This window comes from Neobacillus dielmonensis, from assembly GCF_000612665.1.
Taxonomy (GTDB): Bacteria; Bacillota; Bacilli; order Bacillales; family Cytobacillaceae; genus Neobacillus; species Neobacillus dielmonensis.
On record NZ_HG942076.1, the window covers coordinates 1 to 181,751 of the forward strand.

Annotated in this window: 157 protein-coding genes, 3 pseudogenes and 1 riboswitch; of the genes and pseudogenes, 57 read left to right on the plus strand and 103 right to left on the minus strand. The window is 42.3% G+C overall.

Annotated features, from left to right (window positions below; genetic code table 11):
* Positions 1–228: 228 nt before the first annotated feature.
* The 3 genes from BN2425_RS16610 to BN2425_RS16620 form a co-directional block, all read right to left on the minus strand.
* The gene (locus tag BN2425_RS16610) at positions 229–438 is read right to left on the minus strand and encodes a hypothetical protein (RefSeq protein ID WP_042461816.1); all 210 of its coding nucleotides are present in this window, start codon (positions 436–438) and stop codon (positions 229–231) included.
* A 176-nt stretch (positions 439–614) separates the two neighbouring features.
* Positions 615–1,898 (minus strand): SGNH/GDSL hydrolase family protein, encoded by a 1,284-nt coding sequence (locus BN2425_RS16615; RefSeq protein WP_042461818.1) that lies wholly within the window; start codon positions 1,896–1,898, stop codon positions 615–617.
* Between the two features lie 77 nt (positions 1,899–1,975).
* Entirely contained in the window at positions 1,976–2,173 is a 198-nt protein-coding gene (locus tag BN2425_RS16620) for a hypothetical protein (protein WP_042461820.1), read from the minus strand.
* Between the two features lie 175 nt (positions 2,174–2,348).
* Here BN2425_RS16620 and BN2425_RS16625 point away from each other — a divergent pair, with 175 nt between their 5' ends.
* From BN2425_RS16625 to BN2425_RS16635, 3 genes are read left to right on the plus strand one after another with little or no spacing between them, the layout of a single operon-like run.
* Positions 2,349–2,549, plus strand: a complete 201-nt coding sequence (locus BN2425_RS16625) for a PLD nuclease N-terminal domain-containing protein (RefSeq protein WP_042461823.1) — start codon at positions 2,349–2,351, stop codon at positions 2,547–2,549.
* Positions 2,550–2,588: 39 nt separating this feature from the next.
* On the plus strand, positions 2,589–3,485 hold the full coding sequence (locus tag BN2425_RS16630; RefSeq protein WP_319922085.1) for an ABC transporter ATP-binding protein: 897 nt from the start codon (positions 2,589–2,591) through the stop codon (positions 3,483–3,485).
* Positions 3,482–4,240, plus strand: a complete 759-nt coding sequence (locus BN2425_RS16635) for an ABC transporter permease (protein WP_042461827.1) — start codon at positions 3,482–3,484, stop codon at positions 4,238–4,240. The genes BN2425_RS16630 and BN2425_RS16635 overlap by 4 nt, the downstream gene beginning before the upstream one ends.
* A gap of 244 nt (positions 4,241–4,484) precedes the next feature.
* Here BN2425_RS16635 and BN2425_RS16640 read toward each other — a convergent pair whose 3' ends face one another.
* From BN2425_RS16640 to fdhA, 3 genes are all read right to left on the minus strand, one after another.
* A complete protein-coding gene (locus BN2425_RS16640) occupies positions 4,485–5,723 on the minus strand; it encodes a PdaC/SigV domain-containing protein (protein WP_042461829.1) in 1,239 nt (412 codons plus the stop codon).
* A gap of 529 nt (positions 5,724–6,252) precedes the next feature.
* Positions 6,253–7,017, minus strand: coding sequence for an MIP/aquaporin family protein (locus tag BN2425_RS16645; RefSeq protein ID WP_042461830.1), 765 nt, complete (start codon positions 7,015–7,017; stop codon positions 6,253–6,255).
* Between the two features lie 21 nt (positions 7,018–7,038).
* A complete protein-coding gene (fdhA, locus tag BN2425_RS16650) occupies positions 7,039–8,253 on the minus strand; it encodes a formaldehyde dehydrogenase, glutathione-independent (RefSeq protein ID WP_042461832.1) in 1,215 nt (404 codons plus the stop codon).
* A gap of 273 nt (positions 8,254–8,526) precedes the next feature.
* Here fdhA and BN2425_RS16655 point away from each other — a divergent pair, with 273 nt between their 5' ends.
* Positions 8,527–10,293 (plus strand): sigma-54-dependent Fis family transcriptional regulator, encoded by a 1,767-nt coding sequence (locus BN2425_RS16655; protein ID WP_235714667.1) that lies wholly within the window; start codon positions 8,527–8,529, stop codon positions 10,291–10,293.
* A gap of 78 nt (positions 10,294–10,371) precedes the next feature.
* Entirely contained in the window at positions 10,372–10,512 is a 141-nt protein-coding gene (locus BN2425_RS22580; RefSeq protein WP_154663527.1) for a hypothetical protein, read from the plus strand.
* A gap of 60 nt (positions 10,513–10,572) precedes the next feature.
* Here the strand turns inward: BN2425_RS22580 and BN2425_RS16660 are convergent, their stop codons facing one another.
* The 6 genes from BN2425_RS16660 to BN2425_RS16685 form a co-directional block, all read right to left on the minus strand.
* Positions 10,573–11,367 carry an ABC transporter permease gene (locus BN2425_RS16660; RefSeq protein WP_042461834.1) on the minus strand — a complete coding sequence of 265 codons (795 nt, stop codon included), beginning with the start codon at positions 11,365–11,367 and terminating at the stop codon, positions 10,573–10,575.
* 3 nt (positions 11,368–11,370) lie between these two features.
* Positions 11,371–12,144, minus strand: coding sequence for an ABC transporter ATP-binding protein (locus BN2425_RS16665; RefSeq protein ID WP_042461836.1), 774 nt, complete (start codon positions 12,142–12,144; stop codon positions 11,371–11,373).
* A gap of 12 nt (positions 12,145–12,156) precedes the next feature.
* Positions 12,157–13,212 (minus strand): ABC transporter substrate-binding protein, encoded by a 1,056-nt coding sequence (locus tag BN2425_RS16670; protein WP_042461838.1) that lies wholly within the window; start codon positions 13,210–13,212, stop codon positions 12,157–12,159.
* Between the two features lie 235 nt (positions 13,213–13,447).
* Positions 13,448–13,777, minus strand: a complete 330-nt coding sequence (locus BN2425_RS16675) for a hypothetical protein (RefSeq protein ID WP_042461840.1) — start codon at positions 13,775–13,777, stop codon at positions 13,448–13,450.
* Positions 13,778–13,801: 24 nt separating this feature from the next.
* Positions 13,802–14,707: a hypothetical protein gene (locus BN2425_RS16680; protein WP_042461843.1), complete on the minus strand. Its 906-nt coding sequence runs from the start codon at positions 14,705–14,707 to the stop codon at positions 13,802–13,804.
* A 229-nt stretch (positions 14,708–14,936) separates the two neighbouring features.
* Positions 14,937–15,170, minus strand: coding sequence for a hypothetical protein (locus BN2425_RS16685; protein ID WP_154663528.1), 234 nt, complete (start codon positions 15,168–15,170; stop codon positions 14,937–14,939).
* Between the two features lie 432 nt (positions 15,171–15,602).
* Here BN2425_RS16685 and BN2425_RS23565 point away from each other — a divergent pair.
* The 3 genes and pseudogenes from BN2425_RS23565 to BN2425_RS16695 all read left to right on the plus strand — a co-directional run.
* Positions 15,603–15,878: pseudogene (locus BN2425_RS23565) on the plus strand (MHYT domain-containing protein); the annotation flags it as partial.
* A 33-nt stretch (positions 15,879–15,911) separates the two neighbouring features.
* The gene (locus BN2425_RS16690; protein ID WP_235714668.1) at positions 15,912–18,395 is read left to right on the plus strand and encodes an EAL domain-containing protein; all 2,484 of its coding nucleotides are present in this window, start codon (positions 15,912–15,914) and stop codon (positions 18,393–18,395) included.
* Positions 18,396–18,649: 254 nt separating this feature from the next.
* Entirely contained in the window at positions 18,650–19,138 is a 489-nt protein-coding gene (locus BN2425_RS16695) for a sigma-70 family RNA polymerase sigma factor (protein WP_042462248.1), read from the plus strand.
* A gap of 209 nt (positions 19,139–19,347) precedes the next feature.
* Here BN2425_RS16695 and BN2425_RS16700 read toward each other — a convergent pair whose 3' ends face one another.
* The 4 genes from BN2425_RS16700 to BN2425_RS16715 all read right to left on the minus strand — a co-directional run bounded on the left by BN2425_RS16700 (position 19,348) and on the right by BN2425_RS16715 (position 22,545).
* Positions 19,348–19,872, minus strand: coding sequence for a hypothetical protein (locus BN2425_RS16700; protein ID WP_154663529.1), 525 nt, complete (start codon positions 19,870–19,872; stop codon positions 19,348–19,350).
* A 15-nt stretch (positions 19,873–19,887) separates the two neighbouring features.
* On the minus strand, positions 19,888–21,177 hold the full coding sequence (locus tag BN2425_RS16705) for a PD40 domain-containing protein (RefSeq protein ID WP_042461849.1): 1,290 nt from the start codon (positions 21,175–21,177) through the stop codon (positions 19,888–19,890).
* A complete protein-coding gene (locus BN2425_RS16710) occupies positions 21,174–21,677 on the minus strand; it encodes an RNA polymerase sigma factor (protein WP_042461851.1) in 504 nt (167 codons plus the stop codon). The genes BN2425_RS16705 and BN2425_RS16710 overlap by 4 nt, the downstream gene beginning before the upstream one ends.
* A gap of 178 nt (positions 21,678–21,855) precedes the next feature.
* Positions 21,856–22,545 carry a hypothetical protein gene (locus BN2425_RS16715; protein ID WP_154663530.1) on the minus strand — a complete coding sequence of 230 codons (690 nt, stop codon included), beginning with the start codon at positions 22,543–22,545 and terminating at the stop codon, positions 21,856–21,858.
* 328 nt (positions 22,546–22,873) lie between these two features.
* On the opposite strand from BN2425_RS16715, the gene BN2425_RS16720 reads away from it, so the two are divergent.
* The gene (locus tag BN2425_RS16720; protein ID WP_042461854.1) at positions 22,874–23,581 is read left to right on the plus strand and encodes a DNA alkylation repair protein; all 708 of its coding nucleotides are present in this window, start codon (positions 22,874–22,876) and stop codon (positions 23,579–23,581) included.
* A 69-nt stretch (positions 23,582–23,650) separates the two neighbouring features.
* Here the strand turns inward: BN2425_RS16720 and BN2425_RS16725 are convergent, their stop codons facing one another.
* Entirely contained in the window at positions 23,651–24,982 is a 1,332-nt protein-coding gene (locus tag BN2425_RS16725; protein WP_052352919.1) for an MFS transporter, read from the minus strand.
* Positions 24,983–25,193: 211 nt separating this feature from the next.
* Between BN2425_RS16725 and BN2425_RS16730 the strand changes: the two genes are divergently transcribed.
* Entirely contained in the window at positions 25,194–25,829 is a 636-nt protein-coding gene (locus BN2425_RS16730) for a trimeric intracellular cation channel family protein (RefSeq protein WP_042461856.1), read from the plus strand.
* A 215-nt stretch (positions 25,830–26,044) separates the two neighbouring features.
* Here the strand turns inward: BN2425_RS16730 and purU are convergent, their stop codons facing one another.
* Together purU and BN2425_RS16745 are read right to left on the minus strand one after the other, a co-directional pair.
* A complete protein-coding gene (gene purU, locus BN2425_RS16740; RefSeq protein WP_042461860.1) occupies positions 26,045–26,944 on the minus strand; it encodes a formyltetrahydrofolate deformylase in 900 nt (299 codons plus the stop codon).
* 76 nt (positions 26,945–27,020) lie between these two features.
* A complete protein-coding gene (locus BN2425_RS16745) occupies positions 27,021–28,307 on the minus strand; it encodes an NCS2 family permease (protein WP_154663531.1) in 1,287 nt (428 codons plus the stop codon).
* A 115-nt stretch (positions 28,308–28,422) separates the two neighbouring features.
* Here BN2425_RS16745 and BN2425_RS16750 point away from each other — a divergent pair, with 115 nt between their 5' ends.
* Together BN2425_RS16750 and BN2425_RS16755 are read left to right on the plus strand one after the other, a co-directional pair.
* Positions 28,423–29,286: a LysR family transcriptional regulator gene (locus BN2425_RS16750; RefSeq protein ID WP_042461863.1), complete on the plus strand. Its 864-nt coding sequence runs from the start codon at positions 28,423–28,425 to the stop codon at positions 29,284–29,286.
* 167 nt (positions 29,287–29,453) lie between these two features.
* Positions 29,454–30,362 carry a DMT family transporter gene (locus BN2425_RS16755; protein WP_042461865.1) on the plus strand — a complete coding sequence of 303 codons (909 nt, stop codon included), beginning with the start codon at positions 29,454–29,456 and terminating at the stop codon, positions 30,360–30,362.
* A 103-nt stretch (positions 30,363–30,465) separates the two neighbouring features.
* Here the strand turns inward: BN2425_RS16755 and BN2425_RS16760 are convergent, their stop codons facing one another.
* The gene (locus tag BN2425_RS16760) at positions 30,466–31,593 is read right to left on the minus strand and encodes a DUF6688 domain-containing protein (RefSeq protein WP_235714670.1); all 1,128 of its coding nucleotides are present in this window, start codon (positions 31,591–31,593) and stop codon (positions 30,466–30,468) included.
* A 374-nt stretch (positions 31,594–31,967) separates the two neighbouring features.
* A complete protein-coding gene (locus BN2425_RS16765; protein ID WP_042461869.1) occupies positions 31,968–32,771 on the minus strand; it encodes an ElyC/SanA/YdcF family protein in 804 nt (267 codons plus the stop codon).
* Between the two features lie 158 nt (positions 32,772–32,929).
* On the opposite strand from BN2425_RS16765, the gene BN2425_RS16770 reads away from it, so the two are divergent.
* Positions 32,930–33,358 carry an SRPBCC family protein gene (locus BN2425_RS16770; RefSeq protein ID WP_042461871.1) on the plus strand — a complete coding sequence of 143 codons (429 nt, stop codon included), beginning with the start codon at positions 32,930–32,932 and terminating at the stop codon, positions 33,356–33,358.
* A gap of 73 nt (positions 33,359–33,431) precedes the next feature.
* On the opposite strand, the gene BN2425_RS16775 is transcribed toward BN2425_RS16770, so the two are convergent.
* The 3 genes from BN2425_RS16775 to rhaM all read right to left on the minus strand — a co-directional run bounded on the left by BN2425_RS16775 (position 33,432) and on the right by rhaM (position 36,507).
* On the minus strand, positions 33,432–34,976 hold the full coding sequence (locus tag BN2425_RS16775; protein WP_042461873.1) for an MFS transporter: 1,545 nt from the start codon (positions 34,974–34,976) through the stop codon (positions 33,432–33,434).
* Positions 34,977–35,022: 46 nt separating this feature from the next.
* A complete protein-coding gene (gene bglB / locus BN2425_RS16780) occupies positions 35,023–36,126 on the minus strand; it encodes a beta-galactosidase BglB (protein WP_042461875.1) in 1,104 nt (367 codons plus the stop codon).
* Positions 36,127–36,192: 66 nt separating this feature from the next.
* Complete coding sequence (gene rhaM / locus BN2425_RS16785) at positions 36,193–36,507, minus strand: L-rhamnose mutarotase (protein WP_042461877.1); 315 nt, start codon at positions 36,505–36,507, stop codon at positions 36,193–36,195.
* Between the two features lie 450 nt (positions 36,508–36,957).
* Here rhaM and BN2425_RS16790 point away from each other — a divergent pair, with 450 nt between their 5' ends.
* Positions 36,958–37,713: a DeoR/GlpR family DNA-binding transcription regulator gene (locus BN2425_RS16790; RefSeq protein WP_042461879.1), complete on the plus strand. Its 756-nt coding sequence runs from the start codon at positions 36,958–36,960 to the stop codon at positions 37,711–37,713.
* A 141-nt stretch (positions 37,714–37,854) separates the two neighbouring features.
* Here the strand turns inward: BN2425_RS16790 and BN2425_RS16795 are convergent, their stop codons facing one another.
* The gene (locus BN2425_RS16795) at positions 37,855–38,697 is read right to left on the minus strand and encodes an aldo/keto reductase (protein ID WP_042461880.1); all 843 of its coding nucleotides are present in this window, start codon (positions 38,695–38,697) and stop codon (positions 37,855–37,857) included.
* A 151-nt stretch (positions 38,698–38,848) separates the two neighbouring features.
* Positions 38,849–38,965, minus strand: a pseudogene (locus tag BN2425_RS23150) (hypothetical protein); the annotation flags it as partial.
* Positions 38,966–39,090: 125 nt separating this feature from the next.
* On the opposite strand from BN2425_RS23150, the gene BN2425_RS16800 reads away from it, so the two are divergent.
* From BN2425_RS16800 to BN2425_RS16815, 4 genes are all read left to right on the plus strand, one after another.
* Positions 39,091–40,875 (plus strand): sensor histidine kinase, encoded by a 1,785-nt coding sequence (locus BN2425_RS16800; protein ID WP_042461882.1) that lies wholly within the window; start codon positions 39,091–39,093, stop codon positions 40,873–40,875.
* Positions 40,850–41,587: a LytR/AlgR family response regulator transcription factor gene (locus tag BN2425_RS16805; protein ID WP_042461884.1), complete on the plus strand. Its 738-nt coding sequence runs from the start codon at positions 40,850–40,852 to the stop codon at positions 41,585–41,587. Before BN2425_RS16800 ends, BN2425_RS16805 begins: the two co-directional genes overlap by 26 nt.
* 133 nt (positions 41,588–41,720) lie before the next feature.
* Positions 41,721–43,526, plus strand: coding sequence for a carbon starvation CstA family protein (locus BN2425_RS16810; protein ID WP_042461886.1), 1,806 nt, complete (start codon positions 41,721–41,723; stop codon positions 43,524–43,526).
* Between the two features lie 3 nt (positions 43,527–43,529).
* Positions 43,530–43,769, plus strand: coding sequence for a hypothetical protein (locus tag BN2425_RS16815; RefSeq protein ID WP_042461888.1), 240 nt, complete (start codon positions 43,530–43,532; stop codon positions 43,767–43,769).
* 314 nt (positions 43,770–44,083) lie between these two features.
* Here the strand turns inward: BN2425_RS16815 and BN2425_RS16820 are convergent, their stop codons facing one another.
* The 4 genes from BN2425_RS16820 to BN2425_RS22325 all read right to left on the minus strand — a co-directional run bounded on the left by BN2425_RS16820 (position 44,084) and on the right by BN2425_RS22325 (position 47,079).
* The gene (locus tag BN2425_RS16820; protein ID WP_042461890.1) at positions 44,084–44,293 is read right to left on the minus strand and encodes a helix-turn-helix domain-containing protein; all 210 of its coding nucleotides are present in this window, start codon (positions 44,291–44,293) and stop codon (positions 44,084–44,086) included.
* 10 nt (positions 44,294–44,303) lie between these two features.
* Complete coding sequence (locus tag BN2425_RS16825) at positions 44,304–44,786, minus strand: DUF2975 domain-containing protein (RefSeq protein ID WP_042461892.1); 483 nt, start codon at positions 44,784–44,786, stop codon at positions 44,304–44,306.
* A 625-nt stretch (positions 44,787–45,411) separates the two neighbouring features.
* The gene (locus BN2425_RS16835) at positions 45,412–46,119 is read right to left on the minus strand and encodes a DNA alkylation repair protein (protein ID WP_042461896.1); all 708 of its coding nucleotides are present in this window, start codon (positions 46,117–46,119) and stop codon (positions 45,412–45,414) included.
* Between the two features lie 78 nt (positions 46,120–46,197).
* On the minus strand, positions 46,198–47,079 hold the full coding sequence (locus tag BN2425_RS22325) for a helix-turn-helix transcriptional regulator (RefSeq protein ID WP_052352921.1): 882 nt from the start codon (positions 47,077–47,079) through the stop codon (positions 46,198–46,200).
* A gap of 161 nt (positions 47,080–47,240) precedes the next feature.
* Here BN2425_RS22325 and BN2425_RS16845 point away from each other — a divergent pair, with 161 nt between their 5' ends.
* The 3 genes from BN2425_RS16845 to BN2425_RS16855 all read left to right on the plus strand — a co-directional run bounded on the left by BN2425_RS16845 (position 47,241) and on the right by BN2425_RS16855 (position 51,586).
* The gene (locus tag BN2425_RS16845) at positions 47,241–48,956 is read left to right on the plus strand and encodes a glycoside hydrolase family 2 protein (protein WP_042461898.1); all 1,716 of its coding nucleotides are present in this window, start codon (positions 47,241–47,243) and stop codon (positions 48,954–48,956) included.
* A gap of 62 nt (positions 48,957–49,018) precedes the next feature.
* Positions 49,019–50,326, plus strand: coding sequence for an ABC transporter substrate-binding protein (locus tag BN2425_RS16850; protein WP_042461900.1), 1,308 nt, complete (start codon positions 49,019–49,021; stop codon positions 50,324–50,326).
* Between the two features lie 225 nt (positions 50,327–50,551).
* The gene (locus BN2425_RS16855; protein WP_042461902.1) at positions 50,552–51,586 is read left to right on the plus strand and encodes a glycoside hydrolase family 88/105 protein; all 1,035 of its coding nucleotides are present in this window, start codon (positions 50,552–50,554) and stop codon (positions 51,584–51,586) included.
* Between the two features lie 123 nt (positions 51,587–51,709).
* Here BN2425_RS16855 and BN2425_RS16860 read toward each other — a convergent pair whose 3' ends face one another.
* Together BN2425_RS16860 and BN2425_RS16865 are read right to left on the minus strand one after the other, a co-directional pair.
* Positions 51,710–53,092 carry a glycoside hydrolase family 28 protein gene (locus BN2425_RS16860; RefSeq protein ID WP_052352922.1) on the minus strand — a complete coding sequence of 461 codons (1,383 nt, stop codon included), beginning with the start codon at positions 53,090–53,092 and terminating at the stop codon, positions 51,710–51,712.
* A 232-nt stretch (positions 53,093–53,324) separates the two neighbouring features.
* Positions 53,325–54,662, minus strand: coding sequence for an amino acid permease (locus BN2425_RS16865; protein WP_042461904.1), 1,338 nt, complete (start codon positions 54,660–54,662; stop codon positions 53,325–53,327).
* A gap of 130 nt (positions 54,663–54,792) precedes the next feature.
* A riboswitch (glycine riboswitch) is annotated at positions 54,793–54,872 on the minus strand.
* Between the two features lie 219 nt (positions 54,873–55,091).
* Between BN2425_RS16865 and BN2425_RS16870 the strand changes: the two genes are divergently transcribed.
* Positions 55,092–56,279 (plus strand): M20 metallopeptidase family protein, encoded by a 1,188-nt coding sequence (locus BN2425_RS16870; RefSeq protein WP_235714672.1) that lies wholly within the window; start codon positions 55,092–55,094, stop codon positions 56,277–56,279.
* A gap of 84 nt (positions 56,280–56,363) precedes the next feature.
* Here the strand turns inward: BN2425_RS16870 and BN2425_RS16875 are convergent, their stop codons facing one another.
* The 7 genes from BN2425_RS16875 to BN2425_RS16905 form a co-directional block, all read right to left on the minus strand.
* Positions 56,364–57,113 carry a hypothetical protein gene (locus BN2425_RS16875; RefSeq protein WP_052352923.1) on the minus strand — a complete coding sequence of 250 codons (750 nt, stop codon included), beginning with the start codon at positions 57,111–57,113 and terminating at the stop codon, positions 56,364–56,366.
* A complete protein-coding gene (locus BN2425_RS16880) occupies positions 57,110–57,610 on the minus strand; it encodes an RNA polymerase sigma factor (protein WP_042461906.1) in 501 nt (166 codons plus the stop codon). The genes BN2425_RS16875 and BN2425_RS16880 overlap by 4 nt, the downstream gene beginning before the upstream one ends.
* Before the next feature lie 292 nt (positions 57,611–57,902).
* Positions 57,903–59,093 carry a M20 family metallopeptidase gene (locus BN2425_RS16885; protein ID WP_042461908.1) on the minus strand — a complete coding sequence of 397 codons (1,191 nt, stop codon included), beginning with the start codon at positions 59,091–59,093 and terminating at the stop codon, positions 57,903–57,905.
* Positions 59,094–59,156: 63 nt separating this feature from the next.
* On the minus strand, positions 59,157–59,993 hold the full coding sequence (locus BN2425_RS16890; RefSeq protein ID WP_042461910.1) for a MetQ/NlpA family ABC transporter substrate-binding protein: 837 nt from the start codon (positions 59,991–59,993) through the stop codon (positions 59,157–59,159).
* A 10-nt stretch (positions 59,994–60,003) separates the two neighbouring features.
* Positions 60,004–60,603, minus strand: coding sequence for a methionine ABC transporter permease (locus BN2425_RS16895; RefSeq protein WP_042462260.1), 600 nt, complete (start codon positions 60,601–60,603; stop codon positions 60,004–60,006).
* A 50-nt stretch (positions 60,604–60,653) separates the two neighbouring features.
* On the minus strand, positions 60,654–61,676 hold the full coding sequence (locus BN2425_RS16900; protein WP_042461912.1) for a methionine ABC transporter ATP-binding protein: 1,023 nt from the start codon (positions 61,674–61,676) through the stop codon (positions 60,654–60,656).
* Between the two features lie 408 nt (positions 61,677–62,084).
* Positions 62,085–62,891 (minus strand): aminoglycoside N(3)-acetyltransferase, encoded by an 807-nt coding sequence (locus tag BN2425_RS16905; RefSeq protein WP_042461914.1) that lies wholly within the window; start codon positions 62,889–62,891, stop codon positions 62,085–62,087.
* Positions 62,892–63,247: 356 nt separating this feature from the next.
* Between BN2425_RS16905 and hxlA the strand changes: the two genes are divergently transcribed.
* Entirely contained in the window at positions 63,248–63,895 is a 648-nt protein-coding gene (gene hxlA / locus BN2425_RS16910) for a 3-hexulose-6-phosphate synthase (RefSeq protein WP_042461916.1), read from the plus strand.
* Positions 63,896–63,897: 2 nt separating this feature from the next.
* Positions 63,898–64,455 (plus strand): 6-phospho-3-hexuloisomerase, encoded by a 558-nt coding sequence (hxlB, locus tag BN2425_RS16915; RefSeq protein WP_042461918.1) that lies wholly within the window; start codon positions 63,898–63,900, stop codon positions 64,453–64,455.
* A 92-nt stretch (positions 64,456–64,547) separates the two neighbouring features.
* On the opposite strand, the gene csaA is transcribed toward hxlB, so the two are convergent.
* Together csaA and BN2425_RS16925 are read right to left on the minus strand one after the other, a co-directional pair.
* Positions 64,548–64,880 carry a chaperone CsaA gene (gene csaA / locus BN2425_RS16920; protein ID WP_042461920.1) on the minus strand — a complete coding sequence of 111 codons (333 nt, stop codon included), beginning with the start codon at positions 64,878–64,880 and terminating at the stop codon, positions 64,548–64,550.
* Positions 64,881–65,027: 147 nt separating this feature from the next.
* On the minus strand, positions 65,028–65,687 hold the full coding sequence (locus tag BN2425_RS16925) for an AraC family transcriptional regulator (RefSeq protein ID WP_235714673.1): 660 nt from the start codon (positions 65,685–65,687) through the stop codon (positions 65,028–65,030).
* 343 nt (positions 65,688–66,030) lie between these two features.
* Between BN2425_RS16925 and BN2425_RS16930 the strand changes: the two genes are divergently transcribed.
* Positions 66,031–66,789: a class I SAM-dependent methyltransferase gene (locus BN2425_RS16930; RefSeq protein ID WP_042461923.1), complete on the plus strand. Its 759-nt coding sequence runs from the start codon at positions 66,031–66,033 to the stop codon at positions 66,787–66,789.
* 173 nt (positions 66,790–66,962) lie between these two features.
* Here BN2425_RS16930 and BN2425_RS16935 read toward each other — a convergent pair whose 3' ends face one another.
* The 9 genes from BN2425_RS16935 to BN2425_RS16975 all read right to left on the minus strand — a co-directional run bounded on the left by BN2425_RS16935 (position 66,963) and on the right by BN2425_RS16975 (position 77,709).
* A complete protein-coding gene (locus BN2425_RS16935; RefSeq protein ID WP_042461925.1) occupies positions 66,963–68,420 on the minus strand; it encodes an aldehyde dehydrogenase family protein in 1,458 nt (485 codons plus the stop codon).
* A 682-nt stretch (positions 68,421–69,102) separates the two neighbouring features.
* Entirely contained in the window at positions 69,103–70,614 is a 1,512-nt protein-coding gene (arfA, locus tag BN2425_RS16940) for an arabinosylfuranosidase ArfA (RefSeq protein ID WP_042461927.1), read from the minus strand.
* Between the two features lie 133 nt (positions 70,615–70,747).
* A complete protein-coding gene (locus BN2425_RS16945) occupies positions 70,748–71,146 on the minus strand; it encodes a YkvA family protein (RefSeq protein WP_042461929.1) in 399 nt (132 codons plus the stop codon).
* A gap of 284 nt (positions 71,147–71,430) precedes the next feature.
* Positions 71,431–71,742 carry a glycosyltransferase gene (locus BN2425_RS16950; protein ID WP_042461930.1) on the minus strand — a complete coding sequence of 104 codons (312 nt, stop codon included), beginning with the start codon at positions 71,740–71,742 and terminating at the stop codon, positions 71,431–71,433.
* Positions 71,743–72,191: 449 nt separating this feature from the next.
* Positions 72,192–73,925 (minus strand): CocE/NonD family hydrolase, encoded by a 1,734-nt coding sequence (locus BN2425_RS16955; protein WP_081798104.1) that lies wholly within the window; start codon positions 73,923–73,925, stop codon positions 72,192–72,194.
* A 353-nt stretch (positions 73,926–74,278) separates the two neighbouring features.
* A complete protein-coding gene (locus tag BN2425_RS16960) occupies positions 74,279–74,956 on the minus strand; it encodes an ABC transporter permease (protein WP_042461935.1) in 678 nt (225 codons plus the stop codon).
* An 11-nt stretch (positions 74,957–74,967) separates the two neighbouring features.
* Entirely contained in the window at positions 74,968–75,891 is a 924-nt protein-coding gene (locus BN2425_RS16965; RefSeq protein WP_406603200.1) for an osmoprotectant ABC transporter substrate-binding protein, read from the minus strand.
* 12 nt (positions 75,892–75,903) lie between these two features.
* A complete protein-coding gene (locus tag BN2425_RS16970; protein WP_042461938.1) occupies positions 75,904–76,557 on the minus strand; it encodes an ABC transporter permease in 654 nt (217 codons plus the stop codon).
* Between the two features lie 12 nt (positions 76,558–76,569).
* On the minus strand, positions 76,570–77,709 hold the full coding sequence (locus BN2425_RS16975) for a betaine/proline/choline family ABC transporter ATP-binding protein (protein WP_042461940.1): 1,140 nt from the start codon (positions 77,707–77,709) through the stop codon (positions 76,570–76,572).
* Between the two features lie 262 nt (positions 77,710–77,971).
* Between BN2425_RS16975 and BN2425_RS16980 the strand changes: the two genes are divergently transcribed.
* The 4 genes from BN2425_RS16980 to BN2425_RS16995 all read left to right on the plus strand — a co-directional run bounded on the left by BN2425_RS16980 (position 77,972) and on the right by BN2425_RS16995 (position 80,965).
* Positions 77,972–78,508 carry a GbsR/MarR family transcriptional regulator gene (locus tag BN2425_RS16980; protein WP_042461942.1) on the plus strand — a complete coding sequence of 179 codons (537 nt, stop codon included), beginning with the start codon at positions 77,972–77,974 and terminating at the stop codon, positions 78,506–78,508.
* Between the two features lie 79 nt (positions 78,509–78,587).
* Positions 78,588–79,469 carry a BKACE family enzyme gene (locus BN2425_RS16985; protein WP_042461944.1) on the plus strand — a complete coding sequence of 294 codons (882 nt, stop codon included), beginning with the start codon at positions 78,588–78,590 and terminating at the stop codon, positions 79,467–79,469.
* A gap of 2 nt (positions 79,470–79,471) precedes the next feature.
* A complete protein-coding gene (locus BN2425_RS16990) occupies positions 79,472–80,434 on the plus strand; it encodes a 3-hydroxyacyl-CoA dehydrogenase NAD-binding domain-containing protein (protein ID WP_195891961.1) in 963 nt (320 codons plus the stop codon).
* A gap of 18 nt (positions 80,435–80,452) precedes the next feature.
* On the plus strand, positions 80,453–80,965 hold the full coding sequence (locus tag BN2425_RS16995) for a thioesterase family protein (protein ID WP_042461948.1): 513 nt from the start codon (positions 80,453–80,455) through the stop codon (positions 80,963–80,965).
* A 140-nt stretch (positions 80,966–81,105) separates the two neighbouring features.
* On the opposite strand, the gene BN2425_RS17000 is transcribed toward BN2425_RS16995, so the two are convergent.
* The 4 genes from BN2425_RS17000 to BN2425_RS17015 form a co-directional block, all read right to left on the minus strand.
* The gene (locus BN2425_RS17000) at positions 81,106–82,302 is read right to left on the minus strand and encodes a MalY/PatB family protein (protein WP_042461950.1); all 1,197 of its coding nucleotides are present in this window, start codon (positions 82,300–82,302) and stop codon (positions 81,106–81,108) included.
* A gap of 217 nt (positions 82,303–82,519) precedes the next feature.
* Entirely contained in the window at positions 82,520–83,881 is a 1,362-nt protein-coding gene (locus BN2425_RS17005; RefSeq protein WP_042461952.1) for a sensor histidine kinase, read from the minus strand.
* Positions 83,859–84,572, minus strand: a complete 714-nt coding sequence (locus tag BN2425_RS17010) for a response regulator transcription factor (protein WP_042461954.1) — start codon at positions 84,570–84,572, stop codon at positions 83,859–83,861. Before BN2425_RS17010 ends, BN2425_RS17005 begins: the two co-directional genes overlap by 23 nt.
* A 29-nt stretch (positions 84,573–84,601) precedes the next feature.
* Positions 84,602–85,894: a DedA family protein gene (locus tag BN2425_RS17015; protein ID WP_042461956.1), complete on the minus strand. Its 1,293-nt coding sequence runs from the start codon at positions 85,892–85,894 to the stop codon at positions 84,602–84,604.
* A gap of 193 nt (positions 85,895–86,087) precedes the next feature.
* Here BN2425_RS17015 and BN2425_RS17020 point away from each other — a divergent pair, with 193 nt between their 5' ends.
* From BN2425_RS17020 to BN2425_RS17030, 3 genes are all read left to right on the plus strand, one after another.
* Positions 86,088–86,675: an undecaprenyl-diphosphatase gene (locus BN2425_RS17020; RefSeq protein WP_042461957.1), complete on the plus strand. Its 588-nt coding sequence runs from the start codon at positions 86,088–86,090 to the stop codon at positions 86,673–86,675.
* Positions 86,676–86,958: 283 nt separating this feature from the next.
* Positions 86,959–87,204, plus strand: a complete 246-nt coding sequence (locus tag BN2425_RS17025; RefSeq protein ID WP_042461960.1) for a DUF2164 domain-containing protein — start codon at positions 86,959–86,961, stop codon at positions 87,202–87,204.
* Between the two features lie 255 nt (positions 87,205–87,459).
* Positions 87,460–87,555 (plus strand): YjcZ family sporulation protein, encoded by a 96-nt coding sequence (locus tag BN2425_RS17030; RefSeq protein ID WP_042461962.1) that lies wholly within the window; start codon positions 87,460–87,462, stop codon positions 87,553–87,555.
* Positions 87,556–87,919: 364 nt separating this feature from the next.
* On the opposite strand, the gene tolA is transcribed toward BN2425_RS17030, so the two are convergent.
* The 9 genes from tolA to BN2425_RS17075 all read right to left on the minus strand — a co-directional run bounded on the left by tolA (position 87,920) and on the right by BN2425_RS17075 (position 96,572).
* Positions 87,920–88,450, minus strand: a complete 531-nt coding sequence (tolA, locus tag BN2425_RS17035) for a cell envelope integrity protein TolA (RefSeq protein ID WP_052352924.1) — start codon at positions 88,448–88,450, stop codon at positions 87,920–87,922.
* 147 nt (positions 88,451–88,597) lie between these two features.
* On the minus strand, positions 88,598–90,277 hold the full coding sequence (locus BN2425_RS17040; protein WP_042461964.1) for a DUF6044 family protein: 1,680 nt from the start codon (positions 90,275–90,277) through the stop codon (positions 88,598–88,600).
* A gap of 39 nt (positions 90,278–90,316) precedes the next feature.
* The gene (locus tag BN2425_RS17045; protein WP_042461966.1) at positions 90,317–90,736 is read right to left on the minus strand and encodes a GtrA family protein; all 420 of its coding nucleotides are present in this window, start codon (positions 90,734–90,736) and stop codon (positions 90,317–90,319) included.
* Positions 90,733–91,716 carry a glycosyltransferase family 2 protein gene (locus BN2425_RS17050; protein WP_042461968.1) on the minus strand — a complete coding sequence of 328 codons (984 nt, stop codon included), beginning with the start codon at positions 91,714–91,716 and terminating at the stop codon, positions 90,733–90,735. Before BN2425_RS17050 ends, BN2425_RS17045 begins: the two co-directional genes overlap by 4 nt.
* 34 nt (positions 91,717–91,750) lie before the next feature.
* Complete coding sequence (locus BN2425_RS17055; protein ID WP_042461970.1) at positions 91,751–92,449, minus strand: polysaccharide deacetylase family protein; 699 nt, start codon at positions 92,447–92,449, stop codon at positions 91,751–91,753.
* Positions 92,450–92,474: 25 nt separating this feature from the next.
* Positions 92,475–93,632, minus strand: coding sequence for an MGDG synthase family glycosyltransferase (locus BN2425_RS17060; protein ID WP_042461972.1), 1,158 nt, complete (start codon positions 93,630–93,632; stop codon positions 92,475–92,477).
* A gap of 22 nt (positions 93,633–93,654) precedes the next feature.
* On the minus strand, positions 93,655–94,821 hold the full coding sequence (locus tag BN2425_RS17065; RefSeq protein ID WP_042461974.1) for an MGDG synthase family glycosyltransferase: 1,167 nt from the start codon (positions 94,819–94,821) through the stop codon (positions 93,655–93,657).
* A gap of 195 nt (positions 94,822–95,016) precedes the next feature.
* Positions 95,017–95,604 carry a DedA family protein gene (locus tag BN2425_RS17070; protein WP_042461977.1) on the minus strand — a complete coding sequence of 196 codons (588 nt, stop codon included), beginning with the start codon at positions 95,602–95,604 and terminating at the stop codon, positions 95,017–95,019.
* Positions 95,605–95,681: 77 nt separating this feature from the next.
* Positions 95,682–96,572 carry a hypothetical protein gene (locus BN2425_RS17075; RefSeq protein WP_052352925.1) on the minus strand — a complete coding sequence of 297 codons (891 nt, stop codon included), beginning with the start codon at positions 96,570–96,572 and terminating at the stop codon, positions 95,682–95,684.
* A 148-nt stretch (positions 96,573–96,720) separates the two neighbouring features.
* Between BN2425_RS17075 and BN2425_RS17080 the strand changes: the two genes are divergently transcribed.
* The 3 genes from BN2425_RS17080 (at position 96,721) to BN2425_RS17090 (ending at position 98,316) form a co-directional block, all read left to right on the plus strand.
* Positions 96,721–97,185 carry a low molecular weight protein-tyrosine-phosphatase gene (locus BN2425_RS17080; RefSeq protein WP_042461979.1) on the plus strand — a complete coding sequence of 155 codons (465 nt, stop codon included), beginning with the start codon at positions 96,721–96,723 and terminating at the stop codon, positions 97,183–97,185.
* A gap of 209 nt (positions 97,186–97,394) precedes the next feature.
* On the plus strand, positions 97,395–97,730 hold the full coding sequence (locus BN2425_RS23455; protein WP_319922086.1) for a CBO0543 family protein: 336 nt from the start codon (positions 97,395–97,397) through the stop codon (positions 97,728–97,730).
* Positions 97,731–97,854: 124 nt separating this feature from the next.
* Entirely contained in the window at positions 97,855–98,316 is a 462-nt protein-coding gene (locus BN2425_RS17090; protein ID WP_042461980.1) for a CBO0543 family protein, read from the plus strand.
* A 73-nt stretch (positions 98,317–98,389) separates the two neighbouring features.
* On the opposite strand, the gene BN2425_RS17095 is transcribed toward BN2425_RS17090, so the two are convergent.
* Entirely contained in the window at positions 98,390–99,265 is an 876-nt protein-coding gene (locus tag BN2425_RS17095; RefSeq protein WP_042461982.1) for a LysR family transcriptional regulator, read from the minus strand.
* A gap of 136 nt (positions 99,266–99,401) precedes the next feature.
* Between BN2425_RS17095 and BN2425_RS17100 the strand changes: the two genes are divergently transcribed.
* On the plus strand, positions 99,402–100,271 hold the full coding sequence (locus BN2425_RS17100; RefSeq protein ID WP_042461984.1) for a DMT family transporter: 870 nt from the start codon (positions 99,402–99,404) through the stop codon (positions 100,269–100,271).
* 42 nt (positions 100,272–100,313) lie between these two features.
* Here the strand turns inward: BN2425_RS17100 and BN2425_RS17105 are convergent, their stop codons facing one another.
* Entirely contained in the window at positions 100,314–101,006 is a 693-nt protein-coding gene (locus BN2425_RS17105) for an aspartate/glutamate racemase family protein (RefSeq protein WP_042461986.1), read from the minus strand.
* Positions 101,007–101,342: 336 nt separating this feature from the next.
* Between BN2425_RS17105 and BN2425_RS22330 the strand changes: the two genes are divergently transcribed.
* Complete coding sequence (locus BN2425_RS22330) at positions 101,343–102,788, plus strand: restriction endonuclease (protein WP_052352926.1); 1,446 nt, start codon at positions 101,343–101,345, stop codon at positions 102,786–102,788.
* Positions 102,789–102,856: 68 nt separating this feature from the next.
* Here the strand turns inward: BN2425_RS22330 and BN2425_RS17115 are convergent, their stop codons facing one another.
* Positions 102,857–103,177, minus strand: coding sequence for a hypothetical protein (locus tag BN2425_RS17115; protein WP_042461988.1), 321 nt, complete (start codon positions 103,175–103,177; stop codon positions 102,857–102,859).
* Between the two features lie 186 nt (positions 103,178–103,363).
* Positions 103,364–103,612, minus strand: a complete 249-nt coding sequence (locus BN2425_RS17120) for a spore germination protein (RefSeq protein WP_042461990.1) — start codon at positions 103,610–103,612, stop codon at positions 103,364–103,366.
* Between the two features lie 299 nt (positions 103,613–103,911).
* Between BN2425_RS17120 and BN2425_RS17125 the strand changes: the two genes are divergently transcribed.
* The 4 genes from BN2425_RS17125 to BN2425_RS17140 are packed head-to-tail and all read left to right on the plus strand — an operon-like array spanning position 103,912 to position 108,028.
* Positions 103,912–105,453, plus strand: a complete 1,542-nt coding sequence (locus tag BN2425_RS17125) for a spore germination protein (protein ID WP_042462269.1) — start codon at positions 103,912–103,914, stop codon at positions 105,451–105,453.
* Between the two features lie 47 nt (positions 105,454–105,500).
* On the plus strand, positions 105,501–106,610 hold the full coding sequence (locus tag BN2425_RS17130; protein ID WP_042461992.1) for a GerAB/ArcD/ProY family transporter: 1,110 nt from the start codon (positions 105,501–105,503) through the stop codon (positions 106,608–106,610).
* The gene (locus BN2425_RS17135; RefSeq protein ID WP_042461994.1) at positions 106,591–107,805 is read left to right on the plus strand and encodes a Ger(x)C family spore germination protein; all 1,215 of its coding nucleotides are present in this window, start codon (positions 106,591–106,593) and stop codon (positions 107,803–107,805) included. The genes BN2425_RS17130 and BN2425_RS17135 overlap by 20 nt, the downstream gene beginning before the upstream one ends.
* A 22-nt stretch (positions 107,806–107,827) precedes the next feature.
* Positions 107,828–108,028, plus strand: a complete 201-nt coding sequence (locus BN2425_RS17140; protein WP_042461996.1) for a CLC_0170 family protein — start codon at positions 107,828–107,830, stop codon at positions 108,026–108,028.
* Between the two features lie 206 nt (positions 108,029–108,234).
* Here BN2425_RS17140 and bla read toward each other — a convergent pair whose 3' ends face one another.
* The 4 genes from bla to BN2425_RS17160 all read right to left on the minus strand — a co-directional run bounded on the left by bla (position 108,235) and on the right by BN2425_RS17160 (position 113,711).
* Positions 108,235–109,107, minus strand: a complete 873-nt coding sequence (gene bla / locus BN2425_RS17145; protein ID WP_074433083.1) for a class A beta-lactamase — start codon at positions 109,105–109,107, stop codon at positions 108,235–108,237.
* A 254-nt stretch (positions 109,108–109,361) separates the two neighbouring features.
* On the minus strand, positions 109,362–111,407 hold the full coding sequence (locus BN2425_RS17150; RefSeq protein WP_042462000.1) for a peptidoglycan D,D-transpeptidase FtsI family protein: 2,046 nt from the start codon (positions 111,405–111,407) through the stop codon (positions 109,362–109,364).
* A 121-nt stretch (positions 111,408–111,528) separates the two neighbouring features.
* On the minus strand, positions 111,529–113,322 hold the full coding sequence (locus BN2425_RS17155; protein WP_042462002.1) for a BlaR1 family beta-lactam sensor/signal transducer: 1,794 nt from the start codon (positions 113,320–113,322) through the stop codon (positions 111,529–111,531).
* Positions 113,322–113,711, minus strand: a complete 390-nt coding sequence (locus BN2425_RS17160) for a BlaI/MecI/CopY family transcriptional regulator (RefSeq protein WP_042462004.1) — start codon at positions 113,709–113,711, stop codon at positions 113,322–113,324. The genes BN2425_RS17155 and BN2425_RS17160 overlap by 1 nt, the downstream gene beginning before the upstream one ends.
* A gap of 244 nt (positions 113,712–113,955) precedes the next feature.
* Here BN2425_RS17160 and BN2425_RS17165 point away from each other — a divergent pair, with 244 nt between their 5' ends.
* The gene (locus BN2425_RS17165; RefSeq protein WP_042462006.1) at positions 113,956–114,309 is read left to right on the plus strand and encodes a VOC family protein; all 354 of its coding nucleotides are present in this window, start codon (positions 113,956–113,958) and stop codon (positions 114,307–114,309) included.
* A gap of 29 nt (positions 114,310–114,338) precedes the next feature.
* Here BN2425_RS17165 and BN2425_RS17170 read toward each other — a convergent pair whose 3' ends face one another.
* From BN2425_RS17170 to BN2425_RS17215, 10 genes are all read right to left on the minus strand, one after another.
* A complete protein-coding gene (locus BN2425_RS17170; RefSeq protein WP_042462008.1) occupies positions 114,339–115,943 on the minus strand; it encodes a hypothetical protein in 1,605 nt (534 codons plus the stop codon).
* Between the two features lie 28 nt (positions 115,944–115,971).
* Positions 115,972–117,813, minus strand: a complete 1,842-nt coding sequence (locus BN2425_RS17175) for a glycoside hydrolase family protein (RefSeq protein WP_042462009.1) — start codon at positions 117,811–117,813, stop codon at positions 115,972–115,974.
* Between the two features lie 16 nt (positions 117,814–117,829).
* A complete protein-coding gene (locus BN2425_RS17180; protein ID WP_042462011.1) occupies positions 117,830–119,410 on the minus strand; it encodes an FAD-dependent oxidoreductase in 1,581 nt (526 codons plus the stop codon).
* Positions 119,411–119,461: 51 nt separating this feature from the next.
* Entirely contained in the window at positions 119,462–120,436 is a 975-nt protein-coding gene (locus tag BN2425_RS17185) for a Gfo/Idh/MocA family protein (protein WP_042462013.1), read from the minus strand.
* Positions 120,433–121,446: a Gfo/Idh/MocA family protein gene (locus tag BN2425_RS17190; RefSeq protein WP_042462015.1), complete on the minus strand. Its 1,014-nt coding sequence runs from the start codon at positions 121,444–121,446 to the stop codon at positions 120,433–120,435. The genes BN2425_RS17185 and BN2425_RS17190 overlap by 4 nt, the downstream gene beginning before the upstream one ends.
* Positions 121,447–121,473: 27 nt before the next feature.
* Positions 121,474–122,817: a GH1 family beta-glucosidase gene (locus BN2425_RS17195; protein ID WP_042462017.1), complete on the minus strand. Its 1,344-nt coding sequence runs from the start codon at positions 122,815–122,817 to the stop codon at positions 121,474–121,476.
* A 12-nt stretch (positions 122,818–122,829) separates the two neighbouring features.
* Positions 122,830–124,710, minus strand: a complete 1,881-nt coding sequence (locus BN2425_RS17200; RefSeq protein ID WP_042462018.1) for a beta-N-acetylhexosaminidase — start codon at positions 124,708–124,710, stop codon at positions 122,830–122,832.
* Positions 124,711–124,786: 76 nt separating this feature from the next.
* Positions 124,787–125,791 (minus strand): zinc-dependent alcohol dehydrogenase, encoded by a 1,005-nt coding sequence (locus BN2425_RS17205; RefSeq protein WP_042462020.1) that lies wholly within the window; start codon positions 125,789–125,791, stop codon positions 124,787–124,789.
* Positions 125,792–125,812: 21 nt separating this feature from the next.
* A complete protein-coding gene (locus BN2425_RS17210; protein WP_042462022.1) occupies positions 125,813–126,868 on the minus strand; it encodes a dihydrodipicolinate synthase family protein in 1,056 nt (351 codons plus the stop codon).
* Positions 126,868–127,884, minus strand: a complete 1,017-nt coding sequence (locus BN2425_RS17215; RefSeq protein WP_042462023.1) for an NAD-dependent epimerase/dehydratase family protein — start codon at positions 127,882–127,884, stop codon at positions 126,868–126,870. Before BN2425_RS17215 ends, BN2425_RS17210 begins: the two co-directional genes overlap by 1 nt.
* Before the next feature lie 233 nt (positions 127,885–128,117).
* Between BN2425_RS17215 and BN2425_RS17220 the strand changes: the two genes are divergently transcribed.
* Complete coding sequence (locus tag BN2425_RS17220) at positions 128,118–129,473, plus strand: helix-turn-helix domain-containing protein (protein WP_042462025.1); 1,356 nt, start codon at positions 128,118–128,120, stop codon at positions 129,471–129,473.
* 65 nt (positions 129,474–129,538) lie between these two features.
* Here the strand turns inward: BN2425_RS17220 and BN2425_RS17225 are convergent, their stop codons facing one another.
* The 5 genes from BN2425_RS17225 to BN2425_RS17245 all read right to left on the minus strand — a co-directional run bounded on the left by BN2425_RS17225 (position 129,539) and on the right by BN2425_RS17245 (position 135,115).
* Positions 129,539–130,438 carry a Gfo/Idh/MocA family protein gene (locus BN2425_RS17225; protein WP_042462027.1) on the minus strand — a complete coding sequence of 300 codons (900 nt, stop codon included), beginning with the start codon at positions 130,436–130,438 and terminating at the stop codon, positions 129,539–129,541.
* A 31-nt stretch (positions 130,439–130,469) separates the two neighbouring features.
* Complete coding sequence (locus BN2425_RS17230; RefSeq protein WP_042462271.1) at positions 130,470–131,246, minus strand: carbohydrate ABC transporter permease; 777 nt, start codon at positions 131,244–131,246, stop codon at positions 130,470–130,472.
* 63 nt (positions 131,247–131,309) lie between these two features.
* Complete coding sequence (locus BN2425_RS17235; RefSeq protein ID WP_042462273.1) at positions 131,310–132,236, minus strand: carbohydrate ABC transporter permease; 927 nt, start codon at positions 132,234–132,236, stop codon at positions 131,310–131,312.
* Positions 132,237–132,493: 257 nt separating this feature from the next.
* Positions 132,494–133,762, minus strand: coding sequence for a sugar ABC transporter substrate-binding protein (locus tag BN2425_RS17240; RefSeq protein ID WP_042462029.1), 1,269 nt, complete (start codon positions 133,760–133,762; stop codon positions 132,494–132,496).
* 273 nt (positions 133,763–134,035) lie between these two features.
* A complete protein-coding gene (locus tag BN2425_RS17245) occupies positions 134,036–135,115 on the minus strand; it encodes a GNAT family N-acetyltransferase (protein ID WP_042462031.1) in 1,080 nt (359 codons plus the stop codon).
* Between the two features lie 152 nt (positions 135,116–135,267).
* On the opposite strand from BN2425_RS17245, the gene BN2425_RS17250 reads away from it, so the two are divergent.
* From BN2425_RS17250 to BN2425_RS17265, 4 genes are all read left to right on the plus strand, one after another.
* Positions 135,268–135,900, plus strand: a complete 633-nt coding sequence (locus BN2425_RS17250; RefSeq protein ID WP_042462033.1) for a YesL family protein — start codon at positions 135,268–135,270, stop codon at positions 135,898–135,900.
* A 115-nt stretch (positions 135,901–136,015) separates the two neighbouring features.
* Positions 136,016–137,611 (plus strand): FAD-dependent oxidoreductase, encoded by a 1,596-nt coding sequence (locus BN2425_RS17255; RefSeq protein ID WP_081798107.1) that lies wholly within the window; start codon positions 136,016–136,018, stop codon positions 137,609–137,611.
* A gap of 321 nt (positions 137,612–137,932) precedes the next feature.
* Positions 137,933–139,909 carry a hypothetical protein gene (locus BN2425_RS17260; protein WP_081798108.1) on the plus strand — a complete coding sequence of 659 codons (1,977 nt, stop codon included), beginning with the start codon at positions 137,933–137,935 and terminating at the stop codon, positions 139,907–139,909.
* A gap of 17 nt (positions 139,910–139,926) precedes the next feature.
* Positions 139,927–142,974, plus strand: coding sequence for an FIMAH domain-containing protein (locus tag BN2425_RS17265; protein ID WP_042462035.1), 3,048 nt, complete (start codon positions 139,927–139,929; stop codon positions 142,972–142,974).
* Positions 142,975–143,395: 421 nt separating this feature from the next.
* On the opposite strand, the gene BN2425_RS22335 is transcribed toward BN2425_RS17265, so the two are convergent.
* Complete coding sequence (locus BN2425_RS22335; protein WP_042462037.1) at positions 143,396–147,229, minus strand: carbohydrate binding domain-containing protein; 3,834 nt, start codon at positions 147,227–147,229, stop codon at positions 143,396–143,398.
* 299 nt (positions 147,230–147,528) lie between these two features.
* Between BN2425_RS22335 and BN2425_RS17285 the strand changes: the two genes are divergently transcribed.
* Positions 147,529–148,401: a YitT family protein gene (locus BN2425_RS17285; RefSeq protein ID WP_042462039.1), complete on the plus strand. Its 873-nt coding sequence runs from the start codon at positions 147,529–147,531 to the stop codon at positions 148,399–148,401.
* A 114-nt stretch (positions 148,402–148,515) separates the two neighbouring features.
* On the opposite strand, the gene BN2425_RS17290 is transcribed toward BN2425_RS17285, so the two are convergent.
* Complete coding sequence (locus tag BN2425_RS17290) at positions 148,516–149,451, minus strand: glycerophosphodiester phosphodiesterase (protein WP_042462041.1); 936 nt, start codon at positions 149,449–149,451, stop codon at positions 148,516–148,518.
* A gap of 215 nt (positions 149,452–149,666) precedes the next feature.
* Positions 149,667–150,428, minus strand: a complete 762-nt coding sequence (locus BN2425_RS17295) for a glycerophosphodiester phosphodiesterase (protein ID WP_042462043.1) — start codon at positions 150,426–150,428, stop codon at positions 149,667–149,669.
* Between the two features lie 229 nt (positions 150,429–150,657).
* On the opposite strand from BN2425_RS17295, the gene BN2425_RS17300 reads away from it, so the two are divergent.
* A complete protein-coding gene (locus BN2425_RS17300; protein ID WP_052352929.1) occupies positions 150,658–151,155 on the plus strand; it encodes a hypothetical protein in 498 nt (165 codons plus the stop codon).
* A 251-nt stretch (positions 151,156–151,406) separates the two neighbouring features.
* Here the strand turns inward: BN2425_RS17300 and BN2425_RS17305 are convergent, their stop codons facing one another.
* Positions 151,407–154,520, minus strand: coding sequence for an MMPL family transporter (locus BN2425_RS17305; RefSeq protein ID WP_042462045.1), 3,114 nt, complete (start codon positions 154,518–154,520; stop codon positions 151,407–151,409).
* A 3-nt stretch (positions 154,521–154,523) separates the two neighbouring features.
* The gene (locus tag BN2425_RS17310; RefSeq protein WP_042462047.1) at positions 154,524–154,985 is read right to left on the minus strand and encodes a MarR family winged helix-turn-helix transcriptional regulator; all 462 of its coding nucleotides are present in this window, start codon (positions 154,983–154,985) and stop codon (positions 154,524–154,526) included.
* A 358-nt stretch (positions 154,986–155,343) separates the two neighbouring features.
* Here BN2425_RS17310 and BN2425_RS17315 point away from each other — a divergent pair, with 358 nt between their 5' ends.
* Both BN2425_RS17315 and BN2425_RS17320 read left to right on the plus strand, forming a co-directional pair.
* Positions 155,344–155,535: a hypothetical protein gene (locus tag BN2425_RS17315; protein WP_052352930.1), complete on the plus strand. Its 192-nt coding sequence runs from the start codon at positions 155,344–155,346 to the stop codon at positions 155,533–155,535.
* A gap of 32 nt (positions 155,536–155,567) precedes the next feature.
* Positions 155,568–156,371 carry a spore germination protein gene (locus BN2425_RS17320; RefSeq protein WP_235714676.1) on the plus strand — a complete coding sequence of 268 codons (804 nt, stop codon included), beginning with the start codon at positions 155,568–155,570 and terminating at the stop codon, positions 156,369–156,371.
* Positions 156,372–156,698: 327 nt separating this feature from the next.
* Here BN2425_RS17320 and BN2425_RS22865 read toward each other — a convergent pair whose 3' ends face one another.
* From BN2425_RS22865 to BN2425_RS17335, 3 genes are all read right to left on the minus strand, one after another.
* The gene (locus tag BN2425_RS22865) at positions 156,699–158,168 is read right to left on the minus strand and encodes an AAA family ATPase (RefSeq protein ID WP_216628810.1); all 1,470 of its coding nucleotides are present in this window, start codon (positions 158,166–158,168) and stop codon (positions 156,699–156,701) included.
* Positions 158,169–158,332: 164 nt separating this feature from the next.
* Positions 158,333–159,223 carry an N-acetylmuramoyl-L-alanine amidase family protein gene (locus BN2425_RS17330; protein WP_052352933.1) on the minus strand — a complete coding sequence of 297 codons (891 nt, stop codon included), beginning with the start codon at positions 159,221–159,223 and terminating at the stop codon, positions 158,333–158,335.
* Positions 159,224–159,252: 29 nt separating this feature from the next.
* Positions 159,253–159,954 (minus strand): YARHG domain-containing protein, encoded by a 702-nt coding sequence (locus BN2425_RS17335; protein WP_042462048.1) that lies wholly within the window; start codon positions 159,952–159,954, stop codon positions 159,253–159,255.
* 505 nt (positions 159,955–160,459) lie between these two features.
* Here BN2425_RS17335 and BN2425_RS22590 point away from each other — a divergent pair.
* Positions 160,460–160,690, plus strand: coding sequence for a hypothetical protein (locus BN2425_RS22590; RefSeq protein WP_154663532.1), 231 nt, complete (start codon positions 160,460–160,462; stop codon positions 160,688–160,690).
* Positions 160,691–160,991: 301 nt separating this feature from the next.
* Here BN2425_RS22590 and BN2425_RS17340 read toward each other — a convergent pair whose 3' ends face one another.
* Positions 160,992–162,893 (minus strand): oxidoreductase, encoded by a 1,902-nt coding sequence (locus BN2425_RS17340; protein WP_042462050.1) that lies wholly within the window; start codon positions 162,891–162,893, stop codon positions 160,992–160,994.
* A gap of 382 nt (positions 162,894–163,275) precedes the next feature.
* Between BN2425_RS17340 and BN2425_RS17345 the strand changes: the two genes are divergently transcribed.
* Positions 163,276–163,473: a DUF2187 family protein gene (locus tag BN2425_RS17345; RefSeq protein WP_042462052.1), complete on the plus strand. Its 198-nt coding sequence runs from the start codon at positions 163,276–163,278 to the stop codon at positions 163,471–163,473.
* 349 nt (positions 163,474–163,822) lie between these two features.
* Positions 163,823–165,307, plus strand: coding sequence for a M24 family metallopeptidase (locus BN2425_RS17350; RefSeq protein WP_074433079.1), 1,485 nt, complete (start codon positions 163,823–163,825; stop codon positions 165,305–165,307).
* Positions 165,308–165,464: 157 nt separating this feature from the next.
* Here BN2425_RS17350 and BN2425_RS17355 read toward each other — a convergent pair whose 3' ends face one another.
* The 3 genes and pseudogenes from BN2425_RS17355 to BN2425_RS17365 all read right to left on the minus strand — a co-directional run bounded on the left by BN2425_RS17355 (position 165,465) and on the right by BN2425_RS17365 (position 170,943).
* Positions 165,465–165,734, minus strand: coding sequence for a hypothetical protein (locus BN2425_RS17355; protein WP_042462055.1), 270 nt, complete (start codon positions 165,732–165,734; stop codon positions 165,465–165,467).
* A 61-nt stretch (positions 165,735–165,795) separates the two neighbouring features.
* Positions 165,796–169,380: an alpha/beta fold hydrolase gene (locus BN2425_RS17360; RefSeq protein ID WP_052352934.1), complete on the minus strand. Its 3,585-nt coding sequence runs from the start codon at positions 169,378–169,380 to the stop codon at positions 165,796–165,798.
* A 376-nt stretch (positions 169,381–169,756) separates the two neighbouring features.
* Positions 169,757–170,943 (minus strand): annotated as a pseudogene (locus BN2425_RS17365) (MFS transporter).
* A gap of 107 nt (positions 170,944–171,050) precedes the next feature.
* On the opposite strand from BN2425_RS17365, the gene BN2425_RS17370 reads away from it, so the two are divergent.
* Entirely contained in the window at positions 171,051–171,893 is an 843-nt protein-coding gene (locus BN2425_RS17370; RefSeq protein WP_042462057.1) for a MerR family transcriptional regulator, read from the plus strand.
* A 435-nt stretch (positions 171,894–172,328) separates the two neighbouring features.
* Here BN2425_RS17370 and BN2425_RS17375 read toward each other — a convergent pair whose 3' ends face one another.
* Genes BN2425_RS17375 through BN2425_RS17395 form a run of 5 tightly spaced genes read right to left on the minus strand, consistent with a single transcriptional unit; the run spans position 172,329 to position 180,184 of the window.
* The gene (locus BN2425_RS17375; protein ID WP_042462059.1) at positions 172,329–172,838 is read right to left on the minus strand and encodes a hypothetical protein; all 510 of its coding nucleotides are present in this window, start codon (positions 172,836–172,838) and stop codon (positions 172,329–172,331) included.
* A gap of 5 nt (positions 172,839–172,843) precedes the next feature.
* Positions 172,844–173,527: a hypothetical protein gene (locus BN2425_RS17380; protein WP_042462061.1), complete on the minus strand. Its 684-nt coding sequence runs from the start codon at positions 173,525–173,527 to the stop codon at positions 172,844–172,846.
* Between the two features lie 2 nt (positions 173,528–173,529).
* On the minus strand, positions 173,530–176,553 hold the full coding sequence (locus BN2425_RS17385) for an ATP-binding protein (RefSeq protein WP_052352935.1): 3,024 nt from the start codon (positions 176,551–176,553) through the stop codon (positions 173,530–173,532).
* Between the two features lie 18 nt (positions 176,554–176,571).
* A complete protein-coding gene (locus BN2425_RS17390) occupies positions 176,572–179,436 on the minus strand; it encodes an acetate and sugar kinases/Hsc70/actin family protein (protein WP_052352936.1) in 2,865 nt (954 codons plus the stop codon).
* Between the two features lie 10 nt (positions 179,437–179,446).
* Complete coding sequence (locus tag BN2425_RS17395) at positions 179,447–180,184, minus strand: hypothetical protein (protein ID WP_042462064.1); 738 nt, start codon at positions 180,182–180,184, stop codon at positions 179,447–179,449.
* 247 nt (positions 180,185–180,431) lie between these two features.
* Here BN2425_RS17395 and BN2425_RS17400 point away from each other — a divergent pair, with 247 nt between their 5' ends.
* Positions 180,432–181,118, plus strand: coding sequence for a hypothetical protein (locus BN2425_RS17400; RefSeq protein WP_042462066.1), 687 nt, complete (start codon positions 180,432–180,434; stop codon positions 181,116–181,118).
* 221 nt (positions 181,119–181,339) lie between these two features.
* A complete protein-coding gene (locus tag BN2425_RS22815) occupies positions 181,340–181,492 on the plus strand; it encodes a hypothetical protein (RefSeq protein WP_195891962.1) in 153 nt (50 codons plus the stop codon).
* Positions 181,493–181,751 lie beyond the last annotated feature (259 nt).

Here is a 181,751-nt window from a genome sequence, read left to right on the forward strand (position 1 = left end):
ACTGCGGTAATGCGGTATTCTGGCGGGGGTCTGTCCCCCATTGCGATAATGCGGTATTCTGGCGGGGGCCTGTCCCCCATTGCGGTGATGCGGTAATCGGCCGGGGGCCTGTCCCCCACTGCGGTAATGCGGTAATTCAAGTTAAAAAGGAGGTTCAAGTCCTGCTAGGTGATGGTCTTGAACCTCCTTTTTGTCTGTACATGGATACTGATGTATTGCTTTTTGTTATTATACTTTTTTCACTAGTTTCATTTTAAAACTTTTAATCTTGGAGTTACCGTGTTTCATGGTGTAGATTCCAAGTAATTCGAGAGCAATCCCACTGCCATAGCCTAACCCTTCAATGAAGTCCGGCAAATGGATATGATAAATATGTAAGAACAGCATGATAGCAATGATTACTGTGCCGATACGGAAATATTTATTCGGTCCTTTCACAAATGTTCACCTCCCACGTATTTTCCATTATACAATATTATATCATTTTTGGAATAATATTACATAAATCTTCTTTATTCAGAGATTTCTAGATAAAAAAGGAAGTTTAAGACCTTCTGAATGATGGTCTTAACCTCCTTTTGGTTTTTTCGTAATTTGCTTGTACTGATTTTAGTTTATTTAACTGCTTGCTTTGCTTTCCTTGCTGCTAGTCCGATGATGACTAATGCTGTTCCCAATAATAAATAATTATATATCGGAGAAGCGGTATTCGGTAAAGTGTGCCCTGTTGTTGTTCCTGAACTACTGCCTACAGTATTCTGCGTATTAGTGGTAGTATTCCCTGCGCTACTGCTATCGCTGCCGCTATTGTTTTCAGGCTGAGTACTGCCGCCTCCCGAATTATTGCCAGAAGGCTGCTCGGAAGTCGATTTAATGGCTGTAACTTCTATCACTTCTACTTTTTGAATTCCTTTAGCATCTTTTACAAAAACCGAATATTTACCATTCTCAGTGACCGCAAACTGACTTCCCGTAATCTCGGTTCCAGCAGTTTGAAAGTCTGCTACTGTTTTTTCACCTGCGAGCCATTTCATTGTTGCTGGCTGTACCGCATCAGTCGAAACAGTAATCGTTACCGGACCTGATGTTGGTTCAGTGGTAGACGGCGTTAGATTGACGGCAAAATCACTTGGCAACAAATCGTTGGCCAACTTTGCAAGGACCTGATGGCCCGTTACAGTGGGATGAATATCCCCAGGGAGGATCAGTTCCGCTTGCTTGCCATTAAAAGCTGAATAGGCATCAACTACAACGGCTCCGAATTGCGCCGCGAGAGGAGTAATTACATTGGTGTTTATAGCCGGAATCACACCTTCCCCAAAACTTTTTAGTGGTTCTGAGCCAAAAGGGTTGTACAAATTATAGAAAATAATTTGTGCATCAGGGTTCAATGCTCTTACGGTTCCAAGGACTGTTCCAAGATTGCTAGCCAAAGTCGGTATGGATTTCACCAATGCGACTTTAGCGGCGTCCATTTCCTCTTGTGTTGGCATCACTGGAGGGGTTGCCCTTAATTTTGCCAGGATGGTTGCTGCTTCAGGGACCTGCAATAAATCATTATTTCCAATGTCCAACGTGATGACATCAGCATTTTTAATGGCGGCCTGATTTTCCGGCGAATTATTAATGGCAGAAAATAAATCAGTGGTCTTCCAGCCTCCGCCACTAATATTCTTAGCCACTGTATATTCACTAGGTTGAATTAAATAAGGAAAAGCTTGTTCATTAATCGGTTGTGTCGAACTATGATCATCTCCAAGATTCCATCCATGAGTAATCGAATCCCCTAGCGCCACTATACTCTTTTTTTCGCTAGTATCCGCCAAAACAAATGAAGCGAAGAAGGCTTGGAAGACAAGCATAAAGACAAACAGTAATGATAATCTCTTAAACTTCAAAAAAGTCCCCTCCAAATTATGTATATTTTCCTATCATTATATCATATTTTGTAATTTTTTGAATATTTTTACCTATATTATGTAAAACTTCCATTACCGCCTAACAGGAAACCATCGACTTTTCTCACTAGGAAGGAAATAATCCTTTTCCATTCTTGTTCGGTGAGCTCGGCATCCACAACTTCCTTGATCATCTCATTAATCTCATCAATAGTCCCGTCGTATAACTCCTTATGGGAGCAGACCGTCGACATGGCCACAAGAACCGTCCCCATGGGCCCCCATGGGCCCCCCACCCCAATGGTTCACATGGTTTCACGATTTTGTCATTTATTTTTCAGTCTGTTGTGGGATGAAGTGCTTGAAAAGGAATAGAATGAGGTTGATAGGATGATGCAAATATTGAACAGTTCCTGTTATTTGAGAACTTTTTGGTAAGGAGGAAGTTTTATGGGATTCTCTAGCATCAATTGGGCTCTTGTTGCTCCACTTATAGGCATTGAACTTATTTTAATGATTATTGCTGTTGTCGACCTTTCCAAAACTACTACTCAGACCAATGGCCCGAAATGGATGTGGGTGCTGATTTCCCTTTTCTTCAGCATTATCGGGCCTATCTTGTATTTCACCATAGGCAGAAAACACACGTAACCAAGTTCCGATTGAAGGGTGTGAACAAACATGAAGATGATGGAAGTCACAGCGTTATCCAAATCCTTCGACACCGTCAATGCCGTCAACAACTTGTCGTTTTCCCTTAAGGAAGGACGCTGCACAGCGTTGCTCGGCCCAAATGGGGCTGGAAAGACGACGACATTGGAAATGCTCGCCGGCCTACTCGTTCCTACTAAAGGAACGATTCTATTTATGGGTTCAAACCAAGCCGATTACCGGGAACACATCGGCTATTTGCCGCAGCAGCCGGTCTTTTTCTCTTGGATGAACGCAGTGGAGTATCTCGTGTTTATGGGCGAACTGTCTGGCATGGCCAAAGCAACAGCAGCCAGCCGTGCTGACGAATTGCTAGAGCTCGTAGGAATGGCCGATGCGAAGAAGCGCAGGATTGGCGGTTATTCTGGCGGGATGAAACAACGGCTGGGAATTGCACAGGCCATGATCCATGAACCAAAACTGCTGATCCTCGACGAACCCGTTTCCGCCCTCGATCCCGTTGGACGAAGGGACATGCTCGAGATGATGAAAAGGCTGAAGGGCCACATGACCATCTTGTTTTCTACTCACATCCTCCATGACGCCGAGGAGGTTTGTGATGATGTGATGATGATCCACAAAGGGGAACTGGCCGTTGCAGGCTCACTTCCCGAATTGCGCCGGAACTATCTGGAAAATATCATTATCATCTCGGCGGAGGAGAGTTTGGATACATGGGCACGCACTCTAGAGCGTTGGACTGTCATTACGGAGGTTAGAGTTAGAAATAACACTCTTGAACTATTTGTCAGCGACTTGGATAAGGCTCGGAGCCAGCTTCTTGCCGAAATAACGGAAAAGAAAATCCCGATTTCAAGCTTTACAGTCGGCTCAACGACCCTTGAGGACCTGTTCATGAAGGTGGTGGGAAAATGAACAAGTGGTTGGTCTTATTTCGGAAAGAATGGCTGGAGATGGTTCGTAACTATAAAGTGATTTGGCTGCCCCTCGTTTTCGTGGTATTTGGCCTGCTTCAGCCCATTACCCTCTACTATCTGCCGGATATTTTAAAAAATGCCGGGAACATGCCGGAAGGAACGGTTATCAAAATCGCTACTCCTTCAAGCGGCGAGGTACTATGTGAAACATTGTCCCAGTTCAATCAGATGGGAATCTTAGTCATTGTGCTGGCTTTCATGGGTATCGTCGCTGCGGAGCGTAGAAGCGGGATGATGAAAATGATCCTTGTAAAGCCGGTTACCTATACGTCGTATATCCTGTCAAAATGGGTGAGCGCCCTGTTGCTTACCTTTGTTTCGCTTTCCCTCGGCATGCTAGCCGCCTGGTATTATACCATTCTATTGATTGGGTCGTTTCCGTTCGTTGACCTAGCCCAGGGGACAGGAATCTACTTCATTTGGATTTCATTTTTACTAACATTTACACTATTCTTGAGCAGCCGTCTGAAAAGCAGCGGCCTCATCGCAGCATTAGCCCTATTACTTGGCATCGTTCTGTCACTTGTAACACCGCTTCTAGAAAAATGGATGAAATGGAGCCCAGCACAGCTGACAGGCGCCGCTTCTTCCCTATTAACCGAGGGTGCCGCCCAAGGAAACGTTCTCCTGCCACTTACCATCACCATACTGCTCACAGCCCTATTCCTTTACCTTGCTGTACGGGAGCCATAGGGACGGTTCGAGGCCACTGAAAAACCTTCGATTTTTCAAGAATCTTTAAAGAAAATCAAAAGACGAGGAGGCTCCCCGGCACGCCCGCGGAAAGCGAAGCCGCCTGGAGTGGAAATCAACTGACGATTTTATTCACGAAAACTGAATTCAGGGACTTTTTCAGTGCCCTCGGACGGTTCTCCTGGCTCACAACAAAACTCCTCGTTCTGTTAAGAACGGGGAGTTCTTCCTTTGGTGGGAGGGATTAGTTATCCAACTGAAAAGTTTTCATCATTTTGGGAACTATGTTCTGGAGAAACTCATTGAGCTGTGGATCGTTTTCGATGTATGGTGTGACAATATAGGAATAAATAATATCACTGTCTTCTGTCAATTTCACTTCGACTCCTGCCGGGTTTAACGCAGTCCATACTTGTTTTTCATACATATGGAAACTCAGCAATAATGGCTTACTGGCAGTATTAGAATATAGATTAATTTCACTAAACCAAGGATTATTCTCCTCATAATCCGCTCTTTCAAAAATCAGCCGATCCATCCATTCCTTTGGCACCGAAAAATGATAGCCTTCAGTAAAATAAATGGTCGTGAAATCAGTGGGCTGTGAGATATCAATCCCATGACTTTTGAAAAAAGCTGCATTTAAGACATTTTGAATATCCGAATAAGCTAAATGATATTGCAGCGTGCCTTCTGCGTAAGAGGCATATTCGTACGGCGGGAAATACATCATTAGTCCTTCCTTCGTTACATAAACCTGCTTTAGGTCATCGGAACTGATTTGTTTAAACTCCCCCATTGCATCAAGTGTATGTAACACATCTTGTCTTAGGACGAGTTCACTAATGATTTGTTTTGTTTGCAGTGCATTGCTGAACAATTCGTTTGCCTCCACGATTCGTCCTTTATCTAAATCTACTAAAATTGGAATCCGCGACGGCATGCCATGTGCGGCCCCGCTGAGATAGAAATATTGATCGTATACGAAACTGATCAGGTGTTCATTTTGAAACGTGATTTTGTATTTGGAATAAAACGAAGACGGTGCGTTTGGGTCCTCGTTGGTCATTTGACTCTCATCCACGTTGTTCGCTTTTTCCTTTAGAATGGCATTCAATTTGTCTTGTGCCATTTTATCCTTCAAGCCATCAATCTGCGGATAAACTATATTGATGATCGGGTTTTCTTTCACAATCGATTCATCACGAATTTGAATATTTTGTTGAATGGGGGGCCCAGGTTGGTTGCTTGGTTTTTGAGGTTGACCCGTAGCTTTCCCAGGCTGAACAGCAGGTTTCCCCGGCTGATTAATCCCCTGTCCTGGTGATGTGCTAGGTTTTTCTGTCTCACCTCCGTTATTTTCCGGTTGCTGGTCCTCTGTCACATTTGGCTGTTCCGCCATTGGCTTTCCTTCTTCCGTATCCCTGCACCCTGCGGCAAGGAGAAAAATTACCACAATGGGCACTGTCCACTTAAGCTTCATCCTCTCACTCCTCGTGATCCGTCACCCTATAAATATAACTTTCCTCCTATTTCTAGAATTGGATTTTTTAAAACGATGAAACATGGGGAAGGCTCTTCCGCCTCACTAATTTTTGAAAACCAAGCTGGAAGAGGGAACTAGAACCAGGCTGCGCCGGACCAAGTTCCCGAGAATGAAATAGCTTATTAGGAGATATAGGACCCCGCTGATTGGCATCTAATCGTCCTTTCAAACCTGAGTTTGCATGGAATCATAGCCCCAAACCTGTCGATTAGAAGAGTTTATAAGACTAGTTTTCCGTCCTTCAACAAATTTTTTGTTCATTATTCTTAATCAATCGTTTGATTAAATGACTAGCTGGTACTATTAAAATACCCTCTCCATTTCATTTCCCGGTAAATAATTTGTCAAAGAATGAAATATTTAATGAAACATGTTCATGTATAAAACTGTCGAGGACCGCACTAATGACAGAGCCATATGTATAAAAATGAAGCAGGAGAACCGTCCCCCTGCTTCAAGTAGTCTATTAAGCTTTGGTTGTTTCGTTTTGGCTGGCTGCGGCTGTGAGAGGATTGGGACTGGCGATCCATCTATAGACGAAGGCGGCCAAGCTTGATCCAATTACGGGGCCGATCACGTAGATGGGAAACTGGTTCCATGGAATGTTTCCTCCTGAGAAGCTGCCGACAAGGTAGGGTCCGAAGGTTCGGGCCGGGTTAAAGGAGGAGCCAGTCGCTCCGGCCGTCATCATGATGATCCCGCCAACCGTCAGCCCAATAATCAGGCCGGCGAAATCCTTTGGTGCCCGATGATCAACCGCCATTCCCATTATGACCAACATTAAAATAAAGGTTTCCATCGCTTCAATCACAATCCCCTGCAGATAACCGGTCGAAGGAGACAGTGTTGTTGCGCCCAAATTTCCAATCGTTGCCCCATCCGAACCAAGCACCACAAGAATCCCGATTGCCCCAATAACTGCCCCCACGAGTTGGCCAATTAAGTAAGGCAGCACTTCCCTTTTCGGAAATTGCCCGATTACAGCAAGCCCAATGGTGACAGCAGGATTAATATGACATCCTGAGATTTTGCCAATCGTATAAATCATCGCAATAACCACAATGGCAAACGCCAAACTGATCACGCCAATATCAGCGAGAGTGGTACCCTGACTATTATTGGCCGCAAGAATTCCGTTAAAGGCAGCAGCACCTGGTCCAATAAACACTAACAAGGCTGTACCGATGCCCTCAGCAGTAGAACGCTTCCATAATGACGGAGATGAATCCATGGTCTGCCTCCTGTCTAAAAATTATTTCAGCACTCCATGCGGGTCAATGACAAACTTCCTCGCCACGCCGCGATCAAACTCGCTATATGCACGTGGGGCCTCGTCCAGTGAAATCACGGTAGCATTTACGGCTTTGGCAATTTGGGCTTTGCCGCTAAGAATGGAATTCATCAGCTGGCGGTGATATTGCATAACGGGTGTTTGGCCGGTGACGAAGGTATGAGCCTTAGCCCAGCCTAGCCCAATCCGAATTTTTAAAGAACCGATTTTCGCATCCTCATCAATAGCGCCTGGGTCTCCAGTAACGTAGAGGCCAGGAATCCCTAATCGTCCACCCGCACGAGTAACCTGCATGATGGAGTTTAGGACAGTGGCAGGGGCCTCTCCATGATTTGGTCCATGACCATGGGCTTCAAAGCCAACGCAGTCAATGGCGCAATCCACTTCAGGCACTCCCAGAATTTGTTCAATCTGTTCTCCAAGATTATCGTGCAGACTCAAGTTAACCGTCTCACAACCGAAACTTCTCGCTTGGCCAAGTCTCTCTTCATTCAGATCCCCAACAATTACAACCGATGCACCAAGCAGTTGGGCTGAGTGCGCAGCAGCAAGACCTACAGGACCTGCCCCGGCAACGTAAACGGTTGAACCTGTTTTAACACCAGCACTAACGGCACCGTGATAGCCTGTTGGAAATATATCAGACAGCATCGTTAGATCACGGATTTTTTCCATTGCTTGGTCTTTATCAGGGAATTTCAGCAATTGGAAATCCGCATACGGAACCATCACATACTCCGATTGGCCGCCTACCCAGCCGCCCATGTCGACATAACCGTAAGCAGAACCCGGACGGTCTGGATTGACGTTCTCGCAAATATGGGTATTCTGTTCTTTACAGCTGCGGCACCTTCCACAGGCGATGTTAAACGGAACCGATACAAGGTCGCCTTTTTTGATAAACTCCACATCACGGCCAACTTCAACGACCTCACCGGTAATTTCATGGCCTAGTACAAGTCCGGATGGAGCAGTAGTCCGGCCGCGGACCATGTGCTGGTCGCTGCCGCAAATATTGGTGGTAACTACTTTCAAGATGACACCATGCTCACATTTACGGCCAACATTCAGCTTATTAACCCCCGGGCCATCCCTTAGAACCAAATCTGGATAGTCAATATCCCTCACTTCCACTTTTCCTGGACCAACATAAACAACTGCGCGATTGCCTGCCATTAAAAAAATTCCCCCTTTTAAGAATGGTACATCCATAAATAATGCAAGTACCGTGCCAACTTAAAAAAGCCGTTAAAATAGCCTTTTCTTCCTAACCAAATTTGTAGGTGTACCACAATGAAACAGAAATCGTCTCATTTTGATACAATCTATTGGAAGAAAATTCAAAATCACCGGTTTATGCTATAATTGAAACAACGGGATGGTTCTTCTGCTTCATAAATTGAAGCAAAAGAACCATCCCCTGCACCAATTTTATGAGAGGTGGATTTGTTGCGATATCCTGTTGAGACTGTTGAGGCGGAGATGATTCGAAATTCATGGAAGCGGTGTCATTTAATCGGTTTAAATCCTGTGATTCCGTCTGGAAATCCGATAGTTGAGGCAAAACGGCTGGATCATGCAATGAAGGAGAACCATGATCTTCTTCAACAGGCAGTGCCTGTCCTGGAAAAATTTTTTCCGAAGTTAAAATTGATGCGGCAGGTTGCCGTATTGGTTGACCGAAATGGAATCATCATCCATGCGATTGGAAATCCTGAACTCTTACATACAGCAAATACCATTCATTTAAGCTTGGGGGCCAATTGGAACGAACGGTCAATGGGGACGAACGCCATAAGTGTTTCCTTAATCGAGAAAAGGCCGATTCAAGTCAGAGGAAATGAGCATTTTTATAGTGATGCCCATTTTTTAGCGTGTTCAGCGGCCCCGATTTACACACCTTCAGGAGAACTCGTAGGCGTAATTAACATCAGCAGTCGAATCGAAGATCACCATCCCATGAACCTGCAGCTTGCCTGTATGACGGCAGAATTAATTCAAGATAAATTGCTGATCGAAAGAAACCAAGCAGAGAAGCTCGTTTTGCAAAAGGAAATGGATATATTATCAGACCAACTGCCTTACCCGGCCTTGTTGTTGGACCAAGATGAACGGATTATTCAGGCCAACCAAGCGGCCCGAAAGTTTTTAGGAAATCAATGCCTTGGAGACCAGCTTCACCGGAAAAATCATTTTAAGATGGTAGAGATTTATGACGACCGCAGTCGATTCTGGGGTTCTGTGGCCGTCAGCCGTCCAAAACTGCCTCCTAACTCGTTGACCCAGTTACACACTTTTGATGATGTGGCCGGACAATGTCGGAGGATCTTAGAGACGAAAGAATTAGGAAAAAAAGTATCATTTACCCATTTGCCTATTTTACTAATTGGAGAAAGTGGGACAGGCAAGGAATTAATGGCCCAGTCGATTCATTCACACGGGCCATTACGTGAAGGTCCCTTCATTGCCGTCAATTGCAGTGCGATTCCTGAGAGCCTGATTGAGAGTGAATGGTTTGGGTATGAGCCCGGGGCATTTACCGGAGCTAGCCGGCGTGGCAGTATCGGGAAATTTGAGGCAGCCAATGGCGGGACGATTTTTCTAGATGAAATCGGCGATATGTCTCTACGGGCACAAGCTGCCCTGCTGCGGGTGCTTCAGGAAAAAGTAATTACCCCTGTCGGGAGTACCAAAAATAAATCCATTGATGTGAGGGTGATCCCGGCCACTCATCGAAATTTAATTGAAGAAATCCAGGCCGGCAGGTTTCGGTCCGATTTATATTACCGGTTAAAGGGAATCCAAATCAACCTCCCCGCATTACGGGACCGTCAAGACCTGCCCTTTTTAGCTGAGTTTTTTTTACAAAAAATGAATTACCCCATAACAACCTTATCCAAATCGGCCGTTGATAAGCTAACAAACTATAGCTGGCCGGGGAATATTCGCGAACTCAGGAATGTGTTAATGCAAGCTGCCTTTTTAGCAGATGGACAGCCGTTATCCGCCAAGCATATCATCTTCGAAAAAGGACTAACGGAACCAGCAGAAAATCAACCAAACCCAACCATAACGTTAGAAGACACTGAAAAACTAACCATCAAAAAGGCCCTGCAACAAACAGAATGGAACATCAGCAAAGCAGCAAAACTCCTCAAAATCAGCCGAAGCACTCTTTACCGAAAAATCAACGAGTATAACATTCAGCCATTTTAAAGAGAATCGAAAACCAAATGATTTTTACAAATTCAACTACTATAAGGTATAAAACTTTCAGAAATCAGGGATGAGAAATTGAAATTTAAAGAAAAAAAGAAGCGAAAAAAGAAAAAATGGAACTGGATTCTCGAACTCGTCGATCTGTTCGAAGTAATCGGACAGCTCTTATTATGGCTCGTACATGGAGCTGTCAGGTTACTAGCCAAACTATTTTAGTGAAACAAAGGGACGGTTCTCGTGCTGCCAAAAATGATGCACAAGAACCGTCCCCGCGTTTCACTTCCAAGGAATCAGTATTCGTTCGAGCCATTGCAGGCCTCTGTTAAAAAGTAACCCCAATAGAGATAAGATTAGGACACCGGCCATGAGTTTAGTGGTGATCATGAGGTTGCCGTAGTGCAGGACCATGGCGCCGATTCCGTATTGGGCGGCGATCATTTCAGCTGAGACGAGCAGCAATAGGGCTGTTCCAGCTGCTAGCTTTAAGCCGGCAAAAATCGTCGGCAGTGCTCCTGGCAAAATCACTTTCCGAATCACGTTCACATGGTTGGAACCAAAGGTAACGGCCGCTTTAATCAGAATCGGATCGACACTTTTTACACCGGAAAAGGTATTAATCAATACCGGAAAAAACACCCCAAGTGCAATAATCGCCACCTTTGGCATTTCCCCAATCCCAAACCAAAGAATAATTAACGGCAATAAAGCTATTTTAGGAATCGGATAGATGGCATACACAATCGGAGTAAAAATTGCATCCGCCCGCTTCGAGAAACCAAGCATCAGCCCGACAAGAATCCCGAATACCGCCCCAATGGCATAGCCTCCCAAGATCCGGTACAGGCTGGCCATAAAGTTTTTAAACAGCTCGCCGCTGCTAATCAATTGCCAGCCATCCATGATAATGGCGGAAGGTGCCGGCAAAAACAGCGGCGGCACAATGTTCAACCGGCAGACGAGCTCCCAGAGAACAAGCAGCCCAACAATCCCCGCAACGGAAACATAACCGGGTATCTGTTTTTCAAGAAAAGCAACACGGTTTTTGATGACTTTCTTCGTCGTCGGTTCCATCGATTAGGCCTCCTTTATCGCTGCTTGAGCGTCATGGCGGATCAAATTCCAAATCTGGTCGGAATAACGCTCAAATTGCTGGCGATATTTTTCTTGGTCACGGCCCATTCTCGGTAAATCAATCTTGATAATCTCTTTGATTTCCCCAGGATGCCGTGACAGGACAATCACACGGTCCGCCAAATAGACGGCTTCTTGAATGTTATGGGTCACATAAAGGGTGCTTAATTTTGTCCGATTCCAAATCGTTAGCAATTCTTCCTGCATAATTGTTCGAGTCTGCGCATCCAAGGCTGAAAAGGGTTCGTCCATCAGAAGTAAATCGGGCTCCACCGCAAGGGCGCGGGCAATCCCCGCCCGTTGCTTCATACCGCCTGACAGCTGTTTCGGATACGCCTTCTCAAAGCCGGTCAGCCCTACCATATCAATGTAATGCTGGCCAATTTCCTGACACTCCTTTTTGCTTGCGCCTCGCTCCTCCAGCCCATAAATGACATTCTGATACACGGTCCGCCATGGCAGGAGGGCAATTTCCTGAAACACAATGCCTAGGGTTGGATCTTTGTCCTGCTTTCCTTCAAAATAAACCTCTCCCTGACTCGGGGACAGCAACCCCCCTACGATATTCAGCAGGGTCGATTTGCCGCAGCCACTCGGGCCAACCAAAACAACAAACTCTTGTTCTTCAATAGAAAAGTTAATATTTTTCAGTGCGGTTACTTCCTTCTTTTTGGCATCACCGAACCGTTTTTCCACATTATCAATGACTATTCTCATGTTGACACTTCCTTATTGCTGTTTCAATGCATCCTCAAGCAATTTTGTATTGACGATTTCTTTAGCATCGATGGCCTTATCAATCAGCTTTTCTTTTGCATACCAGTCGATTTGCGTTTGGATATCCTTCTCTAGCAATTTACCATCCGGATCCATATAAGGGAGACCTTTTTTAATCAGTTCTGGGTCTTGATCGACATATTTGGCAATGATATTGACCACTTCATCGTAATTCTTCCCTGGAACCACTTTTCCGTCTTTAGTGGTTAGGACAGCATCATAATAGTAACGAGTTGCCTTTGCATATGCTTTTAAAAAGCGAACGGCTGCATCTTTATTATCGGCAAACTTCGGTGAGTAGAAAATACCGGAAGTTTGGTAGTCCATTTCATCCCCTACTTGGGTAATCACTTTTCCATAACCTTCTGCCACAACATTGGAAATGTTAGGCTCATTTAAGATAACAGCATCGACTTGCTTGCTTTTCAATGCCTCCATCAGACCTTGAATGCTGTTAAGCGGTACTAATTGAACATCCTTTAAAGAAAGTCCATTTTTTTCTAAAATTCGGCCCGCCATATAGTGGAAGGTAGAGCCAGTTTGGGTAATGCCGATTTTCTTGCCTTTTAAATCTTTAGGTGAGCTGACACTCGAATCCTTTGGCACTAGCAGGGCAGAAGATGAAAACCCTTTTGCTTCACGGCCTTTGTCCGCCACGATCCATAGCTTTTGTCCGCCTGCCACCATATTGTAAAGACTCGCAGTGATTCCGGTTGCCCCTACATCGACACTGCCTCCCGCTGTTGCAACGGCGATTGGCTGGGCTGCCTCAAACCATTTGACATTCGCTTTAATGCCTTCATCTTCAAAAAATCCTTTGTCAATCGCTATAAATAATGGTGCCGAACTCGTTAACTTTAACATTCCAATATCAACAGAAACCTCTTTAGCCGACTTTTCTCCTGAACCCTTAGATTCACTCCCCTTGTCCTCCTGCTGTCCACAGCCAACTAGAACAAGCGCCAGCGTCATCACAACCGCTAAGAGCCGTAAAACTTTTTGCTTCATCACGTTAAACCTCCAAAGTATAGTAATCCCCTCTATTATAACGCAGCTACCCGCAAATTCGACATAATTTTCTAAAAAAACTGCAAATAGAAGCAGAGGAACAGTTCTCCTGCTTCATTTTAGTCTTGTCTAACGGCTTAAGTAAAGTGGCTTTAGGGGAACATGTCTTGCCAATTAGCCTTTTGTTTCAAAAAAACAGCTAGACTCCCATTAAAAAGTCTAGCTGTCTCTGTTACTATACATTTAAATAATTTCTAGCTAGTGCCTCATCCATATAATCAGTTGAGCCGTTGCCGTCCAAGTCAACATTCAATTGTGTCGCTCCAGGCATCGTTGTTTCAAAGCGGTCAATCACCGAGTTATGGTCCAAATCTGCCTGAAATTGGTCAAATTGTAAATCGTGATTAAGGTCATTTTGAAATTGGTCCCAAATTCCATCATGATTAAGGTCGTGTAAAGAAAAGTCACCATGATGGGTTAGCTCATACATTTGCAAATCATGCGCGTCAACTTGGTGATCAAAATCGACATCCCAGTCATGAAACGGGTCTAAATCTATTGGCATATCAATCACTCTTTCTACTATAGTTTATTTAAAAAAGTTGCCTATTCTATTAACCGTTTGAGATATTTTTTTGGACTGTTCTTCCAATACATGCTCGATCGTATGGTCAACTCTCACACCAAGGTCCAATTTATAGGAATACTTAAACTCCTTGTATGGGCATTTCCAGGAAAGCTGGTCCATGTTTTCATTTATACGCTGCAGATTTTCTCTCTCTGTTTCTTCTTGTTTGGCGTCACTCTTTAAAATAGAAGCCAGTTCTTCATGAGCAGGCAAGAAGCCCAGCTTGCGAGAGATGTTCAAGGCCCGAATAGAAAGCTGGTTCCTATCAGCGGTTTTGTACATTTGGGCCAAATAAAAGAAGTATTCTGCGCGGTCTGCTTCTTCTCGTTCTTTTTCAATAGCCAGTGACATGTTTTTAATCGCATGTTTTAAAAAGGTCTCGCGCTCATCTCCAGTTTTTAAAACAGCTAAGTAGTATTGAGCCTTTGCGTAGATCGCCAGTTCGGATACAGAAGCTGTCTTTTCTTTTATCTTTTTGGAAACTAGCGAAAATATCATCAGTAAACATTTTTTTGGATCAAATTTTTCATATTCATCATCTATTGTATTTAAGCCAGTCGATAGCCCCTTGCCTACAATAAAGCCAATTGGGTTGATAACACCTCTGGCTACAGACACTCCACCCTTTAAATGACGATGGGTTAGAAACGCTTCATAATAAAATAACCAATATATAGGGTTGTTTGGCTCTTCCTTTAATAATTTTTGCACTTTTCCTAATCCTGAAACGCCTTGTGTGGCATCCCCAATGATACTAATAATAGGCAACTTCGATAACTCCGTCTTTGCCGTACGTGAAAAAGCACCTAATTTCTTTTTATTATCTTCGGTTAAAACCTCTTTTTTCAAATCACCCCAAAAACCCATCTATCCAACCCCTTGTAGAATAGTCAGTTCAGTCGTGTTGCACTATTCATTTTCCCATCGATTTTCCATAAAAACAATTACTTACATTATTTAACATGTGATATATTCTAACATCCCATATGTATGATCGGCTGCGTTCTATAAAAGGTTTTATTATTTTCCAAAAAAAGGAAACTGATGTCCATTCCCATCCCGGATTACTTAGATTCAAAAAGAAGAACCTAGCGAGTCAGCCTGGTTCTTCTAGATCGGCGGTGAATATTCCACCCAGATAGGACGCGTGTTCAAGATACTGCTGCACAAATTCCTCTAAAGACATGGGTATGCCTGTGTCCTCCAGCCAATAATCATAACTCACAGCAATACTCCGCTTAATCAAATCATTATAAAGCCACTTATTTGCTAGTGGATGGTCCAGACTGGCTAGAACACTTTCAACTTCCATTTTTCTGGATATGCCCAACACCCCCAATCGTTCTGAAGCAGGGGACGGTCTCCTGCTTCACTATGTTTCACTGAAAATTTAAAATTGCATTATTTTTGCGGGCAATATTTTTTCAGTATAACTTCGTCGGACGCAGCAGTTGTTTACTTTCAGGTAGTTTGCATTAAAAAAACCACTCTGGCTGTATACTAGTATTACAAAACCGTTTTTTGAATCTTTTTATTTCTAGGTTTCACATTTTATAAAAAGTAAGACTGTGCTACTATCTATCAGTATGTTTTCCAAAAAAACACAAATTCATGTTTACCAATAAGTGCTTGTTGTGGCCAATTGCCAATTGAATATATATTGAAAGGGAAACAAATGCTTGAAATGCGAAAACTCCACTTTATGAAATGAACATGGTCAATAGATGACTGTAGGAGATGGGATATGGGCTCTTATGCTGCGATGTTTAATTTTAAGTTGTTATTTTTTTCACTCTGTATTGTACTGATTACATCGTACACTGCTTTTGATTTATACTTCCGTAAGGTTTTATTAACTAAAACCGGTCGTCAGTACTGTATCAAAAGCAGTTCGGCTGTGTTGGGATTAGGTATTTGGTGTATGCACTTCATCGGAACCTTATCCTACCAACCAATCCACCAAATGAGCCTTGACCCTATTTTTGTATGGGGCTCTTTATTCCTATCCATCACAGGCTGTCTTTTTTCATTTGCTTTTTTTAGAAAAATAGAGGGGAAATCCCGCCTTCTTATGAGTAGTTCCCTCTTAGTGGCAACCATTGCAGCCATGCACCTGATTGGCATGTATTCTCTACACAAGAATGCCTCACTTCACTACCAGCTGACAGAGCTGTTCGTTGCTATTTTGATTTTGTTTACGGGATCCTATATTTCGTTTCGCTGGATAGCACATATGAATACGAACCAGCAAAACCATTTTACAACGAAGTTAAAGAGCGCTTTAGCCTTAGGCTTAGGCGTAGCGGGCTTTCATTATATCCTTATGTATGATGGATTCCTGTCGCCGCTTCACCATCATTTACAAGAAAATTCTTCCACAGGCAATAATATGGGGATGACCATATTAGCACTTTATGTTGGAGCTGCTACAGTTATTATTTTAATAATTGTCCTTATTTCATCTTATGTGGAAGGTAAATTTTTGAGACAAGCATTAAAATTAAAAACCAATGAACAATATTATCAATCCCTTTTTTACCATAATCCGGACCTCATTATTACGTTCGATACGAAAGGCTATTTTCTGGGCATGAATCATGTGGTGGAAGCGTATGGGTATTCCGAAACGGAATTGCGAAATCGTCCGTTTGCCCCGTTGATTGTACCAGAAATGTTAGAGACAGCCTTAGAAAATTACTATAAAGCAGCCAGTGGCACAGCAACGAATTACGACACAGCTTTCTATAATAAATTTGGGGAGCGCATTGAAGTAAACGTAACCAATCTCCCCATTATCGTGGATGGAGAAATTGTTGGTGTATATGGGATTCATAAAGATATAACGAGACACAAACAAGACCAGCAGGCATTAGCAGAGGCAGAATTGAAGTATCGGAGCTTAGCGGAAGATGCCATTGTAGGTATTTATATTATGCAAGATGGTAGATTGGTATACGCCAATCCCCAACTAGCTAGTATGACAGGATATTCTGTAGAGGAGCTCATCGGCTCGGATGTCACCAATTATATTGTTCCTGAGGACCTTTCTGTTCTTGAAAAAAACACTCAAAAAATTTTAACAGAAGAGATGCCAGCCCTTCGTTATGTCTATCGCATCGTGAACAAAGACCAAAGTATTTTACAGTTTGAAATACACGCTTCCAAGACCTTGTTTCAAGGAAAGCCAGCGATTATTGGCAGTATCATTGATATCACCGAACAAAAATTGGCACAAGAAAAAATTAAATATTTAGCGTTCCATGATGCTTTAACAGGATTACCGAATCGTTATAAATTTAATTCCCGTTTTCAAGAAGCCATGATGCACCAAGAGATGAAATCAGCTGCCATCCTCTTCTTAGATCTAGACCGTTTCAAATTGATCAATGATACACTTGGACATGATACGGGCGACCAGCTGCTAAAAGAAATTGCCGACAAGTTAGCAACCTGTATCACCCCAAAAGATTGCCTAGCAAGAATCGGCGGCGATGAATTTATTCTATTCATGCCGCAGGTGGACCGACCAGGTGTTATTCATACAGCGGAGCGAATGCTGGCGGCTTTAAACAAACCGATTCATATTAAGGGATTGGAGATGTTTATTACGCCAAGTATCGGGATTAGTCTCTATCCTCATGATGATAAAGAGGTCGGTAATTTAATAAAAAAAGCTGATTTAGCCATGCATCAAGCGAAACGTATGGGAAAGAACAATTATCAATTTTACCAAAATCAATCAATAGAAACGACAAACGAACGGTTTGAACTGGAACATGACTTGCGTAAGGCAGTGGAACGCGAGGAATTTGTTTTATACTATCAGCCCAAAACCAACATTCAGTCTGGTGCATTAACCGGGATGGAAGCATTAATCCGTTGGCAGCATCCTGATAAAGGGATTATTTCCCCTGATCAATTTATTCCGTTAGCTGAAGAAACTGGATTGATTGTTCCAATCGGGGAATGGGTATTACGTACAGCTTGCAAGCAGTTAAAAGGACTGCTCGATACAGGGTTTCCCCCTGTGCTCGTTTCGGTTAACCTGTCACTGAGACAGTTTTTCCAGCCTGATTTTATTGGGATGGTAAAATCGGTTTTGGCTGAAACCGGTCTATCTCCTGAATATGTGGAATTGGAGATGACTGAAAGCATGATGATTGATACCCATCATGCCCTAAAGATTGTAAGAGATTTGAAAAAATTAGGGGTCAAAATCAGTTTGGATGATTTTGGGACAGGATATAGTTCTCTTCACTATTTAAAGGAATTTCCGGTTGATACGATAAAAATTGATCAATCCATTGATCAATCCTTTGTTCGTGATAGCTTAACAAATGGAAGCAATGCAACCATTGTAAAAACCATCATCGCCATGGCGCACCAGTTAAAAATGACGGTCATTGCTGAGGGAGTCGAAACAAAAGAGCAGTTGACCTTTTTGCAGCAGCATCTCTGTGATTCGGCACAAGGCTATTTATTCAGCAAACCTCGACCACTCGAAGAAATCATTAAAAGTATCGATACCTTCAAACACTGCGTAAAACATGTGTAAAATATGGGGACGGTTTTATTGCTTCAAAATTGGAAGCAGGAGAACCGTCCCTGTGTTTCATTAATCCATATCATATTTGTCCAAACTTCAATAAAATGCCTCTAAAAGTATTGTTTGACTCAAATATTGTTATTTTCTTCTCGGATTTCCTGTCAAAAAAGAAAAACCCTCGTTCGATTAAAATGCTGATTCCCGTTATCTTAAAGCTACCTAGGAATGATTGGGAAAGCGCGCGATCCAGGAAGGATCCAGCATTGGATAACTTTAATGAATTAGCGGACCAGTACACCCCCATGATCCACAAAATCATGCACTCGCTTCATCTTTACCGAGACCAGGAGGAGTTCTATCAAACGGCATTAATTGCTCTTTGGGAGGCAAACAATGGCTTTAACCCGGAAAAAGGCAGCTTCACCAACTATGCCTATGCCTACATCAAAGGGAAACTCTTGCTGGAGCTGACGCGGAGCCACAAATATGAGCAAAGAACCACCTACCCTAAGGAAGAGTATTGGGGGACCGTTCAGGACCAGCATGACGACCAGCCTCTTGAAGCCGAAATCCTGCTTTCCTATTGTCAGGGGCTTTCCGAAAAGGAGACAAAATGGGTCATGGGGGCCATTCTCTATGATCAGTCGATTCAGGAGATTGCCGCCCAGGAACATGTTTCTTGTTCAGCCGTAAAGCAGTGGAAACTGAGCGCATTAAAGAAATTAAGAGCAAAGTTCGCGGACCGGTATTAACGACAAAAGCGGGGGAATTCTGAGGAAACTGTCGTTAATAAGCGGGCTTAACGACAAAACCAATGAATAATCAGAGTAAACTGTCGTTAATTAACCCTCTTAACGCCAAAACTGATGAGGAATCAGGGAAAACTGTCGTTAATAAGCGATGAAACAAGGGGACGGTTCCTCCGCTTCATAAAAGGAAGCAGGAGAACCGTCCCTGTGTTTCACTCCATAACAGCAGAATGAACAATTTGTAAGAGGGTTTGTTCGTCTACGGCGCTGGCTTCGAAACGTAGGTCGTAGACAGCTTTTTTGGATTCCAGGAATAGAAAGATGTGGGTTTCTTTTTTGGTTTCTGACTGCACGGCATCACTAACTACTGTGACTTGATACGCCTCAAATGGCAGCTGGTCCAGCTTTTGTTTATCGGTTATGACGGATTGATTGGGTACTAACGCTTCTACTGAATCCGAATAGGCCAGCCCTTCGATGATTCCAATCGGGTTCCCCTTGATTGAAAAGGCAGCAGAATCCAGCCCCTTTTTCACCTCCCAGTTGCCGCTTACGTTTATTTTTAAATGATCCAGGGCAATCTCTTGTACTGGTTCTTTTGTTTTATTCTCTATCGATTTCGTGGATTCTTGGACCGCCCGATTCTCTCCAGAGTCCTTTATTGCGGAAGCGTGAGCACAGCCTGTCATGACTGCGGCTACCAGCAGAACCGAACAAATCGTCATTCCTGTTTTCATCCTTATTCCAACTCTCTATTCATATTTTAAATCGATTTTCATCAAGCTAAAGTGATCGCCTTGTTCTTCATTGGTATCCCTGACAAACACAATGGACTTTCCATCCTTCGACCAACATGGCTGCCAGTCGCTGTACTGGCCGCTCACAACCAGATCAACAGGCAAACCGCTTGAAGACGCATTCATGTTTTTTAACTGTACCTCGTTTAATTGCGACTTCGTTAATTGCGATTCCCGTTTACTGTCCACATGAATCGCCCAAATCTCCCGGAAAGTCGTCACAATCTCTGCTTTTTGTGTTTTAGACTTTTTCCGTGTTGTCGTATCCTTGGCATAAGTGATAAATTGGCCATCTGGTGACCAACTCGGTTCCATTCCTGCCGTTAATTTTCGAGAATTCGAACCATCACTGTTGACCAGCCACACTTCTTTTTCCATCGTTTCCCCACTAGTTCGTGTCTTCGTGAAGGCGATGGTTTTACCATCCGGCGACCAACTTGGTTCAGAACCAGCTGCAATTTTCACTAGCTTCCCCGTCTCAATCTCCATTGTCCAAATTTCCTCACCGATTTGGGTATGGCCGTGTGGCTGATTCATGGTATAGCTGTGTTTGGCAAACGCGAGGTTCTTGCCATTCGGCGACCACGTTGGATGATCATAAAATTCGTCTGGAGATTCTGGTGATGTTAACTTTCGGACATTTGAGCCATCCCGGTCCATGAGCCAGATTCCGGCATTCTTCGTTTGATAACCGGAAAACGCCACCTGTTTTCCGTCAGGGGACCACGAAGGACTTCGCATATATTGAAACGAATCAAGCGGATATTCTTTGAATGATTCGGCCGGACTCCATACAACGATTCTTTCCTCTTTTTCAAAACCAATCTCTCCGTCTGACAGCAGCGTCGGATCATTCACCTTGGTAATCCCCAATGAGACTAATTGCTCCTCCTTCACTGCCCGAATTTGGTCTGCCACAGCTATTTCATTTGGAAAAAGTGACGAAAGACTGACTGACAACACAACGAGACCTGCTGCCACTAATGGAAGAAAATAGTTTTTCCAAGAGCGTTTTTTGACATTGGACTTTGGCCTTCTTGCTGCCAATTCCTGTTTAATTCTCTGCCTCACATTTTCTTCAAAACCTGGTGTCGGCATTTCAATTGCATTGGTTAACTTAATCAATTGGACAGTTTCAATCAGTTCGTTCCATTCTTGATCTCCCGGCTGAATACCCAGTTCGCCGGTTTGCCAATTCAACTGATCAATATACTGGGAAAGTCTTTCTTCTTTTGAAAAATTCATCGCAAAGCCTCCTCCAAAAATTTCTTTTTCACGAGATCCTTGATTTTTTGAATCGCCCGAAATTGGGTGACCTTGACATAGCTTTCCGACCGTCCCAGTAATGCTGCAGTTTCTTTAATTGTTAAATCTTGCAACAGACGCAGCACAATGATTTTTCTCTGTTCTTCATTTAATAACGAAAGGGCATACGCTACCTGTTCTTTTTGCTCGAGGACTTTGCCCAAATCATTCCCTATGTCGACGAGGAGTTGTTCTGGCTCCAATGGCAACGGGTCTTCCGTTCTTTGTTTTTTTCTCCAGCGGTCAATGATGATATTACGGGCAATGGTTTTTAGGAGAGCCGGAACATTAACATCTTCTTTATACCGCTCCTCTGCCCGGATCGCTCGAATAAAGGTTTCCTGCGTGATATCTTCTGCCTCTTGCTGGTGGCGGACTCGCAAAAAAACATAGACATAAATCTCTTTCCAATGATCAATCCATATTTGCTCCCAATCCACTTTTTAGGCTCCTTTTTCTTGTAGACGTCTATACAATTCAAAACGTTAGTTAGCAAAAGAAGTTACAGTTCCGTTGAATATTACTGTCAAGGCCAAGCCACAACTCAAACTGCTGTGAATAAAAAAGCGCCGCCCATTTAGCAGCACTTACTGTTGTCCTTATGAATGGTGAATGTTTCTATTTGTTGATAAAAAAGCTTCCCATATCTTCCACTTCTATATCCGTATTATATGAGCTGCTATCATACTTAAATCTATCCATGATAATTGTTTCATAGGCATTTTTCTTTTCTCCGTTTTTCTTTGCCTCACTAAATATACTTTCTTCTAAACCCGTATCGATATAATCCTCAACAGTCTTTTGTTTATTTGAAGGAACAAAGTCGATTATAACGGTAAAATACTGAAAACCATCATCGGCTACTTTTTTTATAAACTGTTGGATGGCAGAATAATAGCTTTCCCTTGAATAACTTTCATTAACTAATATGGCTATTTGGAAGAAAGCATTGAGCTTACTTTTATCCAAATCAGTCAATTTCGTCTTTACATTCAAATTTTGGTGAGGGTTAGCAGTCACAAAGAAAAGTGTGTTTGGAGCAAGATTTGTTACATTAGGTTGATAGTTTGTGCGCAGGAGTTTGCTTGCTAAAACCTTTTGGTATGTATCTTCATAAGAGTGTTGTCCTTCTCTAATAACAATAAATTGATTATTGGCAGGATCATACCCTTTTCCTTCAAATTGAGTACCCGCTGCAAAACCTAGCGTTACTTTTTCTATGTCTGCAACCCTAAAGTCTTGTCCGTACTTTTCTTTTAGATAGGATTGCATCTTTATTTTTTCTTCCTTTCTTTCAGCAGAATTCATTGTCCTACTGCAGCCTACTGTTGTGATGATCGTAATAGAAAGTAGAAACAACACTGTCACTTTTAATAAGCCTAACTTTTTCGGGCGTACCATTTCACATATGTGCACCTTTCACTATTAATTTAATTTGGCAGGGAATTTTTTTACTTGATAATTTTACCATTATTAGCACCCATTCTTCATCAAATAAATGGAAATTCTGAAAATACTAGATAATTCTCTGCCAAACGGGTTCCCCAGGCTTGAAGCATAAGAATCGTACCCGTGCTTCCCTCTCTATGATATGGTAAAATATTGAAAATAATATATTTTGTTGTGGAGGTAGAATATGAACGTTGAGTCGATTATGGAGAAGCTGCAAGAGCTTGGTTCTGAACAAACTAAGAAGACGTTTATGAATCACGGGGCTAGTGGCAGCTTATTTGGAGTCAAGGTCGGAGATTTAAAAAAACTCGTCAAGTTTGTGAAAAGAGATCAGGATCTGGCTTTGGCTTTATATAAAACAGGCAATTCGGATGCTATGTATTTAGCAGGTCTGTCCGTTAATCCAAAGTTGATGACCAAGGAGACTCTTCAAAGTTGGGTAAAACAAGCAAACTGGTATTTGCTTGCGGAATATACGGTTGCTGGTGTGGCGGCTGAAAGTCCGTATGCGTTGGAACTTGCACGTGAATGGATGGATTCAGAAGAAGAAATGATTGCGGTTGCCGGCTGGAGCACCTATGCCAACTACTTATCGATTACGCCCGACGAAATGCTCGATATACAGGAGATTCGCCGCTTGCTCATAAGAGTTGAAAACACGATTCATCAAGAACAAAACCGGGTCCGTTATGTCATGAACGGCTTTGTCATTAGTGTCGGGGCCTACGTTACCTCTCTACACAACGAAGCCATCAGGGTGGGCGAAGCAATCGGGAAAGTACACGTCAACATGGGCAACACTGCCTGCAAAGTTCCTCTCGCCGTTCCCTATATAAGAAAAATCGAAGAACGCAACAAAATCGGCGTCAAACGCAAAACTTGCATCTGTTAGGGGACCATAGGGACGGTTCTTCTGGTCCCAAAGGGAGCCAGGAGAACCGTCCCCCTGGAGCTCCCTGCTTCACCCAGCAAGCCTTTCCCTAACCTTTCCTGGGAGGCTTGCGGTGAGGAGCAGGATGAGGCAGCCGATGATTAGACCCGCTATGGCTACGAGGTGAAATCCTGCCAACGAGACTCGGTCGGCGAAGAATAGGCCGAGCAGGCTGGATGAAAAGATGGTTCCGATATAACGCGAGGTCATGAATAATCCGGAGGCGATGCCGGTTTCTTCTTTTTTGACGAAGGAGTACAATGCTGTTTGAAGTCCGAGATTGTTGAAGCCATTGGTACAGCCTAGGATGCATAAAACAACAAAAATATAAACGGGAGAGGTCGCTTCCTGAAACGTCATGAGCAAACCTGTTCCCAGTATGGCAGCAATGCAGCCAGCAAACAAAGCAGGCTTTGATGTCCCCGCTTGGTCAATCCACCTGCCAGCGATTGGCGAGACAATGACTCCCATCCCCGCAACCGAAAGCATCATGATTCCAGTGAAACTGGCGTTATAATGCATGACCTGCTGCAAATAGGAAGGTACCCCAAAAAACAACGAGTAAAATAAAATGTTCACTAGTATGTATTGTACATAGACCTTGCTAGCATTCCGATTGCTCCGAAACGATTTGACATCAATAAACGGAGCCGGCCTCTTTGCTTCATACCGATATAACGCAATGACAAATAGTACAAACAAACCCAAGCTGACCCATTTTGGCTCCCGCTCTAATGACAATAAAAAGAACAACAAACTAATAAGCGTGAAAGAAAATAACACAATCCCTGCATAATCCAATGAAGCATTTCTTTTTACCACTGGGTTATTAGGGAAAAATTTCAGCGTTAAGATAACGGAAAGGATAATAATCGGAAAGTTAATCCAAAAGATTGCTTCCCAATCTGCTGCCCCAATCAGCAGACCGCCAATCGTCGGTCCAAAAGCGGCGGATACGGACGAAAACATGTTTAAAATCGCAAACATTCGCGCTTGGTTTTTCGTAATCTGTTTTCTAACCGTGGTCATCCCTGCCGGATAAAGCATCGAGCTGCCGACCGCCTGAATCATCCGTATCGCTACAAGACTCCCAAAGTTGGGTGAAAAAGGCGCCAATAGACAAGAAACCGCCACTAGGCTTAAACCAATTAAGAATAAATGCTTTCGGTTAAACGTATCACTCAATTTGCCCATAATCGGCTGCCCAATCGAACTGGTTAAATAATAGGTAGAAATAAGCCAAGAAGCATCAACAAAAGATAAATCAAACTGAACCTGCAGACGTGCTAAAGCCACTGAAATCATCGAAGAATTCAGCGGATTCAACAAAATACCCAAGGCCACAGCCCATATTAAAGGCATAAAACAAATCCCCTCCCTTTTGTTATATTTTAGCATGAAACACAAAGTCGGTTCTTCTTGTTCAAAAAAAGAGCCAAGAGAACCGTCCCCCTGGTCCCTCTTGTTTCATTTTATCCAATTAACTCTTTACATTTTGCTGTCTTCAGATGTACATTTAGAATATTGTGGCCCATATTAGTTAATACGTTAAAGAGTAGGTGCAGCATAGAATATGTCATGGGATATTTTTAACATAATTGGCACGATTGCTTTCGCATTAAGCGGAGGTATCATTGCCTCTGAAGAAGATTATGATTTAATTGGATACTATGCTTTAGGCTTTATCACCGCTTTCGGAGGCGGAGCCGTCCGCAATTTATTAATTGGTGTTCCAGTTTCTGCTTTATGGAGTCAAGGATCCTTGTTTCTCATCACGTTTATCTTGATTACGGTTCTTTATTTCCTGCCCATTAACAAACTAGTAAATTGGAAATATTGGTCTTTCTCTTTCGGTTTGCTAGATGCCATCGGTTTATCCGCTTTTGCCATTCAGGGAGCTTTATACGCGAAAAATTTAGGACTGCCAACCAGTGCCATGATTGTTGCTGCTTTACTAACGGGCGTGGGTGGAGGCATTATCAGAGATGCGTTATCGAAGCGACAGCCTTTTGTTTTTAAATATGAATTATATGCTTTTTGGACGATTCTTGCCGGCATGATTCTCAGTTTTCAAATAGTAGATAAAGACATCTATTATTATTTCTTGTTTGTGATCGTTGTTTTATTAAGAATGCTGTCAATCAAATATCATTGGCATATTCCAAGACCCCAGAAACAGAAAATGAATGAATTTAAAATAAATCAGTAGACCGAGGCTTTTCCAAGCATTCGGTCTTTTTTGATGTTTGGACGATGCCAATAGGATTTGTCCCAGGGCCGCTCCCCCTATTTCCCGATAAAATTGAATTTTTACCGATAAATCTATTTTTTCCCCGATATAATTCATTTTTTCCCGATATCTTCGTTTTTTTCCCGATAAAAAAAAGGGGAGGCAAACTGCAGCACTCCCTTACCACCATTTTATTAAAAAACAATCGTTTTATTTCCATGAACAATAATTCGGTCCTCCAAGTGCCACTTCACCGCGCGAGCCAAGACGCTTCTTTCGATGTTCCGGCCAATTTTTTTTAAGCTGTCGACATTATTGCGATGATCGACCCGGCTGATATCCTGCTCGATAATCGGCCCCTCGTCAAGGTCATTGGTCACATAATGGGAAGTCGCGCCAATTAATTTTACGCCGCGGTCATAGGCCCGTTCATACGGCCGCGCCCCAACAAATGCCGGCAAGAAGGAATGATGGATGTTAATGATTTTTTTCGGATATGCCGCTATAAAACTCGGAGTCAAAATTTGCATATAACGCGCCAAAATCACCACATCAATTTCATGCTCCTTTAACAACTGCAGCTGCTTTTCTTCGACTTCTGCACGGATATCCTTATTGGCCGGAATATAGTGAAACGGGATATCCAGTCCTTCAACAACCTCTCTTGCCGCCTCATGATTGCTGATGACAAGCGGAATGTCCATCATCAAATTGCCGCTTTGCCATTCCCACAACAGTTCCAGCAAACAGTGAAGCTCCTTTGAAACAAAGATGGCCGCTCTTTTCACGCGATAAACATGCATGAAGCTCCATTCCATGTCAAACCGCTTGGCAATTCCATCAAACTGCTGCTCCATTTTCTCTGCTTTTTCCATAAGGCCTGGACATTCAAATTCGATCCGGATAAAAAAAGTCCCGTCCTCTGGATTGGTAGAATACTGACTGGATTCGATAATATTCGCATTAAACGAAAATAAGAAATGCGAAATGGTTGAAACGATCCCAGGCTGGTCGGGACAACTGACCAATAAGCGCCCCCGATTCTGATTTCGTTCTTTAAATGTGTCGATTTGATCTTTAATGTAAGATTTCATTGCAATACCCCTCATTATTAATGAAATCTATTATACATGAATTTTATTAATTTTGCGGAAAATTATCACTATTCACTTAAAATACATATTGAATAACAAAATTGCTGATAAACAAAATCGCAATCAAATAGAGGGCCGGGTGAATTTCTTTCCCTTTTCCCATCAATAGCTTGATCAATGGATAGAGGATAAAACCGATCGCCATTCCATCTGCAATACTATACGTTAACGGTATCAAAACAATGATTAATAGAGCAGGAATGCTCTCTGATAAATCGTTAATGGAAAGATGAACAATATTTTGCAGCATAAGAATTCCAATTAAAATCAGAATCGGTGAAACTGCACTGGCCGGAACCAGATTAATGACTGGGATAAACAGAATCGAAACGAGAAACATGAGCCCTGTGACAATGCTGGTTAATCCAGTTCTACCGCCTGCTGTAATTCCCGCTGCGGTCTCCACGGATGCGACCGTTGGGCTGGTTCCGAAGACTCCAGAAAACAACACCGAAACAGCTGTTGCCTGGAGAGATTTCTTGCTGCTTTCCGGGCGATGGAGCATGTTGCTATGCCCATGGATCAAACCAATATTTTCAAACACAATCACCATGGCAAAAGAAATCGAAGTGAGCCAGAAAACGAAATTCCCCGCCTGTGCCCATGAAGCCTGGCCAAACACACCTAAATATTCATGAAAAGATGGCATCGAAAAGGAAATCTTCTCGAAATGGCCTCCCCCAAACAAAAAAGTCAGTAATGATGTAATCACAATACTTAATAACAGGTTTCCCGGTATATTTTTTATAAATAATAAAATCGTAATAATCAAACCAATGAAGGTGGTGATGGCAATCGGACTGCTTAAATCGCCAATCGCCAGTAAAGTGTGTTCCGAATTCGTGATAATGCCGGCATTATCAAATCCTATTAAAATCAACAAAATTCCGATTCCGATCGAAATGGCTTCTTTTAAAGAATTCGGAATCGAGGAGGTAATTACGGTTGCCATTGGTGTAAAGGCAATAGCCGCGAAAATCAGACCTGACACAAGTACCATAGCCAATGCTTCCTGCCACGTAAAACCGCCGGATTGGACAATGGTATACGTAAACATGGCATTAAGCCCCATTCCTGGAATGAGGGTATATGGCGTATTACTCCATAATCCCACGATTAAGCATCCAATAAAACTAGTAAGTATGGTTGCAATGATACCGGCCTCCATTGGAATTCCGGCTACCGCCAAAATCGTGGCGTTGACAATAATGATATAAACAACCGTTATATAAGAGATCAGACCTGCAGATACTTCCTTACCGACGGTTGTACCATGCTGATGTAATTTAAAAAAACGTTCCATTTCAATCACCTTTCTATTCATACCAAACGATAATTATCGTATCATAGACGAATACTATACAAAAAATATATATTTTATATAGAAACCATACTTTTTCGATATAGAAGGTGATTTCATGGACATTAAACAACTACGGTATTTTATCGCCATCGCGGAGGAAAAGAATATAACCGCCGCTGCCAATCGGCTGCATATGTCGCAGCCGCCGCTTAGCATGCAATTGAAACAAATGGAAGATGAGCTTGGTGTTAAATTAGTCGAACGCAATGGCAAGAGTATGGAGTTAACGGACAAAGGAAAAGTGCTGTATCATCGTGCATTGCATCTGGTGAACAGTGTCGAGGAGATTAAAAATGAAGTACAGGAAACCGAAGAAGGAAAACGAGGCCAGCTAGCCGTAGGTATCAACACCCTTTCGGTAACAGGGTTTGCCGAAATGATCCAATTCTTTCATAAACAATTTCCGCTTGTTTCTTTAAAAATTGTTCAGAACGATTCGTTTTATTTAGCAGATATGGTCAAAACAAGGGCGATTGAAATGGCCTTTGTCCGCCTGCCACTGGAACAACGTGATTTTTCCTATCAACATCTATTGAGCGAGCCCTTTGTTTTTGTAAGCAACAAAAAATCTCAGGTCATGACTTTGGAAGAGATTTCACGTTTGCCCCTGATCATTCCCAGCTCAGAAGGCTTAGGAATCTACAACACGATCCTAGAGGCTTTTTCAAAGCAGAACCTTCCACTCAACAGTATCGCAGAATGCTCAGATATGCATGTATTAATGGAAATGGTCAAGGGCGGAATGGGAGCCACCATCGTCCCCAAATCAGTCTTAAATGTCTATGGAGACCAAGGTCTCCACTCAACACCTATTCAAGACGCCCAACTGGTCTCCTCCTTAGGAGTCATCTGGCTAGAACACCATCTAGTCTCATCACCCGCAAAAAACTTTATAAAAATCGTAAAAAAATTTCTTTAGGGACCAGGGGGACGGTTCTCCCGGTCCCATCACTTCTACTTTTCAACCCAACTTAAGCTTTCCTTTAACAATTGTGTCTCGAAATTTGCGATAGAACGGTCCCCTCGCATCATGTATAATAATCCATATGCTTATAGATAGAATTTTCAAAAAGTGGGTGTAGAGGTATGTGGTTTGTTTTTGCGGTAGCAGCTGCCGTTTGTTTTGGGTTAAGGGGCATTTTATATCAGTGGACATCGCAGCGGCCGATTGACCGCAATTTGTTGCTAACGGGGGTCTATGTTTCCGGCACCCTTATCACGGTTGGTACGAATTTTTTTGCCCAGCAGCCATGGTCCATGGGAGCGTTAATGGGTATCCTATTGGGGCTATTCTCGTTTATTGCTAACGCCTCGATGTATAAGGGGTATGCCGTCGGGAAAGCTTCGATTGTTGCCTTGTTTACCGGGCTGCCGCCGCTTGTTGTAATGATTTGTGCCTACATATTATGGCAGGAAGGGCTGACACCTTGGCAGTTTGTTGCATTCTTCATTGTCTTAGGCGGCCTGCTGATGATCAAATATTCGCAGGATTTAAGGGTTGGACAATTAAAAGGCGTCCAATGGGGCGTATTAACGATGATTTTCTTTGGCTTTACCGATGTATCCGTAAAGCAGGCAACACTTTTGGGAGCATCTGCACTGCCTGCCTTAACGCTCATGTTTGCAACTGGAAGCGTATTGTTTGGGTTGTCTTGGGCATGGGGAAACTTTAGGTCACAAGCAAACAAGGCACACAATGAAGTGGCAGCGTCCAGCGAAACAGCACCCGGACATACTGCTGCCACGGTTTGGACCTTGAAAAAAACAGTTGGCTGGGGCATGCTCGTTGGGATCACAAATGCAGGTGGCATGCTGTTAATCTTCCCAGCTTACCGTGAAGGAATAACAGGAATTGTCTCCGCCATCGTCGCCTCCAACGTGGCACTCGTCCTTTTATATGCCCGTTTCTATCTGAAAGAAAATTGGACCAAACGCGAGGCTGGCGGCCTATTAATGGCCTTTCTCGGCATTATCCTGCTCCGAATTGCCTCCTAGGGAAACACGTTTGAAACACGGGGACGGTTCTGCTGTTGCATAAAATAGCAAGCCGTCCCCTTTGGTGTGGGCAAGAGAACCGCCTCCCTGCCTCACCCCCGCATCACTTTCTCAACTCACTATATTGCACATGGATTCGGTTTTCCGGTTTACGGTCGACGGTATACAGAACGAGTAGGAAAAACCACTCTAAAGGCTTCATGATCAAGTAGACGAGGTCGGCGGACCATTTGGTACGGATATGCCGGCTAAGGGGGTATCCGTACTTGTCGTAAAAGCCCCGAATTGCCTTATGGAGGTTGGGTGTGTAGTCCTCGAGAATGTTTTCAAAGGCGTTGGCAACCAGCAATTGGCGGTTGACGACAATTCTAGAGCCATGTCTAATTCCTGCCCTGATTGGCTTTACAAGTTTCTTATGCCCTGCTGCCGAAACGGTACACAGATAATGGCCATCCCCCTCAACAATCTCCGGAGCTGGCGCCGGAATCCTGGAGTAATGAAACGAACTGGTATCAAGGAACACACGGATCAAACTGTCCGGCCTCTGTCCAAACAAAACCATAATCAATTGAATCACGACTAGGGCTGGAAAAAGAAAAATCACCCATACCCGAGACATCTTTTGATAGCGGGAAGAGACTCTGTAAAGAAAAAGCAAAATAGGATTGGTGTATTCCGTCTCTGATTCACTCATCTTTTCATGAAAACGATTGAGTGATTCTTTTAATCGGGAAATATAGAGAAAGACTAATGATAAGAAACTAATCTGCAGAAGCGGGACAGAGAACTTTTCTCCATCATGAGTAAAAGCAGTATGGGTCAGGTAGATGACCGCAAATAGGATATTCAAAATCACCACGATGCTGCAGACAACAAATAAGATAGGAGAAAGTCCCTCCTGAGAGCTTAATAACCAAAAGCTAAACATGCCGAAAATGAGTAACACAATTACGGATAAGACATGGTCATTGGCAAGCGAGGCATAGCCGTTTGCTTTCACTCCATTCATGGAGAAAATCCGTAACTGCTCGCCTCCCTCTAAGCCCAAATTGTTGATAAAAAATCCAATCATCAAAAGACCTATAATGGCGATTGAATAAATTGCATCGATCACCTTTGTTCTGACCGAGCCTCCCCCCACCGCCTTGCGCCTGACAAAACTTTGCACCATCCGAATGAAGGCATAGGCAGGAATAGATACGAACAATACGATTACTAACAAAATAACCAACTTGATTCCTCCCATTATCTCACTGACAAAAGCGCTTATTTACATAGAAATTCTTGGTATACAAAAATAATAATACATAGAAATTCTATGTACAATGTTTTTTAAAAAATTTATGAATTTTCATCACTTCTATTTTACAAGTGAACTGACATTTATCTACTATTTTCTAAAACTCAAACTTATTCAAACGTTTGATTAATTTTTTAGCAAACGTGATTAGTTAAATACATTTATCAAATCGATAGCCAAAAAATTTGTCAGTCAACCAAACGTTTAATTGAAAAACTTGATATTCCCATCAATAAGGGATTTTCACCCGCAATTTGCTAAAAAAATTGTCGTGTGAAGTAGAACTGTCCAAGAAGGAGGTTGTGTTACTTTTTGGAAGCATAAAGTGGGTTGGCCACTCTAACACGGTCCCCAAATTCCACTTTCAATTCTTCAAACGCTGCCAAGACTTCCGGAGGAACATCCACAGATGCAATATAGTTTTTTCCACTAGGCCCGTATCCATCGGTGTTATCCAATAATCTAGGAATTTCCCCCATCAGCAAGGAAATAAATCGATTAAGATCCCACATTCCCCACAGGTCGGATGGTTCAATCACCAACTCTCCCTCTCTCACTTGAACACGAACTTTATAGGACGCAAAGTTAATGAGTTCAACTTCTGTACTTGATAGAAACTTACGGAACGTGGCATCCATGCGGTGCTGCATCGTGGTATCTTGGACAATTAAAATCGACCTTGGGCGAAGCTGGTGCTGTTTCATCACCTCTAAAGCATAGGTCACATTATTTCCACAGTTCGTTGAGTTTCGCTCGATGAGAATATCAGCGATTTGATAGTTTCGTCTAATATATTCACTGATGATATCGGCTTCCATTTTCCCTTCCGTGACGATGTCAGGATATGCCTGATGAACAGCCTGCCGCATGCTCTCTGTCGTGTGGCCTTCGCCCCCCACGACCATGAAGGTTTTCGCAATGCCCGTGGTCAGAGCCTGTCCCACTACATCAAAGCCATAGGGAATACTGCCGCCAAATAGAATCAGCAAATCCACCTGTGAAACTCCATACTTCTCCTGTAAAGCTTGACTAGTTAAAGCCTGAATATCTCTTTTTCCAAGAAAGTCACTTAATCTATTTAAATTTTCCGCTGTTTTAGATAAATCCATATCCACACCTCCACACCATAAATCCATTACATGTTATTACTTTGCATTATACCCGATTACTAGAATGATAATTTGAAAAAAGTTAAACTGATAAATGATTAACAATCTTTCGCAAGGATAAAAATGTAACCAAGATGACTAAAAGGAGTCGATATAGAATGCCCACGCAAATCACGACGAAATTTATGATACAAAAGCCAGCCAACGAAGTGTTTGAGGCCATAGTGGATCCGAAAAAAATCGGGAACTTTTGGTTTTCATCTAGTTCCGAAAGATGGGAACCAGGCAAAATGGTTACATTGAAATATGATGAATACGGAGCAGAAGTGATCATTAAGGTAGAAGAGGTAACGCAAAACAAGAAGATTGTCTTTTCCTGGGGCGAAACGATTATGACCATTACACTAACAGAATCAGATCACAACAGTACCATTATTCAAGCGACTGAAGCTGGTTTTAATGAAGAAGACCCTGAATTAATCAATATATTACTTGACCAAAAAGAAGGCTGGGTATATGTACTATCCTGTTTAAAAGCCTACTTAGAGCACGGCGTTACAGACCTAAGAGCCGCTTTAATACATTGATGCAGGGGGACGGTTCTCGTGCTGCAAAAAAATGAAGCAGGAGAACCGTCCCCCTGCTTCATCCGCTCGCTTATTAAATGGCTTTTGGTTTTCTTTCGTCGTTTTGTTTTTGTTTGAATTTGATGTAGTTTTCGTAGCCGACTGTGTTGTTGCCCCAGGTTTTTTCGTAGTCCCAACCGGTTAGTTGTTCGAATACTTGACGGGCTTCTAGAGTGGCTTTGGCTTTAGAGCCGCCATTTTTCAAACGTTGAATCTCATTTAATAGTACAACATGGTTTTCTTTGGTTAATTTGTAACGGTAGGAAACGATTAAGCCTGCTACTAAGAAGAACAGGGTACCAAACAAAAGAATCGAAACAATCATCGTGATGGCGGAATCTGGCTGGGAGCTCTGTCCGGATACAAATCCTGCTTCCTGCAAAGCAACACTCACCAAGAATACAGCTAGCGCCTGGGTTCCTTTGCGGATCAAACTCATGACCCCTGCAAACACACCCTCGCGTCTTTGACCTGTTAAGGCTTCGTCAACGTCTGGAATAAACGCGTAGTTGTTCCAAGGAATATAGTTCAAACCGCCGCGGCCCAAACCACAAATGCCGATCATTACAAATATTAAAGCTGTGTTATTGAGCGTTCCAGTCATTTTTAATACCGTGAAGCCAACAATACCAGCGATAAAGAATAAAACAGCTGTCCGGAAAGCCGGAGCAGGATTCATTTTAAGCGTGATGGTAAGAGCAATCCCTACACCAACGATCTGCAGGATATACATAATCGTTAACAAATTGGAAGCCAATACGGCGCTTTGCATCAGTGCAAAAACGACAAAGTACGTAAATACAGCGTTGAATACGTCCTGGCTTAAATATCCGCCTAAATACATGCCAAGATGATGACGGAAGGTTTTAACCCGGAGAGTGGAGAACAAATCAAGATAAATCTTTTGGACATTTTGTAAAAAGGTTCTGTTGCTGATGACTTCTTCTTTAGGGATTTCATCATAAGGACGTTCCCAAGTATTTTTATAAAGCAATACTAATACCACCATAATGATGACAGTGAAAATGGCACCAGAGTACAAGAAGGTCATCGGATCATCTTTTCCTAATGCTTGGACAAGACGCCCCGGAATATAAGCTGCGAATACAGCGGAAGCCTGGGCAATAAACATTCGGGCGCCGGTAAATTTGGAACGGACTTTATAATCATTGCTCATTTCAGCGGCAAGTGTATCATAAGGAATCAAAATCATCGAATACACAATTTCAAACGCAATATAGGTTAATAGATAATACCAGTATCCAAACCCAGACACCCAGATCGCCGTATAAACTAGCACAAGCGGAATAGCGGCTAGAATAAAGAATTTCCTTCTTCCAAACTTGCGGCCCAATTTGGTTTTGTGAAAGTTATCGGTAATATAACCCATTGTCGGTGCTGCAATCGCATCGACAACCCTGGCAATGGCGAAAATAGAACCCGCTTCAACGGCGGTAAGTCCACAAAACGTGGTTAAAAAGAACAGCAGCCATGCGGCTGTTAACGCGAATGCGCCTGCCCCTAAAAAGTCCCCCAGCCCATACGACAAGTAATTAATGAATTTTGGCTTTCTCACCATTTTGTTCTCCTCCAAAGTTGAAAAGTTAAAAACTATCAAGAACTTTTTAAATAAAGGAATTCAAAAACTCTGCTAAAGCTAATATTGCAAGTGATTGTCCATACGGCATGGTGGTGATTCGAATTTCTTTGTAAAAATCCAAACTATCCCCCATTCCAGTCCCCACGGAAACCTTTTGTAATGCTCCATCTTCACCAATTTCACTCAGAATGCCTTTAATTGCTTGATAGGCAACCTCTTCATACTCTTGACTGATGTATCGTTTATGAATGGATTTTAAAATTCCGTAAGCAAAACCGGCAGTGGAGGAAGCCTCCAGATAAGAGGTTGGATCATTGATCAACGTATGCCATAAGCCGCTTTCATCCTGGTGCTTGGCCAACGCTTCAATCTGGCGCTGTAACGTATCAACAAGGAACTCCCTTAAGAAATCTCCCTTTTCTAGTTCTAATATTTCGATAATTTCTGGAATGGCGATGGTAATCCAGCAGTTTCCTCTGCCCCAAAGAGCTTCGGCATAATTATGATTTTCTTCAAAGGTCCAGCCATGGAACCACAGACCTGTTTTTCGATCAGCTAGATATTTGATGTGAATCAAAAACTGCCTCTTGGCTTCTTCGATATATTCCTTGCGATTGAGGAGCTTGCCGATTTTAGCTAGTGGCAGCACCGTCATCATCAGTGTGTCATCCCAAAGCTGATTTTTGTTTTCCGGGCCGTAGGTCATATGCTGTAATCCGTCTTCGTTTGTACGAGGCATATCATACATGACCCACTCTGCCCATGTTTCCAGGTAAGGCACGTATCTTTGGTCTCTCGTATCCTCATACATAAACGCTAGTGTTAACAGCGGCGCCATGGTATTGACGTTCTTAGGTGGAACGCCCTCTTTGAACCTGGCGTCAAACCAATCTTGGACGATCCTTAAAGCCCTTTCATTTTTGGTTAATCTCCAAAACTTGTAGATTCCATATAAAGCAACACCCTGCGGCCAATTCCACACATGCCAGCTTTTATCATCTACCACGAGCCCATCGAAGTTTAATAAGAATTCTCCGGAATCGTCTTTGATTTGTGTCAGGTTATCCATTAACACATCAATTTGCTTCAAAACTTCTTCTCTTTTGATCAAAAGCTCAGTTTGAATCATACGCTCTACCTCCTGCAAATGGATCATTACAGTCTTGCATCATGGCCCCTTCTGGAAAGGCTTGCACTACGCTAGAAAAAAAACCTCTTTCAAGTCAACTGTCACAGGGCTATTGTCTGGATTTGTTTTCATTAATGGCTCCATGTAGGCCCACCACTTTTGACAAATGGTGGTTTGGGACATTTGTGCCCACTTTTCTTCATTTTCTATTTCCAAATAAGCAAATAATATACCGGTATCTCGATCTAGGAAAATCGAGTAATTGTGTGCACCATGGGCTTTTAATTCGGTTACCATTTCCGGCCAAATTTCATCGTGACGTCGTTTGTATTCCTGATAACTGTCTTTGTTAACATACATAATGCTTGCTTTTCTAATCATTTCGTTGCTCCTATTTTGATAGGTTTATGGTTTAGTAGATCAGATCCTATAATGTTAAACCGTTTACATCTTTTTAAAATCAATTACAATCGATGTAATTTCTAGCTGGCACCTCTTTTCGTTAAATCAGGTTGATTTGTGTGAATGAATAGCTACCATTACGGATTAAAGCAATAGTTTTCACAAATCTTATAATAGTTTGAACATTGATGGTTTATCTGTGTTTCAAATATCTTACAACATAATAATAAAATAAGAAAACGGTTAAATCAATAATAAATCTTTCTTTTTGTTGTTTTGTGTCTAAATTGTAGAATTTCGGACATTTTTACTTATTTTTATGTTGTTTTTGTTTGTATTAGCCAAAAATACTAAATTATTATTTGGGTTTTTGTTATAATGTGTAATAAACAGTAACGGAGTTATTTTTGCCAAAAAGGGGGGCTTGATTTGTTAGGGATTGAGCGACGACAAATCATCACGTCGATTTTACAAAAAAACAAAAAAGTACTCGTATCCGATCTAAGAAAACAGTTTAATGTAACGGAGGAAACCATCCGCAGAGATTTGGAAAAATTAGAAAGAGAAGGAGCACTGACTCGCACTTATGGCGGGGCAGTCATCAATCAGCCTACTAATCTGGATTTGCCATTCAATCAAAGAATTGATATCAATCTTCAAATCAAACAAGAGATAGCCCAAAAAGCTAGCCTGTATATCAGCGATAACGACTCACTATTTGTAGATTCTAGTTCTACTTGTTTTGAATTAGTTAAACTGTTAAATGACAAAAGAAATGTAACCGTTATCACAAACTCTGTGAAAATACTAAATGAAAGATCCAATACAACGAACAAGATTATCTCTACCGGCGGAGAATTAGTACCGCATTCATTATCATTAGTAGGCGCCATTTCGTTAGAGACGGCCAAAAAATATAATCCCGATTACGCCATACTCAGCTGCAACGGCCTAGACCAGACAAAAGGAATCATGGACTCAAACGAGCCAGACGCCGAACTAAAGAAATTCATGGCCCAACAAGCAAACAAAAACATCTTACTAGCAGACCATACCAAATTCGACAACATCGCCTTTATCAGCTTTCTAGAATTTCAAAAAATAGATTACCTAATCACCAACATCAAACCCAGCGACAACTGGATCAAATTCCTCCACGAAAACAATATTACCGTCATTTACTAGGGACCACGGGGGACCAGGGGGACGGTTCTACTGGTTCCGTTGTCAGACAGAACCAAATCTCCACATAAAAAGAGACCTCAAATTACCTTAATGGTATTTCAGGTCTCTTTTTTCGAGTGTTTAATTTAGGAGTGACTGTAATTAAAATTCTTCATAAATAGCAGGATTTTGGTTGCTGATTCTTCCATCCGGGCGAGTTAATTCCCCAATCAGGTTCATTTCTGTTTCATTTAGGGCAAAATCAAAGATTGATATATTCTCTAGCTGTCGTTCAGGAGTGGCAGATTTAGGAATTGAAATTGCCCCTAGTTGGTAATGCCAGCGCAAAATAACTTGCGAAATCGTCTTTTGATGCTGACTCGCAATCGCTTGGAGTGTTTCGTTTTTCAAAATGTCTCTTGCCTTGGCAAGCGGACTCCAGGATTCAGTCATCACGCCATTCTCAGCATGCCACGTTCTTTGCTCTGCCTGATTGAAAAATGGATGCAATTCAATCTGATTGATACTTGGCAACACGCCCGTTTCCTTTTTGAGACGTTCCATGTGCTCTGGCAGAAAGTTACAAACACCAATGGAGCGGATTAGTCCCCATTTTTTCGCATCGATTAAGGCTTGCCAGGCTTCTACATAATGATCTTGTTTCGGGTTCGGCCAATGAATCAGATAGAGATCATAATAATCAAGATTGGCACGATATAAGGATTCTTGGATCGCGGTAACCGCTTTGTCATATTCTTGATAGCGGCCAGGCAGTTTCGAAGTAATCACCAATTGGTCTCTTGAAATGGAGCTGCGTCTTACGGCTTCCCCCACTGTTCCTTCATTTTCATAGTTGTAAGCAGAATCAATCAGGCGATATCCTAAATCAATCGCACTGAGGATCGAACCTACTCCTTCATTTCCTTTTAGTCTGTATGTACCTAATCCGATGACGGGAATTGTCATTCCGTCATTTAACATGATCTCTGGAATAGTCCTGTCCATTATCAATCACTCCTTTCATATATAAATTAAGATTATCATATGTATCAGCTTATCCAACAGAAAAGAGACATGAAAAATTAAATATAAATGGAGGAGCGGAGGAGACGTTCTCATGGCTCTATAAGCCACGAGAACAATCCCCCTCCCCCACTCAAACTGATGCACGAGAACCGTCCCCCTGCTTCATTTGCGTCTGCCTTTTTCTTTTTTTAATTGGTGACAGTTTCCGCTCCAGCCAGCCCATCACCACGTCGGCAATGACGGCCATTCGGGGTCCACAGGGACGGTTCTAATGGTCCGGTTGCCGCAAGAACCGTCCCCGTGGTACCCTGATAATAAAGATAAGAGATTTTGTCGAAATATAGCGTGGTGAGATAGTCTAGGAGGGAGAATATGTTCAATTTAGCACCATTGATGCTCGAAAAAGTAGGCATTATTGTGATTGTTGCTTTTTTGCTAGCACAAATGCGTTCCTTTCGCCAAGTAATTCAAAATGATCACACCACAAAAGAAAAAATCATGCTTATTGTATTGTTTGGTTCATTTGGAGTCATTAGTAACTATACAGGAATTGAGGTGCAGCACCAGACCATCGAAAGACCGGATTGGCTGACTGATATGAACCATGACAGCGCACTAGCCAATACGAGAGTCATGGGGATTGTGATTGGCGGACTCCTTGGAGGACCTGCGGTCGGCATTGGCGCTGGGGTTCTGGCAGGAATTCATCGTTATACCCTTGGGGGATTTACCTCCCTGTCCTGTGCTCTGTCTACTATTCTAGCTGGAATCGCAGCCGGGTATTTAGGGAAAAAGCGAAAGCAACAGGGCAAACCAATTTCATCCCTTTTTGCGGTCATCACCGGAATGATGATGGAAACAGTTCAAATGGCGATCATTCTTGTGGCGGCAAAACCGTTTGCCGATGCTTGGGAACTCGTCCAACTCATTAGCCTTCCCATGATATTCGGCAACGGTTTAGGCACCTTGCTGTTTATGTTGATTATCCAAATCATAAAACGTGATGAGGAACGGGCCCGGGCCACGCAAACGAACCAGGCTTTCCTGATTGCCGACCAAACCCTTCCCTTCTTTCGCCAAGGCTTAAACTTAGAATCTAGCAGAGAGATTGCAGAAATTATTCTGCGGCTGACCGATGCAGATGCGGTCGCTGTCACCGATGACCATCAAGTGTTAGCCCATGTCGGTGTCGGGTCGGATCATCATCTGCCAAGGACGAAGCCAGAGACAGGCCTGACAAGAAAGGTATTGGAAAACGGGCAGATTTCAATCGCTAAATCAAAAGAGGAAATTTCCTGTATGGAGCCGGATTGTCCACTCCAAGCAGCGATTGTCCTTCCGTTAAAGGTCCAGAACAAAATCTACGGTATCTTAAAAATGTACTATACGAACCCAGATAAACTCGACAAAGTCCAGCAGGAATTGGCTGAAGGACTGGCCAAACTTTTTTCAACCCAGCTGGAGCTGGCGGAGGCAGAAAGACAGACAAAGCTATTAAAGGATGCAGAAATAAAAGCACTACATGCCCAGATTCATCCGCACTTTTTATTTAACAGTCTGAACACCATATCCGCACTCTGCCGGACAGATGCCGATCAAGCACGGAAACTATTACTCGAGTTAAGTTCATTTTTTCGCGGGAACCTTCAAGGAGCCAGGCAAATGCTCATTCCATTGGAAAAAGAAATAGCCAATGTGAAGGCCTATCTTTCATTGGTGCAAACGCGGTTTCCAAATAAATTCACGATTGATTTTCAAATAGAACCTGGCATTGAAAAGGTCATGATTCCTCCGTTTACCTTGCAGCCATTAGTGGAAAATGCCATCCATTATGGTTTCCCTGGTAGTAAAACAAAGGGAACGATTACAATCACAATTTTTTCAAAAGATGAGCAGTTGCAAATTATCGTAGCTGATGATGGAAAAGGAATACCGGAAGAAAAGCTGGGGTTGCTTGGCAAGCAGGTGTTGGATTCTAAAAAAGGGAGTGGCACAGCCATTTTTAATATTACCGAACGCCTAAAAGGAATTTATAATGGTCAAGCCCATTTAAGGATCCAAAGTAAAGTCGACCAAGGCACCACGATTACCATTTCGATACCGTATGACAGTAAAGGAGGTTTGGAGCAACATGTTGAAAGCCTATATAGTAGATGATGAACCCTTAGCACGAGATGAGCTGAAATATCTGCTGAGCCGGACCGGGCAAGTGGACATTTTAGGAGAGAGCGATTGTATTGAGGATGCGGTTGCGGCAGTCAAGGTACTGAAACCGGACCTCGTTTTCTTGGATATTGAACTAGCTGAAGAGAATGGGTTAACTTTAGCAAGACAACTAGAAACCCTCGAGCCCGCACCAGCCATCGTCTTTGCGACAGCTTATGATGAGTATGCTTTACAGGCATTCGAACTAAATGCCGTTGATTATATATTGAAACCTTTTGATGAGGAGCGGATACAGAAAACGCTGGAGAAAATCAAGAGTATGCAAAAACTTGCAAGCAAGCAGACTCCCCTCCAAGCCTCCGTGCCTCCAAACAGGAATGGAAAAATGCCCGTCATGGTGGATGAGCGAATTATTTTACTAACGATTGCCGAAATTGTCTATTTAGAAACCAGCGAGGGTAAGTGCAACATCGTCACGATGGACCAAACCTATAAAGTAACGGATGCACTGGTGGTTTTGGAGAAAAAACTTCCAAGTCCTAAATTTTTCCGTGTCCACCGCAGCTATATCGTTAACCTGGATTATATTAATGAAATCGAACCATGGTTTAATTCTACCTATAATTTACTCATGAAGGACGGCTCCAAGGTTCCTGTCAGCCGGACCTATGTAAAGGAACTGAAACAGCTTCTAGGTTTCTAACTTTTTGCATTTCATTTGTCGATTTTTGCAATTCACCCTTCCATTTTTGCATTTTATCCTGAAAACCTAAAAAATGCGCTTTCATTTTGTAAAATGGTTTCAGAAACAAAGGTGGAAAGGGGTATTGATAAAAATGAATGCGATTACAATTGTCATTGGGTCGATTTGTATCCTGTTAATTGTTTATCGATTATACGGTACGTTTATGGCAGCAAAAGTTTTAAAACTAAATGATTCAAAACCAACACCTGCCCAAAAATTTGAGGATGGACGGGATTATGTCCCTACGAATAAATGGGTGGTATTTGGCCACCATTTTGCAGCGATAGCAGCTGCAGGCCCGCTGGTCGGTCCGATTTTAGCCGCACAATTCGGTTACTTGCCAGGATTGGTTTGGCTGCTGGTCGGTGCCGTGATTGGCGGAGCGGTTCACGATACGGTGGTTCTTTACGCATCGATGCGTCGAGATGGCAAATCGTTATCCGAAGTGGCCAAAGAAGAACTCGGTCCTGTAGCAGGTTTTTGTACAGGCTTAGCGATGTTATTTATCATCACGATTACGATGGCCGGATTGTCATTGGTTGTACTCGGTGCACTTGAACGCAACCCATGGGGAACATTCGCGGTTGGAATCACGATTCCAATTGCAATGGGGGTTGGATTGTACCATAAGAAAACTGGAAACCTTAAATGGGCTACGATTGTAGGTTTTGCCTTAATTATGGCAGCGATCGTGTTGGGACCAAACATTCAAGGTACATGGCTTGGCGATTTATTAACACTTGATAAAAGTACATTAGCACTTATTTTACCGATTTATGCGTTCTTTGCGGCGGCCTTACCTGTTTGGTTATTGCTCGCACCGCGCGATTATTTAAGTACCTTTATGAAAATTGGCGTATTTGCCGCACTAATCGTTGGGGTATTCATTGTGAATCCAGACGTTCAGTTCCCTGCCTTCACTAAGTTTATCAACGGCGGCGGTCCAGTGGTTGCAGGTCCGGTTTGGCCGTTTATCTCAATTACGATTGCCTGCGGAGCGATTTCCGGCTTCCATGCCTTTGTTGGATCGGGTACGACACCAAAAATGATTAACCGCTGGAGCGATGTAAAAGGTGTAGCCTTTGGGGCGATGCTGGTGGAATGTTTAGTAGCGATCATGGCATTAATTGCCGCTATTTCCTTACAGCCGGGCGATTATTTTGCTATCAATTCTTCACCAGAGAAATTTGCCACACTTGGAATGGAAACGGTTCATTTAAATGATTTAGAAAAAGAGGTCGGGATGGACCTTGAGGGACGAACAGGCGGAGCAGTTACCTTAGCAGTCGGGATGACATATATCTTCAAAGGGATTCCGATTTTTGCAAAAATCGCTGCGTATTTCTATCAGTTTGTCATTCTATTTGAAGCGGTGTTTATTTTAACGGCAATAGACTCAGGAACTCGGGTAGCCCGCTATCTGATTCAGGATTTCTTGGGCGACTTTATTAAACCATTAAAACGGACGGATTCTTTAGGAGCAAATATTATTGCCAGTGTACTGGCCTGCTTGATCTGGGGTTATCTCCTGTTCTCAGGCGACATCAGTTCGGTATGGGCGCTGTTCGGTGTATCCAACCAGTTGATGGCAACGATCGGGCTGATTATCGGTGCAACGGTAGTGCTGAAGATTTCTGAAAAACGCTGGTACATGCTGACTTGTTTGATTCCATTGGCTTACCTGTTTGTAACTGTTATGGTAGCAGGTTATTGGATGGTCAAGAATGTTTACTTAAATGCAGCGAATCCTGGCTTCAACGTATTAAATGGAGTTCTTTCCATCATCATGCTGGTTCTTGGAGTCGTGATCATGGTGACTTCGATCATCAAATGGATTACGTTATGGAAGATTCCTCAGCAAAAGTTGGTACAGATTTCTGAAAAAGAAGTGGCTTAACAAGTGGCAGCACTCATTGACGCAATGGGTGCTGTTTTTTTGTATGATGCGTTCGTTAAGGAGTTTTTAGGCAAGCAGCCTTCGTTCTTTAAAAAGGGACCAGCTCCTTTACCGGCACTTTCGAACCATTTACCGGCAAAGTTCACAATTTTACCGGCACTTTTTTGGGGTTTACCGGCAATTTTTCATCTGTTACCAACCGATTCCCCCGGTTTACCGGCACATCCCCTTTTGATCGCCTAATAGCCACCAGAATTCCCCCATGGATCTCTGAAAAAGAAGTGGCATAAAAGGTGGCAGCACTCATTGACGCAATGGGTGCTGTTTTTTTAGGATTATGCGTTCGTTAAGGAGTCCCCTAGTGTGAAACTCGTTCTTTAAAAAGGGACCAGCTCCTTTACCGGCACTTTTGACCAATTTACCGGCGAAGTTCACAATTTTATCGGCACTTTTGACCAATTTAACGGCGATTTTTCATTTGTTATCAACCGTTTTACCTGGTTTACCGGCATTTCTCCATTGCCCCCATAATATCCACTAGAACCGTCCCCTTGGTATCATTCATCAGGTCTGTATTCTAAAAGATCTCCAGGCTGACAGTCTAATGCCTTACAGATTGCCTCTAAGGTAGTTAGTCGAATCGCTTTAGCTTTGCCGTTTTTTAAAATGGATAGATTGGCCATTGTGATTCCAACCCTCTCCGAGAGCTCGGTTACACTCATTTTCCGTTTTGCCAGCATCACATCAATATTAATGATAATCGCCATATTATTCACCTCAGACTGTTAAATCATTTTCAGATTTGATATCTATCGCTTCTTGTAAAAGTCTTTGGAGAACAGCAGCAAAGACTGCGATGACCAATGGAGCAAAAACAAGCACCATTCCGACGACCACGACTCCTGGGGCGTCATCTAACTCTGCAAAAATATAGAACAGCGGCAATCCAATTATATACAGGCCGCAAATGGTGATGGCACAGTTTTTGATTTTTTTTAAGGATAGGACAGACAATTCCGAGAACGCTTCGTTCTTGTCAATATAGCTTAACAGTTTAAAGGCCTGATACAATGCCATGTAAAAGGGGATTGCCGTTATATACACAATGATTAAAATGCCAAGAACCGCATAATCCCATCCAGAAATGCCTTTTGCTAGATGTTTAGCGATGACCGGCACCATAAAAATACAAAAAGCCAGAACTGGAGTTCCGATTATAAAAACGGCTATCTTTAGAAACAACGTTGAACCTCGTTTCATTAAAAGCACCTCGTTTTTTTATTTTAAATCGATTATAACAAGGTATTTATCGTTTTACAATAAATTATTAACGCTTCATTTGATATTATTGTTGTTTTGGCAAAGAAAAAAAGCATCTTAATTGATTTTGCATATAAAAATGCTTGGCTTTTTCAAGTGTTTATTATTATTTATCTAAACTTTCCAAGACCCATATCCCCGAATTGATAGTAAATATAATATAGAAAGAGAACTGTATTGAGTAAGAGGGAGAAGCAGATCAAGGGCTTTTGGATTTTTGTTTTCCATAATAAAAATAAAACAAAGTAATTAACTAACATAGGAACAAATGTATATGTCATTCTTTCATCAATAAGAGAAATGGCATCTGGATTTAACCAATAAATGAATCTGTCTGAAATCTGCGCTGTAACGGAAACAATAATCATACACCAAAATAAAACCAATAGAATTACTTTTCTCATGTTAATCACCATTCTCCAAATCTATATCTTGTTCTAATTTTAACTAAACCCACAATACTCTAGCAACCGAATGATGGCCATTGTCCATCTTCTGATTAGTAGTATGCTAAAGGAAAAGTCCAATTCATTAGCGAATTGGACTATAAATGTAAGTTTTTTATTTAGCACCTGACATATTTGCGTTTGAAACCAATCCTTCCCTTGTCTACTTCCTTTTGTATATTGACGGAAGCATTCAGGATACTGCTCTTTTTCCCTTCCCGCTTCATTTCAACTGGTCCTACCGCCTTTGCAGTATCAACCGCACGATCATGGAGTGGAGAATAAGAGACCCCGACGGTATAGATAAAATTATTCATGGCCGATTTGGTCCGGTCAGGCGCATCATGGATCATATTTTTCACCTGGTCCAGCATGTTAGCAAGCTTATGTTCGTCAAATTCGCTATCCTTTCGATTCCCCAAAAGCCAGCAATAACAGCTCCATCCTGCCGACATTCTGAGCTCTTCCCCGCTGGCAATCCACTTATCAGCAACGGTCTGCGCAATATCGGTTTCCGCCAGGGTCACCGCCACCACATAATCGGACAGCATATAAAAATAGGCCCCATCAATCCAACGCTCAAAATCTGCTTCTTTCATCGACTTGGGATCAGCAATGACGCCGGCAAAATACATAGCGTCGTAGTTTCCTGTGGCATAAAGCTGCTCGGCTAAAGGCTGGTCTTTCTTGATTTTCTTGGCCAACGGCTTCATCGCACCTGTCGCCACACCAAAGAGCGGCTCGTGAGCTCCATTGCTTATGTAAATCTTTTTCGTTCGTTCCTTGCCAAGCGCCTCCAGTTCCTGCATAACCGTCTCAAAATTCATTGTCCAGCACTCCCTTCAGATAGCTTCATTATAGCCAATTTTAAGGACCTATCAATCTGCAAATAAACTCTAAGGGCGTCAAGTTTCACCAATGAAGCGGGAGAACCGTCCCCCTGCTTCACCCCCGCTCCTCTTCCTGTTTCGGTAAGTGCTAGGCGCGATGCCATTTAGCTGTTTAAACATCTTGCTGAAGTGGTATTCTTCATAGTATCCGCATAGCTTGGCGATTTCTTTTATGGGGAATTCGGTAAATGTTAGATAACGGCAGGCTTGCTCATTACGTAGGTTGATCAGGTATTCTTTCGGCCCCACCCCTGTGTACTTGAGGAACAACTTTCGTAGATAGGAAGCGGATATGCTGTATTCCTCGGCTAACTGTTCGATTTTCAAGTTTTCCTGGAATCCGTTCTCCAGATGCTTTTTTATTTGCTCGAAGGCAGCCAAGGCACCCGATTCCGTCAGGCTCCAATCCGGTTGCTCAATTTGGTGAAGCTTGTGCAGCAGGATCTGTAGTTGACCTTGGGAAACAGCCGCGCCATCTGCCACTCCCGGGAACCAATTTTGATGGATACCCTGAAATAGCTCTCCCAATTCCTCTGCCTTCGGGGAACTGTACCGACTTAGGAAGGGAAGCTTTAATTTTCCTATTGGCGTAACATCCTTCCATACCGCATCGTAAACAATCTCTGCGCAATCGAAGAGCACCATGGTCATGCGAAGTGGAGCATGCGGCTCCGAGCGCATGGACATCTCGAGTCCGGGTCTTAGGTAGGCCAGCATTCCGGCTTGAACCTTGTGCTCGGTATTTGTCATGAACGTCCCCTCACCCTCATGGATCCAGTACAAGCTATGCACATTCACCAGATTACGAATATCTTCCCACCCCGGATAGGTCACTTTATCGAGAACAAAGTGAATATGCAAAACGAGATGATTCAAATCGTATCTAAACGCTTCCAAAATAAATATCTCCCCTACTCATTCGGTTGAATAAAGCTCGAATTTTACAAGTGGTCCTCGTTTTTTTCCATTCAGAACCCATATATAACATGATAGTATCCATATTATCAGACCATCAGAAAGATGGCTATGAAGAACTTGTCATTTGAGGGGGAATCACCTTGTTAAGAACGTTTCGAGAGCATCACATTCGCACAACTGAGCTACTGGACGGACCGTGGGATTTTCTGAAAGACCCAAGTAATGTAGGTGTTGAGGAAAAATGGTTTGAGCGTTTTCCACATGCTTCACACTCCATGTATGTTCCATCCTGCTGGAATAATGAGCTAAACCTGTTCGACTACGAAGGCGTCGCCTGGTACAGGAAAACCATACGGATGGAGGAGGCCCAGCATGTCAGACTGATTTTTCATGCGGTGTTGGGTCATTCCGATGTGTATCTGGACGGACAGCATCTCGGTTATCACTACGGCGGCTACACACCTTTTGAATTCGTCATTCCTACCTTATCCGCAGGAGATCATGAGCTTGTTGTTCGTACAGACAGTACACTGGATCGCCTGACGATTCCGACAAAGCATGTCGACTGGTTTCACTACGGCGGCATCATTCGCCCAGTCGAGCTGCAACGTTTACCGGATCTGTACATCGAACAACTCAAGATCGATTATGAGCTGAATGGATGTGATGCCGTCGTCGCTATCCAGGTACGGATCAGCTCATTGGCAAAAACAGAGCTGACGACAGCCTTGACACTCGTCGAGGGAGGCCGGGAAATTCATTCGGAACAGGTGCAGGTGGATGCCGGTCAAACCGTCAACTGTTTGGTGAAGCTGCGCTGGACCGATGTTCGGCTGTGGAACGTCGGCCAGCCGGAGCTGTATACAATCCAGGCCCGTACTGATTTTGACGACAAAATGGATCGTATCGGTTTTAGAAAAATAGAGACAAGAGACCACCGGATCCTCATCAACGGTTCGCCGGTCTATCTGAAGGGCGTAAACCGACATGAGGAACACCCCGATTGGGGTTTCGCCTTCCCAGCGAAACTGATGCACAAGGACCTTGATATCATTCGCGAACTGGGCTGCAATGCGGTACGCGGTTCCCATTACCCTCAAAGTCCGTATTGGCTGGATCTGCTGGACGAGCACGGCATGATTTTCTGGAGTGAAATCCCGATGTGGGGTGCGTTCCTGCCAAATGAAACGGTCAGTGAACCATTGTTCCAAGAGCGAGCGCTTACGATGATTAAGGAGATGGTTGGCCTGCACTATCACCACCCATCCGTCCTATTCTGGTCGGTCCATAATGAAATTGACTCACGGACACAGGAAGCCTACGAGATGACAAAACGTTTGACTACATTGGTGAAGGAACTAGATACCTCCAGGCTGATTACCTACGCGACAATGCATCCGCTGGAGGACATTCTACTTCCCCTTTTCGATGTCATCGGCATCAACAAATACTATGGCTGGTATGAAGGTGAAGTGAATGGCTTCAAGGATATGCTACAGCAGTTCCATGAGCGGGCTGAACAGATGGGAGCTGGTGATAAGCCGGTGCTCATGACTGAGTTCGGCGGCGCAGGCATTTTTGGAGATGTCGGTTGGGAGTCAAGATTGTTCAGCGAGGATTATCAGGCGGAAATCATTTCCGAGGCGCTGGCTATTTTTCGGCATGATCCAAAGATTGGCGGCACCTTTGTTTGGCAGTTCGCAGATACCCGGGGGGACTTGAAAAGCAACGGGGGATTTTTCCGAGACCGTGCGCGGAGTTTTAACAACAAAGGCTTGGTCAACGAGTATCGCAAGCCTAAGCAATCGTTTCGAGAAGTACGACGGATCTATCGGTCTTGGAACGACGAAACTTAATTTAAAAATTACCATTCAATGATTATGGTAAATCCAATCACAAACTAAAAGGGGGAAATTAAATGAAGAAGTTCATGGCACTATTTTTTACCTTTCTGCTCACCTTCTCATTGGCAGCATGTAACAGCAGCAGTTCATCCAGTGGGGAAGAGTCGAAATCAAAAGATGGGAAAAAGGAAGATGGACCCGTTACTCTCCGCATCGCTTGGTGGGGATCACAGCCGCGTCATGACTATACACTGAAAATCATCGACATGTACCAAAAGCAACATCCGAATGTGAAAATTGAAGCAGAATATGCGGCATGGGATGACTACTGGAAGAAGCTAGCACCACAAGCGGCAGCCAATGAGCTGCCGGATATTATCCAAATGGACTTATCTTATTTCTCCCAGTATTCCCAAAATGGCCAGATTGCTGATTTAACACCCTATGTCGGCAAAGAAATCAACACAAAGGATATAAGTAAAAATGTAATAGATGGCGGAAAAATCGGCGATAAACTTTATGGAATCAATACAGGTGTTAACGTAGTTGGTTTCCACTATGACCCAGCCACCCTTAAAAAGGCGGGTATAGAATCAATCCCGGAAAATTGGACTTGGGATGATTATAAAGACATACAAGCAAAAGTAGCAAAAGCAGGTTACTTCATGGATAACCGAATGAAAGCCGATGTATTTTTCAACTATTATTTAAGAACAAAAGGTAAATCATTATACAGTAAAGATGGTACAAAACTAGGATATACCGATGACAAACTGTTCGAAGAGTTCTTTAATATGAGGGTCGAAGCAGTAAAGATAAAAGCCTCTCCCACACCGGATTATTTAGCACAACTTAAGGGTCTCGAAGATTCTACAGTCGTTACCCAAAAAGGAGTCGGCAGCTGGCAATGGTCTAACCAGTTTGTAGGATTGCAGCAAGTGGCAAATAGAGAATTGAAAATTGCTCCAATGCCAGGACCTAATAGCGAAAAAGGTTTATATTTAAAACCAGCGATGTTCTGGTCCGTTGGAAATAATTCAAAAAACAAAGCAGAAGCAGCTAAGTTTATCGATTTCATAATCAATGATATTGAAGCAAACAAGTTAAATCTTGGTGACCGTGGTGTGCCTGGTTCCTCTGTTGTTAAAGATGCATTAAAGCCGCTGCTTTCGCCAGCCCAAGTGCAAGTATTTGATTATGTGGAGTGGGCCGAGAAAAACAGTTCATCATTTGATGGTCCAGACCCGGTGGGTGCCGGAGAAATCATTGAAACATTGGACGCTCTTGATGAACAAATGGCTTATGGAAATATTAAAGTGGCAGATGCTGCAAAACAATTTAGGCAGCAAGCCGAAAGCATTTTGGCTAAAAACAAAAAGTAAGTTTCATTTCGATAGCTGATCGCTAATTGGGGTCAGCTATCATCCATTTAATTCCTGGTTTCATTATTTTTTTCCTGTTCCAACGTCAGGATGTTGAGGCACTAACGGGCGAATTAAAAGGTAACCCGTACAAACTCAAAATTCACTAAGAGAAACGTTATTCCTTCGTGAAAGGTTGGAAATGATCATCAGTTTCCTAAAGTCAGACTAATAGGGAGAGTGACAATGGCTAATCTAGTTTTTGATGAACAAGAAGTAAAAGAGAAAATCGACAGAGTAGTAGAGAAAACCATGAAAATGGACTATGGCTGGGATTGGCCCGGAGGAGTAGCCTTTTTCGGCATTGCCGAAGCATATGAAGCAACTGGAGAACAGAAATACCTGCACTATCTCAAGAATTGGGTAGATGAACAATTGGAAGACGGCCTGCCGCCGTTATCAGTAAATGCATCCGCTATTGGCCATACGCTTCTGACTCTATATCTTACAACCAACGAGCAAAGGTATTTGGAATCTGCGATTCAAATGGCCAATTTCTTATTGAATGATGCTGAACGGTTCGCAGATGGAATCCTCCAGCATACGGTTAACGGAGGCAGAGACGTATTTCCTCAGCAGGCCTGGGTGGATACCATGTTTATGGCCGGATACTTCCTTTTACGAATCGGCCACCTGCTGGATCGAAAGGATTACTTTGAATTTGGTTTAAAGCAATATCACGGACATGAACAATTCCTCCAGGACGAAATGACAAATTTATACTATCATGGCTGGGACAATATCGCTGAAAACCATATGTCGGGCATTTTTTGGGCTAGGGGCAATAGCTGGGCAGCCTACACGATGGCAAGAGCTCTGGAACTGGTCAAGGTACAGCATCCTTCTTATATGTTGATTGCTGATTCCCTCCGTGACCAGTTGAGTGCGTTGGTCCGTTTGCAATCGGAAACGGGGCTTTGGCACACCATTTTAACAGATCCTGACTCCTACCTGGAGACTTCAGGGTCCGCTGGAATCGCTGCAGCCTTGCTATCAAAGGGGAAATTATATAATAAATATCTTCAAAAATCGATTGCAGGGATTCTGAACCAAATCAAGGAGGACGGTTCTGTCATGAATGTATCTGCGGGAACGGCTGTAATGGATGACGCAGATGGCTACAAAGGGGTTCCATATATACGAGTTCAGGGCTGGGGACAAGGAATGGTATTGGCCTTTTTATCCTTGCTGTTGAAACAACATAACCCTATATCTTTATAGATTAATAGGACTCTCAAGCTGATGGCTGAGAGTCCTTCTTTTTACAAGAATTAAAAAAGCCGATTACCTAGTAAGGAATCGGCTTTAGAAATTTGTTAACGTCACTCATCAAGGGGTAAGTGGTTAGTGGCTCACTGTCCCCTCTTGTTCGATTTTTGCGGGGCTCCCTGTATACTTGATAGAAAAGTCCTTTATCTTTAATTCTGTGACATTTGTAAACTCTGGACTTCGACTGCCGGTCGCCAGTAGACTGACTTCTTTCATGCTAATGGTTTCGACGTCACTGCAAATGATGGCCGTTTCGGCACTTAAATAAACGTTTTCCAGGCTGATTTCTTTTAATGGGTGTTCCGGCAGCCCTTTGATTTCTACAGCGACTTTTGCACCTTGCCCCGTGATATTTTTGATGGTGATCTGATCGAAATCGGGTGGTGTGTTGGTTTTCGGAATAACTGTGCTATAACCATAGAACATATTTACTTGCACTGCCTCTTTCCTTACATCATTAATTTCGATATTTTCAAACCGGATATTTTTAACGAATCCACCCCTGCCCCGCATGGACTTAAGACGGAGTCCCTGGTCTCCCCCGCCGATTTTACAGTCATGGGCGTATACATTCCTGACTCCCCCTGACATGCCGCTTCCGATTACCAGTGCGCCATGGCCTTCCTTCATCACACAATTCCGAATCACAATATTTTCACAAGGTTTATTAACCCGCCATCCATCCTCATTCATGCCGGAGTTGATAGCAATGCAATCATCCCCTGTTTCAAAGTAACAATTCTCTATCAGCACATTTTTACAAGAGTCTGGATTCAGGCCGTCCGTATTGGGTCCGCAGCTAATAATGTTCACTTTGCGAATGATGATGTTTTCGCAATATACTGGATGGAGCGTCCACTGCGGGCCATTTCGGAGGGAAAGTCCTTCAATCAATACATTTTTACAGTTTATCGGTTGGATAAATGAAGGTCGTAACGCATCTTCCTCCGTCCCGAATATCCGATCCTGAACGGGTATGCCCCTGCTCTCGGCATAACACAGCCTGTCTGCCGCTTCTTGCTGAAGCTTTTTCCAATGCCACCATGCTTCCCCATTCCCAATCAGTGTACCTTCTCCCGTGATGGCGATATTTTCACAATCGCGGGCATATAGGAGAGGAGAATAATTGTAGCACTCCATTCCTTCCCATCTGGTAAAAACCACAGGAAGATAATCGGCAAACTTGTCGCTAAACTCAACAACTGCGCCCTTTTCGAATTGCAAATGGATGTTGCTTTTTAAATGGATTGGTCCCGAGTGCCATTCTCCTTGTGGCACAATGACAGTACCGCCTCCAGACTCGGAACAAGCTTCTATAGCCCGTTGTATAACTCGATTGTCCAAATGTCCATCATGGCCGTTTTCTAAAAAGTCTTCTACATAAAAAGCTCTGTCCGGGAAACTCGGAACCACGATCTCCTCCATATCGAACGGAGCCCCATAAAAATTTCTGCTCATAAATACTCTCGAACCACCCTTCACCACTGATTTGCATATGTAAGGCACCATTCCCATCCTAATAATTGAATAATATCAGGTTGAATCGTGATATTGAATGAAAAAAACCGAGAAACACATGTAAATTTCGAGCTTTATGAAACACAGGTACCACAGAGGGACCACAGGGACGGTTCTCTTGGGGCAAAGAAGCACCAGGAGAACCGTCCCGATGGCCCCATGGCCCCCCGCTTCACCTTCGCCGTGCTCCATATATGGCAAATAATCCAATAAACCATAGTGGCGTCAACAAGAGAGCTGGCCGGGTTTCTTCGGCGAATAGCATTATGATGAGAATGAGGGCAAATAACGTTAGGACCACATAGTTTATAAATGGGGTCAGTGGTGCTTTAAATTTGGATTTTGCGTGCAAGTGGGGACGGGTTTTCTGATAGTTTACATGACTAACTAAAATGATTCCCCAAACCCAAATAAAACAGATGGCGCTTATCGTTGTTACGATTCCAAAGGCTTGTTCCGGAATCAGTTTGCTCAAAAGGGCTCCCCCGGATAAGACAAGCGTGGATACCCATAACGAAGTACTTGGCACATGATTTTTATTCAGTTTTGCAAAAATGGATGGCGCCTGGCCATTGCTGCTTAAATTATAAAGAATCCGGCTGGTTGAAAACATGCCGCTGTTACAAGCAGAAGCCGCGGAAGTTAACACGACAAAATTAATGATTCCTGCGGCAATCGGAATACCAACTAAACGAAACGTTTTAACAAACGGACTTTCTGCTGCATTTAATTCCGTCCATGGGTTAATACACAATAAAATGAAAAGTGCCCCCACATAGAAAAACAGGATCCTCAATGGAATTTTATTAATCGCCGACGGGATGTTTTTTTGCGGATTAGCCGTTTCCGCTGCCGATACACCTACCAGTTCCACACCGACAAAGGCAAATACAACCATCTGGAATGAAAGCAAGAAACCGGAAACTCCGTTTGGAAAAAGCCCGCCGTGTTCCCAAAGATTGTGAACCGATACCGTTCCCGCATCCGTCTTGAAACCGATAATCAATAGAATAACTCCAATAGCAATTAGGGCAAGGATGGTAATGACTTTTATTAAAGCAAACCAAAACTCCAATTCTCCAAAAAGCTTTACCGTTAATAAGTTTAGACCTAACAAGATGACCAAACAGACGATGGCAGGTACCCATTGTGGAATATCAAACCAATACCGTACATACACTCCAACTGCGATAATATCGGCCATGGCGGTCATGATCCAACAAAACCAATAGGTCCATCCTGTGACAAATGCAGCCCATGGCCCAAGATAATCACCAGCAATGTCGGTAAACGATTGGTACCCTGCTTTAGCCAACAGCATTTCACCAAGTGCCCTCATCACAAAGAAAACAGCGATACCTACAATTAAATAAGCAAAAATGATCGATGGGCCTGCCAATTGGATCGCCTTACCAGATCCTAAGAATAACCCGGTCCCAATCGTACCGCCAATGGCAATTAGTTGAACATGCCGATTGGCTAAATCCCGCTTTAATTCTTGTCTTGCCATTTCTTTCTCCCCCTTACGATTTGATAAAATGCAATAAAAAAAGAGATTGGTCCACTACCAATCTCTTCGGTCACAAGAATAGCAAATACAATTTGTTATGCAAGCTTTACCAGTATAACAAATATATATTCAGTACTCTTCTGTCCTTTTGCCTGAGATTGTGAACCCTTCGGCGCCGCGGACTCCCGCGGTCTCTCCAGAAGCTGCTCCTGCTATAGTGTGATCCATAGCAATCATAGCCTGCTAAGTATTAAGTTTTTAAATAGCCTTAACTATTTCTAAATAATGTCCTATTTTAGTAGTTAGAAAGGTTTTTGTCAACAATAGGTGTTTGCTTCACTTGTTATTACAAATTTCAGATAAGTCTGGTAAAATTTAACCTATTAGCACCGACCATACTATTTTTATATAAAAGGAGGATCACCCGCTTTGCCGTTAACTACCCCTTTTACCCCTGACATGATTCATAGCCTGACGTTAAGCGTATACGAAGACGTAGTAAAACTAAGAAGACTCTTCCATGAAAATCCTGAGCTCGGATTTGAGGAATACCATACCTCTTCTGTTATTGAAAAATATCTCACTGACCTCGGATTAGATGTGATAACTGGTGTGGCCAAAACCGGTGTAGTCGGCATTCTTCATGGACAAAAACAGGGCCCCGTGATTGCCTTCCGCGCCGATATGGATGCACTGCCCATTCAAGAAGAAACAGGCGCAGCCTTTTCTTCCAAAAAACAAAATGTCATGCACGCTTGTGGACATGACATTCACACGGCTATGCTCCTGGGAGCGGCAAAAGCACTGTCACAAATAAAAGAGCAAATCCCAGGCACCATCAAGTTTATTTTTCAACCAGCAGAAGAAATGCTGGCCGGTGGAAAACACATGGTACAAGATGATGTTCTAAAGAATCCTGAAGTGGATGCTATCTATGGATTCCATGTTTGGCCAGATTTGCCGCTTGGGCAAATTGGATTCAAGAGCGGCCCGTTAATGGCCAGTATGGATTCGTTTGAAGTGACGTTAAAGGGAAAATCCGGCCACGGAGCCGCTCCACACCAGGGAGTTGACGCCATTGTTGGGGGCTCTCATATCATTACCGGCCTGCAATCAATTATCAGCCGTGAAACCGATCCCGTGGATTCGGTCGTACTGACAATTGGAACACTTACGGCTGGCAGCGGGTTTAATATCATACCCGAAAAAGCCACTTTTAAAGGGACAATTCGGACAATAAAAGATGAAACCCGTCAGCGGGTAGCAAAGGATTTTACAAGAATCATAGATGGTATGGGGGCCGCATTACGGTTAGAGGCGGATATTCACTATCAATTTGGATACCCTGTCACAAATAACGCCAAAGAACAAGTCAATCATGCAAGCCAGTTAGCTGAAAAGCTGTTTGGAGAACGTGCCATTGTGCAATTAGAAAACCCTAGCATGGCCAGCGAAGATTTTTCATTTTATTTAGAACAAGTACCCGGCGCCTTTATCTTCTTAGGCGTCCAAGACGATCAAGGAGGCGCTTATAAGCTGCATAATGAAAAATTTTTGCCAGACGAACGCGTCATGAAATATGGGATTAGCCTATATATTGCGCTCGCCCTTCAGTAAACAGTGAAACAGGGGGGACAGTTCTCTTGGCGCAAAAAAAGGCACCAGAAGAACCGTCCCTCTGGATCCCCTGGGCCTCGCGCTTCATTTTGTTTGTAAGGGGTTGTTTTGTAGAATGGTTTCTACTTCTTCATACCCTTCGAGAAAGGCAAAGTTATATCTGGCCGGCAGGGCAAAAACGTATTGATTATTTTGTCCTAGCACGGTTGGATTGATAGGTGCTGCCCCAATATGAAATTCTTCTTTTTCAAGTGAGGACCATTGGTTTAGGGTGAAAACCATGATGGGAATATCCTGTCTCGGTTTTTCTTCCGTCCATTCAGGGTGTCTAATGAATAGGAGTGGACCTTTTTCCATGCTTCCATTTTGTTGTTCATTCGTTGAAATGCCTTCCCAAGAATCAGAGACAATTTGATAACCTTCCCAACTTTTTGGTAACGTGAAGGTAAATCCATATTCATTATTTTTATAAACAATCGAGTCTGACGCCTTATCATCCGGTTCGTTCTGATTCGGAGGAGTTTGATCATCGTGATTGATTGAAGGTGGCTCTCCAATTTGTTGCCCCTGCTTATCAGAATCAAGGCCAGATGGTCGATCCTCATTTTTTGGAAAAACAAGAATCGCGAATAAGGCGATGGCAGCAACACTTGCCAAACCAACCGAAATCATCCTCCTAATTGCGCCGCTCCTCTTTTTCTTCTTTTCATACGAACGTGCAAATTGCAACAGATTTTCATGGATGGTATCTTGGGTTGTTTTAGGAAAGCTTTTATCAAAATCCGGTTCAGGTAATGAGCGGATTTTTCTCTCTAACTCCTTAAATTCCTTCATAGAGAAAGTCCTCCTATCCTTTTTTGTAAGGCCTTTAACGCCCGATGATAAGTGATCCTAACCTTATTTTCATTCCAATTTAATACCGATGCGGTTTCAGAAACAGAGAGTTCCTTAATGCCTCTAAGGATCACGACGTCTCGATAATTAGCTTTTAAAGATTGGATGGCTTCATAAAGCACTTGGTTATCTTCATATTGTTGAATAACTTCGTCAGGTGTATCCTGGTCTGTTTGCTCCTCCATGAACCAAATCATTTGCTTTACTCTTAGCCGCTTCCGTTTTCTCATTTCATCAATCCCCACATGGCGCGCAATGGAAAAAAGCCAGGTTTTTGGACTTGATTTGGCCTGGTACGTATCGAACCCTTTGATGGCCCGAATAAAAACTTCCTGCACAAGATCTTCTACATCACTTGAACCGATGTAATACACCAGATAATGGTATATATCTTTATTGTACAAGTAGAACCACTCTGAAATTTTGCTGCTAATCATCAGCTGGTCAACTCCATTTATCCTCTGATTTTTTTACTTATAAGTTAGTCGAATCAATGAAACATTTATTTCACATCTTACAATACTTTTGCTTTATTGGGACTATACTTATTTACAAGATTAGCAATTATAAGGAAAAAGGTAAAAAAAAACAAGAAGATAGAAAGTCATCTTCTTGTTAACTGTTTCCATATTAGTTCATCTTTCTTTAAAGCCACAGGGACGGTTCTCTTGGTGCAAAAGGGCACCAGGAGAACCGTCCCCATGGCCCTGTGGTCCCCCGGCCTCTTGCTCAAAACAAGTAATGCGATACGATTTTGATAAAGGCTTTCTGGCTGTTGAGCAGGGCCCTTTCATCGAAGTCGAATCTTGGATGGTGGTGCGGGTAGTGGGTGGCAGGATTTTCATTTTGCGCCCCTACTTTAAAAAAGGTGCCCGGCTTTTCCAGCAAGTAATAAGAAAAGTCCTCTGCCCCCATGGACGGCTGCATTTCGACTACGTTTTCTTCGCTAAAAACTTCTGAAAGCAAGCTGCGGACTGTCTGCGTTTCTTCCGAATGATTGAATAACGCCGGATAGCCGTTCAGGTAATCAATCGTATAGGAAGCTCCGAATGCCGATGCAATCCCATCAACGATGCTGCGAATCTGGTTTTCTACTTTTTTACGGACATCCTCATCAAACGTTCGGACCGTTCCCTCCAGAACCGCTTTATCCGCAATCACATTAAAAGCTGAACCGGATTGGAAAACACCAATTGTGACAACGGCCGATTTCAACGGATCCACGCCGCGGCTGACGATTTTTTGCAAAGCACTGACAATATCACTGCCGATGACAATGGAATCCACCGCTTCTTGCGGCCTCGCTCCATGTCCACCCTTGCCTTGAATATGAATGGCAAACTTATCGACGGCTGCCATTTGGTAGCCCTCGCCGACTAAAATTTTCCCTAATGGAGCCTGGGAATCCAAATGAATGCCGAATACATAGTCCACTCCATCTAGAACTCCCTCTTCCACCATAAACTTGGCGCCGCCCGGAGGAGTTTCTTCTGCTGGTTGAAAAATAAATACCACAGTACCCTTGAGTTTATCTCGATACTGGCTCAACACTTCGGCTGTGCCCAGCAGCGCGGAGGTATGGCCGTCATGTCCGCACGCATGCATGACCCCGGGATTCTTGGATTTGTAGGGAACCTCTTTTTCATCATGAATCGGCAGGGCATCAAAATCAGCTCTTAAGGCAATTGTTTTTCCAGGCTGGTCGCCTTTTAAGATCGCAATTAACCCGTTCCCGCCAATATTGGTTTTCACCTCTAAGCCAAAACCAAGCAATTTTTCTTTAATGAATTGAGCGGTCTTCTCCTCCTTAAACGACAATTCCGGATACTGGTGCATATACCGACGCCAGCCGACCACTTCCTGAAAATTCCCTTCGACTAATTCGTAGATCTCATTTAACAACGCTTGATTGTCTGCCATTTTCTCCCCCTCTTTTCCTTATGAAAAAGAAGCAAGAGGAACCCCCCAGCTTCTTTCACGGTACTACTTCAATTCATCTGGGATGAACCAGTAGTCATTTTTGTTGTGTTCTTTCATATAGTCTTTAAACTCGTCGGACTGATAAGCCGCTGCTACATCTTTCGCCCATTGGGAGTCTTTATTGGCTTTATCGACAACTGCAACTAATACTAAATGCGGCAGTATATCTTCTGAAAGCAATTTGCTGTCAGGATCGGTTTTGGATGCATACACGATACTTCCTGGAATGACACCATAGTCAACATCCTGCAAAGTACGTGGAATTTGGGCAGAATCCATTTCGACAATTTTCAAATTCAACGGATTATCGCCGATATCAGCAGCCGTAGCTTTCGCTAATTCCACTCCGTCTTTTAATTTGATTAACTTCGCTTTTTGCAACAGGGCATAAGCTCTGGCGGCATTGGACGCATCATTTGGAACGGCAATGGTGTCACCTGATTTGATATCTTTCAAAGATTTCTTTTTACCAGGGAAAATGCCGGCTGGTACTGTTGGAATCGGTGTAATGCTCACAAGGTTCGATTTAGAATTGGCATTAAAGTTTTCCATATACGCTGTATGCTGGTCAACGTTTAAATCAACGCCGCCATCTGCAAGCGCAACATCGGCTTGCTGCAGGTCGTTAAATTCTACTGCTTTAATTTTGTATCCTTTTTTCTCAAGAATTGGTTTTACACCATTTAGGAATAGCTCACTATATGGACCAGGTGAGGTCCCAACTTTAACTTCTTTTTTCTCCTTACTTGCTGATGCCGTTTTCTCTTCCTGCTTTCCGCAGCCGGCAAGAACCAAGGTAAAAATGGTTAAAAAGGCTAGTAATACTTTTAACTTTTTCATGTCTCTCTCCCTATTCGTGTCTTAATTTTTTTGCCATGCGATTTCCTATGCTTTGAATAATTTGAACAATAATAACTAAGATGATAACCGTTAAAATAATGACTGACGTATTAAATCGTTCATAGCCATATGTGATGGCTAAGTTCCCGATGCCGCCTCCTCCGATCGTTCCGGCCATGGCTGTTGCCCCAATCAATCCGATCGTGGCAGTGGTTAAAGCCAATATCAATGAACCAAACGCTTCCGGCAAAAGAAAGTAGCGGATAATTTGATACATGGAAGCATCCAGGGATTTGCCTAATTCAATGATTTCCTGACCAACCTCCAGCAGAGATGATTCCACTAGGCGGGCAATAAACGGCGCGATATATACAATCAGCGGCACGATGGCTGCGGTTGTGCCATACGTTTGTCCAACAATGATCCGGGTGAACGGTGTAATCGCGACCAGCAGAATGATGAATGGCAAAGATCGAAAAATATTAATAATTCCATTAAGCACAAAGAATACGATTTTGTTGGGCTTAATCCCATTTCCCCTGGTCACGACTAATAAGATTCCTAACGGAAGGCCAATAACCGCCCCGATAAACAAGGAAATAGAAACCATGTAAATTGTTTCGTAGATTGACTGGAGGATTAGCTCATTGCTCACCGTGTTCACAATATCACCTCCTCAATATCCACACCCTGATCGGCCACAAATTGACGGATTTGCTCCGTTTCTGATGGGTCCCCATAAAACACAATTGTGAAAATCCCCAATGTCGCGGCTTGCAGCTCAGATATATTGGCAAAAACTACGTTGAACTCCGCCTTAAATTTTTGGGAAATTTGAAAAAGTAACGATTGTGATGAGTTTTCGCCAAAAAACTTCAATTGGAAGATTTTCTTTTCCCGCGTCGATTGTTTTAGTTCTTTTACAATACTTTCTGGAATTTCATCATGAATGACGGTTCTGACAAATTCCTTTGTTGTCGGATTTTGCGGATTTCCAAACACGTCGGTGACATTCCCTGTTTCAATCACCTGCCCATGTTCCATGACGGCCACTTTGTTGCATAAATACTGAATGACCTGCATTTCATGTGTGATAATGAGAATGGTAATATTCATTTCTTGATTGATCCGCTTTAATAATTCCAGAATGGAAACGGTGGTTTTTGGGTCTAATGCCGACGTTGCTTCGTCACACAAAAGAATCTCAGGATCGGTGATGAGTGCCCTCGCAATACCGACCCGCTGTTTTTGCCCGCCGGATAACTGGCTTGGGTAGCTGCTCGCTTTATCATCCAAGCCGACGAATTCCAGCAATTCGTGAACCCGTTTTTTGATTGTTGCTTTATCCACCTTATTTAGCACAAGGGGAAGAGCCACGTTGTCAAATACAGTTTTTGAGCTTAATAGATTAAAATGTTGAAACACCATGTTAATGCTTTTTTTAATATGGGAAAGGTCCTGACGGTTCAAACTGCCGAGCTCTTTTCCCTTCACAAAAACCTTGCCTTCAGATGGGGTCTCTAACCCGTTCACCATGCGAAGAAGGGTACTTTTTCCGGCACCGCTATAGCCAATGATGCCAAAAATGTCGCCCTTTTCGATTTCCAGTGAAACATGGTTTAACGCCTTCATCTTTTTGCCTGATTGCTTAAACTCCTTGCTTATTTCTTCAAATCTGATCATGACACTCCCCCCAGCTGTCTGTACCACTTTCTCTTAATTCCGAGTTACCCTATCCGAAAAATAAGTTTTATAAACACGATTATTGCACTTATTAAAAAAAAGTCAATCCTTATTTAAAAATTGTAACAATTTTTAGCAGGACTTCGGGACATTACGCCTAGGTTTTTTGCACCAGTTTTGTCCCCATTCTTTGATTTTTAGCAAAAAAAAGAAGGCTCTCATTCAAGATAGGTATACCTTGAATCGAAAACCTCCAGTAGTCTGGCCGGTCCACGGAATTTGTCGAAATCTTCAATAACATATTAGACCTGATTATTCCCATATGTCAAGTGTGGATTAACCAAAAGTTTTACTTTTGTGATTTTATATAAATTTGTGTAAATTTCACATGCAATATGCCTGCAACATTTATTTATTATCAAAATTTTTCAACCATGCCTCGGCAAAGTCGACTGCTTCCTTAAGTGAAAAAAGACGACAATGTGCAGAACCCACTTTATTAGTTACTACTTTATTTTCTTGTTCGAAGTCTTTGCCAATCTCCTCGAACAATTCCTCCCTAAACTCCAAATCTTCAAATCCTTTCCAAACTCTTTCTCCTTCTATTAGTATAGGGGCACCCTTGCTTAAAATTTTCCGATAAGGAATCCTATATTCAGCAAGATGGAAACAAGTATTGCTGTCAAAATTAGCTCCCAACAATAATACGTAGGAATCAAGATGATAAAGTTTCCCTAGAGGAGACTGTTCACCTAGACCAAAATTGAGGCTTTGGCCGTCAATAATTTTATTTTTATCTTTCCCCCAAGCGATAAAGGAAAAGTTAGGATGGCTGCTTCTGATAACCCCTGGATAAGTTCGAAAAACTTCTACTATTTTCCCCAATCCTCTAGTGGTAGGCGTATAGTCCGCATTATAGGCTGGCATCGTTTCTCTAATAACCTTCCACCACTCCTTTGGAACAGGAGGGTTTTGCCATTCCGCAGGGTCTGATAATTCAACGGACTGGGAAGGCATCACGATCGTTCCCTCCTCCGTCACAACATCCATTAAAGCTTGAATAACAGCAACCTCTCCGCCATTTACCCATCCAATAGCTGACAAGGAGGAATGCACCATGACCGTCATTCCTTTACTCAAACCAAGAGCCCTTAAATCCTCAGCAATTGACTGTCTAGTTCTTGGAAAACTTGTACTCTCTATTAACGACTTCATTCCATACATCTCCAATAGTAGTCTATTAAACACAAAGAAACACAGGGCCGGTTCTCTTGTTGCAAAAAATGCAGCAGGAGAACCGTCCCCCCTGTTTCATGTTGTCTATTTTATTAGAGGTACGTTGATATAGCAATAAGCATCTAGGGGTCTAATTGCAGGAAGAATACTCGCCCTGCTTCACCTTTATTATTTCCCCACTTTTTTTAAAAAACCCAGTTGAAAACGACGAATTAGGACTTCGGCTGTACCAATGATTGTGAACATTGGGTACAGATACCGAGGGAATATCAAGTCATCCTCGGGCAATCTACAATAGTGCTTCAATCAAATGAATGAGGAGGAGGGACATATAGATGGAATTACAATTAGCATTAGATTTAGTCAATATACCTGAAGCCCTTGAGCTAATTAAAGAAGTGGAAGAGCATATTGATATTGTCGAAATCGGGACACCCGTGGTCATTAATGAAGGTCTCCATGCCGTAAAAGCTGTAAAAGATGCCTTCCCTGATTTAAAAGTATTAGCAGACCTAAAAATCATGGATGCTGCCGGATATGAAGTCATGAAAGCCTCTGAAGCAGGTGCAGATATCATTACCATCCTAGGTACAGCTGAAGATGAGTCCATCAAGGGAGCTGTGGCAGAGGCTAAAAAACAAGGCAAAAAAATCCTCGTCGACATGATTGCTGTAAAGGACCTAGCCGGACGCGCAAAAGAAGTCGATGAGATGGGTGTCGATTATATTTGTGTTCATACTGGATATGATTTGCAGGCAGTTGGAAAAAATTCATTTGAAGATCTTCACACCATTAAAAGTGTTGTAAAAAATGCCAAAACGGCCATCGCAGGTGGGATTAAATTAGAAACACTTCCTGAAGCAATCAAAGAAAAGCCAGAATTGATCATTGTCGGCGGCGGTATTACCGGACAAGCAGATAAAAAGTCGGCAGCAGCAAAAATGCAACAAATGATGAAAGATGAAATGGATGTACTTCACTAAAGATGCAAACCACTCAATATTTTGCAGAAATTCTTAACGAACTAAGCCGCTCGATTCTCTTAATAAAGGATGATGAAGCTGAAAATCTGTTAAACGGAATTCTTGAGTCCAAGAAAGTGTTTGTGGCTGGGGCAGGAAGATCCGGGTTGATGGCAAAATCCTTTGCCATGAGAATGATGCATATGGGAATTGATTCCTACGTTATCGGAGAGACGATAACCCCCAATTTTGAAAAATTGGATTTATTGATTATCGGTTCAGGCTCTGGTGAAACCAAAAGCTTAGTTTCTATGGCTGAGAAAGCTAAAAGCATTGGTGGAAAAATAGCCGCTGTTACCATCAATCCGACTTCCACGATTGGGCAGCTAGCCGATTTCACCATTGAATTACCCGGTGCTCAAAAAGACCAATCAGGGGACGATTATCAAACAATCCAGCCAATGGGTTCCCTGTTTGAACAAACCCTTCTGCTCTTTTATGACGCCATCATTTTACGGTTCATGGAGAAAAAGGGATTAGATACGAATAAGATGTATGGCAGGCATGCCAATCTTGAATAAAAGACGTTCCCCTGCAAAGACTAATCACGTTATTGAAAATAGAAAGCCACCCGTTAAGGTGGCTTTCTCAGAAGCATCAGGGACGCTCGAATTTATGAGATTCGTGTCCCATTTGGAACTCGCTCATCAGGTTTTAAAAGCACGACATCCCCGTCTTCAGGTACCCCGCCGATTACCAAAACCTCAGATTTAAACCCTGCAATCCGCCTCGGAGGAAGATTCACGATTCCTACCACTTGACGTCTACAAAGTTGTTCAGGCGTATATCTTCGTGTAATTTGAGCCGATGAATGCTTTATGCCGATCTCTTCGCCAAAATCAATTTCTAGTTTGATTGCCGGTTTTTTTGCTTCTGGAAAAGATGCGGCGCTAATGACTGTGCCCACCCGAATATCGAATGTAAAAAAATCCTCAATTTTTGCCATAGAAGACTTACCAACCCTCTTATCATTTAATTTTTAATGTTACTGTTTCCAACCCCTCTAGATTTTGGGGACGACTATAAAAAAGGATAGTTAAACTTATAGTAGAAAATTTCTTAAACATTTTCTTTACCAAGTTTAATATCCTTTTTATCCATTATGAAGCATTCTATATTTTTGCGGAGATAGTCCCTCACACTTCACAAACCATCTTGTAAATGAGAAAGAATTTTCAAAACGTAATTCCTCACTAATCTCTGACATGGACCATGCTGTTGACGTTAATAAATGTTTGGCCTCTTTCAAACGGAGTTCAGAGATATATACTTTTGGACTTTTCCCCGTTTTTTTCTTAAACCACGATGAATAATAAACAGGATGGAAGTGCTCTATTTTTGCTAAAGTTTCTAATCTAATGGGCTCCTTATAATGTTTATGAATGTATTCAATGGAAGGTGGTTCCGCGATGTGAAGTTTGTTGGTCACATATCTCGTTAAATTGACTAAAGCCGATATGTTTTCTTGATTATTTGCCTCTTCTAATAGCAAATAACGAATCGAGGTCCATTGCTGGTCCATCCGTAAATACATGTGGCTTGTGTTCTCTGGCAAATACTGTGTTGGAATGTCTAAGATTAAAAATTCATTTCTGTCCATAGAGCGGTAATTATGTACTAATTGGGGTGGAATATAAAAACAATAATCAGAGTTAAGATCGATTGCTTGCCTGTTCGTTTGGATTTCCAGGGATCCTTTTAACGGAAAAAGAAATTGCCCAAACTCATGTTGATGGGATGTAAATTCTCTCATATAGGACCTTATCTCACATGTTACTTGGTTTGCAGTTCCCATTTTCCACTTTCATCCAATTCCACCTCTACATTATAATATATTCCCATAAATAGATGGAATACAGTAAGAATCTTTTTGTACGAAATCTCCCGATATTCATTTCGATTGTAATAATAGGCTGTTCAACCTAATGGCGCATGTATTTTCGACAATGTTTAGAATATATTGTGTATAGAACATTTGAAGGTGAGTGATGATGATGTTAAAAAATACAATCCTTCACAGGTAGCAATGCGGAACGAAGGGGATAATCGCTAAACCGACTCCCTTTCATGAAAAAATATCATGGAGGGAAAAGTATATGTCTTATAGCACTTACGGCGAACTTTGTACAGAAGTGTATGATGTGACAAAACCAATAGGGTCCTTTTGGGGAATGGACTATTATCTTGACCGATTAAAAGAAGTCAAAGGTCCGATACTTGAGGCTATGGCAGGATCTGGCAGGATCCTCATTCCCCTTCTAGAAGCTGGCTTGTCGGTGGATGGTTCCGATTCCTCTCGCTCCATGCTCGCTTCATGCGAACAACGTTGCGCGGAACGGGGAATCACTCCCAATTTATATGAGGGTTCTTTGCAGGAGCTTTCCTTGCCAAATAAGTATGATGCGATTTTTATCGGAGGGGCCTCTTTTTTACTGATAGAAAATCGAGATGATTCCCTACAAGCCTTAGACCGCATCTATCACCAACTGAATAAAGCAGGGAAATTAATCATTGATTTAGAACTCCCCTCACCGGATTTAGAAATTGAAAGAATCAAGACAAGTACGGTTATTTTGCCAGATGGTCACATCATTACAATAGAAAATAAATTGGTAGAAGTTGATTGGTATAACCAATTTACCGTAAGCTATATCAAATATGAGAAATGGAATAATGGTGTTCTAGTGAATACTGAATTGCAGCGTTTTGCCTTACGATGGTATGGAATCGAAGAATTTAAGATGATTCTTGAAAAAATCGGATTCACCGACATAATTGTCTCTGCCGATTATCAATTTGGAAATCAGCCTACAAAATCCACAACTCTTTATACTTTTGAATGTATAAAGAGGTAATTCCCTATATTAGAAACGGCTTACTATAAAATTTTTTCTTATTAAACAAAAAGGGAATGGTTGTAAGCCATCCCTTTTTGTTTACATTATTCAAATGAACGGTCTTTGTCAAAATACGAGGAGTCCATTCTAGGTAAAAGTGAAGCAGGAGAACCGTTCCCCTGCTTCATTCATTAAAACGGATATTCCATGTCTTTTTCTTGTACGGATACCCATTTGGCTTGGGTGAATTCGTCGACAATCCATGGGTTGCCGAAGCGGCCGATTCCGCTGCCTTTCATGCCGCCGAATGGGGTGTTGGATAGGCAGTTGACGGTTTGGTCGTTGACGTGTGTCATGCCGGCTTCGATTTGGACGGCTGCTTCTTCACCGCGTGCTAAGTCACTGGTGAACACAGCCGAACTTAAACCATAGACGGTGTCATTTGCGATTTCAATTGCTTCTTCATCAGAAGATGCTTTGATTAGCGAAACGACTGGTGAGAATAATTCGGTTTGTGCTAGGTCGCTATCATTTTTAACGTTCCCAAAGATATATGGGGTTAACACATTGCCTTCGCGTTTACCTTCTAATAATAATTCCTGACCAGCCTCTTTTGCTTTTTCAATATAGCTTAAGGCTTTGTCCATTTGCACATGATTAATCAGTGGTCCAATTACAACGGAAGGATCTTTTGGATTGCCATATGGAACTTGTTTGGCACGTTCCACAAATTTGCGGGCAAATTCATCGTATAAGTCTTCATGAACGATAATCCGGTTAATGCTCATACAGATTTGACCTTGGTGTAAGTATTTACCCATGATGGCTGAGTTGACTGCTTGATTGACATCAGCATCTTTCAATACTACAAATGGATTGTTTCCGCCAAGTTCCAACGCGGTACGTTTCAACAATCCGCCAGCTACTCCGCCAATATGTTTACCAACACCAGTTGAACCAGTGAAGCTGATTAGTTTTGAATGTGGGTTCGTGATCATGGTATCGCCGATTTCAGGGATATCAGTAAGAATGGAATTGAACACACCTGCTGGAACGCCAGCTTCTTCAAATGCTTTCGCGATGACGGAACCGCCGGAAATACCTGTTTGAATGTCTGCTTTATGGACAACTGCGTTTCCTAATGCCAATGCTGGAGCAATGGTTCGCATTGATAAATAAAGTGGGAAGTTGAACGGGGAAATCGATGAAATGACGCCGAGTGGCAAACGATACACTTTGTTTACTTTACCAGGGATGACAGAGTCGACTGTCGTTGCTTTGTTCACTTGGTCGATCATTTTTAATGATTCTTCTAAATCAGCAATAGAAAAGGCAACTTCTACATTGCTTTTCAACACACTGCTGCCGGATTCTGCCACTAATACATCGACAATTTCTTGTTGGTGTTCTTTGAAATAAGCAATAACTTTTTCAATGACAGATCTACGAAGTTCAGGATTTTTGGACCATTCTTTTTGTGCTTTGTTGGCTGCTTCAAAGGCCGATTCTAATTGCGCCTTGGAAGCAATTTTAATATCGGCTACTACAGTATCGTCGAATGGATTTAAGTCGTTATAGACACGGCCAGTTTCGCCTTCAACCCATTCGCCGTTGATATAACTCTTGGTTAATGTAAAATATTGAGTCATAACAGGTTCCTCCTATAATGAAAGTTAATAAGACATTGTAATTATACTAAAATAATAATTCCTATCATTATAATGGACCCCTGTTCACAAATTTGCAACATTTTAGACTCGATGTACATTTGCTTATTATTGGTAATTAAGGAGGAACCGTGGATACCAAAGGGACGGTTCTCCACTGCAAACACTTACTATAATCACAAGAGTCTACGTTACCTAAATCCGATTTATTCAGTGTTTACGGTCACGTAGAGCCTGTCTACGTGACCCAAATCTAGTCTTTTTTCAATGTTTACGGTCACGTAGAGGCTGTCTACGTTACCCAAATCTAGTCTTTTCAATGTTTACGGTCACGTAGAGCCTGTCTACGTTACCCAAATCCAGTCTATTCTATGTTTACGGTCACGTAGAGCCTGTCTACGTTACCCCAATCTAGTCTTTTCAATGTTTACGGTCACGTAGAGGCTGTCTACGTTACCCAAATCTAGTTTTTCAATGTTTACGAGTCACGTAGAGAAGGGGGTGTCAAGTAACCCCAATCGGCATTTTTCAGTGTTTATGGACGGTTCTCATGGGACCACACGAACTATAAAAGAAAAAGTATGCCTTCAACATGGAAAGACATACTTTTTCACGTGATTTTCCCTTTTAAACAGGTTGTTCCAGCCACTTGACTATCGTTCCATTATTTCCGTTTAGCCAACCGAATGACATTCCAGGACAACCTAGGAAGCATAGCTGAAACCTTGCCATCATCCAACTTGGCATCTCCATTGGAGTGTGGCGCAACAGGCGTTCCTTTGGCTGAATTTGTTTGCTTTAGGTCATCATTTTCAAGAACAATATGCTCGATGACCCGATAGCCCTCAAAGTTGCGAATATCCACTTCCAATTCCAAGCCCTCCTGCAAATGACGGTTTACAGCAAAGATGGTCAGCTGTTCCTGTTCTTCATTATAAACAGCCGTTGATTCCAGGTACGGTACATCCGTGAAATCTTTGCTATCATATTTTGGGCTGGAAATGATCGGATTCAAGGCCACCCCTCTGCCATAAACAGAAGCGTGCATGTATGGATAAAAAATCGTTTGCTTCCATGCGACTCCGTTGTTTTCTGTCATAATCGGGGCAATGACGTTCACTAATTGGGCAAGACAAGCAATCTTAACCCGATCTGCATGCTTCAACAAGGTAATTAACATACAGCCCACCAATAACGCATCTTCAAACGTGTAAATATCCTCCAGCTGTGGAGGTGCAATGCTCCATGGCTCGATCTTTTTATCGGCCTCATGGCTGTGGTACCAGACATTCCATTCATCAAATGCCAGATTAATATTCTTTTTGCCGCGCTTCTTGGCTTTGATATAATCTGCAATCGCAATCACGGAGCGGATAAAATCATCCATTTCAAGAGAGCGGGCCAGATAATTAGCAATATCATTGTCAGGATTTCCATAATATTGGTGCAGCGAGATATAGTCTACATGATTGTATGTATAATCGAGTACAGTGGCTTCCCAATCGGCAAAGGTAGCCATTGACCGACTTGAACTTCCACAGGCAACCAGTTCAATGGTTGGATCCACCCACTTCATTACTTTTGCCGCTTCTTGTCCAATCCGTCCATACTCGACTGCGTTCTTGTGGCCTATTTGCCAAGTCCCGTCCATTTCGTTGCCCAGACACCAAGTCTTGATCCCATGAGGCTCCTTGACTCCGTGCGAGATCCGTAGATTACTATAATAAGAACCGCCCGGATGATTACAGTACTCAACGAGATTTCTGGCCGCATCAATGCCGCGGGTTCCAAGGTTTACGGCCATATTCACTTCTGCATTGACCAGCTTGGCCCACTTCATAAATTCATTCGTTCCGATTTCATTCGTTTCCGTCGTGCGCCAAGCCAATTCCAAACGGCGCGGGCGGTTTTCCACGGGACCTACCCCATCTTCCCAGTTATAACCGGACACAAAGTTGCCGCCAGGGTAACGGATCAGCGGCACCTGAAGTTCCTTTACCATTTCCATGACATCTTGACGGAATCCATTTTCATCCGCCTGAGGATGGCCAGGCTCATAAATGCCGCCATATACGGCACGGCCTAAATGTTCAACGAAAGAACCATAAATACGATGATCAATCTCCGAGATTTTAAAGTCTTTTTCCAAAATCATTTTTGCTTTTGCGGCGGACATACTGATTCTCCCCTCATCATCTCAAAATCCACTAGCCGGCACCATAAGAACCGTCCCCATGGTACCCCATGGTACCATACCAATATTCGGCAAAGATGAGTTAATTCCTCTATAGAAAGAGTGTGCGGGGAATTTATTGAAGTATTCTGTATAATAATTTTCCAACCCAGAGTGCTAGCAAAATCCAAATTAGGATGAATAGTATGGCAGTAATCCAGTTCTTGGGTTTGCCATTTTCCCTCATTTCTTCAGCCTTTTCTCTGTTTTCTTCAATAATGTAAGGTGGGATTAATCTTAGTGCCAGTGAAATACCCAGAGGAACAATAATCAGGTCGTCGAGATAACCCAATACAGGAATGAAGTCGGGGATTAGATCGATTGGGCTAAAAGCATAAGCCACTACACAAATAGCCACTAACTTTGCGTACCATGGGACTCTATGATCCTTGTAAGATAGATAAAGGACGAATAAATTCTGTTTAAGCTTTCTTGCGTAGCTTTTTAATTTAGTTAAAGTATTTTCCTGTTCCATCTAACTCCCCCCCTTGTTTACGTTACCACAGGGACGATTCTTCTGGCTCCTTGATATTCATAACATGGTGCCACCCTGCTTTATTTCCATACTCTTTTTATATGAAAAAATTTCTGGGCGTATCCCCAAACCGAGATGGGCGACATAAACATTTAATATGTCAATACATAGGCAAAAAAGTGGAAGATACTTTTCTAATTCGTAACTCTAACTTTTGAAACACCCTTCGTTCAATCATCCCTCTTGCCTATCTGCATCGTTGCCTTGCCAAATGGACAAACGTTTCAGGCACATCGGTAAAAGCAACAGCAAGAGGCTCGAAATAGACTTTGCCATTCATCCGCAGCAAGTGCCAGGTCAGAACGATATCTTCCCCGAATCTCCTGACCAGCCTGCATGGCCCTGCTGCTTGTTTCGTCAGTCGAGGCGTTATCAATCACGATAATTTTCAATTCCCCTTGATAATCTTGCTGGGCAATATACTGAAGGGTATCGCGAATGGTTTTTTCTTTATCTTTACAAGTGATCAAAATGGAGTCGGGGTCGGTTGGATGGTGTACCTTGCGTCCAGGTTGTTTATCAATGAAAGGGCTCATGACCAGGAAGGCATTTAAATCCCCAGGTATATAGGCGATCGCAGCGATGATGGATATTGATTATTAATGCAACGATTCCAATCAGATTCCCTAAACGAAAAAAAAAAAACGAATCCATAGCATATCCATAACTTCCAAACGACTGGAATATAGTAGTGTATTTTGGATATTATTCCAATTACTCAGCAATCATTCCCCATAGAAAAATTTAATAACCTTTACTATTAACAAGGCTATCCCATTTATCCAAAACAGACTGAGTTTCCATTTCCTTTCTATAAATAAAAGTGAAGTAGTACGCCTGGCAAAGGCTCTGAAAACAGTTCGTCACCAAGAAGTGTCTACGTGACCCAAAACAGGACTTTTCAGTGTGAATGGGTACCACAGGGACGGTTCTTATGGCTTCTTGATATTCACAATATGGTGCCAATAGAACCGTCCCCATGGCTTCATACGACTGGCAATATAATATGTGATGGGTATATTTCTTGATGGTAAATGGTTTGCTCTGCTGTTTGATGCACATTGCTGGAGATCATGGTGTCTCCTGTATTTACGTTGGTATCATATCTAGGAAAATTGCTCGATGAAATTTCTACTCGGATACGGTGGTCTGGCAGGAAAACGTTGCTTGTTGGCCATAGGTCGATGGTATACTCTAAAATCTCATTTTGGATCTGCTCCCCTTGGTCGGTGCCATTCCGATATTTTGCCCGTACAACTCCGTCCGTTAAATTATAAGCCGTGCCGTCTGGGAAAACGTCGACCAGCTTCGCGGTAAAATCGGTATCGACTGCACTCGTCTTGGCCCACAGCTTCACTTGGACCGGACCCGTCACTTCAAGTGGCTTCGCTAAAGGTTCAGAGGTGTAAACCAGCACATCCTCTCTCGCCTCTAACTGACGCTGATCCTTCGGTCCCATCGTTTGGACTCCAGCATACAAGGTTCCCCCGCCATTGGTAGGCACCGGATTGGCTGGATCATAAACAAACATATCCTCCGGTTCATCCAGCAGCGGCTTCTCCCAGCTTAACCATCCATCTCCAAACCGGGAATTCGCCTTACCCTCACTGTGTAAGTAATAAGGAACATACTTGGCTCTCGCTATCGGCCATTCCTGCTCATCCCGCCATTCATTGATTCCCATGACAAACAGCCGGACCGGCGCCTCGTCCCTAAGCACCGTTTCTTCGCCCTTTAGCCAATGATCAAACCAGCGAATATGCAGGGCGGTTAAATCATCTTTCCCGTCAATCCAGTCGCCGGAAGCCCGTAGCCCAAAATTCCGCTCGCCAATTACTGAACTGAATACCCCGTGCCCCCACGGACCGATAATAAGTTTTTGCATCGCCTGCCCCTGTTTTTTCAGTTCCATATAGTTTTTTAAGGTGGACTGTAAAAGGTTATCGTACCAGCCAGCGATATGATAAGCAGGAAGCTGGATTTGGTGGTATTTTTCCAAAATGCTCATCCGCTGTGCCATTTCGTCGGTCACGTTTCCTTCCAGCATATCAAAGAAATATGCAGCCGCACCAAGCTCCTTCAGCGGCGGCCATTCCTGAACCGGCTTATACGAATACCATTCTTCCAACCGATCGTAGTAACCTGCCATTTTTTCCATCAGCATCCTATACTCATCCGAATCTCCATATTTTCTCCTCAGCTCTTCTGGGGCAACCGACTCCAGCGCCCATGTTTCTGAGGAGGCCACCAGGAATTTCCCGCCTTTATCCAGCGAATTATTCCGCCAATCATTTAATGTCATTGCCGGTACCATCGCCTGCAGATGCGGCGGTTGCTCCGTTGCCGCCAGCAACTGGGTAAATCCATAATAGGACAACCCGAACATGCCTACTTTTCCATTAGAATAAGGCAAGGAAGCAGCCCATTCTACCGTATCATAGCCATCCTCCGCTTCGTATAAAAACGGATAAAACTCGCCTTCTGAATGAAACCGGCCCCTTACATCCTGGACTATCACGACATAGCCATTTTGCACCATCCGATGGGTATCCAAGTAGCGGTGCGAATAGAACGGCAAATCCTTATTATAAGGAAGCCGCGTCAGCAGCACCGGAAACTCCCCTTCCTGATGGGGACGGTAGATGTCGGCATATAGGGTAACTCCATCACGCATTTGACAAGGCACATGCTTCTCGACTAAAATCTTCATATTTAAAATGTCCTCCCTTTCTTTTTAAAAGGCTGTTTTCCTGCTTTTGTTTCACACAGAAAAAATAATATCAATATTTGGAATTTACATTAGCGACCGACCCGGCGTTTTTTTCAAGCGTTCGGTCGGTAATAAAGGCTATTAACGACCAATCCAGCTTTTTTTTCGAGCGTACAGACGTTAATAAAGGCTATTGGCGACCGTTCTGAAGTTTTTCCCGCGAGATCAGTCGGTAAGAAAGATTGATTACCGACCGATCCTTCATCCTTTCCAAGAGTTCAGTCGGTAATAATTGGCCACTGTTAATTTAGGAAATATTAAAAAAGTCCATCCCCACCTACCGGTCGGAATGGACTTCAAACTTAAGCGGCCTGTTCCTTCAATTGACCAGCTTTTCTTTTTTTAATGGGTGACAGCTTTCGCTCCAGCCAGCCCATTACCACATCGGCAATCACAGCCATTAACGCAGTGGGAATGGCACCTGCCAAAATAATCGGTGTTCCGTCCGTGACATTGGTTCCACGCAGGATAACGTCACCCAATCCTCCGGCACCAATAAAAGTCCCGATCGTGGCAATCCCGATGGTAATAACCAAGGCGGTTCGAAGCCCGGCCATGATGACCGACATCGCCATCGGCAGCTCGACCATCCGTAGTACCTGAAACTTGGTCATCCCCATTGCTTTTCCCGACTCCAATAGCGCATGGTCCACGTTGCGTATCCCGGTATAAGTGTTTTTTATAATCGGCAATAAAGAGTAAAGGAATAAGGAAAAGACGACCGTATTGGTTCCAAGTCCCATCACGAGCATAAGCACCGCCAGCATCGCCAAAGCCGGAATCGTTTGGATAATATTCGCCAGTGAAATCACCCAGGTGCTGAGCTTCTTGTATCGTGCAATCAGAATGCCAACTGGAATCGCAATAATAGCAGCAAACAAGACGCCGTAAGCAGACATCAGAAAATGCCGATAAAACTGTTCCCACACATAAGCCGCATTTTGTGAATAGTAGTAAACAATATCATTGATGGTTTCCATGAGGTCACCTCCTATTTTTTATCTTCAAAATAATCGTGTTCTTCTAAGAATTGCTTTGCAATAATCGACGGTTCCTTCATTTCCCCGTCCGCTTCATAGTTTAATTCCTGCATTTTTTCCGTACTGATGGTTCCGGCAAGCTTTTGCAGGATGTCCTTTAACTCTGGATGGGCCTTTAACACCTCATTGCGTGTTACGGCAGACGTATCATAGGGAGGGAAGAAATGCTGATCATCCTCTAACACCTTTAAATCATAGGCGGCGATGCGGCCGTCAGTGGTATACGCAAGAACGACATCCATTTTCCCATTCGCTGCTGCCTGGTAGACTAAGCCAATCTGCATCGGAAAGGTTTTGCCAAATTCAAAACCGTACTCTTTGACAAAGCCCTCATAGCCGTCCCCTTTCCGCTTTAACCAGGCATTATCGACACCCAATTTCAGATCAGAAACAAGCGGTTCTAAATCGGAAACCTTATTCAAGTTTTCTTTTTCCGCCAGCTCCCGCGTCACCGTAAACGCGTAGGAGTTGGCAAAGCCGTATGAATCAAACCAAGTTTGGTCAAATTGTTTTTGGAATTCGCGTTTGACGATTTTAAGTGCTTCTTCCGGGTCCTTGACTGGATCCATCGCCAAGGCGCCAGCCAGGTCCGTCCCGGTATATCGGGTGGCCGAAATATCAATATCTCCGTTCATCATCGCCTGATGCTGAACGATGGAAGAGCCTAAATTATTAACCATTTCCACTTTCGCATCCGAGTAATGTTCAATCATCAGCCGGACGATATTCCCCATAATTTGCGATTCCGATGTCCCCATCGTTCCGACCTTAATCGTATTATCAGCCGCTCCGCTCAAGCCGGGCAGCGAGCAGCCGCTCATCACAATCGCCAGTGCCATCGTAATGGCAATCAACAAATGTCTTTTTTTCAACATATCCATCCCCCCCTATGCAGCTTCTCTCATCTTTTTCATTCCTTTAGGGGTTACCCAGCCTTCTACTTTTCCTAAAAGAAGATCGGTCAATAAAGCTAACAATGTAACAGGAACCGCACCGGCAATAATAAATTCAGGCTGATACAAGTTCAGGCCGCTGAAGATGTAATCCCCAAGACCGCCGCCGCCAATAAACGAAGCCAAGGTGGCCCAGCCGATTAAATAAACCGTCGATAAGCGGATACCTGCCATAATGACAGGGATGGCCAGCGGCACTTCCACATAGCGTATCCGTTCCCATCCAGTCATACCCATCCCGCGCCCTGCTTCTAGCAGGCTTTTTTGCACGCCATTCACGCCCGTATACGTGTTCCTCAGGATAGGTAGGACCGAATAGAAAAATAAAGCAATAATAGCTGGTGTTTTTCCGACACCTAATAGAGGAATAAAGAATGCGAGGATCGCGAAGCTTGGAAAGGTTTGAATCACTCCTAATACGCCCATCACAAAACCGGCGCCTTTTGGAAACCGCGTTAACGCTACTCCAAGAGGAACGGCGATCAGGATGCCGAGCAAGGCGGCAATCACCGAAATATATAAATGCTCCCATGTTTTATACAGCATTTCACTGCCGTTCATACTGAAAAATTGTAAAATCGTATCCATATCGGCTCCCTCCTATCCTATTTTTGTCCATTCATCTTCGCCCCAAATAGAATCATAGACGATATCTACTAAACTAGCTCTGGTGACAATTCCGACAAGGCGATGTTTGTCATCCACAACCGGAACATATTTCATTCCGACTTTTAATATTTTTCGTACCGTATCACGCACAAGCGTCTGTTTTTCGACGGTGAAAATATCGGTTTCGACGACATCCTTGACCAAGCTTGCCTTTTTCCGCTTTTGGTCAATAATCTCTACATCAATAAAGCCTTGCAAGTTCTTCAACTCATCCACTACCAGCAACGAATCGACGCGGTGCTGCTTCATTAATTGGATGGCTTCCGATAAAGTGCGGTCGCCTGTAATCGTGACTGGACTTGGATTCATAATCTGCTCGACCGTTTGAATATTCGGCCTTGCCTGAACGAGACGATCCTTTCCGATAAATTCTTCCACAAACTCATTAACAGGATTGCGCAAAATTTCATCCGGTGTATCGCATTGGACAATTTGCCCGTCGCGCATAATCACGATTCGGTCAGCCAATTTCAATGCCTCATCCATATCATGGGTAACAAACACAATCGTTTTTTCCAGCTTCCGTTGCAGCTTTTTGAATTCTTCCTGCAGGGAATCCCTGGTGATCGGGTCTAGTGCGCCAAATGGCTCATCCATTAAAATCAGCGGCTGGTCGGCTGCCAATGCCCGCAGTACGCCAATCCGCTGCTGCTGGCCGCCGCTCAGTTCATGCGGATATTTTTCTAAATAATCGGGTGTCATATCAACAAGTGTTAGTAATTCTCGTGCCCTCGCACGGCGTTTGGCTTCGGGGACTTTCAATAGTTTTAATACAAGGGAGATATTTTCTTGAATGGTCATATGAGGAAATAAACCAATCTGCTGGATCACATACCCGATTTCTCTTCTTAGCTGGACCGGATCGCTTTCCATGATGTTTTTGCCATTAATATAGATGCGTCCCTCAGTGGGCTCAATTAAGCGGTTAATCATTTTCATTGTGGTCGTTTTGCCGCAGCCGCTCGGCCCGATAAAACAGATGAATTCGCCTTTTTCAATTTCCAGGTTTAAATCCTGGACCGCTCGTTTTCCCCCTTTGTACACCTTTGAAACGTGGTCGAATTTGAGCAAGTAAAGCACCTCCATGATTTGTTATAGAAAATAAAAAATTATCTATATTTAGTGTAAAGTATAATTTGTAAAATAAAAAGTTTACGAATTACACGTATTTTATAAAATTTACGTAAAATTTATATTGTATAAGAGTTGGTACCGCTTTTTCTTAAAAATACGCCCAATTCCTCCCGAATCCTATTGTGTTTGCTTTTTCGAAATTTTGGTAAATTATGATATAGTGGCAACGAACATGGATGAACTGGAAGGGTGAATTTCTTTGGATGAACGACCATCGGGAAAATTAAAACAGATTGAGGAACAGTTTGTTGAAAAAATCGCCGACAACATGCACACATACGGGGTCTCGCCTACGGTTGGACGGGTGCTCGGCATTATCTATATGAATCGAAGGCCAATGACATTGGACGAACTATCAGAGGAAACCGGAATGAGCAAAACCCGGATGAGTCAAGTTGTCCGCGAAATGGTCGATTTAAATATTGCGGAAAAAGTGTTTGAAAAAGGAGTCCGCAAAGATTTATACAATGTAGAACAGGATTATTATCAGACTTTCGTCTCATTGTTCACCTCCAACTGGCAAAAAACAATTCAGAAAAACAAAATGTTTGAAAAAAAGATGTCTGCTGAATTGCAGACCTTTCGGGAAAACGAACCGCTCAATGAAGAGATGGAACAAAAGATTAATGTGCTCCTCAAAGAAACGAAAGAATGGCTCGACTATTATCAATGGTTAGCCCGTCTCGTTGAATTCTTTGACAGCGGTGAAATCTTTAAGCATGTTCCAAAGCCATAAAGCTTAAATGAGTAACAAAAAAAGAAAATGGAACTTAACCCATTTTCTTTTTTTTATCATTTTTTGAGGAGGAAAATATATGCAAAAGAAAGTCATTGTAACTTGTGCTCTAACAGGAGCAGGAGATACCACCAAGAAAAGCCCCTATGTTCCGATTACCCCTGAGGAAATTGCCCAATCCGCCATTGACGCCGCTAAGGCGGGTGCCACCATTGCCCATATTCATGTCCGCGACCCCCAAACAGGCGGAATCAGCCATGACCCCGCATTGTTCCAAGAAGTGGTCGAACGCATCCGGGAATCGGAAACCGACGTCATCCTCAACCTCACTTCCGGCGGAGGCGGCGACTGGATTCCCAGCGAAAACGATCCAACTGCCGGAGGACCGGGATCCGATATGCAGACACCGGAAGAACGCCATGAGCCGATTGCGCGTTTGCTGCCCGAACTTTGTACGTTGGATTGCGGAAGCTTGAACTTTGGCGACCAGCTTTACATAAGCACGACCGACTGGCTGCGGCAGCAGGCCCGCCTGATTCAACAAAGCGGGGTCAAACCCGAACTGGAATGCTTCGATACAGGACAGCTCCGCTTCGCCCAGCAATTAATTGATGAAGGACTGATTGACGGCGACCCGATGTTCCAGTTTTGCCTGGGCATCCCGTGGGGAGCGGCAGCCGATGCGGAAACGATAATTTATATGCGCGACAAACTTCCGAAAAATGCTCACTGGTCCGCTTTTGGCATCGGGCGGATGCAAATGCCGATGGCCATTCAGTCAATGCTGTTAGGCGGCCATGTCCGAGTCGGGCTCGAAGACAATCTTTATTTGGATAAAGGTGTGCTGGCCACCAATGCCCAGCTAGTAGACCGTGCCGTCAGCATCATGACTGGACTGGGCACAGAACCGATGACCCCTGCGGAGGCACGAACCCATCTAGGATTAAGAAAGGCGGAATAAGATTGGACACTCATTCTATTAAACAAATAACGGTTGTTGGCACAGGTGTGATCGGCAACGGCTGGATTGCCCGTTTTTTATCACAAGGCTATGACGTCATTGCGACTGACCCGGCCCCAAACGCAGAAGCTCGGATGTTTGAAAGCATGGAACGTGCCTGGCTGGCATTAGAAAAACTAGGTTTGGCTGCCGAAGCCTCCAAAGATCGGCTGAAGTTTGAGCCGGATTTGGCAACGGCGGTGGCAAATGCCGATTTGATTCAAGAAAATGTTCCAGAACGGGAGGAATTAAAACGGCAGGTTTTAGCAGAAATAGACCGTCACGCAAAAACCGATGCCATCATTGCCTCGAGCACATCAGGACTGATGCCAACAACGCTGCAGAAGGATTGCACCCGCCCCGAGCGCATTCTGGTGGCCCATCCCTTCAATCCTGTCTATTTAATTCCACTGGTCGAACTGGTGGGCGGGGAAAAAACTTCTCCAGAGGTGGTAGCAGCGGCGGAGCAATTCTATCACTCTATTAAAATGAAACCGCTGGTCATTTCAGCAGAAATAGAAGGACATGTGGCCGACAGGCTGATGGAAGCCATCTGGCGTGAAGCCTTGCATCTTGTCAATGACGGCGTGGCAACAACCGAAGAGGTGGATGCGGCAATTATTTATGGACCAGGGTTACGGTGGGCGTTAATGGGACCGTTCTTAACCTTGCACTTAGCCGGCGGGGAGCAAGGGATGCGGCATATGCTAGAACAATTCGGTCCTGCCTTGAAACTGCCTTGGACCAAGCTCGAGGCACCAGAATTAACGGAGGAGCTGAGCAATAAAGTCATTGATGGCTGCGAACAGCAGACAGCAGGCCAATCAATTGCCGGGTTGGAAGAGCGGCGTGACCAATTTCTCATTGAACTGCAGCAATTGCTGGCCAAATACTGGCCGGGTGCCAATCTTAATGGAAATATTTAAAGTAAAGGGGATGACTCAATGTCGCAGATGGAAAACCCGCTTCTAGTGGAAACGGTCCGTAGTGAGTGGATTGATTATAATGGCCATATGACGGATTCTGCGTATGCCAAGGTATTCAGCATCGCAGTGGATCAGCTGATGGTGGAAATAGGACTGGGGGCTGAATTTCGGGAAGTTAATCAGTACTCCATTTACACGCTAGAGACGCACCTTTGCTATTTAAAAGAAGCACATGAAGGCCAGGAGCTGCGGATTAACTTGCAGCTGCTTGACTTTGATTCCAAGCGGATGCATGTATTTTTCACGATGATAAATCAGGATGGAGACTGGCTCGCAACCAGTGAGCAAATGCTGATGGGGATGAACATGAAAACTGGACGCCCTGCCCCTTTCCCTCCTAGCATCCAATCTCAGATCCAAGGACTGGTAGAACTCCAGCAAAACCTGCCAAAGCCGAAAGAAGCTGGCCGAAGAATTGGCTTAATGAAGCACAGTGACAGTTCGAGGCCACCGAAAAACAGTTCCATATAAAGGGAAATCTTATAGTTTTCCTAAATAACTAGAATAGCCCCCATTGGGATGGGGGCTAAAATCATTCAAGTTACAGAAAAATGTAGTGTCAGACAAACCCAGACTTGGAAGCTGTTCAAACAGATAGCAAAGATCGTATGCTATCTTTCCTCTTTTAAGAGTTTTGCTTCTCTTATTATGTTTGAGATGGCTATTTTGACATTCTCCGGAGTGGTGGCCAGGTTCAGTCGAATGTATCCCTTATAATCAGTACCGAACCATTCGCCAAAGTCCACTGCGAGCCGGCAGCGGTCTTGAATAAATTCTTTTGTCTTGTCTGGCGGAACCAATTTCGTCAGGTTCATAAACATTAAATAGGTTCCTTCTAAAGGTGTGACGATAATTTCTGGAAGCTCCTTATGAAGCGTGTCTTTTGCATACATATAGTTTGAGTAAATGACATTCTTCAAGGATTCTAACCACTCACTTCCGCCAGTATAGCCTGCTTCAGTGGCAGTAAGTCCCATTGTATTAAACTCTGTTTGATTCACTGTTTTGATATATCGGTCATATTTTTCTCTTAGTATATCATCTGTAATGATGATATTGGAATGAATCAATGCTGCCAGGTTGAAAGTCTTGGAAGCGGAATTCACTGTAATGATTCGATCGCGATAGTTTCCGCCTTTCACCACTGCCGCCGGAATATGTTGATGGTTATCAAAAGTGAAGTCCTGGTGGATTTCATCTGACACAATCAAAACATTGTGTTTCTTACAAATTTCAAACAGTTTGGCTTGTTCTTCTTCGGTCCACACTCTGCCAGCCGGATTATGCGGGGAACAGTGTATGTACAGTTTGGCACGGCTGTCAATGATGGCTTGTTCGAAACGGTCATAATCAATGGCGAAATAACCATTTTCATAGTTTAATGAGCAAGTAATGAGTTTTCGGCCGCAATCACGAACCGCATTATGGAACGGATAATAGACTGGGATAAGAATGATGACGGAATCCTCAGGTTCCGTAAAAGCATTAATAAACCAGTAGAGCGCAGCCACGACACCCGTCGAATAGCGAATCCATTCTTTTTTCAGTGGAAAAGAAAATCTCTCATCCATCCATTTGAAGTAGGCATCATAATAACTCTGCGGAACATAAGAATAACCAAACACCCCATGGTTGACACGGTTAGCAAGGGCTTCGGTAATCGAATCTGCTGTTTTAAAGTCCATGTCGGCTACCCACATGGCAAGCAGGTCTGGATCTCCAAAACGCTGTTCTAATAAATCCCATTTTAAAGATGTAGTATTGTGTCTTTCTACTTTATACTTTGCCACAAATTCTTCCTTATTCATTCTATTCTCCCTCTGTTGCAACTGTAATATCGTTTAGTCAACTTTTTCAATAATTTAAGTTTATTTCTTTTTTCTGATAAGTCAATCATATATCATACAACAGTGCCACAGGGTGCCACAGGAACGGCGCCATAGGGACGGTTCTACTGGCTTTATCAGAATCGTCCTTGTGCTCTTCTTTCCTGCCATATTGCCCACAAGAACCGTCCCCCTGGTCCTAGCGGGCAGGCAAAAGCAGTTCTACCTCGGTCCCAGACCCTTCTTTGCTTTGTATGTTGATTTCTCCTTTGTGCAGCTTGATGATTCGTTGGGCAATGTGAAGGCCTAGACCAGAGCCTCCTGTTTCCCGGCTTCTTGCTTTGTCCACACGGTAGAATCGTTCAAAGATATTTTCCAGCTCTTCCTGGGGGATGCCAATTCCATAATCTTTTACACGAATAATAGCATTCTGGTCGTTTTTTTCTAGGAAGACTTCTATTTTATCGTTACTATATTTCATCGCATTATCGAGCAAGATAATAATCACTTGTTTCATTTTTAATTCATCCGCTGTAATCAGAATCGGTGATTGCTCGAAATGAAGGATCATTTCCCGTTTATACACTTGTTTCAGCTGTTTTAAAATGGATTGGCATAACGATACCAAGTTCACCACATTCATTTCCAATTCGATGTCCTTCTCTAATGAGGCCACCTCTAAAAAGGTTTCTGTCATTTTTTGAATCCGGGTGGCCTCTGAGTGAATCGCTTGGATGGCTTCCTCTACCATTTCTTTATCATCGAGCCCATGGCGCCTAAGCAAATTGGCATAACTTTTAATGACCGTTAAGGGCGTCTTCAGCTCATGGGAGGCATCCGAAACAAACTGAGCTTGCTTTTCAAAGTTTTCCTCGAGTCTGTCAATCATCCGGTTAAACGTATTGGCTAAGGTTTGCAGTTCATCCTTTGTTTCATTATGAATCGTGATTTTCTTCGGCACCCCGCTTTTCTCAATATCCTCCATCGTATTAATCATATTGGAAATCGGCCGCATGATGATATTGGATAGCCATCTGCCACTAAGCAATGACAAAATAACGGCTAATAACGTGCTGATTCCAAGAATCCACAAAAGGATATCCTTCCTCGTTTCAAGGCCTTCCAATTCTTCTCCAATTTCCAAACTCCCCTTAAGATCGGGTACATCTTTCACAGGAACACGAACAATTAGCACCTGCTTTTCCTTCTTTTCCAACACTAAAGCACGTCTTTCCGCTTCCTGGGTGGAGACAAACTTCCCTTTGATTTTTTTGGACAGTCCCTTTTCGTTCGTTACCTCATAAAGGGTTTTTCCATCGGGCTGCACAATCCGGATATAGGAATGGACGGTTAAATTATTCGTTAATTCCCTTTGGATTTGATCAGGCGCAGCATTGTCGTGAAGGTTGGCGATGATATCCTTAGCCTTTTGGTACGCAGCATCTTCTTCCATATTGACCGTTGTTTTCATAAACAAAATAAACACGATAATATTGATTAAAATTAAGATAAGGAGCATCCAGGCAGTCGTTAACAAATTAATTTTTAATGTGATCCTCATCTGTCTTCTCCTTTATGGTATAGCCGATGCCTCTAACGGTAGTAATTAATGGTGTCGAAAAATCCTCTTCTATTTTTTTCCGTAAATGCCGGATGAACACGTCAATGACATTGGTTTCTCCCTCATAATCATAGCCCCAAACATTTAGAAGGATATGTTCTCGTGTAACCACTTTATTTTTATTTAAAATTAAATACACCAATAGGTCATATTCCTTGGGCGTTAACACAATGGACGTACCCGCTCTGGTAACCTCCCGTGTGTCAGTGTTAATGACTAAATCTCCTAGAGAGAGATTTGAATCATCCTCCATCTGCCCATGTTTTGAATAATGGCGGAGACAGGAGCGAATTCTTGCTAATAATTCTTCAATTTCAAATGGCTTTGTCACGTAATCATTCGCACCCTGATCAAGCCCTGCCACTTTATCAAAGGTGGTATTTCTGGCAGTGAGTAGAATAACAGGAAGGTCTTCTTTTTCCTTTCTTAATCTCCTCAACACCTCGATGCCGCTTAATTTAGGCAGCATTACATCCAATAGGATTAAGTCGATATCCGTATGTAGGGCCGTTTCCAGCCCGTCCTTGCCGTTATGTTCCACTGTTACCCTGTATCCTTCATATTCTAGTTCCATTTTTAGAACCCGGGCAATCTGAATTTCATCTTCTACCACTAAAATATGGGTTTTCACTCCATTTCCCCCCCTTAATTCAATTCGAGCTAAGCGTTCCCCATGTCTTGTTTATCTAAAACAAAACGCAGCATTTCGATTAATAAAAATAAGAAAAACATCCAGACAGCACCATAAATATACCCACCCGTCATATCACTTGGAAGTACATGAGAGATAGCAATATTGGCTAAAGCTAACCCTACTAACAGCAACAACCCGATGAAGGTGACTGATAGATGTAAAAAATTATTTTTCGAATGCCGTAGAAGCAAATACAGGCATGTGCCATAAATGACGATGGTAATCAAGGCAGTTTCATCAGGGAAATTGACGGAACGAAATGTACCTGCCCCTCCTAGCCAGCGCAGGTAATCAAATATTTTCCTGATGAGGTTGAGATAAGGAATAGCACCAAGTACAGCAGCTCCCAGTAAGAAATATTCTAATGCCCGATTACGATTATTTCTCCAAATGATGATGCTGGTCATAGCCATTATAATGGAAAAAGTGGCAGGATGCTGAAACGGTAAAAACCTTTCCAACAGGTTTGCATTCACATTTTTACGGATAACATACTCTGTAATTTCATTAAAGCGAGTAAACTCACTATATAAATAGTCTTGACCAAGACCAAACATTAAAATGACAAGACCGATTAATCCTAACGTGAGAAAAATAAGAAATACTTCAGCAGCCCGGATCGTCCGGAACCGCAAAGTCAGTTTCTTTACCCAACCAAGCAAAAACCGCTGGATTGGCTCTTTATAAAAGCGGTAAGCCAAAAAGAGAATGATAATCGCAGCGAACGCAATAAGGAAGACCACTAAATATTTACTGGCTGCCTGATGAAATTCCTCATAACGTGGTCCTAAAATCTTTCCAAGCGTAATAAAACAAAACCCCCACAAGAAGGAACCAGCATAGGCAGGGATCATAAATTTCCGGAAAGGCATCCTTGAAATTCCTGAAACATACCCGGTAAAATGCCGTATGCCCGGAATGAAATAGGCAAAAATGAGCAATTTGCTTCCGATCCTTTCAAACCAGGAGGCCACTTTTTGATACCTCTCAGGTCCGAGATGAATGTAATGACCGTATTTCTCTATTAATTTGTATCCTCCCGCATGACCAATCCAGTAGGTGCTTGTGATACCAATGCCGCCTGCGCAAAAAACAGTGAGCAGGGCCAGCATATAGTTCATTTTACCTAGAAAGACAAAATAGCCCGCATAGCTCATTAAGACTTCACCTGAAATGGGGAATGCAAGAAGTTCTAGTAAGATTCCAAGAAATAAGATTATATAACTGTGCTGTTCAAATAATGTAATGAAATGTGACATATAAATGCCTCCACAATGTGTTCCTCACTTACTAACTACATCCTTCCACTTCACTGTAACACTACATGCGAATGATGTTTCTTTTTTAATGGATTCTTAATGTTTTTTTCATAGCCTGTTTAGGTTTCTTTTTTATAGTTAAGGTACCCAATTAGGGCGCAAGGCAATTGAACTTTAACATAAGGAGCGAATTATGAATTACAATCTTTTTAAATCCATTAATCAGTTAGCAGGTCATCACCCTTTTTTAGATAGTTTGATGGCGGGTGTGACGAACTATGCCTTAATCATCTATGCCATTGTGTTGCTTCTCATTTGGTTTTTCGGCAAAAATCAGTATAAGAGAACAGTCGTCTACGCTGCGATAACGGGTGTCCTGGGATTATTGATCAACTTTGTCATCGGTCACCTTTACTTTGAACCACGGCCGTTTGTGACCCATCATGTCCATTTATTAGTGGGACATGCTGCGGACGCTTCATTCCCAAGTGATCATACAACCGGTGCCTTCGCCTTAGCGCTGGCCGTTCTTTTCGTTCATCGAAAAATTGGAACCGGGATGCTCTTGTTTGCCTTCTTAACAGGTTTTTCCCGGATTTATGTTGGGCATCATTATCCCTTTGATATCCTAGGAAGCATGATTGTTTCGTTTGTCATTAGTACGATTGTTTACAAACTAAGCCCATTGCTGGAACCAATGGCGAATGCGATGATCGACCTGTATAACCGAATCCCATTTGTTCCGAAAACAACTGAAAAGGATAAAGCAATAAATCAATAACAGCAACACCGTTTTCTCGAAAGTACCTAGTTTAATCACAGAGCACACATAAAATCACAAATATTCACAGTAAAAATGCTTAGAGATGAAAATAACTCTAAGCCTTTTTATATTATCTTTTATTACTAAACCCCCCGTTAGCATAAGTACATTTCTTCACAATAGAACCGAACTTCGAAATAGGTTTGATCCCCATGTACATATTTTTTTATCAAAATAAAGCCTTTGATTTTCTTAATTATCCATGTATATTACAGTCATATCATTTTTAAGGAGTGCCTTTATGTTTATTAAGCTTTCAAAAGAGCAACAGCAATTAATGATTTCTGATATTCAATATTTCTTTTCCCAAGATAGAGATGAAGAAATAACTGAATTTGCTGCAGAAAGAGTATTAGATTTCATTAAGGAGAAGCTTGCTGCACACTTCTATAACGCCGCTGTCTTGGATGTTAAACATGTAGTAGAACAGCAATTTTCTTCTCTTGAAGATGAAATCTTAACACTTGAACGTCCAATCAAAAGATAAATTATGCAGAGTGGAATATTTTCTTTTCCACTCTTTTCTGTCGCTGTTTAGGTCAAATACGCATTATTTGTTTTTTTTCATCTAATACAACCCGTTAGCTGAAGTATAATCTTTCACAATCATACAACCAAGAAATTACCCCTTCCTGAAAAAGGTAAATAACAAACAAATCCAATTAATTTCAACGCTTGTCCATTTCGTAATTCAGTGAACTCACATAAAATGTACTATCCTTATAAAAAGGTGGTGATAAATGTGAATTACGGTGGTGGAGCTTCTGGCTTTGCTTTAATCGTTGTTCTCTTCATCCTGTTAATTATTGTCGGTACACATTTTATGAGAGGTTACTAAGCATGTAATAGGACAAGCCGCCAATCCTATATTACTGAAAGCCTCCTTTATCTGAACGGTTTTGAAGCGTGGCCACGCTTCTTTTTTTATTTATTTGCTCCGTTAAACGATCATTCTAGCGCAACTTAGGTTTCAATCGTTATCCACTACCAATTACTTTTACCTAATTTTTCCTCATTCTTATTAAAAACTAAACTTTCCCTTATTCCACTTTTCTAGCACTACGAGTCAAATCTACTCTCGGATCTATCAATTAATCATTCAGTTTAAGAATTGTAATACAAAAAATAATCCCATCTCATTATTTGAGAAGGGATCATTCATCATTCAATACCTTAAAAAGGTCTACTAAAGTGTTAATACTCTATCTTTCACATGCAAAATTATCGTGATCTCTATCCATTTTAGATTGATAGGCTGGATGATCAGAAGGAACGCCATCTGGATATTTCTTTCTTAGTTCTGTGCAATTGGCAAAGAGCTCTGCTCCTCCACTTGAAGCTGAAACTGCAGCTGCTTTGGCTTCTGCCTCTGCCTGCGCTTTGGCTTCTGCCTCTGCCTGCGCTTTGGCCTCTGCTTCTGCCTGCGCTTTGGCCTCTGCTTCTGCCTGCGCTTTGGCTTCTGCTTCTGCCTTTGCTTTGGCTTCTGCTTCTGCCTTCGCTTTGGCTTCTGCTTCTGCCTTCGCTTTGGCTTCTGCTTCTGCCTTCGCTTTGGCCTCTGCTTCTGCCTTTGCTTTAGCTTCTGCCTTTGCTTTAGCTTCTGCCTTTGCTTTGGCCTCAGTACTCTTTTCCTCATTTTTTTCTTCTGCTTTTGAGGTTTTTGAACTTTCAGATGAACAAGCGACTAAACTAAAAATTAAAAATAAGGCAAGTAAACCAACTAAATACTTTTTCAATTCAATAACCCCCATAATTTTTTCTATCATTGTATAACAATATCATATATTGTAATATTTTTACTTATTTCAGAAAAAATTAGTTATGATTTTTAACAGTCAGTTCTTCAAGGAAACCCTTATTTTTGTAAACCAATGTTTTTGATTTTATATAACCTTGTACAAGTAAATCTTCCAAAACGCTTCTTTTGATTGAAAAACCTTTTGCAATTCGAGCTGATTTTCCTTGGCATTTTCAATCGGCACAGCGGATAGGATATACTCTCCACCCATCTGTTTGAAAGCTTTCATATTCAAATCTAAGTGACGAACGACTACCGACGAATGTTTAGAGAACAGATAGTTTTTCCCCAATTCATCGACAAACAGATAGCAACGTCCGCCCCATTGATCAAAGTAGCTTGCTAACGTTTTATTTTTCGCCAATTCCGGCGCCATAATCTTTCGGAATTGATGTTTATAAGACAATGGATAAAAGTTATTATACGTATCGAGCGTGTACATCCCATTATACTGAGCGATGGCAGGATGCAAACCGATGCTCGCGACCCGGTAATCCTCCACAGGCTTGCCGATAAACTTCTTAATGTCGGCAAACTCCTTTTCGGCATAAAATTCTCCAAAAGATGGTGAAGAATGATACCAAATTTGTTCATTCGAAGGAATCAATACAATCACCTGCAGCAGGGCAAAAACGACAGCGGTGGTGCGCCACTTTTTCTGGTACCGCCACAAAATTTGCAGAGATAAAGCAAATAACACATAAATGATCATCGGCCGTAAATAATGATAGCGCGAAAAATTAAACGTGTTTAAAATACCGAACTTTTCCTTCAACGGCACCCAGCCGTCATACCACCAGAAAGCATACCAAACAGAGAGTAAAAAGTTGGCAAGATGTAACCCGATAAATAATTTTTCCTTCTGCCAGCTCTTTTGCGAAATTACAATCACCAGGGCAATCATGGACACTGGCAGGATAATGATCCCAAACAGGGTTTCATCCTGGTTATGGCCGACAATATAATTCTTAAAAATGAGCAAAATCGTTTGCATCAAGTTATTCTTTGATTCAAAAAACTCCGAGCGGTTGGTTTTTTCATGTGAAAAAATAAGCGAACCCAGCTGCCGGTATTCAATCGCTAAATAAATTAATGTCATATAGGCAATCGAAAAAAACAATCGCCACTGCGGCTTTTTGGTCCTGATGACATCCACCAGCCAAAAGATTCCCAGCGCACTTAGGAAAAAGAAAAAACCTAGCATAAAGGTCGAATAAAACGGCAATAGGGTGATGGTCACGAAGCTAATCACCGTTTGCTCGCGATGACGGATATTCAAGAACGCCCATAAAGCTAAAGGCATCCCCAATATACTTAGCATTCCATTTGGCCAGAATGGGATCAAAGCAAAAGTTAAGGCCGAAATCACTCGGATCAATCCTTGTTTTTCTTCGGTAATGACATATTTTTTTAATAGTAAGTACATGCCCAAAAAGGCGAAAAAGCGGGAAATAGCTTGATTGAGCCCATAGGCAATAACAGGTGGAAACAAGCGGAATAGCTCGACAATCCCATAATACTCCGAATACAGGGCATTTCTTGATAGTTCTCCATTGATAATCTGGGGAATGTTGGCCTGCAAGGAACCAAATAATTGGCGGCTGTCAACTAATACCTTGTACCAAGCGACATTCGAATCCAAATTGTCATGAATCCTTATGTGAGCATGTTCCCCAAGAATAAAGTAGGGTGCCACCCAAAGGACAAGAATGGTGATGGCAACTATTAGATAAATCCTCTCTCGTGTTAAAGCAATTCGTTTCATTTTCTCCATTCCTTATCACAATAATAAACACCGGTTCTTTTAAGCCGGTGTTTCTGCGTTCTTTTTTGGAAAAACAAGCCATTTTTGCAAAAAATAATTTAATATCGTATATAAACACGTGCTGACCAAAATCGCAACATCTGTTGAAATGGCGGCTGGAACGATAGGGATGTGCCCCAACACCAAATGGACGGCGTGTTTTCCCATGTAGAAGGCTGCGAAATAGCAGAACAAGATGACACCTGCAAATCGAACCAAACTCTTGGAGACGGAACTCTTGCTTTTAAACGTAAAACTTCGATTCAAGCAATAGCTGATACATGCCCCAATGGAGTTCCCTAAAAAAGTGGCCGTCCAATAGGAAAGTCCAAGCAAATGATAGAAGAGAAACATGACGGACAAGCCGATCAGGGTGTTGGCAACCCCCACCATAATAAAGCGAATAAAGGTATATTTCATTTTCCTACCATGAAGGCATCTTGTTTTTGATTTGAAAAAGCATCCACTTCAATCGCATACCTTGGCCGCCGTTTCACTTCACGATATATTTTTCCAATATATTCGCCAATAATCCCCACAGCTAAAAGCTGCAGTCCGCCCACAAACCAGATCGATATAATGAGTGAAGTCCAACCTGATTCTGTATGTCCGGCCAGTTCTTGAAAAATTGCATAGCCGCCGGCCAGCGCGCTAATAATCACAGCCAGAAAGCCGATCATGGTTACAAAGCGGATCGGGGTAATACTAAAGGAAGTGATCCCGTCAAACGCAAAGGCCAGCATTTTTTTCAATGGATACTTGGACTCCCCGGCAAATCTTTCTTTTCGATCATAAAAAACTTTCGTAGACGGAAAACCGACAAGCGGAATGAGTCCCCGCAGAAATAGGTTCGTTTCCTTATATTTAAATAATTCATCCAATGCCCGTTTGCTCATCAACCGAAAGTCAGCATGATTGGGGATTAAATGAATACCGATTTTATTCATAAACCGATAAAAGCCTTCGGCCGTTGTCCGTTTGAAAAAAGTATCGGTTTCCCGCTTGTCTCTTACCCCGTACACGACATCAAAACCATCGCGGTACTTTTCCACAAACGTACGGATAACCTGGACATCATCCTGAAGGTCAGCATCAATAGAAACCACACAATCGGATTGGGCGGCAGCTGTTTCAAGCCCTGCTAACAGGGCATTCTGATGTCCTGCATTTCTTGCTAATTTAATCCCTTTCACGAAAGGGTTTTTCGCCATTTCTTTTTCAATGAAAGCCCATGTCCTATCCTTGCTGCCGTCATCGACAAACAGGATTTTACTATCCCTTGAGATCAGGTAATCATCGATTAAATGGGTTAATACGGCAGATAATTGTTTTGAAGTTTCCGGTAAAACCTCTTCTTCGTTATAACATGGAACAACAATCGTTAAAATGGGTCCTATCATTAGAATCACGCTCCCTTACAATCGCGTCAGATGCTTACAACTCTTTTAGTAATTCGTCGACACGTACACAGGTGTATCCCTTTATTTTCACGGCTTTTAATACATCCTTTAGCGCATTAATCGTATTCCTGGGAGCATCTAATTCCGCCCCCGGCGTATCGCCGCAGTCATGCAGCAGGATGACATCGCCGCCTTTTATGTTGGCTAGACGGTTTTTAATTTTTTCACTGCCGCCAGAGGTCCGCCAATCCTCGGCCATGATCGACCAGAGAATAATCTGGTATCTGCTTTTTTTAACAAAATCAAAAAGATTCAACATTCCCCATGGCGGTCGGTAATAAACAGGCCGGACCCCCGTGATTGTTTCAATAATCTTCGCTGTATCCTCGAGCCCCTTGTGAACTTTCCAAGGGGACATCAACCAGTTTGATTGGTGAACATAGTTGTGAATGCCAATCAAATGGCCTTCTTGATGCATGCGCCGAATCAACTCAGGCTGCTTTTCAGCTTTGGCTCCAACCACAAAGAAGGTCGCGTTTACTCCATTTTTCTTCAATAAATCTAATAGGATGGGAGTATAGTTGGGGTCTGGCCCATCATCAAACGTAAAAGCAACTTGTGATGAGTCTTTCCTGCTCTTTACAACCTTCAGACCTAGACCACGTGATAGAAAATAGGGCACAACAGTGTATAGTAGAATGATGAATAGAATGGCTGAAATCATGTAGCCCATATAATGAAGCACCTCCCTTTCCTTTTTATCCGATTTTCTTTGTTTGTCTCCGATTTGCCGCGCTGACAATCACACGGAGGGCATCGGAGGAAGATGTTTTGGTTTGTGCTTTTTTGATTCTCTGCTTCATCAACTGTAATGGTGCAGAATCTTGGATAAGATTTTCCACCAGGTCAATTAGTTCCTTCTTAGACTTTGCTATGAGTGCAAATCCTGATTGAGTTAAATAGTTGGCATTATCTTCTTCCTGACCTGGCAGGGAATGATAGATTAGCAAGGGCAATTCCATCGCGAGTGCCTCCGAGATGGTCACTCCCCCTGGCTTTGAGATCATTAAGTCCGATATCGCCATTAATTCCTGGACATTGTCACAGTAGCCCAAGATTCTCACATCATGTTTGGAGCCTTTTAATTCCCAGTCTAATTGATGCTTTAACTTGGTGTTTTTTCCGCAAACGATAAAAACCTGAATCGGAATGGACAGGCCCTCTAACGACTGGAAGATGGAATGTTCTTTTCCAAAGAAGCCATCCCCGCCTCCCATGATGAGGAGCGTGAATTGGTTATGATGAACTTGATACTTTTTCAAAAGAATGTCCCTAGGGTCGACTTCCAAGAATCTTTTGCGAATTGGGATTCCGGTGTGTTTGATTTTGTACTCTTCAACCCCTAATGATATCAATCGATCACGTACCTCAGTGGATGCCACTATATATTGATCTGTACCGGGATAAATCCAATAGGAATGGTCTGTAAAATCGGTAATGATGGTGACGGCTGGAATGTCAATCAACCTCTGCTCTTTTAATTTGGAGATGATCCCAGCAGCAAATGGGTAAGTGCTGACCACTACCTTTGGCTCGATCGCTTGAATGATTTTTAGCATAGACTGCATCCCTACTAAAAAGAGTGAGTTTAACTTATCGGACAAAGCATTCCGAATTCGGGTTTTCTGGTAGAAAAAGCTGTACAACTGCGGAAACTTAGCGATGCCTCTTTTATAAAGGTAACGGCTGATTGGGTAAAGATAGGGATGAATCCATTCCATGACATCCATCGTGACAGGCTCCGCATCAGCAAGCATATACTCTATCGCCTCACTAATGGCATTGGCTACTTGTTTATGGCCATCACCAAATGTGGCTGAAAGAATGAGATATTTGTCTTTTTCTACGGACTTCATTCCTTTCTCCTCCTCTCCCAATCTAAGCTCTCGCTAATCGATAAACCTTTAACTGCTCAACCTGACCTGCAGGCTTCAGTGGTTCTTGTTCCAGAACTCCGTTCATCATTTTCGCCAGTTCTATCGGTCCCTCCATTTCAATTCCATTTTGATAGGCTAGGATTGATTGTTCCCATTGATTCATCCTATTAGGGTCGTTTAAGATGCTCAGCAATTCCTGTTCAAACGATGCTTTCGGGTCAAGTTTAAAAACCAGCCCTTTTTGAGTTAAATACCGTAAATTGATTTCTTCCTGTCCCGGAAGGACAGAATGGACAAATACGGGCAGCCTTTTTTGCAGAACCTCACTAATCGTGACCCCGCCTGGTTTGGAGACAATCGCATCCATTTTTTCATACAATTTGTTCATCTCAGCCCTTGATGATAGGTAGGGCAGCGGCTTGATATGGTCCACATTCCAGGACAGGATTTCCTGGTACAATTTCTGATTGTTTCCGCATAAGACGTAGAAATCGCATGATGAGGATTGCTTGGATGTTTTCAAGAGTTTGACAATCCCTCCCAGACCACTATTTCCGCCAGAAATGACGATTTGGGGCCTGCTCCCTCGTTTTTTCACCATCGTGGTTTTGCTGATTTCCGGATGGACGGGAATACCCGTCACGATAATCCTTTGTTCCGATAGATGATGTTTTTTTATAAGTTCTTCTTTGACGTCCCGGCTGGGAACAAAATGATATTCAATTTCTTCTCGGCCCCACACATTGTTAATGAAGAAATCTGTGTAGGCATTGATAACCGGTACATCACATTTTCTCTTTCTTTTCAACTGACTGAGAAGATAGGATGGGAAACCATGTGTGCAGACAATTAAATCCGGCTTCTCCTCCATGAGCAGCTGCTCCATTTTTTTCAAAAAGAAATAATGATGCCATTTAAAGGAATGGTCATTTGCTGTATAAAAGAATTTTTTATAGGCAAGGTCATATGTGTCTGGCGCATAGCGAATCCATTTTAAATACCCGCTTGTAATCATTTTTTCAAGCTGTGGATTGGCATAGCTTAAAAGGTCAACTTTTTTCATCATTGTTCCAGTTAATTGCTTCTCCACAATATCCATTAATGCCTCGGCAACCTGATGATGCCCTGAGCGCATTTGTAAAAACGGCAAGAACAAAATCTTTTTCATGACTGTTTCATCTCCTGTTCAGCAGGAAGCTTTTGTAATTTCTACTTTCCTAATCTAACACCGATTAATGTTAAAGCTTGCTTTTTCATCAATTTTTAATGAAACGGACAGGAGATTTTTAAGTTTAGGCAAAAGAAAAGGTGTCAGGCACCATGCGGGAATACACATGGTGCCTGACACCTTTGAGGGCCTATTTCAGGCTTTTCTTTTTTTAAAAAAATTCACGAACACAACCAACAAAAAAATCAGCAACAGTACCAGCCCTAAATAAGGAACATATTTAGGATTGATGTGAAAGGCGCTTCCGGCATAATAGCCGGCTAAAATAAACGGGAGTGTCCATAATACAGTTCCTAAAAAGGAAGAGACAAGAAAATCCATAAATGAAATACGGTTTATTCCTGCAAAATACGGGCTGATTTGCCGGATACCGGGCATGTAAAAACCAAATACAATCGTTTTGTGGACATTTTTCATATATTTGTTTTTCACTTTTGCCCAGCGTTCTTCTGTAATTCCAACGTATTTGCCATATTTCTCGATAAAATGGCTTCCTACATATTTGCCCAGTACATAGGCTGACAGCATGCCAGAAAAAGCTCCCAGAACCGCTGTCAAGCAAGCAGGTATAAGAGACAGGCTATGTTGATTAATTAACACGCCGATTAAAAATAGCAGTGATTCTTCCGGTGCCGGAATACCTACGATGCCAAAGAATAAAAAGATGAAAATAATCAGATAGCCGTACGTATTAAGATAATGTAACAGAGAGTCAATGGTCATAATTCCTCTTTATTCACTTGATGAATTAAGTTTAAACCTACACTATTTATTTATATCCAATATGAAAATTTGTATTTTTATTTGTTTAAAACACTAAAATCAGCATCTGTTAAATCGATGACTTTTCCTTTAGCAAGATCGACTGCGTAACGTCCATTGGTAGAGGTATGACCTGAGACCAAGGTAGAATACCTAACAATATAATAGCGATTGTAGGTTTCTTCGAATTGCACAAAATGATTTTGATCTTCTACCAGGTCATCTTTTGCACGCAAGTAATCTTTTACCAAGGAAATAGCCTTATTTCGATTGTTTTCTTCGATGGCTGCTTGGTTTTCAGAAGACGGTGTACTATGTTTATTCATTTCAAAAAATGTACCGCCCCCAAATAAAATCAGTTTATTTTTATCAGGCGTAATGAAGGTAACCGTACAAATTCCATTTGCGTCCGTTGCATCAAGCTCAGTAACCGTATCTCCCGTAATACCAAGCTGCTCAAAGGTCACTCGATATTCTGATGGAAAAGCAGCCTTCGCAATAACTCGCTTTTTATAAACAGGATTCGTGGCCACATTGTTCATATCCTCGATTTTTTCTCCGAAACAAGTGGCGCTCTCTTTTGAAAAGGTTACTTGTTTTTCGATTAACGCATTGATGTCGTCTGTGCTATAAGTTCCTGCGGGACCATATGCGATGACTTTTTTAATTTGCCACTGACCATAATAAAATTCTTCACTTTGTTGATTTCCATTGGTGTTTGTATTGGAAGCCTGTGTGGTTTGCTTGGATTGGGATTGTGTTGAGTCTTCAGATGATTGTTCGGTTTTTGTAGTAGTATTATCACTCTTTTTGCTAGGTGTTTCCGATTGTGTTTGATTTTGTTTTGTTGTCCCTTCAGATGAAGATTGACAAGCAGCCAAAGAAAATAATAGGACAGCGGATAAGATGGTTGCGATAAAAAATTTCAAATTCTAAAACCCCTTTCTCCTACCATTCTAACAAAAAACGACAATATTTTTAAATGAAACACAGTGACCGTTCTTCTGCTTCAAATGAATAAAGCCAGAAGAACCGTCCCCGTGGCGATGTCATACCTTGTGTTAAGGAGGAATGTGGATGATCAATGTTTTATTTGTTTGTCTGGGGAATATTTGCCGTTCCCCAATGGCCGAGGCTTTGTTTCGCCACTTAGTCAAAAAAGAAAAATTAGCCAGCCGCATTGCAGTGGATTCCGCTGCAACTTTTCCATGGCAATTTAACTTTCCCCCGCATGCAGGAACGGTTTATACCCTAAAAAAATACAAAATCCCATCTGATGGGCTTGTGGGGCGCTCGCTAAAGAAAGAAGACTTTTGGAAGTTCGACTATATTATTGGGATGGACAAAAACAACATAAAAGATATTTATAGGATTACCGGGAAGCCAAATCATCCCAAAATTTTCAGGCTGCTCGACCTCACCAAACACAAGAATGATATTCCCGATCCGGCTTTTACAGGCGATTTTGAGGAAACCTATCGCCTGGTGTCAGCCGGCTGTAGGCAATTACTAAAAAAAATCCGCAGCGAACACAATTTATAAAGCATTAGTCAGGGGAATCATCCTGACTTTTTATATTTACCAATCTTTTACGCTTTTTTTGTTTGTATCAAAAGTCGATGCACAGTGGATCGTTCTACATACTGTTTCAGAAAATGGAAAAACTTTTAATACGGGTATATCATCCTATTTATTTTATTGAGAAGGGAACTTCTTAAATCATGCTAAGAGATCAGCTAATTTTAGCAACGATGTGGGTGTTCGGTATTATCGGCTTTATTCTGTTTATTCCACGCAGTGACCGCCGTAAGGGGCTCTTGTCACTCCTTGTTTTTCAAGCTTTCATCTGGACTTGTGATATGCCTGCATTTTCATATGGTTGGTTAAGTGCACCTGTCAGGATATTCCCTAAAGCGTCTGATCTCACTATTACCATCAACTACTTTTTTTACCCCGTATTGTTTTCCATCTATTACGTACACAAGAGAACAAAGAACAGCCTTTGGGCTAGATTCCTCTATTACTTTGTTGGGTCTCGTGTGTCACTTTATATGATCTTGTTCTGGAAAGATACACTGATTTATTAGAATACGGCCGTTTGACGTGGTACGGGATGTGGCTTTACATAGCGTTTCTCTTTTACGTGAGTCATGTCTTCTGTAATTGGTTCTATAAGGAAAAGACTGTTTTTTGGCCGAACTGGAGGAGCAAATGAGAATTGACTGGTGGATATTGGCGGGGGTTTACGTAGTGTCTACAGGGCTTCTATTCTTTATCCCCAAGAATAAAGTCCGACTAGCGATAGTGGCGTTTTTGTTTAAACAGATTATTACTTTTCTGATAGGGTTAGTTGTCGTGGAACTGGGAATGATTACATATCCTGTTCGTTTATTTGCATCGATAAACCGGACTAGCTTCACGTATGAACATTATGCGTTTCCAGTCGCCTGTGCCATCTTTAATGTCTGGTACCCCTATAAACGAGGAACCTTTGTTCAATTGGGGTATTACATTGGATTTAGTTCTGTTTTGACAATTGCTGAAGTCATTATTGAAAAATACACCGACCTCATCAAATATATTCATTGGGAATGGTATCTAAGTTGGATTACCATTTGTCTTTCGTTTTTTCTATCCCGTTTATTCTGTGTATGGTTTTTCTCTAAGGCTTAAATCCTGGGATTGTAGAATATTGGGACGCTTCTTGTGCTTCAAACAAATGAAACAGGAGAACCATCCCCCTGCTTCATCTCTGCTTCACTGTATCGAGAAATTGTTTGACGATGGTGGATTGGTTGTCTGTTCGCCAGGCGATGCTCATTTTTACTTGAGGGGCTTCTCCTTCAATGCTTACGTAGGCAACATCCCGCGCATGTAAATTGACTGTTGATTTTGGCACGATACTGATCCCCAGTCCTGCTGCAACCAGCCCAACGGCTGTTTGTATTTCTTTCACGTCTTGCCGAATGATGGGGCTAAAGCCAGCATCACGGCATTTGGAGAGGATATCATCGTACCAGCTCGACCAAACCTCTCTTTCCACTAAAATGAACCGTTCGGTGCTCAATTCACTCATCGATACGGAAGCCCGTTTGGCTAGTGAATGCCATTTGGGTACAACGGCGATACAAGTTTCTTGATGAACGGATAAAAGCGAGAGAAGCGGATCGACTACGGGAGGCCTTACAAAGCCAATGTCGATTTCTTTCCTGTGAAAGGCCTCGATTTGCATGGGAGTAGGCATCTCGCGAAGATCCAAATCTACGGATGGAAACTGTTCCTGAAACTCCCGAACAATGATCGGAAGAATATCGAATGTGGCAGAGCCGACAAATCCAATCACTAACCGACCCACTACTCCCATTTGTGCCCTTTGCGCTGCAGCTTTAGCCAGCTCTAATTGGGGAAGGATTTGGCGAACTTCGTGCAAAAAAACCTTTCCCGCGTTTGTCAGCTCCACATGCCGCTTTGACCGCTCAAACAATTTCACACCAAGTTCCCTCTCAAGCTGCAATATTTGTTGACTTAATGGCGGCTGGGTCATCTGTAAGCGCAAGGCGGCACGTCCAAAATGCAGCTCCTCCGCCACTACCGTGAAATATTCAAGCTGACGCAGTTCCACGCTATGATTCCTCCTGATTAAGTCGTTTTCCGACTTAAAAGTATGATATTTATATATTAGACACGAATATATTCCCGTTGTAAAGTATTGTTTGAAAATAAAGAAAAATTAAACACCTAGAGAGAGGGTCATTTCTATGAAGGTTTCGATGGTGATTCTGTGCCTTATATGGGGATTTAATTTTGTGATTATGAAGTTTGGAAATGGGGCGTTTCCTCCTGTCCTGTTCGCAGCATTGCGATTTTTGACCGGTGCCATCGTCCTCCTTGGCGTAAGTTTTATGAAAAAAATCCCTCTGCCGAATAAATCGGATGTTAAGTGGTTTGTTCTCTGCGGATTGTTCCAAACCACCTATTTTAACATCGCCATTCAAATCTCACTTAACTATGTGAGTGCCGGTCTGACCTCCGTTCTCACCTACAGTATGCCGCTGTTTTTATCGATTATGGCCCATAAATGGATCCCTGAAGAGCAGTTGACCGCAAAAAAGACAGTTGGGATTGTTCTTGGCATCGTTGGTTTAGTTCTCGCCATGGACATCCATTTAGGAGGATCCTTCTGGGCTATGTTACTGGCGTTAAGTTCTGCTATTTCTTGGGCGGTTGCCAACTTGCTGTTTAAACTGAAATTAAAGCATTGTGATAGCATCCAATTTACCACTTGGCAAATGACGATTGGCGCGGTGGGATTATTGGTCTATTCGCTTTCCTTTGAACACGGTCAAGCACATTGGGGATTTCTGCCGCTCGTTTATATTCTATTCTCGGGGATTGTGGCCTCTGCCTTGGCGTTCGTGATGTGGAATCATATTTTAAGAAGCACAGAAGCTAGCAAAGCCTCCACTTCGCTGCTCCTTGTCCCAGTTGTAGGGGTTATCTCTGGCGGACTATTTTTGCATGAAAGCTTAAAACTAGTGACGTTAGCAGGGATTTTACTGGTCCTGGCAGGAATTTGGTTTGTGAATAGCAAACATAACCAAATGACATCAAATGTTGTGGATGCTTAGGGCAAAAAATCCATCCTTTCAGAGGGATGGATTTTTCCTTTTTTATTCTTCCATTGCCAGATTAACAGCTTCGATTGCATGAAGCACGGCGGTATCAAATAAGGGAACTTCCGCATCCTCAGGCTTCACTAGCAAGCCAATCTCGGTACAGCCTAATATGATTCCTTCCGCTCCCCGATCCACTAAATTCCTGATTACCTTTTGATAAAATTCCTTGGAATCCTGTTTGACTGTACCTAAACATAATTCTTTAAAAATTATATCATTTAGACGGTCAATTTCCTCTCTATCCGGAATCAGTACCTTTATGCCACATGCTTCAATTCTAGATGTATAAATGTCTTCTACCATCGTATATTTTGTACCGAGTAACCCGACTTTCTTTATATGAAATTCCTGCATTTGTTTGACGGTCGCATCAGCAATATGCAGAACGGGAATTGTTATGTTTGCTTCGATTTCACTAACAACCTTATGCATGGTGTTGGTACAGATTACAATATAATCTGCACCTGCTTTCTCTAAGGAAGACGCGGCGTTAGCCAAAACAGCACCAGCACGGTCCCACTCTCCATTTGCTTGGTATCTTTCAATTTCAGCAAAATCAACGCTAAATAGAATGCATTGGGCTGAATGCAATCCGCCCAATCTATTTTTCACTTCTTCATTTATGATACGGTAATACTCTTTCGAAGATTCCCAACTCATGCCGCCAATTAATCCAATTGTTTTCAATCCCCTATTCCTCCCTTTGAAAATCAGAGTTATCTATTTTATGTTTTGGCAGTTTTAACGATTGGAATAGAATAGACTCCCATTCACGCCTTGCTTCGAGAACAGCCAATGTCCCTTCTATCCCTTCAGCACCTAGCCTTTTTCCAATCCCTTGGTATGTAATATTAGTGATCATTTTTGTAGGTAATTTTATTTTACAATATAAGTTATCGACGATTATAAAAGTATTTTTATTTTTTCCAAAATGCGGTTGGCCTTTTATGGGAACTATGGTGATAATTCAACATGGAAATATTATTGTAAAATAGTAAAATATTTGTGTAGGGGTGATAAAAATTGAATAGCTCTGTAAATGATGAAGTAGAACAACAATATCAAGCAGATTTATTATTAGATAAAATAATCATTAAAGATATTTATTATAACGATGAAGAGGAAAATGCTTTTGTTCCGGCAACTTTGACCCTGTTTGGACATTGTTACGAGATCGAGACCTATACTCGCCAATCCTCCGTATGGAAAAGAATTACCCATAAATCAAACGGCAAAGGTGAAGAGGAATTCACCATAACCCCTTCTTCGATGTATAAAGGCGAAGTAGAAGTTTGCATGAATCAAGATACTACCTTTTTGATGGTACCGGAAAAAGCGGAGACGGTTAAGCAGCATGTGGATTCTCTTAATCAAAAGTTTACGGACGAGAGAATCAAGTTTAAGAGTGAAATGGAATTAAAGGCTACGCAAATACTTCTGTATAACCAAGAAATAAATAGTCTATTAACCAACTTCATTGAGAGTGTGGACCCATTTACCTTTTTCCAAGCCGATATGATTATCGGAGTCGAATATAAGTTATATAGTAAAAACAGAATTGGCAAGATGTTGCTTTTATCAACTGATACGATGAGAAGATCATTACTTATGCACGATGAGTTCGAAACAAAGGGCGGAAAAGACGGGGCCGTTCAAACGACCACATACGAAAAACTCAACAATCAGGAACAAGTTGACCGTTACTTTGAAAATCATTTTGACTTACTTGTAAAATTAATCAACAAAAAGCTTCAACTCAATGATTTGACGCATACCTATTACTTAACCTATGTTCTTTTATATAAAAAAGTAATTGAATATTTTTCCCTAAAATGGGCTCAAGATTATGGGGAATATTTCACCAATATTGAAGAACAATCATTAGAGGAAGCGGTGGTCACCTACTGTTGTATTGATACCATCGATCCTGAGTTGGTGCGGCATGCTTCACCTTTCGTTTATTATTTGATGCATCATCGTAAATTTGAAGACTTAGACAATTACTTGGATTGTACGGATTTGTTTGTGGAAGTCCTCAATGAGGCGTTAGAGAATAAAAAGTTATTGGATTTCGAGCGTAACTTAATGAGAAATCAGCAGAAAATGAAGGTTACCATTAATGATGTGGATTTAATGAGTGGTCATGAATTTGAAAACTTTGTGGGTGTACTGTTTGCGAAAATGGGTTATACCACAACAGTGACGAAGGGTTCAGGCGACCAAGGAATTGATGTAATCGTAGAGAAAAACGGAAAACGATTTGGGGTCCAAGCTAAATGCTATTCCTCTGCCGTTAACAATAAAGCCGTTCAAGAAGTGGTAGCTGGTTTGAGTTATTACCAGCTTGAAAAAGGAATCGTCATCACCAATAACTATTTTACCGATTCTGCTAGAGATTTGGCTTATTCAAACGACGTGATTCTCTGGGATCGAAATTATATTAAAGAAAAACTAAGTGAACTATTTTAAATAAGCTAGGGTTTTCCTTTTAGTATGTCCCTGCTCCTAAAAAAAAGGCAGGCTCAGACGCCTGTCTTTTATGATTCTTTTGGGGTGGTTTTAATGCGGAAGGAAAGGATTCCTGCAATGAGTAGGAAGATAAACGCGAAGATATAAAACAATCCGTTTGCGACCAACCCATAAATAGCAATAATAATCAACAAAATACCGCTAATTTTATTAAACTTCCATGCAAGAAACCCTAAGATAATAGCCAATGCAGAAATCCAAAAAACCGTAGCACCGCTGCTGGCCATGTCTTTTTCTCCAAACACCGCCCCGCCTGCTGTGACTAAAAATCCACTAACAATTCCCGATATACCGCCTAGAATCGATAATACAGCAACCCAAGCTTTCATTTTATTACTCCTTTGTTCATTTTTATAAACCTATCCCCAATAAGTTAGCCATTTATTTGCGATGAACTTTACATCTCCTCATTCATTATTTTGCTCTTAATTACCATCATCATGCATTGGTACTTATAGTACAGAGGGACGGCTCTCCTGCTTCAAAATTTGAAGTGGAAGAACCGTCCCTGTGCATCAAGTTTCAGACACGTTATCGATTTGTCCTTGGTCATTGGTAATATTCTCGTTCACTTTGGTATTCATACTGGATGCAGCAGGAGATCCATCCCCCGCTGAGAAATTTGTCCCAAAAAATTTCAAGTTGGATGTGTGGCTATTTTGAACAGTCGCACCGAAATTGATATTGGCGTTTTGGGCCAAACCGTTCACTTGTATATTGGAAATATTAATTTGAAATGACTTTGGTTCACTTTCATTTGCCACTTCTATTCACCTCCAATCGGTCATGGAGCCGTACAATCGGTCGTTTATACATGCTATGTGAAACGCGGGTACGGTTCTTGTGCACCACCCTAGAGATGAACTAGTCAACGCCACCCAAATAAACAAGTGAACGTGCTGGCCACTCCTTATAAACAGGCTCCAAAGGGAACCAGAAGAACCGTCCCTTTGGTCCCCTTGGCACCCAAATCTAGGAATAATGACCCAGGTTATTTTGGATGTTTTGGTAAAAGTTATGGGTAGGGAGGCGGTATGTGGTGCTTTTTAAGAGTAGCCAACGGATGAAGAAGTTGGAATATGGTAAAGGCTCGGAGCCGTGTGCGGTTCTTTCCTCTTCGCTTGATGAGACAACGGCTGGAATTAAGCAGGTTTTAGGTGATAATGATGATTTGGTAATCAAGTCCTTCAAGGTTTTTGGACAGTATGAAGCAGCCATTTTCTATTTTTCTAATTTAGTCAAACAGGATAGTATCAATCATGATATTCTAAAACCTCTTATGTATGTCCCAGATCATTTAAAGGATCGAAACCGGCCGTTAAGCCAGTTAGCCGAACTGATTACCAAAGAAACACTTTACCATAGCCAGGCTCAGCCTGAGCAGAGTATGGAAAAAGTAATCGAGTTCATTTTATGCGGTGAAACCGTGCTGATTATTGACGGTATGGAGGAAGCGATTCACATTGGGACACGCAATGTGGAAAAGCGGTCCATCTCCCAGCCGGAAACCGAGCAAGTTATTTTAGGGCCCCGCGAAGGATTCATTGAAAACATTCAAACCAACCTCGCATTGCTTCGATACCGGCTGCCAACCCCTGACTTCCAAGTCAAAACCATGAAAATCGGACGCCTGACCCAATCCACCGCAGCCTATTGCTATTTAAAGGGCATCGCGGATGAAAATGTCGTACAGGAAGTGGAAAGAAGACTGTCCGAAATCGAGATTGATGCCATCATGGATGTTGGCTATCTCGAACAATTTATCGAGGATAATCCCTTTTCCCCGTTTCCACAAATCCAAAGTACGGAAAGACCGGATAAAACGGTTGCCAATCTGGCCGAAGGCAGAGTGGCCATTTTTGTGGATGGGTCCCCTTTTGCCTTGCTTGTCCCTGTCGTTTTCAACCAATTTTATCAAACAACAGAAGATTATTCGTCCCGGTTTATGATGGGCAGCTTTGTCCGAATGGCCCGAATGCTGGCGCTTGTGTTTTCGCTGATTTTCCCTGCGCTTTATGTCTCGTTCATCTCGTTCAATCCCGAATTGCTGCCAACCGAATTTGCTATTGCCGTTGCCGGAGGCCGGGCCGGTGTTCCCTACCCAGCCGTCGTCGAAGTATTGATTATTGAAGTGGCCATGGAGGTCTTAAGGGAAGCCACCGTCCGATTGCCGAAGCAGGTCGGCGGCGCCTTATCGATTGTCGGGGTTTTAGTGGTCGGACAGGCCGCAGTTGAGGCCGGTTTGGCAAGTCCCATCACCGTTGTCGCCATTGCCCTTACGACCATTGGCTCCTTTGCGACTCCTGCCTATTCCGCGGCATTTGCGCTCCGGATGCTGCGGTTTCCGATCATGATTCTGGCCGGTATTTTTGGCTTATATGGGGTTGTTATCGGCATCATCTTTATTTTTAACCACATGCTGTCGCTGAAATCATTCGGAGTGCCGTATATGGCGCCGGTCTCCCCAGAGAACTACCAGGGGATGAAAGATGTGGTTTTCCGTGCCCCATTGTGGCTAATGCCTAGAAGACCGGCATTTCTCAACTCCAGAAATCGCAGACGATTAAGCCAAAGTAACAAGCGGAACGGTTTTGATCATGAATAGCGGAAAGTACAAGTTAGAAAGGATACAAGGAATGGAGGATGCGAGTAATGGAGAATACAAGACCAATCACAACCTATCAAGCCGCTGCGATTTTAATTAGTACCATTATTGGCGTGGGTGTCCTCCCGCTGCCCCTGTTTGCCGTACAAGCAGGTGACACGGGAGCACCCCTTGTCACCCTTCTAGGTATGGTTTTAGGGGCGATTGGGCTATTCATCCTTACCTTTTTGGGGATTCGCCATCCCGAAAAGACCATCATTACCTATAGCGAAGACATCATCGGAAAGGTACTCGGCAGGATTTGCAGCCTATTTGTCATCCTATTTTTCTTTGTGTTAACCGGGCTTGCTGCCCGTGAATTCGGTGAGGTAGTGGTGACCGGCGTTTTACAGGAAACCCCGTTAGAGGTCACTGTCATCGTCATGCTTTTGCTCGCCTGTATCAGCTGCCGCAATGCGATCAATGTATTTTCTTACATTCACAATTTTTATCTTCCGATGCTAGTAGCCCCAGTTTTAATCGTAGTCGCCTTATCGTTAAAAAATGCGGATCCGTTATATTTACGCCCGATCATCGGCACCAATCTTCCCCATATGTTATTTGGGACCTTAACCATTTCCGCACTGTTTCAAGGTTCGTTTATTATAACGATGATTATTCCTTTTATGAAAAATCCCAAAAAGGCGATAAAGGCAAGCCTGTTTGGGATATCCATCTCGGGTGGATTGTATTTATTACTGGTGATTGCGACAGTAGCAGTTTTTGGAGCAGAAGAGATAAAGCAAATTTTTTGGCCGACGCTGGAATTGGCGAGAACAACAGCGTTGCCTGGAAATGTCCTGCAGCGGCTGGATGTCATCTTCCTAGCCGTTTGGGTGACTGCCGTATTTACTACGTTATTCTCGAGCTATTATTTTACGATTTATTCGATCCAACAATTGCTGCACCTTCAGGACCATAAGATGCTATCTTGCTCTATTTTCCCGTTCGTGTTTATTTCTGCGATGCTGCCACAAAATCTGATCCAAATGTATGAGTTTATTAAGTTTGTGGGCAGAGTAGGCTTGCTGATTACCATTTTGTACCCCGGAATACTGCTAATTATTGATTTTATTAAGAATAGGAGGCGGAAAGAAAATGCGTCGCAACAAACGTAACCTAGTACTTCTGCTGCTTTTCGTCCTCCTCCTCCCATTGCTTTCCGGGTGCTGGGACGCAATGGAAATGGAACGCCGTGCCAACATATTGGCCATTGGCATTGACGAAGCGAGTGAAAAGGAGCAGGAGAAGGATGGAGAGGTAGCTCATTTAAAAAAAAGTTTTCAGATGCCAAACCAGAAATTGATTAAGGTAACGGCTCAGATTGCGATTCCGGGTCGGATTCCCCTTGGGCCTGACCAAGGAGGCGACCAAAAGCCCGTATTGGTCATGAGTGTCGTCGGCCATACACTGGAGGATGCTTTGCTGAATCTTCAGCAGCAAGTGGCGGACGAGCTGTTTCTCGGACATTTACGAATTATTGTGTTAAATGAAAACGTGGCGAAGCAGGGAACAAAACGGCTCAATGATTTTCTCAGGCGCAATCCAGAAATTCGCAGAACGGCGGCTCTGGTCGTGTCAAAAGAAGCTGCCTCCAAATATATGAAGCTGGCGCCTGATTTGGACCGAGTTCCCTCCCTGTATTTGGCCGATATGGTCGATAATTTATCTTCTTTAGGGAGGTTCCCGCCTAGTTTTATCGGACTATTTTGGACAATTTATTCCAGTAAAGGGCAGGAAGCCTACCTTCCGTATTTAACCATAAAGCAAAAGGACATCATCGAACTAAAAGGGCTTGCCTATTTTAAGGGAGATAAAATGGTAGGCAAAACATCACCGCTTGAAATCGGCGTGTTTATGGCAGTAAAAGGAGATAGCAAAGGCGGGTACGGCGCTTTTGTACATGTTCCTGGCACCGATCAAATGGTCATGGTCCAAGTAAGGAGCCGGAAAACCAAAACCAAGATTGAACTCAAAAACGGACGCCCTCATGTCAGGCTTAAGGTCCGCTATGAATGTGAAATCGATGAAAAGGAAAGTCCAAAAGTGAAAATCAACGACTCAAAAGTGTTGAAGAGTATTGAAAAAGAAACAGCCAAAGACATGAGGATGTCGATTGAAAAATTAATTGCCACCACACAAAACGCTGGCTCTGATGTTTTTGGTTTTGGAGAACACTTTCGGGCCAAGCTGCCACGGTATTGGAACCGAAACATCAAAACAAAAGAAAATTGGGAAGCTGCCTATCAACAGCTCACCTACGATGTGAAAGTAGATACCTTTATTCACCGCGTCGGCATGAAAGCAAAATAACAACAGAAGGATGATGATTCGTTTGAATATCGGCTATATGATGTACGCCATCATACTATTCGGCCTATCCGGCCTCATACTCCTGCTAACAGACGTCAAAAAATACAAAAAAGACGGCCTGAAAAAAGAACAAAAAGTCTCACGTCTCCTTGGCTGGATGAACATCATGATCGGAACCGGATTACTCGCCTTCAATTGGATCTATCAGAACTTCGTCTGGTGACCACCACGGGACCACGGGGACCACGGGGACGGTTCTTCCGGTTCCATTGGGATCACAGGGTCAGTTCTTCCGGTTCCATGAAACACGGGGACGGTTCTTGCGCTTCAAACTTGCAGCGTAAGATCCATCCTCGCACTACTTGTCTGGCTAAATTAAAAAACGTTTCTAAAACGAAGCAGGAGAACCGTCCCCCTGCTTCACCCCGTTTATTTCAGAGCATTAAGTGCGATCTTGGCAGCTTCTGCGATAAGCGCGTTGTCATAGGCGGCATTTTGGGTATCGCGGCTGGATAGAACGGCTATGACAATCGGGGCTCGGTTTGGCGGCCACACAACCGCGATGTCATTCCGTGTTCCATAGCTTCCTGCTCCACTCTTATCTGCGACCTCCCAGTCAGTTGGTGCACCGGCACGAATTAAGGCATCTCCGGTGGCATTTCCCTGCATCCAATCTGTCAGCAGCGCCCGTTTTCCAGCAGGGAGCACGTCATCTACAGCGAAAGCCTCGAGGCTGGCAGCAAGGGCTTTTGGTGTGCTGGTATCTCGTTTATCGCCAGGAATAGCTGCGTTCAATTCAGTCTCATAGCGATCAGCCATAGTCGTATGATCGCCAATCTGTCTCAATGCTGCTTCAAATCCCTCAGGGCCTCCCAATTTTTTCAATAAAAGGTTCCCTGCAGTGTTGTCACTATATCGGACAGCCGCATCGATTACTTCCCGAAGCGTCATTCCGGTATCTACGTGAAGCTCCGTGACAGGTGAATACGAAACGATGTCCTCGCTGTTGTAGGTAACTAATTCGTCGAGTTGGTCCATGGAGGATTGCTGCAGCAATGCACCTGCGGCTAAAGCCTTGTAAGTAGATGCATAAGCGAACCGCTCATTCGGCCGATAAGAGACGGTCCGATTGGTACCTGTATCGATCGCGTAGACTCCGAGCCGTGCGTCAAATTGGCTCTCGAGGTTGGCAAACTCACGGTTTAATTGAGATACTGGTGTCTTCTTGACTGCCTTTTCGGGCTTGTCGGAAAGGTTTTGGGCAGCCTTTGACCAGCCGGCGAGCGGCACAATGGCAAGCATTAGCACAAGCAAGGCAACGATAAAATGATTCAAACTGAAATAATGATGTGATTTTCTCAAGATTTTAACCTCTTTCTATTTATAATTGATGTCTGAGTCAGTCATAATGTTTTAATCCAAACTAATCGGCGCTAAGTTTAAAATGCCGGGCAAATTGTTCTCCTTTCTCCAATACTGATAGTTACAGCCCTAATACCACGCATGTAGTATTAAGGCGCGTATATAATACTACATTCGTAGTAATTAGCTGTCAATTATTTTGTATTTGGCTGTCCTTGCTCAGTATCGTCAAAATAGGCCCGAAACACCCGCTGGCTGATAACATTAGCTGCACTGTGCGGCTGGGCGTAACCATCACGGTAGGCATTTGGCACAATAACAGCAATAGCAATCTTGGGATCATCGAATGGAGCATAACCAGCAAACGAAAGATTCCAAGTCTTCACCCCCTTTTTATAAGATTCCGAAGTCCCGGTTTTTCCTGCCGCATCATAAGGTTCATTTTTAAAAAATCCTCTCGCTGTTCCTTGTGAACCATGGGTCACCAGCCAAAAACCCTGCTGAACCCGCTTCAGCATTTCCTCACTCATATCCACCCGATTCAGCACCACTGGTTCGATTTCATCCATTACGTTTCCCGACTCATCTCCATCCGGATTGGGCTCACGGATTTCTCTCACCAATTGGGGCTTCATGCGATAGCCGCCATTGGCAATGGTGGTGATATACTGGGCAATCTGCATCGGCGTATACGTGTCCAGTTGTCCAATGGCAATTTGAAAATACGTGCTGGCATTGATTCCTTTTATTCCAGCCGTCTCATTGGTAAAACCAATACCAGTCGGCACGCCCAAACCGAATTGGTTGAAATAATAGCGGATCGTTTCGATTTTTTTCGGATTGATATTCAAGGTGCCATTAGGGACATACTTGCCCCCCATCATTTCAATTGCGGTTTTCCACATATAAACATTGGATGAACGTTCCAATGCCTCTAATTCATTAATTCTATTCATGACCGTATAAGAAGAAAAGGTCCCTGATCCCTTAAAATGCATGACTTCATCCAATTCGGTCTCCCCGAAATCCCTAACACCGGTTTGGTATCCGGCTAATACGGTAGCACCTTTGACGACGGACCCCTGTTCAAAGGCGTACGTAAAGGTTCCCGGGGTAAAATCAGTAAAGTCTCCGGACTCCCGGTTATACACTTTTCCTGACATCGCCAGAATCCGGCCGGTTTTCGGCTCCATGGCCACAACAAAGGCCGTATCAAGGGTATCGGTATGCGGCTTTTGAATCGCTTGGACTAACTCCTCCTGCATGATTTTTTCTACCTGGGCCTGAAATTCCATATCAATGGTCAGAACCAGGTCCTTGCCGCTCTGCCCTTCTGAAACTGTCTCTGTCCTCACCACATTTCCACTTTGGTCGGTCACCGTTTTCACTTTTTCCTTTTCGCCCCGCAGGACGCTGTCATAAAGCTCTTCAATATAGCTTTTTCCGACGCGGTCATTCAATTCATACCCTTTCGCCGTATAGTAGGATGCTTTTTCTGCCGGCAGGCCTTCATCGGCACTCGTTACCTCCCCAAGCATATTCCAAAATGTATCCCCGTATGTACGGCCCCTCTTCCAATCGGTTGTAACATCCAATCCTGGCAGGTTTTCCAGATTGGCATTAACCCTCGCATATTCTTCGTCGGTTACATTTTCATTTTTGACCATCGTCGGGGTTAAAGCGATGGCGGTCGATAGTTTCCGGTAGATGGCTGCCAGGTTTTTGTCCATTGTCTGGAGATCACTCTCTGTAATGCGGTCCAATTTTAATTGATATAAATCCTTGTCGGTCAGTTTTTCCTGTTTATATAATTTCTCCTCCTTGTTAGTAATTAAATCCGTACCATTCTTATGTTCCAGCAGCCAGATATCCTTCAAATCCCGATCGGTTACTTTATTGATTTCTTTTTCGTTCATGACAAGAAAGGTATTTAGTTTCTTGGCCAATTTAAGCAGCTCATCAGGCTGCGGATTTTTCGGCGGTGTATAGACAATCGCCTTTTCCGGGATATTATAGACGACTAACCGATCATTGGTGTCGTATATTTTTCCGCGCGGGACGGAATAGCTGACCGGTGTCACATCCGTCTTCTTGGCTTGGGCCGCAAAGGCTTCTCCTTTTAAAATTTGAATAAACCCAAGACGAAGAATTAACAGTGAGAAAAGTGCAAACACCAGGAAAAACAGACTATTCAATCTCCAGCGAATCTTACCTTTTACAATCTTTTCTTTTTTCTGCAAAAATATCAGCCCTTTCCAATTGGGAGGTTTGTATGAAAAGCGAATTCTAATATACTACAAATGTAGTATTTGAGACTGAAAACGCCCAAAAAGGGAGGTTCATCCTTTCTGGGACTATTCTTTAATAAATTTGTTTATCATGCAGGATTTGCTTGGCAATCTCCGCAGCCTTGCTTCCTTGGGCCTGCCCATCCTGATTTTGAATATTGACGGCAAAATAGTAGCGGCTATCACCCTTTGTGACAAAGCCAACAAACCAGCCATTTACATTTTTTCCATTGATCATGCCGGTTCCCGTTTTTCCATATAATTGCCGATTGTTTTGCTCAGCAATGAAGATGGCTTGTTTAACCGCTTGAATATGTTCCGGTTTAAAGCCAAACTGATTTTTTTCAAATGCAGTTAATAGCTGTACCTGTTCAATCGGCGATATTTTTAACGAGGATTCCATCCAGTAGCCATCCAGCTTCCCTGACAAGTCCTCATTTCCGTATTTTATCTTATGGAAGTACTCCTGCAGCCTGTTTCTCCCTATCTCCCGGTCGGTATTTTGGAAGTACCAATTGACCGAACGGCTGATGGCAGTGGATAGCGTTTGATTTTGGTTCCATTCTGGAATCGGGTGAACGGTTCCGTCCCAGTTCTGTTTATTGCTAGTTGGAGAAATCACATTAGATTCCAGTGCGAATAGAGCTGCATAAATTTTATAGGTGCTGTCAGGTGAAACCCTCTGTTCACTCATCTCCCGATTATAAATCTGATATTGGTTTTTAGTGGCATCATATAAAACAAAGCTGCCGTTGCAGCCATCAAAATAGGAGCTTAAATCTTCATAGACTGCATTTTTGCCGCTAAAATGATACACATCATCATGACTGGCAATAACAGATGTAACCGGGGAAACCACTAGCACAACGATTCCTAAAATGGCACAAATGATTTTGCTTTTCCACTTCAATAAGGAAGAATCGCATGCGAAGCTGGCAATGCGTTGGATTCTCTCCTTGATTTGTGTTTTGGTCCCGCCAATTCCCGGGGCAAACTGTTCATAGGCCTGGTTGGTTTTTCGATCGGCAAACCGAATAATCGTATGCCCATACTCGATACAGCCGCTCTCATCCAAGAGATGGAGCACTGAAGCATCACAAGCCAATTCCCGATCGATTCGCATTCTTTTAATGGCATACCAGACGAACGGGTTAAACCAATATAGGATCCGTAATAGCCACATACCGTAGTTAACGAACACATCTCTGCTTTTATGATGATGCAGTTCGTGCAAAAATACATATTTTAATTCATTTAACGAGAATTCCCTTCTCGTTTTGCTTGGTAAAAAAATATAGGGCCGGAAAATACCCAACGTGATCGGTGAGGTTATATGGGAAGTCTCTCGCAGCCTGATGCTTCTGTTCACTCCAACAATCTGTTTACACGTTTCTAACAGTTCACTTATTTGTGGATTCGTAACCACGGCAGCTGATTTTTTGATTTGATAGATTTGATAGTTAGCAAAAACCGCTGCCCCTACAAAAAGAACCACTCCCATGACCCAAACTGCAAAAAGGATATGATAGACAAAATCTGGCGTTTGATTCACCGATACTGTGAAATCGTGCAATAAATCACTGTTGGGTGCCTGCGAGGCATCCCATCCGGTCAACGTTTCACTTTTCACTGCTCCGTCTTGATGAAAGAACAGCAGGCTTTTCAAATAGCGGGTTCCTTCTCCAAGGTGAGAATAAGTCCAAGGTAGGATGGAAGCCAGGATGGGAAAGAACAGAACATACCAAATATGGTATTGGGATTTCACCGTCATATGGTTAATCAATAGCTTTTTTGTCAATAGAACCAAGAATATGAGGAGGGATACCACGATTGTACTTATTAAAACTCGCAGCAAAATGGTATCCATTATTTCTCTCCTTCTTTCTTTTCCCTCATGGACAAGATTTTCTTTAATTCCGATATATCTTCATTGGATAATTGATCATTTTCAATAAAATTTAACACCATCGAATGGATCGTGCCGCCAAAAAACTGCTGCAAAAAGGACTTACTTTTTTGCTCCACATACTCGTGCTTTTCAACCAATGAGGTATAAATAAACGCCCGGCCCGCTTTTCTGGCCTGCAACGCCTTCTTCTTGACCAGCCGTGACAGCAAAGTATGAATGGTATTCGGCTTCCAATCACTCTCCTTCGCCAACCTCTCCACCACCTCAGGCGTCGAAATCGGCTCATACTCCCACACAACCTTCATCACCTCATACTCAGCCTCTGAAATCTGCGGAATCTCCCTCATAATAGCCCTCCTGCTCTTACAACTGTAGTATTTATTATAACACAAATGAAGCCAAGGAGACCACAGGGACCACAGGGACAGTTCTCATGGTATCCAAGGAAGCCACCAGAACCGTCCCCTTGGCGCCCTTGGAGTGCAAAAGAAGATCTAAAGGTCTAATATAGAAATGCAGGATTGGTCACGGCATGACCTGGACACCTTTATAGTAGCGAGCCAATTTTTAATGAAAAAGGAGGAGTACGAAATGTTTAAGAGCAGCACAGTAACGATCGTAGTAGATGATTTAAAAAAAGCAGAAAAGTTTTACGTGGAAACCCTGGGATTACCTGTTCAATTCAAAGTGGAAGGGCATTTGGTGCAGGTCGAAGCATCAGGGTTGGCCATAGGACTGGTTCACCCTCGTGAAGGACAAGATTCCCATCCGGGAAAATCAGGGAGCGTTCATATTGGCTTGGAAGTACAAGAAATCGATGCAGCAATCGAGTCACTAAAATCACGTGGGGTAGAATTCCAGCCAATCATGGAAGAAGAAGCAACCCGAATCGCTTACTTTAGTGACCCAGAAGGGAATCCCCTTTACTTGATTGAGTTAAAGTAGTGGGAACCACAGGGACCACAGGGACGGTTCTACTGGCGTCTGGGTCGCCCCTTGGCCAAATAGTAGCCATTAGAACCGTCCCCCTGGAGTCCATTCCACAATGATATGTAGTCTTCTAATTTTTTGGTTACGTATTGTAGATAGAAAGATACCATGGTGTATGGATCGGCGATATCTTTTACGTCATAGCGATTTAATGGTTGGATATGGTTTTTCCATTTTGTTAGGTCGTGAAGGATCAAAGGGATGTCGTTATGGTTTTTGACTTTTTCCGGGTCCATGATCCGGTTCGGAAATAAGGGAACATTCCACTTTGATACTTCTGAAACGACTACTTCCAGTTTTTCAAGTGCTTGTTTGACTTCCGTCTGGTGCTCTTCAAAAATGGAATAGAAATCCTTTTCGACTTCTTCCCATTGATCCCCCCAGCTTAACCGAGCAAAATAATAACCATTCATTAACTGAATCTCTTTCCATGGATACAAAACGTCCCATTCTTTCGCATGTTCTTTCGGAACATAAGGAACAATTAAATTCACCAAATTTTCGATCCCCAGCTGATAAAACAGCTCGATATCTTCATGAATTCGGTTAAATAATGGCGGGAACAAATCGCCAAGCATAAAATGATCACTATAATACTCAAAGACGGTTAACTCTCTTTGCTTCATAGTGGCTGCATCGCGCCATTTTTGTAAGGCATTCATGGGTCGTGCTTCATTTGTGAAGGATTGTTGATAATTTCTGCCCCAATAAGCAAATAACGTATTCACCGATGATGAGCTTTCCACCTCTTCCGTTAACTCTAACATTTTCCACGAAAGGCCGGCATTATAAGCGATATGTTCCACTTGTATATGTGGAAGCTGCTTTTGGATCTGTTCCGTAAACGCCATATAACGAGCTAAAAAAGGCTGGTCATCCTCGATCCCAATATCAGCCGGCCATAATGATATTCTTTCAATCGAACTTGTTTCAGCACAATACTCACTTATGGTGTGAATCATCCTGTCCTTCCAAGTATCATCTGCAAAGTTGATCTGTGTTTTTTCCGAAACAGAAGATTCCTTCAATAAATAGTGCATACTATGTCCGCCCAAAGTGATAGATAATCCACGTTTGGTTATCTCTTTTTCCACGATAGGCTTCACTTTATCCCATAACATAAAAGTAAAGAATAGTTCATTCACATAATGCTTGGCTGCCCAGTCAATTAGCTGGACAAGAAAATCAGGATCATCATAGTTCTCAACAACCAAACCTCTTCGCTTCATTTTTCCTTTATGGATAATAGGAACAATTTGTTGGTCATCAAAGCTAACTTTTTCTTTTGAAAAAAAATGAACCCACTTATACCCAAACCATTGTTTACAAACAGCATACACACCAAAAAGCACGGAACGGGGATTAGAACCAACAATATAAATCTCTTTTTCTTCCTGGATGACTTGAAAAGCATCATCTTGAAGTATAGGTTGTTCAATGAGTCCTTTATCAAAAAAATCTTGACCCATCCCTAATACAAACACATAATCGATGGGCTGCGGTACCCTTTCGGCATATTTGTGCAGCTCCTCTTTCGCAAATCGAATAGGTGCTTGATCATTTAAAATAGTACATTTTATGGCAGACATCTAGACAACTCCTTACTCGACCTTTACATCAATCTAGCAGCGACTGATCCAATTCCTTCAATAGTAGCCCCGACAAGATAATCGCATTCGTCCAACCGCTTTCTATGACATACGCTCCCCAGCCGGTATCACCATTGTTGCCAAAATACTCACCACGATCTAGGTGAAAAGAACGCATCCAGCCACCCTCAAATTCACGTCTTGGTGAAGAAATTTGAATGGAAGCGACAAATTGAACAATTTTTTCATGAAAATCTATGAAACTAGGATTAAGTGTGGCTTTCACTGCTTCCCACGCATTTACACATAAGAAATTATTGGTATATAACTGATCCGCAATGCCTTCGTGATTCAACCGAAAAACACCCGTATCTTCCGTGCCATAGCGTTCGGGATCTGGATTATCGGCTTCCTCAACTCCACCGAGTGGATGTTGATGTTGGGACAAATAATCCATCACTTCCTCTAACCCGTTACGGATAACTTCATCTTTTGTTATCGAATAAACCTGGGCCAATGATAATAAAAATCGGCTATACCCGGCTGTTTTGCTATACATGAACTTCAGTTTCTGTTTATTTTCCAACAACGTTAACGTGCCCTTATAGGCTGCCTGCAAAAATGCTTCATCCTTTGAAACCAAATAGGCTTGCAGGAAGGCAGCATGAACTATCGCTTCGAAATGAGGATTCATGCTCGCTTCCGTTGAATTCCGAAAATAGGATGTTCCTTTTTCCACTAGCTCTCTTTCTCGGATACATTCCGGACGCAGTCCATTTTTATTTTGCGTGTTTAATAGGGCATATGCCGTTAGCAGACCTCTTTTTTTATATTCCTCATTCCCTGTTTTTCGATAAAGATATAATAAAACAAGCGCCACCCAGCTATTATCATCTGAAAAGATTTGATCTGGCTTACTCCTTGGGCTCTGAAACCACTTCCAAAAACCATATGTAACCGAATGAGGATCATCATCCTGATACCCCGCATCAAACAAATAGTTTAGTAAACGTTCCGACATGTTCTTCCACTCAAGATTCTTGGAATATTCTCCATACAAGTGAAACAGTAATGCGGTATGGGCATGACAATCAGGTCGTAAATCTTCGCTGATATTCCCTCGAATCGAGTGAACATTTTCATAAACGCCAAGGCTTCCATCCTCACTCGGCAAAATACCAGATTGTAAAAACCAATTCACACCTTTTTCAATGGTTTTTCCCATATCGGTACCTTCCGAAGTTTGAATAACATGAACCATTTGCTTTAATGGCAAACCATAATCCTTTTTCAGCCATTTCACCACATCATTCCACAGCCAGTTCGGGCGCAATGTCCACTTTTGTTGATTGCCTAAAAAGGAAAAAGTAGAAAAAACCGCCTTCCCTTCCCCATGATGTTTTACAAGGATTCCTGGATATTCCCCTTCCTCTTCTGCCTGATGCGTTTCTTTAAAATGACCAATATCGATTAATCGTTCCGTATCAAATGGTAACCCGGTTAAAAAAGGCCCTTGCCATTCGAGCAGCTGGCCTTTTTGACAATAGAGATTGTCGCTGGCAATAACTAATTTCTCCAGACGACGATTGGTCACAGCGAAATCTTGCTTGAATCCAAACAGCCGGGATGTAGGGAAATCCTCACAATTTATAAGTTCCCCGTACAGTGTCCCGCCTTGCTCTACAAATTCCCACAGTTTTTCTATTATGTCATAAGGCAATTTCAATGGTCTCCCGTTGTCATTGCCATTGATGATAACAAACTCATACTGTAATAGATTTTTATCGATTAACTCCTCGGGATGGGAAAAATGGTCTGTGAAGTTCACAAACTGTTCCATTTGCTTGCTTTTGTCAACCAGAGCGATCAAGCCATCCACTCCATTCTTAAACTTTATGAATCTTTGGCCATTCCAATTCAATGCCTGCTGCTGTCAACTGGGACTGGAAATCCTTTAAAATTGGTGCTTGATTTCTCACCTCAGAGGGAATGATTTTTTTATCAATGCAATAAGAAGCTAAATGTCCTGCCGCTTCACCGATATTCCACTCCACAGGATGAAGCCGGTAACAGCCATTGGTCAAATGGGTGGTTCCAATATTTTTACTCGCAGGCAGTAAATTCCGCACTCGTACGGGAATCAAACTGCCGAGCGGAATTTGAAAGGGATGGGCAGCGATATCAATGTAACTATTCATTCCTGTACTTGGATGCAGATCCAAACGATAACAGCCAATTCCTACACTATCTTCAAAAAACGTGGCTGTATCCTTCCCATCGACTTCCCCACTAATATGCTGCTCTTTCACGGTGAATTCTGCTTGAATTCGCCTGGATTCCCGTATATAGGGATACATAGCCAAACCATCCTCCGTACCCAGAACATCTTTCCTTAACCGAAGTCCAGGATAGCCAGTGCCGCCATCTGGCCGAGGGGCTTCGGTCTGCATCCAATAAAGTAAAGATAAGCTTAATTGTTTCGCATTATATAGATGCTTTTCTCTTTCTTCATCCGGTACATCTATAATCGGCCCCAGCCAATAATCATTTTGCGGCCAATTGACAATGGTCACGTCACTTTGAAAAGTCCCCGGGGCAAAATTGGTTTGATCAATAATTCGGCGATAATTCCATAATGAAAAACGATTGGGTTCATAAAAAAAGGAATATTCAATTGGCTCCAATGTATGGGGAACAAGTCCCCACCAGCTCAATTGTTTGGTTGGCCAAAATGGCGCCTGATAGTCCTTCCAAAACTCATATTGAGCAGGTTTTTCGATGGTATGGTCTTCCCCTTCGAGATAATCCATCGCAAAACAATAAGTAAAAGCCTGCATATTAAAGGGTTCTGCCTCCCCATTAACCGCGTGGTCTTCACCTGTTTCTGCCTGTGACTCGGCTCCAATGACATATTCCACATTGGCAAGTGGCAATACATCTCCAGTTTCCGTTGCATCCAAATAGTACTTTCCCGTTAAAAACAGTGAATCTCCAGTTAATACACTGCACACCGTAAGGCCAAGTACATCGTCATTTTCTGTTTCTGCCTGACTTATTTTGTATCCCAATAAAATGGTGAGCTTGCCGCTGCTCAAATAAGGAGCAAACAAATCATACAGAACACGCAATGATACTCTTGGTTCATGACTAATACTGCTTACGATCGCATTACCAGGATTAAATGGAGGGTTGTTCTCTTGGCTATGATTCACTGGATAGTTAGCAAAATAATAGTCTCTAATTTTTCTTCGGAATGTTCGGTAATTTCTCGTCGCACCGAAACTTTCGATCCATGGATGTTCATCGGGCGGCACTCCTTGATTGGTAATCTGACCGCCAATCCAATTTGTTTCTTCTGTTAAAAGTACTGTTTTTCCAGTTTGCAGTGCAGCAAGTGCCGCCGCACATCCGCCAAGACTGCCGCCAATAATGACCAGATCTGCAGATCGTTCTTGTGAAGCCGTCAATTTATTCACCCCTTCATTTTCAGGACGCCTGTAAAAGCAATCAAGGAACTATTATTTAAGTTTTACAGGCGTCTTCTTTTCATGAGACTGATAGGCTGCAAGTGCAACTTCAACCGCTTTCATACCGGAATGGCCTGTAGCCAGAGGCGCTCTTCCTTCTCTAATACTGTTAACAAAGTCTTCGATTAGTCCTGCGTCCATATCGTCGCCCCAGCCAATCCACTGGACACCATCGGAATCAGAATATAAATCAATCTTTTGGGAAAAAGCGTCTACCTTTAGCGTTCCATTGGTTCCGATAATCTCGAGTGTGACATCGCCCCATGTCGGATAAGAACGATTCCTAGACCAGCTGCAATCTAATGTAGCAAACATCCCATTGGTAAATTCCATGGTAATAATGCCACAATCATCAATTGGTTGATTGGTATACACACTGCCAATTTCAGCGTAAACCTCATTTACTTCGGCGCCTGTGAACCATCTGATAATATCGACCACATGGACGGTATGATCAAGAACCGCTCCACCGCCAGATTTTGCTTTGTCAATAAACCAGCCGCCAGGGTTCGTTCCACGGTTTGTTCCTTTGATGGCCAAAATTTCGCCGAGCACGCCCTGATCAATCATCTCTTTAGCCTGTTGAATCGGCGTGTTAAACCGAACAGGAAAAGCGGTTCCTAACAACACTTGGTTTTCTTCACAAACGGTGATCATTTCTTCCATATCGGCTAGATTGGTCGCCAATGGTTTTTCACAGAGTACATGTTTGCCAGCCTTGGCGGCAGCCACCACATGTTGATGATGGAAACTGTTTTCTGAGGTAACGATTACGGCATCAATATCGGTTTGTAGCAAATCTTGATAATTTTTAAAATAGGCTGTGTCAAAAAGCTGAGAAGCCTGTTTGCCTCTCTCTTCGTTATCATCGGCGATTCCTGCTAGCGTGACACCTTCCATTGCTTTCAATACGGATGCATAACTATTGGCATGCATATGGGCAAAACTGATGATGCCAATTTTCATAGCAGAACGCCCCCTTCACGGCCCAACGATACTGGTAAGCCGGTTTTTAATGATTGAAGTGCAGCTACTGAAATTTCCATGGCTTTATAAGCATCTTCCGCTGAGACAATCGGCGTTGCATTTGTTTTTAAACAGGTTAAGAAATGCTCCAGTTCAATCGTATAAGGTGTTTTTTTCAAAGGACTTTGGGGAACGGCTACACCGCCGCTGCTCTTTGCTTTCGATTGTTTCATAGAAAGAAGCACAGGCTCTTCTTTTAAGCTATCATATTCAATGATGCCGGTTTTTCCGGCAAATTCAAATTGTGTCGAAAAAGTCTGATGGGCCCAGGTTCCCTCCACATGGGCAATCACCCCAGATTGAAAGACTAACGTAACCAGAGCATAATCAAGGTGTTCGATGTTTCGTTCAGCAAGACCTTTCGCAAATACGCGGTCCACTTCTCCAAAGTTCCAGCGCAAATAATCAAAATCATGGATCATTAAGTCAAGGATGACCCCGCCGCTTTTCGTATGGTCTGCATACCAATCACTCCAGCCTGCAGGAAATTCTCCTCCCCGTCTTGTACGAACGACCCCAATCTCGCCAATCGTTTCATTGGCAATCAACTCGTGTACTTTTGCATATTGCGGGAAAAACCGCACCACATGACCAACAAATAATTTCACCTGTTTTGCTTCACAGTAATCAATCATTTCTCGTGCGTCTTCCAATGTATAAGCCAAAGGTTTTTCGCAGATGACATGGATTCCATAATCAGCCGCTTTCATCACATATTCTTTATGCAAATAAGTAGGAACACAAATATCGATGACATCAATATGTTCCAGGGTGTTTACGGCTTCGTCCAAGGTTTGAAAAAGCTTTGTATCATGCTGACCAATGATTTGTTCCGCTTGTTCTTTTCTCAAATCGACAATTCCTGCTAAATGAACATCTTCCATAGAATAATAGGAAGCAGCATGTTCCATTCCCATTGTTCCTGCACCAATCAATAAAATTTCTTGCATATGATTAGCCCCTCTTTCTCAGCCTATTTATATTTCCATCCAGCCATTTGCGATGACTTTTTTATACCAGTAGTAGCTTTCCTTTTTCTTTCGCTCCAATGTTTGAAAGTCTACATAAACAAGACCAAACCGTTTTCCATAGCCTTCTGCCCATTCAAAATTATCGAGTAACGACCATGCCAGATAGCCGATAATCGGGATTCCCGATTCAATCGCTCGGCTTACCGCTGTTAAATGCTGTTGGTAATATTTTACTCGGTTTTGGTCCATCACTTTTCCATTCACCAGTTCGTCCCTACAGCATGCCCCGTTTTCTGTAATAAATAAGGGAATAGGTCCATAGCGTTCGGCAAGATAATGAAACACCTTATAGAGACCGTCTGCATAGATCGGCCATTCGATATAGGTTTGGTCATAATCGATTTCAATGTTTTCAATATCCAATAATCCAGTGTCTTTTTTATAACGAGCAACGTTTCCGGAATAATAGTTGACTCCGATGAAATCAATCGGCTGCTGAATGATTTCCATGTCACCCTCTTCGACATGGAGCTCGGCCCCTTTGTTTTTAAACCACTCAACCAAGTATGGAGGATATTCCCCTTTGAAAATCGGGTCGAGAAACCAGTCAATATTATGACCAATCTCCCTCCTGCAAGCCTCCATGTCTTCCGGTTTCTGGCTAAATGGTTCCCTCCAGGTTGTATTCGTGGCGGTACCGATTTGACCTTCTATCCCCAAATCCCTAAATAACTTGACTGCTCTTCCATGTGCTAAAACTAAATGATGCGATACATCAACGGCTAGCTGCAGGTCTGTAAATCCGGGTGCATGAACACCTTGATAATTTGATAAAAAGGCCGCACATAATGGCTCATTAATTGTTTGCCAATATTTCACTTTTCCATTAAATTCGCTAAAAATCGTTTCCGCATACTGACTAAAAGCATCAACCGTGTCTCGATTTGCCCAGCCGCCTTGATCCTGCAGACTCTGCGGGAGATCCCAATGATACAGGGTAAGCATTGGTTCGATTCCTTTTTCCACTAATCTATCAACCAGTTTATGATAATAGTTCAACCCTTTAGGATTGAGTTCTCCTGTTCCGTTCGGATAAATCCTTGGCCAGGAAACAGAAAAACGATACACCTTCGCCCCTAATTGGTCTAATAAATCAATATCCTCTGGATAACGATGATAGCTATCACATGCGACATCGCCGTTATCTCCATTTTTCACATTTCCTGGAGTATGGGAAAAGGTATCCCATATCGATAGACTTCTCCCATCCTCGAATGCCGCACCTTCTACCTGATAGGCAGCTGTAGCCGTTCCCCACTTCATATCTTTTGGAAACTGAATAATTGGCATCTGTTTGCCCTCCTAAAGGATATTGCCTGCTGTAGCAATCCGGTGGTAGAAGTGGTTGCCTAAAGAGCCTTCAGCGATTCCATTGGGTCCATCATGCACCAGCCGCTCTGCTTCCAACTCTTCTATGATGGCGATTTGATTTTCTATCCATTGGTGAATTCGCCATTGTGCCGTTTCCATCCGGGCGATTGCTCCGCCATAGCGAAGCTCCAATACTTCCCAGCCAAATGGTTTATATAAGGAAAACCATACGTCCCTATGCTTGTGCCGTAGAACCCCGACCTCTTTGGTCAGTTGTTTCACTTCTTCCAAAAGAGAGGCCATTTTTTCTTTATCCTTAAGATCATAGGCAGCCTTTAACTGGATGCCCATTTCTGCTTTTACACTTAAAACACGAGCTAATTGTTCGTAGAACTCAAATAAAGATCGTGCGTTAGGGTTTCTATCTTTGGCAGCATGTAAAAGGGGAACAAGTTTTTGATAATGCTCATTCATGTTTAGTCCACGAATATTTTCATCAAATAATCCAAGCAGTAAATCCTGCCACAACAGAAACTTTGAAGCATTGGACGAGCGTAAATTATTTTTCATAACGCCCGGGGTTTCATCTAATTGGTTGAATAGAAGAAAATCATCTAACTGATTGCCCGTACTGAAATGGAATCGTTCTGCTAAATGAGCTTTGTTCACTGTTTGATGGTAAGTGTGTTCAGCAAACAACTGAATGACAGGCAATGCAGTAGTAAGTGGGGTTTCTGCTCCATTATCTCCCCATAGTGTAGTGAAAACTTCTTGGATGCCTTCTTTTTTGCATGCCGTTAAAGCCGCTTCCGTCGTCGCAAACGCTCTTCCATAGTTGGGTGATATCCCATTCCATGTCCAGGCACCGCCAGCAAAAACAGTCTCTCTTCCCAATTGTTTATGCTTCTCAAAATAAGTGCGATAAAATGCCTCGTCTTCATGATAGTAGTCCCAATAAACAAGCTGAACATTTTCTGGTATGGAATCAATTGCTTCCTGAGGAATATTGACTTCCGAATCATAATATTCCCCATCCTTAGAGCCCAATCGGAAGTACATATCGCTCCAAATCATCGGTTTCAAACCATGCTGCTCGGCAATGGACACCACTTGGCTTAAGTGCTGGTTCATAATCTCAAATCGATTTTGATAGCCATTTTGATCTAAATAACGTCCTAGTCCAAGCTGATGGGCTTCATCCATTCCAATATGAATTCGTTTCGATTTAAATGGCCTTGAAGCAGCCTCAATCATACTTTCAATAAACTGATAGGTTTTCGGTTCACCGACTAGTAAAATATCAGCGGTGTCTCTTATGTTGGCAGCATAGCCCCATTTCAATGCCATCGTTAAATGGGCCAGGGTTTGAATGCAGGGGATCATTTCAATTCCAAAGCGATCCGCATATTCGTCACATGTTTTCAGTTCGGATTCGGTATACCTACCACGCATATAGCCGAAATACGGATAATCCGGAACTTCATAGGTATCTTCTGTGTACAGCATGACGACGTTTAATCCCATAATGGCCATTTTCCTAAGCAGCCCTTTTACTTCATCCACTTTTAATACAGCATTTCGAGAAGCATCCAGCATCACACCACTGGTTTGAAATTGAGGCTGTTCTGTCAGTTCAAATTCGCCAAGCTTTGTGTATTTCTCTACCCATAAACCAATCGCACGAAAAAAGTGAATTTTATCCTGATAGAAAATCTCGCCTTTACCGTCTTTGTTGCGAACCTGGATAGGACCGACCCGTTGCGTGACTGAAATCGGGTATCCCGTTTCTGTTAATTGTATGTTCAATTCTTCCGATAAAGATTGTAAACCCATCAATATGGAATTCGTTTCACCCAATAAATGAATTTGCATTTGTACTACCTCATTTCACGTGTAAATATGACCCATTGTATCGATACAATGGGTCAACTTATTTCTCGAAACTTCGTTACTTAAAGCAAATAAGCTTTGTAAGTGTCGTAGATTCCTTATTAAACAGTTTTTCAAACTCTTGCGGCGCTTGATTAAATTCAATTACCTCTGTAATGAATGGTTGAACATCAACCCGTCTTTCTTTGACAAGCCGAATATATTCCTCTACATTTCTGCCTTCCGTCCAGCGAACATATTCATACGGATAGTCAATCGCTTCTTTTTCATATACATGGTCATACCGGCCAGGACCGCCTGCTCGAGAAATCAACAGCTCTGCTTCTTTCGCAAACATTAGCTCTCTTGGAAAATCCGGTTCAACATCGCCGACAATAACAGCCTTCCCTTTATTGCGGATCCATTTCAAACATTCTTGTGTCAGCGGCGAACGTTTCCCCCCCGCACATAATAGCACGGCATCAGCTCCACGGGATTTGGTCTCAATCCGTATCGCCTCTTCCATTTCCTCAACCGTTGAATAGGCTTTAATGGATTCTCCCTGCAGCATATCAACCCGGCTTTTATGTAGATCATAGGCAATGACATTGTAGGCAGCAGCATGGGCGATTTTTGCAATTAATTGTCCTAAAACGCCTAACCCGACAATAACTGCTGTTTCACCAAATTGAAGGTTGGCAATCCTTAGTGCATGGATTGCAATGGCGCCAAGTCCCCCAAGAGCTGCTTCCTTAGGGTCAACAGATTCAGGAACTTTTGCATAAAGCGTGCTAGGAACTAACAAATATTCATCATGGTGAACATATGGAGCCCCATAACAGGCAACCAAATCCCCTTTTTTCACATCGGTGATCTTACTTCCGCATTCCACTACTTCCCCCATTGCACTATAACCGAGATGAACCTGCTTATTTTCACTATTTGATAGAATTGTAAGTTCTGTTCCTGGTGAAATGACAGAATACAACGTTTTGACTAATATATAGGAAGGTTTTCCTTCTATCTGTGGTATCTCGTCTTCAATAATTTCAATCTTCTGGTTGTGCGCTACAATTCTTTTCATCCGAACTCTGCCTTCCGTCTATTATTTAGCGAACCACTTGGATAAATTGGCTTTGACAAATTCATCATCCTGTAAGTGTGGGTAGCTAGCATAAATCCGATCCAGCTCTTCTGCCTGACCAGGACTTAGTACTTCACGGTCAAGCAAACACCAATTTCCTTGTAACAATCCTTGTCTTGCCAATATTTCATTAATGCCAGCAATACTTCCTTTAAAACGATTGCGCGAATCAAAAATCGCTGCGTTTGCATCTGTAATCTGCTGGCCAAGCGTTAGCAGCTCTTTGGGAATGACATCATGATTTTGCGCTTCTTTTATTTCATCAAATATCTCCACTACCCGTTTTGTCCAAACGGACCAGTGACCAAGAAGACCGCCAACGATTTTCTTTTCCACCATTTGACCTCCAATAGGAAATTGAAACGTCGTTAGTAAATCATTGATGATGTTATCATCATTACCAGTGTATAAAGCAATTTCTTCCTTACGTGGAGAATGACACACCGCACGTACCACATCTATGGAACAATAGCGATCAAACGGCGCAATTTTTATCGCATAAACATTCGGGATGGCTGCGAATCTTTCCCAAAATTCATAGGAAAAAATTCTTCCTCCTACTGCCGGTTGCAAATAAAATCCGAATAGTGGGATAATTTCAGCTACTTTTTCAGCCCGGTCAATTAAGTCATCTTCTGACAGATGATTTAACCCGCCCATACTTAAAAGCCCTAAATCATAACCAACTTCACTGCTAAACTTTGCCTCCGATAGCGCCTGCTCAGTCGGACCGCAAATCCCTGCCACTTTAATAAAATCATCAGGGACATTCGCCCGTTTTGTTTCTTCAATCGCAAGGGATAACACTTTCTCATATAAATTAAATTCCGGATCGCGAATTTCAAATTGAGTGGTGTGGACTCCAACGGCTATGCCGCCGACACCAGCATCGATATAATATCGTGTTAAGGCCCTTTGGCCCGTTTCATCCAACTGTCTTTCCTTTGTCAATGCTAGAGGATGTGCCGGGATCACCGTGCCTGCATGAAGCTTTTTCTTCACAGCCTCTTTTAGCATTAAAAAGCACCTTCTCTTTCTTGGAAATGCGTTGGTTTATTGAATGTATGTCCATCACTGACAACCCAGTCGGCAATCCAATCGATCATTTGTTGAACCGATACTTTTGGATACCCAAATAACTTATGTGCCTGTGAAGCATTGTTAAGCAGTGCCGTAGGGCTTTCGGTATGAACAAACAATGGTGTCTTTTCCAACCTTTTTCCGAATTCTATTGCCAGCCATCTGACTGATAATGTTTCAGGGCCCGTCACATTAATGATTTTCGGAGGGTGATTGGTATGCAATAAAGAGCGGATCGCATATTCATTCGCGTCTCCCTGCCAAATGACGTTTACATTTCCCATCGTCAAATCAATTGGTGTTTCTGAATACACGTTTTTGGCAATTTCAAGTAGGACTCCATAGCGTAAATCAATCGCATAATTTAATCGAAATATAACCATCGGCGTCTGATTTTTATGAGAAAAATAAGTAAGCACACGCTCTCTGCCTAAGCAAGATTGAGCATACTCTCCAACCGGATTGGCCGGTACATCCTCCGTACAATTATTGCTTAAAACCGGTGTAAATGGATAGACATTTCCTGTTGAGAAGGCAACCATTCGTGAGTCTTTAAACTTTTCTGCCAAACGGCCTGGAAGATAGGCATTCATCGTCCATGTATAATGCTCATTACCGACAGTGCCAAATTTATTTCCTGCCATATAGATAACATTCTCCACATTAGGCAAGCCTTGAAGATCTTCTTCCTTCAACAGGTCGGCTTGGATGGTTTCGATTCCGGCTGCCTCTAATTCTTCTCGTAAACTACCATCGGTAAACCTTGCTACCCCAATGACCCTTTTTTGTACACCTGCTTGATCAGCCGCTCTTTTTGCCATTTTTGCTAATGTGGGTCCCATTTTTCCGCTAACGCCTAATATCATAATATCGCCATGAATCTGTTGAATATCTTGAATTAATGCTTGGCTCGGTGTGGTCATAAAATCTTCTAATTCCGCAATCGTTTTCATCTTAATCCTCCTTGAAAAAATATGAAAGACTTTTACTATGAAATTCATAGATTAGTAAGTTGATTTCATTTTATCTTCAGCACCATTAAAAGACAAGTCACTTAAAGGTCTTTTAATAAATCCCTAATTTCAGGGAAATTTTCTGTTTGACAATTGGACACGTTCAACTTAATCTAGTAATAAGATTATATAAAGACATTTCTTTAATATGTCTTTATACAGGAGATGACAAAATGAAGACTAACCAATTGTCTAACAAGGGACCAGAAATTATTATTGGAATTGTTGGACCTGAAGCTCTTGAAAAAGAAATTATGAAAGCGCTTGAAGCCTTCCCCAATTTCCAGCCTATGTTTCTAAATGCAACGCCATCTACAATCGTTCCCGCTATCATTGCTAATTTAATCAATAAAGTGGAAGTTCTGTTATTCACCGAATTTCCTACCTACTTTAAAGCGAAACAGCTTGTAAACTTTTCCATCCCGGCCCATTATGTCCCTTTAATGGGAACAGGCCTTTATCGGTCATTATTTTTGATTAAAAATAAATACGATTTACAATATATATCGATTGATACAGTCGAAGAAAACTACATTCAACAGATTTTTTATGATTTGGGTGAAACCAAGTATGAATATAAAACCTTCCCTAATTACGGCCAGTCAAGCTCGATTCAATCGATCGTCCAATTTCATCAAGAAAACTATCGAGAGCTTGGTTCCATTGCCATTACGGGCATACAGGAGGTCTCTTTCAAACTCTCAGAATTAGGCATTCCCCATGAATGGGTGACACCGACTTATCAGGATTTAATCGTTTCCCTTGAACGTGCCTTACTCGCAACTGAAGCACGAAAAAACAAGGAATCTCAAATTGTTTTTGGCATAATCGACATTGATCAGTTTGATAAAGCAACGGAAAAATTTACAACGGAACATGAAGTACAATTATTGAAGTTGAAATTTCAACAAATGATGTTGAATTACACGAAACTCCTTGATGGCCATTTAATCAATTCAGGTGGTGAAGAATTTTCTTTTATTACCACACGCGGTATTTTTGAAAGAGAAACACGCGGGTATAAATTTATCCCTTTACTAAATACGGCTAAAAGCGAGCTTGGTGTTTCCATCAGTATTGGTGTTGGATTCGGGCAATCAGCTGCTGAGGCAGGAAGCCACGCAAGGCTAGCGCTAAGGCAGTCAAAAGAATTAGGTGGTAATGTCTGTTACATTGTACGGGAAGATCAAAGTGTGATTGGACCGGTTGATATTATCACCGATACCCAATATGAAAAATATGACTTAGCGATTACAGATGCCGAACTGCTTGAAAAAGCAGAAAAAGCTGGCATGTCTGCTGCCTATATGACCAAATTAATGGCACGGGTCGCACGTCATAAAAAATATGATTATACGGCACAAGAGTTAGCTTCGACATTAACGATTACAACGAGAAGTGCTCACCGAATCCTGTTAAAATGGATGGATGCTAATTTGGTAGACATTGTAGGTGAGGAAAAAATCACCTATAAAGGCCGGCCAAGACGAATTTATCGCCTTAGCTTTATCATTGATGACAAAAAATAGAATGAACAGGGAAACGGCGGGGCTTGTGGTGTCCCGCTGTTTCTTCTATCCGACACGACACCCACTCAAATTCCTATTGATCTCCCCGTCTCTCTACTTTCATTGGCCGCTTCAATAAACCGAATGATTTCCTGCGTTTCACGAACAGGTACAATCTGCTTGCTTCCATTAAAGAACAGGATAATTTGCTCTAGTAAACTTGCATAATACGGTTTTGGCGACGAGTCGATGCGTACATATTCTTGACCTTTTTCAAAATGGATCACGGCACCAAATTCGTAATTGCCTTTTCGATTCCCTCTTGCTGTACCGATTCTGCCATTTTCCCATTGCGAAATAATCAAATCATAATCCTGATTAGAAATCGTCGTGACATTTTTTGCTCCAGCCCCTAATATGGTGTAAAGCATTTCAATTGTATGTATTCCATACCAAAAATATCCTGGCTGCGTTTCAACCATTTCCATTGGGCCAAAACAGTCTGCACCGATTATCTTGCCTTTATCCTTTATGGACAGTGCTTGGCTCAACGCTTCAGCAAAACGCAACGCAGAAGAACTCATGATCGGAGTGTGATATTTCTCTGCTAGTTCCACCATTTTAGCTGCATCGGATGAATCTAAACAAAACGGTTTATCAACGAATGTGGGCTTTTTAAACCTAACCAATTTCTTTAATTGCTCTAAATGGACCCTGCCGTCCACAGACTCTAGTAAAATGGCATCACATTGCGTGACTACTTCTTCAATCGTCTCAACGATTTGTACCCCGTATTGTTCAACTTCCTTGGTAATCCCGCTAATTCGAGAATAGCTTAAAGCAAAATCAAATGAGCCGCCCGGGTAGGCCATGACAACCGTCCCTCCTTTTACATGAAAGGGACTGGTGTGATCATTTAATAATTTGGTAAAAGCCACAGCATGAGAGGTGTCTAGACCAATCATCCCAATTTTTAAATTTCCCATATTCCCTCTCCTCTTTTAGACTGAGAGACTACTATTTCAAGCCTGACATCTGGATTCCTTCTGTAAAATATTTCTGGAAGAACAAGAAGATTAAAAACGTTGGAATAAAGGATAGAGTGGCTCCTGCCATTTCAATTCCAAAGTTCCCTTCCTTACTTAAAGTAGAGGCTAACCCTACCGTTATCGGATACATTTTTTCATTGGTCATATAAATTAATGGCTGGAATAAGTCATTCCAGTTACTAACAAACGCAAACGTCCCAACTGTCGCAATCGACGGAAACGCTAATGGCATATAAATTTTTCGAAAAACTTGGAAATCGTTAGCCCCATCCATTCTGGCTGCTTCATCTAATTCCATTGGGATTCCCTGCATAAATTGGCGAACCAAAAAGACACCCATAATCGCCCAAAGTTCCGGAACAATTAATGCTTGGTATTCATTAATCCAGCCGAATTTTGAAAACATGATAAACTTCGGAATGATTAATAATTGCTGCGGAATCATAATGACGGCCATAAACGTCCAGAAAATGACTTCCTTCCCTACAAATTGCTTTCTAGCGAAAATATAACCTAAAATACCGGCAAAAAACATTTGTGAAAAAACAGGGATGATGGTCACGATAACGGAGTTAAAAATCCATCGTAGAAAGTTGTCATTTCGAAACAGGTAAGCGAAATTATTCAGAGATGGATTGTCTGGGAGCCAGAATAATGGGTCCAAGGATGCGTAAGTCGTTTCTTTTAGTGAACTTAGAACCATGATTAAGAATGGAAGAAGAAAACAAAATCCTAGGAAGAACATGACAAAATACTTTACTATTTTCGTTAACAAGTTATTTCATCTCCCTTATATCGCGCTGTCTCATCAGTACATACTTTGGTCATTTCCAAAATATTTTCTCTGAATAAGCGAAATGACTAAGATAATAGCAAATAATACATAGGACAAGACGGCTGCATAACTAAAATTCAGATTCGTGAATCCAATGCTATACAGGTAATACACAATGGTACTGGTTGAGAAGTTCGGTCCGCCACTTGTTAATAAATACGCTGAGTCGAAAATCTGGAAAGACCCAATGGTTGTAATAATTAATACATAGAAATGAATTGGTTTTAATAATGGGAAGGTAATCATCCAAAAGGATTTAAAAGATGAGGCACCATCAATTTTTGCCGCTTCGTACATTTCCTTTGGTATCGACTGCAATCCAGCAAAATAATAAATCATCGTACTTCCGGATACTTTGAAAATGCTCAATCCAGCTAACACGATCAGAGCTTGTTTAGAATCGGATAGAAACAATTGGGTATTAATGCCCAAGAAGCTTAACAAATAGTTGATAAAACCTGATTCGGTTCCCGAAAACAACCATTCCCATATCCCTGCTACTACGACAAACGATGTGACAACTGGCAGGAAAAATACGCCTTTGATCAATTTGGTAAAGTGAATGCCAGATTTGATGATAAGCGCCAAGATTAATCCAAGTGCCATAGTAGGAACAATATAATAGATGGAAAACAATATGGTATTCCAAATCGATTTCCAGGCAATGTCGTCTTTAAATAACTGTGTCCAGTTCCGTAAACCAACGAATTCTGAAACGCCAATAATTCGATAATTGAGAAAGGTTAATATAAAACTATAAACAAATGGGATGACTTGAAAGACAAGGAAATGAGCTAAAACGGGTACAAGGATAATGTAGACGAGCGCATTCTTTCTCCATTCGTCTTTGATTCTTTGCTTTAGAGGGCGCTTTACTTTTACTTCATTGTCTAAAGTCATCTCGTTTTGATTTACCAAGACCTTTTCCAAGCGATCACCTTATTTCCTTTTTTGTTGGCCCTGCTTTAATGAAATGGGGTCAGGCCCCCATTACAGCACCGCGTTAATTGAATGGGGGACAGGCCCCCGCCACGTTAATGCGTTAATAAAGCGGGGGACAGGCCCCCTCACAGATTCATTTAACAGAGCCTTTTTGTAAGAAACAGAGAGTTTTATCCACGTGGGAATAAAACTCTCTAGTTAAAGAAACTATTCGTTTACGGCTTAGCTAATTCGGCTTCGATTTTTTTAGCTGCTGCGTCTGCTGCTTCTTTTGGAGTTTTTTGTCCAGACATCATCGATTGTACTTCTGCTTGAATGAATGGCATAATCGCACGGCCTTTAGGGTGAATAACACCTGGTAATGCATATTGTGTATAGGTGGACAGCTGTTTCATCTCTGCATTTGAATCAAAAATGTCTTTCGCTTCTTCTTGTGTCGGAATATATTGGGTCACATTATTGAAAATACGTTGATTTTCCGCATTGGTAATGGTTTTTACAAATTCTGCCGCTGCATCCGGATTGTCCGTATTGGAAGGCACTACAAACATTCCTGTCGTACCGTAGGTTAATTGCTTTTTGTTCTTTAATGGTGCTCCAATTGCAAAGTCAAATTTACCTTCTTTTTTCAACATCGTAACGTCAATACCAGAACCTAGAACCGCCATGATTTTTCCACCAAACCATAATTCGTTTTGGTTGGTTGCCGTAATAGAATCTTCTGGAATGTATTTGTTTTGATACATCTTGTTAACCATTTCAAATGCTTTCACGCTATCTGCGCTATTAATTTGAACCTTATTATCTTCTGACACCACACCGCCGCCAGCTTGCCAGATCCATGGATAAATCGTACCGTTCATGGACCCGCCGCCAGAATAAGCTAATGCATAGAAATCTTTAGCTTTTGCTTTTGCTGCCCAAGCATCAAATTCTTCCCAAGTCTTTGGAAGATTAGCAGGATCTTCGCCAATCGCTTTCACAACATCTAGATTATAGAAGAATGTGTAGGCTTCTTGTAAAATTGGCAATCCGTAAGTCTTACCTTTCCATTTTGTTGCTACTAATGAGGATTCAACAAATCCTTTGCGATCCTCATCCTTTAAGTACGGGTCTAAATCAAGAAGCATTCCTACATCTGCATATTGCGGCATTTGGTCAGGAATTGCATAAAAAACATCTGGGCCATTGTTAGCTGCTAAGGCAGTTAACACTTTTTGATCGCGGTTAGCCCATGGAATCGTTTCAATATTGACCTTTACATCAGGAAACTTCTTATTATAGTTGGCCACAATGTCTTTCCACATGGCTTCTTCTTTTTTCGCATCACTTGTATAAGGATGTACCCAAACCGTTATTTCACCATCCACTTTGTCCTTGCCTTTTTTATCACTTGGTTTTGAACTTGACTTATCACTACAAGCTGCAAGAATCAAGCTGAATGCGACCATAAGGATCAGTAACCATTGGCTTTTCTTTTTCATGTAATAATCCCCCGTTTATATTTATTGGATTAAAATCTTAAAGGCTTTAAATCTTTTAAACTCTTACTTCGTATTGCCTCCCTCCTAAAATCATTTATCCCGTTTTGCGAAAGAACATGTTGTTATTGTAAGCGTTAACAAGGGGTGTAAAAATTCCCACCCATAAATTCCTATTAGATACATTTTATGTTTTTTTAAATATTGTGACAAGTCTATAAAGTGTCTTTAATATAAACCATGAATTAATATAGTCCCTAACCTAATTGCGGTGGATTAAACGTAGTTTAATCCTTGTGGAAATGGAAACGGAATGGGGAAGAGTTCATTTAAATAGGGATCTAACTTGGCGTTCCCGGTTAAAATCAACTCCTCTAATTCCTCATTACTTATGACAACAGATTTTTTTTCAAAAATAAGCCTTTTATGATGTTCATCTTCAGGCAAAATTTCTAATTTACCAGCAAAATAGGAATCAAGCTGTTTTAATAATAAGTCCCTGTTCATAATCTTCATGGTTCCAGGATAAGGTACAGCCTCTTTCTCCAGTGAGTTGAGCTGTTGGTTAAGGGCCCTGTCAAAGGCAGGAATAGGAACGATTAAAGAATGTAAACCATATTGAAAGGCTTCTCCAAGTAAAGTCCGGATGGCGCTTGAGTCTCCTCCCCATTCAATTACTCGAGAGTCGATAACATCTTGTTGCTGATACGGCATTCCAAACACTAAAAAGGCTTTTATTTCTTGATTTTCTTCCGCTACAAGTACTTTATGATTCATCTTAAAGATACTGGCAAATCCCGCTGCCTCATTAAGGAGGGCCAGTTCATAAATACTTTGTTCATACCGGATCGGGCGATTTTGACTAAGCTTCCTTAACTGAAACCAGTCATAAGGCTGCAGCTCGCGAATGGAATACTTAGAATCCTTTTGAAGGTCATCAGAATGAAGTTTATATGAATTCATTTTTCCATAATAGTGACATCCTTGTTTCCGGTAGAGGGGTAAATCTCCAGAAATAAACAGCACGGAGGCACCAGACTGATTGACATGCTCAAAAATCATCTGTAAAAGTGTGTTCGCCATTCCTCGTTTACGATAATCAGGCTCTGTACAGACTGCACCAATCGAATAGGCCTGCACTTCTGCACCTTCAATATGAAGCACGGATGGAACCAATCCAATAAAAGACACTAATTTTCCATCGATAAAGGCACCATATGATTGATGTAAAGCGGAGGAAAATACATGTGGAAAAGCAAGTCCCATCGACACATGACCTTCTTTACGAAAGACCTTATCGGCTAACTCAATTGCCTGTTGAAATTCCCCTTCTTGTACGAGTCGGTATTCGACCATTCCTTTCACCTCAATTTTATTTAGTTACTATTCTGAATTGTGTTATACTACAACTAAACTAGCTCTCCTACTTTTTATTATTTATGATGTGACACGTCTATTAAATGTCTTTAAATAGTTCCATTACACTATTTTTACACGAGGTGGATTCTTTGTCTGGATGGGAAAGGTTTAATACTTTCGCAATATGGATGTTAAAGGCGGCCTATTTGAATATTCTCTGGATTCTTTTTACTCTCGTCGGTTTCGGGCTATTGGGTCTCTTCCCTTCCACCGGTGCCATGTTTACGATTGTCCAAAAGTGGCTGCGAAAAGAACCAGTCGAGAAAATCTTCCATACTTTTTGGAACACCTATAAAAAAGAGTTTCTCCCGCTCAATAAATATGGACTGTTTTTTATTGTAATCGGCTATATGTTAGTGTTTGACTTCTTGTTTTTACTAAAAAATGCTGAAAAATTAACATGGCTGTATCCTGTTCTCGGTTTTATCACGATTTCGTACATCGTGACTTTATTGTACTTTTTTCCGATCTACACCCAATTTAATCTGAAATTCTTTCAATATATAAAACAATCCTTTTTAATCGGCGCCAGTGCCCTACTAGAAACGCTTCTTATTTTTACGTCCTGTATGCTGCTCATGATTATTGTCAGATTCATCCCAGGGATTATCCCTTTATTTACTGGAAGTGTGTTGGCCGTTGCGATTACCTGGTGCAGCAACCGGGCCCTTGCCAGAATTCATACCCGGAAAAAGACGCTGGATTATAAATCAATCCTTTAAGAGTGCCCGTACAGGAGCACTCTTTTTTACATTCCACCTATTTAAAGTCCGTTAAGTGTCTTGCTTATTATAATGATTATTTTAAACTTGATAGTAAAACGATGGAGGTAAACAAATGGATTTCAGTCAGTTACACTATTATGTCCCCACTCCTAAAGCAGGAAATTCACGTGTTATCGAAAAAGAATTGATCGTATATGGGGCCACTCCCGCTGGACTGACGGCAGCAATTCAGGCAAAACGCATGGGCTTGACTGTCATCATTGCTGAGTTTGGCAAACACATTGGGGGCATTACAGCGAGCGGTTTAGGTGCCTCAGATATTGGCGCAAAAGAAGCGATTGGCGGGTTATCAAGAGAGTTCTTTAAGGAGTTAGGAAAATACTACGATACGGATGAACAATGGACATTCGAACCAAAGGCAGCTCAATATGTTTTTGAAAAATGGCTGAAAGAATATGAAATAGAGGTATTTTTTAATCAGCATTTAGAAGAAGTAACAACAGAACATGGCCGAATTAAAGAAATCATAATGGAAGATGGAACTACCTACAGAGGAGCTTTTTTTATTGATGCAAGCTATGAAGGCGACTTAATGGCAAAAGCAGGTGTATCGTATTTTGTGGGCAGAGAATCCAATGATACCTACAAAGAGACCTATAACGGCATTCAATTTGGACATCCCCACCACCAATTTGAAAAACGGGTGGACCCTTATGTCTCTGAAGGAGTCCCTTCCAGTGGTGTGTTACCAGGCATTACCGAAACGACTCAGGAAACGCTTGGCGATCAGGGACAAGGCGACCAGCGAATTCAAGCCTATAATTTTCGGATTTGCTTAACCAAAAATCCCGAAAATCGGTTTCCCTTTCCGAAACCGCCTGCTTATGACCCAAAACGGTATACTCTCTTGTTGCGCTATATCCAGGCTGGTGTTTGGGATGCGATGAACCTTCATACTGCCTTGCCAAATGGAAAAACGGACTTAAATAATTATGGCGGTTTTTCTACTGATCACATTGGAAAGAATTATCAATGGCCTGAGGGAAACTATGAAACTCGGGAAAAGATTTTCCAAGACCATTTCACTTACAACCTTGGTCTGCTTTACTTTTTAGCTAATGATGAGCAAGTGCCCAAACCGATTCGCGACGAAGTAAGTGAGTGGGGATTGGCGAAGGATGAATTCACAGAAACTGGACATTGGCCGCATCAGCTATATATCCGGGAAGCCAGAAGAATGATAACGGACTATGTTATGACCGATCGTAACTGTTTGGGTGAGGTATCAATTGATGATTCCATCGGGCTCGCTTCCTATCAAATGGATTCCCATCATTGTAGACGAGTGATCATTGACGGCCGTGTCTATAATGAGGGTGATGTCGAAATTCCGATTTCTCCCTATCCAATTTCTTATCGTTGCATTCGACCAAGAGCTGAGGAATGTACCAATTTACTTGTACCCGTTTGTTTATCTAGTTCCCATATTGCTTATGGTTCAATACGAATGGAGCCGGTTTTCATGATTTTAGGACAATCGGCTGGTGCTGCCGCTGCTTTAGCTTATCAAAATAAAACCACGGTTCAAGATATTGATTACCAACAATTGAAAACAGAGCTGCTTGATTATGGACAAGTCCTTCAATGGGACGATTCTATCGAGGATAATCCTGTTTTACGGATGAAATCGACATTTGGAAAAAAATAAACAGAAGGACTACACTACCATTTCGGTACTGTAGTCCTATTTTTGTATCATTAATTCTCTATCCTACTAAAGTACTAAAATCAATATCGTCATTTTAAAGACTAGTTTCCTTATTTATCCTTTTAATTGAAATTAGAAAGTTAACAGTGGTTCTAATTATCGATATTCCCTACTCTAGCTTACAGAAAATAGTAGGCGAGTTGAAGAATCGAGGTGTTATGCTCATATAATTTGTAATCGTTTTCAGTGAATCTGTGAGTGAAACAACACGTCCATTACACCGCCCCCCTCACCGGTCAAAACGTGAAAGGATGGTTAGCTATGAAAGGTAAAACATTTACGTACTTCTTAATGACCGTTTTAATCTGCTCGTTATTTTCAAGCTTTAGTAATCGCACTTCTGCTGAAGAAAATCCTATTCGTGAGATTGGGACGGTTCTTAATTCAGTCTCGGTTCCGGCAGCAGATTATGGAAAAGGTCCGAATGGAGAAGATTGGATTTACGCTGTCGCCAACGGTTCCCCTGCTGTTTTCAATGTTCTCGATGCCAAAACGGGCAAGCGGGTTGACAGCTTTCCACTAGATGGCGCCAGTGGCGCATGGGGGGTAACCGTTGATCCGATGGGCAATGTCTATGTCGGTACAAACTCCAAAGCCTCTTTGTTTCGATATGTTCCAGGTTCCGATCATGTAGAAAACCTGGGGAATCCGATTCCAGGAGAATCGTTTATTTGGCGGGTAAAGTCAGATGAGGATGGACGCATTTATGGAGGGACTTTCCCAAGCGGAAAGGTATTCCAATATAATCCGGAAACCAATGAATTTCGCGATTATGGACAAATCGTGGAAGGTCAGCAATATGCCAGAAGTCTCGCCGTCCATAAAGATAAGCTTTATGTCGGGCTTGGAACCAATGGAGCAAACCTTGTTCAGGTAGATATAAACACAGGTGAAAAAGTGGAGATTCCCCTTCCCGAAAAATATGCAAAAGAAACCAATGTATATGATATCGACGTCATCCAAAATAAGATGTTCGCGAGGGTGACTGGCTCTAGCAATACGATTCTAGTTTTTGATTTGAAAACGATGAAGATCGTCGATGAGATTACTGGAGCCAACGGACTGGATGTTTCAACACCAGGTCCAGGAAATTTGGTTTATTTTATTAAAAACGAAGAGCTTTACTCTTATAATTTAAACTCTTTGAAACTCACCCCTACTGGTTTTAATAACCTTTTCTCAGCACGAGATTTCGGCTGGGTGAAATTTGAAAATAGTCAATACCCAGGTAAAACCTTAGTATCGATTGCATGGGATGGAAAAATTCGCCATTACAATCCAATAACTGGTCATCACCAAATCATCCAGGGCCAATTGAGCGGTCAGCCCGTAAGTATTCAATCCCTTGCCCAAGGTCCAAATGGAAACATTTTTATTGGCGGCTATCTCTCTGGGGGGTTAGCTGAATTTAACTATCTCACTAACCAAGTCACTGAATACAAAGGTCTTGGACAAATTGAAGGCATGACGACTCATCAGAATCGGTTATACATGGGGGTCTATCCGGGCGGGTTCCTCCATTCCTATGATCCGACTCAAAGCTATGAGCTGGGTGTAAATCCTGTTCAGCATTTCAGCTTAAAATCTGATGGGCAAGATCGTCCCTTTGCCTTAGAATCTGCCGGTGATCTTTTGGCCATCGGTACAGTTCCGGATTATGGGCAGCTTGGCGGCGCATTAGCGATATTTAATCCAGCGACAAATGACTATACCGTTCACCGCAATATTGTTCAAAATCAAAGTGTGATCTCATTAGCCTATAAGGATGGGCTAGTCTATTGCGGCACTTCGGTTTGGGGTGGATTAGGGATTACACCGACTGAGGAAGAGGCCAAACTATTTATCTATAATATGAAAACCGGTGAAAAACAGTTTGAAACCATTCCGGTTCCTGGTGAAAAAGCCATTTCTGCTTTAACCTTTGACGATGATGGCAACCTATGGGGCCTTACTTCAGGGATATTATTTAAATACGATACTGCCAAAAACAAGGTGGTGGCTACTAAAGAGCTATATTCCATGAATTGGGATTCGATTGGACATCTATGGCGTGAAGGCTCCCTACAATTTGACAAAGACGGCTATCTATATGGTCAAACCCACGGAGAAATTTTTAGAATCAATCCAGATACGCTTGATACTAAAGTCTTAGTAAAGGATGCCACCCTATTTGCCATGGACCCAGCTGGAAATATCTATTTTTCAAGAGGAGATAAACTTTATCAATACAAAAGATAGATTAGGAGGAAAAAAGATTGAAAGATAAAATAAAAAGATTTTCAATCTGTTTACTAGCAGCCATTCTAACTTTATCCACCCTTCCCTTTCTCCAGCAGCCAACCTCTGTTGCAGCGGCTGATAGTTGGAAAGAGCTAAAGGTAGAAAACGGCGATTTTGAAGCAAAACCAGCGTCAGCTACCGATTTGCCTTCATGGGTTTATTGGACGGGCGGGCTTAAAACAGGAATGAAAATCTCGAATGAAGTCGTCCATAGCGGCAATCAAAGTTTAGCCGTTGACAATACAGGGGTTGTCGGATTATTCAGCCAAGAATTGAAAGTAACTCCTGGTAATGAATATAAACTATCAGCACAGCTTTATGTTAAAGAACTAACAGGTAAACCGGGCATATGGCTGCGCTGGTATAACGACCAAGGAAAAAATATTTCCGATACCCCCAAATATTTCGATGTTCCGGCCTTCAATACATGGCAAACCGTTGAAATTCAGGCAACTGCTCCTGCCGGTGCAACGGGTGTAAAAGTCTTTGTTTATCAACCATCTACCTCCAAAATGAAAGGATACTATGATGACATCATGCTTTTTGAAAAAGACTCGAATATCTTAGATTTCCCCATCAAATATGGGGAACCGATTAACCACGGTCCTGCCGCATTAGCTGCTAAATCACAAGGAGTAGCGATTGGCGATGATGAACTCTACTATGCAACGAACGGGTCACCAGCCACTTTTTATGCAACCGATGCGAAAACAGGCAAAAAGATTTTCTCCCAAGACCTGCCAGGCAGTGATGTCGTTTGGGCCATGGTCATCGGTGCCGATGGGAATGTCTATTTTGCCGGCACCTATAACGGAATTTTATACCGATATGTAGTGAAGGAAAAACGGCTAGAGCAGCTTGGCAAAAATCCATCTGATAATTGGGTCTGGCAGCTGGAGGCTTCCCGTGATGGGAAAATCTACGGAGCCACTTACCCAAATGCGAAAGTGTTTGAATATGATATCGAATCTGCTCAATTTACCGATTTAGGCACTTTTTATGAAGGGCAGCAATATGCACGTGGACTCGGCATTACCGACAAATCCCTTTTTGTGGGAACGGGTACCACGGCTTATTTGATGAAAATGGACCTGGCTACACGTGAAAGAACAGAAATTAAACTACCGATCACAGGCCAATCCACCCAAATCTCAAATATCTGGGAATATGGAAATAATATTTTTGTCGCCTATGGCACTTCGCTGGTGACAATCGACAAAACCACAGGCGAAGAGAAAAACACCATGGATTATCAGGATGAAAATACTTTTGATGGGCTGATTTCCTCTCCATCACCATATGATGAAAATATCATCTATTATATTAATAAAAATAACCAACAATTATGGACCTATGATATGACTACACATAAACAAGCAAAGGTGGAACCCACTGTTCAATTGCCGGCCTCACCTGCAAAGGCAATGCGTTGGATAAAAGATGAAAGCGGGAAAGATGTATTGGCCATCTTACATCACCAGATTGAGTATTCCCTCTTTGACCCTGCCACTAATACGGTAAAAGTAAGTTACCCTGAAGTGGATATGCAAGGCTTGTTGATGCAAAGTTTAGAAATTGGCGATGACCAAAAAATCTATATGGGTGGTTATCAAGGTTCCTTTGGCGTTTATGACACGTCTATCGATCAATACATTCTGCATGAACGGGATCCTCACCAAATCGAGGGAATTGGCTTTTTAAATGGCGACGTGTATTTAGGCACGTATGGCGGCGCCCGAATTTTTAAATATGATCCAGACCTTCCTTTTAACTATACAGATGGTGGAAGTGGGAATAATCCAGAGATGGTGCAGGATATCGGCGACGATCAAAGCAGACCGTTCACGTTTACATCGGGTGACAACAAACTCTTTGTTGGTACCATTTCTGACTATGGCAAACTGGGCGGTGCGTTAACCATTTATGATGCCAAAACGGATAAATGGAATACCATCCGCAATATTATCAAAGACCAAAGTATTATCGGTTTAGCCTATTTGGACGGTACCGTATTTGGCGGTTCCACAACAGCTGGCGGTCTAGGGATTGACCCTACGGAGCCTATAGCAAAAATGTTTGAATATGATGTGAAAACCGGCACGCATGAAGTATTTGATCTCCATGTAAAAGGCTTAGTGAAACCTGAAATGATTGGCGAACTATCCGTTGGTCCTGATGGAAACCTATGGGGAGTCGCATGGGGATTGGATGAAAAAGGTGCCTATAATACGGTCATCTTTGCGATGAATCCGGACACTCGGGAAATTCTCAAGAGCACGGAACTTTATAAAGGCGTCAACAGAGGCAGTCAATGGCGGCCATTTTTCATTCGCTGGGATCAACAAGGATACCTGTACACGACAGCAGGACGGCAATTAACCGTGATCGATCCGAAAACGATGAAAAGTAAACAATTAGTGACGGGTAATGTTCAATTAATGGACCTAGATAAGGAAGGCAATATTTACTACACGGCGGACGCTAATTTGTATCAGTTACCGGTTCTATTAAAGGATGGTACCTTAAAGGTAGACAGTCTTTCACAGCTGCAAGGCGATGAGCAGAGCATCGATTTGTCTGTTCACCTAGTGAATGGAGCTGAAGTCGATTTAGCTGGTGCCAAAATAGAATGGGTGAATTCCAATCCTGCTGCTGCGAGCGTCGAAGATGGAAAAATCATTGGTAAAAATGCAGGAACAACAGAGATTGCTGCAAAGGTTTCTTATAACGGACAACAAATTACAACCAATACAATCACTGTTACCATTGTAGTAACAACGGATACATTAGCAAAGCAAATTTTGGCGCTTGAAACAGCTGGCAGCCTGCCTCATTCTTTGGCACAGCAATTGACAAATGCGTTAAAACAAGCGGAACATCAATATCAAATCCGAAATACACAACAAGCATGGAAGCATCTCGATGATTTCCGTAAACATCTAGATAATAGCAGTATTGATGAAACCGTGAAAACGACATTAGACAACAATGTCGACTATGTTGAAAAAGCATTTACGAATTAAACGAGGTAGAGGGTGTCCCAAAAGCTGGGACACCCTCTTGTTTTTTTCTTCTAACGTTTATAAAAGAATAATCTGGCCCGAAAGATAAAGCGTATCTTTTAATTGCCGTAAGATGTATAAGCGACTGTTCTGGCGCTTTTTCTGAGCGAAAGGTCGTTAATAGATTGCCATTAACTACGATTCTCGTGATTTTTCTGAGTGTACGGTCGCTAATAAGGGCTATTAACGACGGTTCTGGTGACTTTTTTGAGCGAACGGTCGCTAATAAAGGCTATTAACGACCGTTCTCGTGATTTTTTCAAGCGTACAGTCGTTAATAAAACTCTCTTCCCAATAGTCTATTAATATAGTAAAAAGCAACATTTCTTTAGAAAAAGGCTGAATATGAAGCAGGAGAACGTCCCCCCTGCTTCAGCCCGCTTCACCCTTTCACTGGCTTGCCTGGTTTGTCCGGTTTGCCTGGTTTATCTGGCTTTCCAGGTTTGTCTGGTTTACCAGGTTTGTCCGGCTTTCCAGGTTTGTCTGGTTTACCAGGTTTGTCTGGCTTTCCTGACTGATCGGACCATACAATGGTATAGGTTAACGTTGATTTTCCATCTGTGCCCAATACTTTAATTTCTGTTTGATCTGTTGACTGGACAATATCGAAAGTCGCGCCCGATTGATTGGCTTCAACTGAAATGTTATCGGTCGGTTTAGCGCTTACCGTATAGTTTCGTACCCCTGGCTGAAAACCTTCCAGCGCTTCCCCATTAATCGTAATCGATTTTAATGTGGCATCCGTTTCAGGTACAGCGATTTTATGAAGCTCACTGCCTAAGGCATAATAAATGCTGCCATCGATTCCAACCGTCATGTTGTTGATGAATTCCTCTTCAAGGACTTTGTAATTCAACGTTTCGGGGTCAATGGCAATCCGACTGCGACCCAAGGTGGTATATAACATACCATCAGGTCCCCAGTTTAACCGGTACGAAAACCATTTGCTGCTGTTATATAAACTTGGTCTAATCACTTTACTAGCGACCACTTCATAGGTTTCAGGATCCATTTTAAAAATGGTCCCTTCTACCGCGCCCCATAAATATCCATCAGGTCCTATCGATAAATCGCCAATCATTTTCGGGGTTACATCAATACCAGGGATTTCTGGAGTGAACTCCGCAATTTTTTCACCCTTTTCAACATCCCATACAAACATTTTGGCTTCTTCCGCTGCAGGATCAATTCCTAAACCGCCCCAAATCGATGTACCGCCAAATAATTTGCCATCATGGTAGGCTAAGCTAATAATACTTTGATCCTGAACGACATTTCTTTGCTGTGACCATGTTCCTTTTTCCTCATCATAGATGGCAAGTGCCCCTCCCAATACACCATAATCTGGGGCGGTGCCGACAAACAGCTTGTTATCACCTGATGTAATGGCAAACGGACGATCCTGTTCATCCGTAATATCATATTCAAGTTTTGGATTGCTGTTTAGATCTACTGGTTGTGTTGGGTCAAAGCTGTACATAATCGCCCCGACATAGGTACCGAAGTACGCTTTATTATTCAAAAATCCGATTCCTTCCGGCTGGGCAAAAGATGGAATATTGACTTCAATTTGATTAGTAAATGGATTATACACACTCATACCGCGCTGATATCCACCCATATATAACTTTCCGTCAGGACCGGTCTTTAGGGATTGAATCGCTACAGAGGTTGCGGCAAGATTGAGCGCGACGAAAGTCAGCTCATTGGTATCTGGATGATAAAGCATATATTCCCCATATTGGGTCACCATGGCCAATACGGTTTTACCAGTTGATAAAGTAATCCAAGACATATCTTTTACCCGTAATGTATCAGGAAGAAGTGGAATATCTTCGATTAATGTTGATTGATTCGTATTCATATCATATTTGTACAACTGGGATTCATTTTTATAATAGAAAATATTCGGTTGATCTGGTTGGGGTTCTGAAATCATATTGCTAAATACGAATGAGTTTTCCACGGTATTGGTGGCTGGATCGATGACTAACATATTGACGGTTGATACAGCAACCAGCAGCTTGCCATTGACCACCCAAATATCTTGGATGATTCCGTTTTCGCCAGTCTGGCCTTCAATCATAATCTCTTGTTTTTCTCCCGTATGCCGATTGATTTTATAAAGATGTTTAGTGGTGCCAATTCCAACATAGATAAAATCACCATCGACTGCCAAGCCGCGAGCGTAATCTTGGTCAACGACACTGCCGAAGTCTTTAAATGTACGGGTGTTGATGTCATATTCAAACACGCCTGCACCTGGATAGGTGGCACCATATATTTTTCCATCATCGGTCGCTTCCAAATCCCATACCCATTCCCCGGAAGGATTGGCCCCTAGCTCTTGCACTTCCTTTAAAGCCGGGACATACCGATACAATTTTCCATCTGAAGTACTCGCGAAGTACACATTTTTATCAGCCCCAATGGTAATCGCCCAAACGGCTTCGGTATTGGGAATCACTTGCGAAAACTTAAGCTCGCCTGTTTCAGCATTTAAGACAGAAAACGTACCAGGATGCCCGTTGGAATGATAGTATACTTCATTTTCACCAAGGCTATTTTCCTGAATCGCACCAGCTTGTCCTAATTGAACACTCACCATTTCTCCTAGATTAGTAGAAGCTTGATAGTCCCGGTCTAATTGGGCATCGTCCGTTACTTTTTCAAAAGTAACGTCATCGAAATAGACATCTGTAAAACTAATGCCACCAGAATAAAAGGAAAGTCTTGCATAAGCGGCATTTTCTGGAGCCTCACTAAATACTTTTAAATCTTTCCATTCATTTTTAGGCAAATTTCCATTCAGTTGCCTGCTCTCGATTATTCGATTATCGTTTTTATCAAAATAGCGGATTTCTGTGACAACATTATGGGATTGACTCACCACATTGGCAAACACGGTCAACAGGTAGGATGCACCAGGCTCGATAGCAATTTTATCACTTAATACCCCCACTCCTACTTGGTCGGAAGTATCTTGCAGGTGTAAACTTTGCACACCCGTGCGGGCCCTGTCGGTACTGATGGTAATGCCTGGTCCCGGAAATTCGGATGCCCAGCCTGAAATGGTTCCATCCTGCAGCGGCGCTTCGAAGCTGGCATTGACGACCTCGGTGTTTGGTGTATCTACAGGCGGCTCCTCACTGCCATTCCCGACAATGGATACATCATCAAAATAGGCCTCGGTCGTAGCGATGGTTCCAGAATTGAATCGTAGTTGAACCTTTGTGGCTCCCGCTGGAACAGTAAATGGCACACTGATTTCGGTCCATTGATTCGTTCCTAAATCAGCAGATTTGAAGTTAATAAAGGTTGGACTACCGACCTTTACATTTTGATCATTATAAAAATGAACCTCGTAGCCAATACTATGGGATTGACTCACCACATTCACCCAGGCTTTTGCTGTATAAGGTTCGCCTGAGGTAACAGGAAGCATTTCGCTAGTCACTTGCAATTGCTCTTGATTGCTTGGATTATTAAAATGAAGACTTCCAAAACCAGTATGAGCGCGTTCATCACTAATGGAAATCCCGCTTAAGGAATTTTGGGTGACTAAACTCCAACCAGGAATCGCGGCTTTTTCTTCAAAGCCTGCATTCACAACAGCAGGTACGTTGTCTTCAGAAGCTGATGTGATGACTACATCATCGATATAGGCCTCTGTGATGGCCACTTTTCCAGAGTTAAAGCGAAGTTGAACCTGAGTAGCTCCAGCTGGAACGACAAAAGGGACACGAATTTCTGTCCATTGATCTTTGCCTAAAGTCGCAGCAGTAAAATTAATAAACGTCGCTGCGCCCACTTTTTCATTCTGATTATTAAAATAATGGACCTCGTAACCTAAACTGTGCGATTGAGTTACAACGTTCACAAATGCCGCAGCCGTATAGGATTCACCTTCGGTAACAGGCAGCATTTCACTTTTCATTTGCAGTTGTTCTTCATTACTTGGATTATCAAAATGCAGGCTTTTCGAACCGGAGCGGGCTCTTTCTTCACTAACGGAAATGCTACTTAATGTATTACTTGTCACAAGACTCCAGCCAGGAATCTCCATTTTTTCAAAGCCGCCATTCGGGACCTCTACAGCAGCAGTTCCAACCGCAATAGCCTGTGAATAAGAACCCGTATATGGAGCCATTAAGGCGAACAGTAAGGTAAAACTGAATGTGAACATCATAACCTTTTTGAAAAATTTATTAACCAACCAACAGGCCTCCCCATTTTTAAAATATTCCGTCTATTTAAGACACTTTTCTCTCTTTCTCCGCTATATTAAATCCATCTGTAATCCTGACTTCTTTCTTCCAACCACTCCTTTCATATTTGATTCTACTGAAAAAATCTTAGTTAACCTATAGTTTTACCTGACGATAATCGGACTTTAAATAGGATTGGTTTTGGTAACTAGACTCCCCAAAAATGAAATAGGAGAGCCGCTGCTCTGATTCAAACCAACTTTTGTGGTACACTTAATATAACAGCACATTGGAAGAGAGGTTTTCTATGAGTACATTGAAAAAGCAACAGCGTCATAAGTTAATCATGATTTTGAGAGGGTTAATGGTTATTATCGGTGGTTTCATAGCGGCGTATGGATTAGAGACCGTATTAATCCCGAATAATGTATCAGATGGTGGAGTTACAGGCCTAAGCATTGTTGGGTCTCAGCTATTTGGACTACCCTTGGGAGCTTTAATTGCTATTATAAACATTCCATTTATTTGGTTAGGATATAAACAAATTGGGAAAACCTTTGCCCTTTTTTCAGTTATCGGGATTGTTTCACTAGCTGTAGGTACGATTCTATTTCATCATACGCCTGCTATTATTGAGGGCGACACATTGCTCATTACAGTTGTGGGTGGGATTATCCTCGGTTTTGGAATGGGTTTGGCCTTGCGTAATGGTGGTGCTTTAGATGGAATTGATATGCTTGCCGTGTTGCTTGCCCGAAAATTGCCGTTTGGGACAAGTGACTTTATTCTTTTCTTAAATGCATTTGTATTTATTGTCGTTTCCACCGTATTTGGTCTGCAGGGGGCCATCCTTTCTGCAATTGCTTACTTTATTGCTTCTAAAGTCATTCACATTGTGGAAGAAGGTTTAAGCGGATCGAAATCGTTTCAAATTATTACATCAGAACCTAAATTAATGGTCGACACCATACGAGACCGCTTAGGTCGGAGCGCGACTTATAAAGAAGCATATGGTGGTTTTTCTCATGAAAAGTTTCAGGAAATCACTTGTGTGATTAACCGTTTAGAAGAAACCAAACTAAAGGAAATCATTAGTGAAATTGACCCCAAATCGTTTGTCACCGTATTTGACGTAGCCGAGGTTAAGGGCGGTAATTTCAGAAAGAATAATATCCACTAATACATTACTCTCCACTCTATATTCAACAAAATACTCCCTTCCGATTGGAGGGAGTTTTATTTTGTTTAAATTTCCATTCCGGTCGCTAAGCCCGTCAAATAGCCCAGGTCATTCTTATTTAAGCAGCTCGACTAACTGGTCCGGCGTGTTTGTGAACACCCCGTCAACACCAAGCGATCGAAGGTCAGCCATATCGTCCTGTGAATCAACAGTCCAAGGATGAACGACAAGCTTGTTCTGGTGAGCGGCTTCCACAAATTCAGGTACTACGAGTTCTTGGCTAGGACCTACTCCATAAGCATAAGAAGCGACTCGCTTGAATTCCTGGTCTATCTCTTTACCTTTCAGCATACTGGCGTTGTAGAGTTGAATGAGCTTTATATTTGGAGCCAGCGATTTCATCTTGCAAAGGCTGGCCTCACTGAATGATTCAATAATAAGATTAGGATCATCAAGGACCTGATTTTTTTTCAAAATAGCAATCAGTTTCTCTTCCATTCCCGGATAGATATTCGGGGCTTTTGTTTCGATATATAAGCTTACTTCCCCATTCCCCTGCTGTTTAACTAATTGAATTACTTCATCTAATGTGGGTACACGTTGACTGATATTTTCTTTTTGTGCCAGTTTGGGATTGGCCTCAGAAAACCACGAACCAGCATCTAGTCGACGAATCTCTTCTAGTGTAAAATCTTTGACAGACCATGGAGCACGATTTGGATACAGCTGCTTTGCATTGGTGGTTCTAGCCAAAGTTTCATCATGCATAGCGATCAGCTGCCCATCCCTTGTCATTTGCAAATCGATTTCTAGATAATCTGCTTTCATTTCCATAGCCCGTTTATAAGCCGCTAATGTATGTTCCGGAGCATAAGCAGAAGCCCCGCGATGAGCAATGATGGAGACCTGAGAAGCAATTGGGTGTTTGGGAAATGGTTTTTGAATAGTAGTAAAGATTTGTTTTGAAGCTAGTACGGTCACTGCCCAAGGAACTGTAATAGTTAGCGATAGGAAAAGGCAAGCAAGACCAGCTATAAAACGGGGCTTCATGATGATAAACATCTCCAATGTTGTTCATGTTATTAAACAAAACAAATCCAGCAAGTGAAGGAAATGTCTTTAGGAAAAACTCTTGAGGACAAAACCCACCCCACTTATGGTGAAATTGTCCTCATGAAAAACTCTTCAGATTTTTGCAGTATGGCGAGTTACAACAGCTGATTCAAATAGTATCTACTAAAAATGTGTGTCATCCTTCTAGGAATTTAAGCCATTGCTTCCCACATATTTCTAAGGGCAATCGCTGTTTCAGGAAAATCGGTAATAATCGCGTTGACCTGTAATTCTAACAGTTGGCCAATTTGATCTGGATCATTAACCGTCCAAACTCGTATATTTTCAAATAACCCTGCTAAATTCTTCGTATTGAGCTCTTTGGGCAATACAATATTCTTGCTAAGATGCAATGCCTCAAGACCCAGCATCTCCATATAATCAGCCGGAAGAGAAATTCCCTCATTTAATAACCATGCAATGTTTGCTTCCCGGTTGACCTGCTTCATTCGTAACAAAGACGGCAAATGGAAAGACGAATAAACCACCTTTCTCCCGTTCCCGTATTTTTCAACGACGGATTGAACCTTCGCTTCGATCCCCTCATAAGCCACTGCATACGTTTTTAACTCAATATTGAGTTCTGTTGGATAGGGGGCTAATAATTCTAGAACTTCTTGCAGGGTCGGTACCTTTTCCAAATCCCAAGCTCCCTGATAGTCAGGGAAATGGGTAAAAGAACTTCCCGCACTAACCTGTTTAATCTCTTCTAATGTTAAATCTCTTATCCAGCCGGTTCCATTTGTGGTACGGTCAAGTGTTTCATCATGAATTACGACAACTTCACCGTCTTTTGTCAGGTGGACATCTAATTCAAGACCATCGACACCTTGGTCGATGGCTTTTTGGAAACTTAGCAAAGTATTTTCAGGATAACGGCCTTTGGCACCGCGATGGCCATAAATTTTAGTCATTGAAAAATTCACCCTTTCTATGAGAAAAACGTAACGTCTATTGAATAATAATTCGTGATGTTTTCCTCCAATCCTCTCCTATCATTTGTTAAAATCAGTCATTTTGGTTGCTTCTAAACGAATGCTTCATTTTTACATAGGAATGGTTTGGTGGTTTTTGCATAAAGAAGGGAGTTTCGTTGAAAAATAAGCCGAATTCCGAAAATGCAAATTCCTTTGGGTGATCACATTGAAAAGTCAAAAATGGATTTTACTTGCTTTACTGGTTGTGCCTTGGTTTTCGCTTCCCTTGCTAGGTAAAAAAGCATTCAAACGATTTCTTCCCACTGCCATCTTTATGTGCACCTTCACGAAGGCTTTAGATTATTACGGCGAAAAGAAAAATTGGTGGAAGTTTTATAAAGGGATTGGACCGATCAATAGCATGAACTTCATGAACTTTGGCCCTTATTTAATAACAAGCCTTTGGATGTTAAAATTCACCTTTGGACGGTTTCCGTTATACATCATGACAAATAGTATTCTTCATATGTTGTTTATCTTCGCTGGTATCAAACCGGTAAAAAACTTCGAAATTTTTTCATTAGAAAATTTATCTAAAACAAAATACTTAGGCATTAATTTCATAAGAGCTATGATCCTTTATGCGTTCCAAACTATATCAGAACCCGCACTTACTAGGAAAAAGCTTTTTTATAAAAAGCCATTCTACAAACGCTTTTTGTGAGGAAGATTTCGCCGCCATCCTGGTGTGGAACAGGGGGACGGTTCTCGTGTTGCAAAAGCTAGTAGAACACTCCTGCTTGATCATTTCGAAAAAAAAAACGAGGATAATCCGCAGATTATCCTCATTCAACATGTTCCATATTAAGACTTATCCGATGCTAAGTAGCTTTTAGATTTGTTCATGCGGCTATCGGAATGAGCATGGGACTCTCGCCCCCCAAATGAGCCACGGAGAACCGTCCCCATGGCTTCCTATCGCTTGAATGGCCACCAGTTGGCGTTGCCGAAGGTTTTGACCATGACTGGGACAAAGAGCGGCAGGATGATAAAGGCGTATAGAATGAGCCCTGTTAGGACGATAGAAGCGATTTGCAGCAGGGACAGCATTCCAGCAGGCATCATTGCCGCAAAGGTTCCGCCTAGGATGATGGCTGCTGAGATAATGACAGTACCCATTTTTTTCATGGCGACATGCATCGCTTCTCCTACCGACAATTCTTTGTACTCGTTAAAGCGATCCATCAAGAAAATACTATAATCGACACCCAGGGCCATCAGAATGACAAAGGCAAAGAAGGGAACGGCCCAGCTGATGCCCGTATAGTCAAAAATGTTCATAAAGATGACTTCATTAATGGACATTGCCGTATAGTAGGTGAGAATTAATGAGCCAATCAAGTAGGCCGGCATAATAATCGAACGGAATAGGAAAACCAAGATAATTGCAATTCCGATCAACATGTAAACAACCGTCCTTGAATAGTCCTGATTGGACATCGTTTTCAAGTCGTTATTGGTGCTGGTGATCCCGCCCACAGCGACAACAGCATTTTCCAGTTTGGTCCCTTTGGCTGCCTGTTTGACAGCAGATTGTATCGCATCGACCTGATCAATCGCCTTATTGGAGTACGGACTTGCCTTGAAGACCACATCCATCGTCATGACTTTGCGGTCCGGTGAGAAGTAGGTGTCGAGCACTTGTTCGAAGTCCTTACTCTTCAACATCTCTTCCGGTAAATAGAATGCCGAGGTCACTGACAATCCATTGATATAATCCTGAGCGGATGCCAAACCATCGGAAATTTGATTAAGACCGTCGACACTTTGGCCAAGACCGTCTGTCAATTGTGTCATTTGGTCACCTAGACCCCCAAAGCCATCCAGTAATTGCTGCTGGCCTTGGTTCAGTTTGGAAACACCGCCTGTCACTTCCGGAAACTTATCAACAATTTGGCCTTGACCGTTGGCCAACTGGTCGAGCCCAGCCTGCTGCTGGGAAATCCCGGCGATGACTTGCTGCAGACCTGGCCCAAATTGGCTTTGACCCTCAACTAGTTGACTGTAACTATCAGTCGCCTTAGCGATTCCCTCCGTAACCGGCGCAAGCCCCTTATTCAGCTCTGTAACAGTACCAGAAAGTTGCATTAACGTTCCCTGAGCAGCTTGAACCGTCCCTTTAATTTTTCCATATTCGGGGGATTTGTTAATGTCTGCGTATTCCGATTCAAGCGTTGCAAAATCTTCGTTTGTAATTTTTGAGAGACTGGCAGAAATGCTGGCAAGTCCTTGACCCACTTGCTGGTATCCACCATTTAGTTTCGTTAAATTTGCACTAGCTTCTTGGTATCCTTTTAAAAGATTCTGATGGTAGGCTAACAGCTCTTCCGCCTTCGCCTTCGCACCCGCCAAGCCGTCTTTTATTTGAGTGGAACCGGCTGAACCTTGGCGAATACCGTCCTCAATTTTCGCCAAGTTGGTTTGAATTTCAACCAGGCCGGTTTGAAGATCCTTCGTCCCCGATACCAACGAACCGATCCCATCGGTCGCCGTTTTCAGCTGCGGAGCCGAATTAACTAGTTGACTCTCGGCTTGATGCAAACCATCGCTGATTTGGTCAATGCCGTCTTTTCCTTCGCCGAGGCCTTCACTAAGCGTTTTGGCTTGTTTGGACACATACAAGTCCTCTATCGGCTCACCAACCGGCCGGGTCGCTGAACGCACTTTGTCGACCAAATCGACCTTTTCTAAGTTTGCTGAAATGTTTTCAACCACGTTCAGGTATTCCAGTGAGTCCATTTTTTCATCATTTTTGATGACAACCTGAGTGGACATCGCCTCACCAGGGCTGAAACTATCGGCAATGGCATTAAAGCCTTTGATTGCCGGAATGTCATCACTAACCTCTTCCAAGGAGTTAAACGAAAGCGTTCCGTCGTACGTCACAAGGAATGGCACACAAACAACGGCGACAATCACCAACGCCAACAACGGTCTGGCAAGAGAGAATTTCCCTGCGGCCCCCCACAGTTTGTTTTCCTCATGCTCCGCCACTTTTTTCGACGGCCAATAGATTTTTAATCCAAGCACAGCCATGAAAAATGGCACAATCGTGAATAAAGCGATGAGTAGGATCGCTACACCGACCGCAACAGCGGCAGCCGATTGATACAATTGAAATTGGGAAAACCCGATGGCCGCAAAGCCGATCATGACGGCCACTCCGCTAAAGAACACCGTGCGTCCGGCATTTTTATAGGTGACAACAATCGCATCGGTAATGGACTCCTGCTGCCCCAATTCCTCTTTAAAACGGCTTAACAGCAAAATACAATAGTCCGTTCCGATGCCGAACAACACCGCGACCAGGAAAATCTGCGTGTAACTCGAAATCGGGAAGTCCAGCTTATCCACTAGGAAGGCAACAATCGATTGGGAGGTCAGATAACTGAATCCAACCGTGATCAACGGAACAAACGGTGCGACGACTGAGCGGAAAACCAGCAGTAATACTGCTAAAATGAAGACGACCGTAATTCCTTCTGTTTTTTTCAAGCCTTCCTGCGAGCTGGTCATCAAGGCCTCGTTGATCAGCCAGCTGCCTGTATAATAGTGGTCGACTTTGACATCATCAATGGTTTTATAAAGCTCCTCGCGAAGTTCTTTATCGGTGATGTCTTTATTCCAAGTATGTTTAATCGAAACCATGATGGTTTTTCCATCATCAGATACGAGTTGGTCCTTTAGACTTTCCTCATTAAAGTGGGTCAAAATCTCCGTAATGCCCAGCTTTTTCTTATTCTCTTCCAGCTCCCGGACGGCCTTCTCCGCTTCTGCAGTTTCCGCCTTCGTCAGCTTTTTGTCACTATGAAAAACAAGCGCCACGGTGGAGGTATCCCCCACATGCTTTTGCTCTTGGACTTCCTCCATAATTTGGCCGGCCAAGGCGGAGGAATAGCCCTTAGGAACGGCAATTTCCCCTTTTTCCTTCACAAGGCCGCCCATATTTGGTGCAATAAGAAACAACCCAACGGCCACCACAATCCAGGCGGCCACCACAATCCATTTTCCTTTTATTATGGCTCTCATAGCTTACTCCCCCAACATCTCATCTTTGGCAGCTAAAATGATTTGGTTTAACTTTTCATACGTTTGTATAAATCTCTCAATCTCGTCAGGTTCGAATTGCTCGATAAAGGAGCTGACGAGCTGATGGATCCGCAGCTCCGTCTCGTAAAATAATTCCCTTCCCACATCGGTTAAGGTCAGGTACACGACACGCCGATCCTGTTCATCGCGAGTACGCTGGATGAATCCCTTTTTCTCCAGCCGGTCAATGATGGCTGTAATCGCGCTCTTATTGACATTAAACACGTCGGCAAGCTCCGAAGACGTACATCCCTCCTTCTGATTGATATAGCGAAGTATGTAGTGCTGGTCGTTGGTCATATCGTTTCCCATTTGACATTTAATCAACTGACCGCCATTCCTCTCAATCGAAAAAGTAAGATTAAGATACTTGTCGACAATCTCCTTAATCAACGCACTATCCAAACTTGTTCACCTCAGTAACAGTTAATCTGTTGAACTATTTTATCTGCCTAAGATTATTACAATGGGCGGTTGTTTGTCAAGAAATCAGGTATCGGTTGATGCCTTAATATCATTCACTCATGTTCGCAAAGCTGCTATCATCAAGTGTTTCCTACCCACTACCGGATGGTGCCTGCACTCAAATTTCACGGGATTTGTGCTTCCCCTCAGTAAGTCAGTATTTTGAGTCTAACATCTATCAGGGAATGATAAAAAAACGAAGCAGGCGAACCGTCCCCTTGTTTCACCCATGTTTCATGTATATTCTTCAAATATATGGAAATTTAAATGTATCTTGGGACTATGGGAGGAAATGGAGGTGTTTCGAATTAGGAAGCGTCCGTTAAAGAAAAAGGCAAAAGTACAAAAAGAATTAGAACTGGCTTTATCACAGGACATCCCTTTATCGAAAACACTTGAGAAAAACAGACAATTCCTCTCCTCTCTGTACCAGGGAAGTTCCGATGTGATTTTCCGGTCTTTTGTTGTGGGAAAAAAGATGCTGTCATAATCTATATCGAGGGATTAAGTGATACGCAAAAGCTGGACGAACAAGTGCTAGAAACGTTGTTAGCTCCAAACGAATGGGAGGAAACCGACTTCCTTCTTTCTGTAAAAAATAAATTACCTGTTTCAAATGTAAAAAACGTTTCTACGATTTCTGCTTGTGTCGATGCCATTAGCACTGGAAACCCTATTTTGCTGTTTGATGGGTTTGCTGAGGGCTTCTCACTAGGTTTAGTGAAATTTGAAAAGCGTTCGGTTGAAGAGCCGCAGGCTGAAACCAACATTCGGGGACCGAGGGAAGGTTTCACGGAATCTCTTGGTGTCAACACATCTTTATTGCGCCGGATCATTAAAGACCCTGCTCTGAAAATGAAGACGGTCCCGATCGGTAAATATACAAAAACCAAGGTTGTCATTTCTTATATAGAGGGAATAGTCGATCGGACTTTAATCGAGGAAATGGAAAATCGGCTGAATCGCATTCAGATTGATGGGGTGTTAGAAAGCGGGTATATCGAACAATTCATTGAGGATAACCCCTATTCCCCGTTTCCGCAGGTTTTGTATACGGAGCGTCCCGATGTGGTGTGCGCCAATTTGCTTGAGGGCCGAGCCGTTTTGTTAATAGAAGGAACTCCTTTTGCCTTGGTGGCACCAGTAAGTTTTTTTAGTTTATTTCAATCCCAAGAGGACTTTTATGAACGGTTTTGGATTGGGACCTTCATCCGATTGCCCCGGTTTCTTTTTTTAGCAGTGTCTTTATTTCTGCCTTCTCTGTATGTTGCCATTACCACGTTTCATCAGGAAATGGTTCCGACAGGAGGGAGAATCATGGAGTGACGACTTTGAATGATTGGCAATCAATGACCATTTTTGGGGGTATGGATTTTAAACTACAAAACATAAGGCACAACTATTAATATGATTAGTTGTGCCTTTGTTACAAGCAATACGTCCAATTGACCTCTATAGCCGCCCCCATTATACCAAGGGCTTTTCTTATTTAGTAAGCTGTGTTAAATTTGGTTTTTGATTGATTTACGCACCAGGCACTTTGCATTTCGCTGGCGTGCCGGGAGCTTCCTCAGCACTTTGGAGCCTGCGGGGTCTCCAGCAGGAGTCTTTGGGCCTCCCGCTCCAATTGATTGAGTTTCAAAAACTCAATATTTACCTTAAATTCTTGCCTGTTGCTACGGAAGCTTGATTGGTTCCTGCCAAACACAAACGCATGATGGTATCATCAATGAGGTCTAAGCTCCCGACTGGCAGTTCGTGTGCCTTTTGGTCCATTACAAAACTGGCCTTAGCCATGATGGCATCCTCTATCAGGTTACGGACAAGCCGTCCATTTCCATGTGTATTTGGATGTCTCACAATTGTCCTGCCTACCATCTGCCGAAACAAGGCTATGGCATTCTCGGTCATTTTATAATCCCGTTGATGGAGAAGCAAATGGGTAATTTCCATTAGCTCATCCAGATTGTAATCTGGAAAATCAATATGATTTTTAAACCTTGACTGGAGACCTGGATTGGAATCAATAAAACTTTTCATCTCTCTAGGGTAACCGGCCAATATGACCACCATATTATTTCGTTCATCCTCCATGGACTTGACCAAAGTATCAATCGCTTCTATTCCGAAATCACTCGACGCACTGCCTCTCACAAGGGAGTACGCCTCATCAATAAACAAAACGCCGCCTTTCGCTTCTTTGATTTTATTCATGGTTTTGATTGCCGTCTGCCCCACATACTCGGCTACTAAATCGGAACGGCCTACTTCAACCAGATGTCCCTTCGAAAGAACTCCCACCGCTTTCAGGATATTGGCAACTAATCTTGCTACCGTTGTTTTCCCCGTTCCCGGATTTCCGGAGAATACCATGTGAAGGCTGATTTTTTCGGTCTTAAACCCTTGTTCCTTCCTTAGTGTGTTAAAGGAGACCCAATTGGCAATGTCTTTGATCTTCCGTTTTACTTCTTGAAGCCCGATAAGGCCTTCAAGTTCTGCCATCGCTTTTTCAAAAGTGATTTCTTGCGGCAATTTCCTCAGTGCAAGGGTGAGATCCTCTCTTTCACTAATCGCTTTCTCAAGCTCACTGATCCAGGCAAGGATATAGTTGGCCTGATCATTCGTGCCATGCTCACTGACTGCTGCATTGACGACCAGCCTTACTCTTTTTAAACTGGTGATAATTTCTTTAACATTGTTCTCCGTTATCCTTACAAGATTGTCTTTGATATCTTTGTTGACATACAAATTATGCAGCTTTAACGCCGCATGGGCATATTGGATAGACCGGTCAAAGTGATCAGTCGATTCGGCAATACCGGCAAACCATTCCCGTTCCGCCCATTCATCCCGGTTTTCCTGCTCGTACATATAGGCACGAGTCTCGTACCATGAGCCCATTGTCTTTTTGATAAAATTCAAACAACGGAAGTAATCAGCCAGAACAGAGTATTCCCTTCTATCTATCTTCTTTCCGATGTTGTCCATAAGCTTTGATGTCAGGCGGTATGAACGGAACAATTGACTTTTTATCAGCTCCTCATCCTTGGAGGAAAGGGCCGCCTGCATCTCTTTATCTAGTTCAGCAAAGGAATCATAAATCATTTTTAAACGCTCTTCCACCAATTTATATCCCCTTTTCGCTTTAATCCCATTTCGGTCGGGTGTACACTTATCATTTTGATTTCATTCTAAAAATGATACATGTCTTCTTTCAATTCTTACATATCCTAGAGGAACCGGTTTGTACTTAGAACTTCCAGCACCTAAGGCATAGGAAAGTCTTTCTATTGTTTATAATCAGCATAATCCATAATTCCATCGGCCACGTTTTCCAATAGTTTTGTAAGGTAGGACTGGTCTGAGAGATTACGATCTTCCGTTGGGTTACTCATAAAGCCCATTTCTACAAGTGTGCTGGGAACCTTTGACCAGTTGAAGCCAGACAGGTCTCCTCTATAGGAAATTCCATTTACCTTTATTTCGGGATTTTTACTAGTTTCATCAATAATAAATTGGGATGCTTTTAAACTATCTTCATAAATAGCTGTTGTGTATGGACTTTCTTTCGCTGGTGTAAGCACCGATAAGCCATGAACATTTTGATTGGTTGACCCATCGGCATGTATCCGGATAAATAAATCTGCATTATTTTGGTTGGCGATTTCCGCTCGTTCTTGATTACTCAAATTAACGTTGTGAGTGGTCCTTGTATAAATAACCTTAACTCCTTTGCTTTCAAGGAGATTTCCTAAAATAAGCGAGGCCTCTAGCGTTAATATGTATTCCGGTTTCCCTGTCACTACCCCGGTGGTTCCTCCGCTTACCTTCAGTTTCATGTCCGTCCCACCAGGTCCTACAGGCTCCTTCGCTAAGTTGGCTTTTTCCTGATGACCAGGGTCAATGACGACAATAAAATTGTTTTCAACTGCTTTGGCCTCATTACTAGGTGCTACATTCTCATTTTGTGTGGCTTGTTCTTGGTTTCCTTCTTCGGCATCAGTGTTGTGGCTTTGTGCCACCACTTTTTCCCCTTTTACAGCCTTAGCTGTTTCAAGTTCAGACTCCCCCTTTACCGCATTTTCTTCATCAGCATGATGGAGGAGTAAATAGATAGGGAACACCATGATTAGGACAAAAACGGTTAATCCTATTTTTATCGTTTTATTCAATTTCACTTTGGCACCTCTCACCTTCTCACAGCTGTCTAGGGTTGTAAACTTTTTTCCTTGCTCTGAATCAACTGGATATTATATTTTTCCAGTTCATTTAGAGATCCATCATAGGATGCATTTGGACTATACCACGTTTTTTTCGAAAAATAAGTGGCATATTTCTCCGTTTGAAAAATATATCCATGGCGTGCAAAGATTTCATTTCTTGCGACCCCCAATTCTTCAAGGGTTAGGGATGAAAGGTCACTGTCCTGTAATTGTTTCCTGCTACTGCTTGGTAAGATAAAATCACTAGATCCTGTTTGGTAACTATCTTCCGTAGTTTTATCATCCGAGTCACTTTGAGGTGTATCAGTATCGGAGTCACTAGTGTCTGTCATTTGCCGGGATTCGATTGAACTCGGAATGGTTTCCGGCTCGGAGTTTTCTTTGTTCCCTATCGTGAAATACGCCATTAAACCGATTAAAACGATTCCGCATAAAGCTACAATAGGAATGAAGTAATTCTTTCTATCGTTTCCTTGAATAGTTCCAATCCGGGTTTCCTCCGGGACTGTATTATTTACTGAACTTGAAGTATTTTGAGTTCGGGGTTTATTCAGATTAGCTAACCCGGCGGCCCCTTGTGGCACCGCAGTAGAGGAACTTAGGATCACAAGATTGTTACCGCAACTTGGACAAAACCTTGCATCAGCTCCCGCTTTCCTTCCACACTTTGTACAGAATACTGCCATTTTACAATCCGCTCCCTTGGCGTTATTTTATCTATGATGGAGGTCTAATACTACACTCGTAATCTACTACGTGTGGTCCACACTCTAGCACCTTTCATCTCATGCACCAGTTATTTACTCGTCACATATGGAACTAAAGATCATAAGAAGACCCATAGGAATATTATCCTACGGGTCTTCTACTTTTTCCAGACAAATTTTCGTGGACCCATAGTGGACCATAGGGACCACAGGGACGGTTCGAGGCCACTGAAAAACCTTCGGTTTTTCAAGAATCTTTAAAGAAAATCAAAAAAGACGACTTTAAAAATTCAGGAATGTGAATTTTAAGTCATCTTTTTGTAGTTACAGGGGAGACCCCGCAGGCGCCAAAGCGCCGAGGAGGCTCCCCGGCACGCCCGCGGAAAGCGAAGCCGCCTGGAGTGGAAATCAACTGACGATTTTATCCACGAAAACTGAATTCAGGGACTTTTTCAGTGCCCTCGGACGGTTCTTGTGGTTCTTGATGAAACACAGGGACGGTTCTTGTGCTTCAACGCAAAAGTTATCTTACTATCGATTTGGCGGTGTGACGAGTGCATGGATGACGACATCTGGAAAAGGACAGAATGCGGTTGACAAGTCTGTGGATCTGCATCCCTCCCGCCGTTCCAATCTACTTGATAGTTTTCCCAACTTTATTGTGCTAGTCATACCATTTTTTAGCGTTTTTGTATTCCTTGGTGCATTGCTGTAAAAAAAGGGATGCTTTTGTTGCCTCGCAATCACTAACACAAGTCAACAGCAGTATATTCATTGCATGGTACCGTTCTTGGTTCTATTAGTCTCCATTATAACGGATTGGGGACGCGAATATAAAGGCTAGAAGGAAGTCGGTTGGCAGCCATCAAGAGTGGTTCCATAATCAAAAGTCTGTTGGCTACTTCCTGGTGTTTTGAGGATTGAATATTTCTTTTATATATTAAGAGGTAAACAATTAAAAGAAATGGGAAGCTGTAAAACACATCAGCTTCCCTTATTTTTGCTTTTACTGCAGATTAGATTTGAGCAGCAACAAGGAAGGCTTCCGCTGTTGCATCAATGATTCTTCTTGGAGAGTTCACATCGCCGATGGTTTCTACGCTTGGATAAACAGCTTTTAGTTCTTCGACTAAATGGTTGTTTGGTGTGTAACCTGCCGCAATGATCACATGGTCCGCTGCGATTTCTCGATCTTCAAGGACGACTTGACCCTCATTTATTTCCATGACTTTCGCATTGGTAATAAGCTGTACGTTCCGCTTAGCAAGGAATTCAAATAGGTGACCGGCAAAAGTGGGACCTACGCCATTGCCAATAGCAGATGCCATCTCGATAATCGTGACGTTTTTCCCTGCTTCTGCAAGATACTTGGCTGTTTCCGTTCCGACAAGTCCACCACCGATAATGGCAACATTCTCGCCTACTTCCTTGCCATTGAGTACGTCTTCCGCAATCACCACATGGTCTAAGTTCGCACCTTTAATAGGCGGAACGGTCTGGCGTGATCCGGTTGCCACAATGACATGGTCAGGCTCATAAGAAGCTAAATCTTGAGCGCTAGTGACGGCTGCTTGCACCACTTTCACACCCAATTTGGCCACTTCTCTTGTTAAAAATTCTTTATAAAGAAGGAAGGAGTCTTTTTCAGGCGGTGTGGCAAGAATATCAAACTTGCCGCCGGCTTCGGTTTCTTTTTCAATCAGCGTGACATCATGTCCACGGAGACTGGCCACCCTGGCTGCTTCCATTCCCGCTGGACCGGCGCCAACGATCACGACTTTCTTCGGCTCTTCAGCTTCCGTGATATTCCGTTCTGCCTCGAATCCTGCTCTGGCATTGACTAAGCAAGTAACGCCCTTTCCCTGGAACACGTTATCGATGCAGCCTTGGTTACAAGCCACACAATAGCGGATTTCTTCATATTGTCGATTTTTCATTTTTACAATCAGTTCTTCATCGGAAATCAGGCCGCGGCCAATTGCAATCATGTCGGCCTCATTATTATCCATAATCGACTCAATCAGTTCCGCGCTGTTCAATCGGCCAGCGACAATCACCGGGACATCGACGATTTCTTTTAATTTTTTGCTAAAAGGGATAAGGAAACCTTGCTCAATGAACATAGGCTGAATCGTGTATTCAACAGAATCATAGCTGCCTGCTGTTAAACTGATGGCTTGGGCACCTGCTTTGACGGCTTCTTGGCAGATGGCGATGACTTCGTCAAATTTCAGGCCGTCCTCCAAATATTCGTCCGCACTAATCCGGATGGTTACCGCTGCTTTGTCGCCGAATTTCTCCGCAATTTCACTTAGAACGGCCATTGGGAAACGCATGCGGTTCTCCAAACTGCCGCCAAACTCGTCTGTCCGTTTGTTGCTGTGTGGGGATAGGAAGCTATGGAGCAGATAGCCATGGGCAAAGTGGACTTCAATCATATCAAAGCCTGCTTCAACCGACCGTCTGGCTGCTTCCACAAATTTCTCTTTCATTTCATAAATTTCTTCTGTAGTCATTTCACGCGGGTCGTTGCCGACAATCTCACACGGCATGGCGGTTGGAGCGATTGGCTGGATACCGGTGATATCCTCCGATGCTTGGCGTCCGGCGTGATAGATTTGCGCGCCTATTTTGGAGCCTGCCTGATGGATGGCATCTGTCAGTCGCTTTAATCCAGGAATAAATTCATCATCATAAACGCTAAGCTGGGTCGGCAGCCCTCTTCCCTCGGGAGAGACGCCAACGGAACCAGTCAAAATTATACCAACATCGTTTTTGGCTCTTTCTTCAAAGAAACGGATAATTCGATCGTTCACCACACCCCCAGGAGCTGCTAAACCATTCTCCATCGGGGCCATCATAAATCTATTTTTTATCGTAATAGGTCCTATTTGAATTGGGGTAAATAAATCTGACATGTTATTGTCCTCCTTTGAAAAAACAAGTTACTGTATGCACTAATTGTAACGTAGTAAATGTGAATGATTTTACAAATAAAGTGTCAAACAGATGAGGATTCTGTGAAATATGTGTGGAGGAAATAAGAGGAAAAGGAAATGATAAAGGAACAACCCCATTTTTCCTATAAATAAACCAAGCCCTAGAATTAGTAATTATAATCTCAGCTAACCTTCAATCCTATTCTTTCAAGTCAACCTTCCCAGTTAAACACATAGTTTCATAATCTTTTTTTTTAGGCAAAATCAACAATGTATATTTCAATTGTGTTTCATCTTTATGAAAGGATTGGATTATCAGAAAATTTAGTGTAAATTAGAAAATAAAAAAGGGTGAGGCTTCATGAAAATTGCAGAAGTAAACGACCAGATTCGGTCAAACAAAGGAATTGTAGGTATTGTCGAAAAGGTTTATGAAAACTCCGTCATGATAAAGATTCTTGAAAATCCGACAGATATTTCTTTTGAAAACAATGTAACCGTTATCAACCATAAAAATTATAAAGTTATCCAACCAGTAGCTTTCCAACAAAACAGTTAGAGTTTGGATTATTTCCAAACTCTTTTTTATTTGCTTCAATGCACTATTTCATCTCAGTTTGGTGAAACTGTTGGAAAGTTGTATTACCTATTAGTGTTTTCCCAAAAGTTCATCCAATCTAGAATCTTTTAGACTAATAAGCGAAATATGGGTGGATTTATGTTTTGGCCCAGTCTGAACCAGACTTCAGCAATCTGCGGGATAGAATGCCCTCCGATTGTAATAAGAATGAGCTTAATACATACTAAAGTATCAGCTTATACATATGCGAATCGCGGAAGGCACATTGTATTGATGTACAAGAACCGTCCCCGTGTTTCACTCAACCGGATTAGGAGGAAATAGCTAAATGCAAGATGATTTAAAAGAAAAATATAGCCTGAACAAGTTTTCTTTATCGAAAGTACCTTATCTTGAAATGAAATTTAATGATCATACTGTATTTTTATCGGATCGCACCTATCAAGAAAGAAAAGAAAAACTATTGGAGGCGATGAAACAAAAGGGAGTTGATCTCGTTTTTATTTATGCGGATCGGGAGCATGGCTCGAACTTTGAGTATTTAACAGGTTTTATCCCCCGATTTGAAGAAGCATTATTAGCCATAGATGCTAATGGCATGGCAGCATTATTTCTAGGTAATGAAAATCTAAAAATGGCAAAATACTCTCGATTACAGTCCGAACTGGTTCATGTCCCTTACTTTTCTTTACCGAATCAGCCCATGGAAAATGAAAAGAGTTTTAAAGATATCATTGGAGATGCCATTAATTTTACAGAAAAAAATATTGGGGTCGTGGGCTGGAAGGTATTTACGGGTCAATATGAAGATAATCAGCAATTGTTTGATGTTCCCTATTTCATAATAGAGGCCTTAAAAGCTTTAGCACAGGAAAATTCTGCACAAGTATTCAATGCTGGCAATATGTTTATCGGCGAAAACGGCGGCATCCGAACTGTGAATAATGCAGATGAGATTCGTTATTATGAATTTGGATCCAGTTTGGCATCAGATTGTGTACTGGAGACAATCAACCATATAGAAATCGGGAAAACCGAAACGGAATTGGCCTCCTATCTTTCAAGGTTTGGGCAGCCGCATAATGTCACCACCATCTGTGCTACTGGCGAGCGCTTTACGAATGCCGTCATTTATCCAAGAAACAAAGCCGTAAAGCTCGGTGATAAGTTTTCGATTACAACCGGCTATAAAGGGGGCTTAACCAGCAGGTCTGGGTATGTGGTAAGGGAAGCGGATGAACTCCCGAATGAGGTTCAGGATTATTTGGAAAGAGTGGCCATCCCTTATTATTCGGCTGTAGTGGCTTGGTTAGAAACTATTAGAATTGGGATGACAGGCGGCGAATTATATCAAGTAATCGAAACTGTATTACCGAAGGATCAATACCATTGGCATTTAAATCCGGGGCATTATGTATCCGATGAAGAATGGTTATCTTCCCCTATATATAGCGGGTCCAATACCGTTCTAAAAAGCGGAATGCTATTTCAAGTTGACATTATTCCATCGGTTCCCAATTACGGCGGGGCCAGTGCTGAGACCGGAATCGCGCTGGCAGATGAAGAATTGCGGAAGGAAATTGAAACTCACTATCCAGAGTTATGGGAGAGATTCAGCAGGAGAAGAAACTACATGGAACAGGTATTGAATATCAAACTCCACCCCGAAGTCCTTCCTTTATCCGATACCGTAGGATACTTTAGACCGTTTCTGTTAAATAAAGAAAAGGCATTGTTATTCCGCCAGGGGGACCAGGGGGACCAGGGGGACGGTTCTCCTGGTAACTCCCAAAGTAATGAAGCTGCCATTTAGGTAGCTTCTTTTTGTATTGAAGGAAGATAGGATGGTGGCGGTTATCTCCTTTTCTTATAACGCCAGGGGGACGGTTCTCCTGGCGGCTCCATTGCCCATTGCCATATAAATCGTCTCTGTGGTACCCCAGGAACCGTCCCCGTGGTTCCTACTCACTTCAAAACCCAATTCCTCCGGAATGAAAGGCAATATAAAGGATAATAAATAAAATAACCATCGTGATGGAAGCCGCAAGTCCAAATACCTTTAACTTTGGAAGAAAAATAAAACAAACTGCTGAAATAAGGACGGCAACCGCAAAGTAAAAGAGTGTGGAGTTGATATGTTGCAACAGGTATTTTAGAGGTTTAATCCGTTCGATTGCCGTGATATAAAAGAAAACGCCACCGACTAGGATCCCAGAAACAATTTGAATAAAAAGATTCATGGTTTCTTTCCCTTCAACTTAAAAAAATGATAAGAGGACACTATGTCCCCTTATCTCCGTCTTATTGAGCAATTCTAATAACCGTTTTGGCGATAAAACCAATTCCGGAGCTTAGTTCTCCCTTAACTATGACTTCTTGATTACCGACTGGCAGCGACTCAGCGAGGTCATGTTGAGTAAACTTAAACATAAATTCTTTCTTTCCATCTCCATTATAATCAACAATGGGATTTTTTACATATCCATATTTTGAATCGGTAATAGGCTTCACCACATCGTTAATCGTAATGGAGGAAAGTTTAACCGTCTCCAACGGATATGGAGAAGCAACGAATTGAAGGTACCCCGTTCCCATTGCGTTATTATTTTTGCCCTTCTTAATCGATTGTGGATCAAGCTTTACCTCAGCCGGAATATAAACCATAAAAGACAGTTTCTTGGTTTCGATATTTCCCGCTTTATCAACGGCTTGAACTTCAAGGGTATTTTCACCCGGCTGCAGGACGTTGACTTTTTCATGGTTGGTATATGGCTGGCCATTTAAGGTGGCTTGAACGGATTCGATTCCGGAAACATCATCCACTGCATCAAAGTTGAAACTGATCGAGTCACCAACCATCACTTCGTTCGATATTCCGGAAATCTCAATTTTCGGTTTGGTTTTATCAATTTTGACAGTTGCTGTTTGAATGTCATAATTTCGATTTTTATCATAAGCTTTCATCCATAATTCTGTGGGTCCTTCAGATTGGATGGCTACCGGCTTTTCATACAATTGTGCTTCGCCATTGTTCAATTGGTATTCGATTTTTTGAATGCCTGCCCCTTCGTCTTCTGCATTCATGCTGACACGAACATCACTGCGGTACCAATCATTCATTCCTTTTTCCCCATCAACCGTGTAAGACAACTCTGGGGCAGTGATATCCTGTGATCCGGCGCTATTGAGGTTAACAGTTGGATGAATCATTTCATCGACCACATTGTCCCCATTTTGATCCAGGTTAAGAATGATTTCCCCTTCTCTGTTGGTGGTTGTCGTAATGATCGTGGTTGGGGTTAACGGAACATCATCGAAACGAATAGTTTGCTCTTCTTCGTTTTCCTCGTCATACCAGAGCATCGTAAATGTCATCTTCCCGTAATCTGTACCAACCATTTTCACCTGATAGTTTCCGTCATTTAGCAGAGCAATTTTTTCATCGTCCAGCAGGTAGTAGGTTCCAGATAAAATATCTTCCTCCACTTCATTTTCAGAAACGGGCCCCATATGATTTCCATCTTGGTCATATACATGCAGATCTACTGGACATTCTACTTTTAGTTTCAGCTTCTTTGTTTCTTTCGGATTTTTGCGCATACCCTTTATCCGGGCAGGGCGATCATCTAATATATTTAATACTTGCTGAATAACCGTTTCATTGCTGGCCAAAGAATCATGTTTTTCCTGAATATAATACGTCTTATCAGGATCCGTGTCTTTATTCATATTGGCACTCATGACAGGAACGGTACCGTCACCATTAATCGGCTTCGTATCATCAATGTGGGCGTAATTATATCCGCTTCGATTCCATGTCTCGTTTAATTCGGGCACCACCACCCCAATGGTGGAAACTTGATCTCCAACAATAAAATAGCGGTCAACGGAATTAATCCTCGACATGTTATCATCTAACGATTCGGCAAAATCCTCAGCAAGGCCAAAATGATCTTCATTTAGCCATTCAGAACGGTAATCCTTGAAAAATTGCAGCGTTTTATTATAACTAAGCTTTTTATATTCATTCTTTCTGAAGGTATTGTCATAGCGAACCTGAACATAGTATGGATTGCCTTCAAAGTATTGTTTGGTTGGGAACAGCTGATAAATTGATTTCATATTTGGTGCCATTTCCTTAATGACTTTGGCGATCACTTTGTTTTTAATCCAGGAACTAACTTCCCCAGTTTCCATTATATATAATGCTTTGGGTGCACCATAATATGGAGTCCCCAAGGTAATGAATTTATCTACCTTGTCCGCATTGGACTGCTTATTGGCGAGGTATTTGGAGGCAATCAACCCTCCCATACTATGGGCCACAATGGAAACTTTATGAACACCCAAGCCATCTATTAATTCTTCCAGTTTTTTTGCATTGGAGCTATTACTTAACCGCCAGTCATAGCCAAATTCAACGACATTGTATCCCGCATTTCTCATCTCTCGGACCATCTGGCCATAATATTCATCAATCGGCCCACGGATATCCATGTCATTAACAGGCTTGCCATTTCCGTCTACGGCCAATTCTCTCGTCTGGTCTCTCACATCTAAGATATTGCCCAAGTCTCCAACTGGCATCCATCTTCTTTCCGCAGCATTGCCATTTTGGGGATCTGTCCAAATTTCTGTCCCCATGATTCCAGGAATGAAAACGACCGTATTGGCGGCTTCGGATGATGCCGGTACTTTTACTTGCTGTGTTAATGTCTTGGTCTCGGCATTACTTGCAGCCAGCCTGACAGAATAATCCAATCGTGTTTCTTCTGCTTGCGGCTCAATTTCCACTTCCCAAGAGACTTGTTTAATTTCACCCGGCTGCAGCGTACCAACTTGACTATCTACTTGGCCATCCACTAACTTCATTCCGCTTGGAAGAAGAAGGGATAACTCCACATCATTTGCTGCTTGATTCCCTATATTTTGAAAATAAGCAGTGATGGTCGTTGGGTTAGGTTTGTACTTACCGGAGTCATCCAGTTCAATGACCTTTGGCCCCGTTAAGGTTAAAGCAATTGGCGGTCTAAGGTCTTGCAGAAACTCACTTAAACCGTAATATGTAGTATATTCCCTGCTTTCTCCTGGGCTTAATGGCTTAGGATTCCAGTAAATGCTAACGGCACTATCGCCATTGCCGGAATACGGGGATATGGTATAATTCCAAGGATTATTGTAGACATGCCCCCAGTTAGTAAATTGCACTTTGTCAGGCTTATTTTCTGTATTCGTCAATTGGCCTTGGGAGATGACACTCGGGTTTTCTAGATTGTCAAAGGCTTGCCAATATTCGGGTATGTTGTCACCGCTAAACTCCATTTCGGATGTAACAGCTCCAACTCCGGGAACTCGAAATGGGGCACTGTCATTATACCCTAGCATGGTATCCATCATGATTCGTAATCCCGCGTCATGGGAAATGGAATCGTTATTTTTGACACTATACTTTATTTCCACCATATCTTCTCTGTTGGTATTCGAATTAGTAACAATTTTCAAGGACTGCTGAACAGAGACATTTTTACTCTCAACCTTCTGCTCGGAGATATTGCTTAATTGCGCTGAATCTATTTTGGGTAGTTGAACGTTGGGCATGTACTGCATGATTTCTCCGTCAACATTCAATGTAGTATAAGATGACCATGGAGAAGGATGGCCGTAAAGTAAGTTTTTTAAATCATCAAGTTGATTCTCTGGATTCCCATTTCTGGTTCCAATCGTATACTTTCCGTCTCCACCCACCATATATTCCAAATAATCGTTGTAAACGATCCCATTTGTGAACTCTTCTGCGTTTGCTTTGGGTGCTTGGAATAACAAGGTTGGTAGAATAGTAGATAGAATGAAAACAAATGTCACTAAAGAAGTTGAAACCTTTTTCATAAAAACCCCCATCTTGTTTACTCATAGAATGTTGTTCCTACAATAAGACTAGTAAACTCCAAACCCCCCTTTTTAGGAAAAGTAGAAAATTTTCAATTTTACAACATTTACACAGTAATTATATAACACAAATGGGTATTTTTGTACAAAGTTTAACAATTTTTAACAAATGGTGAGTCAAAACTCCTTCTGAAATCCCCGCCATAAGCAGGGTTTTTTTCATTATTTTTTCATCTTTACTACCGTCCCCGACCTACCTTCACTACTACTATAAAAAAATGAGCACAAACCATGGCCGTGGTTTGTGCTACTAATCTTGGGATGTTTGTTGCTCTGATGCCACAAGAACCGTCCCCTTGGTTCTCTTTGGCTATTATCAATCACTGACAGCTTGAAGTGGATCGTTTTCTGGTTTCTTCCAGAACATGGTCAAGGCCACTCCCAGCGCTACGATGACGGCTGCAAAATAGAACGGGTAGTTAATATCGATATCAAATAACATCCCGCCTAATATCGGTCCACTAATGTTCGCTAAGCTGGTAAACATGGAGTTCATTCCACCAACGAAGCCTTGTTCATTGCCGGCAATATTGGAAAGATAGGATGTAACAGCTGGGCGGAATAAGTCGAATCCTACAAAAACCGTAATGGTAACAAGCAGAATAAACCAATAGGAATGAACCATGGTCATGAAGAAAACAAGAACAGCCGATAAAATCAAGCTGTATCGGTCAATTTGATTTCACCCCACAATTGGGTGAACCTGTTAAACAGCGCCACTTGTGCCAATGCGCCAATCAGTGCACCGCCCGTAATAACAACGGCGATTTCGGATGGTTCAAATTGAAATTTGTGGTCCACAAATAAACTAAAAAATGATTCAAAAGCGGCCAATCCAAAGGAAGCGATAAAAATTAAAATAAAGGCAAAGAGATATTTAGGTGCCATCATCCGTTTCAAGCCGATTTTTCGATCTGCAGCTTGTTTGCTCGTTTCAGTTGAACGTTCCCGTTCCGGCTCCGCAATTAAGATAATTGTTAAAATGGCAGCAAACGTCCCAAGACCACCAGCAAACATAAATGGGGTACGCGTCCCAAATTCCGCTAAGAATCCACCGATCCCAGGCCCGATAATAAATCCTGTACTAATGGCGGCTGACATATAACCGAGTGCTTTCGGGCGGGTATTCAAACTAGTGATATCAATAATAAGCGCGGTGACAGCCGGCATAATAAACGCTGCACTAATCCCGCCTAAAACCCGTGAAATCATTAACCACTCAATTTCACTGCTGATTCCAAATAAGAATTCCGAGAAGCCAAAAATAAATAAACCCATGACAATCATAATTTTCCTGCCAAACTGATCGGCGGCTTTCCCAGCAAACGGGGAAACAATCAATTGCGAAGTGGCAAATGCCGCCGTCAAATAACCGACTGTTGTTCCTGTAATCCCTAACTCTTCCATAAGCCTAGGCATCACCGGAATAATTAAACCAATCCCCAAAAACGCAATGAATAAATTCGTTAATAATAAGCCTAAGGTGACCTTATTTGGTTTCATCTTTTATATACTCCTTTACAAAGCAGCCTTTGTATTGGTTTTCTTAAGTTTTACAATATTTATCCTAGTGTATATAGTTACTATATAGTCAAGGATGGTGTTGTGAAATGAGTAAAAAAACAGGGAAGTTTTTATCGACAGGTGAATTTGCTAAACTTTGCAAAGTAAACAAACAGACTCTGTTTTATTATGATCAAATTGGTCTATTGTCTCCCATAACGAAAGATGAAAAAGGCTATCGCTACTATTCCATTCAACAGTTAGAGGTATTCATGTTGATCGGTTTATTGAAGGATATTGGCATGTCTTTACAAGACATACAACAATACATGCAAAATAAATCGCCGGAAAGTTTTTTGAGTTTAATGTATCGAAAAAAAGAAGAAATCGTGAAAAAGCGTCAGGAGATGGAAGCGAAAGAAAAGATGATCGAAACTACCATCGATTTAATGGAACAAGCGTCACAGCTTAATTTTTCCGACATCACGCTCGAGGAATTACCAGAGGTCACTCTTTATTTAAGTAGGAATATCGAGAATACGGCCGGTGATGATTTTGTCAAAGTGGTTTCCGATTTTATCGATGAGTTATATGAATTACATCTTGATACAGGCTATCCGATTGGCGGTCTAACCAAACGGGAGCAAGTGCTAAAAGGAGAATACACTAATTATAGCTATTTATATATTGAGCAGCCCGAACCAAGGGAAGGTCATCCGTATTTTAAATCGGTTAAGGGATCGTTTCTGATTGGCTATCATATCGGGGATGAAAAGAACATACATAAAACCTATAAGCGGCTGTTAGCGGAGATGGAACGGCTGCACTTATCTTTAGGGGATTATGTGTTAGAGGAATATGTGTATGATACGCTCGTGAAAAATCGTAAGGAAGATTACGTGACTAAAATTATGATACAAGTTATAAAAAGTCCACGTAGGCTTTCCTAGCTTTCAAAGCCGCCTCTAGCAGGAAGATGGAACCTGCTTGTAGAGCGTTAATCAACTTGTTGAAATTCACAACACGAAAAAGGCACAACAAGGAATTTACCTTGTTGTGCCTTTTCTTGAATGGGTCACTAGTTAGTTTACGGTTACTCGGAACCCTAAACAAATTAAACGTTTCATTAAAAATCACATTAAAACCTAACAATCGTTTGTTTAGTTTGACTGTATTCATTGATAAATAGAGCTTTGGACTGCCATTTATCTAAAAAAGATGTCAGTTAAACAAACGTTTAATTGAAAGCACTAGTAATCCGTTATTACAGCCATTCCCCTCAACAATTAGGCAAAAAATTTGTCAGCTAAATAAACGTTTAATTAAAATCATCACTAATCCAAATAAGAAAAAGTGATGCATGAGAACCGTCCCCCTGTTTCACATTACTTGGAATACATTTTTGTTTTTTCTTTGTAATAGCTGGCGAGGATTCCTTGTTCCGTTCTTTCTTCCAGGTTCTCCTTTTCTTCTGGGAGTTGGCTTTCGGTTAACTGTTCTGGGTAAAAGGTGGCATATACGTTGTTGCTGAGTCCTTCATCCATAGAGGCTGCAGATACGAGTTTCTTTTTCCAGGTTTTATCCCTCAAGACAGTGTATTTGCTATGTTGGTTCAAGAAGTTCTCTACTTCCTCTATCGTCCAGGAGTTAATTTCGCTGACAGGAAACTCCTCAGTGAAAGCATAGTCTTCTGGGTCATGTAAGAAACAGAAATCAACCGTATCGGTCTCTTCAAAAAAGGATGCTGTTTTTTTCCACCACTGCCAAAACGGCATATCCTCCGAAAAAGTATAATAGTCATCGCCTTTATAGGGAACCAGTTCAAATTGATGATCACGGAATTGATATGTTTTAATCTTCTCCTGTTGTATGAAAAACAAATACTTATGATGCATGCTGCTTACCTGCTTTCAATTCCACTGCTTACTTGTTTCATCTCCATAATTTTACTTTGAACCTGCTCCGGAGTTAGTTCGGATTGAAGCTGCTTAAGTGTATTTTCAATGATTGGCGCAACCTGCTTCAATTCAGCAATCGGAAGTTTGCCTTTTAAATAATCGCTTAACTTTACTTCATCAAAACCATTAGCCTTGAAGTTTTCAATATAGGCTTTTGCTTCGTCTGCATTCATTTTTTGCTTGCCCACTTCCACCCAGAAATCTACAGGGATATTCACACGAAACTTCTCTTCAATTCCTTTTGCAAGAATGACTGAACCAATAGTAGTGTAGGCCATACGATCCTCAGTCTTTAAGGTATCCATCTTCTGAGAGTCAAGCTTCACTTCATTGCGGAGGTAATGGATATATTCCTCTGTCGACCTGAAATCTTCAGGCTTTTTGTCGCTTTCCACAGCCTTCGCCCCTAGTTCCTCAGCTGTATCATTTTTATTAATCAGCCCAAGAACGACAGAGATTGTTTGTACCACAGCGGACACAATTTTTAAACCTGTTTCGATTTTTGGCAGATTGGCCACTAGCACTCGACCAACATTGACAAGAGCTGGACCAATCGAAGATGCAAATCCCGAGATGGCAGTAGCCACCGCACCAGCTAGTCCACTAACGATTCCTATAAAACCCATGATTAATTCCTCCTAAGATAATCACTATGATTGTTTATTGTTAATTTGATATGGCCATTCATTATGTCTTCCAAGAAATCGCCAATCAATGTTTTCCTATACTCCAGGCTGCAATCTGGCTGCGGTCGATAAAGATTAACCGCTAAAACATGGACGAGCATATCCATTCCGAATTCAGGCAGCAGTTTCTCCAGAACCACTTTTAAACCATCCCATTTTCCATAGAGGGCATCCCCATAGTCAGCAAACAGTTTGCCTCCTTGCAAAATATCAATATACCTCTCTACGAAATCTTGGCTAGGCTCCTCCTCTAAAAACTCAAGCCCTGGAAAAATACCTTTCCTGTAAGTCTTTTGATAAAAAGTTAATACTCTTTCTCTCAAAAGATGTTCCGGTACCTGGTGAAGTCCTGTCGTATTGGTGCTCGGTTTAATTTGAACTTGCATCGCTTTATTCCAACCTTGCGTGAATACAATCGCTCGGCCTGTATCTAGATAGGACAGGAAGTTTTTTTGCTCATCCGTTAGGGCCATCGTGTTTCCGATTGCTTCCTTATCATCCCTTGCAAAAATCTTATGGACAATTTTGGTGTTGGTATTTTTTAAAACCTCCGAAGTCAGCTTATCAGGAATTTGGTCGACAATGATCAGGGACTCCCCATATTTGCGAACCTCAGCAAGCATGTCCGTAAACACTTCCACACTCTGCTTTTTGTTCATGCTTTCACCCGGGACGTACTTGCTCAGAAGCCTATGGGCTTCTTCCACAAGCGTAATATGTTTAAATCCCGGCTCCTTAATAAACTTTGCTTTAATCGCTTCCGTTAGGTTTGTTAAAATAAATCCCATAATCAGCGACTTTTCGCTGCCGCTTTTGATTTCCTCCAACTCCAAAATCACTCTTTTTTCAAGCAAAGTCTCGAAGTCAACTGATTTTTTGGTATTTAGGATTAAACCTTTAGAACCAACCAGCAGCCCCTGCAACCTGGCTTTGATCGAGCCGACATAATCGTTTTTGAGCCGGTCATCAAAACCTTGGCTGACTACTACTCTCTCAATCTTAGCTAATAAATCTTCAAGTGTCGGAAACGCGAATACTCCATCCGCAAATGGGTCTGAATACATTTCATTCACATTAGTGGAGATATTCCACCCGTAGTCCTCGTAACATTCGTACACAGCGGACTCGAGAATCTGCGGAATGGCCGCTTCCATATCAAAGGAAGCCTCCAGGCTCGCCATGATCATGTCCACTCTTGAAGTGATGCTCTCGTGGGGGAAAAATTCAAAAGGGTTAAGCCGGAATGGCGCAATCGTGTTTTTCCCCAGCGTAAAAATCAGTAGGTCATCATATTGTTCATTTAGAATGCGATATTCTGTTTTGGCAGGTTCAATGACGAGAAAAGGCAATGCGCTGTCCATCAGCAATTTTTGACAGGTAGTAGTTTTTCCACTCCCGGTAACTCCCGTAATGAACACATGCTTATTTAAATGTTCTTTATCCAATGAAACTTCAATCGTATCCAGAACCCGGCCGCTTTGGACTAAATTGCCCAGCGAAATGGTTTCCTCCTTATTGGCAGGAGAGGAGAAATTCAGTCCAAATTCGACTTCCTCTTTAAGACTTAAACCCACCACTTCCTTTTGCGGCAAACCGGCAATGAGGCTCAGTTCATTGGTGGAAAGCCAACTGCCCAAATAAGCTTTTGTTTCGGTCACAAATTGAGACAATAGCGCCCGGGCATACCTTTCATCGCTGCTAAGATTGGCAAATTTCCCATTCGGGAGCTGGAACTTCTTGAAAAACGGTGCATATGGCTGGTCTTCCGCCATATTCAGCCTAAGCGGAACCTTATTGCCTTTACGGCCAGAATATAAGGAGCGCATGGTGTTGCCCAGTTTAATTAAGTTGCCTTTATTGTTGGCTAAAAGAAAGGCATTTGTAATAAAGATTCCTTTACTTTTTCCATAATCTAACCTTGGTAAGATAACTTCATCTAGATATTTAAGCCATTCCTGGGCTTCTTTGTTAATCCATTCAACCGTAATTGCCTGATTCTCGCCTTTGGTGATGGTGGTCGATTCAGAGGCAGAATTCCCGGTCGTCTTGGAAGTGGTCGTCCCCGTACTGACAGAGGTGCTATTGCTGGTACTTGTCCCCCATGAATCAGACGTGTTGCTGCCTTCCGAGCCGGTTTCAGCATCACTTCTTTTGTTATCATTCGAGTTCTTCGTCGTCGACTTGGAGGTCTGCTTTGTGGTTCCTCTGCTCCCTCCCTTGTTGTCACCAGTACCAGTAGAGTCGGATTTGGAATAACTTTGCCCCTCTGATTCTGAGTAATTGACAGTCTTGGTCTTGCCTTCATTGCTGCCGATGCTCGTGCCTTCCTGGATATTTTTCTTGGTTAAGGGAGCAATCGCCGAATAGGCAAGATTTACATTTCTTTCAACTTCCATGATTGAATTCTGGCCAAGGGGGCTGGCGATAATCACCAACCCGAACTCATCGCCGAGCATCACATCAATTAACCTGTCGACCCCCTGAAAGTCTTTGTTTTCCTCATTAATTCCCGGAACCCCTTCGAGAAGTGCCGAGTGTTTCAAAGAATGAATGGTCTCCATCAAGGACTGTTTATCTTTCGGTGTCACTTCTGAAATGGTGCTGCCTCTAAAGTTTCCCTGAAGGCTTGGTTTTAAAATATCACTGCCAATATCACTGATGGTAATTGGCAGTTTTTGACCATAGTTCAAATCCCTCGCTACCCCAAAGTAAAACTGTACGCCGCTTCTGTTTCCCAAAATCAAATAAATAAAGCTGACACCTTCAATTTGTAGGGCGCTGATAACATTTTCAAACGCTTCTTTCCGGGGGGCTTGATCATCGAAAGTTAACTCCACAATTTTATACAGAGAAAAATCATTTGGCCGGAACTCTTTTAAAAATTCCGTTTTCAGCCGGCTATTATTGCCTAAATAGTAGTGGTCCTGGTTCGAAACAAAGTCTAGTATAAATTTATCGTTATCCATTAGGAGCCCTCTTTGCCATTAAGATAATTCCAATTTCATAATATCGCCTAAGAAATTCCCTGTTGTGATCCCATCTTCGGTTGCCGTAACATACTCAATGACAGTCGGGCTGACCGTACGAACGTAAACAAACGCTGAATCATCGACTCGATCAATTTTGCACTTCTTTCGGGAGGCATGATGGATATCCATCTGGTTTCTACTTGCTTCAGGAAGGCTGGTATAATACAGCTCGAAATCCTCTTCAGATGCATCAATAAACTCATGCCATTCGTTATAGGCTTCTTCCCTATCAAGGACGACCCTGAATTTTCCTCGTCTGTTCATACCAATAAAGTACTTAAATTTCACTTCGTCGCCAACCACATTATGGTCAATAACCTTAATTCTTCCGCCCTTTCGGCTTTGGACCAATCCAAACGCAACCCCTGTTTTCCCTGTTGGACGCTCGATGGCATTTCGGTCAAAGGTGATTCCCCACTGTTCCATCTTCTCGTAAGCCTCATCCGTTCCCAGCGGCGGAAAAATTTCAAAATACCGCTGATTGGTTTCATTCAGCCGATTAATACTTTGAGTCTCTTCTTCTATATATCTTTCAAACAAGTTTTGTACAATGGGAGAACGGCTTGAGTTACCGGCTAAAAAGATATGGACATTTTGAACCGAACTGATTTCTGCCTGTTCAAAGGAACGCCGGAGTGAGTCAAAGAAATTGCGGATTCCTTTTTCAATCCTCGATTCAATCAGTTTTTCCAGACCTTCTCGGTTAATATATAGTTCGACATTGGTCTTAGAGTTTCCGTATTTGTCAAAAAGGGTAACTCTGATCAGTCCCATGTCATAATCAATTTCAGCATTTTGATGGTTTTCCCATAAAGGACGAAGTACTTCCATTAGCTGTTTCATATTTAACTTGGCTTCCTGTGAATCACTTAGCAGCGTTTCACTCCCTGCAAAGCGCTGGCATTCCGGTGGCAGCACAAAGGAGATTTCTGCTTCCCTAAGCTTGTCCTGATTGGCTTTAAACACCTCAAAAGCCAATAATTCCAATAGGTTTTCACCGCCCAAAAATTTATCCCCACCTGCGGCAAAATGTTCAATGACAAAATCGTAGCGTCTTTCTTTGCGCCCCGCTTCACGCCAAATTCCAAAATCAAAATCGGTCGTGCCTCCGCCGAAATCAAACACGCCATAAAAAAACTTTTCTCCATCCATTGGTTCAAAGCCATATTCCTGCAGGGCACAGATGGCGTATGCTGCCGGCTCGCTGGCCCCACTGACAATTCTAAATTGGGCCATCTCTTGTTCATTCCGTAGAAGGGATGGGGGCAAGGACTTTTTGATCCCTTTTTCAAAGCTGTCGAGAATTTTTTCACGGGCTTCTTTTTCATACGTCACAGGAAAGGACAACATATAATCAAGGTAGATGCCATGATGCTGATTATTGATATACAATCCGAGATAATAGGCATATAACTCAATTGGATTAAGGTCGTCTTCCCCTACATCCAAAAAAGAAGGAAGCACGACATCTTTCCCCATTTTGTCCTTTAATCGGATTTGCCGCTGTTTATCTCCGGCCCATTGCTTGATATCCGTCAAAAAAGAATAATAGTGTTCACTAGGACTGTTCATCAACTTGTTATAGGCCGTATGGGAGACCGTCATATCCTCCCAGCTGGTATTGGGTCTGCCTATTTTTAAATGGTATTGGGTCAAGAAGCTATCAAGGTCAATAAACTCCATCACCGTTGGATTTTCAAAATGTTTTGGTTCCACCTTTTGGTTAAAATGTCCAACCCCTACACGCATCGGCAGCGTATAGTCATTGTTTTCCTGATAAACCACTACTGTGCTCTTGGTACCAAAGTCAATTCCAACCACACCGCTTCTCTTGATATCGGCAACAGGGTTCCGGGCAATCAGGCTTTCATTCAATGTCACTTTCACCAGATCCTGACGATCCGCTGCTTCCCACAAATCCCAGTGGCCCCTGTTTGGGTCCGTAAGTATTTTAGAATCATAAACTTCGATATCGGCGCGTTCACTTTCACAATACAAAAGCTGGTCATAGAATACTTGAGAATCCAATATAACGTTTGATTTTGCTTCCAACATTTGATTCTTTAATTGTGCTTTATCAAAGTGAATATTGCCAATGGAACCCGTAAACTTTTGATTCAGAACATCCTTCCATAACTTAGAAGACTGAATCTGGAGATTCTCATCCAAGTAATTGAGTTCATGTAATTCTATAAGAATGGTAAAGATCTGAGAAAATTGCTCATTTAAGTTTGCTGGAACGAGTCTGTGCTTCATCCATAATTTTATAGCATCTTGAAAGCCCAAATTTTTTCGATTGCCTAATCGATAAATGGGCATGACGATCCCCGGCTCATCCCGAAGACTACCATCATCGATATCGTATCCCCCTAAGGAAATGGAGGACTTTTTATAAGCCATTCTAAGAGATTTATCAGATCCGTTATAAATAAGATTATTCCCTGATTTAAAAGGGAAATTTTCACTGCTATTGTAACTGGTTCTTAATTCATCCAGATTCATGAGACGGCCATTGTAACCACTAAACTGGAACTTGTTTTCGTCAATATTAGCGATTAACGTATTAGAGGTTCTTATGCATTTATAATAGGTTAAATCAGGAAAAAGCGCGCCGAGTTTATTATTGTAATAAACCCCGTTGGCCATTTTTACCCAATTTTCGCTGATTTTTTTGGTAAAGTACTCATACAGTTTAACGGCTTTATCGTTAAGATGGTCTACTGTTTGCAGCATAAGATTTTCTAGGTATGTATCGATTATCGCATCTACTTCATTGGTGTGGACGTAGAGATAATTTTGTACTTTTGTATTTGCTTCCATGACGCTCCCCTTAAATCCTGACAATTGATTTTTTTACTACCCTATTGGTAATGCTGTTGAAATACCCCTCTAACAGAACCTCAGAAATCACTCCGATGACCTTACTATTTCCTCCTCTAATATGATAGTCCTCACTAAATCTTTCTCCCGCTGCAGTCTTTAATAACTGAAAGACAGGTGTGTCAAAGATTTTGTTATAGGCATCAAAAAAGAAAGAAAAGATTTGTTTCAGGGACGCTAAATCTGTCTCTTTGTTCTCAATGGTTTCTTTTTTGATAAATTCCCACAAGGAATCAATATTCTCTCCCTGAACCCCACAATATAGGAATTCTGGTAGAGAGTTCCCTTTGAATATGCCTCGCAACGAACTGCGAACAGGAGGAGTAAGGCCTAAAAATAGGGTATATACTTTTTCAAGATTTAGATAATTGTCTTTATACCTTTGCAATTCAACTTGCTGTTGTTGAAGCTGTTCATGAAAATATGTACGTTCAGTGGATAAGACTGCTTCCATTTGGGTTTTTTCCTGTTTGAAAACCGCTATAGTCTGATCCTTAGAGTCTATTATTCTTTGATACTCCTGCAACCTTGATTGCAGCTCTTCTATTTGTTGCAGCATCTGCTCCCTTTCTTCAGACTGTAACGACCCTGTTTCAACTCCTCCTAATATTTGACGGATTTTGACAGAAACCTCTGGATGATCCAAAGCTTCCAGCAACTGATTTATAAATAAATTATCAAAACTCATGGAGACCTCCACAAATGGTAATAGTGAAAAACACGCTTATCTTCCCAGGACCATTATACCATATGATAAAAAAGCCTTATTACTATTTTCTGATAGAATTTTCCTTCTATTATTCAGCAAAACCTTCTATACTAAACGAGTAATTTGAGTTTTCCGATAATAACAAGTAGTCCTACTTTTGTCGTATGAGGCATGTAACTTTTATCTGACCTAAGTGGGTATATAAATTTTTTGAGGAGGATAAGTAGTGGGATTTTTAAAAGGACTTGGAGCAGGTGCGGGTTGGCTTGTAGGGAATGTCACCGGGGGGATCATCAAAGGAGTTGGGGAAATCACCCATTCTGATTTCATTCGAGACGTGGGAGAAGGCGTAAAAAATTCAACTGAATTTGCAGGTAAACAATTGGGGAATCTTGCAGAGGGCGTTTGGAATGTAGGAAGCGGATTAATTACAAAAGATGATAGTAAAATTAATCAAGGATTTGATGATCTGGGTGAAGGCGTTAGTAAAACAGCTAAAGCTGTTGGACAAGGCATTTCTGCAACAGTCAGTAACATCGGGGATGTAGCCGGAGGACTAATGGACGGTAATTCTGATCGTGCTTTAGCAGGTGCTAAAAATTTAGGGAAGAGTGCATTGATTGTGGCTCTGGGTGTTTCCATTTTAGATATGGCTGATATTGTGGACATTGATGGGAACGAAGGTGGCGCTGATGGCGGCCACAATGGTCAGGTAGCGATGGGAGATGAGAGTATTGAAGTGGAAAATCCCAATCAGCACGATGTGACTCCCCATTGGAGAACTTTATCTGATGGTCGAGAAATATGGGTTGACGGTGACGGTGATACCACTATAAATCGAAGCATTGAAGACGGTGGCGGTTGGACTCAAACGAATCCAAACTATGAGATTCCTACAGAAGAGAAGGCCTAGGATAATTATATAACGATAATAATTCTCCCATCGCAATTAATATAAAAGTTATACTTGAGTCATACTAATAGTTGTGTGAGATCAGAAAAATCTTCAGAGCAAACCAACGCAAGATTTCTTCTGTATTTTCCCACAAAAAAAGGGATACTGATTTTTTCGGTATCCTTTTTTAAGCTCCATTTGCGTTTTAAAACTAAATCAGAAAGCGAGATGGAATAATCGTGGCAGAATCAGGAATGAAACGGGATCAAACAAGAGAACAAATTGAGAAACACGACAAAAGGAATGATATTGAATTAGGCAATGAATATCAGATCGGAAACACAGGCTCACAAAGCCAGAAAAAAAGCGGACGCCAAGTCAATAAAAAATAACAAACAGAACTCCTTTTAAAGGGTTGCAACTGCTTTTACATTAATTGACTACCAGACGGAAGTAGTAGCTTATTGTATTATACGATTGCTTGAGAAAACCACCCGTCCGGTCGCTACTAGCTTTTATAAACGACCGGACGCTTGGAAAAACCGCCAGCCCGGTCACTTATAGCCTTTATAAACGACCGGTCGCTCAGAAAAATCGCCAGCTCGGGCATTTATAGCCTTTATAAATAACCGACCGACCGGAAAAAACGCC

Excerpts from the sequence above, each read along its gene's own strand:
- BN2425_RS16620 (WP_042461820.1), bottom strand. The coding sequence starts at position 2,173 with ATGGGGACGGTTCTTGTGGCCATGTCGACGGTCTGCTCCCATAAGGAG.
- BN2425_RS16625 (WP_042461823.1), top strand. The coding sequence starts at position 2,349 with ATGGGATTCTCTAGCATCAATTGGGCTCTTGTTGCTCCACTTATAGGC.
- BN2425_RS16630 (WP_319922085.1), top strand. The coding sequence starts at position 2,589 with ATGGAAGTCACAGCGTTATCCAAATCCTTCGACACCGTCAATGCCGTC.
- BN2425_RS16635 (WP_042461827.1), top strand. The coding sequence starts at position 3,482 with ATGAACAAGTGGTTGGTCTTATTTCGGAAAGAATGGCTGGAGATGGTT.
- BN2425_RS16640 (WP_042461829.1), bottom strand. The coding sequence starts at position 5,723 with ATGAAGCTTAAGTGGACAGTGCCCATTGTGGTAATTTTTCTCCTTGCC.
- BN2425_RS16645 (WP_042461830.1), bottom strand. The coding sequence starts at position 7,017 with ATGGATTCATCTCCGTCATTATGGAAGCGTTCTACTGCTGAGGGCATC.
- fdhA (WP_042461832.1), bottom strand. The coding sequence starts at position 8,253 with ATGGCAGGCAATCGCGCAGTTGTTTATGTTGGTCCAGGAAAAGTGGAA.
- BN2425_RS16660 (WP_042461834.1), bottom strand. The coding sequence starts at position 11,367 with ATGGAACCGACGACGAAGAAAGTCATCAAAAACCGTGTTGCTTTTCTT.
- BN2425_RS16665 (WP_042461836.1), bottom strand. The coding sequence starts at position 12,144 with ATGAGAATAGTCATTGATAATGTGGAAAAACGGTTCGGTGATGCCAAA.
- BN2425_RS16670 (WP_042461838.1), bottom strand. The coding sequence starts at position 13,212 with ATGAAGCAAAAAGTTTTACGGCTCTTAGCGGTTGTGATGACGCTGGCG.
- BN2425_RS16675 (WP_042461840.1), bottom strand. The coding sequence starts at position 13,777 with ATGCCAATAGATTTAGACCCGTTTCATGACTGGGATGTCGATTTTGAT.
- BN2425_RS16680 (WP_042461843.1), bottom strand. The coding sequence starts at position 14,707 with ATGGGTTTTTGGGGTGATTTGAAAAAAGAGGTTTTAACCGAAGATAAT.
- BN2425_RS16690 (WP_235714668.1), top strand. The coding sequence starts at position 15,912 with ATGAGTAGTTCCCTCTTAGTGGCAACCATTGCAGCCATGCACCTGATT.
- BN2425_RS16700 (WP_154663529.1), bottom strand. The coding sequence starts at position 19,872 with ATGAAAACAGGAATGACGATTTGTTCGGTTCTGCTGGTAGCCGCAGTC.
- BN2425_RS16705 (WP_042461849.1), bottom strand. The coding sequence starts at position 21,177 with ATGAATTTTTCAAAAGAAGAAAGACTTTCCCAGTATATTGATCAGTTG.
- BN2425_RS16715 (WP_154663530.1), bottom strand. The coding sequence starts at position 22,545 with ATGAATTCTGCTGAAAGAAAGGAAGAAAAAATAAAGATGCAATCCTAT.
- BN2425_RS16720 (WP_042461854.1), top strand. The coding sequence starts at position 22,874 with ATGAACGTTGAGTCGATTATGGAGAAGCTGCAAGAGCTTGGTTCTGAA.
- BN2425_RS16725 (WP_052352919.1), bottom strand. The coding sequence starts at position 24,982 with ATGCCTTTAATATGGGCTGTGGCCTTGGGTATTTTGTTGAATCCGCTG.
- BN2425_RS16730 (WP_042461856.1), top strand. The coding sequence starts at position 25,194 with ATGTCATGGGATATTTTTAACATAATTGGCACGATTGCTTTCGCATTA.
- purU (WP_042461860.1), bottom strand. The coding sequence starts at position 26,944 with ATGAAATCTTACATTAAAGATCAAATCGACACATTTAAAGAACGAAAT.
- BN2425_RS16745 (WP_154663531.1), bottom strand. The coding sequence starts at position 28,307 with ATGGAACGTTTTTTTAAATTACATCAGCATGGTACAACCGTCGGTAAG.
- BN2425_RS16750 (WP_042461863.1), top strand. The coding sequence starts at position 28,423 with ATGGACATTAAACAACTACGGTATTTTATCGCCATCGCGGAGGAAAAG.
- BN2425_RS16755 (WP_042461865.1), top strand. The coding sequence starts at position 29,454 with ATGTGGTTTGTTTTTGCGGTAGCAGCTGCCGTTTGTTTTGGGTTAAGG.
- BN2425_RS16765 (WP_042461869.1), bottom strand. The coding sequence starts at position 32,771 with ATGGATTTATCTAAAACAGCGGAAAATTTAAATAGATTAAGTGACTTT.
- BN2425_RS16770 (WP_042461871.1), top strand. The coding sequence starts at position 32,930 with ATGCCCACGCAAATCACGACGAAATTTATGATACAAAAGCCAGCCAAC.
- BN2425_RS16775 (WP_042461873.1), bottom strand. The coding sequence starts at position 34,976 with ATGGTGAGAAAGCCAAAATTCATTAATTACTTGTCGTATGGGCTGGGG.
- bglB (WP_042461875.1), bottom strand. The coding sequence starts at position 36,126 with ATGATTCAAACTGAGCTTTTGATCAAAAGAGAAGAAGTTTTGAAGCAA.
- rhaM (WP_042461877.1), bottom strand. The coding sequence starts at position 36,507 with ATGATTAGAAAAGCAAGCATTATGTATGTTAACAAAGACAGTTATCAG.
- BN2425_RS16795 (WP_042461880.1), bottom strand. The coding sequence starts at position 38,697 with ATGGACAGGACTATTCCAGAGATCATGTTAAATGACGGAATGACAATT.
- BN2425_RS16800 (WP_042461882.1), top strand. The coding sequence starts at position 39,091 with ATGTTCAATTTAGCACCATTGATGCTCGAAAAAGTAGGCATTATTGTG.
- BN2425_RS16805 (WP_042461884.1), top strand. The coding sequence starts at position 40,850 with ATGTTGAAAGCCTATATAGTAGATGATGAACCCTTAGCACGAGATGAG.
- BN2425_RS16810 (WP_042461886.1), top strand. The coding sequence starts at position 41,721 with ATGAATGCGATTACAATTGTCATTGGGTCGATTTGTATCCTGTTAATT.
- BN2425_RS16820 (WP_042461890.1), bottom strand. The coding sequence starts at position 44,293 with ATGGCGATTATCATTAATATTGATGTGATGCTGGCAAAACGGAAAATG.
- BN2425_RS16825 (WP_042461892.1), bottom strand. The coding sequence starts at position 44,786 with ATGAAACGAGGTTCAACGTTGTTTCTAAAGATAGCCGTTTTTATAATC.
- BN2425_RS16835 (WP_042461896.1), bottom strand. The coding sequence starts at position 46,119 with ATGAATTTTGAGACGGTTATGCAGGAACTGGAGGCGCTTGGCAAGGAA.
- BN2425_RS16850 (WP_042461900.1), top strand. The coding sequence starts at position 49,019 with ATGAAGAAGTTCATGGCACTATTTTTTACCTTTCTGCTCACCTTCTCA.
- BN2425_RS16855 (WP_042461902.1), top strand. The coding sequence starts at position 50,552 with ATGGCTAATCTAGTTTTTGATGAACAAGAAGTAAAAGAGAAAATCGAC.
- BN2425_RS16860 (WP_052352922.1), bottom strand. The coding sequence starts at position 53,092 with ATGAGCAGAAATTTTTATGGGGCTCCGTTCGATATGGAGGAGATCGTG.
- BN2425_RS16865 (WP_042461904.1), bottom strand. The coding sequence starts at position 54,662 with ATGGCAAGACAAGAATTAAAGCGGGATTTAGCCAATCGGCATGTTCAA.
- BN2425_RS16875 (WP_052352923.1), bottom strand. The coding sequence starts at position 57,113 with ATGAAGGAATTTAAGGAGTTAGAGAGAAAAATCCGCTCATTACCTGAA.
- BN2425_RS16880 (WP_042461906.1), bottom strand. The coding sequence starts at position 57,610 with ATGATTAGCAGCAAAATTTCAGAGTGGTTCTACTTGTACAATAAAGAT.
- BN2425_RS16885 (WP_042461908.1), bottom strand. The coding sequence starts at position 59,093 with ATGGCAGACAATCAAGCGTTGTTAAATGAGATCTACGAATTAGTCGAA.
- BN2425_RS16890 (WP_042461910.1), bottom strand. The coding sequence starts at position 59,993 with ATGAAAAAGTTAAAAGTATTACTAGCCTTTTTAACCATTTTTACCTTG.
- BN2425_RS16895 (WP_042462260.1), bottom strand. The coding sequence starts at position 60,603 with ATGGTTTCTATTTCCTTGTTTATCGGGGCGGTTATTGGCCTTCCGTTA.
- BN2425_RS16900 (WP_042461912.1), bottom strand. The coding sequence starts at position 61,676 with ATGATCAGATTTGAAGAAATAAGCAAGGAGTTTAAGCAATCAGGCAAA.
- BN2425_RS16905 (WP_042461914.1), bottom strand. The coding sequence starts at position 62,891 with ATGAAGTCGTTAATAGAGAGTACAAGTTTTCCAAGAACTAGACAGTCA.
- hxlA (WP_042461916.1), top strand. The coding sequence starts at position 63,248 with ATGGAATTACAATTAGCATTAGATTTAGTCAATATACCTGAAGCCCTT.
- hxlB (WP_042461918.1), top strand. The coding sequence starts at position 63,898 with ATGCAAACCACTCAATATTTTGCAGAAATTCTTAACGAACTAAGCCGC.
- csaA (WP_042461920.1), bottom strand. The coding sequence starts at position 64,880 with ATGGCAAAAATTGAGGATTTTTTTACATTCGATATTCGGGTGGGCACA.
- BN2425_RS16925 (WP_235714673.1), bottom strand. The coding sequence starts at position 65,687 with ATGAGAGAATTTACATCCCATCAACATGAGTTTGGGCAATTTCTTTTT.
- BN2425_RS16930 (WP_042461923.1), top strand. The coding sequence starts at position 66,031 with ATGTCTTATAGCACTTACGGCGAACTTTGTACAGAAGTGTATGATGTG.
- BN2425_RS16935 (WP_042461925.1), bottom strand. The coding sequence starts at position 68,420 with ATGACTCAATATTTTACATTAACCAAGAGTTATATCAACGGCGAATGG.
- arfA (WP_042461927.1), bottom strand. The coding sequence starts at position 70,614 with ATGTCCGCCGCAAAAGCAAAAATGATTTTGGAAAAAGACTTTAAAATC.
- BN2425_RS16945 (WP_042461929.1), bottom strand. The coding sequence starts at position 71,146 with ATGGAACAGGAAAATACTTTAACTAAATTAAAAAGCTACGCAAGAAAG.
- BN2425_RS16950 (WP_042461930.1), bottom strand. The coding sequence starts at position 71,742 with ATGAGCCCTTTCATTGATAAACAACCTGGACGCAAGGTACACCATCCA.
- BN2425_RS16960 (WP_042461935.1), bottom strand. The coding sequence starts at position 74,956 with ATGGAAACCATCAATGATATTGTTTACTACTATTCACAAAATGCGGCT.
- BN2425_RS16965 (WP_406603200.1), bottom strand. The coding sequence starts at position 75,891 with ATGTTGAAAAAAAGACATTTGTTGATTGCCATTACGATGGCACTGGCG.
- BN2425_RS16970 (WP_042461938.1), bottom strand. The coding sequence starts at position 76,557 with ATGGATACGATTTTACAATTTTTCAGTATGAACGGCAGTGAAATGCTG.
- BN2425_RS16985 (WP_042461944.1), top strand. The coding sequence starts at position 78,588 with ATGCAAAAGAAAGTCATTGTAACTTGTGCTCTAACAGGAGCAGGAGAT.
- BN2425_RS16995 (WP_042461948.1), top strand. The coding sequence starts at position 80,453 with ATGTCGCAGATGGAAAACCCGCTTCTAGTGGAAACGGTCCGTAGTGAG.
- BN2425_RS17000 (WP_042461950.1), bottom strand. The coding sequence starts at position 82,302 with ATGAATAAGGAAGAATTTGTGGCAAAGTATAAAGTAGAAAGACACAAT.
- BN2425_RS17005 (WP_042461952.1), bottom strand. The coding sequence starts at position 83,881 with ATGAGGATCACATTAAAAATTAATTTGTTAACGACTGCCTGGATGCTC.
- BN2425_RS17015 (WP_042461956.1), bottom strand. The coding sequence starts at position 85,894 with ATGTCACATTTCATTACATTATTTGAACAGCACAGTTATATAATCTTA.
- BN2425_RS17020 (WP_042461957.1), top strand. The coding sequence starts at position 86,088 with ATGAATTACAATCTTTTTAAATCCATTAATCAGTTAGCAGGTCATCAC.
- BN2425_RS17025 (WP_042461960.1), top strand. The coding sequence starts at position 86,959 with ATGTTTATTAAGCTTTCAAAAGAGCAACAGCAATTAATGATTTCTGAT.
- BN2425_RS17040 (WP_042461964.1), bottom strand. The coding sequence starts at position 90,277 with ATGAAACGAATTGCTTTAACACGAGAGAGGATTTATCTAATAGTTGCC.
- BN2425_RS17045 (WP_042461966.1), bottom strand. The coding sequence starts at position 90,736 with ATGAAATATACCTTTATTCGCTTTATTATGGTGGGGGTTGCCAACACC.
- BN2425_RS17050 (WP_042461968.1), bottom strand. The coding sequence starts at position 91,716 with ATGATAGGACCCATTTTAACGATTGTTGTTCCATGTTATAACGAAGAA.
- BN2425_RS17055 (WP_042461970.1), bottom strand. The coding sequence starts at position 92,449 with ATGGGCTACATGATTTCAGCCATTCTATTCATCATTCTACTATACACT.
- BN2425_RS17060 (WP_042461972.1), bottom strand. The coding sequence starts at position 93,632 with ATGAAGTCCGTAGAAAAAGACAAATATCTCATTCTTTCAGCCACATTT.
- BN2425_RS17065 (WP_042461974.1), bottom strand. The coding sequence starts at position 94,821 with ATGAAAAAGATTTTGTTCTTGCCGTTTTTACAAATGCGCTCAGGGCAT.
- BN2425_RS17070 (WP_042461977.1), bottom strand. The coding sequence starts at position 95,604 with ATGACCATTGACTCTCTGTTACATTATCTTAATACGTACGGCTATCTG.
- BN2425_RS17080 (WP_042461979.1), top strand. The coding sequence starts at position 96,721 with ATGATCAATGTTTTATTTGTTTGTCTGGGGAATATTTGCCGTTCCCCA.
- BN2425_RS23455 (WP_319922086.1), top strand. The coding sequence starts at position 97,395 with ATGTGGGTGTTCGGTATTATCGGCTTTATTCTGTTTATTCCACGCAGT.
- BN2425_RS17090 (WP_042461980.1), top strand. The coding sequence starts at position 97,855 with ATGAGAATTGACTGGTGGATATTGGCGGGGGTTTACGTAGTGTCTACA.
- BN2425_RS17100 (WP_042461984.1), top strand. The coding sequence starts at position 99,402 with ATGAAGGTTTCGATGGTGATTCTGTGCCTTATATGGGGATTTAATTTT.
- BN2425_RS17115 (WP_042461988.1), bottom strand. The coding sequence starts at position 103,177 with ATGAAAGCTTGGGTTGCTGTATTATCGATTCTAGGCGGTATATCGGGA.
- BN2425_RS17125 (WP_042462269.1), top strand. The coding sequence starts at position 103,912 with ATGAAGAAGTTGGAATATGGTAAAGGCTCGGAGCCGTGTGCGGTTCTT.
- BN2425_RS17130 (WP_042461992.1), top strand. The coding sequence starts at position 105,501 with ATGGAGAATACAAGACCAATCACAACCTATCAAGCCGCTGCGATTTTA.
- BN2425_RS17135 (WP_042461994.1), top strand. The coding sequence starts at position 106,591 with ATGCGTCGCAACAAACGTAACCTAGTACTTCTGCTGCTTTTCGTCCTC.
- bla (WP_074433083.1), bottom strand. The coding sequence starts at position 109,107 with ATGCTTGCCATTGTGCCGCTCGCCGGCTGGTCAAAGGCTGCCCAAAAC.
- BN2425_RS17155 (WP_042462002.1), bottom strand. The coding sequence starts at position 113,322 with ATGGATACCATTTTGCTGCGAGTTTTAATAAGTACAATCGTGGTATCC.
- BN2425_RS17160 (WP_042462004.1), bottom strand. The coding sequence starts at position 113,711 with ATGAGGGAGATTCCGCAGATTTCAGAGGCTGAGTATGAGGTGATGAAG.
- BN2425_RS17165 (WP_042462006.1), top strand. The coding sequence starts at position 113,956 with ATGTTTAAGAGCAGCACAGTAACGATCGTAGTAGATGATTTAAAAAAA.
- BN2425_RS17170 (WP_042462008.1), bottom strand. The coding sequence starts at position 115,943 with ATGTCTGCCATAAAATGTACTATTTTAAATGATCAAGCACCTATTCGA.
- BN2425_RS17185 (WP_042462013.1), bottom strand. The coding sequence starts at position 120,436 with ATGAAAATTGGCATCATCAGTTTTGCCCATATGCATGCCAATAGTTAT.
- BN2425_RS17190 (WP_042462015.1), bottom strand. The coding sequence starts at position 121,446 with ATGCAAGAAATTTTATTGATTGGTGCAGGAACAATGGGAATGGAACAT.
- BN2425_RS17195 (WP_042462017.1), bottom strand. The coding sequence starts at position 122,817 with ATGCCAATTATTCAGTTTCCAAAAGATATGAAGTGGGGAACGGCTACA.
- BN2425_RS17200 (WP_042462018.1), bottom strand. The coding sequence starts at position 124,710 with ATGCAAATTCATTTATTGGGTGAAACGAATTCCATATTGATGGGTTTA.
- BN2425_RS17205 (WP_042462020.1), bottom strand. The coding sequence starts at position 125,791 with ATGAAAAGAATTGTAGCGCACAACCAGAAGATTGAAATTATTGAAGAC.
- BN2425_RS17210 (WP_042462022.1), bottom strand. The coding sequence starts at position 126,868 with ATGCTAAAAGAGGCTGTGAAGAAAAAGCTTCATGCAGGCACGGTGATC.
- BN2425_RS17215 (WP_042462023.1), bottom strand. The coding sequence starts at position 127,884 with ATGAAAACGATTGCGGAATTAGAAGATTTTATGACCACACCGAGCCAA.
- BN2425_RS17220 (WP_042462025.1), top strand. The coding sequence starts at position 128,118 with ATGAAGACTAACCAATTGTCTAACAAGGGACCAGAAATTATTATTGGA.
- BN2425_RS17225 (WP_042462027.1), bottom strand. The coding sequence starts at position 130,438 with ATGGGAAATTTAAAAATTGGGATGATTGGTCTAGACACCTCTCATGCT.
- BN2425_RS17230 (WP_042462271.1), bottom strand. The coding sequence starts at position 131,246 with ATGTTCTTCCTAGGATTTTGTTTTCTTCTTCCATTCTTAATCATGGTT.
- BN2425_RS17235 (WP_042462273.1), bottom strand. The coding sequence starts at position 132,236 with ATGACTTTAGACAATGAAGTAAAAGTAAAGCGCCCTCTAAAGCAAAGA.
- BN2425_RS17240 (WP_042462029.1), bottom strand. The coding sequence starts at position 133,762 with ATGAAAAAGAAAAGCCAATGGTTACTGATCCTTATGGTCGCATTCAGC.
- BN2425_RS17245 (WP_042462031.1), bottom strand. The coding sequence starts at position 135,115 with ATGGTCGAATACCGACTCGTACAAGAAGGGGAATTTCAACAGGCAATT.
- BN2425_RS17255 (WP_081798107.1), top strand. The coding sequence starts at position 136,016 with ATGGATTTCAGTCAGTTACACTATTATGTCCCCACTCCTAAAGCAGGA.
- BN2425_RS17260 (WP_081798108.1), top strand. The coding sequence starts at position 137,933 with ATGAAAGGTAAAACATTTACGTACTTCTTAATGACCGTTTTAATCTGC.
- BN2425_RS17285 (WP_042462039.1), top strand. The coding sequence starts at position 147,529 with ATGAGTACATTGAAAAAGCAACAGCGTCATAAGTTAATCATGATTTTG.
- BN2425_RS17290 (WP_042462041.1), bottom strand. The coding sequence starts at position 149,451 with ATGAAGCCCCGTTTTATAGCTGGTCTTGCTTGCCTTTTCCTATCGCTA.
- BN2425_RS17295 (WP_042462043.1), bottom strand. The coding sequence starts at position 150,428 with ATGACTAAAATTTATGGCCATCGCGGTGCCAAAGGCCGTTATCCTGAA.
- BN2425_RS17305 (WP_042462045.1), bottom strand. The coding sequence starts at position 154,520 with ATGAGAGCCATAATAAAAGGAAAATGGATTGTGGTGGCCGCCTGGATT.
- BN2425_RS17335 (WP_042462048.1), bottom strand. The coding sequence starts at position 159,954 with ATGGCAGTATTCTGTACAAAGTGTGGAAGGAAAGCGGGAGCTGATGCA.
- BN2425_RS22590 (WP_154663532.1), top strand. The coding sequence starts at position 160,460 with ATGAAACACAGGGACGGTTCTTGTGCTTCAACGCAAAAGTTATCTTAC.
- BN2425_RS17340 (WP_042462050.1), bottom strand. The coding sequence starts at position 162,893 with ATGTCAGATTTATTTACCCCAATTCAAATAGGACCTATTACGATAAAA.
- BN2425_RS17345 (WP_042462052.1), top strand. The coding sequence starts at position 163,276 with ATGAAAATTGCAGAAGTAAACGACCAGATTCGGTCAAACAAAGGAATT.
- BN2425_RS17350 (WP_074433079.1), top strand. The coding sequence starts at position 163,823 with ATGCAAGATGATTTAAAAGAAAAATATAGCCTGAACAAGTTTTCTTTA.
- BN2425_RS17355 (WP_042462055.1), bottom strand. The coding sequence starts at position 165,734 with ATGAATCTTTTTATTCAAATTGTTTCTGGGATCCTAGTCGGTGGCGTT.
- BN2425_RS17360 (WP_052352934.1), bottom strand. The coding sequence starts at position 169,380 with ATGAAAAAGGTTTCAACTTCTTTAGTGACATTTGTTTTCATTCTATCT.
- BN2425_RS17370 (WP_042462057.1), top strand. The coding sequence starts at position 171,051 with ATGAGTAAAAAAACAGGGAAGTTTTTATCGACAGGTGAATTTGCTAAA.
- BN2425_RS17375 (WP_042462059.1), bottom strand. The coding sequence starts at position 172,838 with ATGCATCATAAGTATTTGTTTTTCATACAACAGGAGAAGATTAAAACA.
- BN2425_RS17380 (WP_042462061.1), bottom strand. The coding sequence starts at position 173,527 with ATGGGTTTTATAGGAATCGTTAGTGGACTAGCTGGTGCGGTGGCTACT.
- BN2425_RS17385 (WP_052352935.1), bottom strand. The coding sequence starts at position 176,553 with ATGGATAACGATAAATTTATACTAGACTTTGTTTCGAACCAGGACCAC.
- BN2425_RS17390 (WP_052352936.1), bottom strand. The coding sequence starts at position 179,436 with ATGGAAGCAAATACAAAAGTACAAAATTATCTCTACGTCCACACCAAT.
- BN2425_RS17395 (WP_042462064.1), bottom strand. The coding sequence starts at position 180,184 with ATGAGTTTTGATAATTTATTTATAAATCAGTTGCTGGAAGCTTTGGAT.